This window comes from Brevibacterium sp. H602, from assembly GCF_051172395.1.
Classification (GTDB): Bacteria; Actinomycetota; Actinomycetes; order Actinomycetales; family Brevibacteriaceae; genus Brevibacterium.
Genome location: NZ_JBPIZD010000001.1, coordinates 57,672 through 288,357, shown reverse-complemented (window position 1 = coordinate 288,357; position 230,686 = coordinate 57,672). Strand labels below are relative to the sequence as shown.

Sequence of the window (230,686 nt, the reverse complement as noted above, 5' to 3'; positions counted from 1 at the left end):
GCCGACTGTCCCGTAGGAGACGACGCGTGCGGCGGGTACGAGTTCGATGACGCGCAGCACCCGTTCGACGGCTATCTCGTCCACTGCGCCTCCCGGCAGGATCGGGATGTCGAACCTGAGCTGACCATGAGTCGATGCTACCGCCGTCCACGGTAGACTTGAGACCATGTTCGGTATCAACGGCACCGAAATGGTGATTCTGGTCGTTGTGGCGTTGGTCGTCATCGGACCCAAACGCCTGCCCGAATACGCTCAGAAGCTGCGGGACTTCGTGCGGCAGATGCGTCGCATGGCCGAAGGCGCGAAGGACAGCGTCCGACGCGATTTCGGCGACGACTTCAAGGATGTGGACTGGCAGAAGCTCGATCCGCGCCAGTACGATCCCCGCCGCATCGTACGCGAGGCACTCGTCGAAGAGGATGCGGCCATCCGCGAGTCCAAACGTCAGGAACGGGCCACTCAGGAGTCGTCATCCGCTGAGTCCTCCGGCGCTGCCTTGTCCACTCAGACCGACACCGAGGCGGCCCCGACCCGGGTGAAGTCACCCATCGAACGATTCCAAGCTCAGGTCGGCCTGCGCGACCGTTCCGCCGCGGCGCCGTTCGACTCCGAAGCCACCTGAGCCCCCCCGAAGTCATCTGAGTCACCCTCGAAGTCACCTGAGGTTGAGGTCGACGGCATCTGTAAGGCCCTGTTGCATTCCCTCTTCCGTGCGGGCGTCAGTGGCTCAGTTCTTCATCACCGCGGGATGTTCGGGATTCGAGCACAGCTCATCGCGGTAGCCGCGGCAGAAATACGACCCGCCGTTCTTCCACTCGATACCGGAGAAGAGCTCGCGTACGGTCACCGCGTAGAGGCCTTTGTCCGCCACGGCCGAGAACACCTCCGGAGCCGCCTTCGCGGTCGACGGATGGATGGAATGCATGAGCACGATCGATCCGGGGCGAGTCAGTGACTGCACGCGTCGGGCTGTCTTCTTCGCATCTCTGTGCTGCCAATCTCCGGTATCGACGTCCCAGATGATCGCAGGACCGCCCAGAGCGTGTGCTGCGCGTTTGTCGAGGGCACCATAGGGCGGACGGACGAGGGGAGCGTCCTTCACTCCGACCGAGCGCAGCGACCTGTCGGTCCGGTCGAGCTCTCTGCGGAGCGTCGCGGATGAGGTCTTGTCCATCTGCACGTGCGAGAACGTGTGATCGTCGACTTCATGGCCGGCGGAGACGATGCGCTCGGCCGTTTCGGGAAAGGCGTCTGTGTTCTTCCCGAGGAAGAAGTATGTCAGTCGGATGTTCGCCTCATCGGCTGCGTCGAGGATCGTCTGTTCGGTCTTCGCCTCTCCGGGACCGTCATCATAGGTCAGCGCCACACAGGGCAGCAGCGCGCAGGAGAAGTCGGGGGAGTGCAGATCGAACGGCTGCGGCAGTTCGAGATTGCTGTGCAGCTCCTTCTGGACACGGTCTCCGATGGAGGACAGGTCGGTGTCAGAGACCGCAGCATCATTGATCGTCAGCGTGCCGGTGTCATCGGCTCCGACGGCTGCCGGGTCGACGGGTGCGGCGAAGAGCCGGCGGGCATTGACTGTGCTGTCATCGGCGAGGTCGGTCAGCAGCAGCTTCGTCTGCGGATGCGGCGACTGAACATCGACTGCGGTGACGACGAAATTCCCGCCGCTTGCCAGCACCCGGGTGCTGATGTCGATGGCATGCGGGTCGACTCGAGGCGCGGGAGCGTCATCGATGCTGGTCTGTGCTGGCGTGAAAGCCGTCGCCGGCCATCTGTGGACTGGTGCCGTCTGCACGGGGTCGAAGGCAGCGCGATCGGCGAGGCCTCCGAAATCGTCGATCAGGGAGAGCACGTGCTCTTCGATCGCCGCGTTCAGTGAGGCGGCCGTGGGCAGAGCGAAGGTGTGGACGTCGAGACGAGGTGTGCGTTCGTCCGAGACGACGGCGTAGCTGCGCAGCGCTGCGGCGAGAGCGTCCCGGTTCTCGGCGGCGATCGCTCGCTGCGCCGGCTCCACCGACCGTCCGGGCGCGGGGTCATCGCGAAGCGCAGTGACGACAGCCCCGGCCAAGAGGACGAGAGCGGTCAGAGCGCTGAGGCCGGCGAAGACAGAGTAGACGAGGGTATCGCGAGGGGAGAGAGGAGACACCGACTCAGACCGGGCTCAGTCCCAAGGATCTGCCGGACAGGCCGCGACTGCGTCGCCGCAGCGACTCCGCAAGGGTGTCGAAAGCCCTCGCCGCAGGCGAATCGGGATTGGCGAGCACGACCGGGGTACCCGCGTCCGAACCTTCCCGCAGACGAGTGTCCAAGGGGATCTGGGCGAGCAGCGGAACCTCACTATCGAGGGTGGCGGCGAGGTTCTCGGCCACGCTGGCGCCTCCGCCGGAGCCGAACACCTCCATCCGGGTGCCGTCGGGCATCTCCATCCAGGACATGTTCTCGATGACTCCCGCCAAGGTCTGCTTCGTCTGTGTGGCGATGGATCCCGCGCGTTCGGCTACCTGGGCGGCCGCCGACTGCGGTGTGGTGACGACGAGGAGTTCGGATCCGGGCAGCAGCTGCGCCACGGAGATCGCGATATCGCCCGTGCCGGGAGGCAGATCGAGCAGGAGCACGTCGAGGTCGCCCCAGAACACATCGGTGAGGAACTGCTGCAGAGCGCGATGGAGCATGGGACCGCGCCAGACGACGGCCTGGCTCGGCGGGACGAACATGCCGATGCTCATCACCTTCACGTCGTGGGCGACCTGGGGCAGGATCATCTCATCGACTCGGGTCGGCTTGCCGGAGAGACCGAGCATGCCGGGGATGGAGAAGCCGTAGATATCGGCATCGACGATGCCGACGCGCAGGCCCTTGTCCGCCAGGGACACGGCAAGGTTCGCGGTCACCGACGATTTTCCGACTCCGCCTTTTCCGGACGCGACGGCATAGACCTTCGTCAGCGACTCCGGGCGGTTGAAGGGGATATCGCGGGTGCCGGAGCCCTGCAGCTTCTCCTTCATCTCCTTGCGCTGTTCGGGGGTCATCGTGCCCAGCACGACAGCCACCTCGGCGACCCCGTCGACACCGGCCACCGCAGCCTTGGTGTCTTTGGTGATCGTGTCCTTCAGCGGGCACCCGGCGATCGTGAGGAGAACTGTGACGGTGACCTTGCCGCCTTCGATCACGATCGATTCGACCATATCGAGTTCGATGATGTTGCGGCGGATCTCAGGGTCGATGACCCCGGTCAGCGCCTCTCTCACGGCGTCCTCAGAGGGACCAGTCATGCCCACGTCCTTTCCTTCCCGGAACAGTGCTCCCGGGCCCTCAACACTACCGCTTCGGCGGGCGTCTCGTCATCCGTCTCGAGGGCCGCCTCGGCGCTTTTCGGAGGCCCGGGGATCGACCTTGTCGGTCCCATTTTCGTCCTGTCTTTCCTCCTCGAGCTCTTTGAGCAGATCCTTGAGCTCGGAGCGGATGAAGTCACGAGTGGCGACCTCACGCATGGCGATGCGCAGCGCCGCCACTTCTCGTGCGAGGTACTCGGTGTCGGCCAGGTTGCGTTCGGCGCGCTGCCGATCGTGTTCGAACTCGACGCGGTCCCGGTCGGTGCTGCGGTTCTCCGCGAGCAGGATCAGCGGCGCGGCATAGGAGGCCTGAAGGGACAGGATGAGGGTCAACAGGGTGAAGTTGAGCGACCGCGGGTCGAACTGCCACGATTCCGGCAGCAGGGTGTTCCACAGGAGCCACACCGCACAGAAGACCGTCATCCCGACGAGGAACGCGGGAGTGCCCATGAACCGGGCGAAGGCTTCGGCTCCGCGTCCGAAGGTCTCGGGGGAGACGGTGAAGCTCGGCAGTCGGCGCTTGCTCGACCGCGGTATCTCGAAATCATCGACGGCCATATCTACCCCCTGCTGCGATCGTCTCGACCGGTGGTTCGCCAGTCCTCGGGCAACAGCTCGTCGAGGACGTCATCGACAGTGACCACACCGACGAGGCGATCGTTGTCGTCGGTGATCGGCACCGACACCAGATTGTACGCGGCCAGCAGCTTCGCCACCTCGCCGAGCGGAGTCTCCGGCGACAGCGGCTCGACCTCGGTGTCGAGCATGATGCCCACGGCCTCGTGCGGCGGATGACGCAGCATCTCCTGGATGTGGACGAGACCCAGATATTTGCCAGTCGGGGTCTCCACCGGCTGCCGGCACACGAAGACCGCGGCTGCCAGCGCCGCCGGCAGGTCTTCCCGTCGGACATGGGCCAGCGCCTCGGCGACAGTGGCTTCCGGAGTGAGGATGACCGGTTCGGTCGTCATCAGACCGCCGGCGGTGTCATCGTCGTAGGCCAGAAGCGTACGCACATCTTCGGCCTCATCCGGTTCCATCAGAGTCAGGAATCGTTCGGCCTGTTCATCACTGAGCTCGCCGAGGAGGTCGGCCGCATCGTCTGGAGCCATCTCTTCTAGCACCGTCACGGCTCGTTCGGTTTCGAGTCCGGTGAGGATCTCGATCTGGGTCTCGGCCGGCAGCTCCTCGACGACATCGGCAAGGCGTTCGTCATCGAGGGCTCGGGCCACCTGGAGGCGGCGAGCGGCGTTCATCTCGAAGAGCACATCGGCGAGGTCGGCAGGCTTCGTGTCCTGATAAGCGGCGATGAGCTGCGTGGCTTCCTGATCGACCTCGGAATCCACAGGATGGTCGGCATCCGTCCAGTCGATCTGCTTGGTCTCGCCGCGGCGGCGGAACGCGGCGAAGGCGCTGCGTTCGGGCACGCGACGCACGAACAGTCTGGTGACCTCCCAATCCTTGTTCACCTGCTGTTCGATGCCGACGTCCTCGACGAGCACCGGTGAGTTGTCCTCGCGCAGACGCAGCCGTCGGTCGAGTAGGTCATTCATCACCAGGGTCTCAGATTCACGCTGTTCGAAGCGGCGCATATTCACCAGGCCGGTCGTGATGACCTGGCCGGAGTCGATCGCGGTGACCCGGCCCATCGGCACGAATACACGGCGACGGCCCGGCACTTCGACGACGAGGCCGATGACTCGCGGGAACTGCCGCATCGTCGCACGATAGACGACGACGGCGTCGCGGACACGGCCGACCTGATCGCCGAGAGGGTCGAACACGGGGGCGGAGACGAGTCGGGCGACGAAGACTCTTTTCGGTGGACCACTCATGTTCTCAGACTACGTGGTGCATGGAGTCTTCAGTGATCGCCTCCACGAATTGAATCGAGATCACATTTGCGGGCGGTGAACGAAGTGGGCGTCGGGTTCCACTCGTCCTCTTCTCCTATTCATCAAGCCGTCCTGTCTGCGTCATTTCGTTGTCGCCTCGTCTCCCTAGGGTCATTTCTCGGCAGAACCCGCCATAGTCGAATACAGGAGAAATCCATGCAGACACGACGAATCCGCCCGCGCACCGCTGTCGCAGGCTTGGGAGCCTGTGCTGCGCTCTCGCTCTTCGCCCCGCTTCTCTCGCCGACCTCGGCGACGGCCGCGGACGCACCGGCTGAACTCTACGAAGGCCACGTCCAGGTCGACCGCGGCAAGGCCGACGATCCGAAGAAGTTCACCGGTCAGGTCTTCGACGACGTCAACGAGAACTCGAAGCTCGATGGTGATGAGAAGGGCATCTCCGGTGTTGCGGTGAGCAACGGAGTCGACGTCGTCCAGACAGACGGAGACGGACGCTACGAGCTGCCCGTGCGAGACAATATGACCGTCTCGATCACTCAGCCCTCCGGCTGGCAGGTTCCCGTCGATGAGGACAAGGTCGCACAGTTCAGCTACAACCACCTGCCCGAAGGCTCCGGTGACCTCGAATACGGAGGCATCGAACCGACCGGGGACACGCCGAAGGCCGTCAACTTCCCGATGATCGAATCGCAGGCCTCGGCGAAGGGCGAGCAGAACTGCCCGATCGCCTCCGACACCCAGGCCTACGACAAGACAGAGATGGGCTACGCCCGCGACGGAGCCGTCGGAGACCTCGCCGATCGCAACGACTACGGCGCCTGCGGAGTGCTGCTGCTCGGGGACAACGTCGGCGACGACCTCAGCCTCAACGATGAACTGCGCGATATCTACTCCCAGATGAACGGACCCGTCCGCGTGGCGCCGGGCAACCATGACCAGGACTACGACGCGGTCGACGACGCTCACGCCCTCGACACCTTCCGTGACCAGTTCGGTCCCTCGTACTTCTCCTACGACGTGGGCAAAACCCACTTCGTCGTCCTCGACAGCATCGAATACGAGGGCAAGGCGAATAGGAAGAAGTACAAGGAGAAGATCAGTCAGGATCAGCTGACCTGGCTGGAGAACGATCTGAAGAACGTGCCGAAGAACGCGCAGGTCGTCGTCGCCACCCACGCGCCGATCCTCACGCACAAAGAGGTCGTCGTCGACAATGCGAAGGACTTCTACGACGTCATCTCCGACTACCCGAACGCCGTGACCGTCGGCGGACACACGCACACTCAGGAGAACCTCGTCGCTGGCGAGACGAGGAAGGAATGGGCTGCAGCCGGGATCGAGAAGCTGCCGAATACCCAGATCGTCGCCGGTGCCGTCTCCGGCGACTGGTACTCCGGCGGCCTCAACGCCGACGGGCTGCCGTACTCGTTCACTCAGGACGCTTCGGAACCGGGCGTGCTCACCCTCGAATACGACGGCGCTTCGCGCAGCGAACGCTACACCGTGCGCAACGAATCCGACGACCACCAGCTGCTTCTCGGCGTGAACTCGCCCGAGTGGCGTGACTGGGCGCAGAAAGCCCAGGACTGGCAGGACGCGGACAAGGATGGCACTGCTCCGAAGGAGATCTCCGAACGCGTCGTCACCCGCGAGGACCTTAAACAGGGCGAGACCTGGCTGACCTCGAGCTTCCTCGCCGGCACCTCGGACGCACGAGTGGAGGTCAGCTTCGACGGCAAAGCACCGAAGCAGTCCGAACACACTCAGCCGGGCAAAGGCGAAGCTCTGGCCAAGGGCTGGGAGTACACCGATCCGTACACGGCATCTCAGAACCTGCGCACCTCCGGCAATGTGGGCCAGTCGAGCTCGCACCTGTGGCGGACCGAGATCCCCTCGAACCTCGACCTGGGCACCCACACCGCCGAGGTGACCGGAACCGACCGCTACGGTCGTGACTTCACCGAGTCGGTCCGGTTCACCGTGGTCGAGGATGAGGTGGCCGCGAAGACCGAATCGCAGAAGCTGCTGCGTCAGGATGGCTTCGATGCTCAGCAGAAGAAGGAAGTCCGGGATCCGTTGGGTCTCGACTCCGAAGAGGCTCAGTCGGCTCGCAACGACTGACAGCTGACGAATGAGCTGCAGCTCCGCGCGGCTGTCGGATGACGACGCGTGAAAGCTGCGGAGAACTGAGAGGAGCGGGGCCCGCCGAACGGCGGGCCCCGTCTCCGTATTCACAGAGCGTTGAACTCCGAGGTGAAGTCAGGTGCGATCTCGCTCAGCGTCGGCGGCTGCCCCCACGAGCTGTCGACGGGTGTCGCCGAAGCATGGGCGTCGAGGATCGCCAAGCTCAGCGCATCGGCCGCCGCCGCGGAGATCATCACGAGCTCTCGGGTGGCGGCGTCACGATCGGAGGGCAGATCATGCGCCCCGGTTGCGATGCCGAAGACCGTGTCGCCGTCGAAGAGGGTGTGCGAGGGCTGCACGGCTCGGGAGATGCCGGCGTGCGTCCCCGATGCCATCCGAGTCGTCTGCGCCGAGTCGAGGCGTGCGTCGGTTGCGACGATTGCAATCGTCGTGTTCTTCGCCGCAGTCCCCGGGTCCGGCGGAGGCGTGGCGGGGAGACTCAGCACTTTCGGCAGATCGAGGCCGATCGAGCGCAGCAGGGGGTCCAACCACAGACCGCCCGACGGCGTGCCGATCGTTCCCAGCGAATTCGCCACGACCAGTGCCGCGACCGTGGTTCCGCTGGGCAGCCGGACGGCATAGGACCCGAGTCCTCCGCGCACTCTCTGGAATCCGGACCGGGCTCCGATGCCTGCCCCGATGCTGCCTCGGACCTCGTCCGTCCGTCCGGACAGCGCCGCTCGAGTGGCTTCGCCGCCTTCGTCCGGTCTCGGCGGTGCCACCGTACCGTTTCCGCGGCCGAGGTCGAAGATCGCGGCGGCGGGAACGAGCGGAATGACCGCTCCGGCAAGTCCGGGAGCGGGGAATCCGAGCCCCGCCTCGGCGAGGGTGTCGACGACTCCGGAGACGGCCCCCAGCCCGAATGCGGATCCGCCGGTGAGGACGATGGCATCGGCACCATAGGAATGTGTTCCCGGCGCGATGACATCGGTCTCACGGGTGGCTGGACCACCTCCGCGGACATCGACGCCGATGGTCGAACCCGTCGGGGGCAGCACGGTGGTGATCCCGGTCAGCCTGGTGTCGGTGAACTCACCGGCATGGCCGAGGCGGAAACCGGGGATCTCGAGGATTCCGCGCCCGCGGAACGGGCCGGGGCGTGCCTCTCGGCCCGAGTTGCGCGCGGTGTCCGAGGTCATCAGCCGTCCTGGGGCCGCCCCTGCACCCAGGCCTCGATCTCGGCACGGGTGCGAGGGAAGTCGGCCGAGAGATTCTCCACTCCGTCGGCGGTGACGAGGACGTCGTCCTCGATGCGGACACCGTTGCCGCGGAACTCCTCGGGCAGGAGCAGGTCGTCGGACTTGAAGTACAGACCGGGTTCGATGGTGAAGACCATTCCCGGTTCGATGGTGGCGTCCAGGTACATCTCCGCTCTCGCCTGTGCACAGTCATGGACGTCGAGGCCGAGGTGATGACTGGTGCCGTGGACCATCCACCGGCGGTGCTGCTGTCCTTCCGGTGACAGCGAAACGGCCGCGGAGACGGGCAGCACACCGAACTCTTCGAGACGCTTCGCGATGACCTCCATGGCTGCCTCGTGGACCTCACGGAACTTCACAGGCCGGTTGGGGTGCTCTGCGGCCACAGCGAACGCGGCATCGGAGGCTTCGAGCACGGCATCGTAGATCTTCGCCTGCACCGGAGTGAATGTGCCGGACACGGGCAGGGTGCGGGTGATGTCCGCGGTGTAGAGCGAATCGGCTTCGGCTCCGGCATCGACGAGGATGAGGTCACCGTCCCGGACCTGACCGTCGTTGCGGATCCAGTGCAGGGTGCAGGCATTGTTGCCCGAGGCGGCGATCGTGTCGTAGCCGACCCCGTTGCCGTCGGAGCGCGCGGCGGTCTCGAACGCGGTCTCGACGACACGCTCACCACGACGGTGCCCGAGTGCCTTCGGCAGCGCTGCCACCACGTTGTCGAAACCGGCGCGGGTGATGGCGACGGCTTCGCGCAGCTGCGTGATCTCATGGTCGTCCTTGATCAGGCGCAGCTCGGAGAGCAGCTGGGCCAGTTCGGCGTCGCCTGCCTCTGATGTCTCCAGATCGGCCTGGACCTGGGTGCGAGCGAGGTCGATGACTCCGTCGATGCGGGTGTCGGCCTGTCGGACGAGGCGCACGGAGATGGCCCCGAGATCCTTCGTGATGGCGTCATCGACGGTGGCGGAGCTCTCCGTTGCGATGCCGGTCATGGTGGACATCGCTTCGAGATCGGCGCGCGGTCCGACCCAGTACTCTCCGTAGCGGGAATCGGAGAAGAACTCCTCCGTATCGGCACCGGCGCGGGGACGGAAGTACAGCGTCACATCGTGGCCGTCGCCCTCGGGTTCGAAGACGAGCACGGCGTCGGGTTCGGAATCGGCTTCCAGGCCCGTGAGGTGGATGAACGCGGAATGAGCGCGGAAGCGGTAGTCGGTGTCGTTCGAGCGGACCTTGAGTCCGCCGGCGGGAACGACGAGCCGTTCGCCGGGGAACGCTGCCGAGACCGCGTCCCGACGGGCCGGGGAGTAACCGGCGGCGGCGAGAGCCTCGGCGTTGAGGGGAGTGCGATCCCAACCGGAGGCGACGAAGTCGCGGAAGGCGGCGGAATTCGGGCGGTGCGAGCGGTTGTTGACGCGGTCTGCGAGGTCCTGAGTTGAGTCTGGGGTATCTGAGTTCTGCTCTGTCATGCCGCCAGTCTAGACGGGCGGAGCGACATGGTGTGTACACGTGGAAGTCGGAACGACAGATGCAGATAGACTGTGACCATGGTCATCGATCTCCACGTGCACACCGCATTTTCGGACGGGACCCAAACCCCGTCCGAACTCATTTCAGAAGCCTCGATGGAGGGCATCGACGTCGTCGGACTCACCGATCACGACACCACTGCAGGTTGGACCCTTGCCGAAGATGCCGCCCGCGTCTACGGGCTGGGCCTGGTGAGGGGAATGGAGATCTCCTGCCGCTACGAGGGGATCAGCGTGCACCTGCTCTCCTACCTCCACGACCCGTACGATACGGGGCTGGCCGAGGTCGTGCAGGAGACCAGGCGGGCGAGACTCGATCGCACTCACCTCATCATCGAACGATTGGCCGAAGACTATCCGATCGACATGGATGCGGTGCTCTCCGTCTCGGGAGAGGACGCCACGATCGGACGTCCGCATATCGCCGATGCGCTGGTCGCGGCCGGCGTCGTCGAGTCCCGCACCGAAGCGTTCTCGTCGATTCTGTCCAGCCAGGGAAAGTATCATGTGTCCCTGCCGACGATCGATCCGATCACCGCGATCGGGCTGATTCGGGAGGCCGGGGGAGTCTCGGTCTTCGCCCATCCGCGCGCGGCCATGCGCGGTCGGGTCGTGCCCGATTCGGCGATGACCGAATTCATCGCTGCCGGTCTCGACGGACTCGAGGTCGACCATAGGGACAACCCTCCGCAGGAGCGAGAGGCGATGCGACGTCTGGCGCATGAGCACGATCTCATCGTCACCGGCTCCAGCGACTACCACGGCACGGGCAAGCCCAACCGCCTCGGCGAGCACGTTACTTCCGACCATATGCTCGCGAAGCTGCTCGAACGTGCGGCTTCACGGCCGGGTGGAGTCGACTACATCCAGGGGTGAGCGCGGCTCCGAGCTGCGCCGGCCTTCATCCGGGGGCTGGGATCAGCCGAGGATCCGGCGCAGATGGAGCTTTCCCCAGGCGAAGCTCAGCGCGTACGACAGCGCCGCCATGAGCGCGAGAAAACCGAAATACTGGACGACGAGCAGGATCGGTGTCGCATCGACGTCGAAGAGACGTTCGAAGAAGAGTTCGAGGAAGAACACGTGGACGAGGAATGCACCGAATGATGCCGTCGCCATCGTCGTGAAGACCTTCTTGGCCCGCTCGCCGAGGCGGATGCGTGAGACGAGGAGGATGACGCTGACAGCGAGTCCGACGATGAGCGGATTCGCATTCTCGATCGGATAGGACCGTCGCGACTCCCACCACAGCACGCCGAGCGCCGAGACTGCGAAGAGCAGACACAGCATCCAGATCGGCGGACGCAGCTCATGCGCGTGGTGGATGACGAAGGCGCCGACGGTGAAGTAGACGACCTGATATGTCGCGAAGCCCCACTTCCACGCATCCTGGTCGGAGCCGATGATCTCGAGGGCGAACGGCGCCCACACGGTCGACCCTGCGAGGACGATGGCGAGGGCCGCGAGCTTCCACGGTCGCTGTCCCTTCCAGAACAGGATGAGCGTGCCGAAGACGAGGATGAGCGGAATGTACGCGTAGAGATACCACAGGTGGAAAGCCGGGCGACCGGCCTCGAGGAGGCTGCGGACGAGGTCGTGTCGGACGTCGACCTCATCGGTGTCGAAGAGGTTGAAGCCGAGTACGAAGATGACCGACCAAGCGGCCAGCGGAACGACATGCCGGACGATGCGGTCCCACATCTTCGCTTCGGTGCGCGGAGGTGCACCGACGAGCACGGCCCAACCGGCGATCATGAAGAACATCGGCACGGCCCAGGGATTGACCGCCTCGGCGAGATGGCCGAGCCACCAGGCGTCGCTGCCCTCGTCGGATCGGCCGATGAGGACGCCGCCCGAATGGCCGATCATGACGGTGAGCCCGGCGAGCACTCGCATGACATCAACGTCGTGGCGGTGCGCTTTCGGAGCTTTCGGCTTCGCAGTCGGGGCAGGTGCCGCCGTCGGCTTCTCGGCTGGGGCTGGTCCGGCCGTCGGCTCGGCGGGGGAGAGGTCGACCCGGGTGGGAGCTGCGGGGGACTCGTCGTCCAACCGGCGTGAACCGAACAATGACTCACTCTCGTTCGTACTCGATGACATGGCGTCCGAACATCATCGGTCACAGAATTGAACGGGATCGGGGGTCGAATTGAACACAGGATGAACGAAGGCCCCGACCGGGTGGTCGGGGCCTTCGCTGAGACTGTGCGGGGAATCGGTCGCGCCCGCGGAGGGATCAGTCCTCGCTGGAGTCGGTGGCCGGGTGGCCGCCCTGACCCGTCTGGCCGCCCTGTGCGCGGTTGACCGGCTTGCCGCCCCGGGTGCGGCGACGGCTGCGCTGGCGGCGCGGTTTGCGGTCGTCGCTGCCGGAGTCGGAGGAGGAATCACGACGGTCGGATGTGCCGCCTCGGCGAGAGTCGGAACGGCCGCGGCCGGAACCGCGACGATCGGATCCACGGCCCTTGCGCTCACCGGCGGACTTTTCGTCCTCGCCTTCGGGGTGCTGGCGCGGCAGTCGGCCCTTGGTGCCCTTCGGGATGCCCAGGTCGGAGAAGAAGTGGGGCGAGGTCGAATAGGTCTCGGCTGGTTCGTCGAAATCGAGGCCGAGGGCCTTGTTGATGAGACGCCAGCGGGGCATGTCATCCCAGTCGACCAGGGTCATGGCGACACCGGAGTTGCCGGCTCGACCGGTGCGTCCGATGCGATGGACGTAGGTCTTCTCATCATCGGGGCACTGATAATTCACGACATGGGTGACATCGTCGATGTCGATTCCGCGGGCCGCGACATCCGTGGCCACGAGCACATCGACCTTTCCATCGCGGAAGGACTTCAGAGCCTTCTCCCGCTGTGACTGACCGAGGTCGCCGTGGAGAGCCTTGACCGCGAAACCGCGGTCCTCGAGTTCGGCGGCGAGCTTGTCGGCGGTGCGCTTGGTGCGGGTGAAGATGATCGTGCGGCCGCGGCCCTCGGCCTGGAGCATGCGGGCGACGAGCTCGGATTTGTCCATCGAATGGGCGCGGTAGACGAACTGCGTCGTGTTCTTGCCCGTCAGCGACAGATCCTCATGATCCTGGGCGCGGATATGGGTGGGCTGATTCATATAGCGCCGGGCGAGGGTGATGACCGCACCCGGCATGGTGGCGGAGAACAGCATCGTCTGGCGGTGGGCGGGCACCGCGTTGATGATCTTCTCCACATCGGGCAGGAAGCCCAGGTCGAGCATCTCATCGGCTTCGTCGAGGACGACGGTGCGGACGCGGTGGAGCTTGAGGATCTTGCGACCGTAGAGATCGAGGAGGCGGCCGGGGGTGCCGACGACGACGTCGACGCCGGATTTGAGCCGGTTGATCTGCGGATCGAAGTCCATGCCGCCGTAGATGGTCATGATGTCGATGTCACGCTGCACCGAGGCGGTGACGAGATCGGCTGCGACCTGCTTGGCCAGCTCACGGGTGGGGACGACCACGAGGGCCTGCGGCAGTCGCGGCTCCTTGGCGTCTCCCACGCTGTCGGGAGTCGAGTCCGGGTCGGAGGTGACCGACGAGTCCTCGGTCTTGCCGACGACACGCTGGAGAAGGGGGATTCCGAATCCCAGGGTCTTTCCGGTGCCCGTCTTCGCCTGCCCGATGATGTCGGCTCCCGACAGTGCCACGGGCAGCGTCAGCGCCTGAATGGGGAAGGGGTGGGTGATTCCTGCCGAGGCCAGCGAGGCCACGATCGGTCCGGCGACTCCCAGCTCCGCGAAATCCGCTTCTGTCTCCGCCATATTCCAAACTCCTTTTAGCGCGTACGCGCTTGTCATGGTGCGAACCGGTAGTCTTGAACTATGCCCGATTCTGTCCCATTGGCCGGTAATGATGCTGCAACGCTCGCACTTCTGGCGTTCGGCGAGCTGACCGGTTTCGAACGTATGGCCACAAACGCGACGACCGCAGCGGATCTGGATGACAAGGTCATCCTGGCGCGGCTGTCCTCTCAGTCATTCGCGAACTTCGAACAGCTCTCACAGCACATCGATCAGATGGGCCAGGATGTGATCGAGCTCTGTCAGCATTTCGAACCGACCTTCAGCACTCTGGCCGAAAGGACTCGTCCTCGCGACTGGTACGAAAGCCTCATGAAGGGATTCGTCTTCGACGGAATCATGAATGATTTCTACCGCACGGCGGTGGACGAACTCGCGGAGCCCGGATACAGCCTGGCTATTGCAATTCTCGATGATACACGTGCCAGCGAATATGCGCGCAATCGTCTGACATCTGAAGTGGCCGTCGACACACAGCTGGCCTCGCGGCTGGCCCTGTGGGGCCGCAAGCTCGTCGCCGAGACTCTGGGACGGGCTCGCAGTCTGCTCACCGATCCGTTCCTCGGCCTCGACGAAGATCTCGTCGTCGAACTGATCCCGGCGGTGACGTCGAATCACTCGAAGCGGATGTCGGCGCTCGGTCTCGTCGCCTGATCTCACGAGCGACGCACGATTCCGCCGCGAACGCGGAAAGGGCCCCGGTCATTGCGACCGGGGCCCTTCCTCTCAGGCACAGCTCAGGCACTGAAACCCACACGACGTGAAGTCTCGGCACCGATTTCGAGGTAGCCGAGCGAGGCGGAGGGAACGTAGACCTGACGGCCCTTCGTATCGGTGAAGGTCAGCAGCCCGTCGGACTGGATCTTCTCTTCGACGCGGGCGGCGAGAGCCTTCGCATCTTCGTCCGTTTCGAGGGTGATCTCGCGCTGAGTCTGCTTGACGCCGATCTTGATTTCCATGGTGCTCCTTGTGCCGATGCTCGGTGATCGATGACGGATTGGTCTGTGTTCAGCTTAACGTCCGCAGACTCGGGTTTCTTCCCCGTGGATTCCGCTGAAGGCTGATCGGTCGATGGATCGTCAGCGATCTGCGAACGACCGCAGACCGCCCCAGCTCATCTGGGTGAGCAGCTCGACGGCCGTGTCGACGTCGACACCGCGCTGTGAGTCGATCTGCTTGACGACGACCTCGGCGGTGCCGATCAGAGCCCGGCACAGCAGCTGCGCCTCATCGTCGCTGAGGCGGGCGAAGTTCTTCAGAGCGGAGACGACCCGTGTCGCCGAACTCTCCCGCAGCGCGCGCAGCTTCTGTTCGGCCTTCGGCTCGTAGACGTCCGAATTGAAGATGATGACGAACTCTTCACGGTGTGAGACCACGAAGTCGAAATACGCGCGATAGGTCGCATGGACCTGCTCATGCGGATCGGTCGTCGATCCCAGAGCTTCGGCCAGCCGAGAGTCGAGGAGCGCCGCCGAGGAATCGATGAGTGCCAGGTAGAGATCCTGCTTGGAATCGAAGTGCTGATAGAGCACGGGCTTGGACACACCGGCTGCCTCGGCGATCATGTCCATCGAGGTCGTCCGATATCCACGGGTGGCGAAAACGGAGCGTGCGACTCCCACTAATTGGTCGCGGCGCTGGTCACGGGGCAATCTCTGTTGTGGACTCGACATTCTTCAATGCTACGCGAAGTCAGGCCGTGCACCGGGCATCCACACGAGCGCATCGGCGACGCGCCGGTTCGGGGCCCGGAAGTCTCATGTCAGCGGGCCGTGATGGAATACGAGTATGGATGAGATGATGCAGCGTATGGGCAGCACCCTGCTCTCCGGCGGCTGCCTGAATATCATCGGGCGGCCGGGCACCGGGAAGACGACTCTGCTCGAGTCGCTCTATGCACAGCTGGTGTCGACGATCGACCCCGCCTCGGTTCTCGTTCTCACACCCGACCGTGATCACGCCGATGTGCTGCGCAATCGTCTTCAGCTGCCCGCCGACGCGGTCCTCTCCTCCGCCCCGGCCCGCAGTCTGGCGTCATTCGCGTACGGGATCGCCCGCGCCGCACATACGACGCGGACCGGGGAGGACCTCGAATTCATCTCGGGCGCCGATCAGGATGTCTTCCTCGCCGATCTCCTCGCCGGTCACGAACTCGGTCGTTCCCGCGGCCCGGCGTGGCCGTCGGAGATCACCGCCGAGGTGCGCTCGACCTCGGCCTTCCGAACCGAAGTCCGCGACGCGCTCAACCGAGTGATGGAGTTCGATTTCGGAATGCGCACGCCCGACACGTCGCAGGAGATCGCGGAGCACGTGTTCGACTTCGGTCGCAGCGCCCTCGATCGTGCCCTTGCCGACAACCCCGACCCTCGGTGGCAGGCCGTGGCCGAGATCCTCGACGAGTATCTGGGCATCATGTCCATGCCCGGCTACGGGGGCATCGACTCCGCGACCGTTCTTGCTCTCGCCGCGTTCGAGATCCTCCGCGAACCCGCCGAAGTGACGGCCGGACGGTCGTGGACGTTCGCCCCCGACCGTTTGCCCACAGTGGTTCTGGCCGACGGGGTCCAGGACTTCCCTGCCGCGAGTTGGGGAATCCTCGAACAGCTGCGCGCCAGGGGGAGTGGGATCGCTCTGTTCGGCTCACCCGAGACAGTGACCGGACGCTTCCACGGAGCCGACGCGTCGATCATCGATCGGGCGACGGCCGAAGACGGCTTCGAAACGGTCGTGCTCGATCGCCAATGGGATGTCGACCCTGCATTGGCGACGATCATCGACGGCTTCGGAGCCAGGATCACCACACGCTGGTCGACCGGTCATATGCCGCGCCCACGTCCCATTGAGGATGCCGCTGATTCTGCGGCTTCCGCTGAGGCGTCAGCGAGCGTGCCGCAATCAGCTCCGACAGCGGCATCGGCTGAAGTGCGGTCTCCCGCGTCGTCCGAGCCTGCCGTGGAGACACACGTATTCGAGGGCAGTGCGTCCGGACACCGATATCTGGCCCGTCGGATCACGAACTTCGTCGAACAGGGGCACAACTGGTCCGATGTCGCACTCATCTGCCGCAATTCGTCGAGCGCTCGCGCGATCGCCAACGAGCTGAGAGCCTCAGGGGTCTCGATCGCCACTCTCATGCAGCCGCTCAATGTCGACCCCGCGACCGCACCGCTGTTGGACCTGCTTTCGTTCGCCCCTGACTTCGACGATGACGAGTCGATCGCCGACCTCGCTCTGTCCCTGGCAGGCAGCATCTACGTCCGCCTCGACCCCGTGCAGATCCGCCGTTTCCGACGGGCAGTGCGCAGACAGTTCCCGGCATCCAGCAGCACGGCGTCGCTGGCTCAGGCACTGCGCAGCCCGATCGACGATTCGTCCCCACAGGGACTGGCCACGATCTCGCGGATGCTCCACGCCGCTGCTGAGGTCGGCACCACCGACCCCCACCAAGCGCTCTGGAGCATCTGGGACGCGGCCGGAGTCGCTGAGAAATGGCAGACCGAAGCCCTGCGCGACCCGGAATCGGTGACCAACGGCTATCTCGATTCAGTGCTGCGACTGTTCGCCCTGGCCGAGAAGATCGCCGACCGAGGCGGTTTCACCGCCCGCTCGTTCGCCGGCATCGTCGCCGAACAGGACATCGCCCAGGACTCCCTGGCCGATACCGCAGGCTTTGCCGACCACGTGCTGGTGGGCACCCCGTCCTCACTGGCCCATGTGCGTGTGCCTCTGGTGATCATCGCCGAAGTCAACGAAGGCGTCTGGCCGAACCCGAAGCTGCGCGGCGGAATCCTCGGCCTCACCGACCTCACGGCTGTGCTCGCCACGGGTGAGACGGTCACCGGTGACCCCGGCTACCACGCGCACGCGAAACGGACGAATCTGCGTGAAGAGGGCGAGCTGTTCTTCACTGCGCTCAGCCGGGCGCAGGAACGCGTGATCGTCACCGCCGTCACGGATGCCGAGACCGAGCCGTCCCCGTTCTTCGATGTGCTCGCAGCAGGTTCCGCCAAGGGCACCGAAGCGGCCGACGGCTATGCGATCACCCACGAGGATGAGCTGCCTCCGCTGACGGTGCCGGAGATGGCAGCACATGCCCGCGCTCACCTGCTGCAGACGGCCGCTGCGGCCGATGTCGAAGCTGCGGTGCCATCGTTGGGGGCTTCGGACGCCACCACGACCGAAAGCTCGGAGGACTCTGCGGCTCCGGCCCCGGACACGCAGTCATGGGCGGCGCTGATGCGGGCGCTCTCAGCTGCCGGTGGCACAGTGGAACCACCGACGCAGTGGCGCGAGGCAGAGGACATCACCACGAATGAACCGCTCTTCACCGACTCTGATACGGTTCGCGTCTCACCCTCCCAAGTCGAAGCATTCACCGACTGCTCCCTGCGGTGGTTCCTCACCCGCAACGGCGGTGACCGCCCGATGTCGACAGCCCAGAGTCTCGGAACCATCATCCACGCCGCCGCCGAGAACTATCCGGAGGGCCCCACCTCCGCGATCCGCAGTTTCGTGGAATCTGAGTTCGCGTCCTTGGAATTCGACGCCGAATGGGAACGCGAACGGGAATTCGTCGTGGCGATGAGCATGGCCGACCGCCTCGGCGACTACATCAAGAAGACTCCGGGCCGCCTCGTCGGAGTCGAAGCACAGGTCTATGCGGTCGGTGTCGACTCGAACGGACGCGAGTGGAAGGTCACCGGACGCCTCGACCGGGTCGAGGAGGTCGAGGGCGGACTGCGCATCGTCGACTTCAAGACCGGCAGGAACGTCGTCGCCGGCAAGGAGATGGACCGGCATGCGCAGCTGGGTGTGTATCAGGAAGCCATCAATTCCGGGACCATCAGGATCGGAGAGGACCAGGATCTCGACGCACACGCTTTCGGCGCTGAACTCGTCTACCTGCGCAAGTCGGCTCGCACCGTTCGGGAGCAGTCGGCGCTCGACGTCGATGAGAATCCCGACTGGGCACGTGAACTCATCGACGACGTGTCCGGCAGGATGCGTGCCGCGAGCTTCCCTGCACGGGTGGACCCGCAGAAGTGCAAGTCGTGCCCCGTCCGATCATCGTGCCCGGCGATCGGCCCGAAGATGTTGGAGGAGAACTGATGCGCTTCACCGCCGAGCGGCTTGCCGAGCTCACGGCCGCCGACCCTGCCCAGGCCTTCCCGCCGAGCCCGGAGCAGAAGGTGATCATCGAGGCCGACCCGGCACAGTCGATGAAAGTCACCGCTGGGGCCGGATCGGGAAAGACCACAGTCATCTCGCAGCGCGTGGTGTGGCTGGTCGCCAACGAGTTCGTCTCTCCCGAAGAGATCCTCGGCCTGACCTTCACCCGCAAAGCCGTCGGAGAACTCGGCGGACGCATCCGCGTGCTTCTGTCGCGTCTGCGGCACAACCTCGGCCGGGGTCTGGACCTTTCTCTGCCCGGTCTCGACAATCCGACCGTGTCCACATACAACTCCTATGCCGCATCCATCGTCAGCGAACACGGGGTGAGCATCGGCATCGAACCCGAAACGGTCCTCCTCGATGACGCTGCGGCACACACCATCGCCGGGAATCTCATCGATTCGACGCCACCCGACGAGATCCCCGGCGATTTCTCCCGCGAGACGATGATCGCCGACGTCATCGCACTGGCGGGGCAGATGAATGATCACGGTCGTGACGTCGACGACGTCACGGACTATCTCGAGCAGTGCCTGGCTGCCCTGGTGTCCAGCAAGGGCAAGCCTGTCGATCCCAATGGACGACGGGCGAAGCTCGAAGCGAAGATCCGAACGGCCCGACTGGCCGATGCCTATATGCGCGCGAAACGGCGCAATCTGGCCATGGACTTCTCTGACCAGGTGCGTTTCGCCCAACGCATCCTCGACGAGGTGCCCGCCGCGGCCGAGGCCGAGAGAGCTAGGTGGAAGATCGTCCTCCTCGACGAGTTCCAAGACACCTCGGTGGCTCAGCTGAAGCTCCTGCGCGACCTCTTCCACTCCACCGCAGTGACCGCAGTCGGCGATCCCCGCCAGGCCATCTACGGTTGGCGCGGCGCCAGCGCCGACAACATGGTGCGTTTCTCATCGGACTTCCGCGACGTCGAATCCCTGTCTCTGAGCACAAGTTGGCGCAACGACCGCTCGATCCTGCAGGTGGCCAACCGCATCGCCGCCGGACTCGCCGACAGCAGCGAGTCCCCGCTGTCGGCCCGTGATGGTGCCGGTGAGGGTGAAGTCAGTGTCGAGATCAGCTCGGGTGCCCACGATCCCGATTTCCTCACCACCGGCCTGCGCGCACTCACGGAATGGTTCCACACGGTCCCCGCAGGTTCGTCGAAAGCCGTGCTGTGCCGCAAACGTGCTCACTTCGCGCCGGTCGCGGCGGCGCTGGAAGCAGCCGGATTCGCTGTGCACGTGCACGGTTCCTCCGGGCTGCTGACTGACCCCTTCGTCGCAGATCTGCGTGCGGTGCTCACCGCTGCGGTCGATCCGATGGCCGGCGACGAGATCATGAGGCTCGTCAGCGGACGGATGCTCGGCCTCGGCGCAGGCGACATCGCGGGGTTGCAGGCCTTCACCCGTCGTCAGTCCGAGCGGCGAGCCTCCGAGCGAGCCGAACCGGCCGCCGAGGAGGTCATCGCCGAAGCCATCGACCAGGCGACGATCGTCGAAGGCATCGATGAGCTCATCGAAGTGCAGCGCGTCCTCGACCAAGGAGCGCGAACTGCTGCCGACAGGGGACTCATCGCCGACTATCAGCAGTCCGGTCTGAGCTCGGAGGCGCTGCATCGTCTGGTCCGATTGGCTCGCGCGCTGCGGGCCACCCGGTCGGGAACGGGCACCGTGGCCTCGATCATCCGCACCGCGATGTCCGAGACCGGGATCGATTCGGACATCTGGGGCCTCAGCGATTCTCTGCGCAATCTGCACAGAGCCTCCGTCGACGCATTCCTCTCCGCGGCCAGCCAGTACTCTGCCACCGATGACAAACCCTCGATCACAGGCTTCCTGTCCTGGCTCAGTCTTATGGAAGCTCATGATGCGCTGAGCGTCGCCGAACCGACGACGGCAGCCGACGCGATCAACATCATGACCGTCCATGCCTCGAAAGGTCTGGAATTCGACGCCGTTGCTGTTCCCTCTCTGGTGGTCAAGGACTTTCCCACCGAGCCGCGGGACAAGGAAGGGTGGATGGATCGCACGGCTCTGCCGTACCCGTTGCGCGGTGACCGCGCACACCTCGTCGATTTCGACCTGCGGGAGGCCGAATTCGATACGAAGAAGGCCCTGGATGAGTGGATCGGAGACTTCATCCGTCCACGGATCGCCGATGCGCACGAGGGGGAGGAGCGACGCCTCGCCTATGTGGCGTTCACCCGTGCGAAGAGACATCTATGGCTCGGTGCGGAGCTGATGGGTGCGCGCGCGGTTCCCGACGATCCCTCGCCCTTCCTCACCGAAGCGATCGAGGCCTTGGGCCTCGAAGTGGAGATTCCGGAACCTGCCGACGAAACGGCGGAGGACCGCATCGAGACCACTGCATGGCCGGTGCCCCGAACGAAGCAGGTCGCCGCCGCACAGCGAGCGGCAGGCTGGGTCGACGCGAGCCCGGACGTCAGCTTGGAGTCTCTGGCTGAAGAGCCGGGAGTGATCGGACGCTTCGCCTCTCAGGCCCTGCGCATCGGCGCCCGCCCAGAATCCATGTCCGCGGCGGCGATGCCCGATCGCCTGTCGGCGACGGCCCTGGTCGCTTGGCGACGGGACCCTCAGGGATTCCGTACGCAGACCCTCCGCCCGATCCCGACTCCGCCGAGCCGAGCGGCCGAGATCGGAACGACCTTCCATTCCTGGGTGGAACAGCATTTCGGTCAGTCGAGCATCGACATCGGCGAAGACGAATCGGTGCGACCGATCGACGCCGAGACGATCGAACGTCTGCAGGCGACGTTCTCAGCCTCCGAGTTCGCGACGCGTCGAGCCGACCATGTGGAGATGTCCTTCGAACTCGTCCTCGGCAGATTCCGGGTGCCGGGGAAGATCGATGCCGTCTTCATCACCGGGGATCATGCCGAAGTCGTGGATTGGAAGACGTCGAAGAAGCCCGATGCCGCAGTGCTCGAAGTGATGAAATGGCAGCTGGCGCTCTACCGGTTCGCGATTCTGCGCGTGCATCCGGAGATCACCGAGGTGACCGGGACGTTCTACTTCGTCGGCAGCGATGAGATCGTGCAGTTCACGGATCTTCCTGACGAGGACGACGTCGTCGCATGGCTGGAAGCCAACGATCTCGGCTGAGTTCAGTGGAGCCGGGACTTCGGCCGAGTACAGCGGATTCCGGCTGAGATCAGCGGATCCGGCCGGTCTCTTCCCCGTTATCACCTTCGTCGGAGTCCCGAGTCGGTTCGGTCCGCACCTGCGATCCCGGCTCGGAGTCGAACTCTGAATCGTCATCTGAGCCTGTTGCCGCTGGTTGAGCTCCGGGAATGAACACATCGGCGGCTGCGGTCTCTGTGATCGCGGCTTCGACGTCGGGGGAGTCGGTTCCTGCCGCTGCCGTCGCTGGCTGTGCACCGCGAGAGCTCTGCGCATCACGAGAGGCGGCTTTGCCAGAGACCGCATCACCGGCAGAACCGGCAGCGGAATCCGCGGTCGGCCCCTGAGCGGGTGCAGTGTCATCGGCTGTGCTGCCGAAGAGGACCTCATTGAATGAACGGAGGAGCTCGGCGGCATCCTCGATCGCCGTCTCATCCCCGGAGTCGACGGCTTCGAGCAGCCAGTCGAGCACTGCGAATTCGGCCAACAGCTCGGCACGGGCGATGACGTGCTCATCCGCGCGGGGCCGGGAGTTGCGGTATTCCTCGTAGAAGGTCGGCAGGGCGGCAGGATCGATCAGCGCAGAAGCCGCTGCCAGATCGATGGCCGGATCGGCGACGCGCAGACGTCCGATCTCCGCGAGTGCCAGCACTCGCTCCTGATCGGTATAGACGCTCGTCTCATCGAGAGAGCCGTGGATGGGTGTGGCGAGGAAGTGCCAGAGCGCGACCTTCTCGAATTCCTCTTCCCAGTGCTGCAGCAGAGACGACGGCACTCGACCGGTGCTCGCCGCCTGATCGAGACGTTCGAGGATGAGGAACTGCGATCGCGAAGGATCCTCCACCGGGAAGCCCGCATCGGAGACGGGCTCGGGCGCTGCCGAATGCAGAGTCGCCAGAGCCTGCGCCAAGGAACTCGCCCGCGAGGTGTCGGCGATGGGCACATCTCCCAGGGGTGCACCCGGCAGCGGATCGGCCAGCGTCACCGTCGTCGGAGACGTGGTGTCGAAGTAGTCGGCGTCCACCTCGGTGATGGCCCGCAGGCGCGGCCAGACGAAGTCCGCATGCGGATACATGGACTCGTAGATGCGTCCGGCCTCAGCAGACGAGCCGATGTCCGCGGTCCGATCGAGTTGGGTCTGAGCCGTTGCGACGAGCTGCTGATCGTCATCGTCGAGCAGGACTCTGACTCCGGCATCCAACGGCGGCAGGGGAGTCCATGAGGTCGGGACGAAGCCGTCGAGCATCGTCGCCGCGATCGCAGTCAACTTGAGCGCCTTGGTATCCACCTTCCCCAATCTACCGTCTGGGTTCGGCTGAGACACGGGACTCGCCGTCGAGCGTGTCTGCTGAGGCGACTTTCGGTTCCGATCGGGCAGGCACGGTCAGGGTCGTTGTGTCAGGACGCTGAGATATCGTGGAGGGCATGAAGCCATTGCCTCCAGTGCAGCCGATCAGTCTCGCCCGACACGGAATCGATCGGGACCATCTGACTCGGGGCCAGGACGGAGACCTCAGCGAGATCTGGGCCTCAGGGGCCCGAGCCGTCTTCGAACATCGCGGGACGCTGCTCGTCGCCGGCGGCGGACTGTTCCTGACAGACCGCGAACAGGTTCCGGAAAGACAGACGGAGGTCTACCTCGGTCGTGATCCGCAGGGCACCCGTTATATCGGAGTGTCCCTGGACGACGACGGTCGCAGCCACATCGATGCCCGACTGGACGCTTCACGCGCCCGGGACGCCTCCGACCAGCTCACCGCGCCGGGCGAGGGCATCGACAGTTCCGAACCTGTCTGGCTGCCCCTGCGTCACCTCGCCGAGGCTCTCGACGATGTGCAGGTCTCCCTGGCCTGTGAGATCGTCGGCTTGGGAAACTGGCATCGCGCTCACCGATTCTCACCGCGCACCGGTACCCCGACCACTCCCGTCCTGGGCGGATGGGTCCGCCGCGACCCGGAGACCGGAAGCGAACACTTTCCCCGCACCGATCCTGCCGTCATCGTCGTCATCGTCAACACCGATGAGGACGGTGTCGAGCGTGTCCTGTTGGGCAACAACGCCGCGTGGGAGTCCGATCGGTATTCGCTCTTGGCCGGATTCGTCGAACCGGGGGAGACGCTCGAACACGCCGTGATTCGCGAGATCTGGGAAGAAGCTCACCTCGAAGTCACCGAACCGCGGTATCTGGGCTCCCAGCCGTGGCCGTTTCCCTGCTCACTCATGCTCGGCTTCTCGGCAGTCGCTCCCAGCCGCGACTTCGCCGCTGACGAAGCGGAGATCGCCTCCCTGCGCTGGTTCACCCGGGAGGATCTGAAGGACGCCATTGCCAGTAGTGAGGTGCGCGCCCCGTCGACGATCTCCATCGCCGGTCAGCTCCTGCACAGCTGGTTGGACAACGCATGAACGCTTCGGCCACGGCCCTGCTCGAGGCCCTGGACGATGAACAGCGTGCTGTCGCCACCCACTTCGACTCTCCGGTGATCGTCCTCGCCGGTGCGGGCACAGGCAAGACCCGCGCCATGACGCACCGGATCGCCTATGGAATCGCCTCCGAGGTGTTCCCGGCCAACCATGTCCTCGCTCTGACGTTCACAGCGAAAGCAGCGGGGGAGATGCGTTCACGATTGCGCGGTCTCGGAGTTCCTGCGGTTCAGGCGCGCACGTTCCACTCCGCGGCGCTGCGCCAGCTGCGGTTCTTCTGGGACCGATTCGCCGAGGGAGATTTTCCGCGGATCATCGAGAACAAGGCGGGCATCATCGGCTCGGTCATGCAGAGTCTCGGGCTGGAGACCAGCCGGGAGCTGACCAGAGACGTCGCGTCGGAGATCGAGTTCGCGGCTTCGTCCCTGCTCGGCGTCGACGACTATGCGACGAAGGCCGCCGCCAGGGACCTCCCCGGACAGCTGAGCGTCGACGACATGGTGCGGATCTTCGAAGCCTACGGGGAGGCGAAGACACGAGGACGGCTGCTCGATTTCGATGATGTGCTCCTCGTACTCTCGGGGGTTCTCGCCGAGTATCCGGCGATCGCGGCCGAGATCCGCGAACAGTACAGGCATTTCGTCGTCGACGAGTTCCAAGACGTCTCGCCGCTCCAATACGATGTTCTCTCCCGGTGGCTGGGCGCCCGTGACAATCTCTGCGTCGTCGGTGATCCCGCTCAGACCATCTACACCTTCGCGGGAGCCGATGCGAGCCTGCTCGGTTCGCTCAGCACGTCGATGCCCGAGGCCAGAACGATCCGCCTGGTGCGCAACTACCGTTCGTCCCAGGCCATCGTGTCCACGGCGAACAATCTGCTGCGACACACCTCTCGGACCGCGCTGACTCTGCGGACCGACAACCCGATGGGCCGGGCGCCGCGCATGGTGGAGTATCCGACCGACGAGGCCGAGGCCACCGGGGTCGTCCAGGCCATCTCGGCAGAGATCCAGGCCGGACGTCGTCCGCGCAACATCGCAGTCCTCTTCCGCACGAACGGACAGAGTCCCTCCTACGAACAGGCGCTGGCCGCAGCCGGGATTCCCTATGTGCTGCGCGGCGGAGAGCGCTTCTTCGCACGCAAAGAGGTCAAAGAGGCCGTTCTCATGCTCAAAGCCGCACGCGCGACCTCGAGCGGACAGCGTCTGCCCGAAGCCGTGACTGAGGTTCTCGGTTCTCTCGGCTTCACTCGCGAGCCGCCCGCCGCCGGAGCAGGCAGACAGCGTTGGGAATCGCTCAAAGCCCTCGTCGACCTCGCCGAGGAGCACCAGCACGGTCAGGAGCTCCCCGTGCCGATGGAGGTCTTCCTCAGCGACCTGTCGGATCGTGCCGAGCACCAGTTCGCCCCGGACATCGAAGGAGTCACTTTGGCGTCCTTCCACGCGGCGAAGGGCCTCGAATGGGACAGCGTGCACCTGGTGGGTCTCAGCGAAGGTCTGCTGCCCATCAGCTACGCCCAGACGCCCCGAGCCATCGCCGAGGAACGCCGCCTGTTCTATGTGGCGCTGACGCGTGCAGGCACAGACCTGCGGATGAGCTGGTCGCTGGCGCGGTTCGACTCCAAACAGAAACCGCGGAGGTCGTCACGCTTCCTCGCAGAGCTCGGTCAGTCCGGGCCGACGATAGGAGATGGCCGCACAGCGTCGAACTCCGCGTCACTCAACCGCTGCCGTGGCTGCGGGAGGCCATTGGTCTCGCACATCGACCGCGCAGTCGGACGATGTTCGGACTGTCCCGCCGACATCGATCTCGAGCTGCTGGACCGTCTGCGCCGCTGGCGGGTGCGCACCGGGATGGAGCAGGGACTGCCGCCGTACCTCGTGCTCACGGACACCTCGCTGTCTGTCATCGCGGAGGTCCGTCCCCGCACCCTCGACGAACTTGCTCGGGTCCCCGGCATCGGTGCGACGAAGCTCGAACTCTACGGAACTCACCTACTGGGTCTGCTCGGCGACTGACCCGAAATCCGGGACCGGCGTGCGACACTGGCAGCGATCGTGGAACGTCATTCCACTATCCGTGACCTCGCCGGCATCCAAAGTGACCACGCGTCGCATCGGTGGTGTTTCGGGGCGCAGCAGCGCCTGACGAAGCATCTGAACAACATGCGCCGAGCCGAGGATGCGTGCGGCGGGATCACACAGGCTCTCACGCTCCGGCAGGGCACGCAGACGCGGATGCTGATCGAGCCAACCGGCATCGCTGTCCTTCCGGTGCAGGCAGGAACACACAGAGCACGGTGTCGAACCGGGCCGGATGAGTCCCGTGATCTCCACAGACTGCTCACCGAGGACGACCTGACAGTGATCGACTTCGCGATCACTGAGCCACATGGCGGAATTGAGATCCGGAACCAGGTGAGAACTCGTGACCACTACCGGTGAAGCCATGAGATCGAGCTCCTCGACACGGCGAGCCGCGGCGACGGCGAATCCGAGAGCCGCCAGCTGCCCTTCGACATGGGAGCGCAAAGGACCCGTGACCAGTACAGGCCGGGGCCCGAGGACCTGAGAGACCCGATCCGGCGACAGATTGAATGTGCGCGCCGAGGCGAAGACCGGGGACCCTTTCGGCACGGTGCCGCCGTCCGTATCGGCCGGAATGAGGACACCCGCCTCCCCGAGGAGGGTGATGAGGGAACTCGCCCTGCTGAGGTCGACCCCGAGTTCCTGAGCGCGTGCATAGAACTGAGCCGAGCCGATGCCGAGACGGAGATCTTCGATGAGACTGGCGTCACCGGGCAGCAGGCCGTCGATGAGCACAGGATCATCTGCGCCGAACTGGATGCACGAGGACGAACGCCATGTGATGGGAACACTCGGAAAGATTCTGAACATCTCGGGCCCCTTCGCCTCGCCATCCTGGAGACTTCCACAGTAGTGAACGAGAGACGGAATGGCCACGTCGGGAGAGAAGTTGTGGACAACCCTGTGGAAAAACGGCTGAGGACAGGCCGGGAACGCGTCCCGACATGCCCTCAGCCGCATAGTGCCCCAGGCGCTCGCGAGGACTCGTGCGGCTTCCCCTTCCGCACGCATCCTCGGGTTTTCCGGGGTCAAGCATAGAACTTATTCCGCAAAAGCCTCCGCGTCAATGCACCGTCATGCACAGACACGTCAACAGCCTGTGGATAACCTGTGGGAATCGCCGTGGAGTCTGTGGAGGAAAGGCGCCTTGAGTGTCGATATGACTGTTGATAAACACGCTCCCGGGTCGGATCAGCTCCCGTTCTGCGGGGACTGCGATCACCGAGGTGGCTGTGGACGGGGGATTCGACCCCAACTTTTCGGCAGACTCAGGAAACTCACAAACTCCGAAGGCTGTTCGTCTTCAGAACCGCTGCAGAGACGCCGCCACGGTGCCAGTGGCACTGTCACCGTGTCAGTGCGGTTTCCTATGATGGTCCGGTGAGCAGAGCACAGCGGTGGAGTGAAGAAGAGGTGCTGCGGGCGATCGCCCGGGGTGAGATCGAAGTGCGCCGATCGGCACGGCGGAAGAAGACCGTCGCCGTCTCGAAAGAGGTCGAGACCTACGTGCTGCGCACTCCTGAGCGCTACAGCGTGGAGCGCAACATCCGTTCGCTGACGGATCTGTTCAACCGCCTCTCCGCCCGTGATCATTCGTCGGATGCCGACCTCGCCGAGCTGGCGGATGAGATGAGCCGTCGTTTCTTCGGCGGCAGGCTGCGACCGACGTCGATCCGCTGGGTGACGAATCAGAATGTCAGCAGATGGGCGTCAACGACGACGTCGACGGGTGACATCCGCGTCTCCCATCGCCTGCAGGCCGTGCCGCGCTGGGTGCTGGAGACGGTCGTCGTCCATGAACTCGTCCATCTCCAGATCGGTCCCCACTCGAAGGAATTCCATGCATTGGCCGATCGCCATCCGCGACAGACCGACGCAAAGATCTATCTCGAAGGATTCAGTGACGGGGAGCGTTTCAGGCGTGGGAGCTGAGCGCTGACACAGCGGAGCGGAAGAGGCCCGGCAGCCGGTCCGGCAGGTCGGGCATGAGGTCAGCGGGCAGTCGGTCCAGAGTGAACCAGGCGACGTCGAAGGACTCCTCCGACACATTCGGCGAATCGTCGGTCGAAGCCTGGGCTGCGAAAACGACGTCGAAGTGTCGGGTACAGGTCCCGAACGCGGCCGCGAGGTCATGCACATGCACGTCGATGGGATCGGCAGTGACTCGCGCGAGCGGGCGCAGACCGCTTTCCTCTTCGGCCTCTCGGCGAGCGGCATCGTGCAGCGAGGTGTCGACAGATTCGAGGTGCCCTCCGAACTGACCCCACAGCCCGGCCTTCCGGTGGTGGTTGAGCAGAACCGCCTCGGTGACCGGATCGATGACCAGACAGCTGGCTGTGAGGTGGTGCTCACCGCCGGAGCGGTGCAGGGCATCGGCACCCTGCCGGTCGAAGAGCGCCGCGAAGGACGCGGAGAATGAGTTCCGCGGTCCGCGCTCGACTTCCTGCCGGGCAGTATCGAGATCGATCATTCAGCGATCGTCGGAGCTGTCGTCGTCGGGGCTGCTGTCATCGGTCGGCGCAGAGTCGTTTTGATCCGTCTCTTCGGACTCCGTTTTCGCATCGCTGCCGCCGGCTCCCTCGAGTCCCTCGGCGAGGATGCGGGACAGGGCCTCATCGATGCTCGATTCGTTGGTCCATTCGGCCTGACGTCGCTCGGAATAGCCCAGCGGGTCGTCCAGATCCTGCGTGGTCGGCAACAGGTCCGGATGAGAGAACACGCGATCACGGGCTTCGGCGCCGCCCTGCGTCTCGAGGTACGCGAAGAGCGCGGCGGCATCGCGGAGGCGACGGGGGTTGAACTCGAGGCCCACAAGGGTTGAGAAGGTCTTCTCCGCCGGTCCCGCGGTTGCCCGCCGACGGCGCAGCGCTTCGCGGACCTGATCGCGACCGGGCAGATGCTTGCAGGCCTCATAGACGACGACGTCCACCCACCCGGCGATGACGGCGAGGAGATTCTCCAAAGACGTCAGCGCCTTCTTCTGGTCGTCGGTCGTCGGCGGGTTGAACAGCCCCTGGCGGATGTTGTCGCTGAGGTCGGAGATGTTGGAAGGATCGATGTTCGACGCCATGTCCTCGATCTGCGAGGTGTCGACCTTCAGCCCCTGCGCATAACGGGTCAGAGCGGTCTCGACCTGAGCGCTCAGCCACGGGGCGCGTTCGAACAGTGCGAGGTGGGCGAGCTCCTGAGCCGCGAGGTAGATGCGGACCTCGGAGACGTCGACGTCGATTTCGGAAGCGAACGTCTCGACGTTCTTCTCGATGACCACGGCTGTGTCATGGGGCAGCAGCGGCAGTCCCACCTCGGTGCCGGTGAGGACGCTTTCGGACAGCGCGCCGACGGCCTGTCCGATCTGCATGGCGAACATCGAATCGCTCATCGATCCGAACATCGACGATGCACCCGCGAGGATGCCCTTCATCTCGGCCGGGACCTGGGACTCGAGCGTGTCCGTCAGGGCCGAGGACATGTTCTCCTTGATAGGCAGCACGAACTTCTGCCAGCCGGGCATCGTCTCCTTGACCCAGTCGGCTCGACGCAGCGGACGGGCGGATCGGTTGGCGACGGAGAAGTCGGTGGCCTCGGCGAGCCAGAGCTCGGCCAGACGGAACGCATCGGTCGTCGCCCGCTCGGCGTCCTCGGACACTGCGGGGTCGGGAGTCGGAACGGCCTTCTGAGCGATCGACACTGCCTGGGCCTGCGAATCGGCACCCTGCCCGAAGAGCCCCTGCATCTGACTCATGATCGTGGACATCATCGCCGGATCGATCGAGAAGCCCTGCGGCATGCCCGAACTGTTCTTGTCATCTCCCTGACCGGATCCGGGACCATTGGCACCGAAGAGCATTCCGAAGATCTGCTCGAACGGATTCTGCTCGTTGTTGTTGTCATCGGTCATTGTTCTACAGCCCCCAAGAATCGGTTTGACATCAACGTTAACGGTTCCGAATGTGCGAAGCTTCCCAATTCCTGGAGGTTTCGCAGGATGTTCGCACCGGGCGAAAGGAGTCTGTGAAACGGACGCTGAGGTTTCAACTAGACTGGTGGGGCGGTGCAGCGAAAGGATTACATGACAGAGAACGCCCCTCGGGCCGTGCCGGCGTCACCGGCATCGACACGCGGCACCAAACGACGACGGACTCCACGTCTGGCCACAACCTCGGGCGTCCTCACCTACGTCTTCATCGCGCTGGCCGTGCTTCTGCCGGTTCCGTACATGCTTCAGCTGCCGGGACCGGTTTTCAACACCCTCGGCGAATACCAGGGCGACCCCATGATCAGCGTCTCCGGAGCCAAGACCTATCCGACCGCAGGACGCATCGACATGCTCACCGTCGCCGTCAGCGGCGGACCCGGCCGTGACATCTTCGCCTCTCAGGCACTCGGCGCACTCATCAACGGCGAACAGACCGTCGTCCCCACAGAGGCGTACTACCCGCTGGACACCACTCGCGAGGATGTGACCGAATCGAATGCGGTCGAGATGTCCTCGAGCCAGGATGTCGCCATCGCCGCCGCTATGGGCCAGATGGACAAGTCGTATTCCGTGCATCTGTCGGTCGATGACGTCGTCGCCGATGCTCCGGCACAGGGCAAACTGCGCAAGGGAGACCGACTCATGTCGGTCAACGGCAAGAAGCTCGATTCCGATCCCGAGGCCGCGCAGGTCATGAGCAGCACCGTGCAGGAGTCGGACTCCGTCGAGCTCGGCATCGAACGCGACGGTAAATCGAAGACGATCACCCTGACTCCCGCGAAGGTCGACGACCGCAAGGCGATCGGCATCACGATGAAGCAGGACTTCGAGTTCCCCGTCGACGTGAAGTTCAACGTCGACGGCGTCGGCGGTCCCTCAGCGGGGACGATGTTCGCGCTGGCCATCATCGATGAGCTCACTCCCGGTGCGATGACAGGAGGCAAGCATGTGGCGGGCACGGGGGAGATCACCCCTGACGGAACGGTCGGCCCGATCGGCGGTGCTCGCCAGAAGGTGGCCGCCGCCACCGAGAAGGGAGCGACGCTGTTCCTCTCGCCCGCCGATAACTGCGCGGAGGTCATGGCCGCCGCAGACCAATCCAAGATCACGGTGGCGCGCATCGACACGCTCGATGACGCGCAGAACACCGTGGAGCAGTACGCCGCCGGCAACACTTCGGATCTGCCGAAATGTCCCGCCGATGGTGCCGACAACAATGAGAAAGGGCAGTAGTGAGCACCTCGTCCTCACCCACCTCCGCACGCATGCCGGCGAATCGGCCAAGACGTTCGCCGCTGCTGCTCACCCTCGTGTCTGTGGCGATCCTGCTGATCGCCTTCATCGCCTTCACCCAGGTCTACACCGAGGTGCTGTGGTTCCGCCAGATCGACGCAGCGAACGTCTTCCGGACCATGTGGCTCACCCGCGGGCTGACATTCCTCGGTGGCTTCATCCTCATGGCCGTCCCGGTCTGGCTGAGTCTTCATCTGGCCTACCGCCATCGTCCGGTCTACGCGCCGACGACCCCGCGACAGGAGAACCTCGACCGCTATCGTGAGGCCATCGAGCCTCTGCGGCGGGTCGCGACGATCGCGATTCCCGCGGTCATGGGTGTCCTCGCCGGCATCACCGCCTCGGCGCACTGGAACACGATCCTCGAATGGATCAACTCGACGTCCTTCGGCTCGAAGGACCCTCAGTTCGGTCTCGACAAATCGTTCTTCGTCTTCGTCCTGCCCGGTCTGCGCCTCATCGGCAATCAGCTGGGCATGGCGCTGCTCTTGGCGCTCATCGCCGCCCTCGTCGCCCATTACCTCTTCGGCGGAATCCGTCCCGGGGAGCAGAAGGGCGTCATCCTGACGAAGGCCGCCCAGTGGCAGCTGGGCATCACCGTGGCGGTTCTCGTCATCGTTCAGGCCGGTCGGCTGTGGCTCTCCCGCTACGACCGGATGACCGCTGCCGGCGGGATCGTCCCCGGCGTCACCTACGTCGACGATCATGCCGCGCTGCCGGCCATGGCGATCGTCGCCATCGCCGCCGTCCTGGTCGCACTGCTGTTCGTCTACACCGCGTGGAAGGGCAATTGGCGGATCTCGATCATCGCCACGCTCACCCTCATCGTGCTCGGCGGAGTTTCGATCATCGCGTACCCGGCGCTGCTCCAGCAGTTCCAGGTCAATCCGTCGCAGCAGAGCAAGGAATCCGATTACATCCAGCACAACATCGATGCCACACGCGATGCGTTCGACTTCGATGACATCGAGGTGACTCCCTACTCGCCGAGCACCACCGGCAAGAAGGGTGACCTGCGCAAGGACGCAGAGACCGCGGCGTCGATCCGTCTGCTGGATCCGAACCTCGTTTCGGATACCTTCCGGCAGCTGCAGCAGGTGCGACCGTATTATTCGTTCCCGCAGAAGCTCGACGTCGACCGCTACAACATCGACGGGGACATGCGCGACACCGTCATCTCGGTGCGCGAACTCGCCCCGAGCTCGGTGAACAACCAGAGCTGGTTCAACCGGGCGATCGTCTACACTCACGGATTCGGTGTGGTCGCAGCCAACGGCAACCAGCGCAACCCGGACGGCGAACCGCTGTTCATGGAGTCGGATATTCCGCCGAAGGGCGAGTTCCCCGAATACGAGCCGCGTGTGTACTTCGGAGAGTCCTCTCCGGACTATTCGATCGTCGGCGCCCCGAAGGGTGCGACTCCGCGTGAGCTCGACTACCCCTCCGATGAGAAAAGCGGCTCCGGTCAGGTCAACAGCACGTTCTCCGGTGACGGCGGACCGTCGGTGGGCAATGTGTTCAATCGTCTTGCCTACGCCCTGAAGTTCCAGGACGAGCAGATCCTTCTCTCGGACGCGCTCAACGAGGAGTCCCAGATCCTCTACGATCGTCACCCGCGTGAGCGTGTGGAGAAGCTCGCTCCCTTCCTCAAGGTCGACGGCGATCCGTACCCGGCAGTCGTGGACGGGAAGATCAAGTGGATCCTCGACGGCTACACCACCGCCGAGGACTACCCGTATTCGACACCTCAGCCGCTCCAGCAGGCCACTGAGGATTCGACCACGGCGTCGGCTCCGAACTCGGTGGCGACTCTGCCGGACGATGAAGTCAACTACATCAGGAACTCGGTGAAGATCACTGTCGATGCCTACGACGGTTCCGTCGACATGTACCAGTGGGACAAGGACGATCCGGTCCTGAAGACCTGGATGAAGGTGTTCCCCGGACTGATCAAGTCGTCCTCGGAGATGTCCGGTGATCTGATGAGCCACGTCCGGTACCCGGAAGACATGTTCAAGGTCCAGCGCGACCTGCTCACGAAGTACCATGTCACCTCCGCCAGTGAGTTCTACTCCGGTCAGGACTTCTGGACTCTGCCGACCGATCCGACGACGAAGGCGAGCAGCGGGCTGACGCAGCCGCCGTTCTACATGACCCTGCAGATGCCGGGCCAGCAGTCGCCGTCGTTCTCGCTGACGAGCTCGTATATCCCGGCTCGATCGTCCGAGGGGCAGTCGCGCAACAACCTCACCGGGTTCCTCTCCGCCGATGCCGATGCCGGCAACAAGAAGGGCGAGACAGCCGAGGGCTACGGCAAGCTGCGCCTGTTGCAGCTTCCGCGCAACACCACTGTGCCCGGACCTGGTCAGGCTCAGAACAACTTCAACACCGCGCCCGATGTGCAGCGCAGTCTGAACCTGCTGCGTCAGGGTGAGTCCGAAGTCGAGAACGGCAACCTGCTGACTCTGCCGATCGGCGGGGGTCTGCTCTACGTCCAGCCGGTCTATGTCCGCTCCGCCGGTGAGACCTCCTATCCGCTGCTGCAGCACGTGCTCGTGGCGTTCGGTGAGGACATCGGGTTCGCTCCGACCCTCGACGAGGCGCTCGACCAGGTGTTCGGCGGAGATTCCGGAGCCTCGGCCGGTGACGCCGGAACCGAGGACAGCGGAGATGGCGAGTCGGGATCGACCACCGGCGGAGAGGACGCGGATTCGAAGTCCGGCTCGCCGGACAAGGCTCTCAACGACGCTCTCCAAGAGGCGAAGAAGGCCATGGAGGACTCCGATGCCGCGCTGAAGGACGGCGATTTCGCGGAGTACGGAAAGGCCCAGGACCGCCTGAAGAAGGCGCTTGAGGATGCCGTCGCGGCTGACCCGTCGCTGGCAGAGGACGCGGCGGGCCAGGATTCGTCCGCGCCCGCCTCGGAGCCGGCTGACGAAGGCGGCGACTCGGGCAACTGAGTCCACGCCGATCGGTCACATCCCGATCGCCGAGTCCGGACAGAGCGCCCTCGCGATGATTCGCGAGGGCGCTCTGCTGTGCTCGTCGAACCCACACATGGGGGAGACCGTTCACCGTCTGAGGGGAATCGTGTTCGATGCCGGACCTGACACGCTCAGGTCATGGACAGTGATTCACGCACCAGGCATATCCTCCTCACCCTCGCAACGGCCGTTTCGGCACTCACAGCGGTTCTCGCTGCCGTCTGGCTGAGCGATCCGTCAGCGTCTCCGTTCGGTCGGGGACCGGAGGACCCGTTGCTGATCGGCCTGCTCGGCCAGACACCAGGCACGATTCTCCTCTTCGTGGCAGCAGGTCTTTCCGCTCTGTGCGGCGTGGGTCTGCTGATCTCGGGGCGGTGGTCGGCCGTCAGGGCGCTGCGATCGCCTGCGGGCACCGGCCCGATCGAATCGGTGACGCTCTCGCTGGGTGCGTTCTCGGCCCTCGGCCTCGGCGTGGGGTACGGAAGCATGGCGGCGTTGTCGACGGTCGGCTACCTCGTCGCGGTTGTTCTGCCGATCGCTGCGATCCTGATCGTGGCTCGAACGGTGTGGACGCATCGGTCATTGCGGTGGCCCGTGGGGGTGCCGTTCGCGATCGTCGTCGTCCTGGTTCTCCTCCTCGGGCATGAGTTGATCACGTCAGTGGTGGATCGTCTCGGCGCCGGCGCTCTTCGATACGCCCCGACTCTGCTCTCAAGCCTGCTGTTCCTGATCGTCGGTGGACTCTGGCTGGGGATTGCAGTGATCGCCTGCCGGAGCGTGGGGCCTGCTCTTCGGGTGGATGTCTGGATCACTCGCCATCGCAGACTCTTCACCGTCATTGCGGCACTTGCGTGTTTGCCCTACGCCCTCGCGCGGCTGACCTGGCTCAGTCCGTGGCCGATCCTGGGAGGCGAGGCTGCCGCCGATCCTGCGACTCGTCTACAGGGCCTGCTGATCTCCAGCGGCGGTTGGTTGGGATTCGTTCTCACTCTCGGACTCATTCGGCCGTGGGGCGAGACGTTTCCCCGTTGGGTGCCTCGTCTGGCCGGACGTCCGGTTCCTGTGGCGGCCGCGGCGGTCCCCGGGATCAGCGTGGCCGCAATGCTCTCCTTCGCCGCAGCGCCGCTCATCATCCACGGAGCGACGGAAGGGATCGACGAACTGCTCATCGTCGCCGTCGCATTTCCGTGCTGGCTCTGGGGTCCGTCTCTGGCGCTGGCGGTAAGGGGCTACGTTGGGCATCGGCGTAGAGCTGCCTACGCCTAACGGCCATCCACCGATCACCGCCACCATCAAATCACTCCGTGCCGCGAAGATGGTGTGAATGAGAAGAACCCCCAGTCAGAGAACTGACTGGGGGTTCTGCCGCTATCGTGGCGGGGGAGGGATTTGAACCCCCGACCTCCGGGTTATGAGCCCGGCGAGCTACCGAACTGCTCCACCCCGCGGCGTGTTCTTAACTTTACACGAGGGGTCACCTGGCGGCCAAACCGAATACAGGTGACCTCCGCCACATGGTTACTTGCCGTTCATCTGCAGGGGTTGCATGTGGTTGAAATTTGAACTATAGTGAATCTTGTACTTCAAATTTCAACCAAAAGGAGAAATCATGACTGCTCTGCCTCAGGGACTCACCGCCGGAACCTGGAACATCGACCCCATCCACTCGGAGTTCACCTTCACCGCTCGCCACGCGGGCGTCTCGAAGGTCCGCGGCCACTTCGAAGAGATCGCCGGCAACGTGAACGTCGGTGAGACCCTCGAAGACAGCGCCGTATCCGCCGAGGCCTCAGCGAACTCGATCAACACCCGCAACGAGCAGCGCGACGGTCACCTCAAGAGCGGCGATTTCTTCCTCGCCGAGGAAGACCCGAAGCTGAGCTTCAAGTCGACCGCGATCAAGGCCGACGGCGCCGACGAGTTCGAGACCGTCGGTGAGCTGACGATGCGCGGCGTGACCAAGGAAGTCGCCTTCGCCACCGAATTCGCCGGAGTCGCCACCGACCCGAACGGCAACCAGGTCGCCGGCCTCTCGGCCACCGCCACGGTCAACCGCAAGGACTTCGGAATGTCCTTCGAAGCCGTCCTCGGCGGAGGAGAGCTTCTCGTCTCCGACAAGATCAAGATCGAACTCGAACTCGAGCTCGTCAAGGCCTGACATGTCCTGAACTGAGCTGAGGTGCTGATCGGCGCGTGCGCCGAGACGGAGCCAGATTCAACGGTCAGCGTCGCTGTCCGATGCAGAAGGGGCGAACCGCCCATGCGGTTCGCCCCTTCTGGCGTCTTTCGGCGCGACGCCTCCTGTCCCTCGGAGCGACGACTCCTGTGCCGTCCCGTGTATCAGGAACGCATTCTGCTTCGAGCACGAAAGCGGGTGAAGCTCAGCTCCTCCGACGCAGCGCATCCGGGTGCTCCCGCAGATGCCCACCGAGTGCGATGAACAGCTGTGCGCCCTTATCGACATCGGCAACGGACTTGCAGAACGAATAGCGGATCGAAGACCTATAGGCCTCGTACGCCGGACTGCCAGGCCGGCACAGGGCCGGTACGGGAATCCCGACCAAGGAGAATTCTCTGGCCAGCAGCTCATTGAGCTCGAAGGCATCGAGATCCGTCAGTGCAGAGAAGTCCACCACTGTGAAATAGCCGGCGCGCGGAGTGGACACCTCGGCACCCGGGACCGAGCGACAGGCGGGAACGAGAACCTCGGCGCGTGCCCGCAGCGAACCTCGGTTCTCGGCGACGAACTGTGAATCGCCATCGAGCATCTCGGCCATTCCGATCTGCATCGGACCGCCGGCCGTGAACGACATAAACTGCTTGACGGTCTGAATGGCCTGGCGAACCTCGGGGGAGGCGACGACCCAGCCGATCTTCCATCCCGTCGTATTCCATGATTTGCCCGCCGAGGAGACCGTGACGACGCGTGCAGAATCCTCGATGGCGACGGCGGGAGGCACATGCCCCAGATCCGTGAGGACGAGCTGCTCGTAGACCTCATCGGAGAGCACCCAGGCATCGACCTCCTCGGCGGCTCGTCCGATCCGGCCGAGATCAGCGGCAGAGAAGATGAACCCGGTGGGATTGTGCGGAGTGTTGACGAGGATGACCTCCGGATCGACCTCGGCGATCACTCGGTCGAAAACCTCCCAGTCCGGGGCGAAATCGCCGTGGCCATCGGGCAGGATCGGCACTGTGTGCAGAGTTCCGCCGGCGGCAGCGATCGCCGCGGGATAGGAGTCGTAGAACGGTTCGAAGGCGACGAGGGAGCCGCCGCGCGGCAGCAGAGCGAGGATCGCGGCGGTCAGGCCCTCGGTGGCGCCCGCAGTGTAGAGCACCTCGTTCGGATCGACGTGCTGTCCGAAGTCGCGTCCGCGTTGAGCGGCCACGGCATCGAGCAGCTGCGGGTAACCCTGACCGGGGGCGTATTGATTGAAACCGGCCCGCATCGCCACTTCCGTCGCGGCGATCAGCTCGTCCGGAGGCTCCGTGCCCGGAGCACCCTGTCCGAGGTTGACGGCTCCGACCTCGGCGGCGAACTTCGTCATCTGCCCGTAGATCGTCTCACCGATCGACCCATCCGGATTCGTCAGCCCCGCGGATTCGGCCATCTCATGCCACAACGGGGCTCTCATGATGTCCGGCATCAGGAGACCTCCGCGGGAGCGACCCGACCCAGCCGATCGAGTGCGGCTTCATGGAGGCGAGAATTGCTGGCCAGCGCATTGCCGCCGAAGGGCCCCGGAAGTCCGGCCGTGTTCGTGAAGGAGCCTCCCGCTTCGAGGACGATGGGTACGAGCGCGCCCATATCGTAGAGCGCGAGCTCGGGTTCGCAGGCGAGGTCGACAGCACCCTCGGCCAGCAGCATATAGGAGTAGAAGTCGCCGTATCCGCGAGTGCGCCACAGCGAATCGCAGAGATCGAGGAACTCATCGAGGATGCCGAGTTCCTTCCAACCCGACAGCGAGGAATACGACAGGGACGCATCGGCGAGAGAGTCGACCGATGACACACCGATGCGTTCGGCCGGGGACCCGAGTTCGGTCGCGTAGGCGCCCTGCCCTGCTTCCGCCCACCACCGGCGCCCGAGTGCGGGAGCGGAGACGACTCCCAGCAGCGGCTGGTCACCGTCGTAGAGCGAGATCAGCGTCGCCCACACGGGCACTCCGCGCACGAAGTTCTTCGTTCCGTCGATGGGATCGATGATCCACCGTCGCGATGACTGCCCGTGTGCACCGAATTCCTCACCGAGCACGCTGTCATCGGATCGAACCTCTGTGAGTCGATCCATGATCGCCCTCTCCACCGCACGGTCGCATTCGGTGACCGGGGTGAGGTCGGGTTTGGTTTCGACGGCGAAGTCCTGTGCCCGGAAGCGCGGGTGGCTGATGGCATCGGCGAGATCGGCGAGTTCGATCGCCAGGTCGAGGTCGTTCATGACTCCAGCCTATCCAGTCGAGGGCAGCAGCCGGCGCAGGGACTCCAGCCGTGAGACTCCTCCCGGTCCGGCCTTGCCGTCGGCCACCCACTCATCGAGTCGGCAGCCGGGAGAGTCCGCGAGGTGAGTGCATCCGCGGGGGCATTCGGCCGTGGCCTCAACGAGTTCGGGGAACGCGGAGAGCAGGGTCTCCCGGTCCACATGGGCCAGGCCGAAGCTGCGCACCCCCGGGGTGTCGATGAGCCATCCGCCGCGTTCCAACGGCAGGCACACGGCCGACGACGAGGTGTGACGTCCGCGTCCGGTCACGTCATTGACATGGCCCGTCGCGCGGTCGGCGGCGGGAACGAGAACGTTGGTCAACGTGGATTTGCCCACTCCGGAATGGCCGACGAGGACGCTGATGCGTCCGCGGAGACGTTCGGCCACCTCGGCGTGGGGTACGGCCTCGTCCTGGGTCGCATCGTTCGCGGCGACTCTCGTATCGGTCGGTTCGGCGTCGGGATCGATGGAGGATTCGACGATGTCGATCCCGGACGCGGAGAAGCGTTCCTTCAGCTCCGTCGCCGGGCGCAGATCGGTCTTCGTCACGATGAGCAGGGGAGTGATCCCCGCATCGAAGGCCGCGACGAGTGCGCGATCGATGAGACCGAACGAGGGATCCGGGTCCACGGTGGCCGTGACGATGCCCATGACGTCGACGTTGGCGACGAGGACACGCTCGGTCGGGTCGGTGTCATCGGCGCTGCGGCGCAGCAGGGTCTGCCGGTCGGTGATCTCCACGAGCCTGGCCAGGGTGCCCTCGGTCCCGGAGGTGTCGCCGACGAGGCGGACGACGTCGCCGGGAACGATTGCCTGTTTGCGCAGGTGCGAGGCGCGCACCGCGGTCACCGAGGTGGCCCCACGTGACCGCTTCCCCTTCTTCCGAATCGGGGGACTTGACGGGAAGTTCCCGTCGTCGTCAGCGAGGATGACCCGGTACCGGCCCCGATCGACCGCGGTGACCAGACCCGATACGGCGTCCTTGTGGTCGGGGCGGTTCTTCGTCCGCGGTCGTGAACCGCGTCGGTTCGGCCGGGGTCGGTAGTCCTCATCGCGAAAGATCTTCGCCATATCAGGCTCCGGGGGTGAGCATGGCTTCCCACAGCTGAGTGAAGGCAGGCAGGGTCTTGGCCACAGTGCCGGCGTTCTCGATGACCATTCCGTCATTGCGCAGGGCGAGCACGGCACCGGCCATGACCATGCGGTGGTCGTGGTAGGTATGCCACAGCGCCGGGCGCAGGTGCGTGGTGCCGGTGATCGTCAGCGCCTCGGCGTGTTCGACGACATCGACGCCGATGGCACCGTACTCTCTGGTCAGAGCCGTCAGACGGTCGGTCTCGTGCCCACGCAGATGCCCGATTCCGCGCAGCTGCGACGTTCCTTCTGCCATAGCAGCGAGAGCCGAGACCACTGGGGTGAGCTCGCCGACGGCCGACAGGTCGAGATCGACAGCGGTGAGCCGGTCCGGACCCTGCACATGCAGTCCTTCCCTATCGAGGCGCACCGTGGCTCCGAACGCCTCGGCGATCTCGCGGAAGCCGTCACCTGCCTGCGTCGTGTGCACGGGCCAGTCGGCGATAGTCACGGATCCGCCGGTGGCCACTGCCGCAGCCGCGAAGGCTGCGGCATTGGACAGGTCGGGTTCGACGTGCACGTCGAGACCGCGCGGAAGTCCTGGCTCGACGATCCAGCGCTCGGGTTCGGGCTCGCTGATGTCGACGCCCGCGTCGCGGAGGACTTCGATCGTCATATCGACGTGCGTTCGGCTGGGCACCGTGTCCGCGGTGTTGGTGAGTTCGAGACCCAGAGGCATGACGGGAGCGGCGAGCAGCAGACCAGAGACGAATTGGCTGGAGGCGCTGGCATCGATGCCGAGGTGGCCGCCGCGCAGCTGTGAGTCGGCGTGGATCGTCATCGGCAATGTGCCCGCGGCGGAGGTGATCGACGCACCGAGCTCCCGCAGAGACTCGATCGTCACCGACATCGGCCGGACTCGGGCCTGTTCGTCGCCGTCGAGGACGACGTCACGGCCGGTGAGCGCGGCAAGTGGGGGGATGAAGCGCATCACGGTTCCGGCGAGACCGCAGTCGATGGTGATCGGTGCGGAGTCCTGGCCAGCAGCGTCTGTGGGTACGTGTCCGCCCGAGAAGGGAATCGGCTCGATGTGGAGCTCATCGCCGTCTTCGTCGATCACGGCGCCGAGGCGACGCAGGGCGTCGACCATGAGCAGGGTGTCGCGGCTGCGCAGCCATCCCCTGAGATCGGATCCGGAACGGGCGAGGGCCGCAAGGATGAGATAGCGGTTCGTCAGGGACTTGGAACCGGGAACGGTCACAGTGGCAGAGACGGCGGAACCGGCGACCGGCGGCTGCCAGTCGCCGGTCGCCGGGGGAGTGTGCGTGGAGATGTCAGTCAACTCCGAATGCGCTCAGAGCCTGCTTCGAGGTGTCTTCCACGCTCGACCACAGGTCTTCGGCCGCGTGCTGAGTCCGCCACCACAGGCCGGGGCGTCCTGCAGTGTCGACGGCGGCGAGCAGGGCACCGCCGAGCATCGAGGTGCGCAGAAGAGTGCGTTCGTTGCGGGTTTTCTTCTCCTCCTTCGACGTCGTCTTGTCGGCAGACAGACGCTCTCCGACGGTGTCGAGCAGGTAGGTGCCGACGAGGATCGATGCGCTCAGCCGCGGGAAGCGTCCGATGGCGAGCATCGAACCGGCAGCGACCTGTGCCACACCGGTGGCTCGGGCGAGAGTCACTGCGTCGACGGGGACGTCGACCTGTTTGCGAGCCTGGTTGAGGAGCGGGCCGACCGATGCGGCCGCTGCCTCCGGCTTGCGCAGTCGTTCGACGCCGTTGAGGATGTAGCCGGCGGCCAGCATGGGCCGTGCGATAAGACGAATGGGAGACACAGTGGTCCTTCCTACGTGGCGGTCATCTCACTGGCAAGCATAACTGCTGAGGTGGGAATAGTGGGACGTCGGTCCGATGTTGTACGGCGTGAAGCCATTCGACGGGTGCACCCGTCGCGAAGTCGACAGGCAGAAGGAGAAGTCTATGAGCGCCACTGCCGTCCTGGAGAGAACGGGCGTACCATTGACTGCGATGACCGAATCAGTCAAAGAAGCCCCCGAAACCGACGCCGAGAGGTCGGCGCGTTTCGAACGGGATGCTCTGGAATATGTCAATCAGCTCTACGCAGCTGCTCTGCGTATGACCCGCAACCCGGCAGATGCCGAAGATCTCGTCCAGGAAGCCTATGCGAAGGCGTATGCCGCCTTTCATCAGTACAAGCCCGGAACCAACCTCAAGGCGTGGCTGTACCGGATCCTGACGAACACTTTTATCAACAACTACCGCAAGAAGCAGCGCCAGCCGCAGGAGCACGGCAGCGAGGACATCGAGGACTGGCAGATCGCACAGGCGAACAGCCACTCGTCATCCGGCGGTCGTTCCGCCGAACTCGAAGCCCTCGACCACCTTCCGGACTCCGACGTCAAGGAGGCGCTCTCGGCGCTGCCCGAAGACTTCCGCATGGTCGTCTACTATGCCGATGTCGAGGGCCTGCCGTACAAGGAGATCGCCGAGATCATGGAGACGCCGATCGGCACAGTGATGTCCCGACTGCACCGCGGTCGTCGACAGCTGCGGGAGATGTTGGCCGACTATGCCGCCGAGCGCGGTTTCGTGAGTCCTGAGGGAGGTGCGAAATGAGCGACGAAGGATGCTGCGAAAGCGTCAGGACCGAGTCTCTGATGCGCATCTACCACTACCTCGACGGTGAACTGACGACGACGGAGATCCGCGAGATCTCGATCCACCTCGAACAGTGCCCGTCGTGTCATGACGAGTATGAGATCGAAGCGCTGCTCAAAGAGCTCGTGCGTCGTTCGTGCAGCCACGACCGTGCCCCGATGGGTCTGCGAGAGAAGATCCGGCAGCGGATCGCACTCGAACAGAACTCCTGACCGGCGCCCGGGAACAGCCCGGGAGCCCACGGACACAACGAAGGCGGGAAGAGATTCGAATCTCTTCCCGCCTTCGTCATTCACCGAACGTATCAGCGAATCATGCGTTTGGACGCTTGCCGTGGTTTGCTTTCTTACGGCGGCGATCGCGACGCTTACGGCCACGCTTGCTCATTGTGCCCTCCTTTGATAGACGCTCAATTGTCTCATGATCGCCCGAGCAGAGCAAAGTCGGACCAGGTCACCCACCTTGCCGAATCGGTTCGACATGATGATGCGGCTGTCACCGCTGATCTTATCTTCGACCGAGCACCGCGGAGAACTTCGGTCGGGCACCCAGAGTCAGGTCAACTGTCGCCGAGGACGTCCTGGACGCCCAGCCAGTTGAACCAGCCGCGATGGAGAACCAGCCAGGCCAGCAGACCGTATCCTTCCTGCGCCGGCAGATGGTCCCGTGACGACGCGACCTCGCGCTGCCACACGGGATGGCCGAGGAGGGGCGTGAAGGTGTCGACATAGGTGATGCCGCGCCGTTTGGCCACATCGGAGAAACTGGCATTGAGCTCAGCGATGCGACGGTTGCGGTCACCGTCGTGTTCGGGCGGTGGTCCCAACACGAACGTCGAGACCTTCCTAGCCAACGCCTCGTCGAGGATGTTGGCGACATCGAGGCGGGCCCTGGCGACCGAACGCCCCGAATCGAGATCCCCGGAACCCAGAGCCAGCACCAGACGGTTGTCCCCGTCCCGGGTGAACCGCAGGGACGCCTCGGCGATGGTCCGCGCGTGAAGCCCGGCGGAATCCTCGGTCGGCACGGCCAGGGGATACACCTTGAGTTCAGGCAGACTCGGCAGAGTCCTCGCCGTCACCCGACCGACCCACCCGAGGCCACGGCCATCGCCGTGGCCGGCGACCAAAGGGCCTCCGACCACGGCGATGGTTGTGGTGACGTCGCTGCTCACCGGCTGAAGATCCGGTCGACGAGTTCCTTCTGCTGAGCATCGTGGAAGTGCTTGAGCCCAGTCGAGGTGGCTGCAGAAGCGGCACGGGAGATGACCTTGACCTCACGGCCGCCGAGGAGCTCGGGCAGGTGCAGTGCCATGAACGGCCATGCTCCCTGGTTCTTCGGCTCTTCCTGGGCCCAGACGATCTCGGCATCGGCCGGGAAGCGGTCGAGCACAGCGGTGATGGCCGCTTCGTCGAGCGGGTAGAGCTGCTCGAGGCGGATGAGAGCCATCTTCGTGTCGTTGTCCTTCTCCCGCTTGGCTTTGAGATCCCAGTAGAGCTTGCCGGAGACGAGGACGACACGTTCGACCTGCGAGGAGTCGACGTCCGTATCGTCGATGACGGCCTGGAACTTGCCCGAGGTGAAGTCCTCCGGCGAGTTCGCCGCTGCCTTGAGGCGCAGCATCGACTTCGGGGTGAAGACGATGAGCGGACGCTTGTTCGTCGTCGAGGCGTGGCGACGAAGCAGGTGGAAGTACGAGGCACCCGAGGACGGGTAGGCCACCGTCATATTGTTCTCCGCACACAGCTGGAGGTAGCGCTCGATGCGACCCGAGGAATGGTCGGGTCCCTGTCCCTCATAGCCGTGGGGCAGGAGCATGACGACACCGGAGTTCTGCTGCCACTTCTGCTCGGAGGAGGAGATGAACTCGTCGATGACGGTCTGCGCACCCTGTGCGAAGTCACCGAACTGAGCCTCCCACGCCACGAGGGCGTCCTTGCGTTCGACGGAGTAGCCGTATTCGAAGCCGACGGCGGCGTACTCGCTGAGCAGGGAGTCGTAGACCCAGAAGCGAGCCTGCTCCTCGGTGAGGTTCTGCAGCGGCGTCCATTCGTTGCCGTTGACCGAGTCGATGAGCACCGAGTGGCGCTGGACGAACGTCCCACGGCGGGAGTCCTGGCCTGCCAGCCGCACCGGCACGCCGTCCATGAGCAGCGATCCGAAGGCCAGCAGCTCGGCGAAGCCCCAATCGATTCCGCCCGACAGCGACATCTCCTTGCGCTTCTCGAGCAGCGCCCGCAGCTTCTTGTGAACCGTGAAGCCCTCGGGGATCTCGGTGAAGGCCTCGCCGATTCGCTGCAGAGTCTCGGGACTGATGGCCGTCTCGGCATCGTTGAAGGTCTCGATGTCGCTGGGCTCGTAGGGAGCGTTGAACGCTTCTCCGTCGTAGGAGCCGGTCTCGGCTTCCTTGGTCTCGGCGAAGGCCGATTCCAGCTTGGACTGGTAGTCCTTGAGCGCCTCGGCGGCCTCTTCGTCGGTGATGCACTTCCTGCCGACGAGGGATTCGGTGTAGAGCTTGCGCACCGAACCCTTCTTCTCGATGAGGGAGTACATCGTCGGCTGGGTCATCGACGGATCGTCGCCCTCGTTGTGGCCGCGACGGCGGTAGCACACGAGGTCGATGACGACGTCCCGGTTGAATTCCTGGCGGTATTCGAAGGCCAGGCGGGCCGCCCGGACGACGGCCTCGGGGTCATCGCCGTTGACGTGGAAGATCGGGGCGTTGATCGACTTGGCGACGTCCGTGCAGTAGAACGAGGAACGCGCCGAGGCGGGGGGAGTGGTGAACCCGACCTGGTTGTTGATGATGACGTGGACCGTTCCGCCGGTGCGGTAGCCGCGCAGCTCGGAGAGGTTGAGCGTCTCGGTGACCACACCCTGTCCGGCGAATGCGGCATCGCCGTGGACGAGGACGGGCAGCACGGTGAAGCCGGACTCGCCCTGGTCGACGAGATCCTGCTTGGCGCGCACGATGCCTTCGAGGACCGGATCGACGGTCTCGAGGTGGCTGGGGTTGGCCGCGACGTAGACTCCGGTGGTGTTGCCTGCCGGCGAGGTGAACGAACCCTTGGTGCCCAAGTGGTACTTCACGTCACCGGACCCCTGGACGCTGTCCGGGGACATGGTTCCGTCGAACTCACGGAAGATCTGCGCATAGGACTTGCCGGCGATGTTCGTGAGCACGTTGAGCCGACCGCGGTGGGCCATGCCGATGGCGACCTCGTCGAGGCCGGTGTCGGCGGACTGGTTGAGGATCTCGTCGAGGAGGACGATCGCGGACTCTCCGCCTTCGAGGCTGAAGCGCTTCTGTCCGATGTACTTCGTCTGGAGGAAGGTCTCGAATGCCTCGGCTGCGTTGAGGCGGCCGAGGATGTGTCCCTGCTCCGAACGGGTGAGCTCCTGATGCGGAACCTCGATCTTCGACTGGAACCAGCGGCGCTGGACCGGGTCGGCGATGTGCATGTATTCGAAGCCGGTGGTCCGACAGTAGCTCTCACGCAGCAGTCCGAGGATGTTGCGGAAGGGCATCATCGGCTTCGATCCGAACCCGCCGGTGGGGAACTCGCGTTCGAGATCCCACAGGGTCAGACCGTGCTGATTGATGTCGAGATCCGGGTGGGACCGCTGACGGTAGACCAGAGGATCGATATTGGCCATCAGGTGACCGCGCGTGCGGTAGGCATCGATGAGTTCGATGACGCGTGCGGTCTTGTTGACGTCGTCCTGGTCTTCGGCGGAGACGTCGGGAACCCAGCGAACCGGCTCGTAGGGCAGGCGCAGGGATTCGAAGACATCGTCGTAGAAGCCGTCTTCGCCGAGCAGGTAGCTGTGGACCAGTTTGAGGAACTCGCCCGAACCGGCCCCCTGGATCACGCGGTGATCGTAGGTCGAGGTCATGGTCAGCACCTTGGACACGGCCAGAGAGTTGATGGTCTGCTGGCTGGCACCCTGGAACTCGGCGGGGTAGTCGAGCGCGCCGACGCCGATGATGCAGCCCTGGCCCTTGGTCAGACGCGGAACGGAGTGGACCGTGCCGATTCCGCCGGGGTTCGTCAGCGAGACGGTGGTGCCGGCGAAGTCGTCGGCGGTGAGCTTGCCCTGACGTGCCTTGTCGACGAGTCCGTCGTAGGCGTCGACGAACTGGCGGAAGGTCAGCGTCTCGGCCTTCTTGACGTTGGGCACCAGCAGGGTGCGGGATCCGTCCTTCTTCGGCACGTCGATGGCGAGCCCGAAGTTGATGTGGGCGGGGGAGATCATCACGGGCTTGCCGTCGCGGACGTCGTAGGAGACGTTCTGCGAGGGGAAGTTCTGCAGGGCGCGGATCACGGCGAAGCCGATGAGGTGGGTGAAGGAGACCTTCCCGCCACGGGTGCGCTTGAGGTGCGAGTTGATGACGATCCGGTTGTCGATGAGCGCCTTGGCAGGCAGTGCCCGGACCGAGGTGGCGGTCGGGACTTCGAGCGACTCATCCATGTTCTTGGCGATGAGCTTCGCGGGTCCGCGCAGGGGAGTGATCGTCTCCTCCGGTGCGGGCTTCGGTGCGGCTTCCTTCGCGGTGACCTTCGGCACGGACTTGGTCTCGGCCTTCAGCGTCTCGGACTCAGCCGAGGACGGGGAGACGCCGCGAGAGGTCTCGCGGGAGGTCGCCGGGGCTGCAGCTGAGGCAGGGGCCTTGGCATCCGACTTCTTCGCGGCCGGCTTCGCCTCCTGCTTGGCGGCGGGCTCGGCAGCGGACTGAGCGCCTCCGCCGTTCTTCTCGTACTTGTCGAAGAAGGGCCACCAGGACTGGTCGACCGAATTCTTATCTGACTTGTACTGCTCATACAATTCCTCGACCAGCCACTCATTCGACCCGAAGTCTTCAACGGTGCGGTTCGGAGTATTGACGGACACGGCGTTGATCGCCTACTTCCTGATTCAAGACTTGCTGCTTAACGACATCTCCAAGCCTAACGTGATGTGCCATCGAATGTGCAGTTAAGGGACAATAGTGTTATGCGTTTCATCTCAAATGACCCGAACACCGATCTCACCTACTCCGATGTCTTCCTCTTGCCGAACTCGTCGGCGCTGACTTCGCGCTTCGAAGTCGACCTCACGACGACCGATCCGACCCGGTCGACGACGCCGCTCGTCGCAGCGAATATGACCGCTGTGTCCGGTCGACGGATGGCGGAGACGATGGCGCGTCGCGGGGGACTGGCGGTGCTGCCCCAGGACATTCCGCTGACCGCCGCGCAGGAGACCATCGCCTGGGTGAAGAGCCGCGACCGGATCTTCGAGTCCGCGCTGCGCTTCTCACCCGAGGACACAGTGCTCAATGCCCTGCATGTGCTGGCCAAGCGTCCGCACGGCTTCGGCGTCGTCGTCGACGACGCGGGAAAGCTCGAAGGCATCATCAATGCCGCAGATCTGCGCGGAGTCGATCGCTTCACCTCGGTGGCGGAGCTGTTGGACTCCTCGCCGCATGTCATCCGCGCCTCCGAGGTCGACTGGGAGGACGCCTCGCAGCTGGAGTCCCTCTTCGAGTCGATGACGGAGTCGCGAGCCGAGTTCGCCGCTGTCGTCGACGATGAGAACACGGTGCTCGGCAGCCTGACTCCGAAGTCGCTGCTGCGCTCGTCCATCTACACGCCCAACGTCGACGACCAGGGTCGGCTGAAGATCGCCGTGGCCATCGGCGTCAATGGTGCGGCGGTCGAACGTGCCGCTGCGCTGGTCGAAGCCGGCGCGGACGTCCTCGTCGTCGACACCGCCCATGGCCACCAGGTGAAGATGCTCGACACACTGTCGGCGATCGCCGATGCCGAGCTCGGGGTGCCGATCGTGGCCGGAAACGTCGTCACCGCCGAGGGTGTCCGCGACCTCGTCGCCGCCGGCGCCGACATCGTCAAGGTCGGAGTCGGCCCGGGAGCCATGTGCACGACCAGGATGATGACCGCGGTCGGTCGTCCCCAGTTCTCCGCAGTGCTCGAATGCGCCGAGGCGGCTCGCGAGCTCGGTGCCCACGTGTGGGCCGACGGCGGAGTCCGCTACCCCCGCGATGTTGCTCTGGCCCTGGCGGCCGGAGCTTCTCAGGTGATGGTCGGATCCTGGTTCGCCGGGACCCACGAATCGCCCGGCGACCTGCTCGTCGACGGAGAGGGACGGAAGTACAAGGAGAGCTTCGGCATGGCTTCGGCTCGGGCTGTGGCCAACCGGACCAGAACGGAATCGGCCTTTGCGCGCGCTCGGAAGGGACTGTTCGAAGAGGGCATCTCTTCGTCAACCATGTACATCGACCCTGAATCTCCTGGGGTCGAAGACCTGCTCGACGGCATCACTTCGGGCGTCCGCAGCTCCTGCACCTACGCCGGAGCCGGTGATCTCGGGGAATTCGCGCGTTTGGCCGCGGTCGGCGTCCAGAGCGCCGCCGGCTACGAAGAGGGCCGACCGCTGTCGGGAAGTTGGTAAGATCTCCTCATGCACAGTGACAGTCCCGGCCGGCGGGAAGCCGGCGCCCCAGATGACGACCCTCACCCCGCGAGGGTCTCACACCTCACCTGCTCTGCTGGGCAGACAGCGAACGGCGGGGACAGTCACTGATGGAATGGATACTCCTCGCCCTCGCACTGCTGCTCATCCTCGGCACCGGCGTCTTCGTCGCAGCCGAATTCTCACTGCTGACGCTCGACCGCCACACAGCCGATAAGGCGGTCGAAGACGGCGTCGTCGGCGCGAAGACGCTGCGGCGCTCGATGACCCACCTGTCCACCCAGCTCTCGGCAGCGCAGGTGGGCATCACGATCACCACTCTGCTCACCGGCTACCTCATGGAACCGTCCCTGGGCAGACTGCTGGCGCCGCTGTTCGAGGCCTGGGGCGTCGGCCCCGGCCTCGCGGCCCCGCTGGCGCTGACCATCGCCCTCATCGTCTCCACCGTGGGATCGATGATCTTCGGAGAGCTCGTACCGAAGAATCTCGCTATCGCTGTGCCGTTGGCGACCGGTCGCATCGCCGCACCGATGCAGTACGTCTTCTCGATCGTGTTCAAACCGGTCATCGCCGTCCTCAACGGCACGGCGAACAAGATCCTCATGTCGATGGGCATCGAGCCGCAGGAAGAAGGTTCGGTGGGGCGTTCCCCGGAGGAGCTGACCTCACTCGTGCGGCACTCCGCCGAAGAGGGAGTGCTCGATGAGCAGACGGCAGGTCTGCTGGAGAGGACTCTGAGCTTCTCCGAGCGCACCGCAGAAGATGTGATGACTCCGCGCACGCGCATGTCCACAGTGGACAAGGACACCACGGCCAGGCAGATCATCGAACAGGCCCGGGACACCGGATTCTCCCGGTTCCCCGTGGCTGACGAGGACAAGGACCACATCGTCGGAGTCGTTCACGTCAAACAGGCCTTCGCCGTGCCTCCGAGCAACCGCGACGACGCCTACGCAGGAGGGCTGATGACCGAGGTCCGTGAGATCCCGGAGACGCAGCGCCTCGACCCGCTGCTCTTGGAACTGCGAGCCACCGGCCTGCAGATGGCTGTGGTCGTCGATGAGTTCGGCGGCACAGCCGGAGTGGTCACCCTCGAGGACGTCGTCGAGGAGCTCGTGGGCGAGGTAGCCGATGAGCACGATCGGATGCGCGTCGCGGCACGACCGGCTCGCGACGGCTCCTGGATCGTGCCCGGTCAGCTGCGGCCCGATGAGATCTCGTCGACGATCGGAGTCACCATCCCGGAGGACTCGGACTACGAGACTCTGGCCGGATTCGTCCTCAAGGAGCTCGGACGGATTCCCGAACCGGGTGACGAGGTCCGCATGGACGATGCCCGCATCGTGGTCGAACGGATGCACGGACGACGCATCGAACGCCTCCGGGTGGTGCTGCGCGCCGCCGACGCAGGAGCATTCGAAACCGGAGGTGAGACCCGATGAGCGCCGATTGGTTCGGACTGGTCTGGCTGGTCGTTCTCCTGCTGGGCAACTCCTTCTTCGTCGCCGCCGAGTTCGCGGTGGTCGCTGCCAAACGATCACAGATCGAACCACGAGCGGCCGAAGGCTCCGCGGCGGCCAAAACCGCCCTCTATGCGATGGAGCACGTGTCACTGATGCTGGCGATCTGCCAGCTCGGCATCACCGTGTGCTCTCTGCTTCTGGGCAATGTGGCCGAACCGGCCATCCACCACCTGCTCGCCGGTCCCCTCGAGGGCCTGGGCATTCCCGCCGGCCTGTCCTCGACGATCTCCTTCGTCCTGGCGCTCGGCGTCGTCACCTACCTGCACGTGGTCATCGGTGAGATGGTGCCGAAGAACCTGGCGCTGGCCGCCTCCGGCCAGGCCGTGATGCTGCTGGCGACACCGCTGGTGTTCCTGGCGCGGGTCTTCGGCTTCGTCATCCGCCCCCTCAACGGCCTGGCCAATGGGATCCTCCACCTGTTCAAGATCGAGGCCCGTGACGAGGTCAACGAGGCCTATACGATCGAGCAGGTCGAATCGATCGTGGCCGAGTCGAAGCGCGAGGGACTGCTCAGTGATGACACGGGGCTGCTCAAGGGCGCCATCGAGTTCAGCGACAAGACTGCGTCCGACATCATGGTCCCGATGTCCGAACTCATCACGATTTCGGACAAGGTGACCCCGAACGAGCTTGTGACCTTGGTCGGGAAGACAGGCTTCTCCCGATACTTCGTCGTCGGTGACGACGGGTATCCGCAGGACTACCTCCACATCAAGGATGTCCTCTACGCGGACACCGAAGAGGCCTTCGACGCTCCTGTGCAGAGCAAGCGCTTCCGACCCCTGTTCACGGTCACCGCCGATGACGAGGTCGAAGAGGCACTGGCGCAGATGCAGAAGGCGGGTATCCATGTCGCCCGCGTCATCGACTCGCAGGCGCAGGTCCTCGGCCTGCTGTTCCTCGAGGACGTGCTCGAGGAACTCGTCGGCGAAGTCCAGGATGCGATGCAGCGGGGACGATTCGACTTCCGCCGCTGAGCATTCTGCGCGGGTCGATCTGACCGGCTCATCCATTCGCCTCGACGGCGGTCTCCTGATTGGCGGGAGGCCGCCGTCGAGGCGTCGCGTCCACCTCCGTCGCCGTGCCGGTGCGTGGGGCCATGCGGTCGGCAGTGGGGCAATGCCTGCGCACGTGGGGCAGCGCCGTTCGGTGTGGAGACCCAAACGTGACCGACTGTGTAACGGTTCGTAACGAAACAGCGATTCAGGACACCTGGAGTAGGTCGCCTGTAGTGATCCATGACCAGACATCATCAGAGAATGACCTGGTCACACGCTGTGTATGAACTGAAGGTGACATTCTGTAACGATGTCGTTATAGTGTTGTGACATAAGCTTTCGGGCGCCCGGCAGAGGGCTTCCACCGCACAATCTTCACCAACAGTATGGAGCACTATGTCGAGTGAGCTCTCGACCGTCGAGGCGCCGCCGGTCCGCCGACGTGATCTGCGGAAGCAGAACGCCTCTTCGCAGGTTTCGACGATCAACTCTTCGCATCCCGTGACATCGCAGTCGCGGAACAGCGCATCCGCAGCCCTCTCACCTCGTCGCGCGGCGATGGCCGCCGAGGCCCGCGCCGCCGCGGGCTCACCGCGACGGGCAGCGATGTCCAAAGAGGCTTCGCGGCCGATGACGCCCGCGGGTCACACGTCGACACTGGCCGCGGCTCAGCTCGGCAGCCGCGGTTCCGACGGTTCTCTGCTGCGCTCGGTCCGCCGCCGTCAGGTCACCACCTTCTCCGCCCTGGCCACCGTCTCGGTCACCGGCACCGCCATCGCCGCCGTGATGGTCGCCGGCAACATGAGCGGCAACCAGGAAGTCAAGGTCGACGACACGGCCGCGCAGTCCCAGCCACGTGCGATCAACGCCGAATCGGTCTCCGCCGACATCAAGGTCGACGACGATGACAAGACCTCGATGACCATCGGCGCCCCGAGCGCCAAGCAGACCAAGGTCGACGCGGCATCTCGTGCGATCACGAAGACCGTTCTGCCCGGCTGTGACGAAGCAGCACCGAAGGGCGAGGCGAGCAACGGCGAACTGCCCGACGGATGGCTGTGCGAGATCGGCGTGGGCAACCACAAGCTGCGCTCCGATGCGGCCGTGTCGTTCGCGAAGATGAACGCTGCCTTCAAGAAGGACACCGGCAAAGACCTCGCAGTCACCGACTCCTACCGGTCACTGGAATCACAGGTCTCCGTCGCGGCACGCAAACCCGGCTTCGCAGCTCGTCCCGGAACCTCCAACCACGGTTGGGGCCTGGCGCTGGACCTGGGCGCGGGAACGCAGAACGGAACCGGTCGGCAGTACGAATGGCTCGTCGCCAACGCAGAGAAGTTCGGGTGGGAGAATCCGGACTGGGCCAAGCGCAATTCCTATGAGCTCTGGCACTGGGAATACGTGCCCGGCCGCAAGGCTATGAAGGGTGCCTGATCTGCTCTAACATCGCTGATCACAGCCCCACGACACCGCGGGCAGTCCTCGAAGGACTGCCCGCGGTGTCGTTTTGGGAGGTGGTGCCCAACGGTGATAGAGTTGCATGCGTTGCCCGCGTAGCTCAGTGGATAGAGCGTCTGCCTCCGGAGCAGAAGGTCGTAGGTTCGAATCCTGTCGCGGGCACCATGACGCCGCCCATCTCAACTTCTGAGGTGGGCGGTTCTGCATACGCGGTCCGAGTGGTCGGTGATGCAGCCAGGATCTAAGGTAGTCGGAGACGAGACCCGGACCGCGATGTGAGGCATACGATGTCGGAACCTGCTGAAGAGCCCGTCCAGACCGGCGCGGGGGACGATGAGATCGTCCTCCGAGCGCAGGGACTGCGCAAGAGCTTCGGTCGCGGTGATACGGCAGTCGACGCTCTCGACGACATCAGCGTCGACTTCGAATCGGGACGCTTCACCGCCATCATGGGACCCTCCGGATCCGGAAAATCGACGTTCATGCATGTGCTTGCCGGGCTCGACCGTGTCGATTCGGGTTCGATCATCATGCGGGGCCAGGACATCACCCGTCTCAACGACCGGCAGCTGACTCAGCTGCGGCGTGACCGCGTCGGCTTCATCTTCCAGGCCTTCAACCTCGTCCCGACGCTGAGCGCTGAACAGAACATCGAACTGCCGGTCTCGCTGGCCCGGAAGAAGATCGATCGTGAGTGGAAGGCCGAAGTCGTCGAACGCCTCGAACTCGGCGATCGTCTGCAGCATCGTCCGCACGAGCTCTCCGGCGGTCAGCAGCAGAGAGTCGCCGTGGCCCGGGCTCTGCTGACGCGGCCGGATGTCATCTTCGCCGATGAGCCCACGGGAAACCTCGACTCCCATGCCGGAGCGGAGGTCCTGTCCCTGCTCGGTCGGGCCACGACCCTGTACGGGCAGACGATCATCATGGTCACCCACGACCCCGTCGCGGCATCGCACGCCGGCCGGGTCGTTCTGCTCAAGGACGGGCGAGCCACGGGTGAAGTTCGTCAGCCGACCCGCGAGAGCGTGGTTACGGCGCTGAGTGAACTGAGCTCTCTGTGATCGCAGTCGCCCTTGCGCAGATTCGGATCCACTGGGCCCGATTCCTCGCAATCGGCCTCGGCATCGCATTGGCGGCGGGATTCATCGCAACCACTCTGATCATCAACTCCTCGCTGCAGGACAGCCTCGAACACGCCGTCGGCCGTTCCTTCGAGAAAGCCGACCTCACCGTCGTCCCGGACAGAGACGTCTTCGTCGGGGGAGACGAGGCCTCTCCGCTGCTGCGCCCCTTAGCCGAAGTCGACGGGGTGGCTACCGCGTCGTTGTCGGCCAGCACAGTGACCACGGGCCGAGGTGCCGGATTCTCCGAAAGCTCTTTTGCGCTGTCCCCGGTGCCTGCCGATGAACGGCTCGACACGTTCGATATGGTCTCCGGTCAGCGACCGGAAGCGACGACGGACCTCGTGCTCGACACTCGCACGGCCAGCGATCTCAACGTCGGAGTCGGCGATGAGATTCGCTTCACCGTCGATGCGGTCCCAGTGGAGAGCGGAAACGATGACATGCCGATCTACCGGGGTCCGAGTCAGAGCAGCGTCACCTTCTCCGTGGTGGGCATCGCCGAGATGGGGCAGGATCCGGCCCTGCCCGGCGCCACTCGAGCGCTGACGACTGCATCGGGCTATCAGGAGTATTTCGCCCAGCAGGGCGATGTCATCGCCATTCAGATCGCCCTCGAGAGCGGCGGGGACCCGGAGGCTGTGCGTACTCAGCTGCAGAGGGTCGTCGACGGTTCGGAACTGAGCGGCAGCCTCGAAGCGCTCTCCGTGGACGATGCCGTGAAAGCGAAGACCGATCGCCTCTCCGGCGGCAACGCCGTCGTGACCGGTCTCCTGCTCGTCTTCGCCGGAATCTCCGTCATCGTCGCCATCCTGGTCGTCTCCAACACCTTCTCCGTCATCGTCGCCGGACGCCGTCGGGAATTCGCACTGCTGCGCTGCCTCGGCGCCACCCGCGTGCAGATGTACGGTTCGGTCGTGGCCGAAGGACTCTTCGTCGGATTGCTCGGGTCGATCTTCGGTGTGCTCGCCGGGGTCGTCGGCAGTCGCGGACTGATGGCCGTGGCGGTGCGCTACTGGCCGCAGGAGTTCCCCTACGACACTCTCACCGTTCCCGTCTCCGCCCTGGTCAGCGGTGTCATCGTCGGTGCCCTGCTGACGATTGTGGCCACCATTCGACCGGCTCGCAGTGCCATCGCTGTGACACCGCTCGAAGCACTCCAGCCCTTCGACGCGTCCATCTCGCCGAGCACCCGCGCTCGTCCGCGCCACCTCGTGGGCTTCGGCTGCATCGGGCTGGGTGTGGTCCTCGTCATCGTCTCCGTCTATGCGGTGTCGACCTCGCAGCTCTGGATCCTCGGCGGAGCGCTGGGTGGGGGACTCGTGGTCACGGGGCTGGTCATCAGCGCGGCGAAGATCATCCCGCCCGTGGTCGCCTGGACGGGAGAGGTGCTCTTCAGCCCTTGGGGCGTTCCCGGCCAGCTGGCGACCCTGAACACATTGCGCAATCCCCGTCGCACCGCGGCCACAGCCACGGCGCTCATCATCGGTGTGACCTTGGTGGCGACGATCCTCGTGGGCGGCATGTCGACGAAGGCGACGCTCAGCCACGGACTCGACCAGCGTTATCCCGTTGACATCTCCGTGCCGCTGTCGGGCCTCGTCGACGATGACCAACTCGATGATGTGCGTGAGATTCCCGGCGTATCCACTGCGATCATCGCCCACCGCGCCGAGGCGGTCGAAGACTTCAAGGGCTCCCGCCCCGAGATCTTCGTCGTCGACCCGGACAGCGCCGAGACAGTACTCGGAGACGCAGTCGCCGATATCGTGTCCGGACGGGTCACGGTCCCCGAAGACTATCCTTCACCGACAGTGCGGGTGAAAGGGCTCAACGAGATGAGCGTGCCCGTGCACAGGGACGGCCTCTCCAGCCTCGCTTTCTTCACCACCCCCGACGTCGGCAACGATCTCGGCATCTCGGCAACGACGACGGCCGTGCTCGTCCGCCTCGACGAGGATGTCGACGTTGATGAGATCACCCGCATCCGTCAGTCCGTGGCCGAGACACTCGACGTCTCCAGCGACGAGGTCGGCGGCTCGGCCGTCGCCCGGGGTGCCTATTCCGAACTCATCGATGTCATGCTCGCCGGGGCCGTGGCTCTGCTCTTCGTCTCCGTGGTCATCGCGCTCATCGGCGTCTCGAACACGGTCAGCCTCTCCGTCATCGAGCGCCGTCGGGAGAACGCGCTGATGCGGGCGCTGGGGCTGAGCATCGCGCAGCTGCGGACTCTTCTGGCGCTCGAGGCGGTGCTCATCTCGTCGGTGGCCGCACTGCTGGGACTCGTGCTCGGCGGCGCCCTGGGCATCGTCGGCACACGGTTGGTCACCCACGACTACTCCACCGACCTCATCGTCGACTTCTCCGCCCCGTCCTTCCTCGGCATCCTCGGTGTGGCGGTCGTCGCCGGCATCCTCTCCGCTCTGGCACCGGCCAGGCGAGCGTCCCGACTCTCACCGGTCGAAGGTCTCAAACTCGACTTCTGATGGGCCCCGGCCACCGAACCGGAAATCGGTGTCTGATAGGAAAGAGCTCATGAACTCCGCGCGCATCCGCATTTTGATCGTCCTCGGAATCGTCTTCGCTGCCTTCAATCTGCGCCCGGGAGTCACCGGGCTCTCGCCTCTGCTCGATGCCATGGGCGAAGAGATCGAACTGAGCGCGGTGTTCCTGGCCGTCATCGGCATGCTGCCGCCGCTGCTCTACGGAATCAGCGGCTTCATCACCCCTCGGCTCTATGCCCGCTTCTCCGGACTCGGCCTGACCTCGGCTGCCATGGTGATGGTCATGATCGGACTGGGTGTCCGCGCGGTCATCGATTCGCCGTCGCTGTTCCTGGCGCTGAGCGTGCTGGCCCTGCTGGGAATGGGCATCGGCAACGTCGTCCTCCCGCCCCTGGTGAAATCGTATTTCCCCGACCGGGTGGCTCTCATGTCGACCGTGCACGTCGGGCTGCTCCAGTTCGGGACGTTCATTCCGCCGCTCGTGGCGGTTCCCCTCGCCTCCGGCGTCGGTTGGAGAGGCTCACTGCTCGTCTGGGCCGGATTCGCGGCTTTGGGCGCGATCGTGTGGATCGTCATTCGCATCCTCAAGCCCGCGCCCGCCGCCGAGGCGGCCGTCGCCGTCGTCGGGGGCAGTGAGCTCTCCCGCCTTCTGCGCAGTCCTCGGGCCTGGGCGCTGATGACGATGACGGGTCTGACGTCGTTCAACAACTTCATCCTCTTCACCTGGCTGCCGGGCCTGCTCACCCGCTCCGGGTTCGATGCTGCCTTCGGCGGGGCGATGTTGGCGCTGGTCACCGCCATCCCCCTCGTCCTCGGATTCGTCCTGCCGACCCTGGCTCAGAAGATGACCTCGGCCTATCCCATCGTCGTCGGCTTCTGCCTCAGCCTGGCCGTGGGGTACCTGGGTCTGTGGCTGCTGCCGACAGCGGCTCCCGTGCTGTGGACCGTGCTGCTGGGCATCGGCATCTCCACGTTCCCACTCGCTCTGACACTCATCACACTCCGCGCGCGAAACGCCGAGGCGGCGGCTTCCCTGTCCGGCTTCGTCCAGGGCGGCGGGTACCTCCTCGCGGCCACCGGCCCGCTGATCTTCGCCTTTCTCCTCCAGAGCTTCGAAACCATGTGGCCGGCATTCGTCGTGGTGCTCGCCTCGGTGGCCGTCAAATTCTTCGTCAGCCACGCCGCCTGCCGACCCGGCGCCATCTGAGGCCCAGCGGGCATCCGTCTCGTCATGAGAGCGAAGATGACATCGGATTCGTCCTCGCCGTCCGGGCCCGAGTACTCTGTTCGAGTGACCCCGGAAGACTTGCAGACTGCACTCGCGCGCGCCTTGGCGACGGCCGAGGCAGGCCTCGTCGCACCGGGGTTCGCCATGCAGATCGTCGTCCTGGCTCCGAACCGTTCCGAACTCGGTGACTGGACGACGCCCGTGGCGCTGCGCGCCGCCGCTGCACCCGAGCAGCGAACCCAGCTCGCCGCACATCTGTGCACCGAACTGCGTGCCCTCCCCGAGGTGGCGGACGCCGTCATCGCCGGGCCCGGCTTCGTCAACGTGACCCTCACACCCGCTGGCCGAGCACATGTGCTCAGCGACATCGTCACCGCAGCCGACGGGAACGAACCAGCCGGGGGAGCGGAACAGGACGGGTCGCCGCTGCGCACGCTGCTCGTCGCCGCGGACAGGGAATCGGCACGGGCTCTTGTCGCCGGCGAGCACGACCGTGACGTCGACCCGGTCACAGTGGACATCCTGCAGCGCGGCCATGCCGCCGCCTGCCGCGAGCAGCGGCGGGCGCACCGGGCGGGAATCCCGTCCGAGGTCGTCGATGCGGCGAGACTCGAGGATCCGAGCGAGACGCGAATGCTCAATGCCGTGGCGGGACTGCCGTCAGCGCTGGAACGCTCGCGCCGCCTCGGCGAGAACGATCCCTTCCTCTGCGCTCTCCTCGAACTCGGCGAAGCCGTCGAGGACTGGATCCGCCGCTGCCCGGTCACTCCGACGGTCGATGAGGACATCACCGTCACCCACAGCTCCCGGCTCTTCGCTCTGAGAGCCGTCACCATCGTCCTCGCCGCAGGACTACGACAATTGGGCGCTTCGGCCCCGGAGAGGATCTGATGCCCGCACATATCGCAGGGACCCTGCACGCGACACCGGCCCCGGTGTGGCTGCCCTATCCCGATGACGTCAATGCGCTGCTGCCGAGTCTGTGGTCGGACAACGTCACGAAGTCCGACGACGGAGTGCTCACGATCGCCGGTCATGCCGTGACGGACCTGGCCGAACGCTACGGAACCCCCACACTCGTCATGGACGTCGCCGACTTCCGCAGCCGCGCCGAGGCCTACCTGAGCACGTTCTCCAATGCCTTCTCCGTGCAGAAGGGACTGGCCGGAGCCGATGTGTTCTACGCCGGGAAGGCATTCCTGTGCACAGCTGTGGCCCGCTGGGTGCATGAGGCCGGGCTCGGCCTCGACACCTGCTCACTGGGCGAGATGATGATCGCCCGCGCCGCCGGTGTCCCCGGCGACCGCGTCGGGCTGCACGGTAACAACAAATCGGCGGCGGAGCTCGAATACGCCCTCGACTACGGCGTGGCCAGGATCTTCGTCGACAGCCTCGATGAGGTCGCACGTCTGGAATCCATCGCTGCGGCCAGAGGCACGGTCGCCCCGGTCATGCTGCGAGTCACGGTCGGCGTCGAAGCGCACACCCACGACTTCATCGCCACGGCCCACGAAGACCAGAAGTTCGGGCTCTCTCTCGCCGACGGCACCGCCGCCCGAGCCGCTCGTCTCGTCGCGGAATCCGAACATCTGCGTCTCGACGGTCTCCACTCCCACATCGGTTCGCAGATCTTCGACATCTCCGGTTTCCAGGTCGCCACCGCCCGCGTACTCGCCTTCCGGGCCGAGATCATGGGCGAACACGGCATCGACCTGCCCGATGTCGACCTCGGCGGCGGCTTCGGCATCCGCTACACCTCCCAGGACACCCCGATCCCGGTCGCGGAGATGGCCGCAGAGCTCGCCGCCGTCGTGGCCAAGGAATGCCGGGGTCTGGGTACGAGCGTTCCCCGGATCTCCATCGAACCCGGACGCGCCATCGTCTCCCCGGCGGTGTTCACTCTCTACGAGGTCGGCACCGTCAAACAGGTGAGCACGGACAGCGGCACTCGCACATATGTCGCTGTCAACGGGGGAATGAGCGACAACATCCGCACGGCACTCTACGACGCGGACTATTCGTGCACCCTGGCCAACCGGAACTCGAACGCCGAGCCTGCGATCGTGCGGGTCGTCGGCAAGCACTGCGAATCCGGCGACATCATCGTCCGCGACGAATACATGGGCGCAGACGTCACCGCAGGCGATCTCGTCGCGGTCCCCACCACCGGGGCGTACTGCCGCTCGCTGGCCAACAACTACAACCATCTGCCCCGGCCGGGCGTGCTGGCCGTCGAGGCCGATAGAGTTGAGTGGATCGTGACCCCCGAAGACCACACGCAGATGTTCGCCACGGACCCGGGAATGGCCGGGGGAGTGGCGTCGAACTGATGAGTGCGAGAGACAAGAGCGGAAAAGGTGAGGAAATGCAGGCACTGAAGGTTGCCATGCTCGGATGCGGAGTCGTCGGCACGGAGGTCGCCGCCCGAATCCAGAATCGCGCGGAGGGCCTGGCCGAGCGCATCGGCGCTCCGCTGGAGCTGAGCGCCATCGTCGTCCGCGATGCTTCGAAGGCCCGTCCGGGAATCGACGAGAAGCTGCTGACGACCGACGCCGAGGCGGCCATCGCCGGAGCCGATATCGTCGTCGAGCTGATGGGCGGAATCGAACCCGCCCGCTCGCTCATCACCGCAGCGTTGCGCCAGGGTTCATCGGTCGTGACCGCGAACAAGGCTCTGCTGGCCGCCAGCTACGGCGAGCTCATGTCCTCTGCCGACGACGCTGGTGTGCGCCTCGAGCACGAAGCGGCGGTGGCAGGGGCGATCCCGATCATCCGACCTGTCGGCGATTCGCTGGCCGGGGACCGAATCGAACGCATCATGGGCATCGTCAACGGCACGACGAACTACATCCTCGACCAGATGGACTCCGAGGGCTGGGATTTCGACCAGGCCCTCACTGCCGCCCAAGGGCTCGGATACGCAGAGGCCGATCCGACCGCTGACATCGGCGGACACGATGCGGCGGCGAAGGCTGCGATCCTGTCCTCGCTGGCCTTCCATGCACCCGTGTCGATCGATGACGTCCACGTCGAAGGCATCGAAGGCGTCACCGCCGAGATGGTCGAGACCGCCCGAGACCAGGGCTTCGTCATCAAACTCCTCGCCGTGTGCGAACGTGTGGCCTCATCACCGGCAGGCGCCGGACTCTCGGCGCGCGTCTACCCGGCGCTTCTCGATCGCGGCCACGCACTGGCATCCGTCCGCGGTGCCTTCAACGCCGTGTTCATCGAGGCCGAAGCCGCCGGCGAGCTGATGTTCTACGGACAGGGAGCCGGCGGAGCACCGACCGCATCCGCCGTGCTGGGAGACCTCGTGTCCGTGGCCAGGCGCAAGGTGCTCGGCGGTCGCGGACAGTACGAACGTCCCTTCCACGAGGACTACCCGATCCTGCCGATCTCGGCGATCACGACCAGGTACCACATCACCCTCGACGTGGTCGACCGTCCCGGTGTGCTCGCCGCAGTCTCCGAAGTCTTCGCCGATGAAGGGGCATCCATCGAACTGATGCGACAGACGATCGGGGACATCGACGACAACGGCGTCCAGCACGCGAAGCTCGTGCTCGCCACCCACTCGAACACCGACTCGACTCTGCAGAAGACGGTCGATCGACTCGTCGATCTGCCTGTCGTCCACACCGTCAAATCCGTGATCCGCGTAGAAGGACAGTGACTATGAACTACCCCAGACACCAGTGGAAGGGCGTCGTCGAGGAATACCGGAGCCTCCTCGACATCTCCGCTGACACCCCCGCCGTCACACTCGGTGAGGGCGGGACCCCGCTGATCAGGGCGGAGAAGCTCAGCGCACGCACCGGTGCCCAGGTATGGGTGAAGTACGAGGGCCTCAATCCGACTGCGTCGTTCAAAGACCGCGGTATGACGATGGCGATCACCAAGGCTGTGGCCCATGGTGCCAAAGCCGTCATCTGCGCCTCGACGGGCAACACCTCGGCCTCTGCCGCCGCCTATGCCACGAAGGCCGGACTGACCTGCGCTGTGCTCGTGCCCACCGGCAAGATCGCGCCGGGGAAGATGAGCCAGGCCATCGCCCACGGAGCGACCCTGCTCGAAGTCGACGGAAACTTCGACGACTGCCTGACGCTGTGCCGCAAGCTCTCGGAGTCCTACCCGGTCCACCTCGTCAACTCGGTCAATCCCGATCGCATCGAAGGTCAGAAGACCGCGGCATTCGAGATCGTCGACGTCCTCGGCGACGCTCCCGACATCCATGTTCTGCCCGTCGGCAACGCCGGCAACATCACGGCGTACTGGAAGGGCTACAACGAATACCGCGAACACGGGATCTCCAAGCAGCTGCCTCAGATGTGGGGCTTCCAGGCCGCCGGTGCCGCACCGCTGGTGCTCGGCCACCCGGTCGACGAACCGGACACGGTGGCGACCGCCATCCGCATCGGCAACCCCGCCAGCTGGACGCAGGCCGAAGCGGCGCGTGACGACTCGGGCGGTCTCATCGATTCGGTCACCGACGACGAGATCCTCGCTGCGCACAAGATCCTGTCCAGCGAAGAGGGCATCTTCGTCGAGCCCGGGTCGGCCGCCTCGGTGGCGGGTCTGCTGAAGATGGCCGATGCGGGTCGGGTCCCTGCCGATGCGACGATCGCGGTCACCGTGACCGGTCACGGACTCAAGGACCCCAGCTGGGCACTGCACACCGCCGACGGATCCGATATCGAGACCAAGCGGGTCTCCGTCGACGCCGTCAGCGCCGCACGCGCGCTGGGACTCGAGGACAGCTGAGGGTGCGCGTCCGACTCGAGGTCCCGGCCACCTCGGCGAATCTGGGACCCGGCTACGACTCGTACGGGCTGGCCCTCGACATCGTCGACACCCTCACCCTCACCGTCCACGACGCGGCAGTCGATCCTCACCGCTGCGTCGAGGTCACGGGGGAGGGCGCCGAGGTGTTGCCCCGGGACGGCTCGCACCTGATCATGCGCATCATCGGTGAGGTGCTCGACTCGGAGTTTCCCGCCGACGCGGCGGAGCTGAGGCCGCGTCTGTCGCTGGAGTGCGACAACCGGATTCCGCATTCCCGCGGACTGGGCTCCTCGGCCGCAGCCGTCGTTGCCGGCATCGGCCTCGCAGCGGAACTCGGAGCCTGGTCGACCGGGGTCGGGCTGAGCCGGGACCGGATCCTCGAGATCGCCACCGCCGTCGAGGGGCATCCGGACAACGCCGCCCCCGCGATCTTCGGCGGACTCACCGTCTCTCTGTCGGCGCCCGTGAAGTCGTGGCAGGTGCCGGTGCGCACCGTCGAGGCGGTCACTGTGCTCGTGCCCTCGTTCCGCCTCGACACCGAGGTTGCCCGTGGACTCATTCCCGCCGGCATCGATCACGCGATCGCCGCCGACAATTCGGCTCGGGCGGGCCTGCTCGTCCACGGGATGAGCAATGACTCCCGGGTGCTCTTCGAAGCCACCCGCGACCAGCTCCATCAGGAGTTCCGCCGGGGTGCCTATCCGGAGTCGATGGCGCTGGTCGACGCACTGCGCGCCGAGGGTCTCCCAGCCGTCGTCTCCGGCGCCGGGCCGACGGTGCTCGTCCTCACCGAGGCGGTGCCCGACGCTCTCGTGCCGGACGGCTTCGTCGCTCAGCGCACCGCGATTGACCTCGGCGGTTACCGGGTGAGCCGAGAAATCTGAGGAAGCGATTCGCCAGATCGTCTCCGAACAAGTAGACTGTGGGTGTTCCGACAGGGCACGGCTTCCCGCTGTTCTTCACAGGTCCGTCGCCGATGTCATACATTCTGGAACATCTCCTGCTCATTCTTTAGCAGGTTTTCTTTCACAACGCACCGTCAATGGTGTTTCCGTCGCCGTGAGCAAACGGCACATGCCGCACGGCCGAAAGAGGGAGAAGGACCTTCGTGTCTGAAACCACCACTCAGGATTCCACCCCGCGCACAGGCAGCCTCACAGCGCTGCGGCTGCCTCAGCTCCAGGAAATGGCTGCCGGGCTGGGAATCAAGGGTTACCGTCGCCTTCGCAAGAGCGAACTGATCGACGCCATCAACAACCATTCGGGCGGATCCGCTGAGAAGAAGTCCGCCCCCACCGAGAAGAAACCCGCCGCGGATTCTGCTGCCAAGACCGAGAAGCCGGCGGAGAAACAGGACGAGAAGAAGCAGGAGTCGACGAACCGTCGCTCTTCGCGTCGCTCTGCCGCTTCCGCGTCCGAGGACGCTCCGGCGCTCATCATCGAACCGAACACCGAGTCCTCGTCGTCTTCGACGGCGAACGAGTCCGGTGCGGACCAGTCCGGGGGAGCAGCCTCCGAGGAGAACAGCGGCGATCAGGATCGTCAGCGCTCTCGCCGCAGCCGTTCTCGCTCCCGCGGCTCCGAGTCCCAGACCGAGGGCCGCGACGGCAGCGGTGAGGAATCGGCCGACCGCGGCGGCCAGTATCGCTCCGGCGACCAGGACCGCTCCGACCGTGACCACCGCGGAGGGCGCGACAACGACCGTCGCAGCCGGAACAATGACCGCTCCGACGACAACCGCGGCGGCAATGACCGCAACGGCGGCAACGGCCGGGGCAACAATGACCGGGACGGCGGCAGCGATCGCGGCCACCGCAACGACCGGGGCGGCAACAACGACCGCAATGATCGTCGCAACCGCAGCAACGACGATGACGATCGCGGCAACAACCGCCGCGGACGGGGCCGGGATCGGAAGCGCCGCGGCCGCGGCAACGACGAGCCGGACATCCGCAACGACGATGTGCTCATCCCCGTCGGCGGCATCCTCGACGTCCACGACAACTACGCCTTCCTCCGCACCTCCGGCTACCTGCCGGGGCCGAACGACGTCTACCTTTCGGCATCCATGGTGCGCAAGAACGGTCTGCGCAAGGGCGACGCCGTCGCCGGCGCGATCCGTCAGCCGCGTGAGAACGAACAGCGGAACAACAAGCGCGAGAAGTTCGATGCCCTCGTCCGCCTCGATTCCGTCAACGGACTCACCGTCGACGATGCCCGCAGCCGTGTCGAGTTCTCGAAGCTGACTCCGCTCTACCCCCAGGATCGTCTGCGCCTCGAGACCACCTCGAAGCTGCACTCGACCCGTCTCATCGATCTCATCACCCCCATCGGCAAGGGCCAGCGCGGACTCATCGTCGCGCCTCCGAAGGCCGGCAAGACGACGATCATGCAGCAGATCGCCAACGCGATCACGGAGAACAACCCCGAAGCGCACCTCATGGTCGTCCTCGTCGACGAACGTCCCGAGGAAGTCACGGACATGCAGCGTGCGGTCAAGGGCGAAGTCATCGCCTCGACCTTCGACCGTCCGGCCGACGACCACACCACGATCGCCGAACTCGCCATCGAACGCGCCAAGCGCCTCGTCGAGATGGGTTCCGATGTCGTCGTGCTGCTCGACAACATCACGCGCCTGGGACGTGCCTACAACATCGCCCAGCCGGCATCCGGTCGGATCCTCTCCGGCGGTGTCGACGCCAATGCGCTCTACCCGCCGAAAAAGTTCTTCGGTGCTGCACGCAACATCGAAGGCGGCGGCTCGCTGACCATCCTCGCCACGGCTCTCGTCGAGACCGGCTCCAAGATGGACGAAGTCATCTTCGAAGAGTTCAAGGGCACCGGCAACATGGAGCTGCGTCTGAGCCGTCAGCTTGCCGACAAGCGCATCTTCCCGGCCATCGACGTCAACTCCTCGAGCACTCGCCGCGAAGAGATGCTCATGACCAAGGAAGAGACGAAGGTCATGTGGCAGCTGCGCCGACTGCTCTCGGGCCTCGAGCAGCAGCAGGCTGTCGAACTGCTCATGTCGAAGCTCAAGGAGACCGGCTCGAACGTCGAGTTCCTCATGCAGGTGCAGAAGACGACCCCGCTGCCGAAGTCGTCGACCGACAACAGCTGAGATGGTCGACGACACCCTCACGGCCAGCGTCAGCGCACTGCTCGATGAGCACGCCCGGGTGCAGGAGGAACTCTCCGACCCCGCGGTCCACGCTGACGCCGGCCGGGCCAAGAAGCTGACCAGGCGGTACGCGGAACTCGACAAGGTCGCCGCGGCCGCCCGGCACTTCGCCCAACTCGAAGCCGACCACGCAGCCGCCGTGGAGCTGGCTGAGGACGACGCCGACTTCGCCGCGGAGGCCAAGCGTCTGTCCGCAGAGATGGAGACGGCCGAGGGTGAGCTCAAAGATCTCCTGGTACCCAGCGACCCGGATGACTCCCGAGACGCCATCATCGAGATCAAAGCCGGCGAAGGCGGAGACGAATCCGCGCTGTTCGCCGGTGACCTGCTGCGGATGTATCAGCGGTGGATCGACTCACGCGGCTGGTCGAGCCAGATCCTTGACGCCACGCATTCGGATCTCGGCGGATACAAGGACGTCACCATGGCCGTCAAGGCGAAGAACGACGGCGCCTACGGCTGGGTGAAGTTCGAAGGCGGAGTGCACCGTGTCCAAAGGGTGCCGGTCACCGAATCGCAGGGACGCATCCACACCTCCGCAGCCGGGGTGCTCGTCTTCCCCGAAGTCGATGAACCCGAAGAGATCCAGCTGGACGAACACGATCTGCGCATCGACGTCTACCGCTCGTCCGGACCCGGCGGCCAGTCCGTGAACACCACGGACTCCGCTGTGCGCATCACGCACCTGCCGACCGGAATCACAGCGAGCTGCCAGAACGAGAAGTCCCAGCTGCAGAACAAAGACGCAGCGATGCGCATGCTCCGTGCTCGGATCTTGGCCAAGCAGGCCGAAGAGGCCGCAGCGGAAGCCGCCGACATCCGTCGTTCGCAGGTGCGCACCGTCGATCGCTCGGAACGCATCCGCACCTACAATTTTCCGGAGAACCGGATCACCGATCACCGCACCGGATACAAGGCCTACAATCTCGATCAGGTGCTCGCCGGCGACCTCGATCCGGTCATCGGATCCTGCCGCGACGCCGACAAGGCCGCACGCCTCGACGCACTGGGGGACTGACCTGGACACTGTCAGGCCGACTCTCGTCTCCGACCTCCTTCGCGGGGCGACCACGCTCCTCACCGAAGCAGGCATAGCGAGTCCCGAAGCCGATGCGCTCGAACTGCTCGCCCACGCATGGTCGATCGACAGGGCATCGCTGAGCCGCCGCCGTCTCTTCGACGAACCCGTGCCGGAGTCGGTGAGCACTCGATTCGCCGAACTCTGTGACCAGCGGCGGCGGCGGAGACCGCTGCAGCATCTCACCGGCATCGCCCACTTCCGGCATCTGCAGCTGCAGGTGGGCCCCGGAGTCTTCGTGCCCCGACCGGAGACGGAGGTGCTCGCCGGAGCCGTTCTGAGCGAACTGTCCGAACTCGCCGAAACTGACTCGACTACGGAGAACGACAAGGCTCGGCGTCCCTTCGTCATCGACCTGTGCTCCGGTTCGGGAGCGATCTCCCTCTCCGTTGCCACCGAATTCGACTGCGTCGACGTCCTCGGCGTCGAACGCGAATCCGCGGCCCTGGAATGGTCACTGAAGAACCTCGAGCAGTGCCGCCTCGGCGAGTCGACGGTCGAGTTCATCTCCGGTGATGCGACGACGATCACGAAGGCTCGGCCGGATCTGTGCGGGCGTGCCGACATCGTGGTGACGAACCCGCCCTATGTTCCCGATTCCGCCGTGCCGCGAGACCCGGAGGTCGCCGAACACGATCCCGCGGCCGCGCTCTACGGCGGGGAATCGGGTTTGGAGATTCCGGGACTCATCATCAGTCAAGCCGAGCAGCTGCTGAGATCAGGCGGACTCTTCCTCATGGAACACAGTGAGGAACAGGGCGAAGGGGCACGGGAACTCCTGGAGGCCTCGGCCAGTCTGAGACATGCCGCCACATTCCAGGACTACACTGGACGCGACCGCTATACAGTGGCGCGCCGTGAGGCGTAGGGGATCTCGGAGACGAATTCCCGCCGCGTACTGCCCAGTACCGAAACCACAACCCGAACATTCGAAACGGAGAACTCGTGTCGAGACGATTCGACGTCAGCCAAGAAGAGATCCGTGAACTCGTCTTCGACGAGTGCGCGCGAGTCGTCGACACAGGCAACCTGCTCGTCATCCCCACCGATACGGTCTACGGGATCGCCGCCGATGCCTTCAGCGCATCGGCCGTTGCGGCTCTGCTCGCGGCCAAGGGCCGGGGACGGGACATGCCGCCTCCGGTTCTCGTCCCACGCGCGGAGACCATCTTCGGGCTCGTCGACGGGGTCGATGAGACCGTGCTGGCACTGACCGCGAAATTCTGGCCCGGACCGCTGACGATCATCGCGAACGCTCAGCCCTCCCTCGACTGGGACCTCGGCGATACCCACGGAACCGTGGCCGTGCGCATGCCCGACGACGAGTCGGCGCTGGCCCTGCTCGGCCGCACCGGGCCTCTGGCCGTGTCGAGTGCGAACATCTCCGGACAGCCCGCCGCCAGGACCGCCGACGAAGCGCAGGAGATGCTCGGCGACGATGTCGACATCTACGTCGACGGGGGAGTGCGGGAGTCGGGGCTGTCCTCGACGATCATCGACCTCAGCGGCGACGTGCCCCGCATCCTGCGCCGCGGTCCGATCACCGCCGAGGACCTGCGCGAAATCGTCCCCGAACTCATCGACCTGGACGGCTGAGTGCGCGCCTACCTCTTCATCCTCGTCGTCTCCGCCCTCGTGGCGTACCTGCTGACTCCAATGGTCAAGCGGGTGGCCGAACGAGGAAAGATCTTCTCACCGCTGCGTGACCGCGACGTCCATTCCATTCCGACGCCGAGGCTGGGCGGAGTCGCGATGTTCGGCGGGCTTCTGGCAGGCCTCATCTTCGCCTCCCAGATGCCCTTCCTCAATCGGATCTTCGTCGAATTGGGCCCGATCATCGGAATCGCCGGAGCCGCCGGCCTGCTGTGTCTGCTCGGAGTCATCGACGACATCTGGGACCTGCACTGGATGGCGAAGCTCGCCGGTCAGGCTCTCGCCGCAGGCTTCATGGCGATCAAGGGAGTGGCGCTGCTGTCGATTCCCTTCGGCGGAGTCATCATCGGCTCCCCGCGGATGTCGATCATCGTCACGGTCCTCGTCGTCCTCGTGACGATCAACGCGGTGAACTTCGTCGACGGACTCGACGGTCTCGCCGCGGGCGTCGTCGCCATCGGCGGCAGCGCCTTCTTCATCTACTCCTACTGGCTCGCTCGTGACGCTTCACCGGAGTCGTATGCGAACCTCGCCTCGCTCATCATCGCGATCCTCGTCGGCGCCTGCCTCGGTTTCCTCCCGCACAATTTCAATCCGGCGAGGATCTTCATGGGCGACTCCGGGTCGATGCTCATCGGCCTGCTGCTCGCCGCCTCGACGATCAGGGTCACCGGCCAGGTCGACCCGGCGCTGATCGGCCAAGAGCGAGCGTTCGCCACATTCATGCCGATCATCCTGCCTGTGGCCGTGATGTTCCTGCCGCTGCTCGACCTCGGACTGGCCGTGGTGCGCAGGCTGCGTGCCGGACAGTCTCCGTTCTCCGCCGATGCCAAACACCTCCACCACCGGATGCTGCGTCTGGGACATTCCCACGCGCGTGCGGTGCTCATCCTCTACACCTGGACGGCGCTCATCGCCTTCGGATCGGTGCTGCTCCTGTTCAAGGGCTGGCTGTTCTCGGCCTGCGTCATCGGCGGCCTCGCTGCCATCACCCTGATCTTCACCTTCTATCCCCTTCGCATGCGTCAGAAAGCCAGAGAGGAAATCTCGTGACCGATCCGATACCGCGCCGAGAGACCGAAGTCGAAGCAGCCTGGACCCGCGTCTGGAGGACCCTGCTCATCCGGGGCATCATCCTCGTCCTCGTCGTTGCGGCCCTCGGAATGGGCATCGGCTGGCTGGTGTCGGGGATGACGGGACTCGTCGGCGGGGCCGTCGGCGGGGGACTGGCTGCGGTCTTCATCATCATCACCCTCGTCGTCATGTACGTGGGGCGGAACATGGGACTGACCGCGATCGCCGGGTTCCTCGGCATCGGGTTCCTCTTCAAGGCCTTCATCTTCATGATCGTCATCTGGCGGATCAAGGATGCGACCTGGCTCGACGGCACGGTCGCCTTCTTCACGATCGTCGTCGCGGTCATCGGCTCCTCGCTCGTCGAGGCGATCACCGTGGTCAAGGGACGCGTTCCCTATGTCGATCCGGAGGCGAGATAGGCGAGAGGGGACCACTTGCCGCACCCATCTGAGGCACGTAGTGGGGTGAGGTACGAGACGAATGACGTGTCGTATAAAATCGTTGACAGAAATTGCACAGAGAAGCCTGATGAATTTGTCGGTCACTCTCTACAGTTGGTAGAGTAGTTCCGGTGCTTGGGCGGATCTTCGCCCTTTGTCGCTCCTGAACCTCAAGCCTCGCCATCAGTGCGGGGCCAAGGCCAGGCCATCAGGGCCCTTGACCATGGGAGAGTAGTAAAAACGTGGGAACACTCAACGCCGCGAACACAACAGTCAGTGCTGCAGAAGGCGGCTTCCACGCACCGTCGATGGCTGAGTTCTTTCCAGCCTCGTTCCTCTTTGAGGGCACACCGTTCGAAATGAACCGCGTGATGCTCATCCGCATCATCGCCACCGTCGCAGTCGTCGTTCTGCTGGCCGTCTGGGCCAAGCGCATGAAGCTCATTCCGTCCCGCTTCCAGTCGAGCATGGAGCTCGCCATGGAATTCGTGACCGTCGGCATCGCCGAGGACACGATGGGCAAGGAGAAGGCCAAGAAGTTCATGCCGCTCATCGTTGCGATCTTCTTCGGAATCCTCTTCTGGAACGTCACCAAGCTCATTCCGTTCCTCAACATGCCGGGCACCGGCGTCATCGGCATGCCGATCGTGCTGACCCTCGTGGTCTATGTGACCTACCACTGGGCCGGCATCGCAGAGAAGGGCCTCGGCCGCTACCTCAAGGATTCGCTCATCCTGCCCGGCGTCCCGCCGGCGATGCACATCCTGCTCATCCCGATCGAGTTCATCACGAAGTTCGTCACCCAGCCGTTCACTCTGGCGATCCGACTCTTCGCGAACATGATGGTCGGCCACCTCCTGCTCGTCCTCTGCTTCTCCGCCACGAGCTTCTTCCTCTTCGACGCCGCCAACGGATTCCAGTTCTTCGGCATCGTCACTTTCGCCGGCGGCATGTTCGTCTTCATCCTGGAGATGCTCATCGTCGTGCTGCAGGCCTACATCTTCGCTCTTCTGTCCTGTGTGTACATCAATGCCGCGATCTCGGACGAACACTGAGATCGCACCCCTAGATCCGTAACTCACGAGTTGCACGGTCGGGCCAACCACCCGACTTCATTATGAAAGGAAAAGCATCCTATGGATATGCTCGCCGAAGTCTCAGGTAGCGTTTCGACGATCGGTTACGGCCTCGCCGCAATCGGCCCCGGTGTCGGTGTCGGCATCGTCATCGGCAAGACCATCGAAGGAACCGCTCGTCAGCCCGAAATGGCCGGCGCCCTGCGCGGAAACATGTTCCTCGGTATCGCTCTGATCGAGGCCCTGGCCCTCATCGGTATCGCCACCCCGTTCTTCCTGCCCTGATCTCGAAGAGGACTGAAAGATGACTCCGGTAAACATCGTCGCCTCCGCGGAGAACCCGCTTCTCCCGGCGCTGTACGACATCGTCTGGAGTGCCGTCTGTCTGCTGATCGTCTTCCTGGTTGTCTGGAAGTACGTCCTTCCCGCCTTCAACAAGACCCTTGACGAGCGTGCTGAGCGCATTCAGGGTGGAATTGAGAAGGCCGAGAAGGTGCAGGCCGAAGCCGATCAGGCTCTGGCCGAGTATCAGAAGCAGCTCGCCGACGGTCGTGCCGAAGCTGCACGACTGCGCGCCGAGGCTCAGGAAGAAGGCGCCCAGATCATCGCCGACATGAAGGCCCAGGCTCATTCCGAGGCTGATCGCATCATCGCTCAGGCACAGACTCAGATCGACGCAGAACGTCAGTCCGCCATGGTGCAGCTGCGTTCCGAGGTCGGCACTCTTGCCACGGACCTGGCATCGCGGATCGTCGGTGAGTCACTCACCGATGACCAGCGTTCGGCCAATGTGGTTGATCGCTTCATCTCCGATCTCGAGTCCAACTCGTCCGCGCAGCCGGTCAAGGGGGCGTGATGCTCCAGTCGAGCAGATTGTCCCTGCAGGCCGTCCTCGAGACCGCGAATTCCGAGATCTCCGGGGGAGACCCCCGACAGATCGGTGAGGAGACTCTGGCACTCGTCGGCGTCCTCGCCGAGAATGTCGGACTGCGCAAGGCTCTGGCAGACTCCTCCGAGTCGGCCGAGAGGAAGCAGCAGCTGCTGCGGACTCTGTTCTCGACTCGGATCACGGATGCGGTTCTGCGTATCAGCGACAAGGCCGTCGGCCATCGTTGGGCGCGGACCCAGGACCTCGTCACCAGTCTCGAAGTCGCCGGTGTGACAGCGATCGCCGCTGCTGCACAAGCGGACGGGAAGCTGGGGCAGGTCGAAGAGGAGATCTTCCGCTTCGCGCGTCTGCTTGAATCCAACCACGAGCTGTCCCGCGCGCTCGATTCGCAGGCCACCGATGAGAGCAAGCGCGCTCTCGTCTCCGACCTGCTCACCGGCAAGGCACAGCCAGACACCATCAAGCTGGTCGAACAGGCAGCTCTGCACCCGCGCGGACTCCGCGTGGCGAAGGCGCTCGACCAGTACAGCGATATCCTCGCCGCCCGCCAGCAGCGGTCGGTTGCGGACGTCACCGTCGCCCGACCTCTGAGCGAGTCGCAGACCGAAAGGCTGCAGGCGGCATTGTCGGCCAGCTATGGTCGCGAACTCGTCCTCAATGTCCAGGTCGACCCCGATGTTCTCGGGGGAGTCCGGGTGCAGGTCGGCGACGAGATGATGAACTCGACCGTGGCCGATCGACTGGCCGATGTGCAGCGCAAGCTCGCAGGTTGACACTAGTGGCCGGCTTCTCCGGCATCGGCGGCCCACCGGTCGTCGGACGCAAGATTTGAGTAAAGGAAGCAGGGAAACCAGATGGCGGAACTGACAATTCGCCCGGAAGAGATCCGGGACGCTCTCGGGAAGTTCGTTGATTCGTACAACCCGGAGAGCTCGGAAAAGACCGAGGTCGGCAAGGTCGTCACCGCTGGTGACGGTATCGCTCACGTTTCGGGCCTGCCCGGCACCATGGCCAACGAACTCCTGCGGTTCGAAGACGGCACACTGGGCCTGGCACAGAACCTCGACGAACGAGAGATCGGCGTCGTCATCCTCGGTGAGTTCTCCGGAATCGCCGAAGAGCAGAACGTGTACCGCACCGGCGAGGTCCTCTCGATTCCGGTCGGCGACGGCTACCTCGGCCGTGTCGTCGATCCGCTGGGCCGTCCCGTCGACGGACTCGGCGACATCGAGACCGTCGGCCGCCGTGAGCTCGAGCTCCAGGCCGCCGGCGTCATGGACCGCCAGGAAGTGCGTGAGCCGCTCCAGACCGGCTACAAGAGCATCGACGCGATGATCCCCGTCGGCCGTGGTCAGCGTCAGCTGGTCATCGGTGACCGCAAGACCGGTAAGACCGCTCTGGCGATCGACACGATCATCAACCAGAAGGCCAACTGGGAGACCGGAGACCCGAAGAAGCAGGTCCGCTGCATCTACGTGGCCGTCGGCCAGAAGGGCTCGACCATCGCCGGCGTCCGCCGTTCGCTGGAAGAGGCCGGTGCGCTCGAGTACACGACCATCGTGTCCTCTCCCGCGTCTGACCCGGCAGGCTTCAAGTACCTGGCTCCCTACTCCGGTTCCGCTATCGGTCAGCACTGGATGTACGACGGCAAGCACGTCCTCATCGTGTTCGACGACCTGTCGAAGCAGGCTGAGGCCTACCGTGCCGTGTCCCTGCTGCTGCGTCGTCCGCCGGGCCGTGAAGCCTACCCCGGCGACGTCTTCTACCTGCACTCGCGTCTGCTGGAACGCTGCGCGAAGCTCTCCGATGAGCTCGGCGGCGGTTCGATGACCGGTCTGCCGATCATCGAGACGAAGGCCAACGACGTCGGTGCGTTCATTCCGACCAACGTCATCTCGATCACCGACGGTCAGATCTTCCTGCAGTCCGATCTGTTCAACGCCGGCCAGCGTCCCGCTGTCGACGTCGGTGTGTCCGTGTCTCGAGTCGGTGGTGCCGCTCAGACGAAGGCTCTCAAGGGAGTCTCGGGCACGCTGAAGATCTCGCTGGCTCAGTACCGTTCGCTCGAGGCGTTCGCGATGTTCGCATCCGACCTCGACGATGCGACCAAGCGCGATCTGGCCCGCGGTGCGCGACTGACCGAGCTGCTCAAGCAGGGTCAGTACGCCCCGATGCCGTTCGAGAAGCAGACCGTGTCGATCTTCGCCGGAACCAACGGCTACCTCGACGAGGTCCCTGTCGACGACGTGCTCCGCTTCGAGTCCGAACTGCACGATCACATCGAGCGCAAGACCGGTATCTTCACGACCATCCGTGAGACGCTGAAGCTCGACGACGACACGACCGAAGAGCTGAAGAGCGTCCTGGCCGAGTTCACCAAGAACTTCGCCAGCTCGGACCAGAGCGGTTCGAAGGCCGGCAGCGAAGACACCGCAGCCGCGACCTCCGACGAGGTCGAGCAGGAGCAGATCGTTCGGCAGAAGCGTTGAACCTGTTCCGTAACGGCGAAAGGAAGAACTGATGGGAGCCCAGCAGAGGGTCTTCAAACAGAAGATCCGCTCGACTCAGTCCTTGAGGAAGATCTTCAAGGCGATGGAGCTCATCGCTGCTTCGCGGATCCAGAAGGCCATTGCCCGCTCGCAGGCCGCAAGCCCGTACGCGAACGCCCTGACCCGGGCCGTGTCGGCAGTGGCCAGCGAGTCGAACGTGGACCACGTTCTCACCACGGAGTCGGACAACGTCAAGCATGCTGCCGTCCTCGTGATCGGGCCCGACCGCGGATTCGCCGGTGCCTATTCGGCGAACCTGCTGCGCGAAGCCGAGGAACTCATTCGGCTGCTGCGCAACGAGGGCAAGAGCGTCGACCTGTTCACGATCGGCAGCAAGGCCAAGAACTACTACACCTTCCGCGATCGCAAGATCGAGAAGTCCTGGACAGGCATCTCCGAGAACCCGCTGGCCGAACACGCACGTGAGATCGGCGAGGCGCTGTTGGAGAACTTCGACCCGGAGTCGGCTGACTCAGGGATCGACGAGATCTACATCGTCTTCACCCGTTTCGTCTCCAGCGTCACGCATGACCCGGAATACCGGCGACTGCTTCCGCTGGAGGTCGTCGACGCCGAAGAGGCAGCGACCGGCGGACAGGCTGGGGAATCGTCCGATGCACCCGCGTTCCCGCTCTATGAGTTCGAACCGAGTGCGGAGGCTGTGCTCGACGCACTGTTGCCGCGATACATCGATTCGCGCATTCTGTCGGCGCTGCTCAGCGCAGCAGCATCCGAGCAGGCCTCGCGACAGGCGGCGATGAAGACAGCCACGGACAACGCGGATGATCTCATCAAGACCTACACCCGGTTGGCCAACACGGCTCGCCAGGCGGAAATCACCCAGGAACTCACCGAGATCGTCGGTGGGGCGGATGCCCTCGCGGCATCGGCAGCCGGCGACTGACCGGCGAGAGCAGAGAGAAAGAGACCATGACTGCCACAGCAACGGAAACCTCTCCGGCACAGGGCACTGCCCTCGGCCGGATTTCCCGAGTCATCGGCCCGGTTGTCGACATCGAGTTCCCGCTCGACTCCGTGCCCGAGATCTACAACGCACTGACCGCGTCGGTGGAACTGTCCGAAGGAACCCGGAAGCTGACCTTCGAGGTCGCACTTCACCTGGGCAACGGACTGGTCCGCGCAGTGTCGCTGCAGCCGACCGACGGACTCGTCCGCGGACAGGAAGTCGTCGACACCGGCGCACCGATCTCCGTTCCCGTCGGAGACGTGACCAAGCACCACGTGTGGAACACCACCGGTGACTGCCTCAACCTCGCCGACGGTGAGGAGCTGGAGATCTCCGAGCGGTGGCCCATCCACCGTCCGGCCCCGGCCTTCGACGAGCTCGAGTCCAAGACCGAGATCCTCGAAGTCGGCATCAAGAGCATCGACCTCCTGACCCCATATGTCCAGGGTGGAAAGATCGGTCTGTTCGGCGGCGCCGGCGTCGGCAAGACCGTGCTCATCCAGGAGATGATCTTCCGTATCGCGCACAACCACTCGGGCACTTCGGTGTTCGCCGGTGTGGGCGAGCGTACCCGTGAGGGCAACGACCTCATCATGGAAATGGATGAGGCAGGAGTCTTCAAGGACACCGCGCTGGTGTTCGGCCAGATGGACGAGCCGCCAGGCACCCGTCTGCGCGTGGCGCTGTCGGCGCTGACCATGGCGGAGTACTTCCGCGATGTGCAGAACCAGGACGTGCTGCTGTTCATCGACAACATCTTCCGCTTCACCCAGGCCGGCTCCGAGGTCTCGACCCTGCTGGGTCGCATGCCCTCGGCCGTGGGCTACCAGCCCAACCTGGCTGACGAGATGGGTCTGCTGCAGGAGCGCATCACCTCGACGCGTGGTCACTCGATCACGTCGATGCAGGCGATCTACGTTCCCGCCGATGACTACACCGACCCGGCTCCTGCGACGACATTCGCCCACCTCGACGCGACCACGGAGCTCAGCCGTGACATCGCTTCGCGCGGTCTGTACCCGGCGATCGACCCGCTCGCATCGTCCTCGCGCATCCTCGATCCGCTGATCGTCGGTGACGAGCACTACCGCGTGGCCAACGAGGTCAAGGCGATTCTGCAGAAGAACAAGGAACTGCAGGACATCATCGCCATCCTCGGTGTCGATGAACTCGGTGAAGAGGACAAGCTCGTCGTTCACCGTGCGCGTCGTATCGAGCAGTTCCTCTCGCAGAACACCTACACCGCTGAGAAGTTCACTCAGGTTCCCGGTTCGACCGTGCCGCTGGCCGACACGATCGAAGGCTTCTCGAAGATCTGCTCGGGCGAAGTCGACCACATCCCGGAGCAGGCATTCTTCAACGTCGGCGGCCTTGACGACGTTATGCGCAACTACGAAGAGATGCAGAAGTAAGCCATGGCGACGCTCGAAGTGAATGTCGTGGCTGCTGATCGCGAGGTATGGGTCGGTGAGGCCAAGCGCGTCATCGCCCGTACCCTCGACGGCGAGATCGGCATCCTGCCGGGCCACGAGCCCGTGCTGGGTGTCGTCGCCGACGGCGAAGCACGAATTCTCACCCCGGGAGAGGACACCATCAGGGTCAAAGCCGATGGTGGATTCCTCTCCGTGGAGAACAACCGTGTGATCATTGCCGCTGATCAGGCCGAACTTCTCTGATCCGCAGGTTACACTGGCAACCGTGAACCCTTCTGTCCTGCTGATCGTTCTGCTCTCGTTGGTAGGACTTGCGCTTGCTCTGATCGTGGTCGTCACGATCCGACGCAGGTCGATCTCGAAGCTCTCGGGTGCCTTTGACTGTTCCATCAACGTGGGCGAGGAGTATTCTTCTCGCCCACGTTGGCGTTTGGGCGTGGCCGTGTTCTCGGTCACTTCCCTGGACTGGTATCCGGTCTTCGCACTGACGCGGCGCGCCGCGTTCCGATTGCCGCGCGCGGATCTCGACATCCTCGTCCGGCGCAAGCCCACCTCCGGTGAGCAGTATTCGGTTCTGCCCGAAGCGGTCGTCGTCGACTGTTCGTACGGCAAGGCGGACGGTCGTCCACGTTCCGTGTCTCTGGCAATGGACACCGAATCCCTGTCCACGATGGCTTCGTGGCTCGAATCATCACCTCCTGGCTTCAATCCGACGATGGGACGTTTCACTTAATGGATGTCTTCCGCTTGACCGGGCCCGCACAGTTGGCGGGAACCATCGACGTCAGAGGCGCCAAGAACAGCGTCCTCAAACTCATGGCGGCGAGTCTCCTCGCCGTGGGACGCACGACCATCACCAACGTCCCGGCCATCCTCGACGTGCGGATCATGGTCGAACTGCTCGTCCGCCTCGGCTGCGAGGTCGACTATGACGCCGAAGACGGCGTCGTGAGCATCGACGTCCCCGCCGAAGTCGGCATCCAAGCCGACTACGAGCTCGTCCGCGCAATGCGGGCTTCGATCTCCGTCCTCGGCCCGCTGACCGCACGGATGCGAGCCGCACATGTGGCTCTTCCCGGCGGTGACGCCATCGGGTCCCGGGGACTCGACATGCATCAGGCCGGTCTCGAGGCCCTGGGCGCTGTCGTCCACCTCGACCACGGCTATTTCGTCGCCGAGGCGCCGACGGGTCTGCGCGGTACCGAGATCGTCCTCGAATTCCCTTCCGTCGGGGCCACCGAAAATCTCGTCATGGCGGCGACTCTCGCCCACGGCACGACGACCATCGCCAACGCTGCGCGCGAACCCGAGATCGTCGACATCTGTACGATGCTCGTCGAGATGGGGGCGCAGATCGAGGGGATCGGCACCTCTGACCTCACCATCACCGGTGTCGAATCGCTGCAGCCGGTCACCCACCGCACGGTCGGAGACCGCATCGTCGCCGGAACCTTCGCCTTCGGCGCCGCATTGAGCGCGGGCGATGTGACCGTGCGCGGAGTCGGGCTCGACATCATGCCCAATATCGGGATGAAGCTTCGGGATTCGGGTGCCACGGTGGAAGACCTCGGTGAGATCATCCTCGGTGATGGAACGCAGGGTAAGGGGTTCCGCGTCATCGGCGCTCCGCGTCCTCATGCCATCCGCGTGGCCACCATGCCGTTCCCGGGGTTCCCGACCGATCTGCAGCCGTTCGTCATCGCATTGAACTCGGTGTCCGACGGAATCGGTCTGCTGTCTGAGAATCTGTTCGAAGCGCGCTGGCGCTTCGTGCAGGAGATCGCCCGCCTCGGTGCGAAGGTCCGCATCGACGGCAATCATGCACTCGTCACCGGCAGCGAGAGTCTTTCCGGAGCCGAGGTCGAAGCCTCCGACATCCGTGCGGGAGCCGGCTTGGTCATGGCTGCTCTCCGGGCCGGGGGAGTGACCGAGGTATCGGGAATCGATCACATCGAACGAGGCTACGAGAATTTCGTCGACAATCTTCGCGCCCTCGGTGTCGACATCGAACGCGTCGAGAAGCGCGACGTCCTCACCTTCGACTAGTTCTCTTTCGACAGACTCTGCGGACCCTGGCTGTCAGGACTTGCCCCGTTCGTGCAAGTCCGCACTCGGTTTTCGGTAGTCTCCGCGCTCGTTCAAGCCGGCCCCCGTCTGTCCGAGGTTCGCTCTCTCGTTCAAGTCCGCCCTCCTCTGTCGATAGGTAGACGGCGCGGAAAACGCGCTTCGCCTTGAACGGCGACTGAGACCGACCGCCGTTCGTGGGGCTGCGCGGTGGTTCCGCGGACCTGCAGAGCGGCCGATCCTGGGTACGATGCGGTCTGAGCGGACGAGTCGGGAGTTATCCACAGCTCGACTTCTCATCCTGGTACTCCCGCGTCTCGTCACCCATGCTTGAAGGCATGTATGGATGTCTGTCGACTGCCGCACTGCTCGCGGCCGGGTGGGACTGTCATCGGATCAAAGCCGCCGAAGGATGCTGTCTGCGACGATTGGAACGAGGGCGATATGTTGTCACCGCAGAATGCTCTGATCCGACGCACAGTTTCGTCAATGCGATAGCGGCGGCTCCCACAACCACATTGCCGACAGAGTCGAGCGGGATGGCGTCTTCGCCGAATCGGTGAGTCCGCGCAGTGGAGTTCGTCTGGCGAAGATGCTCGTGCGGCGACGCGGTTCAGATGGTGCAGGGCACGAGTTCGTCGATGGGATCGCGGTGACGACGGTCCTGCAGACGCTGGTCGACATTGCTCGGGATTGTCCACTCGCGTTCTCTGTCGCGGTGCTCGACGCAGCGGTGCGCAGCTCGGTCGTGACCATCGACGAGATGCGTTCCTTCAGCGAAGCGCATCCTGTTCGCACAGGCGCACGGAGGATCGTCAAGGTATTGGAGAATGTCGATGCACGCCGCGAGAGCGTCGCTGAGTCGGTCTGCGCGGTGCGGTTCGTCGAACACTCGATTCCGGGATTCGAGCCGCAGGTCGACATTCGCGATAGAGACGGCAAGCACTTGGGCCGTACCGATTTCGCCAATAGGCGGGCCAAGGTCATCGCAGAGTTCGATGGTGCAGGAAAGTACCACCTCGACGGAGCGGATCCGCAAGTGACTTTCGAACGTGAACGGCGCTGTGGGGCCGCGCGGAGTGGCTATGGACGCTGCACGATCGGAGCGACACGGCTCGGCTTGATCGGCGAGGTGGGAAGGGACGGCCGGCTTTCCCGCAGGTTGACCGTGGGCTTATCCGCCGGCCGACCGTGGGTGATCAGAAGAGGCGGGTCTCGGGGTCGTCCATTCCGCGGAGGGCATCGTAGTCGAGAACGACGCAGCGGATGCCCCGGTCCTCAGCGAGAGTGCGTGCCTGCGGTTTGATCTCCTGAGCAGCGAAGACTCCGTTGACTGGGCTCAGCAGTGGATCGCGATTCATCAGCTCGAGATAGCGGGTGAGCTGTTCGACACCGTCGATATCGCCGCGGCGCTTGATCTCCACCGCCACAGACTTCTGTCCGTCGTCACGAGCCAAGATGTCCACCGGACCGATCGCGGTCATGTACTCGCGGCGCACCAGACTGTAGCCCTCGCCGAGGGTCTCGATATGTTCGGCGAGCAGTTCCTGCAGATGCGCTTCGACCCCGTCCTTGACCAGCCCGGGATCGACCCCGAACTCATAGGAGTCGTCAGCGAGGACCTCGGCGATGGAGATGACGAGACGGTCACCGGTCTTCGTCTGGGAAACCTCCCACAGCGCCGTCAGGCCGGCCTCGGCCTGCTCGGCGTCGGGCTCGATATGCCGAACCGTACACGGGGGAGTCATCCAGTTCAGCGGCTTATAGGAACCGCCGTCGGAATGGATGAGCACCGAGCCGTCGGACTTGAGCATGATGAGGCGGGTGGCCATCGGAAGGTGGGCGGTCAGACGACCGGCATAATCAACGGAGCATTGGGCAATGACTAGACGCACGCGCTTCAGCCTACGTGAGACAATGACTCAATGCCACGATCTTCATCCTCGCGTCGCAAGAACAAATGGCAGCAGTCTCCCCGCGATCTGTCCGACTCTGTGGCAGGCATGAGGACAAGCCGTTCACTGCCGGACGGAACCTGGTCCGTGCAGACCGTGAAGGGGAACGACTCCGGAAAGGTCTATGTGTGCCCTGGCTGCGGCCGCGATGTCAGTGCCGCCTCGAGCCATGTCGTTGCGTGGCGTCAGGATGCTCGCCACGGAATCGAGATCGGGGTCGAAAGCAGGCGGCACTGGCACCAGCACTGCTTCGACCGCTTCCGGTGAGGTCAGATGATCTCCGGGCTGTCGTCAACAGGGCTGGAGTCGACTGAGACCTCAGTCAGCCAACGTGCCTCACAATGACGATGGGACCCGCATCAGCGGGTCCCATCGTCATCATCGATTCGGTCGGTCTCAGATCAATCGGTCCGGACCCGGTCGGTCTCGACTGAATCGATCTCAGCGCAGCGAGTTGCGCGAGCGCGAGGTCTTCGAGTTGTTGTCCTTCGAGCCGGAGACCTGAGCGTTGATCGAGATCGTGTCCTCATCGGTGGCGCCGTTGGGCAGATCTTCGCCTGCCGTGTCCGTCTCATCAGCGGCAGAGTCAGCGTTCGACTCCGCAGCGTTCTTCGAAGCAGGAGTCGACTTCGAGCTTTCGGCCGACTCGTCGGAAGCCTTCGCAGGGCCGCTGCCCTCGGCTCCGGCACCATCGTTCTTCGCAGGACCGGTCGACTTCGAACCCCCGCCCGAGGCGGATCCGGACTTCGAGGTTTCGGCGTCGTGCGATGCTGCGTCATCGGTCGACTTCGCGGAGTCGTCGGTCTTGGGCGCATCCGACGAGTCATCGTCGGCCAGCAGGTCTTCGAGCTCCTGACCGTCGGCGATCTGCTCGGTGGCGTGAGACGCCGATTCGGCCTTCGCCGGATCCACTGAGTCGCCGCCCATGACCCCGGGCATAGCGAACAGCGAACGGAGCTGGTCGAGCTGAGCAGTGATCGTCTTGCGCTGCTTCGTGAGCAGATCGACCTGCGACTGTGCGGAGGCGACATTGCGTTTGGCCTCTGCCGCGGATTCCTCAATGGTCGCCTCGGCGGTGGCGCGAGCTTCCGCAATGAGCGTCTGTGCGCGGGACTTTCCGTCGGCGATGATCTCGTCGGCCTTCTTCACTGCGTCGGTGCGAGTCTGCTCCGCACGCTCGGCAGCTTCCTTGGCCTCGGTGTCGGCCTTCGCTGCGCGTGCCTGAGCCTCTTCGACGAGCTTCTTGTTCTCGACCTGAGCCTCTTCGTAGCGCTTCTTGCGTTCGGTCTCGGCTTCCTTGCGCTTGTTCGCGAGCTCGACGTCGAAGTCGTTTCCGGCCTTCTTCGATGCCTCGTCGCGAGCCTTCGCGGACTTGAGCAGCTCATCGGCCTGTGCCTGAGCAGCCGCCACCGTCTCCTCCGCCTCGGTCTTGGCCTCGGCACGCAGATCCGCAGCTTCCTTCTCAGCGGTCGCCCGCAGTTCGGAGAGCTCGAGATCGAGGCTCTCGCGAGCCTCCTTCGCGGAAGCGGCATTCGCTTCCTTGGCCTGGTTGGTCTCGCGTTCGGTGGTTGCGCTGAGCTCGGCTGCGCGCTTCTCAGCGGCCTTGATCGTCTCTTCGGCGCGCAGTTCGGCCGAGGAGATGATCGCATCGGCTTCCGAGCGAGCATTGGACAGTGTGTCGTTGCTCTCGGTGTGCATCCGAGCGCGAGCGGATGCCGCTTCGGCGCGAGCCTTGTTCCGGATCGTCTCAGCATCGGAATTGGCCTGAGCAAGGGTCTCGCGGGCCTGCGACTCGGCGATCTTGAGCAGATGGTCGATGCGGCTTCCGGGAGGCCCTGCCGCCTCTGCGTTGTCGTTGGCTGCCTTCTTCAGCTGTGCTTTGGCTTCGGAGAGCTCACCGGCGATCTGCAGCTTCGCCCGATCTGCATTGATGACCTGACTGCGCGCATCGGCCAGGGCCTTGCGAACCGACTCGACCTCGGTGCGCAGCTGCTGCAGTCGCGAATCGACTTCACTCTTCTCGTAGCCGCGCATCGCTGTGCGGAATTCTTCGGTGGGCGTCACTGAAGCGAACTCCTGTCATCTTGGAAAGGGGGTGTTCTTAGGCTGTCCTCGTCCTACTCTAACGGAGACTCCATGAGTGTTGGGTGCGAATGCGAGAGTGCGGACAGAGCCTTCGGGAACGTCCGTGCGGACCCCGTGATGCAGGCCACATGGGCCTCGACTAGGCTGGTGGATGTCGAAATGCATACGTGTTGCGGACACGCGTCCGCAGCGCGGATATACGAGGAGGAAATATGGCTGATGCAGTGATCGTCGCCGGAGCGCGCACACCGTTCGGGCGACTGCAGGGAGAGCTGTCGAAACTCAGTGCCGTCGAGCTCGGCGCCGAAGCCATCGCCGGGGCACTCGATCGTGCCGGCATTCAGGGCTCCGACGTCGACTACGTGATCATGGGCCAGGTTCTGCAGGCCGGCAACAGTCAGGGCCCCGGTCGACAGGCGGCAGTCAAAGCCGGCATTCCGATGTCCGTTCCGGCTGTGTCGGTCAACAAGCTGTGCCTGTCGGGAATCAACACGATCACCCAAGCGGCTCAGCTGATCCGAGCCGGCGAGTACGACGTCGTCGTGGCGGGCGGGCAGGAATCGATGAGCCAGGCCCCGCACATGCTGATGAAATCGCGTTCGGGGTACAAGTACGGTGATGTCGTCGCCAAGGACCATATGGACTACGACGGACTCTGGGACGCATTCACCGATCAGGCCATGGGCGGACTGACCGAAGAGGCCAATGCCGGTGACCGCGAGTTCTCGCGCGCTGAGCAGGATGAGTTCTCCGCTCGTTCGCACCAGCGCGCGGCGGCGGCACAGAAGGCCGGTGCCTTCGAGAACGAGATCGTGCCAGTGACCATCAGCTCGCGTAAGGGCGCTGTCACCATCTCCGCAGACGAGGGTGTGCGTCCTGACACGACGGCCGAGTCCCTGTCCAAGCTGCGGCCGTCCTTCCAGAAGGACGGAACGATCACCGCGGGCAACGCTTCACAGATCTCCGACGGAGCCTGCGCTGTCGTCGTCATGTCGCGTGAGAAGGCCGAAGAGCTCGGCGCTCCGATCCTCGCCGAGATCCGTTCGCATGCCTGGACCGCCGGTCCGGACTCGACTCTCCAGCACCAGCCCTCACAGGCGATCAAGGTCGCTGCCGAACGCGAAGGCGTCGCAGCCGATTCCTTCGACCTCTATGAGATCAACGAAGCCTTCGCCGCCGTCGGCCTGGCCAGCGCCAAGGACCTCGGCATCGACGAGGACAAGGTCAACGTCAACGGCGGCGCCGTCGCACTGGGCCACCCGATCGGTGCCTCGGGAGCCCGGGTCGTCCTCACCCTTGCCCTCGAACTCCAGCGCCGAGGCGGCGGCACGGGTATCGCCGCACTCTGCGGAGGCGGCGGGCAGGGTGACTCGCTCATCGTGACAGTGCCCGCTCAGGCCTGAGCCGAGTCGTTCGACCGCAATCCAGACAGATGAACCGGTGGGGAGCCGATCGGCTCCCCACCGGACCGGACAGAAGGGACCACCATCATGCTCGCAGCTTTCTCAGTCGCTCCCAGTGGGGGAGAAGGGGCCGACGCCTCGGTCCACGATGCCGTGGCAGCGGCTGTCGAGATCGTTCGCAATTCCGGTCTGCCGCACCGGACGGACTCGATGTTCACGACCATCGAAGGCGAATGGGACGAGGTCTTCGCGGTCATCAAAGAGGCCACCGAGGCTGTCGGCCAGTTCGGCACTCGGGTATCACTGGTGGTCAAGGCCGATATCCGTCCCGGCTACACCGGCGAGATCGACGGCAAACTCGAACGCCTGGAGAAGGCGATCGACGCTCGAAGCGAAGCCTGAGACGAATTCTTCTGAAATTCTCAGTGACGTGAGTCTCATCTGGCGTTAGTCTTTCTCCATCGGATGCATCGATCGAAGGAGATGGACAATGAATGGTGCAAAGCTCTTCTCTGTTGCCACGGCACTCACGCTTGTCGCGTTGCTGGGCTTCATGCTCGCAGGATTCTTCCCGATCATCGTCGACTTCGCATTCGGGATCGAGGCCGTGGCAGTCATTCTTGCGATGACGGGAGTGGTGGCCGTGTCATTCGTGACGGTGAGGAAGTCGATGGAGAACGCAGCCCGTCACTACTGAGATGTTCCTGCCGAGCTTTCACGGCAGCGTCGGCCCCGGTTCGAGGCGACGGACGAGACAGTCCGCACCGAACCGGGGCCGCTTTCTGTTCTCATCCGGGCATCGGTTACGATATTTGAGCCTCCGTAGCTCAGTCGGATAGAGCAACCGCCTTCTAAGCGGTAGGTCGCGGGTTCGAGCCCCGCCGGGGGCGCTTCTCACGCCCGCATCCGTTGAACGGGCGGATCCGTCTGATCCCTGCAGTCGCTGAGCAATTCCGCGCCGATACGGCGTGGCAGTTGGTGCCGAGCTGGGAAAACATAGAGAGTGGAGGCGTGATGACTGAGAGCAAGAGCGCCGTGACGCCGCCGGTCGGCCAAGCGTTGAACGATATCGTCAAACGCGTTTCGGAGACGCGCTTCACCCTGCGCAGCGAAGACTTCGCCGACGCTCGCGCAGCACACTCGGCACTGACTGCGGAACTCAACGACTACGTGCTGCCGCGGATCAACCGTTCGCGGACTCCGTTCCTCATCGCAGTGGGAGGATCGACAGGTGCCGGCAAATCGACACTGGTCAACTCCCTCGTAGGGCGCAGTGTCAGTCCTGCCGGCGTGCGTCGACCGACGACCGGCAACCCGGTCGTCATCTTCAACCCCGCCGATGCCAAGTTCTTCGAATCAGAGCATTACCTGCCTGACCTGCCGCGCAGCTCCGACGCTCAGTCGGCAATGCCCGGAGTCGTGCTCATCGCTGATGAGAACATCGAAGCGGGCACGGCCATCCTCGACTGTCCGGATATCGACTCCATCTCGGAGACGAACCGCGCGCTCTCGCGCAGGGTGCTGCTCAGCGCCGACCTGTGGCTCTTCGTGACGACGGCGAACCGGTATGCCGATGCCGCACCATGGGCCCTGTTGAAGACGGCGGCTGCGCGAAGCACTTCAGTGGCCATCGTTCTCGATCGAGTTCCACCTGAAGCCAACCGCGAAGTCAGGCATCACCTGTCGAGTCTGCTCGCTGATGCAGGACTGGCGAACTCACCGATCTTCTCCGTCGCCGAGCTCGAGCTGGAAGACGGTCTGCTGCCTCATGCGGCGATCTATCCGATTCGCTCCTGGACCACTCAGGTCGGCACGGAGGGCACCTCAGTCGAACGTATCCGCAATCGCACTCTGACGGGTGCGATCGTTGCCCTGCCCGCACAGGTCAGAGAGCTCGCCGACTTCGCCGAAACTCAGGAACAGGCCCACATCGCCCTGGTCGGCTCAGTCGAGAAGAGCTTCCGATCGGCTCAATCCGGACTTGCCGAAGTCTTCTCCGACGGACGGGTCCTGCACGGAGAGGTCAATGCCCGCTGGCAGGACTTCGTGGGCACAGGCCAACTCTTCCGCGGACTGGAGCCGACGATGGCTCGAATGCGCGATCGCATCTCCGCAGCGGTGACCGGCAAACACGACGCGGCCACTCCACTGCATGTCGCCATCCTGCGCAGCGCGGCCGTGTCCCTGCGCGAACAGGCCATCGACGTGGTCGATGAAGTCAATGCCGAGTGGCGAAACACCGCTGCAGGTGCGGCCCTCATCGAAGATCAGCCTGAACTGCGCACGGTGGGCGCGGGGCTCGAGGACTCAGTGAAATCGGCGGTGAGCACGTGGTCGGACGAAGTCAACGCGCTCGTGCGCGATATCGGTCAGGGCAAGAAGTCCAAGGCCCGAATCCTGTCCTTCGGCGTTGCAGGCGTCTGCGCCGTTGTCGAATACGCGGCCTTCTGGGATCCGCGGAGCGCCGGCGAAGGCGGACAGAGCACCCGACAAGGGGCAGGAGTCGCACCCAATCTCGCGGAGACGATCTTCGGAGCCGACGAGGCGGCCGGGCTCATCGCATCGATCCGACAGCGCTTCCTCGACGCGGCTGTGGGCATCGTGGCGGGCTGCCGTACTCCTTTCGACAACGCACTGAGACTATCCGCGGTACCGGCGCGGCAAGCGGGCGCCCTGCGCGCCTCCGGTGAACGACTTGAGGTGGCATTGTGAACAGTTCCGCACAGACCGAGATCCGGCGCCTCGCCGAAGGCATCTCACACGCCCTGTCGCTGAGTGATGACAAGCTCGGCGGAGAGGTTCGCACCGATGCTCAGAATCTGCTCGACCGCGCGGAAGACCGCCTGGGCCTGGGTGAGGACTTTACCGTCGTGGCGTTCGCCGGGTCGACAGGCTCCGGCAAATCCTCACTGTTCAACGCAGTGGCCGGTCTCGAGATCGCCCGAGTCGGTGTGCGCAGGCCGACGACTTCACGACCGACAGCATGCGTCTGGGGCGAGGGCGGCAACGATGTCCTCGACTGGCTGCATGTTCCCGAACGCAGCCGGACCTGGCGCGAGTCCGCGCTCGACGGCGACGATCAGAGACGCCTGCACGGTCTGATCCTGCTCGACCTGCCCGACCACGACTCCACGGCAGTCGAACACCGTGTCGAGTCGGATCGTCTGGTGGGACTCGTCGACGTCGTGTTCTGGGTCGTCGACCCACAGAAGTACGCCGACTTCTCGCTGCACTCCGAGTACCTGACCAAACTCGCCGAGAACAGCGCGAACATGGTCGTCGTCCTCAACCAGATCGACAAACTCAGTCCGGAAGAGCAGAAGGCCGCAACCGACCATCTGCGCCAGCTGCTCAACGAGGATGGGCTGAGCGAAACGAATGTGCGCATCTCCTCGGCCGTGACCCGTGAGGGCATCCCGGAGATCCGCAGCATCCTCGCCGACACCGTCGACTCGAACGATGCAGCGGCCGAGCGGCTGCTGGCCGATATGCAGGCGATGGCCAATCGGATTCGGAAGGAACTCGGAGAACCGGTCTCCTCGCCCGACGAGTTGGCCGGTGCATCCCGACTGGTCGAGACGATGTCCGAAGCCGCCGGTGTCGAAGCCGTGGCACAGACCGTGCACGATGATTACATCCGCCGTTCCTATCGAAAGACTGGCTACCCCATCCTCGCGTGGGCTCAGCGCAATGCGCCCGATCCGCTGGGTGCCAAGCACGGTCAGGACCGGGACGAGCTCGTCCGCGCTTCGGTGCCGGCGACGACGAAGGCACAGAGCTCCCACGTCCGGCTCATGGCCCACGAACTCATCGCAGAATCCGTGTCGACCATGCCGCAGGCATGGCAGAACGAGGCCGCGGAAGCAGAGAAGAAGAGCACCGACGAGCTGTCGGCGAATCTCGACTCGGCCGTCACGGCTGTGGATATCACTCGCCAGAGCCCGGGTTGGTGGTCGCTGGCACACACCTTGCAGATCATCTTCTTCGTCGCTTCGTTCGTCGGTCTCCTCGGCATCATCGTCTCCGCCCTCGTCGCCGTCATCGGTTCGGGTGCCCTGCCGACCTGGTGTTGGATCGTCAGCTTCGGGCTGTTCCTGATCGGCTGCATCGGTTCATTCGTGACTTCTCTGATGGCAAAGTCTGCGCGGGCCAAAGGCGCGAAGGAAGCGGCTTCCGAGGTCGACGGCAAGCTGCGGGACGCGGTCGGCCGCGTCGCCCAGAGCTCGTATCTCAACTCGGTGAAGAGCGTCATCGGAGAGCACCGACGGGCTTACGAGATGCTCGGCTGAGACGCAGACGCGCGTCTCCGACTCGAACACACTCCGTGGGCGACTCGCACAATGAAGCCCTGTGGACGGAGAACCTCTGTCCACAGGGCATTTCATGTTTTTGGACACTGGAGCGAAGGACCGGGCTGACTGGAGATCCATGCGGACGCAGACGACCGTATGGTTCCATCACACCGATTTGGAGACTCCGATGTCCGCAATCCCGATCACCGTCACCGGCACCATCGCCACCGAGCCGAGCGCACGTACGCTGCCGTCCGGGCGAGCCTGCGCCTCGTTCAGGCTGGCCGTCAACCATTGGAGAGTCGACAAGAACACCGGTGAGTTCGTCACCGACGGCACCTCGTGGTTCGGCGTCGACTGCTACGGCGACCTGGCGAGCAATTCCGCGATGTCGCTCAACACGGGCGCCGCGGTGATCGTGTCGGGCAGCTTGAGGAATCGAGAATGGGCCACCGAGGAGCGCAGCGGAATCTCGCCGACGGTGGTCGCGGAGCATATCGGCCCCGACTTGAGGTACGGAACCGCTCATTACAAGCGCGCTAAAGCAGCCGACCGCTCACAGTCGACGGCCGGAGAGTCGAACTCTGAGTCATCCGGATCGAACGATTCGGGTTGGAGCGCCTTGGGCCCAGCCGAAACGCCGCCGGAGTCCGAATCCGACGGTGACACCGATCATGGCGACATCGTCGATACCTCGAGCGGCGACGATGCCGATATCGACACCGGTGCCGAAGATGATCCGATCGCCCAGCAGACCGCAAAAGTCGCGGCGCCCTTCTGATCGCGTGAATTACTTGGCATCCTGTCGAATCGATGCGCCTCGTGGCCCAAGTCATCCGCTAGAGTGAGACTGTCAATCGTCCCCTCTCGTCGAGGTTGCAGATGCGTCTTGTTCCTGTGCTGAGTGCTGCGGCACTGACTCTGGCATTGTCGGGCTGCTCGCTTCTCGGCTTCGGTGCCGATGATTCGCAGCCGCAGCCGAAGCAGACCCAGGCTAAGCCCGTTGCCGAAGTCGACAAGGTGCTCAAGGCACTCAAACCGCTGACCGGTGACAAGGAATCGGTGCCGTCGACGAAGAAGTTCTTCTCCACGATGCTCGACGCCGGATATGAGCCCGAACAGCTCGAGGCGACGATCGACGAATCGCCACTCGGCAATGAAGTTCCTTCGAAGATGTTCGGAGTCAAGACCGACAAGGGGTGCGTCGTCGGCGAGATCCGGAAGGGCAAAGCCACCGCCGACCTCGTCCAGCCCACGGAATCGACGGGCTCCTGCCTGTTCGGCGAAGTCGAACGGCCGAAAGGTGTCAAAGCGCCGAAGGGCGAGAAGCGCGACGAAGACGGCGACTCGAACGGTGCCGGCCACCTGCCCGGCGAGGACATCAACGGCAAGGACGGTGAAACCGAGAGCCCCGCGCCGAGTGAAGACGAATCCTCGACGGCAAGCACCGGGGGAGCGGAAGGGACTGCGGGCTCCGAAGGCACCGACAGTCCCCAAGGAACCGACGGTTCGCAGGGCACCGACGGTTCCTCCGGTGAGAGCGGGTCCGAGGAGACCTCGAACGAGGGTGACACTTCGGGTGAAGCCCCGTCTCTCGGCGGAGGCTGAGCGCTCGTCAACGCAGGTCTGGCCGCCTCGGCGGAAGTTCGGACATCCCCGACGGATGCCGAGCGTCAAGTGGCGCTGGGGTGCGCCGAACCGATAGCCTGAGTGCACTATGGCCGAATTCATCTACACCATGCACAAGGCGCGCAAAGCGCACGGTGACAAAGTCATCCTCGACGATGTATCGATGTCGTTCTACCCCGGAGCGAAGATCGGTATGGTCGGCCCCAACGGCGCCGGCAAATCAACGATTCTGAAGATCATGGCGGGAATCGAGCAGCCCTCCAACGGTGAAGCTCGACTCAGCCCCGGGTACTCGGTGGGCATCCTCATGCAGGAGCCGCCCCTGAACGAAGAGAAGACCGTCCTCGGCAACGTCGAAGAAGGCGTCGGCGAGATCAAGGCGAAGGTCGATCGTTTCAATGCCATCTCCGAGGAGATGGCCGACCCCGACGCGGACTTCGACGCCCTCATGGAAGAGATGGGCAAGCTGCAGGAGGCCATCGACGCCGCTGACGCTTGGGATCTCGACTCGCAGCTCGAACAGGCGATGGACGCTCTGCGGTGCCCGCCGCCGGACGCGGACGTCTCTGTGCTCTCCGGCGGTGAACGTCGCCGTGTGGCACTGTGCAAGCTTCTGCTCGAGAAGCCCGATCTGCTGCTCCTCGACGAGCCGACGAACCACCTCGATGCGGAATCGGTGCTGTGGCTCGAGCAGCACCTGAAGACCTACCCGGGCGCTGTCATCGCGATCACCCACGATAGGTACTTCCTCGACCACGTGGCCGAATGGATCGCCGAAGTCGACCGTGGGCACCTCTACCCGTATGAGGGCAACTACTCGACTTACCTCGAGAAGAAGCAGGAGCGCCTTCAGGTCCAGGGTAAGAAGGATGCGAAACTCGCCAAGCGGCTGAAAGACGAACTCGAATGGGTGCGTTCGAACCCGAAGGCGAAGCAGACGAAGTCGAAGGCCCGTCTGGCCCGCTACGAAGAGATGGCGGCCGAGGCGGAGAAGACGCAGAAGCTCGACTTCGAAGAGATTCAGATTCCGGCCGGCCCCCGCCTCGGTGATGTCGTCATCGAAGCGGACAAAATCGAAAAGGGCTTCGATGGGCGCAAACTCATCGACGGTCTGAGCTTCTCCCTGCCGCGCAACGGCATCGTCGGCGTCATCGGACCCAACGGCGTCGGAAAGTCGACGCTGTTCAAGACGATCGTCGGTATGGAAGAGCTCGACGGAGGAGATCTCAAGGTCGGAGAGACCGTGAAGATCTCCTATGTCGACCAGTCCCGCGGCGGAATCGATCCGGACAAGAACCTGTGGGAGGTCGTCTCCGACGGACTCGACTTCATCCAGGTCGGCAAGGTGGAGATGCCCTCCCGTGCCTATGTCTCCGCGTTCGGATTCAAAGGCCCGGACCAGCAGAAGAAGGCCGGAGTCCTCTCCGGCGGTGAGCGCAACCGCCTCAACCTCGCTCTTACCCTCAAACAGGGCGGAAACCTGCTCCTGCTCGATGAGCCGACGAACGACCTCGATGTCGAAACCCTCGGCTCGCTGGAGAACGCTCTGCTCGAGTTCCCCGGCTGCGCCGTGGTCGTCTCGCACGATCGCTGGTTCCTCGACCGCGTGGCCACGCACATCCTCGCGTGGGAGGGCACAGAGGAGAACCCGGCTAACTGGTACTGGTTCGAAGGCAACTTCGAAGCCTATGAGAAGAACAAGGTCGAGCGTCTCGGCGAAGATGCGGCCCGCCCGCACCGAGTCACCCACCGTCGTCTCACCCGCGACTGATCTCAGTCCGGTCTGAGCCGAACCGGTTCCGACTCTTCTTTCGCACACAGTGATGCCCCGGTCATAGAGACCGGGGCATCACTGCGTCCGTGCGGAACAGGTGGACGATGAATGCGCCCGCACAGAATCAGTGGCAGTCGTGCGCTGCGTCCGCTGGCGGACGGTCCAAGCGGGCCAGCGTGCAGCCGCGACCGAGTGAGGAGAAGAGTCAGTCCTCTGAGCGGCGGGTGAGTCCGCCGAGGTTCGCGATCCCTCTGAACAGCAGACGGACGAGGATCGTGCCGATGACTCCACACACAACGGCCAACAGCCCGCAGACCGCCACATGCAGATCCGTGCGCCCCATGAACGCCACGAGGCTGAGCAGCCCGATGACGAGGAAAAGCGCCACATTGACCAGTCGGCTGAGGATGGTGCCGATGATGTCCATCATCGTCGGGTCCTTACTCGTCACTGAACCTCCTTGACCCGGACCATGCCTTCCTGGGCCACAGTGGCCAGCAGGGTCCCGTCCTGAGCGAAGATACGGCCGTAGCCGAGACCGCGCCCACCCTGTGCAGCCGGAGACTCCTGCACGTAGAGCATCCAGTCGTCGACGCGCACCCGGTGGTGCCACCACATCGCATGGTCGAGGCTGGCCACCCGCAGCCCCGGGGTTCGCCACGTCAGTTCGTGATGACGAAGGACAGGTTCGAGCAGGTTGAAGTCACTGGCATAGGCCAGAGCCGCGGCATTGAGCACCGGATCGTCGCCGAACGTCGAACTGGCTCGGAACCAGGAATGCTGTTCGGTGATCGAGGGATCCGAGACGCCCGAGGTGTGCAGAGACGGCTCGACAGGACGGACTTCGAAGGGACGCTTCCTCAGCCAGTCGCTGACGACCGGAGAATCCTCGTGGCCGATATAGTCAAGCAGTTCCGGGCAGTCCTCGGGAGCCGGCAGCCCGGTCGGCATCTGCTCGGCATGGCTGAGACCGGGCTGCACGTCCTGGAACGAAGCGCTCAATGACAGGATCGGCGCGCCCTTCTGATATGCGTGGACGCGGCGGGCAGAGAACGAGCGGCCATCGCGCAGCCGCTCGACGCCGAATTCGATGGGCTCGCTGACATCGCCGGCGCGCAGGAAATATCCGTGGAGTGAATGGATCAGGCGGTCACTGGGAAGTGTGGCAGCGGCTGCGACGACACACTGTGCGAGCACCTGCCCGCCGAAGACCCGACCGTCGGGTTTGTACTGACTGTGCCCGATGAAGAAGTCCGTTTCGCTGGACGCCGCAGTGAACTCGAGTCGGCGCAGATCGAGGATCTCGTGCAGCCGAGCTACGTTCGCCTCCGCTTCGGAGGATGCTTCGTCGGTCATGGGCTTCTCCCTCGGATGACTGGGCTGATCGTGCGTACGAGTCACGATCCTATCGCGTGCGGCACCGTCGTGATGAAGGTGGCATGATGGGAGGCATGCACTCTGGCGCCACCAACCCCCTTCTCGACGAATTCACCCGCGTACTGTTGGAACTGAGATGGGGTGATATGGACGCCTACGGCCACGTGAACAACGTCACCCAGCTCAAACTGCTGGAAGAGGCTCGCGTCCGTGCCCTCGGCTCTCCCACCCACAGTTCCGATGCACCGACCACGCCGGGAGAACATGGGGTGTCCGAGACGGTCAGCGGGGTCGAGATACCGACGATCTTCGCCGACGCCTCTGCCACCACCGAGCTGTTGGTTGCCTCCCACGCCATCGAATACCGTGCCCCGATTCCCTATCGGACCGGACCCATCGCGGTCGATCTCGTCATCAGCGAAGTCAGACCCGCCTCGGTGACGGTGGGCTATGTCATCTGCGAACCGGACGGTTCGCGCACCTACACGGTCGCCGAGACCGTCATCGTCTTCATCGACATCGCCAGCGGCCGGCCACGGCGCCTCAGCGAAGCCGAGACCGTCGCGATGGAATCGGTGCTCGGCACGCCCGTTCCGCTGCGGAGGGCCCGACGATGACGGATCTGCATATCAACGACCCACTGTCGATGCGGGATCTCTCCGCGTTCACTTCTCTGGCGCACAGGGCAGATGCTGACGGAGCGATGCGACTGCAGGTCGCCTCCGACGTCCTGGCCGCCACCGTGGCACCGTTGTTCCCGCACGGGCTCGGCGACTCGACACCGCTGGTGCTGGCCATGCGGATGCTGCGCCTGGACGACCACGAACAAGACGGATTCGACGAGGCGGTGCCGCTGTCGAATCTGCTCGACCGCTTCGCCCGAGACGAGAACGGAACCACTCTGCCGGTACCGCCGAATTCGGTGCTCGTGTCGTGGACCGGGATCGCGCCTCCACGCGGAGGCTGGTCCGAATACGACACGATCAGCGTCGGACGGCTCCACGAGACTGCGGAGTCAGGGATCGCGGAGATCAGCACCGGTGCGCCCGAGGGTTCCGGGGGACACGCGGTCAAGGCTCTGCGTTCCCGCGTGTGGTCACGTCCGATGACGGGCGAGCAGGGAACCGGGATGCCAGGAGGATTGGCCTTCGCCGCCGCTGCGCTGCGCTTCATTCCACCAGCGGGTCGCGATGACGACCGTCAGCTGCGCATCATGGAATCCGGAAACTGGCTGCGTCTCGTCGCCCCAGGCGGTCACCTGCTCACGCGTGCCCGCGGACTGTGATCAGCGGTCTGTGGTCACCGGAGAGTGATCACCGGATGTTCGGGTTCGTATTCACCATCGCGGTCGCTGCCCGCTGGAAGTAGTCCCAGAACATCTCGTCGTACAGCGGCGGTAGGCTCACATCGTCGAGAGCCGCGCGCATGCAGCGCAGCCAGCGGTCCCGGGCATCGAAATCGATCGGATAGTCGAAATGCCGCATCCGCAGTCGCGGGTGACCCCGCTGCTCCTGGTAGGTCGACGGACCCCCGAAATACTGCTCGAGGAACATCTGCAGACGGTGCTTCGCCCCCTCCAGCTCATGGCCCTCGGGGTACATCGCAATGAGCTGAGGATCCGCATCGACATGCTGGTAGAACACGTCGACGAGGCGGGTGAACGTGTCATGTCCGCCGACGGCTTCGAAGATGGAACCGTCAGTTGTCTGCGACATCGCTCGATCCTTCACTGGGGGAGTCCTCCTGCACGGTGCTGCGGATCTCCTGGTCACTGGGCAGAGCCGAGGGATTCTCGGAATCCTCGGGGACTGCCGGAGCCATCGCCTTCTCCTGAGCGGGCAGAGTGCGCAGAACCGTCTCCTGAACCATACCGATCTGTCCGCCGCGCTTGGCCAGCTGGGTCATCAGTTCGGCACGGAAGGCTCGCTCGACCATCCACTGCAGGTTCGGTTTGGTCTTGACCATGGTGCGAATGACCCGGTGGGAGCCCGACAGCGACTGGACGCCGGCGATCTCGGGATCCTCGAGCATCGCATTGGACAGCTCGGGATCCTTCCGCAGGGTGCGCGTGATGTCCGCGGTCATCTCACGGTACTCGTCCATCGAGGTCCGGTAGTCGAGCGGGATGTCGAGCACGGCGCGCGCCCAACCCTGGGACAGGTTGCCCACGCGCAGGATCTCACCGTTGCGCACATGCCACAGGGTGCCGGTGAGGTCACGGATCTGGGTGCGGCGCAGGCCGACGTCCTCGACTTCGCCGACGGCTTCGCCGAGGTCGACGGTGTCACCGATTCCATACTGGTCTTCGATGACGATGAAGAATCCCGACAGGTAGTCGCGGACGAGCTCCTGAGCACCGAACGCGATGGCAACTCCGGCGATACCGGCAGAAGCGAGGATCGGGGCGATGTTGAAGCTCAGCGCATCGAGGATCATGAGGACCGCGATGACACTGACGAGGATCGTCGTCACCGACGACAGCATGCGGCCCACGGTCTTCGCCCGCTGGGCTCGGCGCTGCTTGATCGTCTGCTCATCGATCCCGGTCCGCTGAGCCTCAAGCGCAGTGGCGGAGAATTTCGTTCGGCCGGCGCTTTCGGCCTTCTCGCTGCCGACTGTGCCCTTGGCTACTGCGGTGGTGAACCGACGGATGAAGAGTCGGATGATGAGGTTGACGACGATGGCGCCGATGATGATCACGGTGATCTTCAGCGGAGCACCGAGGAGGAACGTTGCCCAATCGAAGTCACTTGCGTTCTGAACAGTGGAATCTATTGCTTCGGTTGTCATGATCATTCGAGACTAACTGTGGAGGTTCAATGATCCCTTGGAAGCGCTGGACACACGCTGAACCTGCAGCGCCCGCTTCGCATCGGCGAGGTTCTCCCGCATCAGCCGCACCAGGCCCTTCGGCGCTGAGGGGTGATCGTCGAGCCACTGCGACGTGGCGTCGACTGTGGCAGAACTCACCGGTGGGTACAGCCGCAGAGTCATCGTCTGCGCCATCTCCAGGGTGCGCGTCTCCCACCAGCCTGCCACCCGTGCGAAGTATTCGTCGGCGAAGGACCGCAGCGGCGCCTCGGCGGCGATGGTATCTCCGGAGTTCGTCTGCAGCCCGGTACCGAAGCCGAGAGCGAGCGCCCCGAGCTCCGAGTTCGGCAGATTCGCATCGTCGACCATACGTGTGAAAGTCTGCGATTTCGACGCCGAGTTGGGGCGGCTGGCCCGTGCTGTCGCGGCGTGGCGGACGCCGGTGGCGCTGGGGTCCCGGCGGCTCATGTCCTCGACTGTCGAATCGTCGACGACGTCGTTCGCGCACAGGCTGATGATGATCTCCCATGTGAGATCGGTGTCCAGGGCGATCCCATAGACGCGTTCGGTCTCCGGTCGCAGCCAGGACTTCAGCCGATCAAGCTGAACGGGGGTGGTCGCGTGACGGATGAATCCGCGCACGAACTGGAAGGCCTGGTCCGATCCTTCCTCGGTCGTCTCGAGGACCTCGATGAAACGGTCAGCCACCTCGGCGTGCATCCTCTCGCGCTCCTGCGGCGGCAGGTAGGAGCCGACTGCCGTATCGAGCTGGCGCATCTGCGTGAGCAGTCCGGAGGAATGGGTGATGGCGCCCAGGTGGGTGAGCACAGTGCTGATGTAATCGTGGACGGGCCGTTCGCCGTCACGGACCTCATCCCACAGCGTTGCCAGCACGAGGAGCTGGGTGAGCGAATCGTCGAAGTCACCCAGTCTGTTCGCCGCAGTGTCCATGCTGCGGGCGTCGAAGCGGACCTTCGCATAGCTGAGATCGGCGTCGTTGACGACGATGACATCGGGCAGCGCCAGGCCTCGAGCCTCGTCCACCTCTGCGGATTCTCCGTCGACGTCGAGAGGGAAGGAATGAGTGCGTTGCAGACGTCCCTGCCCATTGTCCGAATAGAAGCCGACGGCCAACCGGTGCGGACGCAGCGACGGAGTCGGCTGACCCGGAATCGACCAGGGCTGCTGAGTCACGCGCAGGCTCGAGATCGTCTGCTCGTCCGTTCCCGATGCCTCGGCCGTGCCATCACCGGGCTCAGCGGTGACGACGGCTTCGAGAAGGTTGACCCCGGATTCCTCCAGCCACAGCTTCGACCAGCTCTCCAGATCCCTGCCCGAGGTGGCCTCGAGCTCCGTGAGCAGATCGGAGAGCTCGGTGTTCGACCACGCGTGCTTGTCGAAGTAGCTCTTGAGGCCGGAGAAGAACTCCTTGCGACCGACCCAGGCCACGAGCTGTTTGAGCACGGAAGCGCCCTTGGCGTAGGTGATTCCGTCGAAGTTGACTTCGACGTCGGCAAGATCGTCGATCGGGGCGACGATCGGGTGTGTGCTCGGGAGCTGATCCTGTCGGTAGGCCCACGACTTCTCGATCGTGGCGAAGGTCGTCCACGCATCGGCGAATTCGGTGGCCTCGGCCGTCGCCAGCGTCGACATGAACTCGGCGAAGGACTCGTTGAGCCACAGATCGTTCCACCAGCGCATGGTGACGAGATCGCCGAACCACATATGGGCGAGCTCGTGGAGGATCGTGACGGTCCGTCGTTCGACAAGAGCCTCGGTCGGACGCGACCGGAACACATAGTTCTCGAGGATCGTCACGGCGCCGGCATTCTCCATCGCTCCGGCATTGAACTCGGGCACGAAGAGCTGATCGTACTTCTCGAACGGGTAGGAGACACCGAATTCGCGTTCGAAGAACTCGAAACCGGCCTTCGTGATCCGGAACAGCTTCGTCGCATCGAGGTGTTCGAGCAGGGATGCGCGGCAGTACAGGCCCAGCGGAACTATCGAACCGTCGGAGGAAGTCAGCTGCGAATGCACGGACTCATACGGGCCGGCGATGATCGCGGTGATATACGACGAGATCGGTGTGGTGGGGGCGAACTGCCACACCGCCATGCCCTCCTGCGGTTCCTCTCCGAGCTCGGCGAAAGTCTCCTTCGGATCGCTCGGAGTCGGAGTGGGGGAGTTCGAGACGACGGTCCACTTCTCCGGCGCGACGACGGTGAATGAGTACGGAGACTTGATATCGGGCTGCTCGAACACGGGGAAGACCCGGCGTGCGTCAGGGACTTCGAACTGAGAGTAGAGGTAGATCTCATCATCGATCGGGTCGACGAATCGGTGCAGACCTTCTCCGGTGTTCATATAGGTGAAATGGGCATCGACGATGAGTTCGTTCTCAGCGGCGAGGCCGGGAAGGGTGATGCGGGCCGGTGCGACCACCTCGGCGAGGTCGAGGTCCGTGCCGTTGAGGCGGACGCGCTCGACACTGGCGGTGATCGCGTCGATGAAGGTCGTCGAATCCGCTGCCGCAGTGAACCGGATACGTGAACGGACGCGGAAACTCTCACCAACTCCTGTGAGGATCAGAGTGTGCTCGTAGCTCGAGACGTCCACGACGGCTGAACGTTCGCGTGCTTCGTCGCGGGTGAGGTTGTGTTGCGGCACAGTGAGGTGACCTTCGCTTCGGGAACCGGGTGTACGCAGTCATTCTTTCATGAACACGCTCCGCTGCGGCGGTGTCGGTGCGACGGATCGCGATTCGGCCACCGTCACCGAGGCTGGCGGGTCTTGATAGATTGTGCACTGACACGATGGGTGCCCGGCACGGTACCCGCAAGCGTTTGACGGAGGAGAGACAGTGAGCAAGGAAACACTCGATCTGTGGTTCGACACGGCCTGCCCGTGGGCATGGATGACCTCACGCTGGGGACTCGAAGTCGCGAAGGTCCGCGACGTCGAGGTGAAGTTCCACCCGATGAGCCTGAACTTCCTCAATCGTGACAAAGACATTCCCGAGGACTACCGGGCACTGATGAACCGGGCCCTGGCCCCGATGCGCATCGTCACCGCCGCGATCGCCGAGCACGGTGAGGAGATCGCCGAACCTCTCTACACCGCGATCGGTACACGGATCCACCCGGGCGGAGAGAAGGACTTCGAGAAGGCAGTGTCCGAGGCTCTGGCCGAACTTCAGCTGCCCGCCGACCTCATGAAGTACGGCGAGACCGATGACTACGACTCACAGCTCCAGGCCTCCCACGACGAGGCCCTGAGCTTGGTCGGCGACGATGTCGGCACACCGATCTGCCGCGTCGCCGGGACCGCGTTCTTCGGTCCTGTCGTCACCCCCGCTCCGAAGGGAGAGGATGCCGGACGCCTCTTCGACGGAGTCCTCGCGGTCGCCTCGACGCCGGGATTCTTCGAGCTCAAGCGCACCCGCGACCAGGGCCCGATCTTCGACTGAGCTGTTCGCGCCGAACCAACGGCCGCGACTGAACAGTCCGTTCACGCAGCGGGCTCAACCGCTGCAGATTCCACCGAAAGGCAGACACATGAAGGTTCACCTCGGCACCGACCACGCCGGATTCGAATTCAAAGAGGTCCTCAAGTCCCATCTCGAGTCGGCCGGACACGATGTCGTCGACCACGGCGCACTTGAGTACGACGCGCTCGATGACTACCCGGCCTTCTGCATCGCCGCGGCACAGGCCGTCGTCGATGACCAAGCCGCAGGCGTCGACGCGTTCGGCGTTGTCATCGGCGGATCGGGCAACGGCGAACAGATGGCCGCGAACCTGGTCAAGGGAGCGCGTACCGCACTGGCCTGGAACCCGGAGATCTCGAAGCTGGCCCGTCAGCACAACAACGCTCAGATTGTTGCGGTCGGTGCCCGTCAGCATCCCGAAGCCGACGCGATCGCGATCGTCGATGCGTTCTTGGCCGAACCGTTCTCCGGCGATGAGCGTCACGAACGTCGCATCGACATCATGGCGAAATACGAGGAGCAGGGCCCGCAGGCTCTGTGACCGGACGAAGGGACTGAGTCTATGAAGATCGACGGTGCTGTGCTACGAGAGATGAAGCGGTCCAGGCCCTTCGCCCAGTCACAGCCGATCTCGGTTGAGACGCTCGAACTCGATGAGCCGGGTCCCGGGGAGGTCCGGATCCAGATGACGGCCGCCGGGGTCTGTCACTCGGACCTGTCCGTCGTCGACGGAAACCGTCCTCGCCCGCTGCCGATGCTGCTCGGGCACGAAGGCGCGGGAGTCGTCGAGAAGCTCGGCGACGGCGTCGATGATCTCGAGGTCGGCCAGCAGGTCGTCACAGTGTTCCTGCCCCGGTGCGGGGAATGCGCGAACTGCCGCACCGACGGCAAGCTGCCGTGCACCCCCGGCAGCGCCACGAATGGAGCCGGGACCCTGCCGTTCGACGGCCGCAAGGTGCGTCTCCATGACGACACCGGTGCGGAAGTGCTCCACCACCTCGGTGCGTCCGTATTCGCCACTCACGCAGTGGTCAATCGGGCATCCGTGGTTCCCGTCGATGACGATGTTCCCGCCTCCATCGCTGCGGTGCTCGGATGCGCCGTGCTCACCGGCGGGGGCGCGGTGCTCAACGCGGGACGGCCGGGACCGGATCACGAGGTGATGATCGTCGGCCTCGGCGGAGTCGGAATGGCTGCGCTCATTACGGCCTTGTCGATCGAGACCGCCGGAGTCATCGGCGTCGACGCGAACCCTGACAAGCTGGTGCGGGCGAAGGAACTCGGTGCCGTCGAGGTCTACACCCCCGAACAGTTGGGGGAGCGGAAGGCTCCGATCGTCATCGAATGCGTCGGGCATGCTCGGGCCTTCGAGACCGCGTTCACGGCCACAGCCGTCGGCGGGACGACTGTGACGGTGGGGCTGCCCGCCCCGGACGCGCAGTCTCACATCACCCCGGTGACCCTGACAGCCGAGGCTCGGACCGTGATCGGCTCCTATCTGGGGTCAGCAGTGCCGAGTCGGGATATCCCCGTCTATGCCCAGCTGTGGAGAGAAGGCAAGCTGCCCGTCGAGGAGCTCATCTCCGACACGATCAAGCTGAACGAGCTCAACGAGGCCTTCGACGCGCTCTCCGACGGGACGGTCGTCAGGCAGGTCATCGACTTCGAGGCGTGAGCTGCGGCTCTGCTGTCGGCCTGTCGAAATTCGACATGAAGAAGCCGCCCGGACCGATCGATCCGGGCGGCTGAAGTCTGTCGGGATGACAGGATTTGAACCTGCGACCCTCTGTTCCCAAAACAGATGCGCTACCAAGCTGCGCCACATCCCGCGACGGCTCCTATCTAACCACAGGCGGGTCGCGACGCGCACCTTGCGAATCCCGCAAACCCGTCAATGCGACGCACCTCACAGTGAGATCGCACGAGTGACGCAGGTCACTGAATGTCGATTTGGCGCTCGAAGAAGTTCTCGACTATAGTCGAACTCGCAACACGGGGATGTAGCTCAATGGTAGAGCCTCAGTCTTCCAAACTGATGGTGCGGGTTCGATTCCCGTCATCCCCTCCACGAACCGGTCTGACCCGATGGTCAGGTCGGTTTCTTCGTTCCCGGACGGGTAAGATCCTCAGATGACCACAGTCGATCAGCCGCCGCAGAGTACGCCCTTGCGCGATGAGCGGAACGCAGCGTCGGCCATCGCGCGACCCAGCCGGCGAGCGATGCTCGCCGGAGCGGTCGTCGGGATCGGTGCGATCGGCCTCGGTTCGGCGATCACCGCAGCACTCGCCGAGGCGGCCCGACCGGATCCCGTCCGCTCGGTCACTGCCGCCTACACCGGATCAGGTCGGCGCGAAGCCCTCGATGCCGTCGCCGCGCGACGCCTGCCCGCACAGTCACGCGTCATGCCGGATCTGGCCGATCCGGGCCCGGCCCGGAGGCAGCGGGAATTCCTCGCCAGCTGCGAATCGTGGCTGGGATTTCTGCCTGCCCACCGCCGCGACCTCGCTGTCTCCGCCCTGCTCGACCTGTGGGTCCTCAGCGACGAACTGCCCGCCCCGGTCGCGGGATGGACCGATGCCTGGCGCTATGTCTGGCCGCGGGACACGGCTTTCTCTGCAGTGGCTCTGGCACGGGTCGGGTTGTCGGAACTGTCATGGAGCCATCTGCGCTATCTGCAGTCCGTGCAAGCGGTCGACGGGTCGTTCGCCGCCCGCGTCGACCCGTCGACCGGTCTGGCTCCGGACGATCGCGAGTCACAGTTCGATTCCCTCGGTCTCGTCCTCTGGGCGGTCTCCGAAGTGCATGCCGTCTCCGCGACGACGACCGCGCCGTCCGACCTCGGGGAGCTCGATGACCTGCTGCGACGGACCAGTCGGCGCCTGTTCGACCTCACCGACCGCGGTCGCAGCCTGCCTCCGGTCGGTCCGGACTACTGGGAAGTCGGAGAATCACAGGTCACCCTCGGCTTGGCCGGACCGACTCTGGTCGGGATGAACTCACTCACTGCGCTGACCAAGGCGGATGGGGATCTGTGGAGCCGCCTCGGCGAGGATGCGGCAGCCGTTCTGCTCGCCGCGGATGACTTTCGTGCGACCTTCACTCGAACCTTCGGTGCCAATGGGATGCAGCGGTATCCCACCTCGGGCGGATCGGATTCGGCCATCGCCTACCTGCCCGCCGCCGGGCTCGTGCCGAAGCGGTCAGAAGGGATCTACGCGCTCGAACCTGAGCTTCTCGCCGGAGTATGGGACCGCCTCGAACAGCCAGCCGGAGGGATCAAGCCCGGACACGGCTGGATCATCGACCGCTCCAGCTGGACGCCGTCGACGTCGCTCATGGCGCTCGGCTTCGCGCGCCTCGGGCTGAGCGACCGAGCCGAATCGATCCTCGACTGGCTGGCAGACCATCGCACCAGTGCAGGATCGCTGCCGGAGAAGATCAGCGCGGACGGTGATCCGATCTCCGTGGCGCCGTTGTCGTGGACGGCAGCCAACGTCATCATCACTCTCGACGAACTCTACGGACACCGAGGTGGAGCGAGCTCGTGAAATCACCCCGGTTTCGCGTATCGGGCGGGGTTTCGCGTAACATAGGTGATTGCGTCTTGCGGACGTGCGCGAACTATTCGTGGACTTTCGCTCCCTCTAAGGTCACGAGATGACCGATCAGGCTGTGAGATGGCCGTTTGCGGTCACGAACCCGGATGATCAGGTCGGAGATGACCGAAAATGCATGACTGTCGAATTTGAAAGGTCACACTGTGAAGAGCTCCGTCGAGCAACTCGACCCCACCCGGGTCAAGATCAGCGTGGAAGTCCCATACGCCGAACTCAAACCGAGCGTCGACGAGGCATACAAGACCATCGGGGCTCAAGTCACCGTCCCCGGGTTCCGTAAGGGCAAGGTCCCCGCGCGCATCATCGATCAGCGCATCGGCCGTCCTGCTGTGATCCAGGAAGCCATCAACAACGGACTTGACGACTTCTACCGCAACGCGGTCGAAGAACATGACCTCAAGCCGATGGGCCAGCCCGAGGTCGAGATCTCCGAGGTTCCCGGTCTCGACGGAACCGAAGACGGCGAACTCGGCTTCACCGTCGAGGTCGACGTGCGCCCCGAGGTCGAACTGCCTGCCTACGACACGATCAACATCGAGGTCGACCCCATCGAGGTCACCGACGCCGATGTCGACGCCGAGCTCGAGCAGCTGCGCACCCGCTTCGGAACACTCGTCGCCGTTGACCGCCCCGCGACCAAGGACGACTTCGTCACCCTCGATCTCGTCGCCACCATCGGCGACGAAGAGATCGACACCGCTTCCGACATCTCCTACCAGGTCGGTGCCGGAACGATGCTCGAAGGCATGGACGAAGCTCTCGACGGCCTCTCCGCCGGAGAGACCACGACCTTCGAGACCACCTTCGCAGGCGGCGAGCACGCCGGCGAACAGGGCACCGTGAAGATCACCCTGGGTGCTGTGAAGGAACGTGAACTGCCCGAGGCCGACGACGACTTCGCTCAGCTGGCCAGCGAGTTCGACACGATCGACGAACTGCGGGAGGACCTCCGCGTCCAGGCCGGCAAGGCCAAGGAGACCGAACAGGGCGTCCAGGCACGCGACAAGGTCCTCGAGCACCTCATGGAGACCCTCGACGTCCCGGTTCCGGCCAAGATCGTCACCGACGAGGTCGAGCGTCACCTCGAGTCCGAGAACCGTTCGGACGACGACGAGCACCGCAAGGAGGTCACCGAGGAGACCGAGCGCAACCTGCGCACGCAGTTCATCCTCGATGCCGTCTCCGAAGCCGAGAACGTCGAGGTCAGCCAGCCCGAACTCATCGAGTACCTGATCTCCGCTTCGCAGCAGTACGGAATGAACCCCAACGAGTTCGCCCAGATGCTCGACAGCTCCGGCCAGGTCAATGCGCTGGTCGGCGAGGTCTCGCGCCGCAAGGCCCTGGCCGCCGTCCTCGCCGGTGCCACGGTCAAGGACACCGCCGGAAACGTCGTCGACATGGAGGCCTTCACCTCCGCCGGTGACGACGCCGAGGAAGCCGGTGCCGAGGATGCCGACGCGACCGCGCAGAGCGCGGAAGCCGCGGACGAAGCACCTGCAGAGGTCGCCGAAGAGAACTGAGGACGAGCCGCCTCGGCGGTGGAATCCTGATGAGACGGTGGGTACGGATTGTGATCCGTACCCACCGTCTTCGCATCTGCGCAGGTCCCGATCACGCTGAGGGCGAACACAGGCCTCGCCGCGGACTAAAACCCGGGGGAGAGCGGTTAGAGTCCATAACAAGCCATCCACAGAACACAGGAGTGAAACGTGAGCGCATACGACATGACAGCTCCCGTCGGCCTCGACGCCGGTGGGGGAATGGGTCTGGACGACCATATCTTCAATCGTCTTCTCAAAGAGCGCATCATCTGGCTCGGTTCGGAAGTGCGTGACGACAACGCCAACGCCATCTGCGCGCAGATGATGCTGCTGGCCGCCGAAGATCCCGAAGCGGACATCTCGCTCTACATCAACTCGCCCGGCGGTTCCGTCACCGCCGGAATGGCCATCTACGACACGATGCAGTACATCAAGCCCGATGTCTCCACCGTGGCCATGGGCATGGCCGCCTCGATGGGACAGTTCCTGCTCTCCTCGGGCACCCCGGGCAAGCGCTACGCCACCCCGCACGCCCGCATCCTCATGCACCAGCCGCTGGGCGGCATCGGGGGTACGGCCACCGACATCAAGATCCAGGCCGAACTGATCCTGCACATGAAGAAGCAGATGGCCGAACTGACTGCTCAGCAGACCGGGAAGTCGCTCGAGCAGATCCTCCAGGACAACGACCGCGACCACTGGTTCACCGCCGAAGAGGCGCTCGAATACGGATTCATCGACAAGATGGTCACCCGCGCGTCCGACGTCGAGAACAACTGAGCAGGAGTGAGGGAAGAATGAATTCAATGAACTTTATGCCGGGTTCGACGGCGTCGAACATGCCGCAGTCGCGTTATGTCATGCCGCAGTTCGAAGAGCGCACACCCTATGGCTTCAAGCGCCAGGACCCCTACACCAAGCTCTTCGATGACCGTGTCGTGTTCCTCGGCGCGCAGGTCGATGACACGTCCGCCGACGACGTCATGGCTCAGCTGCTCGTCCTCGAATCGCAGGATCCTGACCGTGATATCACTCTCTACATCAACTCGCCGGGTGGGTCGTTCACGGCGATGACGGCCATCTACGACACGATGCAGTACATCAAGCCGGAGATCCAGACCGTCTGCCTCGGTCAGGCCGCCTCCGCAGCCGCCGTGCTGCTGGCCGCCGGCACTCCCGGCAAGCGTCTCGCCCTGCCGAACGCGCGAGTGCTCATCCACCAGCCCGCGATGCAGGGGCAGGGACAGGGGCAGGCCTCTGACCTCGAGATCCAGGCCGCTGAGGTGCTGCGGATGCGCGAATGGCTCGAAGGAACTCTGGCCAAGCACTCGAACAAGGAGGCCGCTCAGGTCTCGAACGACATCGAACGCGACCTCTTCCTCACGGCCGAGCAGGCCAAGGACTACGGTCTCGTCGACCAGGTGCTCTCTTCGCGCAAGAACGCGAGCTGATCACCTGTCGGAGGACAGGGGAGACACTGAGAACGGGTTGGTGCGATTGCGATCGGACGGACCCGTTCTCAGTTCCTTCCGCCGACACACCGAGTCGTGGCTGGGGGCTCGTGTCAGCCACATATGGGAAGCTATTGAGGTACAGGAAACACGAGCGGTAGAGTTGGGGCCAAGCGTCCTGGCGAAAGGTTGTGACAGTGGCTCGCAGTGCGGACGGAGCAGACCTGCTCAAATGCAACTTCTGTGGGAAGTCTCAGAAGCAGGTTCGGAAACTCATCGCCGGACCTGGTGTTTACATCTGCGATGAATGCATCGGATTGTGCAATGAGATCATCGAAGAGGAGCTCAGCGAATCCAGTCCGGAGCAGGCCGAACTCGAGCTGCCCAAACCTCGTGAGATCTTCGACTTCCTCCAGGAGTACGTCGTCGGTCAGGAACCGGCGAAGAAGGCACTGTCGGTAGCCGTCTACAACCACTACAAGCGGATCCGATCGCTGCAGTCCGGTGACGAGAAGACCCTCGGCTCCAGCGACTCCGAGGTTGAGATCGCGAAGTCGAACATTCTGCTCGTCGGTCCCACCGGCTCGGGAAAGACCTACCTCGCCCAGTCGCTGGCGAAGCGTCTCAATGTCCCGTTCGCGGTCGCCGATGCCACCGCGCTGACCGAAGCCGGCTACGTCGGCGAAGACGTCGAGAACATCCTTCTCAAACTCATTCAGGCCGCAGACTTCGATATCCAGCGCGCCGAGCACGGAATCATCTATATCGACGAGATCGATAAGATCGCTCGCAAGTCGGAGAACCCGTCGATCACCCGCGACGTGTCCGGTGAGGGCGTGCAGCAGGCACTGCTGAAGATCCTCGAAGGCACTCAGGCGTCGGTGCCGCCGCAGGGCGGGCGCAAACACCCGCACCAGGACTTCCTGCAGATCGACACGACCAATGTGCTCTTCATCGTCGCCGGCGCTTTCGCCGGCATGGAGGAGATCGTCGCCGGCCGCAAGGGCAAGCACGGCATCGGCTTCGGCGCACTGCTGCAGTCGAAGAACGACGAAGAAGACCTCTACGCGGACATCCTTCCCGAAGATCTGCTCAAGTTCGGCCTCATCCCGGAGTTCATCGGCCGGCTGCCGGTGCTGGCCACCGTGTCCAACCTCGACCGGGCCGCGCTGATGTCGATCCTCACCGAGCCGAAGAACGCCTTGGTCAAGCAGTACCAGCGGATGTTCGAGTTCGACAATGTCTCCCTGACATTCGAGACTGAGGCACTTGAGGCCATCGCCGATCTCGCTCTGCTGCGCGGCACGGGCGCTCGAGGCCTGCGCTCGATCATGGAAGAGGTCCTGCAGCCGGTCATGTTCGATGTGCCTTCACGCGAAGACATCGCCGAGGTGGTCGTGACCAAGGACGTCGTCGAATCGAATGTCGCCCCGACCCTCGTGCCGAAGTCACGGAACAGGACGAATAAGAAGTCTGCCTGAGTCTCTTTTCGCATGAGACTCCTGGCCGACACACGACCACTGCGCTACGCGTCGTTCCGACGACTGTGGGTGGCCAATATCGTCACCGTCATCGGTGCGCAGATGACTGTTGTGGCGATCCCCGCACAGATCTTCCATATCACCGGGTCGTCCGGGTATGTCGGGCTCGCCGGTGCGTTCGGGCTGGTTCCGCTCATCGTCTTCGGATTGTGGGGCGGGTCGTTGGCCGACGTCATCGATCGACGCAGACTGCTCGTGATCTCGACGGTCGGTCTGATCGTCACGAGCGCGATACTTGCCCTCATCGCGGTGCTCAGCATCGACAATGTCTGGCTGCTGCTGTCGGTGTTTTCGATGCAGCAGGCATTCTTCGGCCTGAACCAGCCGGCGCGGGGAGCTCTGCTGCCGTCGATCATCCCGCTCGGCCTGCTGCCCGCGGCGAACTCGCTGAACATGACCGTGATGACACTGGGCGCCGTCGTCGGCCCTGTCGTCGGCGGAGCGCTGATCCCGCTGTTCGGATACCAGCTGCTCTACGGCATCGACGCCGTGCTCCTGTTCGCTACGCTCTACGCAGTGATCCGACTGCCGTCGCTGCCGCCGCAGAAACAGCCCGATACTCGGTCGGGATTCAAAGGCATCGTCGACGGGTTCCGGTATCTGCGGACGAACACCGTCGTCATGGTCTCTCTGCTGGTGGACATCATTGCGATGGTCTTCGGAATGCCGCGGGCACTGTTCCCGCAGATCGCCGCTGAGACCTTCGACGGTCCGCCCGAGGGCGGCATTGTCTTCTCGCTGCTCTTCGCTGCGCTGGCCGGCGGAAGCGCATTGGCTGGGATCTTCTCCGGATGGGTCTCGCGCGTGGAGCGCCAGGGACTGGCCGTCATCGTCGCCATCGTCGTCTGGGGTGCGGCGATGACGGTGTTCGGGGTGTCGCTCGAACTGGCGGCAGGGTTCTGGCTGACTGCGCTCGTCGTCGCATTGGCTGCGATGGCGGTCGGCGGAGGAGCCGATATCGTTTCCGGAGCTTTTCGGCAGACGATGCTCCAGGAGGCCGCAACCGATGCGATGCGCGGTCGGATGCAGGGAGTGTTCATCGTGGTCGTCGCCGGCGGACCTCGTATCGCAGACGTCCTCCACGGCTCCGTCGCGGCCGTTACAGACACCACGGTCGCCTCGGCGGGCGGCGGCGTCGCCGTCATCGTTCTCGTGCTTGCCTGTGCGGTGGCCTTTCCGACCTTCCGGAAGTACCGGGTCGAACGCGGCGGGCACGAGCACACTGTCGCCACTGCCTGATCCATCGAGCAGACCTGACGTTCGACCGTGCTCGTCCTACAAGTCGTCGCAGAATCAGCGCGAGTCGTCGCCCTGGAGGGCCTGCTCCATCCCGGCCAGTATTCCCGGCCACCCCGATCCCATGCCCTTGAATGCCTGACGGCCCAGCGGAGAGTCGACGTCGAGTCCCGAATGAGCCAAGAAGAGTCGGGTCCCTGTGCCTTCGGGCATGAGCGTCCACGTCAGCGTCGAATCCAGCGTGCCCTCGGAGAACGTATAGGCGAGGAGGCGCTGCGCATCGACCCGGGTGACCGTGCACGGCTGCTTCCCGAACCCGCCCATGTCGAGAGTGAAGGAATGTCCGACGACAGGGGCGATGTCACCGGCGGCCCACCACCGCGCCATGACGTCAGGCTCGGTGAGCGCCCGCCAGACGGTGGCAGGGGAGTGGGAGAGGAACTGGTCGACTTCGATCGTGCGTTCGTCTGTCATGAGCTGCGTCCTAGTCTGTGACGGGGTTGTCTGCGGATTCCGATTCCTCGAGTTCGTCCAGTGCCCGGGACAGATCGCCGAGGCGGTCGCGCCAGTAGCGTTCGAAAGGGTGGAGCCATTCTGCGAGTTCGGCGAACGGAGCGGCCTCAAGGTGATAGATGCGCTTCTGCCCCTGTGGCTCCTCGCGGACCAAACCGGTGTGTCGGAGCACTCGCAGGTGCTCGGAGACCGCTGGACGACTGAGTTCGAACAGGGCGGTCAGCTCGGACACCGAACGTGGTTTGGTGCGGACCGCCTCGAGGATCGAGCGCCGGGTGTCGTTGGCTACGGCCGAGAAGACATCGGAATTCACACGATCGAGCGTATGTCGGGTTTCTCCGACATGTCAAGATAATCCGACATATCTGCGCTTTCGGGAATTGTCGCGCAGCTTGCGCCGCGGCTCATACCCTGCACAGCAGGCGGCATGACGTCCCGGTGTATTCGCATTCCTCACCGGTGCCCTTACACCACCGCGCTTGTGTCATAGCGCCCCGGTACTGGCGTATCCCTCACCCGTCCTGCCGAAACACCGTTGTGCACCAAGGGGTTTTACGACGACGGGTGAGAGGCGCCCCATGCGGCGCCATAGGGAGATGGGCGGGAGAGACGGCGACACCCCCGACTCGCCGCAGAAGCAGCAGGTCGGGGGTGCGTCAGTGTGGTGAGACGGTGGACGGCCGCCAGGTGCGTCAGCTGGTAGTGGCTGAGTAGACGGCGTTCTCTGCTGGCTGGACGACGACGAAGCCGGGGCCGTGGAATGCCAGCTGCACGGACTCGCCGGAGCCGCGACCGAAGAATGTGCCGACGCTGACGTCGGTCTTGATCTGCGGGGCCAGCGCCGAGGACCAGCAGACGGCTGCCTGCGGGTCGACGAAGGTCGGCTGCTGCGAGCAGTCGAGGACCATGGGCTCACCCTTGCAGCAGATGGCGGCAGTGCCCTGTCCGGCAAGTTCGAGGTTGAACAGTCCCGAACCGCTGACCATCGCACCGACACCGCCCTTGATGCGTTTGATCTCCCAGCTGAGCGCGTCGTCGAAGGCGAGCAGGTTTGCGGTGTTGACGGTCAGTGCGTCCTGCGGACCTTCGAGCGCCATCATGAAGATGTTCGAGGCTTCCCTGGCGAAGAACACTTCTCCGTGTCCCTCGACGCGCATGACGTTCCCGCCCTCGCCGGTGGCTGCCTTCTTCATGAACTGGCCGACCGACTTCGACCCTTGGTGGGTGAAGTGGACATCTCCCTGATAGGCGACCATTGCGCCTTTGGTGGCGATCATCGGCGCGTTCGGCGTGACCACCGAACGCAGCATCTTGTTCGACTGGAGCGTCCACCGCTCTTGGTTCTGGACCTCGGCGTTGCGCTTGGAAAAGAGTTCGCTTCTCACGGTTCTGGGGACCTTTCGTTCAGGGAGGACTTCAATGGTTCTTCAGTGGTCGATAACCATAGTACGGGTGAGAGTGCGCAGAACCAGGTCATTTCGTGTATCCGTTCCGGAACATGCGCAGAGCCCCACGGCATCCGCTGCTCCGACTCTGCGGAGGAACGAATGCCGCGGGGCTCTGCGGGACCAGTACGGGTCTCGGGCAGCCGGCGGTGCCGGAGGGTGCGTCGGCTGACCGTCAGGTCCGGCCGGTGTTCGGCTCAGTCCTGGTCGACGAAGTCGATCGAGGCAATGGTGATCTCATCGCCGGCTTCCTCGGTGCTCAGGGATTTGATACGGCCCGCGGCCCTGAGGTCGCCTTCTGCCGCCGTGATCGCGGAGACGACGGTGGCCGGCGCCTGAATGGTCACCGAAGCGACCTCGGTCTTCTGCGATACCTTGGCCTCGGTCTTCGTGCGGCGGATCTCGGTCAGTGCGGCTGCCACCGAGGCCAGCAGCTCGGGGTCGACGGACGATTCCGGATGGCTCAGCGCCTCATCTGCCGGCCATGCGGCGCGGTGGACCGATCCTTCACGCCACCAGGACCAGACCTCTTCGGTGACGAAGGGAGTGAACGGAGCGAACAGACGCAGCAGGACATCCAGAGCAGTGGCCAAGGTGACGTGCGCCGACAGCTGATCGTCAGATCCCGATGAGCCGTAGGAACGGTCCTTGACGAGCTCGACATAGTCATCGGTGAACTCCCAGAAGAAGCTCTCGGTCACACGCAGTGCATGAGCATAGTCGTAAGCGGCCATGTGCTTTCCGGCCTGCTCGACGACCTCGGCAAGCTTCGCCAGCAGGGCGCGATCGAGATCGTGGGTGACGGCACCGAGCTGACCGATGAGGCCGGCATGCACTCCCTGTGCCAGAGCGAACTTCGAAGCATTGAGCAGCTTCATCGCCAGCCGGCGGCCGATCTGCATCTGCGTGACGTCATAGGCGGTGTCCGCACCGAGTTTCGCGCTGGCCGCCCAGTAGCGGACCGCGTCGGGACCGAATCCCGGCTTCGCCTCGCCGAGGATGTCCGACGGAACCACGACATTGCCCTTTGACTTCGACATCTTCTTCCGGTCCGGGTCGAGGATCCACCCCGACAGGCCGGCATGCTTCCACGGTGCCGCATCGTTGAGCGAGTTCGCTCGGACCACGGTGGAGAACAGCCAGGTGCGGATGATGTCGTGTCCCTGCGGACGCAGGTCGAAGGGGAAGACCTTGTCGAAGAACTCCTCGTCGCGCGACCAGCCGCCGAGCAGCTGCGGCGTCAGCGACGACGTCGCCCAGGTGTCGAGGACATCCGGGTCTGCGGTGAACCCGCCGGGCACATCACGCTGGTCATCGGTGAAGCCGGCAGGAGCCTCGGCGATGGGGTCGCACGGAAGCGACTCGGGCACGATCGGGTCATCGTAATCGGGCTGGCCATCAGCGTCGAGGCGGTACCACAGCGGAATCGGGACACCGAAGAACCGCTGCCTGGAGACCAGCCAGTCGCCGTTGAGGTTCTCCACCCAGTTCTCGTAGCGGGAGCGCATGTACGCCGGGTGCCATTCGATCTCGCGACCGCGGGCGATGAGCGCATCCCGCAGCTCGGCCGACCGTCCGCCGTTGCGGATGTACCACTGACGGCTGGTGACGACCTCGAGCGGCTTGTCGCCCTTTTCGTAGAACGGGACCGGATGCGTGATCGGCTCGATCTCACCGATGAGGTCACCGGAGTCGATGAGCATCTGCGCAATGTCCTTGCGCGCAGAGAACGTCGTCTTCCCTGCCAGTGCCTCATAGTTGGCCACAGCATCGGACTTCGGTGAGTTCGCGATCCACTCGGGCACTTCGAGGTTGAGGCGGCCGCCGCGGTTGATCACCGCACGGGTCGGCAGATCGAGTTCACGCCACCACGTGACGTCGGTGAGGTCGCCGAAGGTGCAGACCATGGCGATGCCTGTGCCCTTATCGGACTTCGCAAGCTCATGGGCGCGGATCTCGACGCTGACGCCGAAGAGCGGCGAAACGACGTTCGTGCCGAACAGGGAGGCGTAGCGTTCGTCATCGGGATGGGCGACGAGTGCCACGACCGAAGGAATGAGCTCCGGACGCGAGGTGAGGATGATGATCGGTTCCGCCGAGGTGTCGGCCAGGCCATCAGCGCCCTCGGGGAAGAACTTCACCTTGTGGTACGCGCCTTCGCGCTCACGATCCTCGAGTTCGGCCTGAGCCACAGCAGTGCCGAAGGTGACGTCCCACATGGTCGGCGCGTCCTGCGAATAGGCATGCCCGTTCTTCAGATCGGTGAGGAAGGCCCTCTGGCTCACCGCACGCGAATCGTCATCGATCGTGCGGTAGGTGTACTTCCAATCCACGGACAGTCCGGTGGAGCGGAAGAGGTCCTCGAACACCTTCTCGTCCTCGGCGGAGAGCTTCTCGCACAGTTCGATGAAGTTCTGGCGAGAGACCTTGACGAAGTCGCGCGAATTCTTCGGTGCCTTCTCCGGCGGCTGGAAGTCCGGGTCGTAGGGCTGGCCGGGATCGCAGGTGACTCCGTAGTAGTTCTGCACGCGACGTTCGGTCGGCAGGCCGTTGTCGTCCCAGCCGAGGGGATAGAACACGTTCTTGCCGGTCATCCGCTGATAGCGGGCGATGATATCGGTCTGGGTATAGGAGAACACGTGTCCGACATGCAGCGACCCCGAGGCGGTCGGCGGGGGAGTGTCGATCGAGTAGACCTGCTCGCGATCGGTGTCGACGTCGAAGGCGTAGACGTTCTGCTCGCTCCACGCGGCGTCCCATTTGTCCCGCAGCCCCTCGAGGGCCGGCTTGTCAGGAAGGTTCACTGACTCGTGCGTCGAGTCCGAAAAGGCAGGTGTGTTCATAGTTGCTGATTTTCTCACCCGGTTCGCGATCGGCCAAACCGGTTCGCGCCCGTGGCCGCGCGAAGCCCCACCCGAGCTTGAGGGCAGCACTCCCGCCTCGGCTGCCCCAGCTCGACAGCGTGGGACGGCTCACACTCTGAAGGCGCAGTGAGTCGCCTGCGTCGCGGGCAATGACATCATGGACACATGGCGCCCTTGGACCGAATTCCGACAGAGAATCCGCCGCCCACGTCGACCGCGTGGATGAATCCGGCACGTGCGATTGCGATCATCGCCGTCGTGGCCATCCATTCCCTGGGCACCGTCGTCGAAGAGAACTTCGCGAGTATGGGGCCCGACTGGTGGCTGGCCAATGCCATCGACTCCGCCTGCCGGTGGTCGGTGCCCGTATTCATCATGATCTCCGGGGCCTTGGCCCTCGACCCCGACCGGGGCAGCAAACCGCGGAGGTTCCTGTCCAAACGTGTCTGGCGAATCGGCATCCCCCTCGTGTTCTGGACGGTCGTGTACGTTCTGTTTCGTCGCTACTACCTGCAGCCCGACGACGAAACCTGGAATCCGGGCATTGCGATCCTCACCGGATCGCCATTCGTCCAGCTCTACTTCCTCTACGTCCTTGCCGGCCTGACGCTGCTCACACCGTTCTTCCGCCTGCTGAGCGTCCACGGCTCCCGCCGTCTGCAGTGGGGGACCGGTCTCATCTTCCTCGGCATCGGCATGGTCGACCAGTGGGTGTCGATGGTCTTCGACGTCGGCGAAGCCAATATCGCCACCCGGTTCCTGCCGATGGCCGGGTTCTATATCCTCGGCTGGGTGCTGCGCGATATCGTGCCCTCGGTCAGAGGTGCAGTCCTGGCGTGGGTCAGCCTCATCATCGCGGTCGTCGGAACCGCGGTCTGGGCCGGTCTGGGGCCCGGTGAGAAGCCGTGGATGTTCCCTTACGAATACCTCGCACCGGGGGTCGTCCTCGCCTCCATGGCCGCTTACCTCCTCCTGCATTTCCATCTGCGCGAAGGCTTCGGACTGCTGCACCGGTTCTACCCGTATTCCTTCGGTGTGTTCCTCCTCCATCCGCTGCTGCTCTACCCTGTCCGAAATGCCATGGGGTTGCCTGATACCGTGCCCGGCGTCCTGCTCCACGCCGTCATCATGCCGATCGCCTATGCGATCGTCTGTGCCGCAGTCACCTGGGTGGCAGTGAAGATCCCCGGCTTCCGTGCCGTCTTCGGCGAAGGCGGGCCCCGCAACCCGTACACCCGACCAAGCGTGAAGAAACTCCGACCGGGCGCGAAGGGGTCCCCACCTGTCGCGTCGACGACCCCGGAAGAAGCAGCGTCGTCAGATCCGGCCGTGAGCCGACCGATCGAGACCGATCTCGGTTCAGAAGACACCGCACGCGGCCGCGAGCCGACTCCGTAGACTGAGATCCGAACAGCAATCCCCGCTTCGGGAATCCAGACACGAACCCGCCGACAGACCCGACAGAGGAGAACACAGATGGAAAAGCTCAGAGCAGTAGTCACAGGCGCCAGTTCCGGAATCGGTGCGGCCACGGTCCGACAGATGCGCGAGCAGGGCTGGGACGTCGTCGCCGTGGCCCGCCGAGAGGACAAGCTCAAAGCCCTCGCCGAGGAGACCGGAGCCGACTACATCGTCGCCGACCTCACCGATGACGCCGCCGTGGCGTCCATGGCCGAACAGGTGCTCGCCGGGGGAGCCGTCCATTCCCTCGTGGCCAATGCCGGCGCCGCATTCGGAACCGACACAGTCGCCGAGGCATCGGTCGACGGATGGCGGGACATGTTCGACATCAACGTCCTCGGAGTCCTGCGCGTCGTCAAAGCACTGCTGCCGGCCCTCATCGATTCCAGCCGCGGAGATATCGTCGTCATGTCCTCGACCGCCGGCCATCAGGCCTACGAAGGCGGCGGAGGCTACGTCGCAGCGAAGCACGGCACCCACTCGATGGCAGCGACCCTGCGCCTCGAACTCGCCGGCGAACCCGTGCGCGTCATTGAGATCGCACCGGGAATGGTCGCCACCGACGAGTTCACCTTCAAACGCGTCGGCGGTGATGAGGCGAAGGCCGCGAAGGTGTACGAAGGCGTCGAGAACCCGCTGACCGCGGACGACGTCGCCGACGCCGTCGTCTACACGCTCACCCGTCCCCACCACTTCAACGTCGATCTCATGGTCATCCGACCGATCGCCCAGGCCGCTCAGCACAAGGTCGCCCGCAACCGGGGACTGTGAGCACCCACGGCTCCAGCCCGCGGCCGCCTCGGCGAGGGAGATCCCCCGCGCCGCCGAGTGGTCTCGGGCGGAGTCGACGGTATACGATTGTCTTGCGTCGATCCGGCTATCACCGGGGAGCATCCGGAAGAACGGAGCCAGCGTTCCAAACGCCGCGTTCTCAGTAGACCCGGACGGGTGGACCCGTCATCGTCTGAGTGAATGAGCGATCCGCTGACCGTCCTGAACCGGTCGGACTGCGGATAAGCGAGGTGGTACCGCGGCAGACTGTCGTCCTCGTGACAGTGACCGCAGTGACCCAGAAGGACGCTCATGACTCAGCCTCTCTATCCCAAGGTTTCGACCTCGACCTTCGGACTCTCGTCGTCCCCGAACTTCCCTGCCATCGAAGACGCAGTGCTGCGCTACTGGCAGGAGGATGACACCTTCAAGGCGTCGATCGCCCAGCGCGACGCCGGCGAGAACGGCGAGAACGAATTCGTCTTCTACGACGGACCTCCCTTCGCCAACGGCCTGCCCCACTACGGTCACCTGCTCACCGGCTACGTCAAGGACGTCGTCCCGCGGTTCCAGACGATGCGCGGCAAGAAGGTCGACCGCCGCTTCGGCTGGGACACCCACGGCCTGCCGGCCGAGCTCGAAGCCGAACGTCAACTGGGCATCACCGACAAGTCCGAGATCGGCCGCATGGGACTGGCCGCATTCAACGACGCCTGCCGCTCTTCGGTCCTCCGCTACACCCAGGAATGGGAAGAATATGTGACCCGTCAGGGCCGGTGGGTCGACTTCGACAATGACTACAAGACGCTCAACGTCGAATACATGGAGAGCGTCATCTGGGCGTTCAAGCAGCTCTGGGACAAAGGCCTCGTCTACGAGGGCTACCGCGTGCTCCCTTACTGCTGGAAGGACGAGACGCCGCTGTCGAACCATGAGCTGCGCATGGACGACGACGTGTACAAGATGCGTCAGGATCCGGCAGTGACCCTCGGTTACAAACTCAAGGACTCCGACGAGTGGGTCCTCATCTGGACGACGACCCCGTGGACGGTTCCGTCGAACCAGGCCGTGGCCGTCAACCCGGAGATCCCGCTCGTCGCAGTGGTCCCCGGTGAAGACGGTGCCGAAGAACTTCAGGGCAAGACCCTCATCCTCGCCGAAGCACGTCTGGGTGCCTATGCTCGTGAACTCGGTGCCGAACCGCAGGTTCTGCGCACCTTCCCCGGCAGCGAACTCGTCGGCGCCTCCTACGAACCTCCGTTCCCGTACTTCGAGGGCCGTCAGGAGGAGTTCGGCGAGAACATGCACACGATCCTCGCAGCGGACTTCGTCACCGTCGAAGACGGCACCGGAATCGTCCACCAGTCGCCAGCCTTCGGTGAAGAGGACAAGGAACTCACCGACTCCTACGGCATCACCGCGGCCCGTCCCGTCGACGACGCCGGTCGCTTCGATACGACCGTTCCCGACTACGCCGGCCAGCAGGTCTTCGACGCCAACAAGGCGATCATCAAGGACCTGCGCAACCACACTGGTCCGATGGAGTCGCGGGGTGCTCTGCTGGTCCGCCACGAATCCTACGAGCACTCCTACCCGCACTGCTGGCGCTGCCGGAACCCGCTGATCTACCGTGCGGTGTCCTCCTGGTTCGTCCGCGTCACCGAGTTCAAGGACCGCATGGTCGAACTCAACGAGCAGATCAACTGGGTGCCGGACAACGTCAAGCACGGACAGTTCGGCAAATGGCTCGAAAACGCCCGCGACTGGTCGATCTCGCGCAACCGCTTCTGGGGTTCGCCGATCCCCGTGTGGATCTCCTCCGACCCGGCCTACCCGCGCACCGACGTCTACGGTTCCCTGGCCGAGATCGAAGCCGACTTCGGACGTCTGCCGCGCAACGACTCCGGAGACGTCGACCTCCACCGCCCGTGGGTCGATGACCTCACCCGCCCGAACCCGGACGATCCGACCGGGAAGTCGGTGATGCAGCGCATCCCGGAGATCTTCGACGTCTGGTTCGACTCCGGTTCGATGAGCTACGCCCAGGTGCACTACCCGTTCGAGAACTCCGAATGGTTCGACAACCACTTCCCGGCCGACTTCATCGTCGAATACGTGGGACAGACCCGCGGCTGGTTCTACCTGCTGCACGTTCTGGCCACGGCGATCTTCGACCGTCCCGCCTTCACGAACTGCATCTCCCACGGCATCGTGCTCGGTTCCGACGGGCAGAAGATGTCGAAGTCCCTGCGCAACTACCCCGATGTCAACGAGGTCTTCAACCGCGACGGCTCGGATGCCATGCGCTGGTTCCTCATGGCTTCGTCCATCCTGCGCGGCGGCAACCTCGTCGTCACCGAACAGGGCATCCGCGACGGTGTCCGCCAGGTCGTGCTCCCGCTGTGGAACACATGGCAGTTCTTCGCCACCTACTCCAACGCGGCCGACGGTCCGGCAGGGGAGAAGACCGGCTACCAGGCACAGTCGCGCTACGACTCGTCCCAGGTCCTCGACAGGTACCTCCTGGCCAAGACGCACGACCTCATCACCGAGTTCGCCGAGGCGATGGAGGGCCTCGACATCTGGGCGGCTTGCGAACTCGTGCGCAGCTACCTCGACATGCTCACGAACTGGTATGTGCGTCGTTCGCGTCGCCGGTTCTGGGACGGCGGCACCGACACGCATGAGTCCTTCGACGTGTTCTATACCTGCCTGGAGGCATTCTGCCGTGTGGCCGCGCCCCTGCTGCCGTTCACGGTCGAAGAGATCTATCGCGGACTGACCGGGCAGCGGTCGGTGCACCTGGCCGACTACCCGGATGCCGAGGCATTCCCTGCCGACGCCGACCTCGTCGCGGCGATGGACCTCACCCGCGATATCTGCTCTACAGCCTCCTCGGTGCGCAAGGCCAACCAGCTGCGGGTGCGCCTGCCGCTGTCGCAGCTGACCGTCGCCACCGACACGGACCTGAGCTCCGACTTCACCGAGATCATCGCCGATGAGCTCAATGTGCGTACCGTCGAGGTCCTCGACGTCGCCGAGGCGGAGGCCGCCGGATTCTCCCTGTCACAGAATCTCGTCGTCAACGCCCGTGCCGCCGGACCCCGTCTGGGCAAACAGGTCCAGCAGGTCATCAAGGCCTCGAAGTCAGGCGACTGGTCCGTCACCGACGGCACCGTCGTCAGCGGCGGAATCGAGCTCGTCGACGGCGAGTACACCCTCGAATCCGTGGCCGAATCCGGCACCGAGGGCATGGAGCTCGCGGCTCTCGACTCCGGCTTCCTCGCCCTCGACACCCGGGTCACACCCGAGCTCGAGGCCGAAGGCATGGCACGTGATGCCGTGCGCGCCATCCAAGGCATCCGCAAGCAGCTCGATCTCGACATCTCCGACCGGATCGCCGTCACCCTCGAAGCCGGCACCGAGGTGGTCGCCGCGCTCGAGCCTCACGTCGACCTCATCGCCGGTGAGACCCTGACGACCACTCTGAACTTCGGCCCGGTCGACGCCGGTGCCGAGGTCTTCAGCCCCGAAGAGCTCCCCGGCGGCACCCGTCTGGCGGTGAAGCGGGCATGAGCGAGGACAACACCCCACCCGAGGATCCGGTGGCAGCAGCTGAGGAGCTGCTGGCCGCTGTCGAAGATCCGCAGACCGCAGAACAGGACGCGGATTCGGAACCTCTGCCCGAACCGGTCGTCGATGACGCCACTCGGGTCGAGCTCGCCCGGGTCTATGCCCTGCTGCTGGCCCGGGCGGGGGAGACGCAGGTCGAGCTGCGCCTCGATGCGACTCGGCGGGCGTGTGAGATCCTCGGCGATATCCACACTGCGGCCCCGACAATCACGATCACGGGCACGAACGGGAAGACCTCGACGGCACGGATGATCGATTCGCTCATCTCCGCTCATGAGCTCCGGGTCGGCCGGTTCACCAGTCCCCACCTGCATTCGGTGACCGAACGGATCTCCGTGGACGGCGCACCCGTGTCCGCTCACACCTTCGTCCGCATCTATGACGAGATCGCCCCGTACCTGGACATCGTCGATGCCCAGCTCGAAGCCGAAGGGCGCGCGAAGCTCACCTACTTCGAAGCGCTGACCGTGCTGGCCTTCGCCGTGTTCGCCGATGCTCCGGTCGATGTCGTCGTCACCGAGGTCGGCATGGGCGGACAATGGGATTCGACGAACGTGGCCGATGCCCACGTGTGCGTGTTCACGAAGATCGGTCTCGATCATCAGGCGTTCCTCGGAGACACCATCGAGGAGATCGCCGCGACCAAGGCTGGAATCCTCGATCGCAGCGTTGAGGACAGCCCGGCTCCCGAACCTGTTGCCGTGTCTGCCGTCCAGGACGAGGCCGCACAGTCGGTCCTTGACGAGGAAGCTGCCCGCCGTGGGGTTCCGCTGGCCGCTGAGGAGCGGGACTTCCGTCTCCTCGACCGGCAGCGTGCCGTCGACGGTCAGCTCATCACGGTCCAGGGCCGCAGAGACGTCTACTCCGACCTGTTCCTGCCGCTGCACGGAATTCACCAGGCCCACAATGCCGCGGTCGCGATCGTGGCAGCCGAGGCCTTCCTCGGAGCCGAAGACAAGCCACTCAACCAGGAGACGGTGGCCGAGGGGCTGGCCAGGGTGACCTCACCGGGCCGTGCGGAGCTCCTGCGCACGGGACCCAGCGTCGTCGTCGACGGCGCCCATAACCCGGATGCCGCACATGTGCTGGCCGACACCCTCGCCGAGGCGTTCGACTTCGACTATGTCGTCATCGTGCTGGCGATGCTGGCGGACAAGGACAGTGACGGTGTCATCGAAGAGCTCCATCGCAGCGCAGATGTGTTCGTCGTCAGCGAGAATCTCAACTCCCGTGCGCTGCCGGTCGACGACCTCGCCGAGGCGGCGCGGGAGTGGGTCGACGAGGATTCCGTCATCGTCGCCTCCGATCTCAATGCGGCCCTGATGAAGGCCGTCGACCTTGCCAACAGCGTCGATGCGAAGAGTCCGGGGATCGTCGTCACCGGCTCCATCTACACAGTGGCCGAAGCGCGCCTGCTCCTCGGACGAGGTGAGGAAGGATGAAATCGAAGTACCCCGTGCTCTGCGGATCGATCCTCACCTGCGAGCTCGTCGTCGTCTACTTCGCCGTGCTCACGACATTCGGCTTGTCGGTGAAGTCGGCGCAGACTCTGACCCTGGCACAGCTGCTCATCGGCGCCTCGGTCATCGCCGTGCTGGCCATCATCGCCGTCATCCTGCTGCCGCGGCGGATCGGTGCGAAACGCCCCGGTGTGATCATCGGGTGGGTCGTGCAGGGGCTGCTGCTGGCCTCCGGCTTCGTGCTTACCTCGATGTTCTTCGTCGCGGCGCTGTTCATCGCCCTGTGGGCCGTGGCCGTGTACTGGTCGGCTCGCATCGATCGTGAGGTCGCCGCGCGCAGCTGAACTGTGAGAACACCGAGGCGGGAGCGCCACGGTGCCCGGGTAGACTGTGGACCGACGTCCACACGACATTGGAAGGACCGGAATGGAACGTACGCTCATCCTCATCAAGCCCGACGGAGTCGCTCGCGGACTCGTCGGACAGATCGTGGCCCGAATCGAAGCCAAGGGCTATGCGATCGACGCCTTGGATCTCCGTTCGGCCACAGCCGCCGAACTGGCAGCCCATTACGCCGAGCACGAAGGCAAGCCCTTCTACCAGCCGCTGGTCGACTTCATGTCCGAAGGGCCGATCGTCTCGATCATCGCCTCCGGACAGGGCGTCATCCCCGGCTTCCGGTCCCTGGCCGGCGCCACCGACCCGACGGCCGCTGCTCCCGGTACGATCCGCGGCGATTTGGGTCGCGACTGGGGTGAGAAGGTGCAGAAGAACCTCGTCCACGGATCCGATTCCACAGAATCGGCCGAACGCGAGATCGGAATCTGGTACCCGGCTGAAGGCTGATGACAGTCAGAAGACCGAACGCGGCCGACGACTGAGCCGCACCGGTCGAAACAGTGAGGGCGCCCCACCGAACGGTGGGGCGCCCTCACTGGATTCGGTTCACGGTCAGAGCAGATTGGAGAAGAACGCCCAGAACTGCACGACGATGCAGGCGAAGATGATGAGCATCCACAGCACCGACAAGGCGATGTTCTCCTTCGCCAGGACCCGCAGCACGGCATTGTCGGCGGCGCGCCGACCGAAGGCGCCGGTAAGCAGATTGCGGGCGGTGACAGCCATGAACATCGGAATCGTCACGGTCCACACGATGATGCACCACGGGCAGCCGACTCCGATCTTGTAGATCGAGACGTAGAACAGGAACATCACCAACGCCACGCCGCAGCCCAGTCCGATGTTCAGTCCCACCATCACCCAGCGGGGCAGCCGGGTGCCTGACAGGATGAGCACACCGAGCAGCAGCGGGATGATGAAGGCCGCCACGCCCATGAGCTGATTGGGGAAGCCCAACAGCTCGGCTTCGGCATGTTCCATGACCGAACCGCACGAGAAGAACGGGTTGAGGTCGCAGGAGAGCACGACGTCCGGATTCGCCAGTTTCTCGTACTTCTCCGCCGACAGGGAGAACGAGGCGAGGAAGCCGATGGCAGAGGCGATGATGAGGAAGATCCCGAACGGCACCGATCTGAGCACCCATGATGAGGTGGTGTCGGCGGACTCGAGGTCATCGGATTGAGTCAGTGTGGTGTTCACTCCTCAAGAATGCCTGGCCATGTCCCGTGCGGCAAACCCCGTACCCATCGAAACCTCAGTGCAGAGGCACTTCTGTGACATAATGGTCGGACGGATACCTGTTCCCACACCGAACAGGAGAAGTGCCTCCACCGAGTCGAGGGTATGACCTCGCAGGTCGACAACAAGATGAGGCAGCACGGAAGGCCTACGCGCTGAGCGCGAGCCGGATGTGCCATCCACAGGTTTCGGTCCATTGCGGACCATGCAAGGATCCGAAGATCCGTACGGTGTGGACGGCGTCTTCGGACTGGGAGATACGATGAACGATACGTCGAACGACGGCACAGAGTCGACAGATCCGACCGAAGGCATTCTCGCGGACCTCGCGAATCTGCAGCAGTCGGCGGGTGCCAAAAACGCCGAACACGAGGATGTCCACGACAGTGTGCGTGCGCGCCTCGATGACATCGCCGAGGCGGCCGAATCACTGCGTATCGGCGATGCTGATGACGACGAGGACGAGGACGAGTACGACGCAGAACCGACCCCTCGCCGAGGCGGGCAGAAGTCCGCACGAGATGCCGTGGCCAATCGGGGACTGATCTTCGAGGAGTTCGTCCGCGGAGACTCGGACGACGATGATCACGACGAGGACGCAGACGACGCCGATGGCGATGATGAGTCCGATTCCGCGTCGCAGGCGTCGCCGGGCTTCGATCCGCGCAATCCCTTCGCGGCACCTGCCGCTCCGGTTGCCGCACCCGAACCCCGGACCACTCCGGCTGGGCCCTATGACGGCGGCCTGATCTTCCAGGTGCCGAAGGCCGAACACGCCGAGGTCGTCACGATCGAAGACGATGACTCCGACGACGACTGGGATGATTCCCAGGCCTCCGATGACGAGACGTCGTCCTCGCAGGAGAGCCGTCAGAACGAGCATGGTGAGGACGATTCCTCCAACGGTCCACGTCGGCGTCGAGGCGGCCGCGGGCGCCGATCGCGGGGTCGCGATGACTCCCACGACGATTCCTCGGACGCCGACGATTCGAAGGACTCCGAGGACGACTCCTCGGACTCTGCAGGCAACGAGGACGCGAAGTCGTCGAAGCGGGGATCTCGGTCGAACAACCGCGGTTCGAAGCGCTCCGATTCGGACGCCGAGGACTCACATTCGAAGTCGGATCACAAAGACTCCGATCACAAAGCCTCCGACCACAACGACTCCGACGATTCGGATTCGGACGATGGTGATGACGATTCCGACGGCGGTTCGCGCCGTCGGCGCCGTCGTCGGTCTCGCACCCGCAGCACCGACCGCGACGAAGTCACCTCGCTCAAGGGTTCGACCCGCCTCGAGGCCAAGCGCCAGCGTCGTAAGGAGGGCCGCGAAGCCGGACGTCGCCGCCCCATCATCACCGAAGCCGAATTCCTCGCCCGACGTGAGTCCGTCGACCGGACCATGCTGGTCCGGGAGAGCGGCGACCAGACTCAGCTCGTCGTCGTCGAAGACGGGATCGCTGTCGAGCACTACCTCAAGGAGAACCGTCAGCAGTCCTCGCTCATCGGCAACGTCTACCTGGGCAAGGTCCAGAACGTGCTGCCGAGCATGGAGGCGGCATTCATCGATATCGGCAAGGGCCGCAACGCCGTGCTCTACGCCGGTGAAGTCAATTGGGACGCCCTCGGCATGGACGGCAAGGCGCGCCGCATCGAAACCGCGCTGAGCCCCGGCGATGCCGTGCTCGTGCAGGTGACGAAGGATCCGATCGGGCACAAGGGCGCCCGTCTGACCAGCCAGATCTCTCTGCCCGGCCGGTTCCTCGTCTACGTACCGGGCAATTCGATGACCGGAATCTCGCGGAAGCTGCCCGACAACGAACGCGCACGCCTGAAGAAGCTGCTCAAACAGCTCGTCGGCGATTCGAACGGCGTCATCGTGCGTACCGCTGCCGAAGGCGCCACCGACTCCGACCTGTCACGTGACGTCGAACGTCTCGCCAAACGGTGGGAGACGATCGAGAAGAAGTCGAAGTCGACGAAGGTGCTGGCCCCGCAGCTGCTCTACAGCGAGCCGGACATGATCGTGCGCATCATCCGTGATGTCTTCAACGAGGACTTCAGCTCGCTCGTCATCGACGGCGACGGCGCATGGAACACCATCCACGAGTACGTCGAATCCGTGGCCCCGGACCTGCTCGATCGCGTCCACAGCTACAACGAGGACGAGGACATCTTCGGCCACTACAGGATCGAAGAGCAGATCCAGAAGGCGCTGCAGCGCACCGTGAATCTGCCCTCGGGAGGTTCACTCGTCATCGACCGCACCGAAGCGATGACGGTCGTCGACGTCAATACCGGCAAGTTCACCGGCTCCGGAGGCAACCTCGAGGAGACGGTGACCCGCAACAACCTCGAAGCCGCCGAGGAAGTCATTCGGCAGATCCGCCTGCGCGACATCGGCGGAATCATCGTCGTCGACTTCATCGACATGGTGCTCGAGTCCAACCGCGACCTCGTGGTGCGCCGCCTCGTCGAGTGCCTCGGTCGCGACCGGACGAAGCATCAGGTCGCCGAGGTGACATCGCTGGGACTCGTGCAGATGACGCGCAAGCGCATCGGCACCGGACTCGCCGAATCCCTGGTCAGCGCCGGCGAGGACCTCACCGGTCGGGGACTGCTGCTGCCGGGTTCGGAAGAAGACGGATCGAAGGCCCATCGCGGCGGCCGCTCTTCGAACCACGACAACCGTCGTGACCGCAAGCGGCGGGGCGACTCAGGCTCGAAGTCCAAGCACAATGAGTCCGAATCGACTGATGAGACAGTGTCCTCGGATGCTTCTCGGTCGGCTGTCGCCGCGATTGCGAAAGCCACCCTGAAGAAGGATGATGCCGATTCGACCGAATCGACATCCGACGCTCAGACTCAGTCCGATGACTCGTCGAACGACGGTGAGAACGCCAAGTCCCGCCCGCGTTCGCGCAACGGACGCCGCCGCTCTCGCTCGAACCGCAGCGATGACTCGCAGACCGAGACGCGCGACGAGAAGTTGAGTGACAACGAGAAATCAAACGGCAACGCGAAGACGAGCAGCAACGAGCAGGAGTCGGCAGAGACGAAGTCCGCGGCCGAGCAGAAGCCGGTCGCCGAAGAACCGAAGGATCTGCCGCTGATGATCGGCGCCGACAGCGAGACGAAGGTCGCCGCCGCCGAACCGGTCAAGAGCACTCCGGCGAAGAAGCGCGAACCGGCGAAGAAGGCCCCTGCCCCCAAGCAGGAGCAGCTGCCCACCTCGTTTGTCATCATCGGTGAGGACTGAGCGCCTGTCCTGAGTTGAGGCAGAAGACAGCGCCCCGCCGACGGATGACGTCGACGGGGCGCAGTCGCGTGCGGTGAACTCCGGGTCCTGGCGGTCAGCCTGCCGACTGCTGGTTGCGGGTGGTGCTGATCGTCGGCTGTGCGGCCTGGTCACCGCAGAGGACGATCATCAGGTTCGATACGAGGTCGCTGCGTTCGGTCTGCCCGAGCCTGACGATCTGCCGTCCTTCGATCTCCTCGATCGCCGTCTCGACCATGCCCACAGCTCCTTCGACGATGAGCTGACGGGCGGCGACGACGGCCGTGGCCTGTTGGCGCTGGAGCATGGCACGGGCGATCTCCGGAGCGTAAGCCAGTTGCGTGATGCGCGATTCGATGACCGTGACGCCTGCGGCCATGACGCGGGCGGCGACCTCATCGGAGAGCCGTGAGGTGATCTCGTCTGCGTTGTCGCGCAGCGACATGCGGCGCGGATCCGAGGAATCGTAGGCGTAGGAGTTCGCGATGTGCCGAACGGCGGTCTCTGCCTGGATCGCGACGAACTCCTCGAAGTCATCGACCTCGAACATCGCCTGTGCGGTGTCGCGGACCTGCCAGACGACCACAGCGCCGATCTCGATCGGATTGCCGTCGAGGTCATTGACCTTCAGCGTCGAGGTCTCATGGTTGCGGATGCGCGTCGAGATCTGATCCTTCGTGTAGAAGGGATTGACGAATCGCAGACCCGACTGCCTGACCGTTCCGACGTACTTGCCGTAGAGCTGGAGGACGACGGCATGTCCGGGCGCCACCGAGGTGCAGCCCTTGAACAGGAACATCGAAGCGATGAAGCTGAGGACGGCGACGATGAAGAGGACGACACCGACGACGACTTGGGCGAAGGTCATGACGAACCCGATGATGCCCAGGAGCACGGCGAGGAGCAGCAGGACGATGGCGCCGACGATGGCGAAGTAGCCCGAAACCCCGCCTGCCGGCTTCTCTCGGACACGTTCGCCATCGGGGGAGACGATGCGCGTGGGGACAGAATTCCCCTGCCCCGAGGCAGATGGGCCGCGGTGGGAATCCGGTGTCTGCACGGGCGACCGTCTGGTCCCAGGGGGAGAAGTCTGTGGCGAGACGGGCCCGGACCCGGCGGCCGGACCCGGACCCGGATCGGCGGGCTGTCCGTCCGAGCGGGGTCTCTGCGGTGCCGGTGGCAGCGGTGCGCCTTCACGGTGGTGCGGTGGCGCACCGGTGTTCGCCTGAGCACCGGCCGGCGGACCGTACGGCGCCGTCGTTCCCGAGCCGCCGACCGCCCCGGACTGAGCGCCCTGCGAACCATAGTGGCCGTTGGGATTCGTCACGGCTTCGGCTCCGGGATAGGCAGCGGGCTGACTGTGTCCGGCCTGGATATGAGTGCTCGGATCTCCGCTGGGGACGGGGCCGCGATCAGTGGTCGGGTTCGACGCTCGAGTGGGTCGCTGATCTGGCTGCTGGGGGTTCTGAGTCATGCTCCCAGTCTAGGCCAGGTAATGAGACGGGAATCTCAAACAGTCGTGGAACGGCCAGTTTCGTAACGGTTCGATAACTGAAACCGTCCCACAACTTGGAACGCTTGAATGTGACGCAAGTCTCAGTAGGTTGTCACACTATGAACAATCTTCATATCTCAGCAGCGCCGGCCTCGCCGGTCGACGGTGCCATCAATTCCTGGTTCGATCCGATCGCGACATGGTTCGGCAGTATCATCTTCTTTCCGATCACCATCGGAGAGATCTCTTTTCCATTCGTCGTTCTGTGGCTGATATTCGCCGCAGCGGTCTTCACGGTCTACTTCGGCTTCATCCAAGCTCGAGGAGCGAAGCTGTCGCTCGAGATCATCCGCGGAAAATTCTCCTCGAAGTCCGATCCGGGTGAGGTCAGCCACTTCCAGGCACTGGCTTCTGCGCTGTCGGGCACCGTCGGTCTCGGCAATATCGCCGGTGTCGGAGTGGCCATCGCCCTCGGCGGACCTGGAGCAACCTTCTGGATGATCGTGGCCGGACTTCTGGGTATGTGCACGAAGTTCGTCGAATGCACCCTCGGAGTGAAGTACCGCGAGATCGACGAGAACGGTGTGGTTCACGGTGGTCCGTTCAAGTACCTCCCTGTGGCCTTCCGCCGCTTCTCCAAGCCGGTGGCCACGGTGCTCACCGGACTGTTCGCCATCGCCATCCTCATCTTCGGCGTCGTCGGCGGCGGAATGTTCCAGGCCAACCAGACTTTCGCCCAGGTCCGCACGGCCACCGGCGGCGATGACGGATTCCTGGCCGGCCCCTTCGCCTCGCTCGTCTTCGGAATCATCTTCGCCGCTCTCGTCGCCCTGGTCATCCTCGGCGGCATCCGCTCCATCGCCAAGGTCACCGACAAACTCGTACCCGGAATGGCCATCTTCTATGTCATCTCGTGCCTCCTCGTGCTCGGACTCAACTACGCGAACATCCCGAACGCCATCGGCGAGATCTTTGCCGGCGCGTTCAACCCGCAGGGTGTGGCCGGCGGCATCGTCGGAGTCATGATCATCGGCTTCCAGCGTTCGGCCTTCTCGAATGAGGCAGGAATCGGATCAGCTGCGATCGCTCACTCGGCGGTCAAGACGCGTCGCCCCATCTCCGAGGGATTCGTTGCACTCCTCGAACCATTCATCGACACTGTCATCGTCTGCACGATGACGGCACTGACGATCATCGTCGCCAACCAGGCGTCGTACCGGGAGGATCTGGGTGCCGGTGAGATCGGTGGAGTGGCACTGACTTCGGATGCCTTCTCCACGGTCGCCTCGTGGTACCCGATCCTGCTGGCCATCGCCGTCGCACTGTTCGCCTTCTCAACCCTCATCACGTGGGCGTACTACGGTGAGCAGGCATGGAGCTACCTGTTCGGCAACGCGAAGGCCAGTGTCACGGTTTTCCGCACGCTGGTCTGCCTCTTCGTCGTCGTCGGCTGTGTGGCGACCTTCTCCAAGGTCGTCGAGTTCGCGGATGCGGCCCTGTTCATGTGTGCCTTCATCAACATCCTCGGCCTCTACCTGCTCATGCCGGTGGTCAAGAAGGAGATGAAGAAGTATCTCGCCGATCGCAAGGCCGGGACTCTGAACGACCCGGACACCACCGACGCTGTCCCGGTCGACCAGCCCGCCTGAGTCTCGACCGCCTCGAGACAAGAGCGACGCCCCGATCAAGGATGCCTGTGCCCCGTGCCATTCGGACGCGGGGCACAGGCATGTCCAGGCATCGATAGACTGGGAGCGTGGATGAGAACAGAGACGACAGAACACGCGCAGTCGCCCGGCTGCAGGAGCTGCGAGGCAGCATCGACAACATCGATGCCTCCCTCGTTCACCTCCTCGCCGAACGCTTCAAACTCACCGAGCGAGTCGGCGAACTCAAAGCCGACCATGGTCTGCCCCCGGCCGACGAGTCTCGGGAAGCCAGGCAGGTCGCCCGGCTGCGAGAACTCGCCGAGGAGTCCCATCTCGACCCGGAGTTCGCCGAGAAGTTCCTCGCGTTCATCGTCGCCGAGGTCATCCGCCGGCACGAGCGCATCGCGGAGTCACGCGAAAGCTGAGTCAAAGCGTCGGCGGCAGTCGCCCGCCACAGGGGGGTGGACGAGAGATGGCTCACATCGGGCAGGTCTTCCACTCGAGCAAGGGCGACGGGTTTGCCGTTGCTGTGCACTCTCGACTAGAATTGATCGTCGGTGCGCGTGACGCACCACGGCTGGTGATTCCTCTCAATGGGATGTCTGCGGGACGCGTTCTGCGGCAGCCAAGGGACAACCGCCGTTCGTTTGTTTTCAACAGAAAGAGGGTTCGACCATGGTCTATGCCATCGTCCGCGCCGGAGGCCACCAGGAAAAGGTGAGCGTCGGCGATATCATCACAGTCAACCGAATGAAGGCGAAGGCTGGAGACAGCGTCGAACTCGATGCCGTACTTCTTGTCGACGGTGAGACGGTCACGACCGATCCCGACGCTCTGGCGAAGGTCTCGGTCAGCGCTGAGGTCGCCGGTGAACTCCGCGGTCCCAAGATTGTGATCCAGAAGTACAAGAACAAGACCGGGTACAAGAAGCGTCAGGGCCACCGCCAGGACCTCACCCGTCTGAAGATCACGAACATCAAGTAAGAGGAGACTTCTCACATGGCAAGCAAAAAGGGAGTCAGCTCGACCCGCAACGGTCGCGACTCGAACCCACAGTACCTCGGCGTGAAGCGCTTCGGCGGCCAGGCCGTCAAACCCGGCGAGATCATCGTCCGCCAGCGCGGAACCAAGTTCCACCCCGGAGCGAATGTCGGCCGTGGAGGAGACGATACCCTCTTCGCACTGACCGCAGGTGCCGTGGAATTCGGAACCCGCAACGGTCGCAAGATCGTCAACATCGTCGGAGCCTGATCCTTCCCGGATCCGTTCCGTCGTCAATATGATCTCTCCCTGAAAAGGGAGCATGAAGGGTGAGTCGAACGACTCACCCTTCATCTGATATAAGGACATTATGGCCACCGAGTTCGTAGACCGTGTCACCGTTCACCTCGCCGCAGGCGCGGGTGGGAACGGGTGTGCCTCGATCAGGCGCGAGAAATTCAAACCGCTCGGCGGGCCCGACGGCGCCGACGGCGGCAACGGCGGCAACATCATCTTCCGCGTCGACCGTCAGACCACCACCCTGCTTCCCCTGCACCACCGTCCGCACGTGCGTGCCGACGACGGCGGGATCGGCAAGGGCGATCTGCGCCATGGTGCCGACGGCAGAGACCTCATCGTCGACGTCCCCGAGGGCACCGTGGTGAAGAACACCAACGGCGACGTCATCGCCGACCTCGTCGAGGGGGGAACCGAATTCACCGCAGCAGCCGGTGGCCGCGGCGGGCTCGGCAATGCCGCGCTGGCCTCGACGAAGCGCAAGGCCCCCGGCTTCGCGCTCCTCGGAGAGCCCGGACAGACGCTCAGCCTCGTGCTCGAACTCAAGACGATCGCCGATATCGCCCTCGTGGGATACCCATCGGCGGGCAAGTCGAGCCTGATCGCTGCGCTGTCGGCCGCCAAACCGAAGATCGCCGACTACCCATTCACGACACTCGTGCCCAACCTCGGGGTCGTCCAGGCCGGCGACACCCGCTACACGGTCGCCGACGTTCCAGGACTCATCCCCGGCGCATCTGAGGGCAAGGGACTCGGCCTCGAGTTCCTCCGCCACGTCGAACGCTGTGCCGGCCTCGTCCATGTCATCGACATGGCCACCTGGGAGCCCGGACGCGATCCCGTATCCGACCTCACGATCATCGAATCCGAACTCGCCGCCTATGCCGTCGACCTCGACGACGGGAGCGGACTCCTGCCGCTCTCACAGCGCCCGAAGCTCGTGGCGCTGAACAAGGTCGACATCCCCGACGGTCGCGACCTCGCCGATATCGTCCGGCCCGATCTCGAAGCCGCCGGATACCGGGTCTTCGAGATTTCGGCAGTCAGCCATGCCGGTCTGCGGGAACTCTCGTTCGCCATGGCCGAGCTCGTGCTCGCCGAACGGGAACGTCGTGCCGAGATCGAAGCGACACCGCAGCGCGTGGTCATCCGTCCGAAGGCCGTCGACGATCGCGGATTCGAAGTCCGTTCCGAACGCACCTCCGACGGACCGCTGTTCCGCGTCCTCGGTGACAAGCCTCGTCGCTGGGTGCAGCAGACGGACTTCGGAAACGACGAAGCCGTCGGCTACCTCGCCGACCGCCTCGAGCACCTCGGCGTCGAAGAGGCTCTTTTCAAGGCTGGAGCGAAACCCGGCGACACCATCGTCGTCGGCGGAGACGACGGCGTCGTCTTCGACTGGGATCCCACAACCGTCGGTGGAGCAGAACTGCTCGGCTCCCGCGGATCGGACGCCCGACTGGACGAGGAAACGCGCTCCACACGCAAGGAACGCAAGGCCGCTTATCACGAGAAGATGGACGCGAAGGCCGCCATGCGGGCCGAGTTCGAACAGGAGCGGTTGGCCGAACGCGCCCACCGCGAGAGCCGCCTCGGTGCACCTGCGACGGAGTCTGGTGAGGGAGCCGGCGAGGAGTGACCGCCGCAGCTCAGGCGGATTCTTCCGCAGGATCGTTCCGTGACGACATCGCCCGAGCCCGTCGCATCGTCGTCAAGGTCGGATCGTCCTCGCTGACGACGATCGACGGCGGACTCGACGAAGCCAAACTCATCGCGCTCACCGATGTCATCGGGGCCCACCGGTCTGCCGGTCATGAGGTCATCCTCGTCTCCTCCGGCGCGATCGCGGCCGGTCTGGAGCCGATGGGGCTGAAGAAGCGCCCTCGAGACCTCGCCAGCCAGCAGGCAGCGGCCGGGGTCGGTCAGGGACTGCTCATGGCCGCATACACGCGGGCGCTGGGACGCTACGACCTCGTTCCCGGTCAGGTGCTGCTCACCGCCGATGACCTGATCCGACGCACCCAGTACAAGAACGCCCAGCGAGCCATCGACAAACTCCTGGCTCTGGGCACGATGCCCATCGTCAATGAGAACGATGCCGTGGCCACCGAGGAGATCCGCTTCGGAGACAACGATCGGCTGGCGGCGCTCGTCGCTCATCTGGCTCACGCCGATGCGCTCGTGCTTCTCTCCGATGTCGATGCGCTCTACTCTGGACCCCCGGATCAGCCCTGCTCCCGCCTGATCGGCCGTGTGCACGGACCCGGCGATCTCGACGACCTCTCCATCGGAGGTGTCGGGACTGCCGGCACCGGCACCGGCGGAATGGCCACGAAGGTCGACGCCGCCATCATGGTCGCCGATTCGGGGATCCCGGCCGTGCTGACCTCGGCACCGCAGGCCGCCTCGGCGCTGGCGGGGGAGACCGTGGGCACATACTTCGCGGTCACCCACAGACGACGGGGCACCCGCCTGCTGTGGCTGCGCCATCTCGCTCGGACCTTCGGATCGGTCACGATCGACAGAGGAGCCGAAACAGCCGTGCTCTCCCGGGGGACGTCCCTGCTCGCTGCGGGCGTCACCTCCTGCCGCGGGGACTTCGAAGCAGGGGACCCGGTCGAGATCCGCAATCTCGACGACGAGGTCATCGCCCGCGGTATGACCAACTTCTCCTCGGACGAGCTGCCGCTGATGTTCCGTTCCACAACCGAGGAACTTGGCACCCGTCTGGGAAGTGACTACCGTAAAGAGGTCATCCATCGAAACGATCTCGTTCTCACACAAGTGAGCGGGGGGAGATAACCCATGACAGCAGCAGCCGAGATCCACCCGAAGACTGTGCGCGGCGTGACCCGCATCGTGCGCAACGCCAAGTCCGCCTCGAGCCTGTTGTCGACGACCTCGACCGCCGAGAAGAACGCTGCTCTCGGTGCCATCGCCGAGGCGCTGCGCGGCAACACCGACCGCATCGTCAAAGCCAACGACGCCGACATCGCCGCCGGCACCGAGAACGGAATGAGCGAGGCTCTGCTCGACCGTCTGCGCCTCGACGCCGATCGCATCGCAGCGATCGCGGACTCCGTCGAGGACGTCATCGACCTCGCGGATCCCGTCGGCGATGTCGTCGTCGGACGCACCCTGCCCAACGGCATCCGACTCACCCAGAACCGTGTCCCGATGGGTGTGATCGGTGCGATCTACGAAGCCCGCCCGAACGTCACCGTCGACATCGCCGTTCTCGCACTCAAATCTGGAAACGCCTCCGTCCTGCGCGGAGGATCGGCTGCGCAGAACTCGAACACTGAGATCATCTCCATCCTCCGGCGAGCCGTCGAATCGGCGGGACTGCCGGCCGACTCGATCAACGGCATCGACCAGTACGGGCGCGAAGGCGCGAACGTGCTCATGCACGCCCGCGACTACGTCGATCTGCTCATTCCCCGAGGTGGCGCCGACCTCATCAACATGGTCGTGCAGGAATCGATCGTGCCCGTCATCGAAACCGGTGTGGGCAATGTGCACATGTTCATCGATTCCACCGCCACGGTGAAGACCTCCGTCGACCTCGTCCTCAACTCGAAGACGCATCGACCCAGCGTGTGCAACTCGCTGGAGACCCTCCTTGTGCATGAGAAAGCCGCGAAACGCGTGCTGCCGAAGATCCTCGAACGCCTCGACGGCGCCGGGGTCATCGTCCACGCCGACTCGGACGTCTCGGCACTGGCGCCGGCCGGGATGAAGGTCCGACGGGTGTCGCGGCGCGACTGGGCCAAGGAGTACCTGGGACTGGAGATCGCGATCAAGCTCGTCTCCGGCATCGAAGAGGCCATCGACCATATTCGTGCCTACAGCTCCGGCCACACCGAGGTGATCGTGACGAAGGACCTCGACAACGCTGATACCTTCGTCACCGCCATCGATGCAGCGGCGGTGGGAGTCAACGTCTCCACGCGATTCACCGACGGGGGAGAGCTCGGCTTCGGTGCGGAGGTGGGCATCTCCACCCAGAAGCTGCATGCTCGCGGCCCCATGGGACTCGAACAGCTGACGACCACGAAATGGGTGATGATGGGCAACGGCCAGGTCCGTTCCTGAGCCCGAATCGGCTCCGACACTCCGCGATCAGGGTACTCACCGCCCGACCAGGGGAGACATCGGAGGGGGAAGAAGTCATGTCGATGCCGGATTCCCCGATGGTTCATGAGAAACTGAGAAGGTAACGACCCCGAAGCGCTCTGTGCGCGACGGATCAATGAGTAAGGAGAAATGACGTGAACGCAGCCATCATGGCCGCCGCGGCCGAAGGTGGGGAGCACGCAGCCCACGTGGAGCTGCCGATGGATCCGATCTGGTACGGACTCATCACCCTGGCGATCTTCATCACGATGGGCATTGTGTCTCGGTCGTGGAAGGGCATCTCGCACCGCCACTGATATGGCAGAGCACAGACGCAGAGTCGGTGTCATGGGCGGCACCTTCGACCCCGTCCACAACGGCCACCTCGTCGCGGCAAGTGAGGTCCAGGCGACCTTCGACCTCGACGAGGTGGTTTTCGTCCCCACGGGACGGCCGTATCAGAAGGACGTCGAAGAGGTCAGCAGCGCCGAGCACCGGTACCTGATGACTGTCATCGCCACGGCATCGAATCCGCGGTTTACCGTCTCTCGAGCCGACGTCGACAGACCGGGTCCGACCTACACGATCGACACGCTGCGCGACCTCGCCAGCAGCTACGGTCCCGAAACCGAGTTGTTCTTCATCACCGGCGCGGACGCTTTGGCTCAGATCTTGACGTGGAAGAATGTGGATGAGCTGTTTTCCCTGGCGCATTTCGTCGGGGTCAGCCGGCCCGGGCACGAACTCCACGGTGAGGGACTGCCGGTCGACCGGCTGAGTCTCGTGCAGATCCCTGCGCTGGCGATATCGTCCACGGATTGCAGACAACGGGTGATGGATGGTGCACCCGTCTGGTACCTCGTACCGGACGGCGTAGTGCAGTACATCGCGAAATACGAGTTGTACAGGAGTGAGAATGGCTGAGGAGCAGTTCACGTCACGTCGAGCACGGCGCGAAGCCGAAAGGCTGGCGGCGGAACAGGCGTTCGAAGCACGAGAGGTTCCTGAGCAGCCGAAGGAGGCTCCGAACTCTCGCGCCGGACTCCTCAGTCCGCTGCCCCCGAAGAAGCCCGGTGCGAAACCCGCCGCTGAGACCAGCGACGACACCGCCTCGCGCATCGACCCCGAACCCTCGCCGCGGACCAGCCACGAACGCGGCGCCCTGGCATCGGACCACCCGCAGGAGTCCCGGCCGCCGGTGCATGCCGAAGACCGTCTCGACCCGACACGGACCCCGTTGCCGCACTTCCAGTCGCGTGCCGAGAAGAAGAGATACCTGCGCGAACACGGACTTTCGCAGTACGGCGATCTGTCCACCGGCGCTATGCCGGTTGTGGCCGATGAGAAGGAACTGGCCGAACGGCAGGCCGCAGCCGAAGGTCGACTGACCGGACCGATCCCGGAAATCTCGGATTCTGAACCCGCGGACTCGAGCTCGGAAGCTGCGCCGGCAGCAGCAGACTCCGACGAAACACAGGCTTCGGCAGCCGCCGCGACGGAACACGAATCCTATGACACCGCCGGTTTCGGGGGAGCAGCTGATGAGGTCGCCGCCCGCGATTTCGAAGCTCCAGTCACTCCTGCCTCGGCTCCGCGGCCGTCGACGGTGGAGAGCGAACCCTATGACGCACTGTCGATGCCGTACTCGGCTCTCGACGGCGACGCTCCTGCACTCGGCACCGAGGACGAGGACGAGACGCCTGCCGAGAACTCGGACGGGCCGGACTCAGAGGATCAGAACGCCTCAACCGACGAGCCTGCCACGGGTGCTGCCGCTGCAGCAGATCCCGCGGATGAACCTGCCCCGGAAGACAAGCCGGCCTCGAAGCCTGAGGCAGATGCCGTCGACGAGTCCGAGCCTTCGTCTCGGTCGCGACGGATGCCGATCGTGCAGCCGCCCTCGACCTCCGGAGTCCGAGTCGTCACTGCCGCCTCGGCGCAGATCCCCGAGGTCGACGAGCCCCGCAAGAGCGATGCTCGCGGGCCGCAGACCGCGGCGCCCGGTCGTGCCGAAGAGTCGCAGTCCGGCTCGGCCTCTGAGGGTTCCGGCGAATCGGCCGGCGACTCAGGTTCCGATGACGCGGCGCGCGCCCTGGCCGCCAACCCGGAGACCCGGCCGATGGAAGCAGTGCCCGAAGCCTGGTCGCTGCCGAATGCCGACTACGAAGACGAAGAAACCGTGAACCCTCCCGGCTCACGCATCCGTGCCAGCTCGGTGACCGGGCAGGACGGTCAGATCCTCATGGGCGAAGAGCCTTCGAAGATGCCCTATATCGTCCTCGGCGTGGCCGCGTTCTTCGCCCTGGCCCTCATCGTCATCGCCCTCGTCATGTTCCTCTGAGCAACACCCGGGACACACCACCTCGACAACCGCATCCATGCGAAAGGATCTTGTGAGCGAGATCGCCGAATCCACCCAGTTGCTTCGAACCGCGGCCAAAGCCGCGGACGAGAAGCTCGGAACCGACATCATCGGCCTCGATGTGAGCTCCACGCTCTATATCACCGACGCGTTCCTCATCGTCTCCGCCGATAACGAACGCCAGATCGGTGCGGTCATCGACGCTATCGAACAGGAAGTGCAGCTCGTCCACGACCGCACTCCGCTGCGCCGCGAAGGCCGGGGAGGGGACTGGGTGCTGCTCGACTTCGGCGAGATCGTCGTCCATGTCTTCTCCGCCGAACAGCGCGAATACTACGCGCTCGAACGGTTGTGGAAGGACGTTCCGGTCATTGATCTGCAGCTGCCGGAACCCGGCTCGGAGACATGACGAAGACCGTTCTGTTCTGGCGTCACGGACAGACGGACTTCAACGTCGCCGGTCGATTCCAGGGGCAGTCCGACGTCCCCCTCAACGATACGGGCCGAGAGCAGGCTGATCAGGTCGCCAGGCGGCTCGCCGAACTCGGACCGGAACTCATCGTCTCCTCCGACCTCTCGCGCGCCGCTGCGACCGCCGACAGCTTGGCGACACGCGTCGCTGTCGAACCCGTTCGCGATGAGCGGCTGCGGGAGACCGCCTTCGGCGAATGGGAAGGCTCCACCCGCGCCGAGGTGGCGGAGACCTGGCCGGACGAACTCGCCGATTGGGCCTCCGGAGCGGACATCGCACCTCCCGGAGGAGAATCGCGTACCCAGTCGGGCCGTCGTGTCGCCGACGCCATCACCGATATCGTGCAGTCCGCTGAAGCCTCGACGATCGCTATCGTCGCCCACGGTGCGGTGCTGCGCGCCGCTGCCGAAATCCTCCTGGAGATGAACGGGACAGGCCGGCTCGGGGTCCTCGGAAACTGCGGTCACGGAGAGTTCGGGTACACCGGCGACCAATGGGTTCTGCGCAGTTGGGGCACGCTCTCCCACTGAGTTGTTCGGTCGCACCGCTGCGGGCTCGGCCATCGGCTGAACGCGCCCTTGCGGAACCCGAGGCCCTCACCCGTGCATCAGTGTCCGCTCGGACTCAGCCGTCGCTCTTGCGGTCGGCAGCGACTGATCTGATGAGGTCGACCAGCGACTCTGCCGACTTCGCCCAATCGAAGACCTGTGACTGACGCCTGCCGGCTACGGACTGTTCGGCCCACCTGTCGGCATCGGTGAGCCGCTCGATCGCGTGCGCGATCGAGCGCGGATCTTCCGGGTCGAAGTATTCGGCCGCCTCAGCGGCGATCTCTCGGAAGATCGGAATGTCCGACACGGCCACGGGCACTCCCTTGGCCATCGCTTCGATGACGGGCAGACCGAAGCCCTCCTCCCGCGAGGCCGTGACCAGGGCCGTCGATTCGTCGAGCAGTCGTGCATACTCCTCATCGCTGATCCCCCGATGGAAGACGACCTTCGCCCGGTCGGGAATGAGGGCTCGCAGCTGAGCTTCCCTTCGGCCTTCGATGCGGCTGGCGATGTGCAGGGTCCACCCCGGCAGGTGCTCGAGCGCGCGGATGAGGGATTCGACGTTCTTGTACGGCAGGAACGCGCCCATGTAGATGAGGGTCTTCGCATCGTGCCGGTTCACGGTCCGCGCCGGCGCTGTGACCGCCTCGGCGGCATTGGACACGACCTGCACCGGTCGATCCGTCAGCCGGTGGGCGGCGATGAGATCCTTCGTCGTCTCGGAGACGGCCGCTACGGCATCAGCACGATTGAGCAGCAGCCGCTGCGGGACGAAACTCAAATGATATGCCCGCCACAGCAGTCTCACTGGCAGCGGCAGATCGCCAGGTGGTTCGGGGTGGGAGTAGTAGATGAGATCGTGGATGGTGAGGATGAGGCCGTAGCGGCGACCGAACGAGCCCATCGTCTGCATCGTCGAGAACACGACATCGGCGCCCAGTGCATTGAGCTTTCCGGCGATGGCCACCTCGGCGGGGGAGGTGGGGTCACCCAGCTGCACCCACGAACATGCGGGAAGCAGCGCCAGCTGTGCTTCATCGCTGATGACCACGGTCACGTCGATCTCTGTACCCTCGACGGCCGCCAGTAGGGCCGAGAGCAGACACGAACCGTAACGGGAGATCCCGTCGTGATGGGTGGTGCGGGTGAAGCGCGCGTCGAAGAAGACCGACAGCCTCGGGAACGGGTCGAGGCTCTTTGTGCTTTTGCTCATGGAACTCCGAGTCGATAGTCTGATTCTTCGAAAGTCTGTGTTTTGCAGAACGCGCACCTTGCGATGAAGGATCAGTGAGTGAACGAACGATCACCTGTGCCTGCGGCCGTTGAGGCCCGGTCATGATCCTAACGCTAATCGCTCTGGCTGCACTCGTGGTGCTCACTCCCGTCCTCACCCGTTTCGCGGGACGCGAGAGCGGCTGGCCGTTGGCGATCGCCTATCTCGGCGTGGCAGCCCTGTTCACTCCCACCGCCGCCGAGGTGATGACCGGGCAGAATCCGGAAGTGTCCTACCCGTGGATTCCCAGCTTCGGCGTCGACCTGGCGCTGCGGGCCGACGGAATCGGTGTCGTATTCACCTATATCGCACTGATCATCGGTGCGGTCGTATTCATATATTCGACGCGCTACCTCAGCCCCGGACGCAATACGAGCTTCTACTGGCTGATGGTGATCTTCACCTTCTCCATGGTCGCCCTTGTGCTCACCAACGATGTGCTCGTGCTGTTCGTGTGCTGGGAGCTGACGTCCCTGGCCTCGTTCTTCCTCATCGCCCGGTCCGGATCTCCTGGGCAGGCACCGGCGCTGCGGACGATGTTCTTCACCTTCATTGGCGGCCTCAGTCTGCTGGTGGCCACCGGAGTGATCATCGCCGTGACCGGCACGACGAACCTCGCCGAGGCGATCAGCTCCCCGGTCTGGGCGGGCCAGCCCGAAGTCACGACGCTCGTGGCTCTGCTCGTAGGCGTCGCAGCCATGACGAAGTCCGCTCAGTTCCCGTTCCATCCCTGGCTGCCCGACGCGATGGCCGCCGCCACGCCAGTCTCGGCCTACCTGCATGCCGCTGCCGTCGTCAAAGCCGGCATCTTCCTCATGCTTCGGTTCTCACCGACCTTCCACGCCACACCGGCATGGAATATCCTGCTAGTGACGGCGGGTCTCCTCACCGCTTGCCTGGGCGGCTGGTTCGCGCTCAACCAGCATGACGTGAAGAAGCTCATGGCCTATTCGACCGTGTCTCAACTCGGTCTCATCACCGCGGTCATCGGCGTCGGCACCGAGGCGGCGATCGCCGCCGCCACCCTCCACGTCATCGCACATGCACTGTTCAAGTCCGGTCTGTTCATGATGGTCGGCGTCGTCGACCACCTCGCCGGCACCCGTGACCTGGCTCGGATTCCGAAACTCATGCGCTCCGCCCCGGCGGCGTTCACGGTGATGATCATCGGCTGTGCGTCCATGGCGGGGATTCCGCCACTGTTGGGATTCGTGTCCAAGGAGGCTCTGTTCACTGCGCTGAGGGAAGCCCCGGGCGGGCCCTGGGCCGGTTGGGCGGCTCTGCTCGTCGCCGTCGGCGCCTCGGTGCTCACCTTCGCCTACTGTGCGAAGACAGTCTGGGGCAGCTTCATCGACGGCCGCGAGCCCGAAGAGAGTCAGATCCATCGCGGTTCACCCGTCATGCTCATTGCAGCGGCCCTGCCGATCCTGGCCTCCATTCCCCTGAGTTTCGTCCTCTACCTGCTCGACACCCCGCTCGACCAGGTGGTCCGGGCAGCGGTGCCGACGGCCTCGGAGTCCGTGCACCTGGCACTGTGGCACGGATTCAACGCAGAACTGCTCGCCTCTGGGCTCATCATCGCCATCGGCGTGTTCATCATCCTCCGCCGGTCGCGCGTCTTCGTGTTCTTCCACAAGGCCACTCTGCCCTTCGACGGGGCCGACGTCATCGATGCGCTGACGAAGAATCTCAAACGCCTGGGATACGGGCTCTCCGCCTTCGTCCGTCCCATGAACTCGGGCCCCTATCTCGCTCTGTCGCTGGGCGGACTGAGCGTGCTCGCCATTGGGGCCGTACCTGTCGTCTTCGCCGATCTGCCGCCGCTCCAGGCCAACCTGAGCCGTCCTGTGGACGTGATTCTGCTCGTCCTCATCACCGTGGCGGTGCTCGTCCTGTGCACCTCGCATTCGCGGCTGACCACCGTTGTGGCCCTCTCTGCCATCGGCATCCTCGCCACCGTGCAGATCCTCGCGCTCGGCGCCCCCGACGTCACCCTGACACAGCTGCTCGTCGAAGCGATGACGATCATCGTCATCATGCTCGTGCTGCAGAAGCTTCCACGCTCATTCTGGAAGTACCCGAAGCGCAAACAGACACCGCGTCTGCTCCTGGCGATCATCGTCGGCGCGAGCGTTGCCGGGCTGACCCTGGCGCTCAACGGCCGTCGGGAGCGCTCCGCACTCGGCCAGTACTACCTCGACAAGGCTCCGGAGATCAGCGGCGGAGACAACATCGTCAATACGATCCTCGTCGAATTCCGTGCTCTCGACACCCTCGGTGAGCTGACTGTCCTCGGCATGGCCGGAATCGCGATCGTCGCGGTGATGTCGACGGTCAAGGACAAGTTCATCGACCCGCCGGCCGAGAACATCCCGGAACCGCCCAGGCCCCCTTGGGTGTCGATCCGGCCCAAGGGCACCACCGCATATCGTGCTGTTCACGAGGCATGGCCGAACGTCATCCCGCTGCAGCTGACCCTGAAGGTGCTCGGACCGCTGCTGGCGGTGAGCTCCCTGCTCATCTTCTGGCGCGGCCACAACTCCCCGGGAGGCGGATTCATCGCCGCCCTCGTCGGTTCTGCCGTCATCGGTCTGGCCTACCTGTCCACGCCGAAGGACCGGGCGCTCGGCCCGCCGCGTGCGCCCCTCTACCTCATCGGCTCCGGAGTCGCGACTGCGGTGGTCACCGGAATCATCGGACTGCTGTTCGCCGGTTCGTTCCTGCAGCCGCTGCACACCGAGTTCGCCGGCCAGCACTGGACGACGTCGATGCTCTTCGACGTCGGGGTCTACCTGGCGGTGCTCGGCCTCATGCTGCTCTCGTTCAACCTCCTCGGTGTCTCGGACTCCGCAGCCACGCCGGCCGGCGACGATGTGCTCACCAACGGCATCATCCGCCGGGACGTCGAACGCACCCGCGAACGTGCCGATGAGCTGCTCTACGGTGAGCTGAGCGGTCCGATGGAGGCCATCCGCGGTGAACGCCCCGAACGCGGCCGTCGCCGTGGGGCCGAAGAGTCCGATGAGGCGAAGGTGCGTGCGAACTCGACCCATATCCTCCGAGGGGATCCACCGACCGACGGAGACGAGGAGGAAGCATGATCCTGGCACTGACGGTCGGCGTCCTCACCGCCGGCGGCGTCTACCTCATGATGCAGCGCTCCATGGTCCGGGGAGTCTTCGGTCTCACCCTCATCTCCCATGCCGCGAACTTCATCCTGCTCTCGGCAGGAGTCGGCGCCTGGAGAGGCGAACCTCTGGCGGGGCGCGGTGACCTCGCCGAGGCGGCCGATCCGCTGCCTCAGGCCTTCGTCCTCACTGCCATCGTCATCACCCTGGCAGTGACGATCTTCATGCTCGCCCTGGCTGTGCTCGGCCACGACGACGACCAGAAACGCAATCCCGAGACAGGGGAGGAGCGCGACTCATGAACTCCGCACTGCTTCTTCTGCTCATCGGCATCCCGCTTCTGGCCTCCGCGCTGAGCGTGCTCATCACCTCACGCACTTTTGACCGGCTGCTCCTGCTCGCCGTTCCCGTGTTCGTCGGCGGCAGCGGCGTCGCCCTGCTCGGCGTGCATGCTTCGACCCCGGTGATCGCCCATTCGGTCGGCGACTATGTGCCCGGCCTGGCGATCGTGTTCGTCTCGGACACGTTCACCGCGCTCATGCTGGTGCTCACCTCGCTGGTCGCGTTCGTCAGCAGCCTGTTCCTGGTCTCCACCGGTGAGGACCAGTACCGATTCGTCCCGGCGCTCATCCTGATGATGCTCACCGGTGTCTACGGTGCGCTGCTGACCGGTGATCTTTTCAACTTCTTCGTCTTCGTCGAAGTGATGATGCTGCCCGCCTACGCACTCATCGCCGTCACCGGCACCTGGCGCAGGCTCGGCATCGGACGTCTCTACGTCATGGTCAACCTGCTGACCTCGACGATGCTGCTCATCGGCGTCGGATTCGTCTACGGCGCCACCGGCACCGTCAACCTCGCCGTCCTGGCAGATCAGGGACGTCCGACCGGACAGGCCGCGATCGCTCTGGGCGTGGTGCTGCTCTCTCTGCTCATCAAGGCCGGCGGCGCACCCTTCCACGGGTGGCTCGTCCGCAGCTATCCGAACACCTCGGCGGGCATGATGTCGCTGTTCTCCGGTCTCCACTCGAAAGTCGGACTGTATGCGATCTACCGCATCTACACCACTGTCTACGGTGAGCCTGCTCCGTGGGCGACCGCTATTCTCATCGTCGCGGTGGCGAGCATCCTCATCGGTGCGATCTCCGGATTCGGGCAGGTGCGAGTGCGCAATGTGCTCGGGTTCCAGATGACCGCAGGCGTGGGCCACATCCTCATCGGCGCCACCCTGCTGACCTCGGCGGCCCTCGGTGCCGGCGCCTTCTACATGATGCACCACATGGTTACGATGGCAGGCCTGCTGCTCATCATGGGCGCCGTCGAACAGACCTACGGCACCGGTTCATTCCGCAAGCTCTCAGGGCTCGCCTCACGGGAGCGTTGGGCGACCATCCTCATGATCCTCGGCCTCTTCTCTCTCGTCGGTCTGCCGCCGACCTCCGGGCTGTGGGGCAAGGTCGGCCTCGTCAGGGCCTCCACGGACGCCGGCGGCGGCTTCGGATGGCTCCTCGTCGCAACGATCGTGGCCGGCGCGCTGATCAGTCTGCTGGCGCTTCAGCGCACTTGGCGCAACACCTTCTGGGGACCGCCGATGCAGACGTACCGCCCGGACTCGGCGGAGACCGGGCGCGCCCCGGCCGAACCGATCACGCGCAGCGTGCGCATTCCCGCCCGTCTGCTGGTGCCCGCCACGATCATGATCGGGGTATCCGTTGCGCTCTTCTGCTTCCCGGAGCCTCTGCTCAACCTCACGCACCGGGCAGCCGAGGGTCTCCTCGACCACAGTGACTACATCGAGGCGGTGATGGCACCGTGATGCGACTCATCCACGGCGTCTCCTACGCAGGCTTCATCGTCTGGGCGATCATCACCGGTTCGGCGACCATAGTCGCCCGACTCTTCCGCAGCGACTACGCCCAGCCGATGATCGTCGAACTCCCGATGCGCTGCGCCACCGATCTCGAAGTCACCCTCTTCGCATCGTCGATCACGATCACACCCGGCACCCTGGTGACTGCGATCGCGGCCGGCACGTCGACGACCCCGCCGGTGATCTTCGTCCACGCCCTGTTCGAGGAGTCGGAGGAATCCGCCCTCGTTGGGCTCATCGATATGGAATCGCGACTGCTGGCCATGACCCGTGGTCGGGCACCGGGACCACACGCCGATTCAGTGGGAGGACGCTCATGATCGTCATCGCAAGCATCTGTGCGGTCATCCTCGCCGCCGCCATCGTCATCGGGCTCATCCGCGTGCTCACTGCTCGCGACCAGGGCTCACGTGCGGTGGTCTCTGACCTCATCTACTTCTCGGCTATTGCCATCGTCACCATGCTCGGCATCGCCGTGTCGTCGTCGATCGTCCTCGATGTGATCTTCCTGTCCTCCATGGTGGGCATCCTCGCCACGATCGCTCTCTCCCGGATCCTCACCAGGGGGCACCGCTGATGAACGAAGCACTCGCCACGACCCTCGTCGGGATCTTCGGAATCACCGGCTCCCTGCTGCTGCTCGGATCCGCCCTGGCGATGTTCAGGGTCCGCGACGCGCTGTCTCGGATCAATGTGTTCTCTCCGGCGACCGGGTTGGGCATGCCGTTCATCGTCATCGCCGCCTTCATCTACGACCTCTATTCGTCCGGGTTCTCGTGGAACTCGCTGATCATGGCGGTCATCGCCGTGCTGTGCCTGATCATCGTGTCCTCGGTTGCGAGCAACACCCTGGCAAGGTCGGCGGTGCTGTCCGGACAGCCGGTGTTCCGGAAGACGTCCCCGAACCGGCTGGCAGCGCCGCCGGAAGGGGTCGTCGACATCGACCCCGACGCGAAGGACCCCTGAGCCGACTCAGTCAGTCGGGTCTGCCGGGCAACCGATCGCGTGGACTCAGTCCCGTCCGGTCGTGCGCATCGTGATGTTGATCCTGCCCCCGCCGAGGTGGTTCAGCCGTCCCGCGTCCGGTGCGGTTCCCGGCTGGATCGACCTGACTCCGTGGTAGGCGAAGCGGGCAGGGCCGCCGAAGACGAAGGCGTCACCCGAGGCCAATCGCAGATCCTCGAAGGGACGGTTGCGGGTCTCCGTGTTGCCGAACCGGAAGAGGCATGTATCGCCCAATGACAGGGAGACGACCGGGGCAGGGTCGAATTCGTCCTTGTCCTGATGCATGCCCATCTTCGCGTGCTCGTCGTAGTAGTTCACGAGAGCTACGTCCGGGTGGTAGTCGGCAGGGTCGAAGCCCCAGACAGCGGCGGTCCCCTGGGGGAGATCCTGTGCGTCCTCGACGACAGCGACTGCGGACTCCAGGACCTGGCGGCCAAGACGGGTCATCCAATCGGGGAAGGGCAGCACCACCTTGTCGTTGACGTCGACGGCTCGGCGGTCGTAGCGCCCGGGCTGCCAATGCCACCCCAACCCGATCGTCGTCACGCTCATCGGATGGCCTGCGATCGTCGTGGCATGGGGCGGAACCGGACCGGATTGCCAATCGGCATAGCGGGCGATGATCCACTGCTGCGCCTCGGCGGTGAGGAAGCCCGGTACCCAGACCGCGCCGGGGGCGACGATTGTCGGTCGGCGGTCGAAGGCCTCATCGGCGAAGAGCGAATCCATGTCTACCAGGATGCCAGAGCCGGTTCTAGAATTGTCACGAGACCCGAGGAGACACGATGAACGCAGCCAGTCCGCAATTGATCTTCCTCCACGGCGCCGGTGAGCGTGCCTCCGTCTGGGACGCCGTGATCGCCGGGCTGCCTGGCAATTGGTCGTGCGAGGCGATCGACCTCGGCGAGCTCGGCGTCATCGACGATGGCATGTTCGACTTGTCTGCTGCGGCGGATCGGGTTCTGAAATCGGTCGATGAGGACACAGCGACCGTGGTCTGCGGACTCTCTCTGGGAGCGATGGTGGGCACTGTGGTCGCGGCTGGAGCAGCACCCGGCGCACTCGACGCGCTGATTCTCTCCGGCGGACAGGTCAGACCGCCGAAATGGATGATGCGTCTGCAGTGGCAGATCTCCATCCGACTGCCGGAAGCGGCGTTCGGAGCATACGGTTCGACGAAGACCGAGACCTTGGCCATGTACGCGGCAGTCGAAGCCGCCGATCTGCGGGGCCGCCTCGGCGAAGTGCGGGTGCCGACTGCGGTGTGGTGCGGGACCCGGGACATCGCGAACAGACCTGCGGCCAGGCAGCTGGCGGAAGGCATCGACGGAGCCGAACTCCGATTCGTCCCGGGAATGGGCCACGACTGGCACCGCAACCATCCGGCGGCGTTTGCGGCACACCTGCGGGAATTCGTCGCTGCAGCGCTGGCACGGAAACCGCGGGGCCGGTGACATTCGGATCACCGACCCCGCAGAGTCATCGTTCGCGGGCGCGGCGGCTCGGCTCGGAAACCCTCGGAGTCGGAGCCGGCCCGAATCAGAGTTCGCCGACCGGCACCTGGTCGTCGGCGAGACGATCGGCGCTGACTTCCTTGCCGATGAGGGCGCGGAGCTCGTCGCCGTAGTCCCAGACATTGACGTTCATGGCTGCGGTGACCTTGCCGCCTCGGTGCCAGAACACGATGAATTCGCCGCTGGACTTGTCTCCGCGGATGACGACGTCATCCTCGGAACCGCCGCGACCGACGTATTCCATGCCGAGGTCGAACTGGTCGGTGTAGAAATACGGCTGCCAGTCGTAGGACTTGGTCCCGCCGCTGATCGTCGAGGCCGCGACCTCGGCCTGGCGAACCGCGTTGTCCCAGTGTTCGACGCGCAGACGTTCACCACGCAGAACGTTCTGCGCATTCGCGATATCGCCGATGGCCAGGATGCTGCCGTCGGAGGTGCGCATCTGTTCGTCGACGATCACGCCGTTCTCGGTCGTCAGACCCGCCGAGGAGGCCAGATCGACGGCGGGATCCGCGCCGCTTCCGACGACGACGAGATCGGCGGGAACACTTCCTGCGGACGTTTCGACGACCTCGACCGCGGAGTCACCGGTGAAGGCTGTCGTGTCCGCGTCCTTGAGGAAGTTCACTCCGTTCTTTCGGTGCAGGTCTTCGAAGTACTCTCCGAGTTCCTGCCCGAGGACACCGGAGAGCGGGGGAGCATCGGTGTGGAGGATGACCGTGACATCGCAGCCGTGGGACTTCGCTGCGGCTGCGACCTCGAGGCCGATCCAGCCGCCGCCGATGATCGCGACCTTCTTCCCCTCGCCGACCTGGGACCGGATGGCCACCGCATCCCCGGCGTCGCGGAGAGTGTGAATATTGCCCAGCTGAGCGCCGGGGACATCGAGTGTCCGGGGCACCGATCCTGTCGCAAGGATCACCTGACCATAGGACAGGTCTCCACCGTCGTCGAGGGTGACGGTCTGAGCATCTGTATCGATCGAGTTCACCGAGGTGCCGAAGAACGTCTCGACGTCGTGGGCCGAGTACCAGTCCTCTCCGCGGAGGGCTGAGTCGGCAGGATCCGACCCCTCGATCATCACCTTCTTCGACAGGTCCGGGCGGTAGTACGGAGCCGCGGGTTCGGTGCCGACGAGCGCGATCCGAGCGGTGTAACCGGCATTCCGCAGCGATTCGACCACGGTGCCTCCTGCCAGGCCTGCGCCGATGACGACTGTTCCGAATTCTTCTGCCATTGTCGGTCCTTTCGTAGAGGGGACTCTCTTTCGACTGTACTCGCCGAGATCAAGTGGCTCCACCGACCCCGAACCTGGTGACACACTGTGCCTCACGAGGTCGCATACGGCCCGTGCGATTTTGGCTGAGAACCGGGTGCAGGCGTAAACTGAAAGCGAAAAGGGGCTTTAGCTCAGTTGGTAGAGCGTTTCGTTCGCAATGAAAAGGTCAGGGGTTCGATTCCCCTAAGCTCCACACAGTTCCCCGTCGACTCGTTCAACGGCTTATATTGTGTTGTGGATTTCGTGCATTCGGGGCCAGACTCCGGGGCAGGGGACGCGTCGAAGTGCGCAGAGTCAGGACGGACGTGGAATGAACACGAAGACGGCAGTCATGACCGGCATTCTGGGTCTTGCCGGCGTTGCCCACTTCTCGCGACCCAACCTCTTCGACTCCATCGTCCCGCCTCGGTTGGGCAACCCGCGGTTCTGGACCTACACCAGCGGCATCGCGGAGCTCGGCTGTGCAGGACTGTTAGCCAACCCGACCACCCGGCGCTTCGGCGGTGTCGCCTCTGCCGCGCTCATGGTCGGCGTCTTCCCGGCCAACATCTACACAGTGATCAAACAATGGGACAATCCGAAGGGCCGAGCCATCGCCTGTGCGAGACTGCCTCTGCAGATCCCGCTCGTGTGGGCATCGGCGGCGATCGCCGCTGAAGCCGACTGAATCTCCTGCGCTCCAGACCCTTCAGCTGCGATCTGTACTGATCTGACCAGTCAGGGCGCCCCTGCTTGCCGCCCCCGTCGTCCTCACAGAGCGAAGCCGCATCTGCCAGGTTCAGGATCAACTGTTGCAGGCCCTGACCAACCGTGACATATTCGATTCATGGTGGGGAATCTTCCAAGCAATGTCGGGGCTTTGGCCGGAATGCACTTCTCCGCAGCCACGGCCGCCTTCCAGATCGAAGGGGCGCGCAGCGCGGGTGGTCGCGGCCGCAGCATCTGGGATGACTTCGTCGACACGCCCGGCAACATCATCGACGGCAGCACTGCCGAGCCTGGTCCCGACAGCTACCACCGCTTCGCTGACGACATCGCGCTGCTTGCCGACCTCGGTGTCGACCGGTACCGGTTCTCCATTTCATGGACCCGTGTGATCCCGAATGCCGGGACGGACGCCTCGGTGAATTCGGCCGGTCTCGACTACTACGACCGCCTCGTCGACGGACTGCTCACCGCCGGGATCACACCGGAACCGACGCTCTACCACTGGGACCTGCCGGTCGCACTCGAGGCAGACGGCGGATGGCTCAACCGTGACACAGCCCACCGCTTCGGTGACTATACGCAGGTGGTTGCCGGACGCCTCGGTGACCGTGTTCGTCACTGGTACACGATCAACGAACCCGCATCGACATCGCTGCAGGGCTATGCGCTGGGGGAACTGGCACCCGGACACACACTGCTCTTCGATTCCCTGCCCACCGTCCACCACCAGCTGCTGGCTCACGGGATCGCCGCTCCGATACTGCGTGGGTACGGCGCAGTTCAGGCCGCGCCGACGCTCAACCACAGCCTCATCCTCCCCGCCTCCGAGACTGCCGAGGACCAGGCCGCGGCTGGGCTGCTCGATGTGATTCACAACCGCCTCTTCGCTGACCCGCTGCTGACTGGACAATATCCCGACCTCAGCGGCTTCGGCGTGGAACTGCCGATGGCCGACGGCGATATGGACCTCATCTCCGCACCGAATGAGGTCTACGGCTTCAATTACTACAATCCGACCACGGTCCGTGCTTCGGCAGGACCCGTGCCGTTCGAGATGGTGCCCACCCCCGGAGCGACCGTGACCGGGTTCGGTCCCATGTGGCCGATCCGTCCGGATACGATGCGCGACTTCCTCACCGATATGGGTCGACGCTACGGGTCCGCACTGCCGCCGATCATCATCACCGAGAACGGGGCGTCGTTCCCCGAACCGGACACCACGGACGAGGAGATCAACGATTCCGAGCGGATCGACTATCTGCGCGACCACCTCGGCGCGGTGATCGATGCGAAAGCAGCGGGTCTGTGCATCGACGGGTACACCGTATGGTCGCTGTTGGACAATTTCGAATGGGCTGACGGATGGAGTCAGCGCTTCGGGCTCGTCCACGTCGATATGAACACCGGAATGCGGACGCCGAAAGCCTCTTTCCGCTGGTATCGGGACCTCATCTCCGCGGTCCGCCCATGAGTACGGTCAGCCCGCCGCCTCACCGAGGCGACTCCGTTACGCGAGCACGCGTATCGCTCGGATGGATGGTGTGCTTCACGCTCGCCTGGTTGGCGATCTGGACGGTCCAGCTGACCCCGATCCAGCTGCTGCTTCCGCTGCAGCTCGACACTCAGAGCGGGCACTGGATCGACGGGGTCGTCTGGTCCGGACTCGTCCTCTCGGCCGGAGGCTTGGCCGGAATCGCTGCCGCACCCGTGGCCGGTCGGCTCTCGGACCGCACCCGGTCGCGGTACGGCCGGAGACGTCCTTGGGCGATCGGGGGATCGGTGCTCGCCGCACTCGGACTCGTGCTCACCGGCAGCGCCGAGGGGCCCCTGTCGGTCGGGGGAGCGTGGGTGGTCACCTCGGTCGGCGTGTCCGTGGCTTCTTCGGCGCTGACCGCGCTCATCGCCGATCAGCTCGCCGATCAGCGCGGCGCGGCCTCGGCCGCAGCCAGTTCGGCTCAAGCCGTCGGCGTCGTCGTCGGCGTCGCCGCGATCGTCCTGCTGGGTCTGAGCACCGGCGCGTCCTATGTGGTGCTGGCCTGCTTCATCCTCGTCGTCGGCACGGCCACTGCGATGCTGCTGCCCGACCCGCCGCTGCCGCATGCCGCCGTGCTCCAATTCCATGCCCGTCGCGAGCTCATCCGGCCACGGGTGTCCTCACTCGTCGACCCGAGCTTCACCCGGCTGCTGATCAGCCGCTTCATCGTCAACGTCGGCAATGCGTTCGGAACGTCGCTGCTGCTGTTCTTCCTGCTCTACGGGATCATGATCCCCGCCGCAGACGCCGAGAACAGCCTGCTCATCCTCATCGTCATCTACACAGTCTTCGTGGTCGCCGCCTCGATCCTCGTCGGCATGGTCACGGACAGACGAGGCAGCCGACGCTTCTGGACGGTGATCTCGGCCCTGGTCCAGGCCTGTTCCGGAATCATCATCCTCATCAGCCCGAGCTTCACCATGACAGCGGTGGCGGCCGGAGTCATGGGCGCCGGATACGGAGCCTATATGGCGGTCAGCCTCGCGCTGGCCACGGATCTGCTGCTCGACCCGGACGATCACGCCCGTGATCTCAGCCTCGTCAACAGCTCTGCGAGCCTCGGGCAGCTGATCGGCCCGCTCCTGGGCGCCGGACTCGTCGCACTGGTCGGCGGGTTCTGGCTCCTCTTCGCGGCCGCCGCGGTCGTCTCCGTACTGGGGGCGGGACTCACGCTCACGGTGCACTCGTCACGCGCGGTGCTGCGAGCTCAGCAGCCGGACTGACCGGTGCCGGGCGGGTCGGTCAGATTCCTGTCAGTTCAGGACAGTCCGAGCAGCTTTCCGCTCTTGGACAGTTCCGGGTCGGTGCACGAGGACAGGTCGAAGCAGCAGGGACGACGCTTGCCGGACTCGAGCTTCGAGATTGCGACCTCGACACGGCGTGCACGTGTATCGGCGTTCTTCGTCGACTTGATCCAGCGCACCCATTCCCAGCGAGCCATCGGCGTGAGCCCGGCCCAGACATCGTCGAGATCACCGGCACCATCGAGAGCCGCACGGAGGTCCGATGGAGCCGCCACCTCCGGCCAGTTCTTCGTCGGAGTCAGACCGACCTCGACCTCCGCTCCTTCTGTTGCACCGAGGGTCTCCCACTGGTCGTCATCGAGGCTGATCCAATGGCCACGTCGACCGTCAGGTTCGATGACAGTGCTGAACCCGGTGCCATCGAGCGTGCCGTTGACGGCGACCTGTCCGCGTGAGGGCAGCTGATCGCTGGCCTCCTGGGGCAGGCGCAGAATCGGGCGGTCGCCCAGCAGCTCGGTGTTCGCAGTGAAAGTGACGTCGGCAGTCGTGGTGGTCATGGTGACTCCTCAGAGAACGGATGATCGGGTCTGGACACTCGGATTCGACCGAAGCGATGACTTTCAGAATAGTGGCACGAGGCTGTGTCGGCTTCTCGATTCCTGACGCATTTCAGCCGATCGAACGGCCGACCCAGTCGGGGCTGCTCGTTTCGATCTGCGCGATCCGCTCGGTCACAGCCTGTGGGAAGGACACGACTCGGTCCTCCGCTTGGTCGACATGGAGGCCCATGATCTCCTCGGTCGATACGAGGCGATCGTCGACGTACATCTCATACGCCAGGTGCAGCTTCTTCTCACCAGCACTCACGAGGTGCGGGACGACGGTGAGGCGGTCGCCCAGGGCCGCCTCGTCGAGGTAGCGGATATGGGATTCGACGGTGTACAGGGACGCTTTCGCGCTTTGCCGGTAGGCGGCATCGAGGCCGAGCTGGTCCATCACCTGGTCGGTGGCGAATCCGAACACGAGAACGTAGAAGGCCTCGGACATGTGCCCGTTGTAGTCGATCCATTCGGGTACGACTTCGGTGCTGTACGTACCGAGTATCCTCGCCGAGGCGGTCCACGCCATCGATGCAGACGGTGGGGGAGCGGCGGAGGAAGAAGGAGAGCCCACCTGGCCGTCGGCAATCTCATCGCGACCGGAACCTGTCGCGGTGGCGGGCAGAGACGCGGTCAGTCGACGAAGGGCGATGATTCCGGCATCACGATGAGCCACGAGGTCGGTGATGGAGCGGTCACCGGCCTCGATATCGCAGCCGGCCACGACATCATCACGCAGCTGCTGACTGAGTTCCGGGGCGGTCAGCCGCGTCCACGGAGACTTCAGCGACGGTCCGAAATGGTCGAGCATATGCGCCATTCCGCCCTCACCGCCGGCGAGGTGGAACGTGAGCATCGGTCCCTGGAACGGCCACCGCAGACCGGGGCCATCGGTGATCGAGCGGTCGATCTGCTCGACCGTGGCCTCTCCCTGCTCGACCATGTACAGGGCCTCGCGCCACTGAGCTTCCTGCAGACGATTGGCGATGAAGCCGGGGACTTCGCGGTCCATGCGGATGACGGACTTGCCGATATGGCTGAAGAAGCCGGCCGCCCAGTCGACAGCAGCAGCCGAGGTGGACTGGCCGCCGACGACCTCGACCAAAGGGATGAGGTAGGGCGGATTGAATGGATGGCCGACGACGAGTCGCTCGGGGTGGGCCGCCTCGGTGGCCATTTCGGTCATGCTGTATCCCGAGGTCGACGAGCTGATCACGATGTTCGGCGGGCACACCTCGTCGATCCGGGCCAGCAGTCCGCGTTTGAGCGCGAGGTCCTCGGGTGCGGACTCCTGGACGAACCCGGTGTCGGCGACCGCCTCGGCGAGGTCGGTGTGGATCGACCAGGCGGTGCGGTCGGCTGACTCGACCATGTCGAGTTCGGCCAAGGCCGGCCAGGCCGCGTCGAGGAGCCTGGCGAACTTGTCGCCGGCGTCCGGAGCCGGGTCCCAGATCTTCACCCGGTAACCCTGGGCGAGCAAATAGGCGGCCCAGCCGCCGCCGATCGTTCCTGCGCCGACGCAGGAGACGGTGTCGATCGAGCCGAAGTCGGGGAACTCCGGCGTGTTGGGAATGGGCGCGGCGGGGGTGGAACCGTTCACAGATCGCCTCCGGTGATGGTCGGTGTCTGTACGCGCAGATCGAGGATCTCGCGAGCTTCGTCCGGGGTGGCAACGGATGCACCGAGGCTTTCGATGATGTCGACGGCACGTGCCGTGAGGTCGGCGTTCGTGGCCTTGACGCCCTTGGACAGGTAGAGGTTGTCCTCGAGCCCGACGCGGGCGTGGCCCCCGGCGAGCACGGAGCGCACCACCCACGGCAGCTGGTTCGCGCCGATGGCGAACGACGTGAACTGCGCTCCCTTGGGCAGCATGTTCACCATCGCCGACAGCAGGCCCGGATCGGCGGGGGCACCATAGGGAATGCCCATGCACAGCTGGTACAGAGGCGGAGCGTCGATGAGTCCCTCCTCGACCAGCACATTGGCGAACCACAGATTGCCGGTGTCGAAGATCTCGAGTTCCGGACGCACCCCCAGGGTCTGGATGCGCTTCGAGCCTTCGCGCAGCATGTCCGGGGTCGAGACGTAGAGGTTCGACCCCTCACCGAAGTTGAGGCTGCCGCAGTCGATCGTGCAGATCTCGGGCAGCAGCTCCTCGACGTGGGGGAGTCGATCGAGAGCGTTGATGAGATCGGTGCCCGGCATCGTCGTCAGCGGATCCTGCGGATCGATGACGAGGTCACCGCCCATTCCAGCAGTGAGGTTGATGACCGGATCGACGTCGGAGGCGCGGATGCGGCGGACGACCTCGCGGTAGTAGGCGACCTCACGCGAACCCTGTCTGGTCTCGAGATCGCGGACATGGATGTGGACGACCGACGCCCCGGCCCGGGCCGCCGCAATGGCATCGTTCGCGATCTCTTCGGGGCTGACGGGAACGTGCTCGCTCTTGCCGGTAGTGTCACCGGCTCCGGTGACGGCACAGGTGAGGATGACTTTGCGATTCATGATGACTCCTTCAGTCGATCGGCGGATGTGGCGGTTGAGGGTGGTGGGTTGTGGGGAAGCATGATGGCGCGATCGAGGTAGGAGCGCAGGCGCTGGGAGAAGATCTCGGCGTCCATCACCCCGGTGAGCACCTTGATGCCGAGTCCGTCGAGGAGAGAAGTGAGCTCGTCGGCCATGACACGAGGATCACCGGCACGGAAGCAGCCGGTGCGCTGACCGTCCTCGAGCGTCGTCTGGACGGTGCGCGACCAGCGTTCGTAGCTGAGCGGATAGTTCGACAGGGTCGAACCGTCGAGGGCCATTCGAGACCACGTCTGCAGCCAGATCGACCATTCGCCGCGTTCCGTGCGCCCCAGCGGCGACTGCAGCTTCAGCAGACGTTCGAGTCTCTGCGCGGGATCCGCGATGTCGTCGAGCCACGCGATCTGACGGTCGAAGGCGAGTTTGACCGAATAGTCGAGAGCGGCATCGAAGAGCTCGGATTTGTTGCCGAAGTAGTAATGGATGCTCGGAGCAGAGACCCCGGACGCCGCCGCGATATCGGCGATGCGCACGGCGTCGAAACCGTACCGGCCGAACAGCGTCCACGCTGCCTCGGCGATCGTGCGTTTCGGGTTGGCGTCGTCGTCGCCGGCTGCCGCTGCCGCTGAGTTCGGCGGCAGCGCGGAGACCTGGGACTCGTCGCCGAGCAGCCACCGGACCGTCACCCCCGTAGCGGTGGCCACGCCGAGGAGCTCATCGGCGGTGAAGCGGCGGCGACCGGACAGCGCTTTGGACAGCTTCGTCTCGTCGATGCCGATCACCGAGGCGATCTTGCGCTGCTTCAGTCCGGATCGTCGGATGGCGTCCCGGACGCGGAGTCCGGTCGCCTCGGAGCCCTTGCCGATCATGCCGCGGGAAAGATCCCGGGCGTCGGTCGTCTGCCTTCCTGTCATGGTGCCGAACCTACCTCAGCACCGAGTTCGTTCGCAAGGAAATATGAATAGAAATCAGAACTTGCGATCAGTGATCATGAAGAGGAATTCGCAGCGATCCGAACCGTCCGACGCACCACAAATCGGCTCTGTGCGGTTAGTCTCGTTATCGGTGGGCGATCCCCATCACCATCGACCGCGCCGAGGAGCCCCTATGACCGATAGTCTTCATTCCCGCATGCACGTCGTCTCCGATGAGACCCGCAACCTCGTGAATCTCGTGCTCGAGTATTCGCGTCGTCGGACTCTTGCCGAGGACACTCCGCTCGACCATCCGACGTCCGAAGCCGAGCTGCGTCGGCTGGCCGGTCCCACCGTCACCGAGGAGGGGCTGGGGTCAGCTCGGGCGCTGGCGATCTTCGAACACATCTTCGCACCCGCCTGCATCTCCACCGACCACCCGAAGTACCTGTCGTTCATTCCCAGTGCTCCGACGAAGGCTGCTGTGGCCTTCGATCTCGTCGTCTCCGCCAGTGCTCTCTACGGCGGATCGTGGCTCGAAGGCGCCGGCGTCGTCCATGCCGAGAACGAAGTCCTGCGCTGGCTGGCGGGAGAATTCGGGCTGCCCGCAGGAGCCGGGGGAGTCTTCGTCCAAGGAGGTACGATCGGCAACCTCTCAGCTCTCGTCGCCGCCCGCAACGCACAGAAGGAGAAGCTCGGTGAGACTCGGCCGGGACGCTGGGTGATCGTGTGCAGCGCCGAAGCACACTCCTCGGTCGCCTCCGCGGCCGAGGTGATGGATGTCGATATCGCCCCTGTGGCCACCGGCGAGGACGGGATCCTGCGTCCGGGCGGTGTGCGTGAGGCCCTGCTCGAACACGGGGACGCCGTGATCGCGGTGGTGGCCACCTCGGGGACGACGAATTTCGGCACCATCGACGACATCGCCGGCATCGCGGCTCTCAAGGACGAATTCGACTTCTGGCTCCACATCGACGGCGCTTACGGTCTGGCCGCGATGCTCTCACCGCAGGCACGTCACAAGTTCGCCGGAGTGGAGAAGGCCGATTCGCTCATCGTCGACCCTCACAAATGGCTCTTCGCTCCCTTCGACGCCTGTGCGCTCATCTACCGCGATCCGAATTCGGGACGGCGAGCGCACACACAGAAGGCCGAATATCTCGATACGCTCACCGACGCTCAGGATTGGAGCCCCTCGGACTTCGCCATCCAGCTCACGCGACGGCCGCGCGGGCTGCCGCTGTGGTATTCGCTGGCCAGCTATGGTGCCGAAACGTATCGGGAGGCGATCGGCCATTCGATCGATCTGGCGCGTGAGATCGCCACTGAGATCAAGCATCGTGAGCATCTGCGGCTCGTGCGCGAACCCGAACTCTCGGTGGTCGTGTTCGAACGCGACGGTTGGCAGCGGTCGGATTATGACGCGTGGTCGGATCGACTGCTCGAGGACCAGCGCGCCTTCGTCGTCCCGAGTTCACACCAGGGGCGGCCGAATGCCAGATTCGCGATCGTCAATCCGCTGACGACGTTCGACGATCTCACCGACATCCTCGATTCGATGGAGTGAGTGGACGCGTCGGACGTTCTGTCCGTCCTGCAGCGGGGTCCTCGATCGTCTGAGGGCCGCGCAGAGGCGGCTTTCGCTCAGTCTTCGGGGAAATCCTCGGCGGTGGTCGTCGGCTTGGACCGGGGACGGAGTTCGACGGTGAAGGCGGGAAGCAGAGCCTGGGTGATCGGGCCGATCCCCAACGCGTAGAGGACAGTGCCGATGCCGACGACTCCGCCGAGGAGCCAGCCCACCGCGACGACGCTGACTTCGATGAGGGTGCGGACCAGACGGATCGAGCGTCCGGTCACGCGGGAGAGACCGGTCATCAGCCCATCGCGGGGGCCCGGCCCGAACTGGGAGCCGATGTACATCGCCGAGGCGGCCCCGTTGAGGACGACGCCAGTGACCATGAGCGCGATGTTCCACCCGAGCTCTTCGGGCCGGGGCAGGAACAGGCGGGTGAGGTCGAGCGCCGGCCCGACGAGGAGGGCGTTGAGAATCGTGCCGATGCCCGGCTGCTGGCGCAGCGGGATCCAGATGAGGAGTACGAGGAACGCGAGAATCGTGATGATGGTTCCGAAGGTCAGCGGCACGTGATTCTGAATGCCGGAGTGGAGGACGTCCCACGGCATCATGCCCAAGCCCGCGTTGACCATCATCGCCATCGAGGCACCGAAGAGGTAGAGACCGAGGATCAGCTGGGGGAGACGCCGCCACAGCCGTCCGCCGCGCAGCTGTGCGATGGGACCGACGTTGGCCAGCTGACGCTTCGGGGCTCTCATCTTCGTCATGTGGTGGCTTTCTGCGGGTGCGATCGGAAGGACGATTCCATCATGACCGAAATTGGTCTTGTGTGAAATAGCCACTTGCAGGAAAGTGGTCCCATGAGGTCAGAACCATGAGCACACCGGTCCTGGGCGCGAAACGACTCGTCGGCATCATCGAAGACGGACCGTGGAAGGCGCCCGCATACGAATCGCTGGCCGCCGCGGTGGCCGCGGCGATCACGGACGGACGACTCCCGGTCGGAACGAGGCTGCCGAGCGAGCGCGAACTCGCAACCGCGTCCGGTCTCTCGCGGACGACGACGGGACGGGCGTACTCTCAGCTGCGGGAACAGGAATTCATCCTCACCCGCCGCGGCTCCGGCAGCATCGTTCAACTGCCCAGCGTCCCCGGCGGCCGCATCGACCATCTGCTCTCACCCGCCGGCGGCGACGAGTCGGAGATCGACTTCACCTGCACTGCACCGGTCGCAGCTCCGGATATCCTCGACGCCTACGATCGGGCACTGTCGCGATTGGGTGCCTACCTGCCCGGCACCGGATACTATCCTTCCGGGCTTCCGGTCCTGCGTAAGATCATCGCCGACCGCTATACCCAGCGCGGAGCACCGACCGACCCCGATCAGATCCTCATCACCTCCGGGGCCCTCGGCGGTGCGGCCATCGCCGTTCGCGCCCTCCTCGACGTCGATCCGCATGAGTCCGCGCGCCTCGGCGGGGCACGGTCGACCTCGCGGGTGCTCGTCGAAAGTCCCACCTATCCGAATGCGATCGCCACGCTCGAAGGCGCAGGCGCCGCTCTCGTGACCTACCCGCTGGAGTTCGGAGCTCAGGGGCACCATTGGGACATCGACGCCGTGGAGCAGCTCATGGGACAGATGCGTCCGCGCAGCGCCTATCTCATCCCTGACTTCCACAATCCGACCTGCGCCCTGCTGCCCGAAGCCCAGCGCAGTGAGTTCGCGGAGGCTCTTCGTCGGCACCGAGTCGTCCCCATCTTCGACGAATCCCTCGTCGAACTGGGGCTCGATGGCGGCAGGACGCCCACCCCGATGTCTGCGCTGATCCCGGACTCGGTGACAGTGGGCAGTGTGAGCAAGATCTACTGGGGAGGACTGCGCATCGGATGGATGCGCATTCCCCGCCACCGGATAGGCCATTTCGCGTCCTCCCGGCTCGGACTCGACCTGGGAGCACCGGTTCTCGAACAGCTCGTCACGGTCGAGCTCATGACCAACCACGATGCTGTCGTCGCCGACTGCCGATCCCGACTCAGAGCCGCCCGAGACATGCTCACCGCGCAGGTGAGGTCATGGCTGCCCGAGTGGAAGCTCATCGTCCCAACCGGTGGAATGGCGCTGTGGGCCGAACTGCCGGAGGCGCGTTCCGGGGTACTCTCGATCGCTGCCAGAAACCACGGTCTCCGCCTCGTCGCAGGGCCGAACTTCGCCCCGGCCGGTGGACTAGACCGGTGGGTGCGCCTGCCGTATACGGTGACGGAGAGCGAACTGCAGCAGGTGGGGCCGCGACTGGCCGCGGCCTGGGAGGAGGCCAAGTCGATGAGCGGACGTGGACCGACCGACCGCGCCCGCATCGTGGCGTGAACACCACGGGCACGCGGCCGGAACCTGAGTACGATGACCGTATGGGAGATGACAGCGGACTCAGTCACGATGGGCAGTACTCGACGGCGACGACAGTCGAGGATTTCCGAGCCAACATCGCCGAGGTGAAGCGCCGGATCGCAGCTGCCGCCGAACGCGCCGGTCGGGACCGGACCGACATCGAGCTGCTTCCCGTGAGCAAGACCGTACCCCAGGACCGCATCCGCCTCGCCGTTGCCGCCGGTTGTGCGAAGTTGGGTGAGAACAAGGTTCAGGAAGCCCACCGCAAATCCGAGGAGATGGCCGATCTCGACATCGATTGGGCTGTGATCGGGCACCTCCAGTCGAACAAGACCAAGGACGTAGCGAAGTTCGCCAGCGAATTCCAAGCGCTCGACCGACTCAAGGTCGCCAGAGCCCTCGACCGGCGACTCGAAGCGGAAGGACGCAGCCTCGATGTATACGTCCAGGTCAACACTTCCTCCGAAGACTCCAAATTCGGCATGCCCCCGGAAGAGCTTCTCTACTTTCTCAAAGAGGTGCGAGCATTCGACACTCTCAAGGTCCGGGGACTGATGACCTTGGCAGTCTTCTCCTCGGACATCGACCGTGTCCGTCCCTGCTTCCAGCTTCTGCGCGGTCTGCGTGACCGGGTTCGCGAGACCGATCCTGACCTTCTCGGTCCGGGGCGGCTGTCGATGGGCATGTCCGGTGACTTCGAAGTGGCTATCGAAGAGGGTGCAGACTGCGTCCGCGTCGGTCAGGCCATCTTCGGTCGACGAGCGCTGCCGGACTCCCACTACTGGCCCGAAGCCGACTGATCGGCCGATCGGCTGTGCCTCCTTCCTGCCCGGAGTTCGGACGTGATAAGCCGTCGGCTCAGACGAGTTCGAACGCCGTTCGCAACCCCTCGACGCAGACGCTCTGGTGGTTCGGCGGTGCCGTGCTCGGTGTCATCCTCGGTGCCGGAGTCTCCGGATTCGCCGCTTTGGCCGAAGCTGCCCTGACGCCTTGCCTCATCGCCCTGCTCTTCCTCACGTTCCTCGACATCCCCTTCGAAACGGGACTACGCGCCGTTCGCGATCTGCCTCTTCTCGCAGTGACGGCGGCCTTGAACTTCCTCATCGTCCCGCTGGTCGTCGCCGGGCTCATCACGGTCTTCGACATTGCTGATCCGCTGCTGCCGGCTGTGCTCATCGTGCTGCTGTGCCCCTGCATCGACTACGTCATCGCATTCACACGCGCTGCGGGAGGCGCCGCCGATCGGCTGCTGATGCTCACTCCCGTGCTCATGATCGCTCAGCTGCTGTTGCTGCCCGTGATGCTGTGGGCGGTCACCGGAGGGCGGCTGAGCATCGATCTGCCTGTTCGCCCGCTTGTCGGCGCACTGGTGCTGTTCATCATCATTCCTCTTACGGCTGCCGTCGTCGTTCGTCGACTTGCCCGCCATACGCCACGACTGGAGCGGCCCCTCGCCGCGAGCGCTCGTCTGATGGATCCGGTCATGACGCTGACCCTGCTCGTCATCACTGCCTCGGTCACCCCGATGATCGCCGGATCCGTCGGACAGTTGGGGACCGTGGCCGTCGTCTTCACCGTCTTCGCCGTCGCGATGACCATGATCGGGTGGGGCGTCACCCGGGCTCTGCACGTCGGTCCGCAGAGATCTCGTGCTGTGATCCTCTCCGCCGTCACGCGCAATTCCCTCGTCATGCTTCCGATCGTGCGGGCGGTCATCGGGGATGGAATCGGCTCTGCAGGGGTCGTGACGCAGACTCTCATCGAGCTGATCGTTCTGATCGTCCTCGTGCGTGTCCTCCCTCGTCTGGTGCCGGCGACTGCCGTGACCGAAAACCGCTAGTAATCGTTCTCCTCGGAGCGGACAATGGATTTATGTTCACCTCCGACCAGTGCTATCAGGCAGTCACTTCCCGTGACCGACGCTTCGATGGAATGTTCTTCACGGCGGTGCGCACCACCGGGATCTTCTGCCGTCCGTCGTGTCCGGCGAGAACTCCGCGCCGGGAGAATGTGGACTTCTTCGTGACCGCCGCGGCTGCGGCAGATGCCGGTTTTCGGGCCTGCCGCCGGTGCCGCCCGGATGCCAGTCCGAATTCGCCGCAGTGGGACACCCGCGGTGACGTCGTGGCCCGAGCCATGCGCCTCATCCGCGATGGTGCCGTCGACCGTGTGGGAGTCGAAACCCTCGCCGCTGAACTCGGCTACAGCACTCGCCAACTCGGGCGCCTCATCCATGCCGAGCTCGGTGCCGGGCCTTTGGCGCTGGCCCGCACCGAACGGGTGCGCACTGCCAGGACGCTCATCGAGGCAACCTCGATGCCGATGAGCGACATCGCCTTCGCCGCCGGCTTCTCCAGTATCCGACAGTTCAACGACACGTTCCGCACGATGTATTCGGTCAGCCCACGACAGCTGCGCAGAGCCGGTGCCGAACATTCGGTGGCCGACGAAGTCGTACTCCGGTTGGCATATCGGCCGCCGTTCGATTTCTCGCATCTGCTCGGGTATCTCGAGGCAAGAGCCGTTGCCGGGATCGAAAACGTCTCGGACGGCGCTTATACCCGCTCGTTGCGGCTGGCTCACGGTCCCGCCGTGATCATGGTGCGGCAAGGGGCCGGGGACTTCGTCGACTGCCGCCTCCGATTGGCGGACACCCGCGACCTCGGCAGCGCTGTCGCACGGGTCCGGCGCCTCCTCGACCTCGACGCCGACCCCGAGGCGATCGCCGATACACTGCGGTCGGCGGGGCTGCGCCGCCTCGTCGACGAACATCCGGGACTTCGTTCGCCGGGCCACAGCGACCCCGTCGAACTGGCCTTGCGCACAGTTCTCGGACAGCAGATCTCCCTGGCCGCCGCTCGGACCCATCTGGAACGCCTTGTCTCAGGCGCAGGAGAATCACTGCCGAAGGAGTTGAGGCTCGAAGGAGTCGACCGAGTCTTTCCCACCGCGGAGGCGATCGCCGCGATACCCGTATCGGACTGGGCTCTGACGGCAAGTCGGATCCGGACGATTCACGCACTGTCGCAGGCGTTGGCCGACGGCAGTGTGGACCTCGGCACCGGCAGCGACCGCGAGGACGCGAGCCGGAGCCTGCTGGCACTGCCCGGAATCGGTCCGTGGAGCAACGGCTATATTCGGATGCGGGCCCTCGGAGATCCCGACGTCTTCATGGGCTCCGACCTAGGCGTGAAGAAGGCCATCGCCGATCTCGATGAGAATTCAGCGGCACCTGCCGATTGGACGCTGGTCGCTATGAACTGCAGTCCCTGGCGCTCCTACCTCACCCACCTCCTGTGGGCACATCACGCCCGCAGCCCGGAACCCTGACAGTCCGACTCCGACCAACGAATGATTCGACCCATCACTCACCGACACGAAGGACACGCAGACATGACCACGTCGACCCCGACCCAACCCGACACCGCACGGAAACCCACCGCCGTCATCGACCTGCCGACCGCCTCGGCACCGGTATATACGACGATCCTCGACACGGACCTGGGACCGGTCCTGCTCACCTCCGACGGAGTCCATCTCACTGGTCTCTATCTGGAGGTCTCCGAATTGATCGATGCTCGACTCGACAGAACGTTCGGAGTCGAACCGACTCCGGAAGACGACCTGGAGATCTTCCACCGCACTGAAGTGCAGCTGGGGGAGTACTTCGCCGGCCGGCGCACAGCATTTGATCTGCCGTTGGCAGTAAAGGGAACGGAATTCCAACGCTCGGTATGGCAGGCGCTGACGCAGATCCCGTACGGAAGCACCGCAGGTTACGGTGAACTGGCCGAGATGCTGGGACGACCCGGTGCGGCCCGTGCTGTGGGGGCCGCCAATGGTAAGAACCCCATCAGCATCATCGTGCCCTGCCACCGAGTCATCGGAGCGGACGGATCCCTGACCGGCTACGCCTGGGGAGAAGAGAAGAAGCGCCAGCTCCTCACCCTAGAGACCCGCCCCTGATTACTACCTGACGGGGGCCAGCAACCTCGCGCCAGGTTGCGGGACCCCCGTCAGGTAGCAAGAAGGGCGGGGATCCTTGTTCGGATCCCCGCCCTTCAGCGGTGGAGGTAAGGGGATTCGAACCCCTGACCTTCTCCATGCCATGGAGACGCGCTACCAACTGCGCCATACCCCCGCTTGCCTGATCAATATTACCCACGTGTGGGTGAGAGACCAAATCAGGGGAGAGTGACGCTCGACACAGCCAGGTATGGCTCACTTCTTCGGCTCAGATGTATGGGCGGACCTGGCTGAGGTAGCGCACGATGTCCCGTTCGCGCAGTTCGCGGACACGCTGCTCACGAGCGTATTCGCGCAGTCGAGCCTGCTGGCGGGCGGCAGACTTTCGACGACGGGTTTCGGTGGTTGGGCCGGGCCGGCGAGCCCAACGGATGAGCTTCATCCCAGTGCTCAGGGCCCAGCGGCGTGGATAGGTGAATGGGAATGTGGTCGACACAATCTGTCCTCTGATTTTCAGGCAGGGAATATCCGCAAATGGGCGGGAGATATCCCCAAAGGGCGTTAGGGAAATGAGAATCGGAAAAATCGGTCTCTTAATAGAGTGCTGTTCAAAAAAAGATGCACAATGCAGATGAGGAGAAATGCATCTGCTGAAATGCGTCAATGACACAGCGCTTTTCGCGAAAGAGAGAATGCAATTCGGAAAACCGCGAACTCAGAACGGAAGAGAGTCGGACAGCTGGGTGTACGGCAGTGCAGCACTCAGCTGAAAGTGACGGCCGATCAGAGTTCGAAGTCAGCGCGTGAAGCGTGAAGAATGCCAGTTCTCAGGCGACCGGTGGCTCAAGAGACAACGGTGGCCGGAAGCCAACCGGTGGAAAAGACGTGAGAGACGGCTGTGTCAGCCGACGAGTCCTTGTCCGCCAATCGGGCAGGCAGCGTATTCATGCCGGGGTGTTCGAAGGTCAGGGCCTGCAAGAAAATTCATCATCGTAACTGCTCTCCTTTCATGGTCGTGGATCTCGTGGGGACGGCGTCAACGTCCGCTATTGTCAAGGTGCAATCAGGGTGGTGTCTGTGAATCCGTAATTGCACTGTCGAATTTAGCACAGCTTTCATTGTGTGTGGGAGTTTTGTTCATTATTTTCTCAGAAATTTTCACTTCGTCTGTTCGGGTGAGAAAGACGGTTCGTGGAAACTGTTGGTCGAAGCGCTGTTTGGGCCGACGTAGAATCAGAGGAGACGTGCATCAGTCGGACGCGCAGCTTGAGGAGTTGAGGATGTCAGAGACCGCCACCACCCGACGTCTGGTCGTCGGATACATCGCCACGGATCGGGGCCGGGACGCGATCTCGCTGGCCATTTCGATCGCGCGGTCCATCGACGTGGAGCTCGTGGTCACCATCGTCCGTCCGGAATCATCGACGATTCTCGCCGGCAGCGCCGTGCCCAAGGACGGGGCCGGGATCGTGGCCCAGCAGATCGACGATTGGCTGGACGAAGCACTGGCACTCATCCCCGATGACATCCGCTCCAGAGGCTGCATCCATATCGCCTCGAACGAATCCAAGGGACTCATGGAGGTCGCCGAGCAGGAAGGCGCACTGGGCATCATCATCGGTGCACGGGCCACCACACTGATGCGCCAACTGCGCATCGGCACAGTCGCTTCGTCGCTGCTGCACTCATCGACGGTGCCCGTTGTGCTCGCCCCGTCGGGCAGATCCGATATCGGTCCGATCTCGCGTGTGACCGCACTCTACGGTGCTCGTCCAGGTGCTTCGTCACTCATCGGAGCGGCCATCGAATCGGCTGTCGGCCTCGGAGTCGATCTCAGGCTGCTGTCCCTGATCGAGAACGACGGACTCTATGATGACGAGGTCGCCGAGATCGCCGAATTCGCCGAACAGTACGGGGGAGCGGTGCTGGCCGACGACGCTTCGGAGATGCTGGCTTCTGGCCGCGCGACAGTGAGAACGAAGGCCGGAGCCGATATCGAAGAGGCCGCCGAGACCATCGACTGGCAGCCCGGTGACCTCGCCTACATCGGATCGAGCCGCTTGGGCCACGGAGGCAAGGTCGCGATCGGTGCGAGGGCTCGCCGCCTGCTGCGTGTCCTGCCCGTTCCGGTCGTGGTCGTGCCCCGACGTGCCGTGAGTCGACTGCACACCGCCGAAACCGACTGAGGTGCGGATACGTCAATCACAGCGGACTGACATCCGGCTGGTCTCCCACAGCACGGCCGCGTGGCTCTATCCGGGTGACCGGCGTCGGCGTCCGCTGCTGATGGTGCACGGCTTCCGTGGGGACCATCATGGAATGGACCTCATCGCCGGCAGCATCACCGACCGCGAGGTGGTCGTGCCCGACCTGCCCGGGTTCGGTCTCACTGCCCCGCTGGATTCGGGCTCGTCGCTCTCGGCCTTCGTCGATCATCTCCTCGCTCTGCGCGCCGAGGTGGGCAGGCAGCGGGGCGTGACACCGATCCTGGTGGGGCACTCCTTCGGATCGATCCTGGTCAGCCACCTAGCAGCCTCCCACCGGGACGTCGTCGACGAGCTCGTGCTCATCAATCCGATTACCAGCCCCGCCCTCGAAGGACCCGCACGCTTCCTCACCGCGGTCACCCGCGCCTACTATGCCCTCGGCGCGCGGCTGCCCGAGCGCGCCGGTCGTGCCCTGCTGAGCAACCCCGTGATCGTCCGCGCCATGAGTGTGGCCATGGCCACGACCGGCGATCCCGGCCTGCGTTCGTACATCCATGATCAGCACGCGCGGCACTTCTCGTCGTTCGCCGACCGCACGTCTCTGTCAGAGGCCTTCGCGACGTCGGTCGCGCACACCGTCACCGAGGTGGCCGACCACTTGTGTATGCCCACGCTCGTCATCGCCGGCGACCAGGACGCCATCGCCCCGATCGGCCCGACCCGCGCGTTTGTGGAGAAGCTCCCCGACGCCGATTTCGTGGAATTGGGCGGGGTGGGCCACCTTGTGCACTATGAGCGCTCGGAGGAAGCCGCCTCGGCGATCATGGATTTCTGTCACCGGCGAGTCGACGGGTGATTCGGCGTGTGACAAGACGAAGGGAAAGCCGGTGAATCGACGAAGGGCCGCTGCGCATCAGCGCAGCGGCCCTTCTCAAGCCGTGTTGGAGATCAGCGTCGGGAGTCGCGTGCCCAGCGGTAGAGGATCGGCACGAGGAATGCGAAGCACGACGCGAGCAGACCACCCCAGAACACCCAGAACTCGGTTCCCTCAGGTGAGGAGAATGAGGCTCCGAAGAGGTAGAGCCCGAACACGAACAGAGCGAAGGCGAAGACGAATACGACGACATCGGCGAACGATGCTGAATTGCGGGTTCTCTTCGGGGCGGCGATATCGGACATGGTCTCCTCCGGCGATGTTTCTGGTGGTCAGCTGACTCTCAGCAACAGTCTACATCGCGTAGAGGACTTTGCTCATCTCCGGTCGTGTTCGGCGCTTCGCTCCGGGACCAGCCAACCGAGCAGAGCCGAGACGATCGAGACGATGATCGCGGCGAAGATGGCGGAGAAGAAGAACGAATCGATGGTGAATTCGAACGGGGTGAACCCGCTGAGCCAACTCGTCAGCGCCAACATGATCGCGTTGATGACGATGGAGAACAGTCCCAGGGTCAGACACGTGATCGGAGCCGAGACGAAGCTGAGGATCGGTTTGATGAAGGCGTTCGCCAATCCGAAGATGAGGCCGATGACGAGGTAGGAGATGATCATCGCCGGAATGGCTCCGGCCTGCTCCTCGACGACCCGGTTCCCTGTGATCGTCACACCCGGCAGGATCCAGGCCGCCACCCAGATCGCACAGGCGTTGACGATGACGCGAGACAAGAAGTTCATAGCCGTCATCCTCGCAGACCGATCTGCGTTCTTTCTGAGTCGCGGATGGGAATGAGGTCCGTGCCATGGTGATCAAACTCAACGTCGCTTGGTGCACTGGCACTCGAATCGGATCGCCAGACACAGTAGCCTGAAGGGGAACCCCTCGGTTCGACTTTCTCAGACCAACAGCGTGCACCTACCGAGTGATTTGATCCAGGTCACCACGGCGGCACGACCTCCCGGACGAGCGGGAGCAGAAACTGGATTGATATGACAGACAGCGACACACCCTCCTCGGCTCGGCGCACCACCGCGCAGCAGTCTTCACCGACTCTGTTCTCGGCCGTCGGGCGCAGCTATTTCCCGATCGCCTTCGTCGCCCGCATGCCTTTCGCCATGATCGTCGTCGGTGTGCTCACCCTCGTTGTGGCCGCACGCGGATCGCTGAGCCTGGGCGGGATCAACTCCGCCATGGTCGGATTGGGCACGGCTCTGTTCGGTTCCTTCATCGGGGCGGCCGCTGATCGTTGGGGTCAGCGCTACGTTCTGCTCATCGCCGGGATCCTCAACTGCCTGGCGCTGACCTTCATGGCATGGGTCGTCTTCAGCCCGCTGCCGGATATCGTCGTGTTCATCGCCGCCTTCGCGATCGGTGCCACCTCACCTCAGGTCGCCCCCATGTCGCGGTCTCGCATCGTCGACATCGTCATGTCCGTGCTGCCCTTGTCGAGGCGGCCGAAGGTGCTCAACGCCACGATGGCCTACGAATCCGCAGCCGATGAGGTCATCTTCGTCTTCGGACCTTTCCTGGTCGGACTCTTGGCGACCTTCTTCACCCCGGTCGCGCCCATCATCGGGGCGATCGTGATGACGCTCGTCTTCGTCTCCGCCTTCGCACTCCACCCGACAGGTCGGGCGCGTTCGACGGGGACGTCGAGCAGCCTCGGCGAGCGTGCTCCGGCCAAGGACATGTTCACCGCTGGTGTCTTCGTCATCATCCTCGGCGTGTTCGGCGTCGGCATGGTGTTCGGTTCCACCCTCACCGCTCTCACCGCGCTGACCAACGACATCGGCCGACCGGAGGAAGCCGGTCTCATCTACGGAGTCATGGGCATCGGCTCTGCGGTGCTGGCGATCTCGGTGGCGCTGTTCCCCTCAGCGTTCGCGCTGTGGGCCCGACTGCTGTGCTTCGCGCCGGCTCTGGTCACGGGCTCGGTCGTCCTCGCGTCGACGGAATCGATGCCGATCATCGTCATGGCTCTGCTGCTCATGGGCACGGGAATCGGGCCGAGCCTCGTCACCCTCTTCAGCCTCGCCGCCGAACGGGGACCGCTCGGACGCTCGGCGACCGTGATGTCGATGGCGGGGTCGGCGATCATCGTCGGCCAATCGGTGTCCTCGGCGATCAACGGAATCCTCGCCGAGGATCAGGGAACGGCCGTGGCGATGGCCGTCCCGGTGGCCGCCTCGGCGATCGTCCTGTGTGCCGGTGTCCTCAATCTGTTCGTCGGGAAGCGCCGCGATCAGAACGCTGTCAAGCCGTCACGGCAGCGCGTAACAGACGGCGAAGAAGAGATCTGAATCACTCCGACTTTCCGCTTTCTGGGACGGCGTGTCCCAGGCATTGCCAGGTGTGACCACGGCAAAACCGAGGAGTATGATTTCCGCTGGTCCATCGTGAAATGCGCCACGGATCGTGGCCTCTCACACCACTACGGAAAGCACACAATGTCTTCAAGCACCTCGACGACCGAGGCCGTCCGCAGCGACACCCGCTTCTTCGGACACCCTCTGCCGCTCATGCAGCTGTTCAGCCTGGAACTGTGGGAGCGATTCTCCTACTACGGGATGAACGGCATCCTCGCGATATACCTCTACTTCAGCGTCACCGACGGCGGCATGGGAATGGAGCAGGGTACGGCCGTGGGCATCGTCGGTGCGTACGGCGGTGCCGTCTTCCTCGCCACGATCCTCGGCGCCTGGATCGCCGACCGCCTCGCTGGAGCGGAGAAGGTCCTCTTCTACTCAGCGATCATCATCATGGCAGGCCACATCTGCCTGGCTCTGATCCCCGGCTTCGGGGGAGTGGCGGTCGGTCTCATCCTCGTCGCGCTCGGCTCGGGCGGTCTCAAGGCGAACGCCTCCGCACTGGTCGGCGAACTCTACGAAGAGAAGGATCCGCGTCGTGACGCCGGCTTCACCATCTTCTATATGGGCGTGAATATCGGTGCCTTGTTCGGACCGCTGATCACAGGTCTGCTGCAGTCGAACATCGGCTTCCACTACGGCTTCGGGGCCGCCGCGATCGGCATGGCCCTTGGTCTCGTCATCTACCTCACCGGTCGCAAGAATCTGCCGCCGGAGTCGCGGGTGGCGGTCAACCCGCTGCCGAAGAACAAGCTCTACCTCTTCGTCGTGGCCGTCGTGGTCGTCGTTCTCCTCGCCGTCATTCTGTGGATGACGAAGGTCGTCAACCCCGAGAACCTCGATTGGTGGATCGCCGGCATCTCTGCCGGTGCGGCCGCCTGCTACTTCATCGTTATGTACACCTCACGGCAGACGAAAGGCGACGAGCGCTCCCGCGTCCTCGCCTATATCCCATTCTTCATCACCGTCGTCATCTTCTGGTCGATGTACCAGCAGATCTTCGGCGTGCTGACCGTCTACTCGGATACCCAGCTCAACCGTTCGATCTTCGGTTGGGAGATGCCGATCAACTGGATCCAGCTGATCCCTGCGTTCTTCGTCATCGTCTTCGCCCCACTGTTCGCGACCATGTGGATGAAGCTCGGACCCAAGCAGATCTCGACACCTGTCAAGGCCGGACTGTCTCTCGTGCTCATCGGCATCGGCTTCCTCATGTTCCTGCCCTTCGCTGAGGCCGGGCAAAATGAGACCCCGCTGCTGTGGGTATGTCTGACCCTCGCCGTGTTCGTCTTCGGTGAGCTGCTCATCTCGCCGGTGGGACTCTCGTTCTCCACGAAGGTCGCACCGAAGGTCTTCCAGTCGCAGATGATCGCCGTGTTCTTCCTCGCCTCGGGTGTCGGTACGGCCCTGTCCGGTGTGCTCGGCGGGTACTTCGACACCGCTAACCAGACACCCTACTGGCTGTCGATCGGCGGATCGTCGGTCGTGCTCGGTCTGCTTGCGCTGACGCTGACGAAGCCGATGCTGGGGCTGCTGCGCGGAATCCGCTGATTCAGTCGCTGCGCGCATAGTCAGTGCAGCCCGAGGGCCCCTGTGAGTCACAGACTCGCAGGGGCCTTCGGCGTTGCCTGCGGCATCTCTCACCCGCAGTGTCGTTTCAGAGCGTTGCAGCACGAGGGTGTGGCCCGACGGGTGATGGATGCCGGAGCAACGGTGTGAATTGCTGAGGGTGGGAGGGCGTGCGGTCGAGGGGAGGAAACGCGACCGACGGGAGGGCGTGACGCTGGCTGGAGTGCGTGACGCTGGCTGGGTGAATCGCAAGCACAGCGCGGCACAGCCTCAGCGAGCGCGTGGGACGTGACCCCTGGGTCAGACGCCGATGAAGATGGGCAGCGCGTCAGGGTGGTGGGCGTGGACGATCGTGAGGAACACGAGCGCGTCGAAGAGCAGATGCACCGTGACCGTGTAGGGCAGTGACTTCGTGCGGGTGAAGATGAAGGCCTGCACGAGTGCGAAGGGGATCGTCAGCAGCGGTCCGATCGACCGGTAGCCGAGTTCCCAGAGGAACGACACGAAGATGATCGTGGTGAATACGTTCGCAGTCCAGAACGAGAAGTGTTTGCGCAAGAGGGCGAAGACCGTGCAGATGAAGAACAGTTCGTCCCAGATGCCCACGGCGTTGACCCCGAAGAACAGCCGGATAATCTCCGACCAGTTCGTCAGCGGGGGCCAGTTGAGGTAGACCCCGGTGCGCATGAAGTACTGCGGCAGCACTGCCCAAGCGACCACAACGACGAAGACCAGCCAGGCCCACTCCAGCCGCGACCAGGGCTGGCCGCGACGCAGCGGAAACTGGATCGTCTTGTCATCGAACACATAACGAGTCACGAGCCAAGGGCCGATGACGACGGCGGAGAGCACAACGCCCATGCGTGCGATGTTCGACCACGAGATATCGGCTTCGACCGATATCGCCGAGATGAGAGCGAGACACGCGGCGATGATGCTGAGGTCTCTGGCGAACCTCCGATTGACACTCCACGCGATGATCAGGGCCGCGAGCATCGGAGCGTATCCGAAGGCGCGGACCTGCGGAAACGTCGTTCCGACGCCGAAGAGCACAACCGCCGAGACCGCCAGCAAGGCAGCCGCAGCGGCCTCCCAGCTGAGCGGTTTCAACTGTGAGGATTCGATGGTTACTGCTCGGTCAGTGTCCACGCTCCACACTGTAGACGAACCCGGACCGAGCCGCACCGGATCTTCAGCCAGTGGCGCACCGGATCATCGCGCTTGGCCGTGACGAATCGCAAGTAGGATCGGAGCGAGGGAAGGACATCATTGGACCCAGAGGAGTACTGCGAGCTCATCGCCGCACTGGCACCGAACCTGCACACCGAAACGACGCCGGTACGCAGTGCTCTCGGGCGCACCAGGGCAACGGATATCACAGCTCCACGATCGGTGCCCGGCTTCGCCGCCTCGGCGATGGATGGGTTCGCCCTCGACGGAGATGCCCTCAACTCCGCCCGCGACGGCAAGTCCATTCGAGTCGTCGGCGACACTCCCGCCGGACATCCCGCCGTCACTCTGCAGACGGGATGCGCGGTGCGCGTAATGACGGGCGCTCCCGTTCCCACCGACGCCGAGGCGGTCGTCCCCGTCGAGCTCACCGATGCTCAGCAGACCGGGCCGGCGCCCGACGCCATCAGAATCGATTCCCTGCCCGAGACAGTGCCTGCGCAGTGGAATATCCGCGCGATCGGCGAGGACATGAGCCGGGGCGACATCGTCCTTACCGCGGGGCAGCGGATCACCTCGGCCGGAGTCGGCGTGCTGGCGATGCTCGGCGTCACCGAGATCGACGTGGTCCGGAGGCCCCGCATCGGTCTGATCGTCACCGGAGACGAAATCCAGGGCACCGACCAGACAGGCGAGAGCCGCACCGAGGCGGCCACCGCCGCGATCTTCAACTCGAACCTGCCGATGCTCGCCGCCGCCGTCCGCGGCTTCGGTGCCGACCCCGTCGAAGTCACGTGCAGCGACGACGCCGACGAGCTGCGCGGTGTGCTCACGACGATGAGCACCGAGGCCGACCTCGTGGTGACGACCGGAGGTATCAGCGCCGGTGCCTTCGAAGTCGTCCGTCAGGTCCTGGAACCCGACCATTCGACATTCCGCCGACTGGCTATGCGACCCGGATCGCCACAGGGATTCGGGTTCTACGGCACTCTGCCGCTCATTCATCTGCCCGGCACTCCACAGGGAGCTTTCGTCGCCTTCCACCTCTTCGTCGGCTCGCTGCTGACAGGAAAGCTTCTGCGGCAGAGATGGAGGAAGGGAATTCTCGCAGGCCCCGACCTGCGACCACACGGAAACGCCGTCACGTTCCGTCCCGGCACCTTCACCGAATCGGGGGAGATCCTCCCCGCCGACCGGGCCAAGCTTCCGAACTTCGCCACGGCCGATGTGATCATCAGAATCCCTGCCGGCACCGATGCCCCGCGTGGTTCAGCAGAATTGTGCGCAGGCACGGCGGTCGACTACCTCGAGTGCTGATGCCGTCCGCCCTGTCGGATTAGGATGGGGCCATGTCCACTTCACCCCTCGGCCCTGCCGACCGGACCCGCTACGCACGGCAGATCCGGCTGTCCGGATTCGGTGAGAGCGCGCAGGCGTCGCTGCTCGACTCGCAGGTGCTCGTCATCGGTGCCGGGGGACTCGGTGCCCCGATTCTCAGCTACCTCGCGGCCGTGGGCATCGGCACGATCACCGTGGTCGACCCCGATATCGTCGAACTGAGCAATCTGCATCGACAGGTCATCCACACCGAGGCGGCCATCGGCACTCGTAAGATCGATTCCGCTCAGCAGCGGATGAACGGGATCAATTCGTCGATCGAGGTCCGCACGATTCCGCAGCTGCTCACTCCGGACAACGCTCTCGAACTCTTCGCAGGCGTCGACATCGTCGTCGACGGCAGCGACAACTTCGCCACCCGCTACCTTGCCAATGATGCCTGTGAGATTCTCGGAATCCCGCTCGTCTGGGGAACGATCCTCGGCTTCGACGGCCAGGTCGCCGTCTTCGATGCCGAACGCGGCGCCACCCTGCGCGACCTCTACCCTGAGGTTCCCGCTCCGGGCAGTGTGCCCGACTGCTCGGTCGCCGGAGTCCTCGGGCCCCTGTGCGGAAGCATCGGATCCGCCATGGCGATGGAGGCCATCAAGGTGCTCACCGGCATCGGGACACCGCTGATCAACAGCGTGGCGATCCACAGCAGCCTCGACGCGGGCTGGGAGACGGTCCCGGTCCGGCCGATCCCCGGCAGGCCTCCGGTCACTGACCTCGAGCAGCATCGCGGCGACTATGCCCAGCACACGTTCGACTCTCTGAGCACCGACGGCGACACGGCAGAGAGTGCAAAAGGCTCGACCACAGGGGAGGACCGTCTCGGGCCGGCCACCGTCACCTGGGCGGAGGTCGAGTCCGGCTCCATCCTCGTCGACATCCGCGATGACTATGAGGTCGCCTCGGGGATGGTCCCCGGTGCCATTCACATTCCGATGGACGAGCTGCTCGACGATCCCAGCCGCCTGCCGACTGCCAACACAACAGACACGCCCGCCATTTCTGACGCTGCCCCCGCACGGCCGCACGGGATCGCACTGTACTGCCGGTCGGGAGTGCGCTCGGCGAAGACCGCTGCGCAGCTGCGTTCACATGGCATGGCAGTGACGTCGGTCAACGGTGGATATCTCGCCTATCTGTCGCAGCCGGCTCCACAGCAGAGCTGACGAGGCTTCAGCCGATCTCGCCGATCAGGGCCTCACCCGCCGGCGAACGGGGGGAGGACATCGACGGTGTCACCGTCGGACAGTTTCGCGGACCGATCGGTGGCGGCCACGGAATTGACGAGGAAGCTCGAGCGCGACAGCACGGTCGCGGCTTGGGGGTCGGCCGCCTCGGCGAGGGTCGTGACGAGCTCATCGACGGACCCGGCATGGATCTGTGATTCGCGGGCCCCGAAGGCCTCCCGGGCTGCGGCGAAGAACCGAACGGTGATGGTGGGCACTTATCCTCCGATGGCGCTCATGGGTCGTTGCGGCTGCTCGAACGAATCCGTGTCCATCCCATGACCGGCGAGCTTCTTCCAGTGCGCACCCTTCCACAGGTTCGCGATCGATTCGTCGGAGGCACCATCGCGCATCGCGGTGAGCAGATCGACCTCGGTGCGGGAGAACAGGCAGGTGCGCACACGTCCTTCCGCGGTCAGCCGGGTGCGAGTGCAGTCGGCGCAGAAGGGACGCGTGACCGAAGCGATGATGCCGACGGTGCCGAGGATCGTATCGGGACGGCGTCGATCGGCGACGAGGAACTTCTCGGCCGGGGCGCCGTTGCGCGGGGCCGAATCCGGGGTGAGGACGAATCGGGGTTCGAGGAGGGCGAAGATGTCGGCGGCGGTGATCATCGACGTCCGCTCCCAGGAATGTCCGGCGTCCAGGGGCATCTGTTCGATGAACCGCAGGCTCAGATCCTGTTCGAGGCACCACTGCAGCAGATCAGGCGCCTGTGCATCGTTGACTCCCGGCAGCAGCACGGCGTTGATCTTCACAGGCTCGAGGCCGGCGGCTTTCGCCCCGTCGATGCCTTCGAGCACCCGCTTGAGGAACGGGCGCCGGGTCATGGTGGTGAAGGTCTCCGGATCGATCGTGTCGAGAGAGACGTTGATGCGATCCAGTCCCGCCTCTTTCAGCCCAGCGGCGCGTTTGTCCAGACCGATCGCGTTGGTCGTCAGGGCGATGTTCGGTCGCGGTTCCAGTGCCGCGACGCCGGCGATGATCTCGTTGATGTCCTTGCGGGTCAGGGGTTCGCCGCCGGTGAACCGGACCTGGTCGACGCCGAACTTCTCCACGGCAATGCGGACGAAGCGCACGATCTCGTCACCGGACATTGCCGAGTCGCGGGACATGAATTCGACGCCCTCTTCCGGCATGCAGTAGGTGCAACGCAGATTGCAGAAGTCCGTGAGGGAGATGCGGAGGTCCCGAGCCCGCCGGTCGAAGGTGTCGAGCAGCGAGTCCTCCTTATGGGCGGTGAACTCCTCGCCCGGGTCGACCGTCGGAGTTCTCAGCACCGGCATGGGCAGGCCGATCTTCTCCATTGCGTCATCCTCCTTGAAAAGCGTGTCGATATCATCGTCCCATGACTACTGCGAAGATGCATCGTGAGCGCATATCCGAGATCATATCGCCGCTGACCGGTCCGGTGAGCCTGCCGCTGAGTTCGCTGCTGGATGCGCCGAGGCGACTGACCGCCGATGTGGAATCGCCGATCGATGTGCCCGGCTTCGACAACTCGAGCATGGACGGCTATGCCTTGGCCGCGGCCACCGTGGAGGAGATGCGGCACCGCCCGATTCCCGTGCACGGCCGCGTCGCCGCAGGAGCACGTGGTGAGGCAGTTCGACCAGGCACCGCAACCGAGATCATGACCGGGGCACCGCTGCCGCAGGGTACCGATATGGTCGTCAAGATCGAAGACACCTCACCGGGACGCTTCGGTGCCGAATCCATCACCCTCGACGCTCATGCGGAACCGCGCCCGGGAGCATTCGTCCGCCCCCGCGGCTCTGACGTGAGCGCCGGTCAGACCGTGCTGAGCGCGGGCACCATGCTGACGCCCGCCCACCTCGGCGTGGCCGCCGCGTGTGGAGTGAACGAACTGCCCGTGCTCGGCCTGCCACGCGTGCTCATCGTGAGCACAGGTGACGAGATCGCCGCCGAGGCGGCCGCCGGAATCAACGACGCGAACTCAGTGACGCTCTCGGCCGGGCTGCGCCGCCTCGGCGTCGAAGTCGATGTCGCCTTCGTCCCCGATGATCCGCAGCAGCTGCTCGACCGAGTGCGGCGCAGCGACGCACAGCTCGTCATCTCCACCGGCGGAATCTCCAAAGGCGCTCACGAAGTCGTCAAGCTCGCAGCCGAACTCGATGCCGAATCCGCGATGGTCTTCGAACCCATCGCCATGCAGCCCGGCGGACCACAGGGATGCGGGCGTCTGGCAGACCACGCCTGGGTCGCGCTGCCCGGCAACCCGGTGAGCACCCTCATCAGCTTCGAACTGTTCATCCGTCCCGCGCTGCTCGGCCTGGCAGGCGACGCAGCGCCCCGCGAAGTCGCCCACCACCGCCTGGCCCACGGGTTCGATGAGACCCCGCCGGCCGGGAAGCTCCAGGTCCGCCGTGCCCGGCTCACTGAGGCGGGCCTCGAATTCGTCGGCGATTCCCGTTCCCACCTGCTCCACAGCTACGCCGAGGCGACCCACCTCGTCTTCGTCTCACCCGACGAACCCGGACCGGACAACCCATTCTCACCCGCGGGGGATAGGCTGATGACGTGGAAGATCGCATGAAGCTCTCGCACGTCGACGAGACCGGAACCGCCCAGATGGTCGATGTCGGCGACAAAGACGTGACCAAACGCCGGGCGGTGGCCACCGGGACCATCACGACCCGCAGCGAGGTCATCGACATGATCGCCGAGGCGGGACTGCCCAAGGGAGACGCCCTGCCCGTGGCGCGCATCGCCGCAGTGATGGGGGCGAAGCGCACCAGCGACCTCATTCCCCTGTGCCATCCGCTGCCGCTGACCGGAATCGACGTCGAATTCGCACTCGGCGACGATCGTGTGACCATCACCGCCGCAGTGAAGACGGTGTCGAAGACCGGAGTCGAGATGGAAGCCCTGACGGCCGTGACCACGGCCGCGCTGACGATCTTCGACATGATCAAGGCCGTGGACAATCAGGCCGTGATCAGCGATATCAAGGTCATCGAGAAGTCAGGCGGAAGGAGCGGAGATTGGACACGAGAGTCATGAGCACCGGAACCGTCGTGACCACGGGAGTCGTCGAGACCCCGGTTTCGACCCAGGCACTCGAACCCGAAGTCCTCACCGACACCTGCGGCGCAGTCGTGAGCTTCTCCGGCGTCATCCGCGACCACGACGAGGGCCGTGGCGTCAGTTCCCTGCACTATGAGGCCCACCCCCTCGCGGCCGATCAGATCGCCGAGGTGGCCGCCGACATCGCTGCCCGCCACGCCGAGGTCCGCCTCTCCGTCGTCCACCGGGTCGGCGACCTCACCATCGGAGACGTGGCTCTGGCCGCCGTCGTGGCCTCGGCCCACCGGAAGGACTCGTTCCTGGCCTGTTCCGAACTCATCGACGAGGTCAAAGCCCGAGTGGCGATCTGGAAGCACCAGCACTTCGCCGACGGCAGCGACGAATGGGTGGGAGCCCTCGAATGACTCAGCTGCGCATCAGCGAGGCCGCACGGTTCCTCGGCGTCAGCGACGACACGGTGCGCCGGTGGGTCGCCGACGGGCGGCTCACCTCGCTCAAGGACTCCTCGAACCGTGCCGTCGTCGAAGGCAGGGAACTCGCCGAACTCGCGCAGTCGTCCGCGGCCTCACTCGCCGACCCCAGCGGCGTTATGAGCTCCTCACGCAACCGCTTCGCCGGACTCGTCACTGACGTCAGCATCGACGGAGTGATGGCCCAGGTGAGCATGCAGTGCGGTCCTTTCCGCGTGGTATCGCTGATGTCGGCCGAAGCCTGTCGTGAACTCGAGCTCGAACCGGGAAGTCTCGCGACCGCCTCGGTGAAGGCGACGATGGTGTCGATCGACACCGTCCCGGGTTCATGAATCGCAGCCGACTCTTCCCCGCAGCACGACACATCCGAGTCTCATAATCGGAACTGAAGTCGACACGAAGCCGCATCTGCGGGTTCAATGGGTGTATGAAGAAAACCCTGCTGGGGCTCTGCACCGTCGCAGCCCTGACCCTGACCGCCTGTTCCTCGGGATCGGACTCGGGGCCCGAAGTGGACCAACCGGAAGAGATCACCGTCTTTGCCGCCGCTTCGCTCACCGAAGTCTTCGAAGACGTCGCCGATAAGTACAAAGCCGCCGATCCGAGTGCACCCGATGTGAAGTTCTCCTTCGCCGGATCGTCCGACCTGGTCTCCCAGATCTCCGAAGGTGCCCCCGCCGACGTCATCGCCACCGCTGATGAGAAGACGATGGACACGCTGGAGACAGACGACCTGCTCGCCGGCGAACCTGAGACGTTCGCTTCGAACACACTCACCATGGCTGTGGCCGACGGCAATCCGAAGGCGTTCAAGAGCTCCCAGGACTTCCCCGGCAACGACCTCGTCGTCTGCGCGCCCCAGGTGCCCTGTGGAGCCGCGACGGAGAAGTGGGCCGACCTCAATGACGTCGAACTCGATCCGGTCAGCGAAGAGAACTCGGTCACCGACGTCCTCGGCAAGGTCAGCGCCGGACAGGCCGATGCCGGAATCGTCTACGTCACTGACATCGCCCGTGGAGACGGCAAGGTTCAACAGGTCGACCTCGACGGCGCAGACAAGGTCATCAACAAGTACCCGGCCGCCACAGTCAGAGCCAGCGAGAACCAGGACCAAGCCGATGCCTTCGTGAAGTTCCTCGGCTCCGACACGGCTCAGAAGCTGCTGCGCGACGCCGGATTCGCCGCAGGCTGACCATGCCCGCGCAATCCTCGAACCGTTCGAAGGCATCCCCGTCCCTCTCGCCGAGGAGGCTCAGATCGGATTCGCTCATTCCCGGCTGGTTGTGGCTGCCCGCCGTCATCGGCATCGTATTCCTGCTCCTGCCGATCATCGGCATGCTCACCCGAGTCGACCCGCAGAGTCTGCTCGCCGTGATCACGGCCGAGGAATCGCGGCTGGCGATGAAGCTGTCCCTGCTGACCTCGGTGATCTCGGCCCTGGTCAGCGTCGCCCTCGGGTTCCCGCTGGGCTACCTGCTCGCGACCAAGGACTTCCGCGGGCAGCGGATCGTGCGCACCCTCATCCTGCTGCCGCTCGTGCTTCCACCGGTGGTCAGCGGTCTGGCACTGCTCTACACCTGGGGGCGCTCGGCCGTGCTCGGCGGCGCCGCGGAAGATCTCGGACTGAGCCTGGCCTACACCACCTCGGCGGTGATCATGGCCCAGATCTTCGTCTCGCTGCCGTTCATGGTCATGTCGGTCGAGACCGCAACCACGGCTCTGGGGCGTCGCTTCGAGCTCACCGCCGCCGAACTCGGGGCGAAACCCGACCGCGTGTTCTTCACGGTCACGCTGCCGCTCCTGCGCAACGGCATCACCACTGGCGCCGTCCTCTGCTTCGCTCGCTCCCTCGGTGAATTCGGTGCCACCCTGACCTTCGCCGGATCCCTCTCCGGCGTCACTCGCACGATGCCCCTGCAGATCTACCTCGTCCGCGAATCGGATCCGCAGGCCGCCATCGGCCTGTCCCTGCTGCTCATCGTCATCGCCGTGGTCATCATCGTCCTAGCGTACCGATCCCCGCACGCCCCCCGCCTCCGCCCGACACCCCGGACGGTGAAGTCCACGCTCGCCGAGGCGGCCACCCCGCCACCGCGCCATGACCGGGCACAGGGTGCTCCGATCACATCCGGTCCACCGTCCGGAGGGCGTCTGAGCACCGCGGTGGAACTTGCCGAGCGGGGAATCGCTCTCAACTTCACCGTCCCCGTCGGGGGGACGACCGCGATCATCGGGCGCAACGGCGCCGGCAAATCGAGCCTGTTCCACATCCTCACCGGAGCGCTGCGCCCCGACTCCGGACACCTGCGCATCGGTGACGACGCGATCTTCGATCTGGACGCCGGGCACTGGCCGGCCATCCACGACCGCGGCATCATCCATCTGGCGCAGAACCCGCTGCTGTTCCCGCACCTGAGCGTCATCGACAACGCGAGCTACGGTCTACGCGCTCACGGCATGGCCCGCGGGCCGGCCCGGGAACGGGCGCAGGACATGCTCGACCGCCTCGGCGTCGGTCACTGTGCGCAACGGCGACCCGAAGCGGTCTCGGGCGGCCAGGCCGCACGCATCGCTCTGGCCCGCGCCCTCCTCGTCGATCCGCGGCTGCTTCTGCTCGACGAGCCCCTTGCCGCACTCGACGTCGATGTGCGCGTCGAGACCCGTCAGGTGGTCGCCGAACTCCTGGCCGATCGCAGCGCACTGCTCATCACTCATGACATCGACGACGTCAGCGCGCTGGCCGATGAGCTCGTGCTCGTCGAAGACGGAGCGGTGGAACTGTCGGCCCAGGTAGGGCACGTCGATCCAGGGCAAGCCGGAGCAGGGGAGGACTTTCTGCGGAGCTTTTGCATGATGGACCACGACGGCATAGTGTGCAATCAGTCACATTGAACCACTGACATTTCAAGGAGCACAGCGCCGTGGCCGAACTGTCCTATTCCTCCGGTATCTCCACCGAACCCCTGCTCGGGATCACCATCGGAGAGCACTTCAAACGCATCGCGACTGCGAACCCCGATGCCTTGGCACTCGTCGACCGGAAATCGAACCGGCGGTGGACGTACGCGGAGTTCGACGCCGACACCGATGCACTGGCCGTGGGACTGCTCGAACGCGGCGTGAAGAAGGGCGACCGAGTCGGGATCTGGGCGCAGAACGTTGCCGAATGGGCCCTCGTCCAGTACGCGACCGCGAAGATGGGCGCCATCCTCGTCAACGTCAACCCCGCCTACCGCAGCCACGAACTCGAATACGTGGCCAAGCAGTCCGGGATGACGCTGCTCATCTCGCAGGTCGTGGCACCCCCGCATTCGGATTTCCACGCCATCGGCACCGAGGTAGCTGCGAAGGTCCCGGCACTCGACCTGGTGTTCCTCGACACCGTCCCCGAGGACCTCATCGGCGGCGCGAACATCGGCGAACGTCAGTCCTTCGCCCGCCTCATCGGACACGGCAGGCAGCTGCTGGCCGACTCGGGCGCGAAGTACGGCGTCCGCCTGCAGCAGGTGATGGACGACCTGTCGGCCGATGAGCCGATCAACATCCAATACACCTCAGGCACCACCGGATTCCCCAAAGGCGTGACGCTCAGCCACCACAACATCCTCAACAACGGATTCTTCATCGGCGAGACGCTCTCATACACCACTGCTGACACCGTCGTCGTGCCCGTGCCCTACTACCACTGCTTCGGCATGGTCATCGGCAACCTCGCCGCACTCAGCCACGGGGCGGCGATCGTGCTGCCCTCACCAGGCTTCGACCCGCTGGAGACGATGACCGCCGTCACCGAGGAGAAGGCCACCTCCCTCTATGGTGTGCCGACGATGTTCATCGCCGAACTCGAACACCCGCAGTTCTCCGAGTTCGATTTCTCGAGCCTGCGCACCGGCGTCATGGCCGGGTCCCCGTGCCCGGTGAACACGATGCGCAGAGTCATCGACGATATGAACATGTCGGAGGTCGCCATCTGCTACGGCATGACCGAAACGGCACCCGTGTCGATGATGACCCGCGTCGACGACTCCCTGGAGAAGCGCACCCAGACGGTCGGGCGCGTGATGCCCCATCTCGAGATCAAGATCGCCGACCCGGTCACCGGACAGACTCTCCCGCGCAGACAGAAGGGCGAATTCTGCACCCGCGGCTACGCGGTCATGCTCGGATACTGGGAGCAGCCCGACAAGACGGCGGAGACGATCGACGCAGCTCGGTGGATCCACACCGGCGACCTCGCGATCATGGACGAGGACGGCTACGTCGACATCTCCGGTCGCATCAAGGACATGGTCATCCGCGGCGGCGAGAACGTCTATCCGCGGGAGATCGAAGAGTTCCTCTACCACCACCCGGCCATCCGCGACGTCCAGGTCGTCGGGGTCTCCGACGAGAAGTACGGGGAGGAGCTCATGGCTTGGGTGATCCTCAAGGACGGCTTCGAATCCCTGAGCGCCGAGGAGGTGCGGGAGTTCTGCTCCGGCAAACTCGCCCACTTCAAGATCCCCCGCTACGTCGAGGTCCGGGATTCCTTCCCCATGACGGTGTCGGGAAAGATCCGCAAGATCGAACTTCGCGAAGAGGGCGAGAGGATCGCACACGCCGCCGTCTGAGGCCCAGCCGCGATCCGGAACCGAACTGCATTCGGATCGAGCCTGAGATCACAAGTCGGTTGCAGTTCGAACCCGACCGGGCATGAGTTTCTCTTGCGTGCCCGAATTCACTAGGATCATTGTTCATGAGAGCTGAATCACCACCGCCACTGGTGTCCTTGAGCAATGTCGAGAAGCACTACGGCGACTTCCACGCTTTGAAGAACGTCAACCTCGATATCGCCGAACGCGAGGTCGTCGTCGTCATCGGCCCCTCCGGGTCAGGCAAATCGACCCTGTGCCGGACGATCAATCGGCTGGAGACCATCACCTCCGGCAGCATCACGATCGACGGCAGCGAACTGCCCGCCGAAGGCGCGGCCCTGGCTCAGCTGCGCTCCGACGTCGGCATGGTGTTCCAGGCCTTCAACCTCTTCGCCCACAAGACGATCCTCGAGAACGTTACGCTGGGACCGATCAAGGTGCGCAAGATCCCGAAGGCCGAGGCGGACCAACAGGCGATGGCGCTGCTCGAACGCGTCGGCGTCGCCCACCAGGCCGACAAGTATCCGGCTCAGCTCTCCGGCGGGCAGCAACAGCGTGTTGCAATTGCCCGGTCTCTGGCGATGAAGCCGAAGGTGATGCTCTTCGACGAGCCCACCTCGGCGTTGGACCCGGAGATGATCAACGAAGTCCTCGATGTCATGGTCGGACTCGCCGAGGAGGGTATGACCATGGTCGTGGTCACCCACGAGATGGGCTTCGCGCGCAAAGCCGCCCATCGCGTGGTGTTCATGGCCGACGGGGAGATCGTCGAAGTCGCCGAACCCGAGGAGTTCTTCACGAACCCCCAGAGCCCCCGAGCCAAGGACTTCCTGTCGAAGATCCTGACCAACTGACACCACCGCTTTCAATCAGCACCACCTCACTCACAAGGAGAGACCATGAAGAAGCTCAGACTGGCGGTCGCCTCGGTGGCCATCGGAATGCTGGCACTCAGCGGCTGCGGCCAGGGCGGAACCCCGGACGCACCTGCCGACGGCGACGGCGCCAAGGCAGAAGCACCCGAATACACAGTCAACGAGAGCGCGGACATCGCCGACTCGAAGACATGGAAGGCCGCGAAGGACGCCGGTGAGATCACCATCGGTGTGAAGAAGGACCAGCCGGGCCTCGGCAACGTCTCGGCCGGCTCTGAACAGCCCGAGGGCTTCGACATCGAGATCGCGAAGATGGTTGCCGCACAGCTCGGATTCAAGCCTGACCAGATCAAGTACACGGAGACGGTCTCGGCCAACCGCGAGCCGTTCCTGCAGCAGGGCAACGTCGATCTGGTCGTGGCTACGTACACGATCAACGATGAGCGCAAGAAGGTCGTCGACTTCGCCGGACCGTACTACGTCGCCGGCCAGGATCTGCTCGTCGCCGAGGACTCCGATATCGCGGGACCTGAGGATCTCGACGGCAAGAAGGTCTGCTCCGTCGACGGTTCGACCCCGGCGCAGAACATCAAGGACAAGTACAAGAAGGCCGAACTCGTCACCTATGACGCGTACTCGAAGTGCGTCACCGACCTGCAGTCGGGCTCCGTCGACGCGGTGACCACCGATGACGCGATTCTGCGCGGCTATGCCAAGCAGTACGAGGGCGAGTTCAAGGTCGTGGGCAAGCCCTTCACCGAAGAGCCCTACGGCGTCGGTCTGCCCAAGGACGACAAGGCCCTGCGGGACGCGGTCAACGATGCTCTGGAGAAGGGCATGGACGACGGCGATTGGAAGAAGGCATTCGAATACACCCTCGGATCCACCGATGGTGTCGACATGCCCAAGGTCGACCGCTACTGACCCAGTCCACAGATTGACATGATGCGAGGGCACCGACAGCGGTGCCCTCGCATCGATTAAGGAATCTGCCATGGATTTCCTGGAGCTTCTCCAGATGTTCCTCTCCGGCGCGTGGGGAACGATCAAACTCTTCACCGTCGCCCTGATCGGATCGATGATCCTCGGTACGGTGCTCGCCGCGATGCGTGTCTCACCGACCCCTGTGCTGCGCATCGCCGCATCGACGTACATCAACGTCGTCCGGAACACTCCGCTGACGCTCGTGATGTTCTTCTGTGCGTTCGGACTGCCGTTCCTTGACATCCGATTCGGGTCGACGAGTTCGTTCAACTCCTTCGTCTACGCCACGATCGCTCTCATCGCCTACACCGCGTGCTTCGTTGCGGAGACGCTGAAGTCGGGAATCGCGACGATTCCCGTCGGGCAAGCTGAAGCCGCACGCGCAGTGGGCCTGAGCTTCGGCCAGACCTTGAGCGAAGTGATTCTGCCGCAGGCGTTCCGCACGGTCATCCCGCCCCTGGGCAGTGTGATCATCGCGATGCTCAAGAACACCTCCATCGCCTCGGCGTTCAACAACCGAGAGCTGATCTCCGCGATGCGCAATGCCATCGAAATCCGCGGTGACCTCGTCATCCCGATCTTGTTCGGCACCGCCTTGGCCTATCTGATCCTGGCTCTGCTGCTCGGCCGTGTCTTCGACTACCTGGAGAAGAAGCTGGTGATTCTGCGATGAGCGCTCCCACTCAAGTGCTGTTCGACGAACCGGGGCCGAAGTCGCGCCGGAACAACATCATCCTCTCGATCGCGTCGCTGATCGTGCTGTTGGCACTCGTTGCATTTGTGATCTGGAAGTTCGCCGACGCCGGTCAGCTCGCACCCGAGAAGTGGTACCCCTTCACCTTCGCGCAAATTCAGACCGTCCTGCTCCAAGGCATGCTCGCGACCCTCAAGGTCGCGGTCGTGGCATCAGTCCTCGCGTTGGTGGTCGGAGTGGTCTTCGCCCTTTTGCGGCTCTCACCCAAGAAGGTCATCTCGGTCCCCGGAACGATCGTCCTCGAATTCTTCCGCGGCGTGCCCGTGCTGCTGCTCATCTTCGCGATGTTCCTCCTCTTCGGCAACGAGATCGGTTCCTTCTGGTCGGTCGTCTTCGGCCTGACCCTCTACAACGGAATGGTGCTGGCCGAGATCATCCGTGCAGGCATCCTCGCCGTCCCCACCGGGCAGCGTGAAGCGGCCATGGCGATCGGGCTGCGCTCGGGACAGGTGATGAGTCTGGTGCTCATGCCGCAGGCGCTGCGAGCGATGATGCCGACGATCATCGCTCAGATCGTCGTGCTCCTGAAGGATTCGGCTCTGGGCTTCATCGTCACGTATCAGGACCTGCTCTACCAGGTGAACCTCATCGGCCGAGAGTACAACAACCTGTTGCCGACGTTCATCGTCGGGGCACTCCTGTTCATCATCATCAACATGATCGTCGCCGGGTTCGCCCGCTGGCTCGAATCCCGACTCCAGCGAAAAACGACCGCCGACACCGAGGCGGATGCTCTGACCTCGAAGATCATCGACTGATTCCCCGGTTGCGAACAGGGCCCGGTCGACAGCGACCTGGCCCTGTTCGACCATGTATCGTTCACATAGGAGTCGGCCATGAAGGAGTGCATCAATGCCACAGCCTCAACTCAGCCCCACACCGGTTCGAATGGTGAAGAACATCGACCGCGAACGGTACGAGCTGTTCACCGATGAGAACCCGGGAGAGTTCATCGGGTTCCTCGCCTACCAGGTTATCGATGACCACACTCTGGAACTCCAGCACACGATCATCTCCGAAGGCTTCTCCCGACGAGGCTTCGCCCGTACCCTCGTCACCCAGGTGCTCGACCTCATCCGGGCCGACGGGTCGACCATCGTGCCGACCTGTTCGTACGTCCAGGACTACCTCGAGCGCTTCCCGCAGTACGGCGATCTCGTGTCCCCTCAGTGACGGAGAGACAGCAAGGCGGCGGAGCGGGCCGTTTCGCTCCGAGCCCGAGCGGTGACCTCCACATCGGCAATATCCGCTCCGGACTGCTCAGCTATGTGCGTGCCCGGCAGACAGGCCGGCGGTTCGTGTGGCGGATCGAAGACCTCGATCGGGTGAAGGCCGGAGCAGCCGACTCACAGCTTCAGGTCTTCGCCGACCTCGGCGTCGTCCCGGACGAAGCTCCTCTGGTCCAATCCGAACGCACTGCCGAATACGCCGCCGCGATTGCGAGGCTGGAGGCGGACGGACTCGTCTACGAATGCTATTGCTCACGCAAGGACATCGCTCAGGCCCCGAGCGCACCGCACGCACCACCCGGGGCGTACCCGGGGACCTGTCGCCGTCTCGGGGAAGAAGAGCGCGAGTCCGCCCGACTGAGGCTCGAAGCGAGCAATCGGCGCCCGGCGCTGCGTCTGCGCGCGGACAACCGAGTCCACAGCATCGACGATGTGCTGCTCGGCCGGGTGGAGGCCGTCGTCGACGATCTCGTGCTGCGGCGAGGTGACGGTGTCTTCGCCTACAATCTCACCGTCGTCGTCGATGATGCAGCGACCGGAATCGACGAGATCCTGCGCGGCGACGATCTCGCTTCTTCGGCACCCCGGCAGGCGTACCTGGCACGGCGGCTTGGTCTGCCCGAACCGGACTGGGTGCATGTTCCACTGGTGCTCAACGACAGTGGTCAGCGGCTGGCCAAACGCGATGGAGCGGTGACCTATCAGCAGCTGCGCGGCCTCGGCTGGACCAATGAAGACGTCTTCGCCTGGATGCAGCAGTCACTGGGATTCGACGGAGACGGTGCCCCGTGGAGATCCGTCGACGATATGGTCAGGGACATCGACTTCGCTCGGATGGCGACGACGCCGACGGTCTTCATCCCGCCTGCGGGCTCCTAGGGCCGATTCCGCTCAGGCCGTCTCCTCGTCAGGCCGATGCTTCATCAGGCTGCGGACGAGTCGACGGCGTCTCGGATGACGTCGTCGTAGATCGCTTCGAAGGTGTCGAGGGTGTATTCGATATCGTGTTTGGCCACGACATCGAGCGACGCCTTCGACATGGCATCGAGTTCATCATCGGGCATTCGGCAGATGCGGGTGAAGCGATCCGCCAGCGCATCCGTGTCGCGCGGCGGAAACAGGTACCCGTTGACTTCGTCGCGGACGAGGTGCGGCAGGGCCACAGCATCGGCGAGGACCACAGGTTTGCGCGACGCCAGTGCCTCCAGCGTGGCGATGGACTGCAGCTCAGCGGTCGACGGCATGCAGAAGAAGGTGCAGCGCTGGTAGGCCTCCATGAGCGCCTTGTCACTGATCTTCCCGAGCACATGCACTCGATCGGCGATGCCGAGTTCGGCAGCCAGCTGCTTCAGCGGCTCCTCCTGGTCACCGCCGCCGGCGATGTCGGCTTCGAGCCCGAGCGCGGGATCGGTCTTCGCCACAGCCTCGACGATGTCGGCGGCGTGCTTCTCCGAGGAGAGCCGACCGACGAAGAGAACACGTGGGGGAACGGCCCGCGACGCGGCGCAGTCGAGTTCGCGCAGATGAGCAAAGCGTTCCAGATCGATCCCGCAGGACACTGCCCTGATGGGCGAGGAGAACCCGTTCTCGGTGAGCAGATCGGCGGCCAGCTGCGTCGGAACCGTGATGAAATCGGCGGACTGGAACTTCCGGCGCAGATCCCACCAGGCGATGGCGGTGCCGCCGTCGAGAACGGCCTTCGGAGCTTTGAGATAGGGGCGGACATTGTCGGGCATGAAGTGGTTCGTGGCCACGACAGGGATTCCGCGCCTGATCGATTCGGAGAACGCATAGCGGCCGATGACGAAGTGCGCCTGAGTATGCACGACATCGGGGCGGACGCTGTCGAGGAGCCGCGAGAGCTCGGGCCTCGTCTCCCACGGCATGCAGATCATCCACGTCGGGTGCAGGGGCCACCTGTGAGCGGTGAGTCGGTGGACGGTGACCCCGTTCTCGACACTGACCGAGGGTTTGCCCGTGGCCGAGGGGCAGGCGACGTGGACGTCGTTGCCACGTGCGGCGAGACCTTCGGCCAACCGTTCGGCGAATTTCGCGGCACCGTTGACTTCGGGGGCGTACGTCTCCGCCGGGATGAGGATGCGGCGTTTCGGGGTGGGACGGTGCGCAGACAGGATTCAGCTCTCCTCGGTGTCGGTCATGGTGTCGGAACGGCGGGCGTTCCTGCGCTGAGCTTCTCGATCTCTGACATCGGGATGATACCGCGACAATACAACGACGGCTGCGCAGGCGACCACTCCGGTGAGCGAGATGAGGATGATGAGCCAGACGGGGGAGTGGGCCGCCTCGCCGAGGACGACGGTGCCGAGGATGACGGCACCGATCGGGTCGATGACGGTGAGACCGGCGATGACCATCTCCGGGGGGCCCGCGGCATAGGAATTCTGGACGAACAGGGACCCCAGGGCCACGGCCGCCAGCAGCGCCGCGACATTGATCCAGGTGACCTGGTCGAGTCCGGCCTGGAGGAACTGGACGCTGACAAGGTGAGCGTTCGTCGCCACACAGGCGAACAGCAGGCCGGCGGCGATGATGAGCACGAGCTGAGGGGCGTGGCGGAAGACCACCACGATCACCAGCCCGACCGCCACGGCGACGGCGGTGATCCAGAACAGCGGCATCGCATCGGCTCCGAGGTGGACCTCCGACTGTGCCGTCGTCGCCGAGAGCGCGACGAAGAGCGTCACCCCGGCGGTACACCAGACGACTGACTGAACGAGTCGCCTGTTGACCTTGAGCCCGCGGTGGCGGACACCGAGCAGCACCGAGACGATGAGTGAGAATGCTCCGATCGGCTGCACGACCATCACCGGAGCCAGCGCCAGGGCCACGAAATTGCCCGTCGTTCCCACTCCGAGGATGATCAGCCCGAGCAGCCACCGACGATTGCGCAGCAGCTCGGTGAAATGGGCCCAGCTGAGTCCGTTGTGGGAGTCATTCTGCCCGGCGACCGCATCGTGCTGATACAAGGCGCCATAGGCCAGTGCCACGGCCGCGAGGACGGCGAGGGCGATTGCCACTATGGTCACGATGAGTCTTCCGGTATCGACGGTGTGGAGGTGGGGAGCGGATCGCTTCGAGTCTATCGCGCGGGGCGGCGGCGGAGATGGCCGCAGACTGTGTTTGTCCTGACTGTAAGGCAACCCTGCGGCGACGGGTGGGGAAACCCTCAGCGCTGTGGCCGAAGCACCCTCAATGCTGTGAGCTAAAGCACTCGTCACGGTTTTGTTCGCCGGCCAGGAGATTTGCTAAGCTGGAACACACGTCCGCAGGAAACTGCGGCATTCCTCCGTAGCTCAGTTGGCAGAGCATTCGACTGTTAATCGAAGGGTCGCTGGTTCGAGCCCAGCCGGGGGAGCAGCCAAGGTCCCGTCCGTGAGGACGGGGCCTTCGTCGTTGCCGACATTGCGCTCTGTGTCGTCGACGTGGACGGGGAATAGGCTCTGCACGCGGCGGGTTCAACTGGCATGAAGTCTTTCGGATTCCTCAGTTTCGGTCACTACGACAACGCTGGCGACCTCGACGCTGGGCGGATGCTGCGCGATGCGGTGGAGATCTCCGTCGGTGCCGACGAGCTCGGCGTCAACGGTGCCTACTTCCGAGTCCACCATTTCGCGACCCAGGCGGCCTCTCCCATTCCGCTGCTGTCGACGATCGCCGCGAAGACCAGCAACATCGAGGTCGGTACCGGGGTCATCGACATGAGATATGAGAACCCGCTCTACCTCGCCGAGGAGGCCGCCGCCCTCGATCTGCTCTCCGACCAGCGAGTGGCGCTGGGCATCAGTCGCGGATCCCCGGAGCCGGCCCTGCGCGGTTGGGAAGCCTTCGGCTACGAGGATCCCACCGAGCCGAAGGCCGCGAACATGGCCAGGGAGAAGTTCGATCGGTTCCTCCGGGCCATCCGCGGCGAGGAACTTGCCCCGGCGGATCCGCAGCAGTTCGGTCCGGGGAAGCGTCTGCGCATCGAACCGCATTCCCCTGGCCTTGAACGCCGCATCTGGTGGGGAGCTGGATCCGCATCCACCGCCGAATGGGCGGCACAGCAGGGTGTCAACCTGATGAGTTCGACTCTGCTCACCGAGGCGACCGGCGCCGCATTCGGAGACCTGCAGGGCGAGCAGATCGCCAGGTACCGTCAGGCGTGGAGCGCCGCTGGTCACGAATGGACTCCGAGAGTGTCCGTCAGCCGCAGCATCTTCCCGATCACCACCGACCTCGACGACCTCTACTTCGGTCGGCGTGGGGCCGGCCAAGGGGATCAGATCGGCATCATCGACGACACACGCTCGACGTTCGGCCGTGCCTACGCGGGTGAACCGGACCAGCTGATCGACGAGCTCAAGTCCGACCCGGCGATCGCGGCGGCCGACACCCTCATGCTCACCATCCCCAGTCAGCTCGGCGTCGACTACAACCTGCACATCCTCGAGTCCTTTGCCCAGCACGTCGCGCCGGCCCTGGGCTGGGCTCCTGCCGGATAATGCTGAGACGCGGGGTCGAACCGGACTGCATGAACGTAGGATGAGGCGAGGCAGAGACGATGAAAATGAGGGGGCCGCGTGAGCGAGAGCACGAAGATGACGCAGACGCAGAAGCGCATCCTCCTCATCGGCCTCGTTCCCCTCTTCATGTCCCTGCTGTCGGTGTCCAGCATCAACGTCGTCCTGCCCTCGATCGCTGCTGATATCGACGCCTCCACTTCGGCGCTGCAATGGGTGCTCACCGGTTATGCGCTGTCCTTCGGCGTGGTCCTCGTCGCCGCCGGACGTGCCGGAGACGTCTTCGGACGCGGACAGCTGTTCGCCATCGGAGTCGGTCTGTTCGGGCTGTCCTCGCTGGTGGCCGGAATCGCCCCTGATCCGCTGACGCTCAACATCTCCCGAGTGACCATGGGGCTGGGCTCCGGATTCCTCAATCCGCAGGTCGTGGGCCTGCTGCAGCAGTACTTCCAGGGGCCGCCGCGCGGTCGTGCATTCGGGCTGATGGGCACCACCGTCGGTCTGTCGGTGGCCATCGGCCCTGTGCTGGGCGGTGCCCTCATCGCACTGTTCGGCAGCGACCTCGGCTGGAGAGCGACCTTCCTGGTCAATGTTCCCTTCGCCATCGCCTCCCTCATCCTCGCCCGGGCCTGGCTGCCTGCCGGCGCATGGCGACCTGCCGTCGACCAGGACGCGAAGAACTCCGACGGCGGCAAGGATCTCGACCCCGTGGGGGTCATCCTCCTCGGCATCGGCGTCCTCCTGATCCTCCTGCCCTTCGTCGAATCATCGCTGGGCTGGTTCATCTGGCTGTCCCTGCCGATCGGCATCGGCATGATCTGGGTGTGGGCCCGGTGGGAACGTCGGTACGCGCGTCTGGGCCGTCCCCCGATGGTCGATCTCGATCTCTTCCGCATCCGCAGCTTCAGCAACGGTGCGATCATCATCGCCCTCTACTTCCTCGGCGTCACCAGCGTCTGGGTCCTCGTAGCCATGTACATGCAGCAGGGGCTGGGACACACCGCCTTGGCCGCGGGAATGATCGGTCTGCCGGCCGCGCTGTGCTCGGCGGTCTCAGCCGATGTGTCCGGACGGTTCGTTTTCCAGATCGGGCGCCGCCTCGTTGTCTGGGGGATCGCGCTGTGCCTCGTCGGTCTGGTGGCCACGATCGCCGTCGTCGCGCTGCTGTCCCAGGGCATCGGAAGCGAGTGGTGGATGCTGCTGACCCTGGCGTTCATCGGCACCGCGCAGGGCATGGTCATCAGCCCCAATCAGACTCTCACCCTGCAGGAGGTCCCCCTGAGGTACGCCGGGTCCTCGGGAGGAGTGCTCCAGACCGGGCAGCGCATCGGCACTTCGATGGGGCTGGCGATCATGACCGCGCTGGCGTTCTCGATCACCGCGGCGAGCAATTGGCATTGGGGGATGATGGGAGCGTTCGTCGCGATCGCCGTCATCGTCATCCTCGCCGGTATCGTCGGTCTCATCGAGGTTCGCCGAGGCGGCCCCCGCCGGGCTTGAGTGCCGCTCGCGCCGCGCCCGGCCGAGTCAGGCAATCGTCAGCTGTCAGCGCAATAATGTTACGGATTTTAGACAATCCGCTGTGTCCGAATGTGGAAGACTGTGAACGCACATCAGCCCATGGAAGGAAACACAGTGGTCGAGGCCGTACCCGATGACGAGCTGGGGCTCGAGGAACTCGTGCGCTCGGGCGGGATAGAAACCTATTTCGCCCCCGTCGTCGACGCACTGACCTTCCAGCGGGTCGGCCACCAGATTCTGCAGGCTCCCACGGGTTCCCCGGAGCTGGGTCGTGCCGAGTCGGAGAACCTGCGTCACGCCATGCGCGCCTCGACGATCACGGGTGATATCGACGCCTCTCTGCGTGACTCCGCGCTGCGCACGGCAGAAGGAGCCGGACTGCCGAAGTCGAACCGCCTGTTCCTCCATGCCGAAGCTGAGTCTTTTGCGACCCTCGAGGATCGCACCGGAGAACCCGACCGCTCGGTCATCCTCCAGCTCGACGCCACCCGGGTCGCCTCGTCCCCGGCCTCAGTGCTGCGCTCGGTGCGGTCGGCACGCGCCATGGGCTGGGGAGTGGGCATGTCTTCTGTGGGGGCCGATCTGCGCAGCACTGCCTTCGTCCCGCTGGTCAATCCTTCGGTGGTCGGACTCCACCCGGACGTTCTGCGCATCGACTGCGACTCCCATCTGGCCGAACTCAACCGTCTTCTCCACGCCCATCTCGAACGCACCGGTGCGGTCATCCTCGCCGACGGTGTCGAGACCGAAGAGGATCTGGACCGTGTGCGTGCGCTCGGGGCGCGGTACATGTCCGGGCCCTACTTCGGTGAGGCCACGAAGCAGCCGCAGGCGTTCTCCGAGCCGAACGAGGACGCCCTCGTATCTCACTACTCCCGCAATCTGCCTGCACTGGGCACCCCGTATTCGATCTCGCAGGGACTGCGCCGCGAGCCTCTGGTGATGAACCGCGAACTTCTCGTCGCGCAGATCGCCGCCTTGGAAGAGCGTGCTCTGGCATCGGGAACCGCGACCATCACCCTCGGAGTGTTCGGAGAGGACGACGACTTCTCCGAGGCGACACGACTCCGTTATGAGAAGATCCGGGACACCGTGGGGCTGACGGCGATGTTCTCCGGCGGCTTCGACGGACCGCCGATTCCCGGAGTGCGCACCGGACTCGTCGACGCATCCGATCCCATCCGCAATGAGCACGGCGTCGTCGTGGTCGGGCCGGACTGGTCGGGCATGGTTGCAGCGTCGAAGCGCAACGATCCGGGCAGCGACGGACAGACCGTCTTCGATGTCTACATCACGACCGACCGCTACACCTGCGTCGACGCCGCACGCAGCGTTCTGACTCGCGTCGCACCCCTCACCGCAACAGCGAAGCTGCGGGCCTGAGCGGCGCGAGTCCGGGTGTCCCGACTCCGCTGAACGCACGTGTGATGCGAATGGGGAAGCGGGCTCCGATGGTGCTAATGTTGTCTCGGCTGGCCCCCGTAGCTCAGCTGGTTAGAGCAGGGAACTCATAATTCCTTGGCCGTCGGTTCAAGTCCGACCGGGGGCACCACGAACCATCGAACCGGTTCGGACAAAGGAGCGTGGGCAGTCCACTCTCCGCCCGGATCGTTCCTGACGAGTTCGGCAATTCTGCGGTCGTCTGCCTCCGCCTCGTCGAACAGGTGTGTGAAAGAGGCCTCCGCCTTCGGGTTCTCGGCGGAATGCTCGGCCCGTATTCGCATTGCCCCGGTGTCGTCATCGGATGAAGAGATCTCGACGACGAATTGCGGGCCCACTTCGGCAGAGACCACTCGTGCCAGACGAACGCCCTCCTCGGTGAATGCGCGCGCTGCCGCATCGGATACCCAGTCGATCTCATCGTTGAGCGAGTCATAGTAGGACTGCTCCACACCTGCAGCTCCGCGACGAGGCCAGAGGACAGCCCTGATTTCCGACAGTCGATGGGATCGCGGATCCACAGCACCGAACATGCATAGTCGGGGAACATGCGGATAGTCCGCGGCGGTCGTTCGTCGGTCATCTGCTCCTCGGTCATGACGCCAGCCTATGGCCGGTCATCCGCTCGGCACAGACACCCGACGCCACCAGCATCTTTGATGCTTGGCTGTACGACGAACATCGACTATTATGTGGTCAGCACCTCCTTTCGGATCGTAGGGGAAGACGTATCCGAGGTAGGAGGCAGAAATGGATATGACTCAGGGCGTACTCTTCGTCCACTCAGCACCTCGTGCGCTGTGCCCTCACATCGAGTGGGCAGCGGGCGGGGCCATCGGCGCACAGGCACGCTTCGACTGGACACCCCAGCCGGCAGCACCAGGGCTCGTGCGCGCGGAAGTCTGCTGGCGCGCGCCCGCAGGCTCCGGAGCTCGCATCGCATCCGCACTGCGCGGCTGGGATTCACTCCGCTATGAAGTCACCGAGGAGCCCTCGGCCGGAGTCGACGGCGGTCGATGGAGCCACACACCCGATCTGGGCATCTACCACGCCGTCACCGATACGGCCGGCAACATCCTCGTCCCTGAAGACCGCATCCGCTCCGTGATGGAGCGCGCTGCCGGTGACCCTGCGAAGTTCTCCTCGGAGATGGCGACCGCTCTCGGCGAAGCCTGGGACGAGGAACTCGACGCGTTCCGTCACGCAGGAGAAGGCGCACCGGTGCGCTGGCTGACGAAGGTCGGCTGAGCCGCTCCCTTCACCGCCGAACTGCACTCAGCTGCGAGAGTTCGGGCGTTCACAAATGCAGATGGGCACACCCTCCTACCTCGGGTGTGCCCATTTCGCACGCTATCGTGCCTGCGCGCTTATGCAGGAGGCTCTGCACAGACCACTCTCCTGGGCACCTTGAGCAGATTGCTCAGCGCAAACTACCTTCCCAGGCGTATAGTGCGTCTTGCGCCCAAATGGAAACGGCCCACTCTGAGTCAGTCGGAAAGCACAGTTTCAAAACCGTGTTTTTCGACTCAGAGTGGGCCGTAGAGCTGTCTGAGTTCGCTCAGAACTTCAGACTGAGCGGAACGCGACGACGGCGTTGTGACCGCCGAAGCCGAACGAGTTCGTGATCGCTGCGATATCGCCGGCAGGCAGATCCGCAGGCGTGTCACGGACGATGTTGATCCCCTTGACCTTCGGGTCGACTTCGTCGACGTTGATGGTCGGGGGAGCGGTGCGAGTCTGCAGCGCCTTGACCGTGAGGATCGCCTCCACGGCACCCGTACCTCCGAGGAGGTGTCCGGTCATCGACTTCGTGGCCGAGACCAGTGCATCGGAGACGTTGTCACCGAGGAGTTCGCTGATGGCCAGCGATTCCGGGATGTCTCCGACAGGAGTCGACGTGGCATGCGCATTGACGTGCTTGATCTCAGCGGCGGTCAGCCCGCCGGCGTCGAGTGCCTGCTGCATGGCGGCCAGCGCGTGCTTGCCCTCCGGCTCTCCACCGGTGATGTGGTAGGCGTCGTTCGAGATGCCCCAGCTGGCCACCTCGGCGTAGATCTTCGCTCCACGAGCCTTCGCATGCTCCTCGGTCTCGAGGATGAGCGTGCCCGCACCTTCGCCCATAACGAAGCCGTCGCGGTCGACGTCATAGGGACGCGAAGCGGTCTCGGGCGAATCCGTGCGACGCGACAGCGCCTGCATCGAATTGAACGCGGCAAGAGTGATCGGGTGGATCGCTGCTTCCGAACCGCCGGCGATGATGATGTCGGCCTTGCCCGAAGCGAGAACATCATAGGCGTGGCCGAGGCTCTCGGTCGATGAGGCGCAGGCGGAGACCAGGGTCTGCACGCCGGCACGAGCCTTGAATTCCATGCCGATGGCGGCCGCAGGTCCGTTGGGCATGAGCATGGGAACCGTCAGGGGCATGACCCGGCGCGGGCCTTCCTCCTGCAGGGTGTCCCAGGCGTCGAGCAGAGTCCAGACTCCGCCGATTCCGGTGGCCCAGGAGACGGCGGTGCGTTCCGGATCGGTCTCCTCGAGACCGGCATCGGCCATGGCTTCACGAGCAGAGATGAGAGCGAACTGGCTCGAAGGATCGAGGCGTTTGGCCTGGACCCGTTTGAGATTGTCGGGCACGACCTGTGGGTCGACCTGCGCTGCGAAGTCCACGGCGAGGCCGTACTTCTCTGACCAATCGTTGTCCATTGTGTGGACGCCGGACTGACCGGCCAGAATGGCTTCCCAAGTGGCATCGACAGTCGCGCCCAAGGGGGTTACCGCACCGATTCCGGTGACGACAACTTTAGATGTCATGGTACAAACCTCGTCGATAGTGTGGACACGGCCCGTCTGTGGACGGGCCGTGTTCGGCTGCTGTGTGTCAGGCTTCCTGAGCCTTGTTGATGTAGTCGACAGCGTCCTGAACGGTGACGAGGTCCTTGACGTCGTCATCGGGGATCTTCACGCCGAACTTCTTCTCAGCGTTGACGACGATGGTCATCATCGAGATGGAGTCGATGTCGAGGTCGTCGGTGAACGACTTGTCGGCTTCGACTGCTTCGACAGCCAGGCCGGTCTCTTCGTTGACGATCTCTGCCAGCCCAGCGAGGACTTCAGCTTCGGTGAATGCCATTTCTTTCCTACTTTCTGATTTCGGTCGAGGGTTTTTCGACCGTTTGAGGAACTTTTCGACGAGTGTCCCGCCGAATATCTTAGGACATTCACGGAGAGTTTTCCGTGAATGGGTGTGTCTCAGGGCAGGCGCACGACCTGAGCACCGTAGACGAGGCCCGCGCCGAAGCCCATCTGCAGGGCGAGACCGCCGCTGAGTTCGGGCTGTTCCCGCAGGAGCCGTTCGGTGGCCAGCGGGATCGACGCCGCCGAGGTGTTCCCGTTGTCGGCGATGTCACGTGCGATGACAACGGACTCGGGGAGCTTCAGCTGCTTGGCGAGCTCGTCGATGATGCGCATGTTCGCCTGGTGCGGGATGAAGGCAGCGAGATCCTCGGCCTCGATGCCGGAAGCAGCGAGAGCCTCCTTGGCCACCTCGGCGCCGTCCCACACGGCCCAGCGGAAGACGGTCGGCCCGTCCTGGCGCAGGGTCGGGAAGGGCAGTTCGCGGTCGTCGCGGATGTCGTAGAGGGAATCCGTCATCCGGATGGTCGACCAGTTCTCGCCCTTCGAGCCCCACACCGTCTTCGAGATGCCGGGTTCGTCGGCGGAGGACACGACGACCGCGCCGGCGCCATCACCGAGGATGAACGAGATCGAACGGTCCTCGGGGTCGATGACCTCGGAGAGCTTTTCGGCTCCGATGACGAGGACATTGTCGAGCGTGCCTGCACGCACCAGCGCGTCGGCCTGGGAGATGCCGTAGCAGTAGCCGGCACACGCCGCGCTGATGTCCCATGCCGGGATCGGCCCGGTCCCCAGCCGTGCGGTCAGTGCCGCAGCCGCTGAGGGTGTGAAGTACTCGAACGTGACGGTCGAGATGATGATGCCGCCGATGTCCTCCGGCTTCAGCCCCGCCGAGGCGATCGCCTCGAGCGCGGCTTCCTCGGACATGTCGAGGACGCCGACGTCTTTGCTGGCACGACGGCGGGTGACGATGCCCGTGCGCTGACGGATCCATTCGTCGGAGGAGTTGATGGGTCCGGCGATATCGTCATTGGTGACGAGGTTCTCCGCACGGTAAGCACCGATTCCGGCAATGCGGGAGAAAGTGCCGAGTTCGGCAGTCTTGAGTGTAGGCATGGCGTCTTCTTTCGATTCTCAGGCGTGGGCTGCCGCGAACTCACGCGCGCCGTCGAGGTCGGCGGCCGATTTGATGGCGAATGTCTCGACGCCCTTCATGGCGCGTCGAGCGATTCCGGTCAGCGTTCCACCGGGGACGAGTTCGATCATTCCGGTCACACCGGAGTTCAGCAGCGCCTCCTGGCACAGATCCCAGCGCACCGGGTTCGTGACCTGCTTGACCAGGCGGTCGACATACTCGCGACCGGCCTCGACCGCAGTGCCGTCGGCGTTGCTGAGGATCGAGACGGCAGGGTCGGAGACCTCCATCGCCGAGGCGGCGGCAGCGAGATCGGCGGTGGCGGCAGCCATGAACTCGGTGTGGAAGGCGCCGGCCACTGCCAGCGGGATGACCCGAGCCCGCTCCGGCGGGTTCTCGGCCAGGGTCTCGAGCGCCTCGAGAGAGCCGGCGGCCACGGTCTGGCCCCCACCGTTGACATTGGCGGGGCTGGCCCCGGCGGCCTCGATCGCGGCGAGAACATCCTCGGGCTGGCCGCCGACCACGGCGGACATGCCGGTCGGAGTGGCGGCGGCAGCGGCGGCCATTCCATCGGCACGGACCTTGACGAAGGCCATGGCGTCGGCCGGGGTGAAGATGCCTGCGATCTGTGCGGCCGCGATCTCACCCACGGAGTGGCCGGCGACGACGGCAGGGCTGACGCCGAGCTCGGCGGCGCAGGCGATGGCGGAGGCGACGAGCAGAGGCTGTGCCACCGCGGTGTCCTTGATCGTCTCGTCATCGGATTCGGTTCCGTGCAGACGCAGATCGATTCCCGAGGCTGTCGAGAGTTCGTCGATCTGTGCCGAGAAGGTGTCGAGTTCGAGGAACGAACTCAGGAAACCGGTCTTCTGGGCTCCCTGGCCCGGACAGGTGATTGCAAGCACTCAGTTCTCTTTTCGTTGGGTTCCGTTGTTCAATCTAATGGACACTGGACCGATCTCGGTGAGATTTGTCGCTGTTCGACAATACGCCGTCCTCGGACAGTCGCCCATACACCAAGGCGATGTGGATGACGAAGGCATCACGCGAGGTCGTCGGATCGAGCCCGATGGCGTCGGTGATCTTCCGGAGTCGGTAGCGCACAGTATTCGGGTGCACTGACAGTGCCTTGGCCGTGGCTTCGAGAGAGGACCCGAATTCGACATAGGCGCTCACGGTCTTCAGCAGCTGGCCCGTTCCCGAGGTCAGCGGTTCGTAATAGCGTTCGATAAGTTCGGACAGGGCGATCTGATCCCCGGACAGAGCGCGTTCGGGCAGCAGATCATCGGCTTTGACCGGGCGGGGGGAGTCGGGGCGGGCGGTCGCGGCCTTGAGCGCGCGGATCGCCGCCTTCGCCGAGGTGGCCGCTTCGGCAAGTCCCGGCACTGCCGGTCCGACGATGACTTCGGAGGGTCCGAAGCAGTCCGAGAGGTCCTCGACGGCATCGTCGAGTTCCGTCACTCCGCCGAGGACGATGAGCAGACGATTGTCGTGGATGCCCACAAGCGCGTCATCGGCCCACCGACTGGCCTTACGGCGGATGCCGTCCAATCCCTTCTTCGCCGAGCGCTGCGGGGCGCGGCCGACGATGACGCACACGGGGCCCTCTGACTGCCAGCCGAAGGCGGCGGTCCGGCTGGCGAGCTCGTCGACGGAGTCTCCGCGGACGAGAGCGTCGACGACCATCGCCTCGAGTCGCGCGTCCCAGCTGCCTCTGGCCTCTGCGGCCCGGGCGTAGACATCGGCCGCGGCGAACGCGATCTCCCGGGAGTAGATGAGCACGGCCTCGCGCAGGGCAGGCTGCTCGACGGGACGAGCGATGTCCGGAACGCGTTCCTCGACGACCTCGACGACGATCTTGAGCAGCTGCAGGGTCTGCTGCAGGCTGATGGCCCGGATGAGGTCGCGTGGCGCGGTTTTGAAGATGTCGGAGACCACACGCAGATTCGTATCGGGCTTGCGGTACCAATCGACGAACGAGGAGATGCCCGATTGGGCAAGCAGTCCCACCCAGGAGCGGTCTGACGACGACATCGAGCGGTACCAGGGCAGCTGAGCCTCCAGCCGCTGCAGAGTCACCGATGACAGGACGCCGACTCCGGCGCGCAGTCTGCGGGCGGTTTCGGCACGACGGCGCAGGGTCTCGGCATCAGACATCATGAGCACGAGTTTAGATGAATCAGAACAATCCGGTTGTCAGCGACATACAAAGAGTCGAAAAAGGCGACAAATATGGCCGGAGTCTTGGAGACTCCGGCCATATTCGCTTTCAGCGTGCGGGCGAGATCAGGCGCCTGCTCCCTCGGTTGAACCCGAGTTGCCGGCACGAACATCGTTGAGCTGGTACTTCTCAGCCGCCTCGGCGGCCTTGTCGATCGAGATCTTCCCGGTATCGGCCAGCGAGATGAGCGCCTGCGTGACCACGGAAGGACCATCGACGAGGTAGTAGCGACGTGCCGCGGGACGGGTGTCCGAGATTCCGTATCCGTCGGTCCCCAGCGAGGTGAAGTGGCTGGGCACGTACTGACGGATCTGATCCGGCACTGCTCGCATATAGTCCGAGGTCGCGATGATCGGGCCCTCGGTCTCGGCCATCTTCTCGGTGACATATGGAATCCGCGGTTCGGACTCGGGGTTCTTCAGACGCTCGTTCTCAGCGTCGAGTCCGTCGCGGCGCAGCTCGGTCCACGACGTCACCGACCACACATCGGCCGAGACGCCCCAGTCCTGATCAAGCAGCTCCTGAGCCTCGAGCACCCACGGCACACCGACGCCGGATGCCATCAGCTGAACCTTCGGCCCTCCGTTGTCGGGTCCCTTCTTCAGGAGATAGAGGCCCTTGAGCACGCCTTCGACGTCGAGATCCTCCGGTTCGGGCGGCTGGACCATCGGCTCGTTGTACATGGTGATGTAGTAGAGCACGTCAGGATCTCGCTCATCGGCGGGATCGTACATCCGGTGGATGCCGTCCTTGACGATATGCGCGATCTCATAGCTGTAGGCCGGGTCGTAGGAGACCACGGACGGATAGGTCGACGCCAGCACGTGCGAATGTCCGTCGCCGTGCTGGAGGCCCTCGGCCACCAGAGTGGTGCGTCCCGCGGTGGCGCCGAGGACGAAGCCGCGAGCCATCTGGTCACCGGCGGCCCAGAAGAAGTCACCGGTGCGTTGGAAGCCGAACATCGAGTAGAAGATGTAGAACGGGATCATCGGCTCACCGTGCGTGGCATACGAGGTGCCGACCGCGGTCAGCGCCGCGGTCGCCCCAGCCTCGTTGATGCCGACGTGGAGCAGCTGACCGTCCGTCGCCTCCTTGTAGGCGAGGAACAGGTCGCGGTCGACGGAGATGTAGTTCTGTCCGTGCGGGTTGTAGATCTTCGCCGTCGGGAAGAACGAGTCCATGCCGAAGGTGCGAGCCTCATCGGGGATGATCGGCACGATCCGGTGGCCGAACTCCTTCTCCCGCATGAGGTCCTTGAGCACGCGCACGAAGCCCATCGTGGTGGCGATCTCCTGCTTGCCCGATCCGCGACGACCGGCCTGGTAGGCCTTGTCCGAGGGCAGTTTGAGATCGATATGAGTCGACCGACGCTCGGGGGAGTATCCGCCGAGCTCCGCGCGACGCTCCTGCATGTACTTGATCTCGGGTGCGTCGACGCCCGGGTGGTAGTACGGAGGCAGCTTCGGGTTGTCTTCGAGCTCCTTGTCCGAGATCGGGATCTGGAAGTGGTCGCGGGCGAGCTTGAGATCGTCGACCGTGAGCTTCTTCATCTGGTGCGTGGCGTTGCGGGCCTCGAAGTGCGGTCCGAGCGAGTAGCCCTTGACCGTCTTGACGAGGATGACGGTGGGCTGTCCGGTGTGCTCCATCGCGGCCTTGTAGGCGGCGAAGACCTTTCGGTAGTCATGCCCGCCGCGCTTGAGGTTCCAGATCTGCTCGTCGCTGTAGTCCTCGACCATCGCCTTCGTCCGCGGGTCGCGGCCGAAGAAGTTGTCGCGCACGAAGCCGCCGGACTCACCCTTGTAGGTCTGGTAGTCGCCGTCGGGGGTGGCATTCATAAGGTTGACGAGCGCGCCGTCGCGGTCCTTGGCCAGCAGTGCGTCCCATTCCCGTCCCCAGACGACCTTGATGACGTTCCAGCCGGCACCGCGGAAGTACGACTCGAGTTCCTGCATGATCTTGCCGTTGCCGCGGACGGGTCCGTCGAGACGCTGCAGGTTGCAGTTGATGACGAAGTTGAGGTTGTCGAGCTCTTCGAAGGCAGCGACGTGGAGCATGCCGCGGCTCTCCGGCTCATCGAGTTCGCCGTCACCGAGGAAGGCCCAGGTCTGCTGCTGCGAGGTGTCCTTGATCCCACGGTTGTGCAGGTACTTGTCGAACTGCGCCTGCGCGATCGCGTTCATCGGTCCCAGACCCATCGACACCGTCGGATGCTCCCAGAAGTCGGGCAGCTGGTGCGGGTGAGGGTAGGACGGCAGTCCCTGCGGCTTGCCGTCGATGAAGTGCGACTGCTGCTGACGGAAGCCGTCGAGCTGTTCGGCGCTCATCCGGCCCTCGAGATAGGCACGGGCATACATGCCGGGGGAGGCGTGGCCCTGATAGAAGATGTGGTCGCCGCCGCCCGGATGGTCCTTGCCGCGGAAGAAGTGGTTGAGGCCGACCTCGTAGAGGGTCGCCGAGGAGGCGTAGGTGGAGATGTGCCCGCCGACCTCCACCCCGGGACGCTGAGCGCGGTGGACGAGCATGGCGGCATTCCAGCGGTTCCAGCGACGGTAGCGGCGTTCGACCTCTTCGTCTCCGGGGAACCAGGGTTCGTTCTCCGGACCGATGGTGTTGACGTAGTCGGTGGCGGTGAGGCTGGGCACGCCGATCTGCTTCTGGCGAGAGCGCTCGAGCATGCGCAGCATGACATAGCGTGCTCGAGTCCGACCGCCCTCGTCGATGAGGCCATCGAGGGAGGCCAGCCATTCGGCGGTCTCCTCCGGGTCGATGTCGGGCACCTGGCTGGGCAGCCCGTTGAGGATGGGCCCGCCCTGATTCCGATTGTCCACGATGTGGTCCTCTCTTCAGCTCCACGATCTTCTTTGGTGTAGAGATCATGACCATCGGATGGTGTGTGCTCCGCAGGTTGTCTGAGCCCAGAGGCCACCCGATCTACCTGTCAGCCTAGTACTCCCAGCCGAACTTCGCGCTCCCGCGAAGTTGTGATCTCTCTGACGCATCTGCACACTGTGCCGACAGGTTCACGGTCGGGTGTGCTGATTGAGTGCCGTTTGAGTGCGCTTGCCGCGCGCGGGCGCGCCGATTATTTGCACCTTGACCACTGTTGGCGGAAGAATACGAGCATGAGCAACTCCGCTTCTGAAAGGACATCCTCCACTTCGACCCTCGCAAACGAGCTGGGACACAACCTCGGCTTGAAAAAGGGCGACTATGTGCAAGAGGTCGGCTATGACGACGACGTCGATCAGGCACTCTGCGAGGCGATCGAGAACATCATCGGAGACAAGATCGCCGATGGCGAAGAGGATGACGTCTACGACGTGATCCTGATGTGGTGGCGGTCGGACGACGATGACCTCGTCGACGGTCTCGTCGACGCCCAGACCACATTGAAGGAGGGCGGAGTCGTGTGGCTGCTCAGCCCGAAGGCGAACCGTCCGGGACACATCAGCCCGGCCGACATCTCCGAAGCGGCGCCCACCGCCGGAATGCATGTGACCTCTACGGTCAGCGCCGCCGATGACTGGGCCGGATTCCGGCTCGTGGGCAAGAAGAACTATTCATGATCCTGCGGCCCGGTGACCGGGCCCCGGATCTCACCCTTCCCGATCATCTCGGGTCGGTCATCACCCTCACCGAGGCGGCCCCACGTACCGCTCGCGTGCTCGCATTCGTTCCGTTCGCCTTCTCTCCGATCTGCGGAGACGAACTCGCCGCTCTCGACAAGTGGCAGGAACGGATGCGAAAGGGTTCCCGGGCCGTTGACGTCGTGGTCGTCTCAACCGACTCCAAGTACACTTTGGCGGCGTGGGCCCGGCAGACGGGAGTAGACGTCACTCTCGCATCGGATTTCTGGCCCCATGGTGAAGCGGCTCGCGCGTTCGGCGCCTTCGATCAAGTCCACGGAGTCGCCGAACGAGGAGTCTTCGTCATCTCACCTGCGGGTACGATCGTGAGTGGCAGGAAGGTCGCCCGTACCGAGACTCGGGATTTCTCCGAGGATTTCGCCGTAGCCCTTTCCAGCCTCTGAGAATCGAGCCCCCGCCGAAGAGCCGATCGACGGCACCTTCGGCGCCTGTTGAGGAGGACACCTTATGGCCACGCTGTTCACGAAGATCATCAACGGAGAGATCCCCGGCACCTTCGTCCATCAGGATGACAAGTGCGTCGCATTCCTCGATGTCGCTCCGATGACCGAGGGCCATGTCATGGTCGTCCCGCGCGACGAGATCTCTCACTGGATCGACGCCGATGCGGACCTTCTCGCTCATCTCACCGCGGTGGCGAAATCGATCGGCGAAGCACAGAAGCGAGCATTCGACTGCGACCGCATCGGCCTCCTCATCGTCGGCTACGAGGTTCCGCACCTGCACATCCACGTCCTGCCGACGACGTCGATGGATGACTTCGACATCTCTGACCGTGCTCCGATGCAGACTCCGGAACAGCTGGAGGCGCCTGCCGAGAAGATCCGACAGGCGCTCTCCGAACTGTCCTGATCCGGTGCTGCTCGACTCAGATCGACTCAGAGGCCGTTGGCCTCGAGGCAGCGGTCGAGTGAATCCCTGACGAGTTCGGCTCCCGCGGTTCCGCCGTAGTTCGCGCCGAACCGCGGGTCGTCGACATACATCTGCCCGAGACCGCGCACGTATCCTGCGAGGTCTCCGTCGGGATCAGCGGCGGGCGTGCCCGGGACTGCTCGCAGCCATTCGATATGGCGTCGGGCGAGGTCCTGGCAGCGGTCCGAATCGGGCCGGGCCCCCGCCTCGGCGGCGGCGATCCAATCCTCGGACAGAGCGGAGACTCGGGCCTTCCACTCCCGTTTCTCGGCCGGCGACCGGCTGGACCACCACTCGTCTCCTTGCCGGTAGGCGTCGGCACCCCAGCGCCTGGTCACTTCCTCTTCGTGTTCGCGATGGTCGAAACCATCGAACATCTCTTCAGCCATGAGCGGCTCACCTGCTTCCAGTCGTGTGATGGTGACGGCGACGGCGGCGAGCTGTCGGTCGAGCCTGTCTCTCTCGCGTCCGAGCGAGACCAGGTGCTGCGACAGCGCCTCGACCGGATCGTCTCTCCGATCGAGCACCTCCGCGATCGTCGTCAACGGCAGACCCAGCTCCTTGAGCAGCAGGATGCGCTGGAGGCGCACCAGAGCCGCTTCGTCGTAGCAGCGATAGCCGTTGGCGGCGATCGAGGTCGGCGGCAGCAGACCGATGGCGTCATAATGACGCAGGGTTCGGCTCGTCGTTCCCGTCAGCCGTGCGATTTCCTGAATGGACCAGTCCATGTCTGACAGCTTAGAAGTTGACGCAGCGTCAAGGTCAAGAGCCGGATTGATCGACACGAGGAGAAAGTTCTGACGCTGTCTCGGAACTCCGACTCAGGCAGCGTCGCGAATGGCGTCGAGTGCCGTGAACAGGTCTCGGGCGAGGTCGTCGACATGTTCGAGCCCGACCGACAGGCGGACGAGGCCGTCACCGGGTTTCGCGGTGGCCGCCACGGGCCGATGCGTGAGCGAGGCCGGGTGCTGGATGAGCGTATCGGCACCGCCGAGGGAGACAGCGTGCACGATGAGATCGCAGTGTTCGACGAAGGTCCGGGCCGCTTCGAACCCTCCGGCGAGTTCGATGGCGATCATCGCGCCGCCGCCGTGCATCTGCGAACCGACGAGCCCGCGCGGATCGGAGTCGGCGAGACCGGGGTAGTGGACACTGGCGATCTCGGGGCGTGTCTGGAGGCGCCGGGCGAGTTCGCCTGCGGTGTCCTGGGCGGCGCGCATCCGCACTGCCAGCGTGCGAAGTCCGCGGTGCAGGAGATAGGCGCCCATCGGGTGCAGCAACCCTCCGGTGATGGCGCGGACCCGACGCAGACGCATCGTCCAGTCGCTGTTCGTCGCGATGATCCCGCCCATCGCGTCGCCATGACCGCCGAGGTACTTCGTGGCACTGTGCAGCACGAGAGCTGCCCCATGGTCGAGCGGACGCTGGAGCACTGGGGTGCAGAAGGTATTGTCGACCAGTACCGGCACGTCTCCTGCCGCTGCGACGACGGCGCCGATGTCCACGAGGTCGAGGCTCGGGTTGGCCGGAGTCTCGATGATGACGAGGCCGGTGTCCTCTCGGATCGCCGAGGCGATCTCGTCTTCTTTCGCCCAGGTCACCGAGGTGCCGAGCAGTCCTGACTCGAGCAGGTGATCGCTTCCTCCGTAGAGTGGGCGAACGGCGACGATATGAGGAGTGCCAGCCTCGACCGCGGCGAGGAGCGCAGCGGTCATGGCTGCCATTCCAGTGGCGAAGGCGACGGCGGATTCGGCGTTCTCCAGTTCGGCGAGCGCGGACTCGAATCGTGCCACACCGGGCTGCCAGAGCCGCTGGTAGACAGGAGAGTCCCCCTCTTTCAGAGCATGGCCTCCAGCGAGGCTCTCATAGGAATCTCCTCCCGTGCGGACATCGTTGACCGGGTTGGTGGTGGAGAGGTCGATTGCGGGAACGTGGACGCCTTCGTCTGCGAGACCGTCCATCCCGCCGTGGACCATTCGGGTCTCAGGGTGCATAGATGTCATAAGCGTATTCAATCCAGTTCTCCCGACGTGCGCAACGAATGCGCAATGACCTGCAGGTATTCGATGCTCTCCAGGAGAATCTGCGATGAGGTATGGGAGACTGTGACTCATGTCGCAGAATGTCTCACTCGATGGCACCGATCTTCGCCTCCTGCAGGAGCTCAATGCCGATGCACGCGCATCGGGCGCGGTTCTGGCCGCGGCCGTCGGCATCTCGGAATCGACGGTGTCCCTGCGTCTCAAACGACTGAGATCGCTCGGTGTCATCCGCGGCTTCCATATCGACGTCGATCCGACGGCGTTGGGAGTCGGCCTGCAGGCGCTCATTTCGATTCGGTTGGCCAAGCATGATCGGACCGAGATCGACGCGTTCACTGCGGCCGCGCCGAAGTTCCCGGGGGTGGTGCGGATGTACCATATGGCCGGAGCCGACGACTACCTGCTCCACATCGTCGCCACAGACACCGCGGCCGTGCAGTCCTTCGTCCTCGACTATCTCACTCGGTATCCTGCCGTGGCCCATACACGCACGAACCTCATCTATCGTGTCGAAGACGGCTCCGCTTGGATTCCCGAGGAATGATCCCAGAGGTGCCCTGAACTGCCATACTGTCCTCATGGCAGAGAACAAGACCCAGCCGACCGACGCCGATGTCGCCGCCTACCTCGATTCGGTGACTCCCGAGAAGCGCCGCGAGGACGGACTCGCCCTCGACTCGATCTTCCGCGAGGTCACCGGCGAAGAACCCGTGATGTGGGGTCCCTCGATCGTCGGCTACGGCCGCTATCACTATCGATCCCCGGTGAACCCGCGCAACCACGGCGAGTGGCCCGCGACAGGGTTCTCCCCTCGCAAGAGTCAACTCTCGCTGTACGGACTCAAGGACCTGCCCGAGGCGGCGTATCTGCTCCCGGAACTCGGGAAGTACACAGAGGGTGCCGACTGCGTCTATGTGCGTCGTTTGGAGAACATCGACGAGGCGGTGCTGCGCCGACTCATTGCCATCGCCGCGGCCCGTCCCGACGATCCGGAACCGGCCGACTGATCACAGGCACCGGTGGGAAGCCGATGGATGACTCCGGTTTGATGATCACGGGTCCGTGATCAGGTGCGGGCGGTGATACTCAGCCCCTGTTTGCGCTGGTGGACAGAGAAGTACTGCAGTCCCGCCTCGGCGTCGGCGAGGAATCGGCGGCGGGACTTACGGGGCAGCCACACGAGCTGGCCGGGGGTCAGGTCGATCGTTCCCGTTTCGGTCTCAAGAATGCCTGCACCGGCGAGGACGTGGATGAGGACGTCGAGAGACGGACCGGTATGTTCTCGGATCTCCCCGCCGGGGACCAAGGCAATGACATTCGCGTCGAGGTCACGCCGCTGCGTCGGCAGCTGCCAGACGGATCCGGAGTCCTCGGCGGTATCGCTGAGTTCGGTGACGTCGAGGACGACGCGAGGGGCCGGTGTGCCGGCGCGACGGACGATGCGCACCCGAGCTTCACCCTCTGTGCTCTGCAACGGCTCCCAACCGACCGCACCGGCGAACTCGCGGACCATCTCCACACGCAGGCCTTCGGGTACGTGATCGTTGACGAGGATCAGGCCTGTGCCGACCTCGAGTTCCTCATACGCCTTGATGATGAGCGGATGCCGCTCCGGCTTCGGTATGTTCCGGACGTCGATGACGGGTTCGTCTGCCACAGCAATACCTCTCAGTCGCTTCGATGATTCCGCATCGAAACTATCACCACAGTGGGAAATCGAGATTACGCTGAGGAAGGAAGCAAGCCTCCGAGCTGTACACCACTGAGGAAGGAATTCACGATGACCCAACAGGCGTCCGCACAGAACCTGGAGAGTCTCAGCGCAGAGCTGCTGGAGAAGGCTCGCGGGGTACGCAGCGGGCGGGCCGCTAAGGGCGTGTTCACCGGAACCTATCTTCGGCAGGCCCTGCTCACAATGCGAGCGGGTGCCGAGCTCGCAGAACATGATTCCCCACCGGAAGCGACGTTGCAGGTCGTGACAGGTCAGGTGCGGATGGTGACGGCCGATGAGACCTGGGAACTGAGCGCCGGAGAACTCATCGCCATTCCCCCTCAGAAGCACTCGGTGGAAGCCCTGACCGATGCGGCATTCCTGCTCACGATCCGTACGGAGATCGACAAGGGGTGATCGACTCCGGTCCTGGTATTCGACTCCGGGGCCGGTCTGCGACTCCGACCCCGCCTCGGCGGATTTCGATTCAGCGCCAGCCCCGCCTCGGCGAGATTCGGGGCGAAATATGGAAAAGGCACCCCGTGCTCACAGGATGCCTTCACGGTGGGCCCAGAGGGACTCGAACCCCCGACCCTCTCGGTGTAAACGAGATGCTCTAGCCAACTGAGCTATAGGCCCCACCTGCGTCGTCGACGACTGCGACAGCGCTTGATCAGTATGCCATACCCGAGGGTGAGCAGCGAAACGGGAGCGCCGGTGGTCACGGTGAGGATCAGATCTGTGACCGGGAGGATCGCAGCAGCCGCGCCGCATTGGCTGCGAAGTTCTCTGCTGCATCGGCGGGGTCGACGTCGAAGAGTCTGCGGTTCTGTTCGACGGCCACGGAACCGAGAGTGAGCGTGAGGATTCCATGAGAGAGTTCGGCTCCCAGCCGATCGGTCGTCAGCGCCTGCGGAGTGACATCCGTTGGGGCGATCGAATAGCCGAGCAGCACGATCTCGGCACCGTCACGGTATTTCAGCAGCACCTCGCGAAGTGACATCGCGGCGGCGAGTGGATCGATGGTGGCGGGACAGAGAGTATCGACTTCGGCTTTGAGCGAACGCGAAATGAGGATGAGCAGTGACTGCTTGTCCTTGACGTGCCAGTACAGCGCAGAAGGCTGAACGTCGAGTTCGCGGGCGAGTCGGCGCATGGACAGATCGCCCAGACCGTACTGCGAAAGGATGCTCAACGCAGTGGTGGTGATGCTTTCGGCTGTCAGTGCCAATGAGACATACCTTTCATTCTCGTGCAGCGGCCCTTCCCGATTTTTCAGATCGCGTTCCCCTCGCTATAGTAGTTCCTGGTCACGGGATATAGCGCAGCTTGGTAGCGCGCCTCGTTCGGGACGAGGAGGTCGTGGGTTCGAATCCCGCTATCCCGACCAAGGGAAAGTGCCGCAGCATCGCTCAGGCGAGGTTGCGGCACTTCTGCATTCACAGCCGATCACCGTCGCGATGGGGGTGCGCTGCACGAATGCAGCGCACCCCCATCTTCACGACTCGCGCTCAGGAGGGTGAGCCTGGCTTCCGGGAGCCGGCATCGGTTCGGTCAGCCGCCTCGGCGAAGTTCTCCGCGACGATGTCGGGATCCGTGCCCCGCCACCGGGCGATCGCCTTCATCACCTGATAGATGATGATCGCCGAGGCGGTGCCCAGGGCGATGCCTTCGAACTGCAGTCCGCCCGAGGTCCAGGTGAAGTTCGCGATGGCGACGATGAGCGAGACCGCGGCAGTGTTGAGGTTGATCGGGTTGGAGAAGTCGACCTTGTTCTCCACCCAGATCCGCACGCCGAGCATGCCGATCATTCCGTACAGCACGGTCGCAGCTCCGCCGAGGACCCCGGGAGGGATCGTCGCGATGATCTCACCGAACTTCGGCAGCATGCTGAGGACGAGGGCGATGATCGCCGCGCACAGGTAGGCGGCAGTGGAGAAGATGCGCGTGGCTGCCATGACGCCGATGTTCTCGGCATAGGTCGTCGTTCCCGAACCGCCGCCGGATCCGGCAAGGATGGTGGAGAAACCGTCGGCGAAAAGCGTCCGGCCCGTCAGGTGATCGAGGTCGCGGCCAGTCATTGCGGCGACCGATTTCACATGGCCGATGTTCTCGGCGATGAGGACGAGGACGACGGGCAGGAACAGGCCGAGGTAGCCGAGATCGAACGCCGGTGCATGGAACGCGGGCAGTCCCACCCAGTCGGCTTTCGAGACGGTGGAGAAGTCGAGGTCACCCTGCAGCCATGCCGCACCATAGCCGACCAGGACGCCGATGAGGATCGAGAGTCGGCCGAGCATCCCGCGGAAGAGCACCGTGGTCAGCAGAATCGCGACGATCGTGATCACGGCGGTCAGGGGAGCGGCCTTGACCCAATCCCAGGCGGCCGGAGCCAGGTTTAGCCCGATGAGGGCCACAATGGCCCCGGTCACCACTGGGGGCATGGTCACTTCGATCCATCGGACGCCGACGAAATGGACCACGAGCCCGACGAGCGCCAAGGTGACTCCCACCGAGATGATTCCACCTTGAGCCAACGCCATGGCATGAGGTTCGAGGTCCTCTCCGGCCGTTGCCGAGAACCCCGTGACGGCCCCGATCGGAGCGAGCAGCCCGAACGACGAACCGAGGTAGGAGGGCATCATGCCCTTCGTGATGAGCAGGAACAGCAGCGTGCCGATGGCGGTGAAGAACAGCGTCGTCGACGGTGGGAACCCGGTGAGCAGGGGCACGAGGAACGTCGCGCCGAACATCGCCACGACATGCTGTGCACCGATGCTGATGGTCCGCGGCCAACTCAGACGCTCTTCCGGCAGAACCCTCTCTCCGGGAGCGATCGTCCGCCCGTCTCCGTGCAGACGCCAGCCGCGGCGACTGCCTGTTCCTTCGCGAGTGTCCGTGGGTGCCGACTCCGCCATTGTGCTCCTCGTTCCGTTCTTCCCTGTACTGGGTCGTTGGCCGGCGGTCGGGCAGCGCTCGGGGCCGGCGAAAGAATTCTATGCTCCAGCCCGCCGGCACGCCGACTCGAACGCTGACGATCCGGTATGGCCGGTGTGTCTGAGGACCCTGCTCCGGAAGGCGGGTTCAGCATTCTGATAGCGCTTTGAACAGTGTTCAGGAGATCTGAGCTGGGCCGATTCTGTCCTTGTTCAATCGCCCGGAGACAAAGGATCAATCGATGACGACTGTGAACCCTGACCAGAACGTGAACCCCGAACGGCTCGCCGAGTCCATTCTCCACGGGGGAGCCAGCCACTGAATCCGACGCACTCGCTCTCCTGGCTACGCCGGATAAGGAGCTGTTCGGTCTCGTCCATGCCGGATCGCGACTCCGCCGAGAGCACTTCGGCATGACGATCAAGTTGAACTATCTCGTCAACCTCAAATCGGGAATGTGCCCGGAAAGCTGCACCTACTGCTCACAGTCACTGGGGTCGAAGGCCGAGATCCTCAAATACTCGTGGCTGAGCACCGACGATGCCATGGATCAGGCGAGTATGGGCATCGGCGGCGGGGCGTCGCGCGTCTGCCTCGTCGCCAGCGGTCGTGGACCGAGCCGTCGCGACGTGGGCCGCGTCGGTGAGATCGTCGAACGCCTCAAAGACGAGAATCCCGAAGTCGAGGTGTGTGCGTGTCTGGGCATCCTCAAGGAAGGTCAGGCCGAGGCGCTCAAGGAAGCCGGCGCCGATGCCTACAACCACAACATCAACACCGCGGAATCCTTCCACGACAATATTGTCAAGACCCACACCTACGAGGACCGGACGAATACCGTCGAACACGCCAAGGCGGCTGGACTCTCACCCTGCAGCGGCCTCATCGTCGGGCTCGGCGAAAGCGACGAGCAGATCGTCGAGGCGCTGTTCGCGCTCAAGGCCCTCGGATCCGAGTCGATCCCGATCAACTTCCTCGTTCCATTCGACGGCACGCCGCTCGAGGGACAATGGAACCTCACGCCCATGCAGTGCATGAAGATCGTCGCGACGGCCCGCTTCGTCTGCCCCGACAGTGAGATCCGACTGGCCGGCGGTCGCGAGATCCACCTCAAATCCCTCCAGCCGATGGCGCTGCAGCTGGCCAACTCGATCTTCCTCGGCGACTATCTCACCGCCGAGGGCCAAGCCGCCGCCGATGACCTCGCCATGATCCGCGACAACGGATTCACCATCCTCGGTCAGGAGGGCGGGGAGGCCCGGACAGAGGAATCCGTTGCAGGATGCGGTGGGGAAGCGGGCTGCTGTTCCGATCGGCAGACCTCCGCCGAGGCGGCCGCCCACACCGATCCCGTCATCCGCCGACGCGGCGCAGGTACCGCAGAAGTCGCCAATGCCTGAGCGTCCGCGTGCCCTCAGGCTTGGCGCAGGCTGCGCTTGAGGATCTTCCCGGCTGAGTTCTTCGGCAGTTCGGCAACGAACTCCACCCGCTTGGGCACCTTGAACCCGGCCAAGCGGGACTTGACGTGACCGATGACATCATCGGCCGACAGCGGCGGCTGTCCGTCCTTGAGGACGACGAAGGCGGCCACCGCCTCGATCCACTTCTCATCGGCGATCCCGACCACAGCCACCTCGGCGACCTTGACGAGGTCCCCGGAATGGAACCAGCCGTTGTCGAACGCCTCGGCGGTGGCTTCCGGCCGGTTCCAGTAGCCTTCGCACAGCTGCGGCGACCGGTAGAGGATCTCGCCCTCCTCGCCGGGGCCGACGTCGTCACCGGCGGCGTCGACGACGCGGGTCTCGACGAACATCACCGGGCGACCGGCCGAACCCGGGTGATCGTCGTGTTCCTCGGGACGCAGCACAGTGCACAGCGGGCCCAGCTCCGACTGGCCGAAGCAGTTGTAGAAACCCAGCTGCGGAAGCCGCCGGCGCAGGCGCTCGAGGATCGGTCCGGGCATGATCGAAGCTCCGTAGTAGGCCTTGTGGAGGCTGTCGAGGTTGCGTGTTTCGAGGTCGGGGCTGTTGGCCAACGCCACCCAGACGGTGGGGGCGGCGAAGAACGAATTGACCTTCCGTTCCTCGAAGATGGCGAGCAGCTGCTCGGGCACGGGCGCGGGGACGATGATGTTGTGCGCGCCGATCGACAGAAGCGGCAGCAGGAAGACGTGCATCTGCGCGGAATGATAGAGCGGCAGGGCATGGACGGCACGATCGGTCGCGGCGAAGTCGAGGGACATCAGGGACGACAGGTACTCGTGCAGAAGGGCACGATGGGTCATCACCGCACCTTTCGGCGCCGAGGTGGTGCCGGAGGTGTAGAGCAGCTGTGCCACGTCCGTGTCGTCGACGGAGAATTCTGCGCTGCCGGCAGGGGCGATGTCCTCCGCGGTGGCGACTGGAACGAGATCGGCGAAGTCGATCACCTGCGCCTCGGCTCCGGTCGGGGTTGAGGTGACGGCGGACTTGAGGTCGGAGTCGGCGAAGACGATCTCGGCACCGGAGTTGCTGAGGATGTAGTCGAGTTCGTCGCTCTTCAGCTGATAATTGACCGGCACGTGGATGAACCCGGCGCGGGCGCAGCCGAGATAGAGGAGGACGAAGACGTCGGAGTTCTTCCCATAGGCGGCGACACGGTCGCCCTTGGTCACGCCGAGACGAACCAGTTCGCGGGCCACTGCGGTCACGGCAGAGTCGAGTTCTGCATAGGTCCAGGTTCGGTCGCCGAATTCGATGGCTGTATCGGTGGGGAAACGGCCGGCGCTGCGTCGGATGAGATCAGAGACCGTGGACGAGGTTCTGATGACGGGTGATTCGGAGGAGGCGCGTGTAGTTGTCATGATCCAAATATATGAGCCAGATCACGTTCGGCGAAAATCGTCGGCTGATCTCTGGGCAGGGTCCTCGGTCCCACGCTGCCGGCGATGTGTCTCGGTTCGGATGTAATAGTGTGGGGGCATGAGACATCCGAAGGTGAGTGACTGCGTAGAGGTGTTCGACTCACTGTGGCCACCTGCCCTGGCCGAGTCCTGGGATTCCGTAGGACTGGCCGTCGGCGACCCCGACGCCGAGGTCCGATCGATCCTCTTGGCTCTTGATCCTATGGACGCCGTGATCGCCGAGGCCGTCGTACTCGGCGCAGACCTGGTGTTCAACCATCATCCGCTCATGCTCAAACCCGTGAATTCGGTGAACGCCGCAACTTTGAAGGGAGGAGCCGTCCACACTCTCATCAGCAACGATATTGCGCTGTTCAATGCGCACACGAACGCCGATTCGGCCCGCGGCGGAGTCTCCGATGTGCTCATCTCACTCTTGGGGATCGAGGAAGCGCAGCCACTGTCCCCGCATGACGAGGCTGATGATTCGGGACGCGGCTCGCTGCCGACCGGGATCGGCCGCGTCGGCGACCTCGACCGGCCCACACCGGTCCGGGACCTTGCCAGGCGACTGGCCGCGCAGCTGCCGCGCACCACGACCGGTGTGCGGATCGCCGGCGATCCCGCTGCGACAGCGACTCGTGTCGCGGTCTGCGGCGGCGCCGGCGACTCGCTGTTCGACGAGGTCAGGGCCAGCGGCGCCGACGTCTACGTCACCGCCGACCTCCGCCATCACCCGGCCACCGAGGCGCTTGATGCGGCGAATCGTCGAGAGCGCGGACTCTCGCTCATCGACCTCTCCCACTGGGCGTCTGAGACGGTCTGGCTGAATGCGGCGGCCGAGGCACTCGAGACCGAATTCGCGCGGCGCGGGTTCACTGTCTCGCTGCAGCACTCGGCAGTCAACACCGACCCCTGGGTCGAACGGTACTGACAAGGAGACCGACGATGCTCATCACCGACAGCCAGAGAACTGCGCTGCAGACCCTCATCGAACTCACCGCCCACGGGCGCGCCCTCCAGTTCGAACATGACAACCCGAAGAGGGCAGAAGAGCTGCAGGAGCTCATCTCCCGCCACAAGGAGCTCGGAGAGAAGCGGACCGAGGCCGCCGCTGTCGTCGACGGCCATCAGGACGCCATCACCGAAGCCACCGGACTCATCGAAGCACAGCGGTCGAAGATCGAGAAGAAGACCGCCGAGCTCAACGACGGAACCGGTCTGACCAGCAGAGACATGGTGAATCTGCAAGAGGAGATCGCCGGTCACGAAGCTCGGGTCGCCGAACTCGAAGAATCGCAGCTGGAGGAGATGGAGAAGCTCGAAGCCGCTGAAGACGAACTCGCGGCAGTCGATGACCGAATCGCCGAAGTCACGGCCTCTGGCAAAGAGGTGCAGACTGCGGTGAAGGACAGGAAGGCCGAACTGCGGGAACTCATCGCCGAGAACGAGGCAGCGGCGTCGGGCGCGAGGAGCGAGCTGCCGCAGCAGCTGCTCACGACATTCGATGCCAATGTCCGGCAGGGCGGTCCCGGAGCCGCCCTGCTCAATGGTCCGAACTGTCAGGCGTGCGGACAGGAGATCGGCGGAGCAGCCTGGCACGGAATGCTCGGCGCCGATGCCAACGAAACCTATGAATGCGAAGAATGCGAGGCAGTGCTGCTGCGCCGCAGCTGATCCTACCTCGACTGATCTCGTCGACGTTGAAGGACAGAGTCGCTGTTGACGAGCCTCTCAGTCGCGGAGGACGATCATGAGGTTCGCCGACTTCGCGCTCGTCGAGGCTGTGAATTCAACCTCATAGAACTCCTCGGCCCGGGACACAAGGTCTTCAGCCGTCTCCGGCAGGGCACGATCAGCGGAGAGCAGCCGACCGGCGAACTCGCCTCGATAGAACTTCGCCCAGTGGGAGACGACGCGACGTTTCCCGCCGCTGACGGACACCGCGCCCATGGTGACGACCTGATCGGTGGGACCCGGCCACACGGACCGGTAATCGCTCGAGCGGCAGTCGAGGGCCACCTCGGCGGGGTCGAGGGAGCAGGACTTCGCCAGAACCGGCTTCCAATAGGATGTCAGCTTTCCCAAGGTCCCCAGATCGGTCTTCATCGCCAGCCGGTAAGCGGGGATCTCATCGAGTCCGTGCACCCGGCCGAACAGGGCGGAGAATACGTGGACGTCGTGGAGGCGGTCCCGCAGCTTATCGTCATCGTTCGACTGCGCCACCAGTTCGCCAGCACCCATCGCTTCATAGAGCACACCGGAATAGGTGAGCAGCGCGGGGGCACAGGGGATCTCATCGAGGACGGTGTTCCGATCGACGTCCGCGGAGAGCGACGCGCCGACGCCGAGCTTCTCGAGGGCATCTCGGCGCTTCGAGACCTTCTTCAGCGCAGCGAGCACACGCTTGCGCTTCGTAGTGAGTTCCGGAGCCGAGAGACCGTCGAGATCGAGCGTGGGACCGGTCGGCGACGGAGTCTTGCCCTCGGAGGGCGGCAGCAGGATCTTCACCACCCCATCGTATGATCACGCAGTGACGCGGCTGGGACCGGGTGCGGATGAGGTTGATCACGCTCGGTCTCCGGCCTCCGCCGCGTGTGGGTGCCGTGTGCGTGGGGGAGTCGCGGAGCGACTACACTGGGATGCTTGAGGACAGGTCACCAGACGGTCGCGGCTCTCTTCGCGAGGGCTGAGGAACGTCCGGGCTCCACAGAGTAGGGATGGTGGGTAACACCCACCCGGGGCGACCCGCGGGCCAGTGCAACAGAAAGCAGACCGCCCAGTTCCGACTGGGTAAGGGTGAAACGGTGGTGTAAGAGACCACCAGGGCGGCGGGTGACCGTCGCTGCTGGGTAAACCCCATCCGGAGCAAGATCAGACAGACGACGTTCGAGGCTGCTCGCCGAGTCGTCGGGTGGATTGCTTGAGGCCGGTGGCAACATCGGTCCCAGATAGATGACCGTCAGGCGAGAAGGGCAACCGACTCGTCGACAGAACCCGGCTTATCGGTGGCCTGTCCTCATTCTCAGCGTCTTCTGCTGTGTCCTCTCAAGACGGACTGCGACGGACCTTCGCCTTTCCGTCGTTGACCGCGATCATCGCGGCTCCCACGATTCCGGCGTTGTTGTACAGCTTCGCCGCCTTGAGCTTCGCCCGCGTCCTGATGAGCGGCAGGAACTGGTCATGGGACTTCGAGACACCTCCGCCGACGATGATGACGTCGGGCGCGACCAGCAGCTCAATCTGGGCATAGTATTGCTGCAGCCGAGCCGACCATTCCGGATAGGTCAGTCCCAGCCTGGTCCTGACCGATTCCGCTGCCTGTGTCTCGGCATCGGCGCCGTTCATCTCGATATGGCCGAGTTCGGTGTACGGGACCAGCCTGCCCTGAGTGAACAGTGCGGTTCCGATTCCCGTGCCCAGCGTCGTCAGCAGCACCGTCTTCTTCCGGTGCTTGCGTCCGGCCCCGAAGGTCATCTCGGCCAGTCCGGCGGCATCGGCGTCGTTGAGGAAGTACACGGTGTGGCCCGTGCTCTCGCCGATGATGTCGGCGATGGGCGAACCGATCCAACTCTGGTCGAGGTTCGCCGTGTATTCGACGAGTCCTTCGCGGATGACGCCGGGGAATCCGCAGCCGACCGGAAGGGAGTCGATAGCGGCACGGTCGGCGACGAGTTCGAGTTCGACGGCACGTTCGCTCAGCGCATCCAACACCGTGGCGATCGTCGCAGCCACGGCATCCGGGGTGCTCGGCTTCGGAGTGAGCTCGCGCAGCCGCTTGAACGGCAGCTTGCCCGTCACCGTGTCGACGAGTGCCGCTTTGATCCCGGTGCCGCCGATGTCGATTCCGATCGCAAAGCGTGGTGAGGTCTCCGCGCTCATTTCAGCTCTCCTCATGTGCGGGTCCGGCGGCAATCGCGGTGTCGGCATCGGGCAGAGTCAGGATATCGGCACCGGATTCGGTCACCACCAGCGTGTGCTCGAACTGAGCGGAGCGCTTGCGATCCTTCGTCACCACGGTCCAGGAATCATCCCAAACGTCCCAGTCGATCGTGCCGAGGTTGAGCATCGGTTCGATCGTGAAGATCATTCCCGGTTCCATCGTCTCCGCGTGGGCGGGAGCCGCGTCATAGTGCGGGATGATGAGCCCGGAGTGGAATTCGCGTCCGACGCCGTGCCCGCTGTAGTCGCGCACGACTCCATAGTCGAAGCGCTTCGCGTACTTCTCGATCACCCGTCCGATGACGTTGATCTGACGCCCCGGCTTGACCGCCTTGATTCCTCGCATCATCGACTCGTAGGTGCGTTCGATGAGCAGACGGGACTCCTCATCGGCGTCTCCGGCGGTGAATGTGTAGTTCGTGTCTCCGTGCATGCCCTGGTAGTAGGCGGTGATATCGACATTGACGATGTCGCCGCCTTCGATGACGGTCGAATCGGGGATGCCGTGGCAGATCACCTCATTGACGGAGGTGCACACGGATTTCGGGAAACCGCGATAGCTCAGCGTCGACGGGTACGCTCCATGATCGCACATGAACTCGTGCGCCACCCTGTCGATGTCGTCGGTCGTGATGCCGGGGACGATCATCTCGCCGACGGCAGCCAGGGCATTGGCCGCGATCCGGCCGGCCGCCCGGACCACCTCGACCTCCTCGGGGCTGTAGAAATTGTTTCCCCGGCCTTCATCGGCGTCGGCGCGACCGACGTACTCTGGGCGGGGGATGTCCTTCGGCACACCGCGTTCGGGCGAAACGGTGCCGGGCGTGAGCAGGCGAGTGTGAACAGTCATGATGGTGTCGATCCTATGCTGGAAACGCGGCTTTGTCCCGCTGCCCGGTCGCCTGTCGATGCCGTGGTGCGGTGCCGGTGGAGTTTAGAATCGGAAGCAGCCGTGCCAAGGAAGCGGGAGGCAGATTGAGCGACGACACGACATCGGCGGGCCACGAGTTCGCTGGACTGGGCGAAGTGGTGAGCCTGACGAGCGCGCCGCAGCAGATCGCCGACCATATCCTCTCCGGAATCGCCGTCGGAGCGCTGCCGGAAGGCACCCTGCTGCCGGGTGAACGCACGTTGGCCGCGGATCTGCAGGTGTCCCGTTCCAGCGTGCGCGCAGCTCTGCTGCGGTTAGAGCGTCTCGGAGTCGTCGAGCGCCGCCGTGGACGCGGGGGAGGGACGTTCGTCAAGACCGCCCGCCCCGAGGCGCTGGCTCCCATGGCCGGCAGAATCGACGAATTCCATGCCGAACGGCGGAACCTGCTCGACGCCCGCGCCGTCTTCCAGAATTCTCTAGCGGCGACAGCCGCACTGCGACGCACCGAGGAGGAGCTGAGCGAGCTCCGGGAACTGGCCGAGGTCTATTCGCAACGCGCCGAGGCGGCCGCCGCCCGCACTGCCGACGCGCAGTTCCACTTCGCCATCGCCCGTGCCGGGCACAACCCGGAACTCGTGCGCATGGCCATCGACCTCGATACGAAGATCAACGCCGGTTTCCGTCACGACCCGTTCTCTCCAGAGCTCTTCGACCACGCTGTGGACGACCACGCTGCGATCGTCGAGGCGATCGCCGCCGGAGACGCCGCAGCGGCGGGAAGGCTCTGCGAGGAGCACTTCAGGTACACGACCATCGTCCCCCGCCCCTGACCCAATTACTACCTGACGGCGGCCCAGCAACCTCGCGCGAGGTTGCTGGGCCGCCGTCAGGTAGCAATTAAGGGGAGGGGGGCTTTTAGTGGCAGCCGTCCGGGCCGCAGACTGCGCCCTCGGTGAGTTCATCTGCCTTGTCTTTGTCGGTTGACTGCGGAGGGCCGGCGAGCACGGTGAGCTTCTGGCCCTCATCCCATGCCGTCTCGAGGGCCTGGGTGAAGACGTCGGCCGGCTGTGCCCCGGAGATGCCGTACTTGCGGTCGATGACGAAGAACGGGACGCCGTTGGCGCCGAGCGAGCGGGCCTCATTGATATCGGACCGCACCTCCTCGGAGTACTCATCGGTTGCGAGGACACGTCGGACTTCGTCGGAATCGAGGCCGATCTCACGCCCCACCTCGGCGAGATAATCGATGTCACCGATGTCGCGCCCCTTCTCGAAGTGCCCCGACAGCAGAGCTTCCTTGGCCTGTGACATGAGCCCGTGGGTCTTGGCGAAGTGGAGGAAGCGATGGGCGGTGAAGCTGTTGGCCACGACGATCGAATCGAAGTCGTAGTTCAGGCCGACTCCGGCAGCCTGCTCTGTGACATGGTCGAACATCTGCCGCACCTGAGCGGCGGGCATGCCCTTCATCTGGCTGAGGTATTCGGTCTCGGTGCCGTCGAAGTGATCGGGCAGGCTCGGATCGAGCTGGAAACTGCGCCATTGGACATCGACGTCGTCCCCGTGAGCGAAGCCATCGAGGGCATCCTCGAAGCGACGTTTTCCGATATAGCACCAGGGGCAGGCGATGTCCGACCAGATCTCAATCTTCATATGAGTGCCAACCGCGCCCGACGCGCGGATATTCCGGTCCGATTCAGAACAGCGCCTGCTGCGCCGGGGCGGCGAACTGCTGGGCCGGTGCCGTCTGCAGGTTTGTCTGATGCGGGGTTCGGTTCGATTCCCTGCGTCCGCGCATCAGGGAGGTCGCCGGGTAATCGTCATCGCTGCGGCCTCGCAGTCCGAAGCGGTCGATGAGCGGGTTGATGCGCTCACCGAGCCATCGTCGATACTCCTTCGACACGTAGGGGGACCGGGCATACATCGTGCGGTAGCGGGGGAGGAGCTCGGGGTGTTCGCGTTCGAGCCATTCGAAGAACCATTCGCGGGCGCCTGGACGCAGGTGCAGCGCCCCGTAGACGACTCGTTCGGCACCCGCGTCCTTGATTGCTCGGAGTGCGGACTCGAGGTGGTCGCGGGAGTCGGTGAGCTTCGGCATGATCGGCATCATGAAGACGGTGACGTCGAATCCGAGCTCGGCGGCCGCGCGTACGGTGGCCAGTCGGGCCTTCGTCGTCGGCGTGCCGGGCTCGATGCTCTGCTGCAGGGCGTCGTCGTGGACGGCGATCGACATGTTGATCTCCACCGGAGCGTCTTCGGCGACGCGGGCCAGCAGCGGCAGATCGCGGCGCAGCAGTGTGCCCTTGGTCAGAATCGACATCGGTGTCGACTGCTCGGCCAGGGCAGTGATGATTCCCGGCATCAGGCAGTAGCGGCCTTCGGCCCGCTGATAGGGGTCGGTGTTCGTGCCCAGGGCGACATGGTCACGCGCCCACTTCGGGCGTGCCAGTTCGGCGGCGAGGACTTCGGCGACATTGACCTTGACGACAACCTGGCGATCGAAGTCCGTCCCGGAGTCGAGATCGAGGTAGCGGTGGGTGTTCCTTGCGAAGCAGTACACGCAGGCGTGCGAGCAGCCGCGGTAGGGGTTGACCGTCCAGGAGAACGGCATCGAACTCGATCGCGGGACGCCGTTGAGAGCGGACTTCGCCAGCACCTCGTGGAAGGTGATTCCTGAGAATTCCGGCGTCTGCACCGACCGGATCAGTCCCTTCGTTCCGAAGAGGACCGGGGAGCTCGAGCCGGTGCCGTCACTCACTTCGTTCCACCGCATGACTTCATTCGAACATGAGTTCGAATCAGAGTCAAGGGTGGGGCGCCGTGGTCAGGCAGGGTCAGGAGACGCGCAGGCCTTTGAACTCGCTGCGGTGGAAGACCAGAGCCTCGGGTCCGTCGTCGTTGCGGGTGCCGAGGATCTCGAGCAGGGCCACGGTATGGTCACCGGCTGCGACCTCTTCGTAGAGACGAGTCCAGAGGAATGCGGAGCTGCCGGGGATCGTCAGTCCGCCTCCGGCCGTGACTTCGGGGCTGACGCCGGTGAAGCGTCGGCTGCGGTCTTTCGCTGCCAGCTGCCTGGCCAGGTGCTCCTGGTCGGTGCCGAGCAGGGAGATCCCGAGCTCGGGCGCCCGGCGCAGGGTGGGCCAGGTGGTCGATGAGTTCTGGATCGCGACGCTGACCAGCGGTGGGTCGAGGGAGACGCCGACGGTGAGGGTGGAGGCGACGAGGCCCAGGGGCGCCGCATCGACCTCGGCCCCGATGAAGGCGACGCCCTGAGGGAAGTGGGAGAAGGTCTCGCGGAGGGTCTCAGGTGTTGCGGGGGTCACCGGTGCCGGTGCTTGTGTGGTGGGGTCTGCCAAGAGTGTCATTCCTTCACCTCTGTCTTCGTGCGGTCGTCGGAGTCTCGGGCGCCTGCTGATCTGTTGAGCAGACAATGTAGACGAGGCCGTCTGCGCGTGCCTATGAAGTCGATCATTGCAAAGCGGAAGCGTTTCCGTCGTGGCCAAGGTCATACGAAGACGACTTATGACCACATATGACGCTGAGCGTCAGGACGTGACACAAAAGCGCCGGTGACGGCGACGTCCGGGCATAGATTGCTCAGCGAAACACGGACTCGTCTGGCCGCGAGCCGCCCGAACCCCGCCGCAGAGGAGCATCACATGACGCAGACTTCGGTCACCGCACCGAGAACCCAGGACCCACCGCAGCGGCTCCTGTCGGGAAAGAAGCGGGTGCTCGCCTCGGCCTTCGCCGGAACGACGATCGAGTGGTACGACTTCTACCTCTACGGCACCGCAGCAGCCCTGATCTTCAATGTCCAGTTCTTCCCCAGCCACAGTGAGCTGGGCAGCAGCCTCGCCGCCTTCGCCAGCCTCGCCGTCGGCTTCTTCGCCCGACCACTGGGCGGCATCATCGCCGGCCATCTCGGCGATCGGGTGGGCAGAAAGGCTCTTCTCGTCGTCTCCCTGCTGTCCATGGGAATCGCGTCGACGCTCATCGGACTCGTCCCGAACTTCAACGCGATCGGCTGGTGGGCAGCTGCTGCCCTCGTCGTCCTGCGCATCGTGCAGGGACTCTCAGCCGGAGCGGAATGGGGCGGCTCGGCACTGCTCTCGGTCGAACACGCACCGGCGAGCAAGCGCGGACTGTTCGGCTCCTTCACCCAGATCGGCTCCGCCGCGGGAATGCTTTTGGCCACCGGCGCCTTCTTCACCGTCCAGAGCCTGCTCACCGACGAACAGTTCGAAGCCTTCGGCTGGCGCATCCCCTTCCTCGCCTCCGCTCTGCTCGTCGCGCTGGGACTCTGGATCCGCCTCGGCGTCTCCGATGCTCCGGAATTCCAGGAGCTCAAGGCCTCCGGCAACGTCGCCAAGGCGCCCCTGCGCGACGTGCTGACCAAACACCCACGGGTCCTCCTCGTCACCATCGGACTCCGCCTGGCGCAGAACAGCGTCTTCTACCTCATCACCGTCTACATGCTCAGCTACCTGTCGGAGAACCGCGGCGACTCGACCTCGGGTGTCACGGCCGTCATGATCGCCTCGGCGATCGGACTGTTCACCGGGCCTCTCTGGGGGTGGGCCTCGGACAAGGTCGGTCGCAAACGCGTGAGCATCGGCGGCATCATCGGCGTCGCTGTCTTCGGCTGGATCTTCTTCGCCTTCCTCGACTCGGGCCCCTTGGCGTTCCTGCCCATCATCGTCATCCTCGGCATGAATCTCGCCCACGATGCGATCTACGGCCCGCAGGCCGCGTGGTTCGCCGAACAGTTCCCCATCGAGGTCCGCTACTCGGGCGTGAACATGGGCTACCAGCTGGGCACCGTCATCGGCGGCGGAATCATGCCGATGGTCGCGGCCCTGCTCTACGTTGCCGGCGGCCACTCGCCGTGGCTCATCTGCGGCTATCTCACCCTGTTGTGCGTCCTCTCGCTCATCGCCGCCATCGGCGCAAAGGATCCTGCCCGAGCGCTCGCCCGCACCGCGGCCTGAACACCCCCGCCGATACGTCGGCCCGCACTCATTGCACCACCACACCGAACACAGGAGACTCCCATGACGAAACCGATCCTGCTCAATGCCTTCGACATGATGACCCCGGTCCACCAGTCGCCCGGACTGTGGCGCCATCCGGAATCGAGAGTCGACGAGTTCACCCAGCTGTCCTTCTGGACGGACCTGGCCAAGACCCTCGAGGACGGCGGATTCTCCTCTCTCTTCCTCGCCGACATCCTCGGCGTCTACGACGTGTACGGCGGCAACGCCGATGTCACGAACCGTGGGGGAGTGCAGTTCCCGCTGCTCGACCCCCTCGTCGCAGTCCCCGCTATGGCCGCAGCCACGACGACGTTGGGATTCGGGGTGACCGCCTCGGTGACCTATGAGAAGCCCTACCTGCTCGCCCGCACCCTGACCACTCTCGATCACTTCACGAACGGGCGGGTGGCCTGGAACATCGTCACCAGCTATGTCGACTCCGCCGCCCGCAATCTCGGGCTCAAGGGCCAGATCCCGCACGATGAGCGCTACGACCGGGCCGATGAGTTCATGGAGGTCATGTACAAGCTGTTCGAGGGCTCGATCACCCCTGACGCGCTCAAAGCCGATGCCGACGCCAACGTCTTCGTCGACCCGAATGAGGTCCACGGCATCGGCCACGACGGCAAGTTCTTCACCGTTCCCGGTCAGGCGCTCGCCGTCCCCGGACCGCAGGGCACCCCGCTGCTCTTCCAGGCCGGTGCGTCCAAGCGCGGCCAGGAATTCGCACTCGACCACGCCGAGGCGATCTTCTTCTCCGGACCGACCCCGGAGATCCTGCGCAGCTGGGTCGACAAGGTCCGCGACGGACTCGAAGAGCGCGGACGCGCCCGTGACGCGGTGAAGATCTTCGCTCTGGCCACCGTCATCGTCGACGACACGGACGAAGCCGCCGAGGCTCGCCTGGCCGACTATCGCCGCTACGTCGACACCGAATCCGCGCTGTCCCTGTTCGGCGGATGGACCGGGGTCGACCTCTCGGGAGCTGACCCCGAGGACACCCTCGAATACGTCTCGACCGAAGCCAACCAGTCGGCGCTCGCCTCCTTCACCACCATGGCCGGAGACAAACCCTGGACGATTCGGGACCTCGCGGAGTTCGTCGCCCTCGGCGGACGCGGACCGGTCATCACCGGATCACCGGAGACCATCGTCGACGAATTCGAACGCTGGATGACCGAAGCCGATATCGACGGATTCAACATCGCCGCGGCCGTGCGCCCGGCCGATGCCGAACGCTTCGCGAAGTATGTCTCACCCGAACTGCGCCGCCGCGGACTCCTGCCCGCACCGACCGCAGGTGCCACGGTCCGCGAGCAGCTCACCGGGGCCGGCCCCCGCCTGGCCGAGGACCACACGGGTGCCCGGTACCGCCTCGGCGAGGGTGCCCGCGTCTGATCGGACGGGCCCGACGAATCGGAGAACGGCCGTGAGGCATAATGGTCTGCGGCCGTTTTCCAATCCGCGAACCGAACTGAGACCGCGAATGAGTGCATCGACTCCGCTGACCACCACTGATCATTCGGACGATCGCGGATACCGGCGCAGAGCGCTCGTCGCCGCGGCTGTCGGCTATGGACTCGACGGCTTCGACCTCCTCATCCTCAGCTTCGCCCTGTCGGGCATCATCGCCTCATTCGGGCTCAGCGACGTCGAGGCCGGGTCCCTGTCGACGATCACTCTGCTCGGCGCCGTGGTCGGCGGAATCGTCTTCGGTGCCCTCGCCGACCGTCACGGACGGGTACGGGTGCTCACCTGGACGGTTCTCATCTTCGCGGTGTTCACCGGACTGTCGGCATTGGCGCAGGGGTACTGGGATCTCGCGGCCTACCGGTTCATCGCCGGAATCGGAATCGGCGGTGAGTTCGGCATCGGCATGGCCCTGGCCGCCGAGGCGGTGCGTGCCGACCAGCGAGCGCGGGCCACATCATGGGTGGGAGTGGGGTTCCAGCTCGGCGTGTTCGCCGCAGCCGTCGTCTCGGCTCCCGTCATCGCCCTGTGGGGCTGGCGGGCACTGTTCGTCATCGGACTTGTGCCCGCAGTCTTCGCCTTCGTCATCCGTCGCGGAGTCGAGGAGCCGGAGACCTTCGTTCGGGCCCGGGAACACGAGCAGACGGAGGCCGAAGCCTCCCGTGGGAACCTCGATACGAACGGAGCGCCGACCTCCTTCGGTGCGAAGATCGCCGCTCTGTTCAAGGATCGGGACACGGTGAAGATCACCCTGGCCCTGACGATTCTCACCAGCGTGCAGAACTTCGGCTACTTCGGCATCATCACCTGGCTGCCGAACTACCTGTCCGAGCAGATGGATCTGGGAGTCACCAAGGGTTCGCTGTGGACGGCGGTGACGGTCATGGGAATGCTCGCCGGGATCCTCATCTTCGGCCAGGTCGCCGACCGCCTCGGTCGACGACCCGCCTTCTGGATCTTCCAGGCCGGAGCCATCGTCACCATCCTCGCCTACAGCCAGTTCACCGATCCGAGCGCTCTGCTGGCCGGCGGATTCTTCATGGGCGCCTTCGCCAACGGAATGCTGGGAGGCCATGGGGCGCTGCTTGCCGAGCTCTATCCCACGGCGATCAGGGCGACGGCGCAGAACGTCATCTTCAACATCGGCCGTGCCATCGGGGGACTGGCCCCGGTCGTCATCGCCCTTCTCGCAGGGCATCTCGGCTTCGGCTTCGCTCTGGCGCTGCTGCCGATCATCTACCTCATCCAATTCCTCGCTATGTTCCTCATTCCGGAGCGCCGCGGCCACCGCCTCGACTGAGTTGTGAATCCGAATGCAGCGTGCCAGGGTGCGCTGTGCCTGCCCCGGTGTTCGTGACGAGCTGTGACGTCAAGTGACAGCGCGCGGCCGCCGCGACACCATACTTGTCGACTGTGACTTCGACAGATCCCGCCGCAAACACGGCACAGACACCCTCCGCGGTCGCTCGGAACGGGCAGGCCGGAATGCAGACTCCGCGCATCGTCTCCTCGGCGGCCGATATCCATTCGATCCTCGCTGAATTCGGCTCGCAGGGGACGAAGACGACGGCGGTGATCATCCTCGCGCTCGGCGGGATCTTCATGGACGCCTACGACTTCTCCTCCCTGGCCTTCGGCATCACCGCCATTCAGGAGCAGTTCGGCCTCAACGGCTTCATGACCGGACTCGTCAACGCCTCGATCATGGTCGGTGCCGTCATCGGCGCCCTCTTCGGCGGCTATCTCGTCGACCGGTTCGGGCGGTACCGCCTCTTCATGGCCGATATGGTCTTCTTCGTCGTCGCCGCCATCGGCTGCGCCGTGGCACCGAACGAATGGGTCCTCATCGCCTTCCGGTTCGTCATGGGCATCGGCGTCGGACTCGACCTGCCGGTGGCGATGGCCTTCCTCGCCGAATTCTCCAAGCTCAAAGGCAAGGGGAACCGCTCGCAGCGGGTCAACGCCTGGTCTCCGGCCTGGTACTTCGCCACCGGTATGGGCTACGTCATCGTGCTCATCATCTTCATCACCCTGCCCTACGACCAGCACGACATTCTGTGGCGCATCGTCGTCGGCTTCGGTGCCGTGCCCGCGCTCATCGTCCTCCTCGTCCGTCGCCGCTACCTTGCCGAATCACCCGAATGGCTGGCCAACTAGGGCGATCTGCGCGGCGCCGTCGAAGTCATGCGCAGCCATCACAACCTCAATGTCGAACTCGCTCCCGAAGGGGAACGCGAGGTCGCGAATGCCTCTGACAGTTCGGTAAAGGGCGGACGGTGGGCCGGGTTCGCCGAACTCTTCTCCCCGCGCTATCGGGTCCGCACGATCGTCGCACTCTGCGTCTCCGTGTTCTCGACATTCGGGTACAACGCAGTCGCTTACGGTACGCCGCTCATCATCACCACGCTCTTCCAGCAGACTCCGCTGATCACGATCATCGCCTCTCTGGTCATCAACCTGGGCTTCGGTACGCTCGGCGGTCTGTTGGGCATGAGCATCGTCAACCGCTTCGGGACTCGGAAGATCACCCTGTTCGGATTCGTCATCCAAGCCGTGGCGCTGGGAACGCTGGCCCTTGTGGGCATCCCGAACGGTGCTCTCGTCCTCGTCGCAGTGGCCATGCTCGCGGCCTTCGTGTTCGCTCAGGCCGGGGGACCGGGGGCGAACCTCATGAACTATGCGACCCTGTCGTATCCGACGCGGCTGCGCGGAATCGGCATCGGGTTCAACCAGTCGGTCCTGCGTGCCTTCTCGATCGTCTCACTCATCATGTTCCCGATCCTTGCGGCTTCGCTGGGCACAGGAGTGTTCTGGATCGTCGCCTGCGCACCGCTGGCGGGCGCGATCGCCGTCGGCATCGTCGCTTGGGACCCGACGGCCAAGGACGTCGAGCACGAAGCCTGAGGCCCGCGGCCGGGGGCGACTGCCCAGAGCAGCGCACTTCGCGTATGACGAGCCGGAGCGGTCATGACCAGCGGGAACGGTTACGTCGGGGATGAATGGTATGCCATCGATTGAAATGCTCGTTCGGCCGATCCGCAACCGCGCTCCTGCACGGCCCGGATGCGGTTGCGAGCCGCATATGCAAGGGCTCAGCGAAATCGCCCGCCTCGACTCATTGCCAGCGACGTGTGAGCTGGGTTACTCTGAATCGGTCAGATGAACGGTGCCACAGGGCTGAGTTTACTTTTTTGGTATCCCAGTTTGGGCTTTGACCGGATCCAAGGAGTGGACTGCATGAGGAAGACCGAATCAGCGGAGGCGCCAGTGCCGACCCGCATGGGGCCCAGCCCCGAACAGTTGGCGGCCCATCGCATCAGTCCGCGCTTCTACAACGCCGATCTCGCCCCGTCCCGCAAGGAGGGGCGCAGCTGGACGGCCTACAGCGTCTTCACCCTGTGGGTCAACGACGTGCACTCTCTGGGCAACTACGGCTTCGCTCTCGGACTCTTCGCACTCGGCCTCGGAGCCTGGCAGATCCTCGTGGCCCTCCTCGTCGGTGCGGCTCTGCTGTTCTTTCTGCTCACCCTCTCCGGTTTCATGGGCTACAAGACGGGCGTGCCCTATCCGGTGATGAGCCGGATCTCCTTCGGCATCCACGGGGCCCAGCTGGCCGCCTCGGTGCGGGGCATCGTCGCGATCGCCTGGTTCGGCATCCAGACCTACCTGGCCTCGAGCGTCCTCAACGTCATGCTGCTGACGATGTTCCCGGGACTGCAGTCATGGGCCGATGCCGAATTCCTCGGACTCTCCGGGCTCGGCTGGTTCTCCTTCACCTTGCTGTGGGTCATCCAAGTCATCATCGTCAGCTACGGGATGGAGATGATCCGCCGCTACGAAGCCATCGCCGGACCGATCATCCTCGTGACCTTCCTCGCCCTGGCCGTCTGGATGCTCATCCGCGTCGACTTCTCCATCGCGTGGTCGACCGACAACGCGCTCAGCGGTTGGGAGATGTGGGCGCACATCTTCGGCGGCGGCGCGCTGTGGGTGTCCATCTACGGCACCTTCG

Annotated in this window: 206 protein-coding genes, 11 tRNA genes, 1 other RNA gene and 1 pseudogene (2 of these 219 only partly in view); 144 read left to right on the top strand and 75 right to left on the bottom strand. The window is 64.4% G+C overall.

Annotated elements, in window-relative coordinates:
* Positions 1-84 carry the 5' portion of an MGMT family protein gene (locus ACSBQT_RS01320; RefSeq protein ID WP_435000660.1) on the bottom strand. The gene continues 249 nt to the left of window position 1, outside the view, so 84 of the gene's 333 nt are visible here — the first part of the coding sequence; it begins with the start codon at positions 82-84; the stop codon falls past the left edge of the window.
* Between the two features lie 82 nt (positions 85-166).
* Here ACSBQT_RS01320 and ACSBQT_RS01315 point away from each other — a divergent pair, with 82 nt between their 5' ends.
* Positions 167-622 carry a twin-arginine translocase TatA/TatE family subunit gene (locus ACSBQT_RS01315; RefSeq protein WP_435000659.1) on the top strand — a complete coding sequence of 152 codons (456 nt, stop codon included), beginning with the start codon at positions 167-169 and terminating at the stop codon, positions 620-622.
* Between the two features lie 105 nt (positions 623-727).
* Here the strand turns inward: ACSBQT_RS01315 and ACSBQT_RS01310 are convergent, their stop codons facing one another.
* The 4 genes from ACSBQT_RS01310 to ACSBQT_RS01295 form a co-directional block, all read right to left on the bottom strand.
* Positions 728-2,149, bottom strand: coding sequence for a polysaccharide deacetylase family protein (locus tag ACSBQT_RS01310; RefSeq protein ID WP_435000658.1), 1,422 nt, complete (start codon positions 2,147-2,149; stop codon positions 728-730).
* Positions 2,150-2,153: 4 nt separating this feature from the next.
* Positions 2,154-3,275, bottom strand: coding sequence for an Mrp/NBP35 family ATP-binding protein (locus ACSBQT_RS01305; protein ID WP_410710183.1), 1,122 nt, complete (start codon positions 3,273-3,275; stop codon positions 2,154-2,156).
* 69 nt (positions 3,276-3,344) lie between these two features.
* Positions 3,345-3,893: a DUF1003 domain-containing protein gene (locus ACSBQT_RS01300; protein WP_410710182.1), complete on the bottom strand. Its 549-nt coding sequence runs from the start codon at positions 3,891-3,893 to the stop codon at positions 3,345-3,347.
* A 2-nt stretch (positions 3,894-3,895) separates the two neighbouring features.
* Entirely contained in the window at positions 3,896-5,170 is a 1,275-nt protein-coding gene (locus ACSBQT_RS01295) for a magnesium transporter MgtE N-terminal domain-containing protein (protein WP_101544936.1), read from the bottom strand.
* Between the two features lie 216 nt (positions 5,171-5,386).
* Here ACSBQT_RS01295 and ACSBQT_RS01290 point away from each other — a divergent pair, with 216 nt between their 5' ends.
* Positions 5,387-7,312, top strand: a complete 1,926-nt coding sequence (locus tag ACSBQT_RS01290) for a calcineurin-like phosphoesterase C-terminal domain-containing protein (protein WP_435000655.1) — start codon at positions 5,387-5,389, stop codon at positions 7,310-7,312.
* Between the two features lie 110 nt (positions 7,313-7,422).
* On the opposite strand, the gene ACSBQT_RS01285 is transcribed toward ACSBQT_RS01290, so the two are convergent.
* Positions 7,423-8,514 carry a P1 family peptidase gene (locus tag ACSBQT_RS01285; RefSeq protein ID WP_435000654.1) on the bottom strand — a complete coding sequence of 364 codons (1,092 nt, stop codon included), beginning with the start codon at positions 8,512-8,514 and terminating at the stop codon, positions 7,423-7,425.
* On the bottom strand, positions 8,514-10,040 hold the full coding sequence (locus tag ACSBQT_RS01280; protein WP_435000651.1) for an aminopeptidase P family protein: 1,527 nt from the start codon (positions 10,038-10,040) through the stop codon (positions 8,514-8,516). Before ACSBQT_RS01280 ends, ACSBQT_RS01285 begins: the two co-directional genes overlap by 1 nt.
* Positions 10,041-10,118: 78 nt before the next feature.
* Here ACSBQT_RS01280 and ACSBQT_RS01275 point away from each other — a divergent pair, with 78 nt between their 5' ends.
* Positions 10,119-10,976: a PHP domain-containing protein gene (locus ACSBQT_RS01275; RefSeq protein ID WP_139466944.1), complete on the top strand. Its 858-nt coding sequence runs from the start codon at positions 10,119-10,121 to the stop codon at positions 10,974-10,976.
* A 42-nt stretch (positions 10,977-11,018) separates the two neighbouring features.
* Here ACSBQT_RS01275 and ACSBQT_RS01270 read toward each other — a convergent pair whose 3' ends face one another.
* Positions 11,019-12,164, bottom strand: coding sequence for an acyltransferase (locus ACSBQT_RS01270; RefSeq protein WP_410710178.1), 1,146 nt, complete (start codon positions 12,162-12,164; stop codon positions 11,019-11,021).
* A 166-nt stretch (positions 12,165-12,330) separates the two neighbouring features.
* Positions 12,331-13,863 carry a DEAD/DEAH box helicase gene (locus ACSBQT_RS01265; RefSeq protein ID WP_435000650.1) on the bottom strand — a complete coding sequence of 511 codons (1,533 nt, stop codon included), beginning with the start codon at positions 13,861-13,863 and terminating at the stop codon, positions 12,331-12,333.
* A 60-nt stretch (positions 13,864-13,923) separates the two neighbouring features.
* Here ACSBQT_RS01265 and ACSBQT_RS01260 point away from each other — a divergent pair, with 60 nt between their 5' ends.
* Positions 13,924-14,556: a ferritin-like fold-containing protein gene (locus tag ACSBQT_RS01260; RefSeq protein ID WP_435000649.1), complete on the top strand. Its 633-nt coding sequence runs from the start codon at positions 13,924-13,926 to the stop codon at positions 14,554-14,556.
* Positions 14,557-14,639: 83 nt separating this feature from the next.
* On the opposite strand, the gene ACSBQT_RS01255 is transcribed toward ACSBQT_RS01260, so the two are convergent.
* Positions 14,640-14,861: a DUF3107 domain-containing protein gene (locus ACSBQT_RS01255; RefSeq protein ID WP_139466946.1), complete on the bottom strand. Its 222-nt coding sequence runs from the start codon at positions 14,859-14,861 to the stop codon at positions 14,640-14,642.
* Between the two features lie 120 nt (positions 14,862-14,981).
* The gene (locus tag ACSBQT_RS01250) at positions 14,982-15,575 is read right to left on the bottom strand and encodes a TetR/AcrR family transcriptional regulator (protein WP_253903686.1); all 594 of its coding nucleotides are present in this window, start codon (positions 15,573-15,575) and stop codon (positions 14,982-14,984) included.
* Between the two features lie 115 nt (positions 15,576-15,690).
* Here ACSBQT_RS01250 and ACSBQT_RS01245 point away from each other — a divergent pair, with 115 nt between their 5' ends.
* Positions 15,691-19,011, top strand: a complete 3,321-nt coding sequence (locus ACSBQT_RS01245) for a PD-(D/E)XK nuclease family protein (protein WP_435000647.1) — start codon at positions 15,691-15,693, stop codon at positions 19,009-19,011.
* A complete protein-coding gene (locus tag ACSBQT_RS01240; RefSeq protein WP_435000645.1) occupies positions 19,011-22,190 on the top strand; it encodes an ATP-dependent helicase in 3,180 nt (1,059 codons plus the stop codon). The genes ACSBQT_RS01245 and ACSBQT_RS01240 overlap by 1 nt, the downstream gene beginning before the upstream one ends.
* 49 nt (positions 22,191-22,239) lie before the next feature.
* Here the strand turns inward: ACSBQT_RS01240 and ACSBQT_RS01235 are convergent, their stop codons facing one another.
* Positions 22,240-23,496, bottom strand: coding sequence for an aminoglycoside phosphotransferase (locus tag ACSBQT_RS01235; RefSeq protein ID WP_435000644.1), 1,257 nt, complete (start codon positions 23,494-23,496; stop codon positions 22,240-22,242).
* 137 nt (positions 23,497-23,633) lie between these two features.
* Here ACSBQT_RS01235 and nudC point away from each other — a divergent pair, with 137 nt between their 5' ends.
* Positions 23,634-24,611: an NAD(+) diphosphatase gene (nudC, locus tag ACSBQT_RS01230; RefSeq protein WP_435000643.1), complete on the top strand. Its 978-nt coding sequence runs from the start codon at positions 23,634-23,636 to the stop codon at positions 24,609-24,611.
* Positions 24,608-26,647: an ATP-dependent DNA helicase UvrD2 gene (locus ACSBQT_RS01225; protein WP_435000642.1), complete on the top strand. Its 2,040-nt coding sequence runs from the start codon at positions 24,608-24,610 to the stop codon at positions 26,645-26,647. Before nudC ends, ACSBQT_RS01225 begins: the two co-directional genes overlap by 4 nt.
* Here ACSBQT_RS01225 and ACSBQT_RS01220 read toward each other — a convergent pair.
* Positions 26,624-27,526: a hypothetical protein gene (locus ACSBQT_RS01220; protein WP_435000641.1), complete on the bottom strand. Its 903-nt coding sequence runs from the start codon at positions 27,524-27,526 to the stop codon at positions 26,624-26,626. The two genes, ACSBQT_RS01225 and ACSBQT_RS01220, sit on opposite strands and share 24 nt — an antisense overlap.
* Positions 27,527-28,096: 570 nt before the next feature.
* Between ACSBQT_RS01220 and ACSBQT_RS01215 the strand changes: the two genes are divergently transcribed.
* The gene (locus ACSBQT_RS01215) at positions 28,097-28,648 is read left to right on the top strand and encodes a M48 metallopeptidase family protein (protein WP_410710170.1); all 552 of its coding nucleotides are present in this window, start codon (positions 28,097-28,099) and stop codon (positions 28,646-28,648) included.
* Here the strand turns inward: ACSBQT_RS01215 and ACSBQT_RS01210 are convergent.
* Positions 28,632-29,186 carry an NUDIX hydrolase gene (locus tag ACSBQT_RS01210; protein ID WP_435000640.1) on the bottom strand — a complete coding sequence of 185 codons (555 nt, stop codon included), beginning with the start codon at positions 29,184-29,186 and terminating at the stop codon, positions 28,632-28,634. The genes ACSBQT_RS01215 and ACSBQT_RS01210 overlap by 17 nt on opposite strands.
* A complete protein-coding gene (locus ACSBQT_RS01205) occupies positions 29,187-30,614 on the bottom strand; it encodes a zinc-dependent metalloprotease (RefSeq protein ID WP_435000639.1) in 1,428 nt (475 codons plus the stop codon).
* Positions 30,615-30,785: 171 nt separating this feature from the next.
* On the opposite strand from ACSBQT_RS01205, the gene ACSBQT_RS01200 reads away from it, so the two are divergent.
* The 3 genes from ACSBQT_RS01200 (at position 30,786) to ACSBQT_RS01190 (ending at position 36,235) form a co-directional block, all read left to right on the top strand.
* Entirely contained in the window at positions 30,786-31,925 is a 1,140-nt protein-coding gene (locus tag ACSBQT_RS01200) for a YlbL family protein (RefSeq protein WP_410710167.1), read from the top strand.
* Positions 31,925-34,945, top strand: a complete 3,021-nt coding sequence (locus tag ACSBQT_RS01195) for a UPF0182 family membrane protein (RefSeq protein WP_435000638.1) — start codon at positions 31,925-31,927, stop codon at positions 34,943-34,945. The genes ACSBQT_RS01200 and ACSBQT_RS01195 overlap by 1 nt, the downstream gene beginning before the upstream one ends.
* A gap of 297 nt (positions 34,946-35,242) precedes the next feature.
* Entirely contained in the window at positions 35,243-36,235 is a 993-nt protein-coding gene (locus ACSBQT_RS01190; RefSeq protein ID WP_435000637.1) for a hypothetical protein, read from the top strand.
* Positions 36,236-36,343: 108 nt separating this feature from the next.
* Here the strand turns inward: ACSBQT_RS01190 and ACSBQT_RS01185 are convergent.
* Positions 36,344-36,417, bottom strand: a tRNA-Met gene (locus ACSBQT_RS01185).
* Positions 36,418-36,578: 161 nt separating this feature from the next.
* Here ACSBQT_RS01185 and ACSBQT_RS01180 point away from each other — a divergent pair.
* On the top strand, positions 36,579-37,127 hold the full coding sequence (locus ACSBQT_RS01180; RefSeq protein WP_435000636.1) for a YceI family protein: 549 nt from the start codon (positions 36,579-36,581) through the stop codon (positions 37,125-37,127).
* A 223-nt stretch (positions 37,128-37,350) separates the two neighbouring features.
* On the opposite strand, the gene ACSBQT_RS01175 is transcribed toward ACSBQT_RS01180, so the two are convergent.
* The 5 genes from ACSBQT_RS01175 to ACSBQT_RS01155 are packed head-to-tail and all read right to left on the bottom strand — an operon-like array spanning position 37,351 to position 42,355.
* Positions 37,351-38,616: an aminotransferase class I/II-fold pyridoxal phosphate-dependent enzyme gene (locus ACSBQT_RS01175; protein ID WP_435000634.1), complete on the bottom strand. Its 1,266-nt coding sequence runs from the start codon at positions 38,614-38,616 to the stop codon at positions 37,351-37,353.
* Positions 38,616-39,407 (bottom strand): inositol monophosphatase family protein, encoded by a 792-nt coding sequence (locus ACSBQT_RS01170; RefSeq protein ID WP_410710161.1) that lies wholly within the window; start codon positions 39,405-39,407, stop codon positions 38,616-38,618. Before ACSBQT_RS01170 ends, ACSBQT_RS01175 begins: the two co-directional genes overlap by 1 nt.
* Positions 39,408-39,416: 9 nt before the next feature.
* On the bottom strand, positions 39,417-40,520 hold the full coding sequence (rsgA, locus tag ACSBQT_RS01165) for a ribosome small subunit-dependent GTPase A (RefSeq protein ID WP_410710160.1): 1,104 nt from the start codon (positions 40,518-40,520) through the stop codon (positions 39,417-39,419).
* 1 nt (position 40,521) lies between these two features.
* Positions 40,522-41,865, bottom strand: coding sequence for a 3-phosphoshikimate 1-carboxyvinyltransferase (aroA, locus tag ACSBQT_RS01160; RefSeq protein ID WP_435000631.1), 1,344 nt, complete (start codon positions 41,863-41,865; stop codon positions 40,522-40,524).
* The gene (locus ACSBQT_RS01155; protein WP_410710158.1) at positions 41,858-42,355 is read right to left on the bottom strand and encodes a DoxX family protein; all 498 of its coding nucleotides are present in this window, start codon (positions 42,353-42,355) and stop codon (positions 41,858-41,860) included. The genes aroA and ACSBQT_RS01155 overlap by 8 nt, the downstream gene beginning before the upstream one ends.
* Before the next feature lie 145 nt (positions 42,356-42,500).
* Here ACSBQT_RS01155 and ACSBQT_RS01150 point away from each other — a divergent pair, with 145 nt between their 5' ends.
* Together ACSBQT_RS01150 and rsrA are read left to right on the top strand one after the other, a co-directional pair.
* Positions 42,501-43,157 carry a sigma-70 family RNA polymerase sigma factor gene (locus tag ACSBQT_RS01150; RefSeq protein WP_373284066.1) on the top strand — a complete coding sequence of 219 codons (657 nt, stop codon included), beginning with the start codon at positions 42,501-42,503 and terminating at the stop codon, positions 43,155-43,157.
* Complete coding sequence (gene rsrA, locus ACSBQT_RS01145) at positions 43,154-43,411, top strand: mycothiol system anti-sigma-R factor (protein WP_039210641.1); 258 nt, start codon at positions 43,154-43,156, stop codon at positions 43,409-43,411. Before ACSBQT_RS01150 ends, rsrA begins: the two co-directional genes overlap by 4 nt.
* Positions 43,412-43,511: 100 nt before the next feature.
* On the opposite strand, the gene ACSBQT_RS01140 is transcribed toward rsrA, so the two are convergent.
* The 3 genes from ACSBQT_RS01140 to ACSBQT_RS01130 all read right to left on the bottom strand — a co-directional run bounded on the left by ACSBQT_RS01140 (position 43,512) and on the right by ACSBQT_RS01130 (position 48,092).
* Positions 43,512-43,586 (bottom strand): 50S ribosomal protein bL37, encoded by a 75-nt coding sequence (locus ACSBQT_RS01140; protein ID WP_098731028.1) that lies wholly within the window; start codon positions 43,584-43,586, stop codon positions 43,512-43,514.
* 172 nt (positions 43,587-43,758) lie between these two features.
* Positions 43,759-44,373 carry a GDSL-type esterase/lipase family protein gene (locus ACSBQT_RS01135; RefSeq protein ID WP_435000629.1) on the bottom strand — a complete coding sequence of 205 codons (615 nt, stop codon included), beginning with the start codon at positions 44,371-44,373 and terminating at the stop codon, positions 43,759-43,761.
* A complete protein-coding gene (locus ACSBQT_RS01130; RefSeq protein WP_435000628.1) occupies positions 44,370-48,092 on the bottom strand; it encodes a multifunctional oxoglutarate decarboxylase/oxoglutarate dehydrogenase thiamine pyrophosphate-binding subunit/dihydrolipoyllysine-residue succinyltransferase subunit in 3,723 nt (1,240 codons plus the stop codon). Before ACSBQT_RS01130 ends, ACSBQT_RS01135 begins: the two co-directional genes overlap by 4 nt.
* Positions 48,093-48,194: 102 nt before the next feature.
* Between ACSBQT_RS01130 and ACSBQT_RS01125 the strand changes: the two genes are divergently transcribed.
* The 29 genes from ACSBQT_RS01125 (at position 48,195) to murA (ending at position 79,676) form a co-directional block, all read left to right on the top strand.
* Positions 48,195-49,652, top strand: a complete 1,458-nt coding sequence (locus tag ACSBQT_RS01125) for a GuaB1 family IMP dehydrogenase-related protein (RefSeq protein WP_435000627.1) — start codon at positions 48,195-48,197, stop codon at positions 49,650-49,652.
* A 131-nt stretch (positions 49,653-49,783) separates the two neighbouring features.
* Positions 49,784-51,115, top strand: a complete 1,332-nt coding sequence (locus ACSBQT_RS01120) for a hemolysin family protein (RefSeq protein WP_435000625.1) — start codon at positions 49,784-49,786, stop codon at positions 51,113-51,115.
* Entirely contained in the window at positions 51,112-52,173 is a 1,062-nt protein-coding gene (locus ACSBQT_RS01115; RefSeq protein ID WP_410710153.1) for a hemolysin family protein, read from the top strand. The genes ACSBQT_RS01120 and ACSBQT_RS01115 overlap by 4 nt, the downstream gene beginning before the upstream one ends.
* Before the next feature lie 417 nt (positions 52,174-52,590).
* Entirely contained in the window at positions 52,591-53,628 is a 1,038-nt protein-coding gene (locus ACSBQT_RS01110; RefSeq protein WP_410710152.1) for a M15 family metallopeptidase, read from the top strand.
* Between the two features lie 113 nt (positions 53,629-53,741).
* Positions 53,742-53,817: transfer RNA gene (locus tag ACSBQT_RS01105), tRNA-Arg, on the top strand.
* 122 nt (positions 53,818-53,939) lie between these two features.
* Positions 53,940-54,713, top strand: coding sequence for an ABC transporter ATP-binding protein (locus ACSBQT_RS01100; protein ID WP_410710151.1), 774 nt, complete (start codon positions 53,940-53,942; stop codon positions 54,711-54,713).
* Complete coding sequence (locus tag ACSBQT_RS01095) at positions 54,710-57,259, top strand: ABC transporter permease (RefSeq protein ID WP_435000624.1); 2,550 nt, start codon at positions 54,710-54,712, stop codon at positions 57,257-57,259. Before ACSBQT_RS01100 ends, ACSBQT_RS01095 begins: the two co-directional genes overlap by 4 nt.
* Positions 57,260-57,308: 49 nt before the next feature.
* Positions 57,309-58,484, top strand: coding sequence for an MFS transporter (locus ACSBQT_RS01090; RefSeq protein ID WP_435000623.1), 1,176 nt, complete (start codon positions 57,309-57,311; stop codon positions 58,482-58,484).
* Positions 58,485-58,568: 84 nt separating this feature from the next.
* Positions 58,569-59,396, top strand: a complete 828-nt coding sequence (locus ACSBQT_RS01085; RefSeq protein WP_180345515.1) for a DALR anticodon-binding domain-containing protein — start codon at positions 58,569-58,571, stop codon at positions 59,394-59,396.
* Positions 59,396-60,835 (top strand): diaminopimelate decarboxylase, encoded by a 1,440-nt coding sequence (gene lysA, locus ACSBQT_RS01080; RefSeq protein ID WP_435000622.1) that lies wholly within the window; start codon positions 59,396-59,398, stop codon positions 60,833-60,835. The genes ACSBQT_RS01085 and lysA overlap by 1 nt, the downstream gene beginning before the upstream one ends.
* Positions 60,836-60,870: 35 nt before the next feature.
* A complete protein-coding gene (locus ACSBQT_RS01075; RefSeq protein ID WP_139466974.1) occupies positions 60,871-62,178 on the top strand; it encodes a homoserine dehydrogenase in 1,308 nt (435 codons plus the stop codon).
* Positions 62,179-62,180: 2 nt separating this feature from the next.
* Positions 62,181-63,266 carry a threonine synthase gene (thrC, locus tag ACSBQT_RS01070; RefSeq protein WP_139466975.1) on the top strand — a complete coding sequence of 362 codons (1,086 nt, stop codon included), beginning with the start codon at positions 62,181-62,183 and terminating at the stop codon, positions 63,264-63,266.
* A gap of 2 nt (positions 63,267-63,268) precedes the next feature.
* Positions 63,269-64,171: a homoserine kinase gene (thrB, locus tag ACSBQT_RS01065; protein ID WP_435000619.1), complete on the top strand. Its 903-nt coding sequence runs from the start codon at positions 63,269-63,271 to the stop codon at positions 64,169-64,171.
* A 224-nt stretch (positions 64,172-64,395) separates the two neighbouring features.
* A complete protein-coding gene (gene rho / locus ACSBQT_RS01060; RefSeq protein WP_139466977.1) occupies positions 64,396-66,408 on the top strand; it encodes a transcription termination factor Rho in 2,013 nt (670 codons plus the stop codon).
* A 1-nt stretch (position 66,409) separates the two neighbouring features.
* The gene (prfA, locus tag ACSBQT_RS01055; protein ID WP_139466978.1) at positions 66,410-67,486 is read left to right on the top strand and encodes a peptide chain release factor 1; all 1,077 of its coding nucleotides are present in this window, start codon (positions 66,410-66,412) and stop codon (positions 67,484-67,486) included.
* Between the two features lies 1 nt (position 67,487).
* Complete coding sequence (prmC, locus tag ACSBQT_RS01050) at positions 67,488-68,414, top strand: peptide chain release factor N(5)-glutamine methyltransferase (protein ID WP_435000773.1); 927 nt, start codon at positions 67,488-67,490, stop codon at positions 68,412-68,414.
* A gap of 77 nt (positions 68,415-68,491) precedes the next feature.
* Entirely contained in the window at positions 68,492-69,142 is a 651-nt protein-coding gene (locus ACSBQT_RS01045) for an L-threonylcarbamoyladenylate synthase (protein WP_139466979.1), read from the top strand.
* On the top strand, positions 69,143-70,252 hold the full coding sequence (locus ACSBQT_RS01040) for an MraY family glycosyltransferase (protein ID WP_139907914.1): 1,110 nt from the start codon (positions 69,143-69,145) through the stop codon (positions 70,250-70,252). It abuts the gene before it with no gap.
* On the top strand, positions 70,249-70,695 hold the full coding sequence (locus ACSBQT_RS01035; RefSeq protein WP_172169190.1) for a hypothetical protein: 447 nt from the start codon (positions 70,249-70,251) through the stop codon (positions 70,693-70,695). The genes ACSBQT_RS01040 and ACSBQT_RS01035 overlap by 4 nt, the downstream gene beginning before the upstream one ends.
* A gap of 263 nt (positions 70,696-70,958) precedes the next feature.
* Positions 70,959-71,771, top strand: a complete 813-nt coding sequence (atpB, locus tag ACSBQT_RS01030) for a F0F1 ATP synthase subunit A (protein WP_235355140.1) — start codon at positions 70,959-70,961, stop codon at positions 71,769-71,771.
* Positions 71,772-71,852: 81 nt separating this feature from the next.
* Positions 71,853-72,077: a F0F1 ATP synthase subunit C gene (atpE, locus tag ACSBQT_RS01025; protein ID WP_025776917.1), complete on the top strand. Its 225-nt coding sequence runs from the start codon at positions 71,853-71,855 to the stop codon at positions 72,075-72,077.
* A 19-nt stretch (positions 72,078-72,096) separates the two neighbouring features.
* Positions 72,097-72,648, top strand: coding sequence for a F0F1 ATP synthase subunit B (locus ACSBQT_RS01020; RefSeq protein ID WP_039210678.1), 552 nt, complete (start codon positions 72,097-72,099; stop codon positions 72,646-72,648).
* Complete coding sequence (locus ACSBQT_RS01015) at positions 72,648-73,454, top strand: F0F1 ATP synthase subunit delta (protein WP_420095677.1); 807 nt, start codon at positions 72,648-72,650, stop codon at positions 73,452-73,454. Before ACSBQT_RS01020 ends, ACSBQT_RS01015 begins: the two co-directional genes overlap by 1 nt.
* 81 nt (positions 73,455-73,535) lie before the next feature.
* Positions 73,536-75,170: a F0F1 ATP synthase subunit alpha gene (gene atpA, locus ACSBQT_RS01010; RefSeq protein ID WP_435000618.1), complete on the top strand. Its 1,635-nt coding sequence runs from the start codon at positions 73,536-73,538 to the stop codon at positions 75,168-75,170.
* Positions 75,171-75,201: 31 nt separating this feature from the next.
* A complete protein-coding gene (locus ACSBQT_RS01005) occupies positions 75,202-76,134 on the top strand; it encodes a F0F1 ATP synthase subunit gamma (RefSeq protein WP_410710142.1) in 933 nt (310 codons plus the stop codon).
* Between the two features lie 26 nt (positions 76,135-76,160).
* On the top strand, positions 76,161-77,609 hold the full coding sequence (gene atpD / locus ACSBQT_RS01000) for a F0F1 ATP synthase subunit beta (RefSeq protein ID WP_264801512.1): 1,449 nt from the start codon (positions 76,161-76,163) through the stop codon (positions 77,607-77,609).
* A gap of 3 nt (positions 77,610-77,612) precedes the next feature.
* Positions 77,613-77,873: a F0F1 ATP synthase subunit epsilon gene (locus ACSBQT_RS00995; RefSeq protein ID WP_101545515.1), complete on the top strand. Its 261-nt coding sequence runs from the start codon at positions 77,613-77,615 to the stop codon at positions 77,871-77,873.
* Between the two features lie 22 nt (positions 77,874-77,895).
* The gene (locus ACSBQT_RS00990) at positions 77,896-78,363 is read left to right on the top strand and encodes a DUF2550 domain-containing protein (RefSeq protein WP_025776910.1); all 468 of its coding nucleotides are present in this window, start codon (positions 77,896-77,898) and stop codon (positions 78,361-78,363) included.
* Positions 78,363-79,676, top strand: a complete 1,314-nt coding sequence (gene murA / locus ACSBQT_RS00985) for a UDP-N-acetylglucosamine 1-carboxyvinyltransferase (RefSeq protein ID WP_435000616.1) — start codon at positions 78,363-78,365, stop codon at positions 79,674-79,676. Before ACSBQT_RS00990 ends, murA begins: the two co-directional genes overlap by 1 nt.
* A gap of 631 nt (positions 79,677-80,307) precedes the next feature.
* Here the strand turns inward: murA and ACSBQT_RS00980 are convergent.
* From ACSBQT_RS00980 to ACSBQT_RS00970, 3 genes are all read right to left on the bottom strand, one after another.
* Positions 80,308-80,640 carry a hypothetical protein gene (locus tag ACSBQT_RS00980; protein ID WP_435000615.1) on the bottom strand — a complete coding sequence of 111 codons (333 nt, stop codon included), beginning with the start codon at positions 80,638-80,640 and terminating at the stop codon, positions 80,308-80,310.
* A 253-nt stretch (positions 80,641-80,893) separates the two neighbouring features.
* Positions 80,894-81,589 (bottom strand): endonuclease NucS, encoded by a 696-nt coding sequence (gene nucS / locus ACSBQT_RS00975; protein WP_435000614.1) that lies wholly within the window; start codon positions 81,587-81,589, stop codon positions 80,894-80,896.
* A 501-nt stretch (positions 81,590-82,090) separates the two neighbouring features.
* The gene (locus ACSBQT_RS00970; protein ID WP_435000613.1) at positions 82,091-83,713 is read right to left on the bottom strand and encodes a cell division protein; all 1,623 of its coding nucleotides are present in this window, start codon (positions 83,711-83,713) and stop codon (positions 82,091-82,093) included.
* Positions 83,714-83,946: 233 nt separating this feature from the next.
* On the opposite strand from ACSBQT_RS00970, the gene ACSBQT_RS00965 reads away from it, so the two are divergent.
* The 9 genes from ACSBQT_RS00965 (at position 83,947) to ettA (ending at position 92,829) form a co-directional block, all read left to right on the top strand.
* Positions 83,947-85,137, top strand: a complete 1,191-nt coding sequence (locus ACSBQT_RS00965; RefSeq protein ID WP_181270447.1) for an acetyl-CoA C-acetyltransferase — start codon at positions 83,947-83,949, stop codon at positions 85,135-85,137.
* Between the two features lie 87 nt (positions 85,138-85,224).
* A complete protein-coding gene (locus ACSBQT_RS00960) occupies positions 85,225-85,539 on the top strand; it encodes a thiamine-binding protein (RefSeq protein ID WP_181270448.1) in 315 nt (104 codons plus the stop codon).
* Between the two features lie 88 nt (positions 85,540-85,627).
* Positions 85,628-85,834 carry a hypothetical protein gene (locus ACSBQT_RS00955; protein WP_139466994.1) on the top strand — a complete coding sequence of 69 codons (207 nt, stop codon included), beginning with the start codon at positions 85,628-85,630 and terminating at the stop codon, positions 85,832-85,834.
* Positions 85,835-85,953: 119 nt separating this feature from the next.
* Positions 85,954-86,027 (top strand) — tRNA-Arg (locus ACSBQT_RS00950).
* A 124-nt stretch (positions 86,028-86,151) separates the two neighbouring features.
* Positions 86,152-87,849 (top strand): dynamin family protein, encoded by a 1,698-nt coding sequence (locus tag ACSBQT_RS00945; RefSeq protein ID WP_435000612.1) that lies wholly within the window; start codon positions 86,152-86,154, stop codon positions 87,847-87,849.
* Entirely contained in the window at positions 87,846-89,426 is a 1,581-nt protein-coding gene (locus ACSBQT_RS00940) for a GTPase (RefSeq protein ID WP_410710137.1), read from the top strand. Before ACSBQT_RS00945 ends, ACSBQT_RS00940 begins: the two co-directional genes overlap by 4 nt.
* A 190-nt stretch (positions 89,427-89,616) precedes the next feature.
* Positions 89,617-90,210, top strand: coding sequence for a single-stranded DNA-binding protein (locus tag ACSBQT_RS00935; RefSeq protein ID WP_435000611.1), 594 nt, complete (start codon positions 89,617-89,619; stop codon positions 90,208-90,210).
* Between the two features lie 101 nt (positions 90,211-90,311).
* Complete coding sequence (locus ACSBQT_RS00930) at positions 90,312-91,037, top strand: DUF6993 domain-containing protein (protein ID WP_435000610.1); 726 nt, start codon at positions 90,312-90,314, stop codon at positions 91,035-91,037.
* A gap of 109 nt (positions 91,038-91,146) precedes the next feature.
* The gene (gene ettA / locus ACSBQT_RS00925) at positions 91,147-92,829 is read left to right on the top strand and encodes an energy-dependent translational throttle protein EttA (protein WP_262776804.1); all 1,683 of its coding nucleotides are present in this window, start codon (positions 91,147-91,149) and stop codon (positions 92,827-92,829) included.
* Positions 92,830-93,037: 208 nt separating this feature from the next.
* On the opposite strand, the gene ACSBQT_RS00920 is transcribed toward ettA, so the two are convergent.
* Positions 93,038-93,283 carry a hypothetical protein gene (locus ACSBQT_RS00920; RefSeq protein WP_229663906.1) on the bottom strand — a complete coding sequence of 82 codons (246 nt, stop codon included), beginning with the start codon at positions 93,281-93,283 and terminating at the stop codon, positions 93,038-93,040.
* Positions 93,280-94,188, bottom strand: coding sequence for an acyl-CoA thioesterase (locus ACSBQT_RS00915; protein WP_435000609.1), 909 nt, complete (start codon positions 94,186-94,188; stop codon positions 93,280-93,282). Before ACSBQT_RS00915 ends, ACSBQT_RS00920 begins: the two co-directional genes overlap by 4 nt.
* A gap of 95 nt (positions 94,189-94,283) precedes the next feature.
* On the opposite strand from ACSBQT_RS00915, the gene ACSBQT_RS00910 reads away from it, so the two are divergent.
* Both ACSBQT_RS00910 and ACSBQT_RS00905 read left to right on the top strand, forming a co-directional pair.
* Positions 94,284-94,826: an acyl-CoA thioesterase gene (locus tag ACSBQT_RS00910; RefSeq protein WP_139467001.1), complete on the top strand. Its 543-nt coding sequence runs from the start codon at positions 94,284-94,286 to the stop codon at positions 94,824-94,826.
* On the top strand, positions 94,823-95,494 hold the full coding sequence (locus tag ACSBQT_RS00905) for a hypothetical protein (RefSeq protein ID WP_410710131.1): 672 nt from the start codon (positions 94,823-94,825) through the stop codon (positions 95,492-95,494). The genes ACSBQT_RS00910 and ACSBQT_RS00905 overlap by 4 nt, the downstream gene beginning before the upstream one ends.
* A gap of 28 nt (positions 95,495-95,522) precedes the next feature.
* Here the strand turns inward: ACSBQT_RS00905 and ACSBQT_RS00900 are convergent, their stop codons facing one another.
* Genes ACSBQT_RS00900 through pepN form a run of 3 tightly spaced genes read right to left on the bottom strand, consistent with a single transcriptional unit; the run spans position 95,523 to position 99,690 of the window.
* Positions 95,523-95,924, bottom strand: coding sequence for a globin (locus tag ACSBQT_RS00900; protein ID WP_435000607.1), 402 nt, complete (start codon positions 95,922-95,924; stop codon positions 95,523-95,525).
* Positions 95,908-96,999, bottom strand: coding sequence for a mechanosensitive ion channel family protein (locus tag ACSBQT_RS00895; protein WP_435000606.1), 1,092 nt, complete (start codon positions 96,997-96,999; stop codon positions 95,908-95,910). The genes ACSBQT_RS00900 and ACSBQT_RS00895 overlap by 17 nt, the downstream gene beginning before the upstream one ends.
* A 12-nt stretch (positions 97,000-97,011) precedes the next feature.
* A complete protein-coding gene (gene pepN / locus ACSBQT_RS00890; protein ID WP_435000605.1) occupies positions 97,012-99,690 on the bottom strand; it encodes an aminopeptidase N in 2,679 nt (892 codons plus the stop codon).
* Positions 99,691-99,883: 193 nt separating this feature from the next.
* On the opposite strand from pepN, the gene ACSBQT_RS00885 reads away from it, so the two are divergent.
* The 3 genes from ACSBQT_RS00885 (at position 99,884) to ACSBQT_RS00875 (ending at position 102,185) form a co-directional block, all read left to right on the top strand.
* Complete coding sequence (locus ACSBQT_RS00885; RefSeq protein WP_410710127.1) at positions 99,884-100,489, top strand: mycothiol-dependent nitroreductase Rv2466c family protein; 606 nt, start codon at positions 99,884-99,886, stop codon at positions 100,487-100,489.
* An 88-nt stretch (positions 100,490-100,577) separates the two neighbouring features.
* Positions 100,578-101,051: a ribose-5-phosphate isomerase gene (locus ACSBQT_RS00880; protein ID WP_410710126.1), complete on the top strand. Its 474-nt coding sequence runs from the start codon at positions 100,578-100,580 to the stop codon at positions 101,049-101,051.
* Between the two features lie 21 nt (positions 101,052-101,072).
* On the top strand, positions 101,073-102,185 hold the full coding sequence (locus ACSBQT_RS00875; protein WP_410710125.1) for an alcohol dehydrogenase catalytic domain-containing protein: 1,113 nt from the start codon (positions 101,073-101,075) through the stop codon (positions 102,183-102,185).
* An 80-nt stretch (positions 102,186-102,265) separates the two neighbouring features.
* Here ACSBQT_RS00875 and ACSBQT_RS00870 read toward each other — a convergent pair.
* Positions 102,266-102,339, bottom strand: a tRNA-Pro gene (locus ACSBQT_RS00870).
* Positions 102,340-102,504: 165 nt separating this feature from the next.
* Here ACSBQT_RS00870 and ACSBQT_RS00865 point away from each other — a divergent pair.
* From ACSBQT_RS00865 to ACSBQT_RS00835, 7 genes are all read left to right on the top strand, one after another.
* Positions 102,505-102,578 (top strand) — tRNA-Gly (locus ACSBQT_RS00865).
* Between the two features lie 62 nt (positions 102,579-102,640).
* A complete protein-coding gene (locus ACSBQT_RS00860; RefSeq protein WP_435000603.1) occupies positions 102,641-104,059 on the top strand; it encodes a hypothetical protein in 1,419 nt (472 codons plus the stop codon).
* Between the two features lie 212 nt (positions 104,060-104,271).
* Entirely contained in the window at positions 104,272-105,648 is a 1,377-nt protein-coding gene (gene tig, locus ACSBQT_RS00855) for a trigger factor (RefSeq protein WP_435000602.1), read from the top strand.
* A 204-nt stretch (positions 105,649-105,852) separates the two neighbouring features.
* A complete protein-coding gene (locus ACSBQT_RS00850; RefSeq protein WP_101545567.1) occupies positions 105,853-106,449 on the top strand; it encodes an ATP-dependent Clp protease proteolytic subunit in 597 nt (198 codons plus the stop codon).
* A 26-nt stretch (positions 106,450-106,475) separates the two neighbouring features.
* Positions 106,476-107,120: an ATP-dependent Clp protease proteolytic subunit gene (locus tag ACSBQT_RS00845; protein WP_139467010.1), complete on the top strand. Its 645-nt coding sequence runs from the start codon at positions 106,476-106,478 to the stop codon at positions 107,118-107,120.
* Positions 107,121-107,317: 197 nt separating this feature from the next.
* A complete protein-coding gene (clpX, locus tag ACSBQT_RS00840) occupies positions 107,318-108,601 on the top strand; it encodes an ATP-dependent Clp protease ATP-binding subunit ClpX (RefSeq protein ID WP_169252138.1) in 1,284 nt (427 codons plus the stop codon).
* 12 nt (positions 108,602-108,613) lie between these two features.
* A complete protein-coding gene (locus tag ACSBQT_RS00835) occupies positions 108,614-109,900 on the top strand; it encodes an MFS transporter (protein WP_410710122.1) in 1,287 nt (428 codons plus the stop codon).
* A gap of 54 nt (positions 109,901-109,954) precedes the next feature.
* On the opposite strand, the gene ACSBQT_RS00830 is transcribed toward ACSBQT_RS00835, so the two are convergent.
* The 4 genes from ACSBQT_RS00830 to valS form a co-directional block, all read right to left on the bottom strand.
* On the bottom strand, positions 109,955-110,371 hold the full coding sequence (locus ACSBQT_RS00830) for an SRPBCC family protein (protein WP_410710121.1): 417 nt from the start codon (positions 110,369-110,371) through the stop codon (positions 109,955-109,957).
* Between the two features lie 10 nt (positions 110,372-110,381).
* Positions 110,382-110,723: an ArsR/SmtB family transcription factor gene (locus ACSBQT_RS00825; protein ID WP_410710120.1), complete on the bottom strand. Its 342-nt coding sequence runs from the start codon at positions 110,721-110,723 to the stop codon at positions 110,382-110,384.
* Positions 110,724-111,102: 379 nt separating this feature from the next.
* Positions 111,103-111,795 (bottom strand): AIM24 family protein, encoded by a 693-nt coding sequence (locus tag ACSBQT_RS00820; protein ID WP_082819338.1) that lies wholly within the window; start codon positions 111,793-111,795, stop codon positions 111,103-111,105.
* Between the two features lie 257 nt (positions 111,796-112,052).
* Positions 112,053-114,698 (bottom strand): valine--tRNA ligase, encoded by a 2,646-nt coding sequence (valS, locus tag ACSBQT_RS00815; RefSeq protein ID WP_435000600.1) that lies wholly within the window; start codon positions 114,696-114,698, stop codon positions 112,053-112,055.
* Between the two features lie 186 nt (positions 114,699-114,884).
* Between valS and ACSBQT_RS00810 the strand changes: the two genes are divergently transcribed.
* The 6 genes from ACSBQT_RS00810 to ndk all read left to right on the top strand — a co-directional run bounded on the left by ACSBQT_RS00810 (position 114,885) and on the right by ndk (position 122,890).
* Complete coding sequence (locus ACSBQT_RS00810) at positions 114,885-116,117, top strand: acyltransferase (protein ID WP_435000599.1); 1,233 nt, start codon at positions 114,885-114,887, stop codon at positions 116,115-116,117.
* A 78-nt stretch (positions 116,118-116,195) separates the two neighbouring features.
* Positions 116,196-116,951 carry an SDR family oxidoreductase gene (locus ACSBQT_RS00805; RefSeq protein WP_435000598.1) on the top strand — a complete coding sequence of 252 codons (756 nt, stop codon included), beginning with the start codon at positions 116,196-116,198 and terminating at the stop codon, positions 116,949-116,951.
* A gap of 312 nt (positions 116,952-117,263) precedes the next feature.
* Positions 117,264-120,527, top strand: a complete 3,264-nt coding sequence (gene ileS, locus ACSBQT_RS00800; protein ID WP_435000597.1) for an isoleucine--tRNA ligase — start codon at positions 117,264-117,266, stop codon at positions 120,525-120,527.
* A complete protein-coding gene (locus ACSBQT_RS00795) occupies positions 120,524-122,026 on the top strand; it encodes a bifunctional folylpolyglutamate synthase/dihydrofolate synthase (RefSeq protein WP_435000596.1) in 1,503 nt (500 codons plus the stop codon). The genes ileS and ACSBQT_RS00795 overlap by 4 nt, the downstream gene beginning before the upstream one ends.
* Positions 122,023-122,388 (top strand): DUF4233 domain-containing protein, encoded by a 366-nt coding sequence (locus tag ACSBQT_RS00790; RefSeq protein ID WP_435000594.1) that lies wholly within the window; start codon positions 122,023-122,025, stop codon positions 122,386-122,388. Before ACSBQT_RS00795 ends, ACSBQT_RS00790 begins: the two co-directional genes overlap by 4 nt.
* 82 nt (positions 122,389-122,470) lie before the next feature.
* Complete coding sequence (gene ndk, locus ACSBQT_RS00785; RefSeq protein WP_039210750.1) at positions 122,471-122,890, top strand: nucleoside-diphosphate kinase; 420 nt, start codon at positions 122,471-122,473, stop codon at positions 122,888-122,890.
* A gap of 105 nt (positions 122,891-122,995) precedes the next feature.
* Here ndk and ACSBQT_RS00780 read toward each other — a convergent pair whose 3' ends face one another.
* Positions 122,996-123,643: a vitamin K epoxide reductase family protein gene (locus tag ACSBQT_RS00780; protein WP_181270465.1), complete on the bottom strand. Its 648-nt coding sequence runs from the start codon at positions 123,641-123,643 to the stop codon at positions 122,996-122,998.
* Positions 123,644-123,944: 301 nt separating this feature from the next.
* Here ACSBQT_RS00780 and ACSBQT_RS00775 point away from each other — a divergent pair, with 301 nt between their 5' ends.
* Positions 123,945-126,941 carry an Rne/Rng family ribonuclease gene (locus ACSBQT_RS00775; RefSeq protein ID WP_435000592.1) on the top strand — a complete coding sequence of 999 codons (2,997 nt, stop codon included), beginning with the start codon at positions 123,945-123,947 and terminating at the stop codon, positions 126,939-126,941.
* Positions 126,942-127,035: 94 nt separating this feature from the next.
* On the opposite strand, the gene ACSBQT_RS00770 is transcribed toward ACSBQT_RS00775, so the two are convergent.
* Positions 127,036-128,433 (bottom strand): SPFH domain-containing protein, encoded by a 1,398-nt coding sequence (locus ACSBQT_RS00770; protein WP_410710112.1) that lies wholly within the window; start codon positions 128,431-128,433, stop codon positions 127,036-127,038.
* Between the two features lie 140 nt (positions 128,434-128,573).
* Between ACSBQT_RS00770 and ACSBQT_RS00765 the strand changes: the two genes are divergently transcribed.
* From ACSBQT_RS00765 to ACSBQT_RS00710, 12 genes are all read left to right on the top strand, one after another.
* The gene (locus ACSBQT_RS00765; protein WP_410710111.1) at positions 128,574-130,103 is read left to right on the top strand and encodes an alanine/glycine:cation symporter family protein; all 1,530 of its coding nucleotides are present in this window, start codon (positions 128,574-128,576) and stop codon (positions 130,101-130,103) included.
* A 107-nt stretch (positions 130,104-130,210) separates the two neighbouring features.
* Positions 130,211-130,528: a chorismate mutase gene (locus tag ACSBQT_RS00760; RefSeq protein WP_410710110.1), complete on the top strand. Its 318-nt coding sequence runs from the start codon at positions 130,211-130,213 to the stop codon at positions 130,526-130,528.
* A gap of 250 nt (positions 130,529-130,778) precedes the next feature.
* Entirely contained in the window at positions 130,779-131,087 is a 309-nt protein-coding gene (rplU, locus tag ACSBQT_RS00755) for a 50S ribosomal protein L21 (protein WP_025776790.1), read from the top strand.
* 15 nt (positions 131,088-131,102) lie between these two features.
* Positions 131,103-131,354, top strand: a complete 252-nt coding sequence (rpmA, locus tag ACSBQT_RS00750) for a 50S ribosomal protein L27 (protein ID WP_435000590.1) — start codon at positions 131,103-131,105, stop codon at positions 131,352-131,354.
* A gap of 100 nt (positions 131,355-131,454) precedes the next feature.
* Complete coding sequence (obgE, locus tag ACSBQT_RS00745) at positions 131,455-133,020, top strand: GTPase ObgE (RefSeq protein ID WP_435000589.1); 1,566 nt, start codon at positions 131,455-131,457, stop codon at positions 133,018-133,020.
* On the top strand, positions 133,017-134,183 hold the full coding sequence (gene proB / locus ACSBQT_RS00740; protein WP_435000588.1) for a glutamate 5-kinase: 1,167 nt from the start codon (positions 133,017-133,019) through the stop codon (positions 134,181-134,183). The genes obgE and proB overlap by 4 nt, the downstream gene beginning before the upstream one ends.
* Before the next feature lie 3 nt (positions 134,184-134,186).
* Complete coding sequence (locus ACSBQT_RS00735) at positions 134,187-135,476, top strand: glutamate-5-semialdehyde dehydrogenase (protein ID WP_410710107.1); 1,290 nt, start codon at positions 134,187-134,189, stop codon at positions 135,474-135,476.
* Positions 135,477-135,652: 176 nt separating this feature from the next.
* Positions 135,653-135,814 carry a hypothetical protein gene (locus ACSBQT_RS00730; RefSeq protein ID WP_167443897.1) on the top strand — a complete coding sequence of 54 codons (162 nt, stop codon included), beginning with the start codon at positions 135,653-135,655 and terminating at the stop codon, positions 135,812-135,814.
* 1 nt (position 135,815) lies between these two features.
* Entirely contained in the window at positions 135,816-136,421 is a 606-nt protein-coding gene (gene nadD / locus ACSBQT_RS00725; RefSeq protein ID WP_264801570.1) for a nicotinate-nucleotide adenylyltransferase, read from the top strand.
* Positions 136,414-137,838, top strand: coding sequence for a hypothetical protein (locus ACSBQT_RS00720; RefSeq protein WP_435000587.1), 1,425 nt, complete (start codon positions 136,414-136,416; stop codon positions 137,836-137,838). Before nadD ends, ACSBQT_RS00720 begins: the two co-directional genes overlap by 8 nt.
* A 52-nt stretch (positions 137,839-137,890) precedes the next feature.
* Positions 137,891-138,268: a ribosome silencing factor gene (gene rsfS, locus ACSBQT_RS00715; protein WP_264801572.1), complete on the top strand. Its 378-nt coding sequence runs from the start codon at positions 137,891-137,893 to the stop codon at positions 138,266-138,268.
* Positions 138,265-138,861: a histidine phosphatase family protein gene (locus ACSBQT_RS00710; protein WP_410710105.1), complete on the top strand. Its 597-nt coding sequence runs from the start codon at positions 138,265-138,267 to the stop codon at positions 138,859-138,861. The genes rsfS and ACSBQT_RS00710 overlap by 4 nt, the downstream gene beginning before the upstream one ends.
* 94 nt (positions 138,862-138,955) lie before the next feature.
* On the opposite strand, the gene ACSBQT_RS00705 is transcribed toward ACSBQT_RS00710, so the two are convergent.
* The gene (locus ACSBQT_RS00705) at positions 138,956-140,095 is read right to left on the bottom strand and encodes a glycosyltransferase family 4 protein (RefSeq protein WP_435000585.1); all 1,140 of its coding nucleotides are present in this window, start codon (positions 140,093-140,095) and stop codon (positions 138,956-138,958) included.
* A gap of 122 nt (positions 140,096-140,217) precedes the next feature.
* Here ACSBQT_RS00705 and ACSBQT_RS00700 point away from each other — a divergent pair, with 122 nt between their 5' ends.
* Genes ACSBQT_RS00700 through ACSBQT_RS00675 form a run of 6 tightly spaced genes read left to right on the top strand, consistent with a single transcriptional unit; the run spans position 140,218 to position 146,119 of the window.
* The gene (locus ACSBQT_RS00700) at positions 140,218-143,256 is read left to right on the top strand and encodes a DUF4040 family protein (RefSeq protein ID WP_435000584.1); all 3,039 of its coding nucleotides are present in this window, start codon (positions 140,218-140,220) and stop codon (positions 143,254-143,256) included.
* Positions 143,253-143,585, top strand: coding sequence for a sodium:proton antiporter (locus ACSBQT_RS00695; RefSeq protein ID WP_435000583.1), 333 nt, complete (start codon positions 143,253-143,255; stop codon positions 143,583-143,585). The genes ACSBQT_RS00700 and ACSBQT_RS00695 overlap by 4 nt, the downstream gene beginning before the upstream one ends.
* A complete protein-coding gene (locus ACSBQT_RS00690) occupies positions 143,582-145,099 on the top strand; it encodes a monovalent cation/H+ antiporter subunit D family protein (RefSeq protein WP_435000582.1) in 1,518 nt (505 codons plus the stop codon). The genes ACSBQT_RS00695 and ACSBQT_RS00690 overlap by 4 nt, the downstream gene beginning before the upstream one ends.
* Positions 145,099-145,473 carry a Na+/H+ antiporter subunit E gene (locus tag ACSBQT_RS00685; protein WP_435000581.1) on the top strand — a complete coding sequence of 125 codons (375 nt, stop codon included), beginning with the start codon at positions 145,099-145,101 and terminating at the stop codon, positions 145,471-145,473. The genes ACSBQT_RS00690 and ACSBQT_RS00685 overlap by 1 nt, the downstream gene beginning before the upstream one ends.
* Positions 145,470-145,730: a monovalent cation/H+ antiporter complex subunit F gene (locus ACSBQT_RS00680; protein ID WP_039210778.1), complete on the top strand. Its 261-nt coding sequence runs from the start codon at positions 145,470-145,472 to the stop codon at positions 145,728-145,730. Before ACSBQT_RS00685 ends, ACSBQT_RS00680 begins: the two co-directional genes overlap by 4 nt.
* Positions 145,730-146,119 carry a cation:proton antiporter gene (locus ACSBQT_RS00675; protein ID WP_435000580.1) on the top strand — a complete coding sequence of 130 codons (390 nt, stop codon included), beginning with the start codon at positions 145,730-145,732 and terminating at the stop codon, positions 146,117-146,119. The genes ACSBQT_RS00680 and ACSBQT_RS00675 overlap by 1 nt, the downstream gene beginning before the upstream one ends.
* A gap of 45 nt (positions 146,120-146,164) precedes the next feature.
* Here ACSBQT_RS00675 and ACSBQT_RS00670 read toward each other — a convergent pair whose 3' ends face one another.
* The gene (locus ACSBQT_RS00670) at positions 146,165-146,887 is read right to left on the bottom strand and encodes an alpha-ketoglutarate-dependent dioxygenase AlkB family protein (RefSeq protein WP_369864079.1); all 723 of its coding nucleotides are present in this window, start codon (positions 146,885-146,887) and stop codon (positions 146,165-146,167) included.
* Between the two features lie 56 nt (positions 146,888-146,943).
* On the opposite strand from ACSBQT_RS00670, the gene ACSBQT_RS00665 reads away from it, so the two are divergent.
* Positions 146,944-147,612 (top strand): alpha/beta fold hydrolase, encoded by a 669-nt coding sequence (locus ACSBQT_RS00665; protein WP_435000579.1) that lies wholly within the window; start codon positions 146,944-146,946, stop codon positions 147,610-147,612.
* A gap of 85 nt (positions 147,613-147,697) precedes the next feature.
* On the opposite strand, the gene ACSBQT_RS00660 is transcribed toward ACSBQT_RS00665, so the two are convergent.
* Positions 147,698-148,909, bottom strand: a complete 1,212-nt coding sequence (locus ACSBQT_RS00660; RefSeq protein WP_435000578.1) for an NAD(P)/FAD-dependent oxidoreductase — start codon at positions 148,907-148,909, stop codon at positions 147,698-147,700.
* Positions 148,910-149,071: 162 nt separating this feature from the next.
* Between ACSBQT_RS00660 and ACSBQT_RS00655 the strand changes: the two genes are divergently transcribed.
* The 4 genes from ACSBQT_RS00655 to ACSBQT_RS00640 all read left to right on the top strand — a co-directional run bounded on the left by ACSBQT_RS00655 (position 149,072) and on the right by ACSBQT_RS00640 (position 152,416).
* Positions 149,072-149,144, top strand: a tRNA-Ala gene (locus ACSBQT_RS00655).
* A 117-nt stretch (positions 149,145-149,261) separates the two neighbouring features.
* Entirely contained in the window at positions 149,262-149,618 is a 357-nt protein-coding gene (locus tag ACSBQT_RS00650; RefSeq protein WP_435000577.1) for a DoxX family protein, read from the top strand.
* Positions 149,619-149,777: 159 nt separating this feature from the next.
* Complete coding sequence (locus tag ACSBQT_RS00645; RefSeq protein ID WP_435000576.1) at positions 149,778-151,130, top strand: GH1 family beta-glucosidase; 1,353 nt, start codon at positions 149,778-149,780, stop codon at positions 151,128-151,130.
* Positions 151,127-152,416, top strand: coding sequence for an MFS transporter (locus tag ACSBQT_RS00640; RefSeq protein ID WP_435000575.1), 1,290 nt, complete (start codon positions 151,127-151,129; stop codon positions 152,414-152,416). Before ACSBQT_RS00645 ends, ACSBQT_RS00640 begins: the two co-directional genes overlap by 4 nt.
* A 35-nt stretch (positions 152,417-152,451) precedes the next feature.
* On the opposite strand, the gene ACSBQT_RS00635 is transcribed toward ACSBQT_RS00640, so the two are convergent.
* From ACSBQT_RS00635 to ACSBQT_RS00620, 4 genes are all read right to left on the bottom strand, one after another.
* On the bottom strand, positions 152,452-152,994 hold the full coding sequence (locus tag ACSBQT_RS00635; protein ID WP_435000574.1) for a YdeI/OmpD-associated family protein: 543 nt from the start codon (positions 152,992-152,994) through the stop codon (positions 152,452-152,454).
* Positions 152,995-153,106: 112 nt separating this feature from the next.
* Entirely contained in the window at positions 153,107-154,636 is a 1,530-nt protein-coding gene (locus tag ACSBQT_RS00630; protein ID WP_435000572.1) for a 3-hydroxyacyl-CoA dehydrogenase NAD-binding domain-containing protein, read from the bottom strand.
* On the bottom strand, positions 154,633-155,544 hold the full coding sequence (locus ACSBQT_RS00625) for a 3-keto-5-aminohexanoate cleavage protein (RefSeq protein ID WP_435000571.1): 912 nt from the start codon (positions 155,542-155,544) through the stop codon (positions 154,633-154,635). Before ACSBQT_RS00625 ends, ACSBQT_RS00630 begins: the two co-directional genes overlap by 4 nt.
* Positions 155,541-156,479 (bottom strand): TetR family transcriptional regulator C-terminal domain-containing protein, encoded by a 939-nt coding sequence (locus ACSBQT_RS00620; protein WP_435000570.1) that lies wholly within the window; start codon positions 156,477-156,479, stop codon positions 155,541-155,543. Before ACSBQT_RS00620 ends, ACSBQT_RS00625 begins: the two co-directional genes overlap by 4 nt.
* A 193-nt stretch (positions 156,480-156,672) precedes the next feature.
* Here ACSBQT_RS00620 and ACSBQT_RS00615 point away from each other — a divergent pair, with 193 nt between their 5' ends.
* On the top strand, positions 156,673-158,046 hold the full coding sequence (locus ACSBQT_RS00615; protein WP_410710091.1) for a pyridoxal phosphate-dependent decarboxylase family protein: 1,374 nt from the start codon (positions 156,673-156,675) through the stop codon (positions 158,044-158,046).
* Positions 158,047-158,123: 77 nt separating this feature from the next.
* On the opposite strand, the gene ACSBQT_RS00610 is transcribed toward ACSBQT_RS00615, so the two are convergent.
* A complete protein-coding gene (locus tag ACSBQT_RS00610; protein WP_410710090.1) occupies positions 158,124-158,819 on the bottom strand; it encodes a YczE/YyaS/YitT family protein in 696 nt (231 codons plus the stop codon).
* Positions 158,820-158,926: 107 nt separating this feature from the next.
* Between ACSBQT_RS00610 and ACSBQT_RS00605 the strand changes: the two genes are divergently transcribed.
* The 5 genes from ACSBQT_RS00605 to ACSBQT_RS00585 all read left to right on the top strand — a co-directional run bounded on the left by ACSBQT_RS00605 (position 158,927) and on the right by ACSBQT_RS00585 (position 164,404).
* Positions 158,927-160,417 carry a PLP-dependent aminotransferase family protein gene (locus tag ACSBQT_RS00605; RefSeq protein ID WP_410710089.1) on the top strand — a complete coding sequence of 497 codons (1,491 nt, stop codon included), beginning with the start codon at positions 158,927-158,929 and terminating at the stop codon, positions 160,415-160,417.
* 41 nt (positions 160,418-160,458) lie between these two features.
* Positions 160,459-161,238, top strand: a complete 780-nt coding sequence (locus ACSBQT_RS00600) for a YggS family pyridoxal phosphate-dependent enzyme (RefSeq protein WP_435000569.1) — start codon at positions 160,459-160,461, stop codon at positions 161,236-161,238.
* 14 nt (positions 161,239-161,252) lie between these two features.
* The gene (locus tag ACSBQT_RS00595; RefSeq protein WP_410710087.1) at positions 161,253-162,278 is read left to right on the top strand and encodes an arsenic resistance protein; all 1,026 of its coding nucleotides are present in this window, start codon (positions 161,253-161,255) and stop codon (positions 162,276-162,278) included.
* Between the two features lie 32 nt (positions 162,279-162,310).
* Positions 162,311-163,768, top strand: coding sequence for an AlkA N-terminal domain-containing protein (locus ACSBQT_RS00590; RefSeq protein ID WP_410710086.1), 1,458 nt, complete (start codon positions 162,311-162,313; stop codon positions 163,766-163,768).
* Positions 163,769-163,831: 63 nt separating this feature from the next.
* A complete protein-coding gene (locus ACSBQT_RS00585) occupies positions 163,832-164,404 on the top strand; it encodes a methylated-DNA--[protein]-cysteine S-methyltransferase (RefSeq protein WP_410710085.1) in 573 nt (190 codons plus the stop codon).
* A 102-nt stretch (positions 164,405-164,506) separates the two neighbouring features.
* Here ACSBQT_RS00585 and ACSBQT_RS00580 read toward each other — a convergent pair.
* Positions 164,507-164,579 (bottom strand) — tRNA-Ala (locus ACSBQT_RS00580).
* Between the two features lie 93 nt (positions 164,580-164,672).
* A complete protein-coding gene (locus ACSBQT_RS00575; RefSeq protein WP_157070552.1) occupies positions 164,673-164,900 on the bottom strand; it encodes a hypothetical protein in 228 nt (75 codons plus the stop codon).
* 784 nt (positions 164,901-165,684) lie between these two features.
* Between ACSBQT_RS00575 and ACSBQT_RS00570 the strand changes: the two genes are divergently transcribed.
* The gene (locus ACSBQT_RS00570) at positions 165,685-166,590 is read left to right on the top strand and encodes a universal stress protein (protein ID WP_410710084.1); all 906 of its coding nucleotides are present in this window, start codon (positions 165,685-165,687) and stop codon (positions 166,588-166,590) included.
* Between the two features lies 1 nt (position 166,591).
* Positions 166,592-167,467, top strand: coding sequence for an alpha/beta fold hydrolase (locus ACSBQT_RS00565; protein ID WP_410710083.1), 876 nt, complete (start codon positions 166,592-166,594; stop codon positions 167,465-167,467).
* A gap of 92 nt (positions 167,468-167,559) precedes the next feature.
* Here ACSBQT_RS00565 and ACSBQT_RS00560 read toward each other — a convergent pair whose 3' ends face one another.
* Together ACSBQT_RS00560 and ACSBQT_RS00555 are read right to left on the bottom strand one after the other, a co-directional pair.
* Entirely contained in the window at positions 167,560-167,790 is a 231-nt protein-coding gene (locus ACSBQT_RS00560) for a hypothetical protein (RefSeq protein ID WP_169252172.1), read from the bottom strand.
* Between the two features lie 72 nt (positions 167,791-167,862).
* Positions 167,863-168,282 (bottom strand): phage holin family protein, encoded by a 420-nt coding sequence (locus ACSBQT_RS00555; RefSeq protein ID WP_039210811.1) that lies wholly within the window; start codon positions 168,280-168,282, stop codon positions 167,863-167,865.
* A gap of 252 nt (positions 168,283-168,534) precedes the next feature.
* Here ACSBQT_RS00555 and ACSBQT_RS00550 point away from each other — a divergent pair, with 252 nt between their 5' ends.
* Together ACSBQT_RS00550 and ACSBQT_RS00545 are read left to right on the top strand one after the other, a co-directional pair.
* On the top strand, positions 168,535-169,845 hold the full coding sequence (locus ACSBQT_RS00550; protein ID WP_410710082.1) for an MFS transporter: 1,311 nt from the start codon (positions 168,535-168,537) through the stop codon (positions 169,843-169,845).
* Positions 169,846-169,992: 147 nt separating this feature from the next.
* Positions 169,993-171,462 carry a peptide MFS transporter gene (locus tag ACSBQT_RS00545; RefSeq protein WP_410710081.1) on the top strand — a complete coding sequence of 490 codons (1,470 nt, stop codon included), beginning with the start codon at positions 169,993-169,995 and terminating at the stop codon, positions 171,460-171,462.
* 318 nt (positions 171,463-171,780) lie between these two features.
* On the opposite strand, the gene ACSBQT_RS00540 is transcribed toward ACSBQT_RS00545, so the two are convergent.
* Positions 171,781-172,638 (bottom strand): CPBP family intramembrane glutamic endopeptidase, encoded by an 858-nt coding sequence (locus ACSBQT_RS00540; RefSeq protein ID WP_410710080.1) that lies wholly within the window; start codon positions 172,636-172,638, stop codon positions 171,781-171,783.
* Positions 172,639-172,749: 111 nt separating this feature from the next.
* Between ACSBQT_RS00540 and ACSBQT_RS00535 the strand changes: the two genes are divergently transcribed.
* Both ACSBQT_RS00535 and ACSBQT_RS00530 read left to right on the top strand, forming a co-directional pair.
* Complete coding sequence (locus ACSBQT_RS00535) at positions 172,750-173,967, top strand: molybdopterin molybdotransferase MoeA (protein WP_410710079.1); 1,218 nt, start codon at positions 172,750-172,752, stop codon at positions 173,965-173,967.
* Between the two features lie 32 nt (positions 173,968-173,999).
* The gene (locus tag ACSBQT_RS00530; protein WP_410710078.1) at positions 174,000-175,205 is read left to right on the top strand and encodes a ThiF family adenylyltransferase; all 1,206 of its coding nucleotides are present in this window, start codon (positions 174,000-174,002) and stop codon (positions 175,203-175,205) included.
* A gap of 32 nt (positions 175,206-175,237) precedes the next feature.
* On the opposite strand, the gene ACSBQT_RS00525 is transcribed toward ACSBQT_RS00530, so the two are convergent.
* Together ACSBQT_RS00525 and moaA are read right to left on the bottom strand one after the other, a co-directional pair.
* On the bottom strand, positions 175,238-175,483 hold the full coding sequence (locus ACSBQT_RS00525; RefSeq protein ID WP_410710077.1) for a MoaD/ThiS family protein: 246 nt from the start codon (positions 175,481-175,483) through the stop codon (positions 175,238-175,240).
* A complete protein-coding gene (gene moaA / locus ACSBQT_RS00520; protein WP_410710076.1) occupies positions 175,484-176,572 on the bottom strand; it encodes a GTP 3',8-cyclase MoaA in 1,089 nt (362 codons plus the stop codon).
* Positions 176,573-176,613: 41 nt separating this feature from the next.
* Here moaA and ACSBQT_RS00515 point away from each other — a divergent pair, with 41 nt between their 5' ends.
* The 13 genes from ACSBQT_RS00515 (at position 176,614) to gluQRS (ending at position 188,138) form a co-directional block, all read left to right on the top strand.
* A complete protein-coding gene (locus ACSBQT_RS00515) occupies positions 176,614-177,822 on the top strand; it encodes a molybdopterin molybdotransferase MoeA (protein WP_410710075.1) in 1,209 nt (402 codons plus the stop codon).
* Positions 177,819-178,289, top strand: a complete 471-nt coding sequence (moaC, locus tag ACSBQT_RS00510; RefSeq protein WP_410710499.1) for a cyclic pyranopterin monophosphate synthase MoaC — start codon at positions 177,819-177,821, stop codon at positions 178,287-178,289. Before ACSBQT_RS00515 ends, moaC begins: the two co-directional genes overlap by 4 nt.
* Positions 178,286-178,717 (top strand): molybdenum cofactor biosynthesis protein MoaE, encoded by a 432-nt coding sequence (locus ACSBQT_RS00505; RefSeq protein WP_410710498.1) that lies wholly within the window; start codon positions 178,286-178,288, stop codon positions 178,715-178,717. Before moaC ends, ACSBQT_RS00505 begins: the two co-directional genes overlap by 4 nt.
* Positions 178,714-179,115, top strand: coding sequence for a TOBE domain-containing protein (locus tag ACSBQT_RS00500; protein WP_410710074.1), 402 nt, complete (start codon positions 178,714-178,716; stop codon positions 179,113-179,115). The genes ACSBQT_RS00505 and ACSBQT_RS00500 overlap by 4 nt, the downstream gene beginning before the upstream one ends.
* A gap of 95 nt (positions 179,116-179,210) precedes the next feature.
* On the top strand, positions 179,211-179,975 hold the full coding sequence (gene modA, locus ACSBQT_RS00495) for a molybdate ABC transporter substrate-binding protein (protein WP_410710073.1): 765 nt from the start codon (positions 179,211-179,213) through the stop codon (positions 179,973-179,975).
* Positions 179,976-179,977: 2 nt separating this feature from the next.
* Positions 179,978-181,675, top strand: coding sequence for an ABC transporter permease (locus ACSBQT_RS00490; protein WP_435000567.1), 1,698 nt, complete (start codon positions 179,978-179,980; stop codon positions 181,673-181,675).
* Between the two features lie 29 nt (positions 181,676-181,704).
* On the top strand, positions 181,705-183,393 hold the full coding sequence (locus ACSBQT_RS00485) for an AMP-binding protein (protein WP_410710071.1): 1,689 nt from the start codon (positions 181,705-181,707) through the stop codon (positions 183,391-183,393).
* Positions 183,394-183,518: 125 nt separating this feature from the next.
* Complete coding sequence (locus tag ACSBQT_RS00480) at positions 183,519-184,271, top strand: amino acid ABC transporter ATP-binding protein (RefSeq protein WP_410710070.1); 753 nt, start codon at positions 183,519-183,521, stop codon at positions 184,269-184,271.
* Positions 184,272-184,316: 45 nt separating this feature from the next.
* On the top strand, positions 184,317-185,216 hold the full coding sequence (locus tag ACSBQT_RS00475; RefSeq protein ID WP_410710069.1) for a glutamate ABC transporter substrate-binding protein: 900 nt from the start codon (positions 184,317-184,319) through the stop codon (positions 185,214-185,216).
* 70 nt (positions 185,217-185,286) lie between these two features.
* Entirely contained in the window at positions 185,287-185,949 is a 663-nt protein-coding gene (locus ACSBQT_RS00470; protein ID WP_410710068.1) for an amino acid ABC transporter permease, read from the top strand.
* The gene (locus ACSBQT_RS00465; RefSeq protein ID WP_410710067.1) at positions 185,946-186,788 is read left to right on the top strand and encodes an amino acid ABC transporter permease; all 843 of its coding nucleotides are present in this window, start codon (positions 185,946-185,948) and stop codon (positions 186,786-186,788) included. The genes ACSBQT_RS00470 and ACSBQT_RS00465 overlap by 4 nt, the downstream gene beginning before the upstream one ends.
* A 94-nt stretch (positions 186,789-186,882) precedes the next feature.
* Positions 186,883-187,203: a GNAT family N-acetyltransferase gene (locus tag ACSBQT_RS00460; protein WP_410710066.1), complete on the top strand. Its 321-nt coding sequence runs from the start codon at positions 186,883-186,885 to the stop codon at positions 187,201-187,203.
* Positions 187,200-188,138, top strand: coding sequence for a tRNA glutamyl-Q(34) synthetase GluQRS (gene gluQRS, locus ACSBQT_RS00455; RefSeq protein ID WP_410710065.1), 939 nt, complete (start codon positions 187,200-187,202; stop codon positions 188,136-188,138). Before ACSBQT_RS00460 ends, gluQRS begins: the two co-directional genes overlap by 4 nt.
* Before the next feature lie 44 nt (positions 188,139-188,182).
* On the opposite strand, the gene ACSBQT_RS00450 is transcribed toward gluQRS, so the two are convergent.
* Together ACSBQT_RS00450 and ACSBQT_RS00445 are read right to left on the bottom strand one after the other, a co-directional pair.
* Complete coding sequence (locus ACSBQT_RS00450) at positions 188,183-189,352, bottom strand: glycosyltransferase (RefSeq protein ID WP_410710497.1); 1,170 nt, start codon at positions 189,350-189,352, stop codon at positions 188,183-188,185.
* Between the two features lie 42 nt (positions 189,353-189,394).
* Positions 189,395-190,306, bottom strand: a complete 912-nt coding sequence (locus ACSBQT_RS00445) for a DMT family transporter (protein WP_410710064.1) — start codon at positions 190,304-190,306, stop codon at positions 189,395-189,397.
* A 256-nt stretch (positions 190,307-190,562) separates the two neighbouring features.
* Here ACSBQT_RS00445 and ACSBQT_RS00440 point away from each other — a divergent pair.
* The 7 genes from ACSBQT_RS00440 (at position 190,563) to ACSBQT_RS00410 (ending at position 195,988) form a co-directional block, all read left to right on the top strand.
* A tRNA-Asn gene (locus ACSBQT_RS00440) sits at positions 190,563-190,635 on the top strand.
* 109 nt (positions 190,636-190,744) lie between these two features.
* On the top strand, positions 190,745-191,761 hold the full coding sequence (locus ACSBQT_RS00435; RefSeq protein ID WP_410710063.1) for an LLM class flavin-dependent oxidoreductase: 1,017 nt from the start codon (positions 190,745-190,747) through the stop codon (positions 191,759-191,761).
* Between the two features lie 96 nt (positions 191,762-191,857).
* Complete coding sequence (locus ACSBQT_RS00430) at positions 191,858-193,279, top strand: MFS transporter (RefSeq protein ID WP_410710496.1); 1,422 nt, start codon at positions 191,858-191,860, stop codon at positions 193,277-193,279.
* 135 nt (positions 193,280-193,414) lie between these two features.
* Positions 193,415-194,683, top strand: coding sequence for an EAL domain-containing protein (locus ACSBQT_RS00425; protein ID WP_435000564.1), 1,269 nt, complete (start codon positions 193,415-193,417; stop codon positions 194,681-194,683).
* A gap of 92 nt (positions 194,684-194,775) precedes the next feature.
* Positions 194,776-194,852, top strand: a tRNA-Ile gene (locus tag ACSBQT_RS00420).
* A 31-nt stretch (positions 194,853-194,883) separates the two neighbouring features.
* A complete protein-coding gene (locus ACSBQT_RS00415) occupies positions 194,884-195,048 on the top strand; it encodes a hypothetical protein (RefSeq protein WP_410710061.1) in 165 nt (54 codons plus the stop codon).
* Between the two features lie 448 nt (positions 195,049-195,496).
* Entirely contained in the window at positions 195,497-195,988 is a 492-nt protein-coding gene (locus ACSBQT_RS00410) for a DUF3145 domain-containing protein (protein ID WP_101546746.1), read from the top strand.
* 318 nt (positions 195,989-196,306) lie between these two features.
* Here ACSBQT_RS00410 and ACSBQT_RS00405 read toward each other — a convergent pair whose 3' ends face one another.
* The 6 genes from ACSBQT_RS00405 to aceE all read right to left on the bottom strand — a co-directional run bounded on the left by ACSBQT_RS00405 (position 196,307) and on the right by aceE (position 204,059).
* Entirely contained in the window at positions 196,307-197,551 is a 1,245-nt protein-coding gene (locus ACSBQT_RS00405) for a beta-ketoacyl-[acyl-carrier-protein] synthase family protein (protein ID WP_410710060.1), read from the bottom strand.
* Positions 197,552-197,618: 67 nt separating this feature from the next.
* Positions 197,619-197,870: an acyl carrier protein gene (locus ACSBQT_RS00400; protein ID WP_025776743.1), complete on the bottom strand. Its 252-nt coding sequence runs from the start codon at positions 197,868-197,870 to the stop codon at positions 197,619-197,621.
* 119 nt (positions 197,871-197,989) lie between these two features.
* Entirely contained in the window at positions 197,990-198,991 is a 1,002-nt protein-coding gene (locus ACSBQT_RS00395) for a beta-ketoacyl-ACP synthase III (protein ID WP_410710059.1), read from the bottom strand.
* An 18-nt stretch (positions 198,992-199,009) separates the two neighbouring features.
* The gene (locus ACSBQT_RS00390; RefSeq protein WP_410710058.1) at positions 199,010-199,915 is read right to left on the bottom strand and encodes an ACP S-malonyltransferase; all 906 of its coding nucleotides are present in this window, start codon (positions 199,913-199,915) and stop codon (positions 199,010-199,012) included.
* A gap of 34 nt (positions 199,916-199,949) precedes the next feature.
* Entirely contained in the window at positions 199,950-201,170 is a 1,221-nt protein-coding gene (locus tag ACSBQT_RS00385; RefSeq protein WP_410710057.1) for a PucR family transcriptional regulator, read from the bottom strand.
* 126 nt (positions 201,171-201,296) lie between these two features.
* A complete protein-coding gene (gene aceE, locus ACSBQT_RS00380) occupies positions 201,297-204,059 on the bottom strand; it encodes a pyruvate dehydrogenase (acetyl-transferring), homodimeric type (RefSeq protein ID WP_410710056.1) in 2,763 nt (920 codons plus the stop codon).
* A gap of 294 nt (positions 204,060-204,353) precedes the next feature.
* Here aceE and ACSBQT_RS00375 point away from each other — a divergent pair, with 294 nt between their 5' ends.
* The 3 genes from ACSBQT_RS00375 (at position 204,354) to ACSBQT_RS00365 (ending at position 205,730) form a co-directional block, all read left to right on the top strand.
* Complete coding sequence (locus tag ACSBQT_RS00375) at positions 204,354-204,797, top strand: DUF3052 domain-containing protein (protein WP_139467151.1); 444 nt, start codon at positions 204,354-204,356, stop codon at positions 204,795-204,797.
* Entirely contained in the window at positions 204,794-205,261 is a 468-nt protein-coding gene (locus ACSBQT_RS00370; protein ID WP_410710055.1) for a redoxin domain-containing protein, read from the top strand. The genes ACSBQT_RS00375 and ACSBQT_RS00370 overlap by 4 nt, the downstream gene beginning before the upstream one ends.
* 64 nt (positions 205,262-205,325) lie before the next feature.
* The gene (locus ACSBQT_RS00365; RefSeq protein ID WP_410710054.1) at positions 205,326-205,730 is read left to right on the top strand and encodes an HIT family protein; all 405 of its coding nucleotides are present in this window, start codon (positions 205,326-205,328) and stop codon (positions 205,728-205,730) included.
* Positions 205,731-205,756: 26 nt separating this feature from the next.
* Here the strand turns inward: ACSBQT_RS00365 and ACSBQT_RS00360 are convergent, their stop codons facing one another.
* Together ACSBQT_RS00360 and ACSBQT_RS00355 are read right to left on the bottom strand one after the other, a co-directional pair.
* The gene (locus tag ACSBQT_RS00360; protein WP_410710053.1) at positions 205,757-206,518 is read right to left on the bottom strand and encodes a MerR family transcriptional regulator; all 762 of its coding nucleotides are present in this window, start codon (positions 206,516-206,518) and stop codon (positions 205,757-205,759) included.
* A 93-nt stretch (positions 206,519-206,611) separates the two neighbouring features.
* On the bottom strand, positions 206,612-207,793 hold the full coding sequence (locus tag ACSBQT_RS00355; RefSeq protein ID WP_410710052.1) for a trans-sulfuration enzyme family protein: 1,182 nt from the start codon (positions 207,791-207,793) through the stop codon (positions 206,612-206,614).
* A gap of 109 nt (positions 207,794-207,902) precedes the next feature.
* On the opposite strand from ACSBQT_RS00355, the gene ACSBQT_RS00350 reads away from it, so the two are divergent.
* Entirely contained in the window at positions 207,903-208,376 is a 474-nt protein-coding gene (locus ACSBQT_RS00350; RefSeq protein WP_101554022.1) for an Lrp/AsnC family transcriptional regulator, read from the top strand.
* 34 nt (positions 208,377-208,410) lie between these two features.
* Entirely contained in the window at positions 208,411-208,839 is a 429-nt protein-coding gene (locus tag ACSBQT_RS00345; protein WP_410710051.1) for a DUF1801 domain-containing protein, read from the top strand.
* Between the two features lie 59 nt (positions 208,840-208,898).
* Here ACSBQT_RS00345 and ACSBQT_RS00340 read toward each other — a convergent pair whose 3' ends face one another.
* Complete coding sequence (locus tag ACSBQT_RS00340; RefSeq protein ID WP_410710050.1) at positions 208,899-209,489, bottom strand: DUF2249 domain-containing protein; 591 nt, start codon at positions 209,487-209,489, stop codon at positions 208,899-208,901.
* A 123-nt stretch (positions 209,490-209,612) separates the two neighbouring features.
* On the opposite strand from ACSBQT_RS00340, the gene ACSBQT_RS00335 reads away from it, so the two are divergent.
* A complete protein-coding gene (locus ACSBQT_RS00335; protein ID WP_410710049.1) occupies positions 209,613-209,960 on the top strand; it encodes a cupin domain-containing protein in 348 nt (115 codons plus the stop codon).
* 148 nt (positions 209,961-210,108) lie between these two features.
* Here ACSBQT_RS00335 and ACSBQT_RS00330 read toward each other — a convergent pair.
* Positions 210,109-210,182 (bottom strand) — tRNA-Val (locus ACSBQT_RS00330).
* A gap of 94 nt (positions 210,183-210,276) precedes the next feature.
* A complete protein-coding gene (locus ACSBQT_RS00325) occupies positions 210,277-210,774 on the bottom strand; it encodes a TetR family transcriptional regulator (RefSeq protein ID WP_410710048.1) in 498 nt (165 codons plus the stop codon).
* 82 nt (positions 210,775-210,856) lie between these two features.
* Between ACSBQT_RS00325 and ACSBQT_RS00320 the strand changes: the two genes are divergently transcribed.
* Positions 210,857-210,933 (top strand) — tRNA-Pro (locus ACSBQT_RS00320).
* Positions 210,934-211,054: 121 nt separating this feature from the next.
* Here ACSBQT_RS00320 and ACSBQT_RS00315 read toward each other — a convergent pair.
* Positions 211,055-212,461 (bottom strand): uracil-xanthine permease family protein, encoded by a 1,407-nt coding sequence (locus tag ACSBQT_RS00315; protein WP_410710047.1) that lies wholly within the window; start codon positions 212,459-212,461, stop codon positions 211,055-211,057.
* A 360-nt stretch (positions 212,462-212,821) separates the two neighbouring features.
* On the opposite strand from ACSBQT_RS00315, the gene bioB reads away from it, so the two are divergent.
* On the top strand, positions 212,822-213,877 hold the full coding sequence (gene bioB, locus ACSBQT_RS00310; RefSeq protein WP_435000770.1) for a biotin synthase BioB: 1,056 nt from the start codon (positions 212,822-212,824) through the stop codon (positions 213,875-213,877).
* Positions 213,878-213,891: 14 nt separating this feature from the next.
* Here bioB and ACSBQT_RS00305 read toward each other — a convergent pair whose 3' ends face one another.
* Entirely contained in the window at positions 213,892-215,319 is a 1,428-nt protein-coding gene (locus ACSBQT_RS00305; protein WP_435000559.1) for an AMP-binding protein, read from the bottom strand.
* 118 nt (positions 215,320-215,437) lie between these two features.
* Here ACSBQT_RS00305 and ACSBQT_RS00300 point away from each other — a divergent pair, with 118 nt between their 5' ends.
* Entirely contained in the window at positions 215,438-216,292 is an 855-nt protein-coding gene (locus tag ACSBQT_RS00300; protein WP_410710045.1) for a Nif3-like dinuclear metal center hexameric protein, read from the top strand.
* Positions 216,293-216,306: 14 nt separating this feature from the next.
* On the top strand, positions 216,307-217,035 hold the full coding sequence (locus tag ACSBQT_RS00295; protein WP_410710044.1) for a zinc ribbon domain-containing protein: 729 nt from the start codon (positions 216,307-216,309) through the stop codon (positions 217,033-217,035).
* A gap of 57 nt (positions 217,036-217,092) precedes the next feature.
* Here the strand turns inward: ACSBQT_RS00295 and ACSBQT_RS00290 are convergent, their stop codons facing one another.
* Positions 217,093-217,869: a YaaA family protein gene (locus tag ACSBQT_RS00290; protein WP_410710043.1), complete on the bottom strand. Its 777-nt coding sequence runs from the start codon at positions 217,867-217,869 to the stop codon at positions 217,093-217,095.
* Positions 217,870-218,010: 141 nt separating this feature from the next.
* Here ACSBQT_RS00290 and rnpB point away from each other — a divergent pair.
* Positions 218,011-218,379, top strand: an RNA gene (gene rnpB / locus ACSBQT_RS00285) — RNase P RNA component class A.
* A 27-nt stretch (positions 218,380-218,406) separates the two neighbouring features.
* Here the strand turns inward: rnpB and ppgK are convergent.
* Positions 218,407-219,240 (bottom strand): polyphosphate--glucose phosphotransferase, encoded by an 834-nt coding sequence (gene ppgK, locus ACSBQT_RS00280; RefSeq protein ID WP_410710042.1) that lies wholly within the window; start codon positions 219,238-219,240, stop codon positions 218,407-218,409.
* 1 nt (position 219,241) lies between these two features.
* Positions 219,242-220,150, bottom strand: coding sequence for a type I methionyl aminopeptidase (gene map / locus ACSBQT_RS00275; RefSeq protein WP_410710041.1), 909 nt, complete (start codon positions 220,148-220,150; stop codon positions 219,242-219,244).
* 125 nt (positions 220,151-220,275) lie between these two features.
* Between map and ACSBQT_RS00270 the strand changes: the two genes are divergently transcribed.
* Entirely contained in the window at positions 220,276-221,001 is a 726-nt protein-coding gene (locus tag ACSBQT_RS00270; protein WP_264801670.1) for a FadR/GntR family transcriptional regulator, read from the top strand.
* Between the two features lie 85 nt (positions 221,002-221,086).
* Here ACSBQT_RS00270 and ACSBQT_RS00265 read toward each other — a convergent pair whose 3' ends face one another.
* The 3 genes from ACSBQT_RS00265 to ACSBQT_RS00255 form a co-directional block, all read right to left on the bottom strand.
* The gene (locus ACSBQT_RS00265; protein WP_410710365.1) at positions 221,087-221,821 is read right to left on the bottom strand and encodes a DsbA family oxidoreductase; all 735 of its coding nucleotides are present in this window, start codon (positions 221,819-221,821) and stop codon (positions 221,087-221,089) included.
* Positions 221,822-221,864: 43 nt separating this feature from the next.
* Entirely contained in the window at positions 221,865-222,941 is a 1,077-nt protein-coding gene (locus ACSBQT_RS00260) for an Rv2578c family radical SAM protein (protein WP_410710364.1), read from the bottom strand.
* A gap of 61 nt (positions 222,942-223,002) precedes the next feature.
* On the bottom strand, positions 223,003-223,533 hold the full coding sequence (locus ACSBQT_RS00255) for a flavin reductase family protein (protein ID WP_167195074.1): 531 nt from the start codon (positions 223,531-223,533) through the stop codon (positions 223,003-223,005).
* A gap of 294 nt (positions 223,534-223,827) precedes the next feature.
* Here ACSBQT_RS00255 and ACSBQT_RS00250 point away from each other — a divergent pair, with 294 nt between their 5' ends.
* From ACSBQT_RS00250 to ACSBQT_RS00230, 5 genes and pseudogenes are all read left to right on the top strand, one after another.
* On the top strand, positions 223,828-225,159 hold the full coding sequence (locus ACSBQT_RS00250; protein WP_410710363.1) for an MFS transporter: 1,332 nt from the start codon (positions 223,828-223,830) through the stop codon (positions 225,157-225,159).
* Between the two features lie 63 nt (positions 225,160-225,222).
* Complete coding sequence (locus ACSBQT_RS00245; RefSeq protein WP_435000556.1) at positions 225,223-226,602, top strand: LLM class flavin-dependent oxidoreductase; 1,380 nt, start codon at positions 225,223-225,225, stop codon at positions 226,600-226,602.
* A gap of 88 nt (positions 226,603-226,690) precedes the next feature.
* A complete protein-coding gene (locus tag ACSBQT_RS00240) occupies positions 226,691-227,974 on the top strand; it encodes an MFS transporter (RefSeq protein WP_410710361.1) in 1,284 nt (427 codons plus the stop codon).
* Positions 227,975-228,159: 185 nt separating this feature from the next.
* Positions 228,160-229,578: pseudogene (locus ACSBQT_RS00235) on the top strand (MFS transporter).
* Between the two features lie 375 nt (positions 229,579-229,953).
* Positions 229,954-230,686 carry the 5' portion of an NCS1 family nucleobase:cation symporter-1 gene (locus ACSBQT_RS00230; protein ID WP_435000769.1) on the top strand. 743 nt of this gene lie beyond the right edge of the window, so only the first 733 of its 1,476 coding nucleotides appear in the window; the start codon lies at positions 229,954-229,956; the stop codon falls past the right edge of the window.

Excerpts from the sequence above, each read along its gene's own strand:
- ACSBQT_RS00350 (WP_101554022.1), top strand. The coding sequence starts at position 207,903 with ATGTCGCAGAATGTCTCACTCGATGGCACCGATCTTCGCCTCCTGCAG.
- ACSBQT_RS01255 (WP_139466946.1), bottom strand. The coding sequence starts at position 14,861 with ATGGAAATCAAGATCGGCGTCAAGCAGACTCAGCGCGAGATCACCCTC.
- ACSBQT_RS00610 (WP_410710090.1), bottom strand. The coding sequence starts at position 158,819 with ATGACGAAGATGAGAGCCCCGAAGCGTCAGCTGGCCAACGTCGGTCCC.
- ACSBQT_RS00860 (WP_435000603.1), top strand. The coding sequence starts at position 102,641 with ATGACCACAGTCGATCAGCCGCCGCAGAGTACGCCCTTGCGCGATGAG.
- ACSBQT_RS00550 (WP_410710082.1), top strand. The coding sequence starts at position 168,535 with ATGACAGACAGCGACACACCCTCCTCGGCTCGGCGCACCACCGCGCAG.
- ACSBQT_RS01285 (WP_435000654.1), bottom strand. The coding sequence starts at position 8,514 with ATGACCTCGGACACCGCGCGCAACTCGGGCCGAGAGGCACGCCCCGGC.
- atpE (WP_025776917.1), top strand. The coding sequence starts at position 71,853 with ATGGATATGCTCGCCGAAGTCTCAGGTAGCGTTTCGACGATCGGTTAC.
- ppgK (WP_410710042.1), bottom strand. The coding sequence starts at position 219,240 with ATGAGCGCGGAGACCTCACCACGCTTTGCGATCGGAATCGACATCGGC.
- ACSBQT_RS01265 (WP_435000650.1), bottom strand. The coding sequence starts at position 13,863 with ATGGCGGAGACAGAAGCGGATTTCGCGGAGCTGGGAGTCGCCGGACCG.
- ACSBQT_RS00795 (WP_435000596.1), top strand. The coding sequence starts at position 120,524 with ATGAGCGAGGACAACACCCCACCCGAGGATCCGGTGGCAGCAGCTGAG.
- ACSBQT_RS00410 (WP_101546746.1), top strand. The coding sequence starts at position 195,497 with ATGACTCAGGGCGTACTCTTCGTCCACTCAGCACCTCGTGCGCTGTGC.
- ACSBQT_RS00640 (WP_435000575.1), top strand. The coding sequence starts at position 151,127 with ATGAGTACGGTCAGCCCGCCGCCTCACCGAGGCGACTCCGTTACGCGA.
- ACSBQT_RS00600 (WP_435000569.1), top strand. The coding sequence starts at position 160,459 with ATGGGAGATGACAGCGGACTCAGTCACGATGGGCAGTACTCGACGGCG.
- ACSBQT_RS00685 (WP_435000581.1), top strand. The coding sequence starts at position 145,099 with ATGCGACTCATCCACGGCGTCTCCTACGCAGGCTTCATCGTCTGGGCG.
- ACSBQT_RS01245 (WP_435000647.1), top strand. The coding sequence starts at position 15,691 with ATGGATGAGATGATGCAGCGTATGGGCAGCACCCTGCTCTCCGGCGGC.
- ACSBQT_RS00470 (WP_410710068.1), top strand. The coding sequence starts at position 185,287 with ATGGATTTCCTGGAGCTTCTCCAGATGTTCCTCTCCGGCGCGTGGGGA.
- murA (WP_435000616.1), top strand. The coding sequence starts at position 78,363 with ATGGATGTCTTCCGCTTGACCGGGCCCGCACAGTTGGCGGGAACCATC.
- atpA (WP_435000618.1), top strand. The coding sequence starts at position 73,536 with ATGGCGGAACTGACAATTCGCCCGGAAGAGATCCGGGACGCTCTCGGG.
- ACSBQT_RS00735 (WP_410710107.1), top strand. The coding sequence starts at position 134,187 with ATGACAGCAGCAGCCGAGATCCACCCGAAGACTGTGCGCGGCGTGACC.
- ACSBQT_RS00915 (WP_435000609.1), bottom strand. The coding sequence starts at position 94,188 with ATGACCGACGAAGCATCCTCCGAAGCGGAGGCGAACGTAGCTCGGCTG.
- ACSBQT_RS00395 (WP_410710059.1), bottom strand. The coding sequence starts at position 198,991 with ATGCCTACACTCAAGACTGCCGAACTCGGCACTTTCTCCCGCATTGCC.
- ACSBQT_RS01290 (WP_435000655.1), top strand. The coding sequence starts at position 5,387 with ATGCAGACACGACGAATCCGCCCGCGCACCGCTGTCGCAGGCTTGGGA.
- nadD (WP_264801570.1), top strand. The coding sequence starts at position 135,816 with ATGGCAGAGCACAGACGCAGAGTCGGTGTCATGGGCGGCACCTTCGAC.
- ACSBQT_RS01250 (WP_253903686.1), bottom strand. The coding sequence starts at position 15,575 with ATGTCGAGTCCACAACAGAGATTGCCCCGTGACCAGCGCCGCGACCAA.
- ACSBQT_RS00910 (WP_139467001.1), top strand. The coding sequence starts at position 94,284 with ATGCACTCTGGCGCCACCAACCCCCTTCTCGACGAATTCACCCGCGTA.
- ACSBQT_RS00260 (WP_410710364.1), bottom strand. The coding sequence starts at position 222,941 with ATGCGGTGGAACGAAGTGAGTGACGGCACCGGCTCGAGCTCCCCGGTC.
- ACSBQT_RS00490 (WP_435000567.1), top strand. The coding sequence starts at position 179,978 with ATGCCCGCGCAATCCTCGAACCGTTCGAAGGCATCCCCGTCCCTCTCG.
- ACSBQT_RS00810 (WP_435000599.1), top strand. The coding sequence starts at position 114,885 with ATGGCGCCCTTGGACCGAATTCCGACAGAGAATCCGCCGCCCACGTCG.
- moaC (WP_410710499.1), top strand. The coding sequence starts at position 177,819 with ATGAAGCTCTCGCACGTCGACGAGACCGGAACCGCCCAGATGGTCGAT.
- ACSBQT_RS00680 (WP_039210778.1), top strand. The coding sequence starts at position 145,470 with ATGATCGTCATCGCAAGCATCTGTGCGGTCATCCTCGCCGCCGCCATC.
- ACSBQT_RS01110 (WP_410710152.1), top strand. The coding sequence starts at position 52,591 with ATGTCGAGTGAGCTCTCGACCGTCGAGGCGCCGCCGGTCCGCCGACGT.
- ACSBQT_RS01240 (WP_435000645.1), top strand. The coding sequence starts at position 19,011 with ATGCGCTTCACCGCCGAGCGGCTTGCCGAGCTCACGGCCGCCGACCCT.
- ACSBQT_RS00355 (WP_410710052.1), bottom strand. The coding sequence starts at position 207,793 with ATGACATCTATGCACCCTGAGACCCGAATGGTCCACGGCGGGATGGAC.
- ACSBQT_RS00505 (WP_410710498.1), top strand. The coding sequence starts at position 178,286 with ATGAGCACCGGAACCGTCGTGACCACGGGAGTCGTCGAGACCCCGGTT.
- ACSBQT_RS00365 (WP_410710054.1), top strand. The coding sequence starts at position 205,326 with ATGGCCACGCTGTTCACGAAGATCATCAACGGAGAGATCCCCGGCACC.
- ACSBQT_RS00930 (WP_435000610.1), top strand. The coding sequence starts at position 90,312 with ATGCGTCTTGTTCCTGTGCTGAGTGCTGCGGCACTGACTCTGGCATTG.
- ACSBQT_RS00965 (WP_181270447.1), top strand. The coding sequence starts at position 83,947 with ATGGCTGATGCAGTGATCGTCGCCGGAGCGCGCACACCGTTCGGGCGA.
- rplU (WP_025776790.1), top strand. The coding sequence starts at position 130,779 with ATGGTCTATGCCATCGTCCGCGCCGGAGGCCACCAGGAAAAGGTGAGC.
- ACSBQT_RS00475 (WP_410710069.1), top strand. The coding sequence starts at position 184,317 with ATGAAGAAGCTCAGACTGGCGGTCGCCTCGGTGGCCATCGGAATGCTG.
- ACSBQT_RS01295 (WP_101544936.1), bottom strand. The coding sequence starts at position 5,170 with ATGAGTGGTCCACCGAAAAGAGTCTTCGTCGCCCGACTCGTCTCCGCC.
- ACSBQT_RS00460 (WP_410710066.1), top strand. The coding sequence starts at position 186,883 with ATGCCACAGCCTCAACTCAGCCCCACACCGGTTCGAATGGTGAAGAAC.
- ACSBQT_RS00845 (WP_139467010.1), top strand. The coding sequence starts at position 106,476 with ATGAACTTTATGCCGGGTTCGACGGCGTCGAACATGCCGCAGTCGCGT.
- ACSBQT_RS00695 (WP_435000583.1), top strand. The coding sequence starts at position 143,253 with ATGATCCTGGCACTGACGGTCGGCGTCCTCACCGCCGGCGGCGTCTAC.
- ACSBQT_RS00900 (WP_435000607.1), bottom strand. The coding sequence starts at position 95,924 with ATGTCGCAGACAACTGACGGTTCCATCTTCGAAGCCGTCGGCGGACAT.
- ACSBQT_RS00690 (WP_435000582.1), top strand. The coding sequence starts at position 143,582 with ATGAACTCCGCACTGCTTCTTCTGCTCATCGGCATCCCGCTTCTGGCC.
- ACSBQT_RS00675 (WP_435000580.1), top strand. The coding sequence starts at position 145,730 with ATGAACGAAGCACTCGCCACGACCCTCGTCGGGATCTTCGGAATCACC.
- ACSBQT_RS00645 (WP_435000576.1), top strand. The coding sequence starts at position 149,778 with ATGGTGGGGAATCTTCCAAGCAATGTCGGGGCTTTGGCCGGAATGCAC.
- ACSBQT_RS00905 (WP_410710131.1), top strand. The coding sequence starts at position 94,823 with ATGACGGATCTGCATATCAACGACCCACTGTCGATGCGGGATCTCTCC.
- ACSBQT_RS00240 (WP_410710361.1), top strand. The coding sequence starts at position 226,691 with ATGAGTGCATCGACTCCGCTGACCACCACTGATCATTCGGACGATCGC.
- ACSBQT_RS00660 (WP_435000578.1), bottom strand. The coding sequence starts at position 148,909 with ATGGCAGAAGAATTCGGAACAGTCGTCATCGGCGCAGGCCTGGCAGGA.
- ACSBQT_RS00545 (WP_410710081.1), top strand. The coding sequence starts at position 169,993 with ATGTCTTCAAGCACCTCGACGACCGAGGCCGTCCGCAGCGACACCCGC.
- ACSBQT_RS00615 (WP_410710091.1), top strand. The coding sequence starts at position 156,673 with ATGACCGATAGTCTTCATTCCCGCATGCACGTCGTCTCCGATGAGACC.
- ACSBQT_RS01100 (WP_410710151.1), top strand. The coding sequence starts at position 53,940 with ATGTCGGAACCTGCTGAAGAGCCCGTCCAGACCGGCGCGGGGGACGAT.
- ACSBQT_RS01150 (WP_373284066.1), top strand. The coding sequence starts at position 42,501 with ATGAGCGCCACTGCCGTCCTGGAGAGAACGGGCGTACCATTGACTGCG.
- ACSBQT_RS01225 (WP_435000642.1), top strand. The coding sequence starts at position 24,608 with ATGAACGCTTCGGCCACGGCCCTGCTCGAGGCCCTGGACGATGAACAG.
- ndk (WP_039210750.1), top strand. The coding sequence starts at position 122,471 with ATGGAACGTACGCTCATCCTCATCAAGCCCGACGGAGTCGCTCGCGGA.
- ACSBQT_RS00895 (WP_435000606.1), bottom strand. The coding sequence starts at position 96,999 with ATGACAACCGAAGCAATAGATTCCACTGTTCAGAACGCAAGTGACTTC.
- ACSBQT_RS01210 (WP_435000640.1), bottom strand. The coding sequence starts at position 29,186 with ATGATCGATCTCGATACTGCCCGGCAGGAAGTCGAGCGCGGACCGCGG.
- ACSBQT_RS00385 (WP_410710057.1), bottom strand. The coding sequence starts at position 201,170 with ATGATGTCTGATGCCGAGACCCTGCGCCGTCGTGCCGAAACCGCCCGC.
- ACSBQT_RS00850 (WP_101545567.1), top strand. The coding sequence starts at position 105,853 with ATGACAGCTCCCGTCGGCCTCGACGCCGGTGGGGGAATGGGTCTGGAC.
- ACSBQT_RS00805 (WP_435000598.1), top strand. The coding sequence starts at position 116,196 with ATGGAAAAGCTCAGAGCAGTAGTCACAGGCGCCAGTTCCGGAATCGGT.
- ACSBQT_RS00405 (WP_410710060.1), bottom strand. The coding sequence starts at position 197,551 with ATGACATCTAAAGTTGTCGTCACCGGAATCGGTGCGGTAACCCCCTTG.
- thrC (WP_139466975.1), top strand. The coding sequence starts at position 62,181 with ATGAACTACCCCAGACACCAGTGGAAGGGCGTCGTCGAGGAATACCGG.
- ACSBQT_RS00620 (WP_435000570.1), bottom strand. The coding sequence starts at position 156,479 with ATGACAGGAAGGCAGACGACCGACGCCCGGGATCTTTCCCGCGGCATG.
- ACSBQT_RS00530 (WP_410710078.1), top strand. The coding sequence starts at position 174,000 with ATGTCCACTTCACCCCTCGGCCCTGCCGACCGGACCCGCTACGCACGG.
- ACSBQT_RS00835 (WP_410710122.1), top strand. The coding sequence starts at position 108,614 with ATGAGACTCCTGGCCGACACACGACCACTGCGCTACGCGTCGTTCCGA.
- ileS (WP_435000597.1), top strand. The coding sequence starts at position 117,264 with ATGACTCAGCCTCTCTATCCCAAGGTTTCGACCTCGACCTTCGGACTC.
- ACSBQT_RS00770 (WP_410710112.1), bottom strand. The coding sequence starts at position 128,433 with ATGACTCAGAACCCCCAGCAGCCAGATCAGCGACCCACTCGAGCGTCG.
- valS (WP_435000600.1), bottom strand. The coding sequence starts at position 114,698 with ATGAACACACCTGCCTTTTCGGACTCGACGCACGAGTCAGTGAACCTT.
- ACSBQT_RS00955 (WP_139466994.1), top strand. The coding sequence starts at position 85,628 with ATGAATGGTGCAAAGCTCTTCTCTGTTGCCACGGCACTCACGCTTGTC.
- ACSBQT_RS01075 (WP_139466974.1), top strand. The coding sequence starts at position 60,871 with ATGCAGGCACTGAAGGTTGCCATGCTCGGATGCGGAGTCGTCGGCACG.
- ettA (WP_262776804.1), top strand. The coding sequence starts at position 91,147 with ATGGCCGAATTCATCTACACCATGCACAAGGCGCGCAAAGCGCACGGT.
- ACSBQT_RS00945 (WP_435000612.1), top strand. The coding sequence starts at position 86,152 with ATGACTGAGAGCAAGAGCGCCGTGACGCCGCCGGTCGGCCAAGCGTTG.
- ACSBQT_RS00360 (WP_410710053.1), bottom strand. The coding sequence starts at position 206,518 with ATGGACTGGTCCATTCAGGAAATCGCACGGCTGACGGGAACGACGAGC.
- ACSBQT_RS00250 (WP_410710363.1), top strand. The coding sequence starts at position 223,828 with ATGACGCAGACTTCGGTCACCGCACCGAGAACCCAGGACCCACCGCAG.
- ACSBQT_RS00790 (WP_435000594.1), top strand. The coding sequence starts at position 122,023 with ATGAAATCGAAGTACCCCGTGCTCTGCGGATCGATCCTCACCTGCGAG.
- ACSBQT_RS01300 (WP_410710182.1), bottom strand. The coding sequence starts at position 3,893 with ATGGCCGTCGATGATTTCGAGATACCGCGGTCGAGCAAGCGCCGACTG.
- ACSBQT_RS01170 (WP_410710161.1), bottom strand. The coding sequence starts at position 39,407 with ATGAACGACCTCGACCTGGCGATCGAACTCGCCGATCTCGCCGATGCC.
- rsgA (WP_410710160.1), bottom strand. The coding sequence starts at position 40,520 with ATGGCGAAGATCTTTCGCGATGAGGACTACCGACCCCGGCCGAACCGA.
- ACSBQT_RS01120 (WP_435000625.1), top strand. The coding sequence starts at position 49,784 with ATGGAATGGATACTCCTCGCCCTCGCACTGCTGCTCATCCTCGGCACC.
- ACSBQT_RS01200 (WP_410710167.1), top strand. The coding sequence starts at position 30,786 with ATGACAGAGAACGCCCCTCGGGCCGTGCCGGCGTCACCGGCATCGACA.
- ACSBQT_RS00265 (WP_410710365.1), bottom strand. The coding sequence starts at position 221,821 with ATGAAGATTGAGATCTGGTCGGACATCGCCTGCCCCTGGTGCTATATC.
- ACSBQT_RS00300 (WP_410710045.1), top strand. The coding sequence starts at position 215,438 with ATGAGACATCCGAAGGTGAGTGACTGCGTAGAGGTGTTCGACTCACTG.
- ACSBQT_RS00635 (WP_435000574.1), bottom strand. The coding sequence starts at position 152,994 with ATGACCACCACGACTGCCGACGTCACTTTCACTGCGAACACCGAGCTG.
- ACSBQT_RS01090 (WP_435000623.1), top strand. The coding sequence starts at position 57,309 with ATGAACTCCGCGCGCATCCGCATTTTGATCGTCCTCGGAATCGTCTTC.
- ACSBQT_RS01020 (WP_039210678.1), top strand. The coding sequence starts at position 72,097 with ATGACTCCGGTAAACATCGTCGCCTCCGCGGAGAACCCGCTTCTCCCG.
- ACSBQT_RS01180 (WP_435000636.1), top strand. The coding sequence starts at position 36,579 with ATGACTGCTCTGCCTCAGGGACTCACCGCCGGAACCTGGAACATCGAC.
- ACSBQT_RS00305 (WP_435000559.1), bottom strand. The coding sequence starts at position 215,319 with ATGACAACTACACGCGCCTCCTCCGAATCACCCGTCATCAGAACCTCG.
- ACSBQT_RS00515 (WP_410710075.1), top strand. The coding sequence starts at position 176,614 with ATGACTACTGCGAAGATGCATCGTGAGCGCATATCCGAGATCATATCG.
- ACSBQT_RS00765 (WP_410710111.1), top strand. The coding sequence starts at position 128,574 with ATGAACAATCTTCATATCTCAGCAGCGCCGGCCTCGCCGGTCGACGGT.
- ACSBQT_RS00880 (WP_410710126.1), top strand. The coding sequence starts at position 100,578 with ATGAAGGTTCACCTCGGCACCGACCACGCCGGATTCGAATTCAAAGAG.
- ACSBQT_RS01115 (WP_410710153.1), top strand. The coding sequence starts at position 51,112 with ATGAGCGCCGATTGGTTCGGACTGGTCTGGCTGGTCGTTCTCCTGCTG.
- ACSBQT_RS00335 (WP_410710049.1), top strand. The coding sequence starts at position 209,613 with ATGACCCAACAGGCGTCCGCACAGAACCTGGAGAGTCTCAGCGCAGAG.
- modA (WP_410710073.1), top strand. The coding sequence starts at position 179,211 with ATGAAGAAAACCCTGCTGGGGCTCTGCACCGTCGCAGCCCTGACCCTG.
- ACSBQT_RS00650 (WP_435000577.1), top strand. The coding sequence starts at position 149,262 with ATGAACACGAAGACGGCAGTCATGACCGGCATTCTGGGTCTTGCCGGC.
- ACSBQT_RS01175 (WP_435000634.1), bottom strand. The coding sequence starts at position 38,616 with ATGCCGGACATCATGAGAGCCCCGTTGTGGCATGAGATGGCCGAATCC.
- ACSBQT_RS01015 (WP_420095677.1), top strand. The coding sequence starts at position 72,648 with ATGCTCCAGTCGAGCAGATTGTCCCTGCAGGCCGTCCTCGAGACCGCG.
- ACSBQT_RS01005 (WP_410710142.1), top strand. The coding sequence starts at position 75,202 with ATGGGAGCCCAGCAGAGGGTCTTCAAACAGAAGATCCGCTCGACTCAG.
- ACSBQT_RS00400 (WP_025776743.1), bottom strand. The coding sequence starts at position 197,870 with ATGGCATTCACCGAAGCTGAAGTCCTCGCTGGGCTGGCAGAGATCGTC.
- atpD (WP_264801512.1), top strand. The coding sequence starts at position 76,161 with ATGACTGCCACAGCAACGGAAACCTCTCCGGCACAGGGCACTGCCCTC.
- ACSBQT_RS00700 (WP_435000584.1), top strand. The coding sequence starts at position 140,218 with ATGATCCTAACGCTAATCGCTCTGGCTGCACTCGTGGTGCTCACTCCC.
- ACSBQT_RS00775 (WP_435000592.1), top strand. The coding sequence starts at position 123,945 with ATGAACGATACGTCGAACGACGGCACAGAGTCGACAGATCCGACCGAA.
- ACSBQT_RS00245 (WP_435000556.1), top strand. The coding sequence starts at position 225,223 with ATGACGAAACCGATCCTGCTCAATGCCTTCGACATGATGACCCCGGTC.
- ACSBQT_RS00570 (WP_410710084.1), top strand. The coding sequence starts at position 165,685 with ATGTCAGAGACCGCCACCACCCGACGTCTGGTCGTCGGATACATCGCC.
- ACSBQT_RS01305 (WP_410710183.1), bottom strand. The coding sequence starts at position 3,275 with ATGACTGGTCCCTCTGAGGACGCCGTGAGAGAGGCGCTGACCGGGGTC.
- ACSBQT_RS00705 (WP_435000585.1), bottom strand. The coding sequence starts at position 140,095 with ATGAGCAAAAGCACAAAGAGCCTCGACCCGTTCCCGAGGCTGTCGGTC.
- ACSBQT_RS00500 (WP_410710074.1), top strand. The coding sequence starts at position 178,714 with ATGACTCAGCTGCGCATCAGCGAGGCCGCACGGTTCCTCGGCGTCAGC.
- ACSBQT_RS00465 (WP_410710067.1), top strand. The coding sequence starts at position 185,946 with ATGAGCGCTCCCACTCAAGTGCTGTTCGACGAACCGGGGCCGAAGTCG.
- ACSBQT_RS00430 (WP_410710496.1), top strand. The coding sequence starts at position 191,858 with ATGACGCAGACGCAGAAGCGCATCCTCCTCATCGGCCTCGTTCCCCTC.
- nudC (WP_435000643.1), top strand. The coding sequence starts at position 23,634 with ATGAAGCCATTGCCTCCAGTGCAGCCGATCAGTCTCGCCCGACACGGA.
- ACSBQT_RS00370 (WP_410710055.1), top strand. The coding sequence starts at position 204,794 with ATGATCCTGCGGCCCGGTGACCGGGCCCCGGATCTCACCCTTCCCGAT.
- ACSBQT_RS00585 (WP_410710085.1), top strand. The coding sequence starts at position 163,832 with ATGACCACGTCGACCCCGACCCAACCCGACACCGCACGGAAACCCACC.
- ACSBQT_RS00435 (WP_410710063.1), top strand. The coding sequence starts at position 190,745 with ATGAAGTCTTTCGGATTCCTCAGTTTCGGTCACTACGACAACGCTGGC.
- ACSBQT_RS00345 (WP_410710051.1), top strand. The coding sequence starts at position 208,411 with ATGGCAGAGAACAAGACCCAGCCGACCGACGCCGATGTCGCCGCCTAC.
- rpmA (WP_435000590.1), top strand. The coding sequence starts at position 131,103 with ATGGCAAGCAAAAAGGGAGTCAGCTCGACCCGCAACGGTCGCGACTCG.
- ACSBQT_RS00830 (WP_410710121.1), bottom strand. The coding sequence starts at position 110,371 with ATGACAGACGAACGCACGATCGAAGTCGACCAGTTCCTCTCCCACTCC.
- ACSBQT_RS00710 (WP_410710105.1), top strand. The coding sequence starts at position 138,265 with ATGACGAAGACCGTTCTGTTCTGGCGTCACGGACAGACGGACTTCAAC.
- lysA (WP_435000622.1), top strand. The coding sequence starts at position 59,396 with ATGCCCGCACATATCGCAGGGACCCTGCACGCGACACCGGCCCCGGTG.
- ACSBQT_RS01315 (WP_435000659.1), top strand. The coding sequence starts at position 167 with ATGTTCGGTATCAACGGCACCGAAATGGTGATTCTGGTCGTTGTGGCG.
- ACSBQT_RS00295 (WP_410710044.1), top strand. The coding sequence starts at position 216,307 with ATGCTCATCACCGACAGCCAGAGAACTGCGCTGCAGACCCTCATCGAA.
- ACSBQT_RS00935 (WP_435000611.1), top strand. The coding sequence starts at position 89,617 with ATGTCCGCAATCCCGATCACCGTCACCGGCACCATCGCCACCGAGCCG.
- ACSBQT_RS00375 (WP_139467151.1), top strand. The coding sequence starts at position 204,354 with ATGAGCAACTCCGCTTCTGAAAGGACATCCTCCACTTCGACCCTCGCA.
- ACSBQT_RS00720 (WP_435000587.1), top strand. The coding sequence starts at position 136,414 with ATGGCTGAGGAGCAGTTCACGTCACGTCGAGCACGGCGCGAAGCCGAA.
- ACSBQT_RS00555 (WP_039210811.1), bottom strand. The coding sequence starts at position 168,282 with ATGAACTTCTTGTCTCGCGTCATCGTCAACGCCTGTGCGATCTGGGTG.
- ACSBQT_RS01280 (WP_435000651.1), bottom strand. The coding sequence starts at position 10,040 with ATGACAGAGCAGAACTCAGATACCCCAGACTCAACTCAGGACCTCGCA.
- ACSBQT_RS01275 (WP_139466944.1), top strand. The coding sequence starts at position 10,119 with ATGGTCATCGATCTCCACGTGCACACCGCATTTTCGGACGGGACCCAA.
- ACSBQT_RS01125 (WP_435000627.1), top strand. The coding sequence starts at position 48,195 with ATGCGTTTCATCTCAAATGACCCGAACACCGATCTCACCTACTCCGAT.
- ACSBQT_RS00625 (WP_435000571.1), bottom strand. The coding sequence starts at position 155,544 with ATGAATCGCAAAGTCATCCTCACCTGTGCCGTCACCGGAGCCGGTGAC.
- ACSBQT_RS01220 (WP_435000641.1), bottom strand. The coding sequence starts at position 27,526 with ATGTTCAGAATCTTTCCGAGTGTTCCCATCACATGGCGTTCGTCCTCG.
- rsrA (WP_039210641.1), top strand. The coding sequence starts at position 43,154 with ATGAGCGACGAAGGATGCTGCGAAAGCGTCAGGACCGAGTCTCTGATG.
- ACSBQT_RS00255 (WP_167195074.1), bottom strand. The coding sequence starts at position 223,533 with ATGACACTCTTGGCAGACCCCACCACACAAGCACCGGCACCGGTGACC.
- ACSBQT_RS00560 (WP_169252172.1), bottom strand. The coding sequence starts at position 167,790 with ATGTCCGATATCGCCGCCCCGAAGAGAACCCGCAATTCAGCATCGTTC.
- prfA (WP_139466978.1), top strand. The coding sequence starts at position 66,410 with ATGGTCGACGACACCCTCACGGCCAGCGTCAGCGCACTGCTCGATGAG.
- ACSBQT_RS00590 (WP_410710086.1), top strand. The coding sequence starts at position 162,311 with ATGTTCACCTCCGACCAGTGCTATCAGGCAGTCACTTCCCGTGACCGA.
- map (WP_410710041.1), bottom strand. The coding sequence starts at position 220,150 with ATGACTGTTCACACTCGCCTGCTCACGCCCGGCACCGTTTCGCCCGAA.
- ACSBQT_RS00480 (WP_410710070.1), top strand. The coding sequence starts at position 183,519 with ATGAGAGCTGAATCACCACCGCCACTGGTGTCCTTGAGCAATGTCGAG.
- ACSBQT_RS01205 (WP_435000639.1), bottom strand. The coding sequence starts at position 30,614 with ATGACCGATGACAACAACAACGAGCAGAATCCGTTCGAGCAGATCTTC.
- ACSBQT_RS00665 (WP_435000579.1), top strand. The coding sequence starts at position 146,944 with ATGAACGCAGCCAGTCCGCAATTGATCTTCCTCCACGGCGCCGGTGAG.
- ACSBQT_RS00875 (WP_410710125.1), top strand. The coding sequence starts at position 101,073 with ATGAAGATCGACGGTGCTGTGCTACGAGAGATGAAGCGGTCCAGGCCC.
- ACSBQT_RS00605 (WP_410710089.1), top strand. The coding sequence starts at position 158,927 with ATGAGCACACCGGTCCTGGGCGCGAAACGACTCGTCGGCATCATCGAA.
- ACSBQT_RS00670 (WP_369864079.1), bottom strand. The coding sequence starts at position 146,887 with ATGGATTCGCTCTTCGCCGATGAGGCCTTCGACCGCCGACCGACAATC.
- ACSBQT_RS01260 (WP_435000649.1), top strand. The coding sequence starts at position 13,924 with ATGCCCGATTCTGTCCCATTGGCCGGTAATGATGCTGCAACGCTCGCA.
- moaA (WP_410710076.1), bottom strand. The coding sequence starts at position 176,572 with ATGGAGAAGATCGGCCTGCCCATGCCGGTGCTGAGAACTCCGACGGTC.
- ACSBQT_RS00315 (WP_410710047.1), bottom strand. The coding sequence starts at position 212,461 with ATGGCGGAGTCGGCACCCACGGACACTCGCGAAGGAACAGGCAGTCGC.
- ACSBQT_RS00960 (WP_181270448.1), top strand. The coding sequence starts at position 85,225 with ATGCTCGCAGCTTTCTCAGTCGCTCCCAGTGGGGGAGAAGGGGCCGAC.
- ACSBQT_RS00995 (WP_101545515.1), top strand. The coding sequence starts at position 77,613 with ATGGCGACGCTCGAAGTGAATGTCGTGGCTGCTGATCGCGAGGTATGG.
- obgE (WP_435000589.1), top strand. The coding sequence starts at position 131,455 with ATGGCCACCGAGTTCGTAGACCGTGTCACCGTTCACCTCGCCGCAGGC.